The sequence below is a fragment of the Actinomadura barringtoniae genome (genome assembly GCF_017573505.1).
GTDB lineage: Bacteria > Actinomycetota > Actinomycetes > Streptosporangiales > Streptosporangiaceae > Spirillospora > Spirillospora barringtoniae.
In genome coordinates this window covers 1-208,881 of sequence record NZ_JAGEOJ010000021.1, presented here as the reverse complement: position 1 = coordinate 208,881, position 208,881 = coordinate 1, and the positions used below count along the sequence as shown (strand labels likewise).

Below are 208,881 nucleotides of genomic sequence, written 5' to 3'. Positions count from 1 at the left end.
TCGGCGAGCCGGAACATCGCGGGCATGGCCGTCAGGCCCACGATCTCCTTCCGCCGCCGCTCCGAGTCCTCAGCGAACTTGCGCATCGCGGGCGAGACCGCCAGCCGAGCCCACCGCTCACCGGCGGGAGCGGGGGAGTTTGCACGCTTCGAGTTGGAAGACGCCCGTCGGTTGTACTCGCGCACAGCGTCTGAGTAGCTGAGGCCTTCAGTCGCCATCAGCCACTGGATCTTGCGCTTGCGCCCTTGACTGCGAGCCATGATCGATCTTCTTCCGGTGAAGCCCCCACGTCACTTCACACCTATCGATCCGTGGACACACGGGCGAGATGGATGAGCACGCTGAGTCCAGAGTTCTCTTGTCCTCGACACAGGAGTGACGTGGGCACTCGCTGCTCGGATCAGGCCAGCGTGTTGGCCAGATCACACTTTAGCAGTCGATCGAGGAATTCGGGGGCAGCAGGAACGCGCCCAGCAGTCGCTGGACGCGTTCCCCAACGAGCGGCGCTACGCGGCCTCGACAGAGTCGTCGTCTGGCCCGTCCTCATCGCTATCGGGCCGCCAGAGAAGCCCCCCGACGCGAGTTGCCACGTCACTCCGGATGGCGTCGCTCATGTGCTGATAGCGCTTGGCCATCGACGCACTGGACCACCCCATGATCGCCATGGCCGAGGGGGTAGGCACTTGGAGGATGAGGAGCACCGTTGCGGCCGTGTGGCGGGCGTCGTGCAGACGGGCTTCACGGAGTCCGGCCTCCTTCAGGAGGGCCTTCCAATCGTGGTAGTCGGTGTTCGGGTTGAGCGGTTGCCCATCGGGCTTGGTGAAGACGTAGCCGCCCTCGTGCCAGATCTGCCGAGCCGTCTCCCGCTCGGCTGCTTGCTTGGCTTGGTGGTCCTTGAGGAGATCCACCAGCGGCGCGGGGAGGCCGATCATCCGGCGCCCGGCCTTCGACTTGGTACGGCCAGTCTCGGACCGGGTCTGCTTGCGCTGAGGGCAGTAGCCGGCCTTTCGGCCGCATGGGTGAGCCTCCTCGCATCCGTGGGCGTACTTGGGGCGTAGCCGGTTGCGTCGGATGCGGATCATGCCCGAAGCGAGGTCTACCTCCTGCCATTTGAGCCCCAGCGCCTCGCCCTGGCGGAGTCCGAGGGCAAGCGCCAGGACCCAGCGTGCGCCGTTCCGCTCCTGATCTTTCGCGACCTTGAGCAGGCGCTTGATCTCTTCGATCTCGTACGGCTCTGGCTCCTCCTCGTCCAGCCGTGGCGCCGTGGCGAGTAGAACAGGGTTGGAGCCGAGGTGACGTCGCTTGACGGCCACGTTGAGCGCGTTTCGCAGCGTGCGATGCACGTGGTGTGCCGTCCCGGCCTTGAGGCCGCGCTCTTGGATCTTGGCGTAGAGCCTCTCGCAGTGCTCCGGAGCGAGCTTGTCCAGGCGGTGGGCGCCGAGGCCGGGGATCAGGTGCTTCTCGACATCCACGCGGTACCCGGAGTGGGCGTTCTCCGAGATCGTCGGAGGAACGGCGATGTTGTCGATCCAGTGGCGGAGCCACTTCTCGACCGTCCAGCGGTCCCCCGCCTTGGGCATCCTTCCCTTGTCTCGGAGCTCCTCTAGCTCCTTGACCTTCGTCGTCACCACTGCCTTGCGCTTGGACATGACGTGGCGGCGGTCAGGCTTGCCGTCATCCTTCGTTCCGACCGTCACGCGGCCGTGCCAGTACCCGTCCTTGCCCTGGTAGATGCTGGACCGTCCGTTGGCACTGCGTCCCATGATTGATCTCCTCCGGCTAGTTGTGCTGAACGGCGGCCATGAGGCCGGAGACGTAGGCGGTGAGGCACTCGGCGGGGACTCGGCGCAGACGGCCGATGGTCACGCTTTGGACCTCGCCGGACGTGATGAGGCTGTACATCTGAGTGCGGCCGATCCTGAGTCGGCGCGCAGCTTCCTCGACGGTCAGGAGAAGGTCGGAGTCTGCGGAGATGAGGGCGGTCACGGCGGAACCTCCGGGTCAGACGGAACGGCGTCGGAGCGCTGGTCACGGAACGTCGCGGACGTCTGGGATGGGGCGGAGGTCGGGCAACGGTCAACGGGTCTACGGAATCCAACAGAATGAATTTCGTTGGATTCTGTGGACCTGTTGTCGCGTAGACCCGTCCGTTGAGCGCGGGCCTCGGGTGACGCTCGGTGAGGGCGGCCGGGCAGGTCACGAGACGTCGCCTATGGCGTTGGGGTGGGCTTCGTAGGTGGTTCCGGCCTTGCGTCCAGGGCCTGCCTTGGGTGGGGTCGGTAGGCGGCGGATCCAGCCGTGGGATTCCAGGACGTGGAGGGCGGGCTCTAGGTCGGCGACCTTGCGGAACCGCTTGAGGGCGTGGATGACCTCGCGGGCGGTGAAGCGGGTCGTGGCGGTGCGTTGGATCCAGTCGAGGAGGGCGCGGGCGTCGTTGGTGGCGGGGTCGGCGCCGATGGCGTCGTAGGCGGCTTGGGCGTGGTGGGTGTAGTACTCGCCGATGAGCCGGGCGTTGGTGAAGGTGGCCAGGGTGATGGGTTGGTCCCAGCCGTCGCGGTGATGTTGGGCGAGGTGGAGGAGGGCGGCGATGCGGACGACTGCGCCGATGTATTTGCCTGCCCAGTCGGTCATGTGGGCCAGGTCGCCGGTGCCGGGCCGGAGGCGGATCTCGTGTTCGCGGGCCAGGTCGAGGATGGCGGCTTGGGCGTCGGGCGCGAAGTGCAGGGTGGCGGGCTCGGCGAGGGCGGCCAGGGACAAGACGAGCGCTTGGACGTTGGCGCTGTAGGTGTCGCGGACATGCTCGGGCATCGGGTCGGGCCGCTCGTTGCGGAAGCCCAGCAGTGAGACGGGCACCGAGTAGAGCAGGCGGCCGAGCAGCCCCTGCTCGCCGAACTGAGGGGTCTCGCCGAGACGCGCCAGGACGCCGGGTTGGGTGCAGATGCCCAGAGTGATTGTGGCGGCAGTGATGCGTTCGGAGGGGCGTCCCATGCGGTCGATGCGCATCTCTTCGCCCGCGTGCCCGGATTTCAGGATGGCCAGGTTCGGGGCGCCGGAGTAGCGCCCGGCGGCGATGGAGAAGATCTCCCCCTCGGGCGAGAGGATGGCGAACCGGCCGCCCTGCTCGGCCACGTGGCTGGTGAGCCGTTCGACCGTGGCGTCATCGGAGAACAGGCACGGCTCGGCGGGGATCGGCGTCTGGTCCAGGTCCAGGCGCGCGGCGGCGGCCTCGTCCATGGCCACGGCGCGCTGTGTGGGGTCGTGGGCGGCGGTGGCCGCCTTCTCGGTCTTCTCGGCGTTGGCCTCGGCGACCTTGCGCGCGATGACGGCCTCGGCGATGAGGGGCTTGGTCTGCTCGACCAAGGCGGCCTCGGCGGCTTTGATCGGGGCGGTCATGTGTTTGTAGACCTCGGACTTGCGGTTGCCAGGCGGCAACACGACGAGCGTGAACAGGTTGGTGGGTTCGGTCCAGGTGGTTGCGCGGGCCCAGACCTTCCCGCCGGCGGCGACGGCCAGGACCGCGAGAGCGAGGGACCCGGCGAGATCGGGCGGCGTTTGGGTGACCTCAGCGAGTCCGGCGGCGTATTCGCCGAGCCAGTCCGGGAACGCCCAGACCGGGAACGGCGGTAGCTCGGCGGTGGCCGAAAGCGGCGTGGGCTCGGCCCAGCCTCGGCCTTGGGGGTTGGTGACGGTGGCCAGCTCGGCGACGACGGCGCCGCGTAGGTCGTCATGGGTGTCGCCGGTCGCGGCGTAGCCGAGTTGCATAAGGCGCGTGCCGGAGGTGACGACCTGGCGGGCGTAAGCCAGGTCTCGCACCAAGTGGGCGTAGTACGGGCCGTTGGCGGCGGTGGGCACCCGGCTGATCAGGGTGTGCAGGTAGGGGGCACCACCCATGGCAGCCAGGTCGCGCGGATCCAGGGCGGCGGCGACCGCCACCGGTTCGGCGAGCGCGCCACGGTCGTCCAGGCTCTGGATGGCCGACCAGATCAGACCGTGGGCAGGGCGGTAGAACTCGGTGCCGTCCAGGAGTTCGCCGATCTCAGCGAGGACGGCCGGGGCCAGCATCGCCGCGCCGAGGGTGTGTTGCTCGGCCTCGATGTTGTGCGGGAGCGGCCGGACGAACTCGGCCAGTTCGGCCGGGCCGGGTGCGTCGTCGCCCTGGATGACGTGCAGGCGGGGCGTGGTCAAGGAGGGTCCTCTCGTAGAGAGCAGGCTTGAGCGGCGGCCGAACTTGCCCTAGCGCTTGAGGCCGTTCCAGAGGCGGCGGCCGAGGCGCAGTTGAGCGCCCTTGCCGCCGCAGCGGTGGCAGTAGCGCCAGGAACGGCCGGACGGCGAGCGGAACTTGCCAGCGCCGTCACAGCGCGTGCAGGCACGGAACGGCCAGATCCAGCAGCCGATGACGTATCCAGCGAGCAGCAGGAGGCCGATGAAGATGAGGGCGGGCGTACCGGCGGTGTGGGTAGCGGTAGCGGCGACGTAGGGGGTCACGGTGCCTCCTGGCGGAGTTTCCGGGCAGGGCGAAGGGGGCGCGCTACCCGCTACCTGCGGGTATTCGCGCTGATCAGGTGGGTAGCGGGGGTGGTAGCGCGGTCGCTACCGCTGTGGGCTGTCCGCTACCAGCCGCCCGGCCTCGGCCGAGTGCCAGGCCGGGCGGCCGGAGGTCACGGCGTACGGGCCTTGAGAGCGTCGGTGATGGCGTCGCACTTGGCGCCCTTGAGAACCTGGCCGTCGCGTTTGCCGTTCACGCTCGGTACACCGAACGAGCGGACCTGAGCCGAGATCGCCTCGGCCGTCAGGTCGCCGTACGACTGCGGGAGCTTGTCGGCCAGCCGGGCGGCCAGCTCTTGCCAGGGCAGGAAGGTCTCGGCGGGCAGGAACATGGCGTGGGTGTCGGCGAGCACGTCCCTGATCTGCCGTGCGGTGTGGTCTCCGGTCGCATGTCCGGAGAGGGTTCCGGCGCGCTCACGGAGGTCGCGGGCGGCCAAGAGAATCTTCTCGGCGTCCTCGGCGTCGGCCAGGTGGGAGCGGACGGTGGGGGTGTCGTCGGAGGCGCCGCGCAGGATGCCCACGCCCTTGTAAGAGGGCAGCAGCAACGAGGAGTCCAGCCCCTCGCCGTAGGCGCCCGCACCGAGCACCAGATCTGACACCTGCCACGAGCCGGTACGGAGGCTGAAGCGGGTTTGGTGGTTGTCGCGGAAGGAGTTGAACGAGGTCGCGACCTGTCCAGCCCCGATGCCGGAGGGCTTCTGCGTGGCGTCGACCATGAACACTCCGGCGGCCGGGGCGGTCTTGACCAGGAACAACAGCAGGGACGCGATCTCCTTGTTCGCCTCGGCGTCGGGGGTGTCGTAGTACTCCTGGAACTCGTCCAGGAACACGCCCCGAACCGGCATCCCGTACTTGGGGTCCCGCGCGATAGCCCGGGTGAGCTTGCCCTCGGGGCACACGTCGGTGGGCAGATCCGAGAGCCGCTGGTAGCGGTTCTGGACGTCGGCCTTGAGCTCCCGTAGGGCCTCGATGAGGATCTCGACCGGATCGCCGTCACGGGTCATCACCAGGCCCGAGGAGAACTGATGCGCGACCAGTGCGAACTTGCGCCAGTCCGGCTTACCGGAGGCGTCGAACACCGACAGCCGCACATACGGGTCCAGCGCGGCGTACAGCGCCAGGAGCCGGGCGAAGAACGTCTTGCCCTGGCGAGGCTGCGCGCCGACCATGGTCGAGTTCCACAGCAGGGGGACCGTGACGGCGCGGCCGCGCTCGTCTAGGCCGACCGGGGCGGGTTCCCAGATGTCGGTGGGCTTGCCGCGCAGCAGCGGCGTACGGCCGACCGGGACGGCGAGCGGGTCACGGTTGGCCACCCACAGGGTGTGGCGGCGGTGCGAGGTCTCGTCGCGACTGACGAACACCTGAGATAGCGCCACGTCCAGGCCCGAGGCGAGGGCGTCCTTGGCCTTGATGACGTCGTTGAAGCCCTTCCCGTACGGCAGATCGACGGTCACCTTGGATCCGTCGCCATCGGCGGCCAAGCCCGGGGCGGCGAACTGGACTTGCTGTTGGGGTTTGTCGGGGTGGCCGAGCCCGGCGGCGTAGTAGGCGCGCAGCACCACGTCATGGGTGATGATCCGATACCTGGACGGGATCACCGCGTGGCCGAGCAGGGAGCGGCCGGCGGGGCGGCCATGCCTGGCCAGCAGCAGCACCAGCAACCCGGACACGATCGCTGCCTCCACCGGCGCCTCGGCCAACAGGACTCCCCCGGCGCCGAGGCCGATGACTTCGGCGAGCACGGCTAGGCCGCGCCCGGTCCGGACCTTGACGGCCTCACGGTGCAGCTTCAGCCACAGGTCCGCATCGCCCTTGCTCGCGGCGGCTTGGCGCAACGGCTCCTGCTCCAAAAGCCACCACCACCGCACCTGACGCCGGGCGAGCTTGGCCGCGCCGAGGGCGGCGTAGCCGGTGGCCTTGAGCGCGTACCAGGGCGCCCGGACTGCGTGATAGCCGGTGATGTGCAGCCACCGCCCGACCAGCTTGCGGACGGCGGCCTTGAAGGTGACCGCGTCCCGGAACACCGGCGGGACGATCGGACGTCGCGCACCCTCAGTGACCGCGTCGTTGCCCGCGGGGCGCAGCACCTTCCCAGACAGCACACGCCCCGCGCCGGACTCGGCGGGTGCTTCCTGCGGCGCGTCGGCCTCGTCCCGATCGTCGAGCGGCACTTCATAGGAGGTGTCTTGCATTGTCGGGACGTCGCTGGCGCCGGGCGGCTCGGTACGAGGGGCGGACCGCAAGGGCGGGTCATAGGGCTCGGGGTCGGAGACTGGCAAGGGGCGAAGGTTGATGACGTCGGCCATGGAGTTGGGGGTGCCGTTCAGCTTCATCGGGCGTCGCTTCCTTCGGTCGCGGAGACGGGCACGTTGTTGGCCTGCTCGTTGGTCGGGTCGTCGGGTGCCTCGGACTTGAGCCGGGAGAGCAGGGCGCCGACGCGTTCGTTGCCTGCGGGGCTTCCGGCCTCGCGTAGCTCGGTGGCCAGGGCGTCACGGGTGAGGGTCTTGCCTCGCTCGGCCAGGTCGGCCGAGATCCGCCAGCCCAGCGGCATCAGGTCGTCCACGTCCGGCGCCGTCCGCGTCTTACGGCCCCGGCCGTTCCTGGCTCCGGTCCGGGACGTGCTGCGAGACGACCGAGCGGACCGTCCGCGCGCCGTCTTCGGCGCCGTCTCAGGGGTCGTCCCGGACGTGGTCTTGGACGGCTGCTCGGGACCGTCCGAGACAGCGGAAGCGGCCGAGGGCGCCAGTTCGCCGAGGCGATAGAGGGCACGGACGCGGCGCGGGGCGTTGCGGCGCCAGGTCCACCGGCCGTAGGTGTCCTGGAGGTCGGTCAGGGACAGGACACGGTCACGCTCACGGCCAAGCGCCTCGGGGTAGGAGCGGATTTCCCACAGCACCATCCGGCGCCACAGCTTGAGCGTCGGCCAGGGCGCCAGCACCCACCGCGAGGCACGGATGCCGTCCATGCGCGTTCCGGCTTGGATGCCCGCGCGGATCCGGACCACATGTGAACCGATCTCGACGGCCAGGACCCACAAGCACGGCAGGACCGCGTGGGCGACGGCGCCGAACATGGTGGTCTCGTCCGCGACGTTCAGGTACACCGTCGCGGCCGTGAGCGTCCACGGAAGCAGCCGCAGCCACCGCACCCGCATGTCCAGGCGGGCAAGCACGATGTCCAGGGCGGCGAAGATGGCGATGCCGAGGTCAACCCCCAGCGGGACGGTCCAGGCCAGCCAGCCGAACGAGGGGCGGGCGGCGTGCTCGACGGCGGCGAAGCTGTTGACGAACCCCAGCAGGCCCAGCACCACCACACACGCCACGACCACGGCGACGGCGCTGAACTCGTGCTCGGACAGGGCGCGTGCACGGGATGCGGGTTGGTCGTGGTGACCGAAGGATGGCGGGGGCGTAGCAAGGATGTCGGTCATGATGTGGGGGCTCCTGTCGCTGCGAAGGGACTGGGAGTCATCGGGGCGGCCGGTTTCTTGGCGGAGACGGAGCCGCCCCGATGCTTGGCTGACTGCTGCGCGAGGCGGGTCATCGCCCCCACCGGCGCGCCTTCTTCTCCTTCTCGCGCCACCGCTTGGCCTCGGCGTCCAGGTCACGAATCCACCCCGGCGCTTGCTCGATCACCTCACGGTGAATGCGCGGGTCACGCTTGGCCTTGGGCAGCGCCTCGCGGAACTCGCTGGCCTCTTGCTCGGCGGCCTCGGCCATCTGCCGGTAGTAGTCGGCGCTGTTGCGGCTCATCAGGCCACCTCGCCGAGGCTGAGGACGGCCAGCTCGCTGATCTCGTCGGCGGTCAGACCCGCCCAGACGCCGGTCTCGGGCAGCGTCGCGACGGCGTAGGCCAGGCACGCGGCCCGTAGCGGGCACGTCTCGCAGACGCCGATGGCGACCGCTTCGCGGACCTCTCGGTCCTCCGGGGACTCGGCGGTGAAGGCGTCCGGGCCGGTGTGCAGCTCGGGGTCAAAGCGGCACTGAGCGCCCTCGATGGGCTCACCGCGCAGATCGGTCATGGTCGTCGAGACGGCAACGTGCATCATGATTCAACTCCTGGGAACGGGAACGGCAGGTACGCGGACGCGGGCGCTGATCAGCCGATGTTGTTCGCGAGGGTCTGGATGACCTGCACGGCGTGATTGACCATGTCGGCGGCCTTGGCCGGGTTGTTCCAGACGAACAGAACGATCACAGCGGACACGACGTACTGCGGAAGCTTGCTGCTGTGCTGGAGCATCAACGTGCCTTCCTTGCGGGCCTCACCTCGGGTCCGTAGCCCGTGGTGCGATGAGCAAGAACCTAACAACTGATATGAATCAGGGTCAACTGTTAGGGAGAAGATTCCTCGAAAGACGGCGTTGAGCTGCAAACTTGCAGGCCAACAGAGCATCTAACATCTGTTATGTGCCTGATAGTCTCCATATCAACATCAGAGGTCACACCTCGGAAGGGAGCGCTGATGGCGCCTCCACGCCCCCGGCTAGCCCGATCGGACTCGCTCCACCAGCAGGTGGCGCGCAACATCCGCAACGACATCGAGGCTGGCGTTCTCCGCGACGGCGACACGCTCCCGTCCACCCGCGAACTGGCTGAACAGTGGGGCGTCAGCGTCTTCACCATCAGCGAGGCCATGAAGGTGCTCACGGCCGAGGGCTTGGTGGTCAGCAAGTCCAGGTCCAAGCGCGTCGTCCAGGCGCCCGATCAACCTGCGGTGCACAAGGTGCGACTCGAAAACCCGCACGTGATCTTTGTGGGCGGCTACGCAGGCAGCGGCAAGACCGAGCTCGGGCGCATGCTCGCTCGCGAAACCGGCTGGCCGATGCTCGACAAGGACACGCTCACTCGCCCGGTCGTCGAGGCCGCCCTTGAGATGCTCGGCAAGTCCCCGAATGACCGAGAGTCGGAGACATACCTCCAGCACATCCGCCCCCGTGAGTACGAGGCGCTCAACGCCGCCGCGACGGAGAACGTGGAGTGCGGTACGAGCGCCATCGTCACGGCGCCGTTCATTCGCGAGTTCAACGATGGCGCCTGGGTCAACCGGACTCAGGCTTACTTCACGTCGCTAGGCGCCATCACCACCCTGGTCTGGATGTACTGCGACGCCGACACAATGCGGACCTACGTTCGCCATCGCGGGGCCGCACGCGACGCGACCAAGCTTGCCGACTGGCCTGCCTACATGGAGACGGTGAACCTGGATTTCCGGCCGACCGCGCCGTACGTGCTCGTGGATAACAGCGCCTCCAGTCGCCCACTTCAGGAGCAGGCGAAGGACCTTCTCAAGGCGGTGTACAGCGGCCAGGTCGAGTCATGACGAACACCGGCGTCATCCTCTACGGCCCGCCAGCCTCCGGGAAGGACACTGTGACCGAGGCGTTGAGCGCTCTTGATGGTCGCTACGCCTACTTTCACAAGCTCAAGGTCGGCGCCGGGCGCACCGCCGGCTACCGGCTCACGACAGCCGAGGAACTCGACGACCTCCGCGAACGCGGCCAGGTCCTCTATGAGTTCAGCCGATATGAGGCCACGTACGCAGTAGACGCGCCCGGCCTCGCCGAAGTCGGCCAAGCCGGACGCGTCCCAATCGTCCACATGGGCCAACTCGCTGGCATCGCCGCACTCCAAGGCCCGCACACCCGATGGCTTGATGTTCTTCTCTGGTGTTCCCGCGAGACCACAGAGAAGCGGCTGAGTGCCCGAGGGAGCACCGACATCCACCGCCGCCTCACGGCATGGGATGAGACCGCGCTCGACCTCGGCGCCGATGGCCGCGAACGCTTCACCCTCTCCATCCGAACCGACGCGCTATCAGCCTCGACGGTGGCCCAGGTAATCCATGCGGCCGCCCAAGGCACGTTCAACCCGGATCACTAGCGGCCTCATCACCCACGCGAGGCCGTGCGTCTGGAGACAGGAGGTGAGAGCCCTGCACGACGCGAGGCCCTCGGCGATGCCGTGGACCTCAGAACGACCGGAACGCAAGTTGGTGCACATCAGATCCAGGGAGGTCCATGATGGCCCTAGAGTTCCTCGGCGGAGACCCAGAGTCCGACGACGGTCAGTCCCCCACCGTCTGGCGTGACACGGAGACGGGCGACTACATCCTTCGTGGATGGGAAGTCCTCGACGCGGCAACGCTGGCCGAGACCGGCGCCAACCCGCCAAGGGAGACCCTCATCCGGTTCCCCGCCCGCATGACGCAGTTCTTCCCGGAGGTGAACGGTGGCGATCCCGACCTACGGTGATCTGCTGCGTTCCGCCACGGCGTCGGCGATCCACCTGGAGATGCGCGACATCTACACGGTGGACTCCGAACAAGACCGCATCGCCGCATGGCGGGCGGGGCATCGCTTTGACCCGGCCGACCGCGCCTCGTGGTGGCGCCCGTGGCTGGACCTCATCTCCGAAACCGTCGCCCGTGGCGTGACTGTGCGCCGCGCGCGGGTCGTGTCCGAGCCGGTGAGCGAGTACATCCGCTACTCGCACTCGTACGCGTTCACCAACGTCGCGGCCGGTGAAGCACTCCGGTGGTTGCCTCGGCGCCGAGCCTCGGACCTGGCGCTACCCGGAAACGACTTCTGGCTAGTCGATGACCGGCTCGTTCTGTTCAACCACTTCGACGGAGACGGCCGCCCCACCGGAGCAGACGTCTCTGAAGAGGCCGCAACCATCAAGCTGTGCGCCTCGGCGTTCGATGCCGTCTGGGAACGGGGCATCGATCACCAGGACTACCGGCCAGCCTGAACCTAGGTCTGGCTCACTGCCGTGTCCCCTACCTCGCCGTCGTCCAGCGTCCAGCAAGCCAGACAGGCCCTTGCGGACCGTCTGCGGGACATCCGGTTGGACGCTGGACTGACGGCACGCCAGATCGCTCACGCGTGCGGCTGGCACGAATCCAAGTGCTCACGCATCGAGCACGCTCGCACCGCACCCTCCCAAGACGACATCCGCGCATGGTGCGCGGCATGCGGCGCCGAGGGCCAGGCCGAGGACCTCATCGCCTCACTCCGCGCCATGAACTCGATGTATGTCGAGTGGCGCCGCCTACTGCGGTCGGGACTTCGACGCCAGCAGGAGTCACGCCTCCCGCTGTACGAACGAACCCGCCACTTCCGCTCGTACTCCTCCTGGCTGGTCCCTGGCCTCCTCCAGACCCGCGCCTACGCCGCCGCCGTCCTGAACACGGCCCGACGCTCACAGGACCTCCCCGACGACGTCGCCGAGGCCGTGGCCTCCCGCATGCAGCGGCAACGCATCCTCCACGAGGGTGACCACCGCTTCGCCTTCCTCATCGAGGAAACAGTTCTGCGCAACGCGGTTGCCGACGCGGAGACCCTCGCCGGCCAGCTCGACCACCTGATCACCAGTTCGTCTCTGCCCTCGGTGAGCCTCGGCATCATCCCGACGCAGACAGACCGAGCCCGATGGCCTGCCGAGGGCTTCTGGATCTTTGACGACGCCCAAGTGAACGTCGAGCTGGTGTCCAGCTACCTCACGATCACCCAACCGCGCGAGATCCACGACTACGCCAGGGTCTTCGCCGAGCTGTCCTCGATGGCCGTCTACGGCTCCGCCGCACGCTCCGTCATCACCTCGGCCATAGAGTCGCTCCATTAGGCGTGCAAGTTCGTGCACACTCATCGCCCCAGCGCAAGCGGGCTTTCTAGCGTTCTGGTAGCGCACATCAAACGCTTCCAGCAGGCAACAGGGAGGTCCTATCCATGGCCAGACTTGACCGGCCGCGCGAGCCCTCGGAAGGCGACACCCCGAGGCGCACGAGCGAAGAGGCGATGGCACGTCTCAATGTGCTGAGCAACGCGGCGAAGGCCCACGGGATGCCAGCCGAGGTTGAGTCGGCGGACGGCGGCCAGAACTACTACGTCCGCCTAGATCTCAGGCCCTTTGCTCCCGCCCGCGTGTTCTGCGGTACACGACCGAGCGACGGCGAACGGCTGTGGTTCTACGGGGACGGTAGCGAGTGGATCACCGAGGCCGACGAGCCGCACAGCATCACGGCCGCCCTGACGTGGCTCAAGGGGAAGCACGCCGAGGCCGAGGCCGAGCGCACCAGGTTGCGCGCCGTCCTGGACCTGGACGAGGCCGACCCGCCGGGCGACGACGACGGCGACGACGTGCCGTTCGCCGCCGAGGCCGAGCCCGAGGGCGCACCCCTCGTCCGGACGTGATGGCCATGCGGCTCTTCCGTAAGCGCAGGCCCGGCAGGCACACGCCCGAGGGCGCGGCCGCCGCATGCTGCACGGCCGAGCAGTACCCGCTGTGCTGCCCTGGCATTGCGAACGGTGCCGAGGCGTCCCGGCCGGGACGCTCGTACGTCTCCCTTTCCACGTACAGCCAGACGTACGGGCCGGGGTACGACGACCGGCCACCGTACGGCTCGTACTGACCGCTCGGAGAGAGCCCGAGGGGGACGGAGGGCGAGTGAGCCCGCGCCGCCGCGCGGACGGCTTACCCCCCGCTCTCCGTCCCTCCCCGCTCTCTCTCCGGCCGCATAGACGGCGGGTGCCCCGTGGCCCACTCCTGTAGGTGGGCACGAGAGATGATCTCTCGCACGTGATTCCCTCGGCGGGGCGCCCGCTCACCAGACCCGTAGGCGTTTCAACGGGCGCAGTCCATTAGGCGACTCCATGCCCGCGCTTGCCACGCCCCTGCGTCCCCAACCACCTCACCTCATTGATCCCACTGCAATCTTTCGGCTCGTCGTACGGCATTGTCGAACGTCTCGATCATGCCGCTCATTGCGTAGAGGCGTCTGCTGGCAGAACTAAGTTCCTCTACAAGGTCGGGATTAAGTCTGCGACGTTGGAGGCTATAGGCCTCAGTCAGTTCGTCGATAAGGTCTCTCATTAGGTTGGCAGCCTGGCGATCGGACTCCTCAAGCCGATCGATGGCGCGAACCAGAAGCGTGTCGTGCTGCTCTAGGCCCTCTGAGACGATCTTGCGCAGCCCTTCAGGCGAGACCTCGCGAAGGCGGCGAACGGCTTCGTGGGGGTCCGCTTCAATTTGAGCTTTCCAGCGCACGAGAGTCTCGACAGGAAAGATCTTCTCGTTAGCCTTCTTGTCGACTCTGTCGTGGTGAGGGTCGCAGAAGATGACGAGGTTCGCCACAGCACGCCGTTCGTCGTCACTCATGTGTGGGTCATAGCGAGGCCCATTGAGATTAGCGGCTTTGATGTGGGCGATCTCGCCTATGAGATACCAGGTTTCTCCGTCCTTCCGGAACACTGGCTCTGGGCATCCGGGGTAATAGCACCGCCCGCCACTGACGTAGCCGAGCGATGAAACAGTGTTCCGGTCGTAAGATCGGGGGCCTGCCATGTCACCACCTTGCTTGGGCACTGAGGGTGGTCTCAGTAGAACCCAGGTCAATGAGGTTCGCGAGCCCACCGACGGTCACTCTTGTGGAACCTGAGCCCGTGCTGATCCGCTTTTGGTCGAGCAAGGGCTCACCTCGGCCAGTAGCGGCCGTCGATCAGTCTCAGTTCTAGTCTCAATTGCTCGCCGTCCGAGGTTCGCTCAGGCCCGTTCGCCGCCGTCCGGCCGCAAACGGAGGTTGCTCCCTCGCCAGGGTGACCACGGCTTGAGCGAGTGCGGAGTACGCCGCCGATCATGGGCGTACGAAGATCCACAGACTTGGAAAGCGTGTTGGTGGCAACGCCTCACGAGTTCGAATCTCGTATCCTCCGCACCGCCTCACCAGGCAGAACGTCAGGGCGGCACCAGCAGGTGCCGCCCTGACGTATGTCCGGGGTCGTTGTAGGCCGCTCGGACGGCCGTTAGTGAGCTTGTGAATCGTTCTGAGAGCGGCGGTGGAGCCGGGCTAGCGGCGGTGGAGCCGGGTGCGGCGGTGGAGCCGGGCTACGCGAGCACCGGGTAGTTGGCGCGGAGCACGTTCTGCGGGTCGCGGGCCTGCTTGATCTCCCTCAGGCGCGCGATCGTGCTGCCGGGGAAGGCCTGCGCCGCCGTCTCGCCAGGAGCCAGAGTGTTGAACGGCTTGCGGCCGCTGATGTAGCCCTCCAGATCGGCCACTACGTCGGCCTGCTTGGCACGCGTGGCATCGGCCGTGTGCGGCAGGCCTAGACCCAGCAGGCTCAGGAGGTACGGCTCGGCCACCGCGCCGCTCGCACCGGCTCCGCTGCCCGGCTCGGAGAGCGCTCCGCCCAGGTGCCTGATCTGCATGTTGATGAGGGGCTCGACCGGCTTGGCCAGCAGGAGCTCCACCGCGTCCGCGTCCAGGCCTGCGAGCAGCTCCGAACGGACGATGGAGGGGGCCGGGTCGGTGGGCTCGGCGGTGATGTCGCCCAGGTCGGCGACCGGAACGACGCCGCGGCTGTCAGAGATCGCACCCTCGATCTTGTCGAGACGAACCAGGTGGTCGCGCCCTTGGGCCGTATCCCCGAGGTAGGCCAGATCGAGCGTGACCATCGGCGGCGCGCCGGGTGGCTGGAACCGGTTGATCCAGACGCTCAGTTCACGGGGCGCCTCGGCGGTGATCTCCAGGAAGGCGTCGTACACCTCACCGATGCGGTGCTCCGGCCAGACGACGCGCCCGCCGTACATGGTGGGCACTGGGTAGAGGTCGAGTTCGAGGGCGGTCACCACCGCGAAGTCCCCGCCACCGCCGCGCAGTGCCCAGAACAGCTCGGGGTCGGACTCGGCGGTCACCCGGCCGGGCTCGCCGTCGGCGTCCACGATCTCGATCGCCCGCACGCTGTCGGAGGCGTAGCCGTACTTGCGGCTGAACCAGCCGATCCCGCCGCCCAGGGTGTAGCCGGTCACGCCGACCCCCGGCGCGCTGCCGGACAGGCCGGCCAGACCGAGCGGACCGGCCGCCGCCAGCACCTGCCCCCACTTCGCGCCCGCGCCCACCCGGGCCACGCGCTCCTCCGCGCGTACCTCAACGTCGTTCAGCAGGCCTGTACGAAGCAGGATCAGGCCCTCAACGTCACCGGAGGCGCCATGCCCGGTCGGCTGCGCGGCCACCGTCATGCCCGCCCGTCGTGCGTAGCGTACGAGCGCCGCCACGTCATCGACGTCCGCGGCCTCCACCACGGCCGCGACCGGCTGTCTGACGGTGAGGTTCCACGCAGTGGCCGCCTGCTCGAAGCCGTCGTCATCGGGCAGCAGCACGCTCCCCTTGAGGACACCGCGCACATCGTTGATCGTCATAGTCGTCTCCCTTTTCAAGTTCTCGGAATGCACATGAAGGGTGGCCAGGCTTGCCGTCAGCACCGGGGATCCTTCATCGGTTCGATGTATTAAGGCTGCTCCCGGGTGTTTGGAGGGCACTTGGAACCGACTTGGAACAGGGATCCGGCGCGATATGCGGAGGGCGCGATATGACGGAGGCGCCATCCAGCTGATGGCGCCCTCTGCGGTTTCTGCGTCGCTCGCTAGGTCTTGGTGGTCGGTCACTCACACACTCAGACCGCCGGGTCCCCCGAAACTCATCGCACTCCGCACTCCGCACTCCGCACTCCGCACCAAGCGCTCTGCGCCATCGACGCGAGCGACCATCGATCAGTCCCAGGGTGGTGAAAGATCGGTGCCCTGCGTTCAGCCGTGCAGTTGGGCGTTGAGGCGGGCGGCCTGACGGGTGAGGTGCTCGCGTTCGGCCAGGTTGGGGGCCGAACGGGCGGCCTCGGCGTAGAGGCGTGCCGCGGTGGCCGGGTCGCCGTCGCGCTCGTGGAGGTACGCCAGGGCGGCGGTACGGCGGGGCAGGGCGGGGTCGAGCTCGGCCAGCGCGGCCAGGCCGGCGCGTGGGCCGTCGGCCTCGCCGATGGCAACGGCGCGGTTGAGGCGGGCCACGGGGCTGTCGGTGAGGCGGACCAGCTCGTCGTACCACTCGACGATCTGCACCCAGTCGGTCTCGGCGGCCGTCTGGGCGTCGGCGTGGAGCGCGGCGATGGCGGCCTGGGCCTGGAACTCGCCGAGGCGGTCGCGGGCGAGGGCCGTCTGGAGTACGTCGACGCCCTCGGCGATCAGGCGGGTGTTCCACAGGCCGCGGTCCTGCTCGGCGAGGGGAACGAGCCTGCCGTCGGGGCTCGTACGGGCCGGGCGCCGGGCGTGGTGGAGGAGCATGAGCGCGAGGAGGCCCGCGACCTCCTCATGGCCGGTCTTGATCGCCAGCTGGCGGGTGAGCCGGATCGCCTCGGCGGCGAGGTCGACGTCGCCCGAGTAGCCCTCGTTGAAGACCAGGTAGAGCACGCGAAGCACGGTGGCGACGTCGCCGGGCTGGTTGAACCGGACGCTCGAGACGGTCTTCTTGGCCCGGCTGATCCGCTGGGCCATGGTCGCTTCCGGTACGAGGTAGGCCTGCGCGATCTGCCGCGTGGTCAGGCCGCCGACCGCGCGGAGCGTGAGCGCGACGGCCGACGCCGGTGTCAGCGACGGGTGCGCGCACAGGAAGTACAGCTGGAGCGTGTCGTCCGCCGCCTCGGCGGGACCTGGCAGGGGCTCGGCCTCGACGCGTTCCTCGCGCCGCTGGCGGGAGGAGTCGGCACGGGAGGCGTCGAGGAACTTGCGCCAGGCCACGGTGACCAGCCAGCCCTTGGGGTCGCGCGGCGGGTCGTCCGGCCACACCCGTACGGACTCGACAAGGGCGTCCTGCACGGCGTCCTCGGCCGCCGCGAAATCTGCTCCGCGGCGGACGAGGACACCGATCACCGCGGGCACCAGCTCCCGCAGCAGAGGCTCGTTCACTCGGTCACCGTGGGCGGATCGGCGTAGAACGGGCGGACCTCGAGCCACTCGTGGATCGGCTTGCCGCCCGCGCCCGGGGCCGCGGAGAGTTCACCGGCCAGCTCGACCGCGCGGTCCCAGGACTCCACGTCGATGATGTACCAGCCGGCGATGAGGTCCTTGGTCTCGGCGAACGGGCCGTCGGTCACCGGCGGGCGCCCCTCGCCGTCGTACCGGATGAACGCGCCCTCGGGCGACAGCGCCTGGGCGTCGACGAACTCGCCGGTCTCCTTCAAGCGGTCCCCGAAGTCCTCCATGAACCGGATGTGCGCGTCGACCTCCTCCGGCGTCCACTGGTCCATCGACCCGTAGTCGACGAAGGGGGCCGGGCCGCCTTGGTAGTGCTTCAGGATCAGGTACTTCATCGTGGGTCTCCTCGTTCGTCGTGCGGCCCATCGTGGCCGCTGGTGCCCCTGGGACGAAGCCGCACGCGGGTTCTCGACATCTCAGCGCGACGTTTTCTGGCGGACTTCGCAGATTCCACGTCCACGCAGCTCAGGCCTGCTGACGTTCCTGCTGCTGCCGGACCAGTTCCTCGACCGGGCTCGGCAGCGTCGTCTCAAAGTCGATCAGCTTCGCCCAGGTCGGGGTGACGACGATCCGGACCATGCCGTCGCTGTAGAGCGAACGAATCCCCGCCTCCCACTCGACCCGCTGCTCAGGCGTCATCTCGTAGCTGCTGGTCTCCTGGAGGTACTCGTCTGGAATGCCGTCGACGTAGTCCAGCTCGGCCCTGCCGCGGATGAGCAGGATCTTGGGCGGGTGCACCTCGGTGTCGATCGTCAGCGCGACCATCGGGTTCTCGCTCAAGGCCTGAAGCTTCGGCGCGTTCTTCGGAGTGCACATGACGACCTCCAAGCCGTTCCACGCGAACGCGATCGGGATGGTGCGCGGCGTGCCGTCCTTGGCCACGTACGCCAGGCGGGTGATGTCGCGGGCCAGCAGTTCCTGGCTGTACGGCCGGCTCAGGATCTCGGTGATCTCGTTCGGCTCCATGGCGGTCCTCCCTCGTCGCGTGGCCCCTCGTGGCCCCTTGTTGCACCTGGGACGGAGCCGACGCCACGTTCTCGACACCCGGACCGCACTTTTCTCAGAACGTGTTCTGTCCATCCCCTAGCGCGGCTGGCCCAGCGGCGCGGTGGTCAGGCGAGGGCGGCGGCCATGGCCTGCGTGTGCTGGTACTCGCGCCACTGAACGATCTTCCCGTCGCGGGCGCGGAGCACTCCGATGAACGGGGCGGAGGCCTTGCGGCCGGTCGTGGTGATCGTTCCGGCGAGCTCGTACTCGACGACGATGACCTCGGGGTCGAGGGTGTCGTGGACGGCGAGGACGGGGGCCGCCTCGAAGCGGACGGGGAGTGCGGCGCGTTGTGGCTCGGCGATGGCCAGGAAGCGGTCGCGGCCCTCGATGCGGGTGGGCCTGCCGGGCGGGGCGAACGGTGTCTCGAGGACGACGTCCTCGGCCAGCAGGTCACCGATGGATTCGTCGTTCAGCCAGCGGCGGCGCATGTGGTCGAAGACCTCGCGCGGGCTGAGCTCGCGCGGGCTGAGGACGTGCTGCGTGGCGGACATGAGATCCTCCCGCGGGATAAGATGAGTGGAAACTCATGTTCAGAATGATGAGTGGAGACTCATCTTGTCAATGCCACAGCGCGCCGACGCGCGCCGCAACCGCGCGCGCATCCTCGCGGCCGCCGAAGAGGTCTTCGCCGAACGCGGTCCGTCCGCCTCGACCGAGGAGGTCGCGGCGAGGGCGGGCCTGGCGATCGGAACGATCTTCCGCCACTTCCCCACCAAGCAGGCGCTCCTCCAAGCGATCATGAAAGGCCTCCTGGAACGGCTCACCGGGGAAGCCGAGGAGCTGGCCAGTGCCGATGGCGCGGGCGGGCTTTTCACGTTCTTCAGCCGTACGGTCGAGCAGGCCGCGCATAAGAAGACGGTCGTCGAACTGCTGGCGCAGAACGGGGACGACCTTCAGATCGCCGGGGCCGTTCAGCTGCTGAACGGCGGGATCGCGAAGCTGCTGAGCCGCGCCCAAGAGGCCGGGGCCGTACGTGCGGAGGTCAGGACCGACGAGGTCGTTGCCCTGCTGGCGGCCGCCTGCCAGGGCGCGGTCCACGGAGGCTGGGACCTGGACCTGCGTCAGCGGACTCTGGCGGTCATCTTCAACGGCCTGGCGCCGCCGCGCTGACGTGGCGTTCAGCGGCTGCGGCCGGGCGTATGGCCGAACGTACGGCGGAAGACGTCGATGAACGCGCTCGCCGACGCCCAGCCGCAGCGGTGCGCCACCACGGTGACCGGGACGTTCTCCGCCAGCAGGATCAGCGCGTGGTGCAGGCGAAGCTGCGTGCGCCACTGCGGGAACGTCATGTGGAACTCCTCGCGGAACAGCCGCGACAGCGTGCGTTCGCTGGCCCCGACCTGGGCGCCGAGCCGAGCCAGCGGTCGGCCGTCGGCCGGGTCCTCGTGCAGCAGCGCGCAGACGGCGGCCAGCCGGGAATCGTGCGGCGTCGGCAGGTGAACGGGGTTGCGCGGCGAATGCCGGAGCTGGTCGAGCAGAACGGCCCGGAGCCGATCACGCTCGGCCGAATTCCGGTTGAGCTCAGCCGAATTCTGATCGCGCTCAGCCGAGTTCCGGTCGAGGCCAGCCGAAGTCCGGTCGAGGCTGGCAGAAGCGTCGAGGCTGGCCGGAGCCCGGTCGCGGTCGGCCGAGGTCCGGTCGAGGCCAGCTGAAGTCCAGTCGTAGTCGGCCGCATCCCCGGCCTCAGAGCCCCGCGTGTACTCGATGATCAGCTCGCGGAGCAGCGGGCCGACGGCGAGGACGGCCGGGGCCTGGAGGTTCAGCGGGTTGGCGTCCAGCGGCAGACCGAGCAGGTGAATGTCCGTACGGCCGTAGGCGCGATGCTCGTGGACGGTTCCGGCGGGCACCCAGATCGCCTGCGTGGCCGGGGCGATCCAACGTCCCCGATCTGTCGTCAGCGACAGCACGCCGGCGGCGGCGTAGACGATCTGGTTCTCGTCGTGGTGGTGGGCGCTGATCCCCGCTCCGGGCGCGAGGCGGCGCAGCCCGGTGGGCGCGATCGGCATGTGGCGGGGAATCGACATTTGTTGGCAGTTTATTGGAAGCCGCCAACCATGCCCCTCGCCGACGCTGATCGTGTGCGAGCGAAGACATCAGCGAAGACGTGGCTGCTCTCGGCCGGACACGGGAGCGTGGACATCTATCAGGGCATCGTGCCGGTGCTGGTGCCGTTCCTGGCCTCCGAACGGCATTACGGCTACCTGGGGCTGTCCGGGTTCGTGCTGGCCGCATCGCTGCTGTCGTCGGTCGTACAGCCGCTGTTCGGGGTGCTGACGGACCGGTGGGCGATGCCGTGGCTGATCCCGTCGAGCACGATCGCGGCCGGGCTCGGCGTCGCGCTGATCGGGGTCGCGGGCTCCTATCCCCTCACCCTGGCGGCGATCGCGCTGACCGGCCTCGGCGTCGCCGCGTACCACCCGGAATCGGCGCGCCTCGCCCGCGCGGTGACCGGCGGCGACCACGTGGGGATGAGCTGGTTCTCGCTCGGCGGCAACGTCGGTTTCGCGCTCGCGCCCGTGATCGCGACGCCAGTCCTGGCAACCGGCGGACTCGCCGCCGCACCCTTCCTGATCGTTCCGGCCGTCCTCGGAACGCTCATCACCCTCCCGCTCCTCGGCCAGCGCGTCGCGAGCACGTCCAAGAAGCACGCCGCCGGAGCCGACAACTGGCCGATGTTCCGCGTGCTCTCATCGGTGGTCATCCTGCGCTCGGTCGCGTACATCGGGCTCAGCTCGTTCCTCGGACTCTTCGTGCAGCAGCGCGTCCACCCCGGGCACGTGGCGGGCGAGGCCGCGCTGTTCGTGCTGTACGCGGGCGGCGCGATCGGCACAGTGCTCGGCGGACGGCTCGCCGGCCGCTTCGGCCGCATCCGTACGATGCGCTGGTCGTACGCGACGGCGGCCGCCGCACTCGTCGCCGTCGTGCTGATCCCCGGACCCGCGCTGTACGGGGTGATCGCGGTCACGGCGATCGCGCTGTACGTCCCGTTCTCGCTGCACATCACCCTGGGGCAGGACTACCTGCCCACCCGCGTGGGAACCGCAAGCGGCGTCACACTCGGCCTGGCCGTGAGCGTCGGCGGCGCGATCGCCCCAGCCCTCGGCGCCCTGGCCGACGCGACCTCACTGCGCACCATGCTCGCCACCCTGGCCGTACTCCCCATCTCCGCCTTGCTACTCGCCCAACGACTCCGAGAGCCCAGCCGCCTAGAAGAACCCCAAGACGCCGAACCCCCCGCCAAACCAACCCCCGCCCAAACCCCCTAAGCCCGAGCACTTTGCGAGCCCCAGCTCTCTGAGCCTCGGCCTCCTGGGCCTCAGCACCTTGAAACTCTGAAGCCCCTGAGGACGCGGCCCCGAGGCCGAGCACCTCGCGAGCTCAGCTCCCTGAACCCGAGTGCCCCGCGCGTGCCAGGCCCGCGCGCTCGGCAGTCGCCCTAGCTGGCTCAGCTTCGCTCCACGCGCTGCCAGGGCCGGTGGAGATGATGGGGCTGAGGGGCCGCGTCTCGGAGGCGCGGACTACTGCCGTGCTGGAGGCCGCTGATGTCCCTGATCGCGTTCGTTCCGTCCACGGACCTTGCTCGCGCGCGGACGTTCTATGAGGGCGTGCTCGGCCTGGAGGTCGTCGAGGTCACTCCGTTCGCGCTGGTCCTGCGGTCGGACGGGGTGATGGTGCGGGTCACGCAGGTGCCGGAGCTTGAGCCGCGGCCGTTCACGATCCTCGGGTGGAGCACGGACGCCATCGCGGACGACGTGGCGCGGCTGGCGGGGCGCGGGGTCGCGTTCGTTCGGTACGAGGGGATGGAGCAGGACGAGCTCGGGATCTGGACCACGCCCGGCGGCGACCAGGTGGCCTGGTTCGCCGATCCGGACGGCAACACGCTCTCGTTCACCCAGTTCAGCGCATGATCACGATGCGTTAGCGGCACGTCCCCGAAGGGAAAGGTTCGTCTTACCGGTGGGGCACCGGCCCGGAGGGGGACGCCGCGATGGACTTCAGGGACGACGCCGAGCTCGACAGCTCTCAGGTCGAGGACGCGCGGGGACGCGGCGGCATACCCAAGACGGGCGTGGCGATCGGCGGCGGCGCGGTCGGGCTGCTGGCGTTGATCGTCGGGATGTTCTTCGGGATCGACCTGACCGGGAACGGCGGGCCCACGCCGCAGCGCACCGCCCAACAGGCGGGTTCGGGCAGCGACCTGGCCGCCCAGTGCCGTACGGGCCGGGACGCCGACCAGTCCGAGGACTGCCGCATCGTCGGGACGGTCAACAGCATCCAGAACTACTGGAAGCAGGCCATCAACCGCTACACCCCTGCCAGAACGCAACTCTTCAGCCAGGCAACGCAAACGGCCTGCGGGTATGCCACTTCGGCCGTCGGCCCGTTCTACTGCCCTGCCGACCAGAAGGTCTACCTGGACCTGTCGTTCTTCAGCCAGCTCCAGCAGCAGTTCGGCGCGCAGGGCGGGCCGTTCGCCCAGGCCTATGTGATCGGCCACGAGTACGGCCACCACATCCAGAACCTGCTGGGCAACATGCGCAACAGCAAGGACTCGGGCGCCACCAGCTACTCGGTACGCCTGGAGCTGCAAGCCGACTGCTACGCGGGCAACTGGGCCAAGAACGCGGTCGCGACCGGATTCTTCGACAAGCCGTTCAGCGACACCGACATCCGGGAGGCGCTGAGCGCCGCCGAGGCGGTCGGCGACGACCGTATCCAGAAGCGGACACAGGGCTATGTCCAGCCCGACGGATTCACGCACGGAACCTCTGAGCAGCGGCGGAAATGGTTCACGACCGGCTACGAGACCGGCGACCCCCGCCGGTGCGATACCTTCTCGGGCTCCATCTGACCCCGTAGACTCAGGGCGTGATCTTCAAGTCGGTGGGTGAAGGGCGCCCCTATCCCGAGCACAATCTCTCGTCTCGGGACTGGGCCAAGATCCCACCGCGTCAGGTTCGCCTGGACCAGCTCGTCAGCACCAAACGCGAGCTCGACCTGCAGTCCCTGCTGGCCAAGGACTCCACCTTCTATGGCGACCTGTTCCCGCACGTCGTCCTCTGGCACGGCGAGCTCTACCTGGAGGACGGCCTCCACCGCGCCCTGCGCTCCGCCCTCCATCAGCGCCTGGTCATCCACGCCCGCGTCTTCGACATGGACGCCATCTGACCCGCACCACCCCGACTCCCGGGAACGGGCCCCGGCCCTGGCCTGAGCAAGGCCCTGGCCTGGGCCTGAGCCGGGCCCTGCTCGAGCAAGGCCCAGGCCCGAGCAAGGCCCTGGCCTGAGCTGAGCCTTGCCCGAGCAACGCCCTGGCCTGAGCAAGGCCCCGGCCTGAGCTGAGCCTTGCCTGGGCTGGGCTGGGGCCTGGTCAGCGGGCGTTGGCGGGCTCGGGGACGGCCGCCGCCGCAGAGTTGCTGGCCGGGGTGAAGTCCTTGGGCTCGATGAGGTGCTCCAGGTGACCCTCGGCGTGGGTGGTGTCCGGGCGTACGAACCCAGGGCGAGCCGCCAGCAGGCCGAAGATGGTCTCCGGAACGACCAGGACCAGCAGAAGGCGGATCGAGACCTCCCAGCCGCCGGTGACGCTGTGCAGGACACCGACGGCGAGCGGGCCGAAGCCGGCCAGCAGGTAGCCGCCGGTCTGGGCCATGCCCGACAGGCGCGCGGCGACGAGCGGGCTGGGCGAACGCAGGCTGAGGAGCGTGTACGCCAGCGGGAACGCGCTGCCGGTCGCCAGGCCGAGCACCGACACCCACAGCCATCCGGCCTCGGGAGCGATCAGCATGCCGACCAGGCCGATCGCCATCGAGGCGGCGACGCCGAGGATCATGACGCGCTGGTCGCGCATGCGGGCGGCGACCACGGGGACCAGGAAGCCCAGCGGGATACCGATGATCATCATGACCGAGACCATCATCCCGGCCTCGGCGGCGGCGAAGCCGTGGTCCTGCATGATCTCGGGCAGCCACGACATCAGCACGTAGAACATCAGCGACGCCATGCCCATGAAGACCGCGACGGCCCAGGCCAGCGGGGAGCGCAGCAGCGAGCCGCCCTCGGTCTTGAGGGGCGCCGCGGCGGTCTCGGCGGTCGCCTTGCGTTCCGTACGGCTGCGCAGGGCGAGCGGGCCCCAGGCGAGCGCGGCGATCAGCGACGGCACGGCCCAGACGGCGAGGGCCACGCGCCAGCCTCCGGCGTTGTCCAGCGGAACGGCGAGACCGGCGGCGATCGCGCCACTGGCGGCCATGAGCATCATGGCCATCCCGGTCAGCGAGCCCACGCGGTCGGAGAAGTGGCGCTTGATGACGGCCGGCATGAGGACGTTCCCCATCGCGATGCCCGCGCCGGCCAGGACCGTTCCAGCGAACAGCGCGACCGACGACGGAACGATCCGCAACAGGATCCCGGCCGTGATCATGAAAAGCGAGCCCGCGATGGCGACCTCGGCGCCGAGACGGCGGGCGACCATGGGCGCCACCGACGCGAAGATGCCCAGGCACAGCACCGGAAGGGTGGTCAGAACGCTCACCTCGACACCGGACAGCCCGAACGTGTCCTGCAGATCGCCGAGCACCGGCGAGATGCCCGTGATGGCGGCTCGCAGGTTGATCGTGAGCAGGACGAGTCCGATGAGGGTCCAGAGCCCGGTCGCCCGGGTGATGCGTGTCGAGGTAGTCATTTCGCCTTCCGTCATGCGCGCGAGCGCGGTCGTCTACGTACAGGGGCATCGGGGGCGCGGGGCAAGGCTCTGCCCGCGTGTCTTGCACGTGAAGCGTGTGATGCGGACCCGGCCGGGTCCGTGAAGGCCGCTGCCTTGGGTCAGGTCAAGCGGGTGCCGGGACCTTGGGGCTCTCCGTCGACCGGAGGATCTCGTCCAGGCAGGAATGGGTGGCCTGCGCGGCGGCCGCCGCGTTCCCTGCCTCGATCGCGTCCGCGATCGGCGCGTGCGGAATGTCGGCGTGCTCCATCAGCGCACCGGCCGCACCGATGCTCGCCCGCAGCGCCGCGCTGAAGTCGCGGTACAGGTCGGTGAGCACCTGGTTGTGGGTCGCCTCGACGACGGCGGTGTGGAACGCCAGGTCGGCCTCGACGAACTCGGCATGATCGCCGGCGGCCCAGGTGGCGTCACGCCGGGCGAGCGCCTGCTTGATCGCCTCGATGTCGGCGTCGGTACGGCGGGACGCCGCCAGCCTCGCGGCCTCGACTTCCAGCCCGCGCCGCACCTCGAGGATCTCGATCAGCTCGGCGGTCTCCAGCCTGCGGCGTACGGCCCCGGACAGCTCGCTGGTCGCCCGCACGTACGTCCCGTCGCCCTGCCGGCACTCCAGCAGCCCGGCGTGCGTTAGCGCCCGTACGGCCTCCCGTACGGTGTTACGCCCCACCCCGAGGCTCTCCGACAGCACCGGCTCCGGCGGAATCTTCCCGCCGACCGGCCACACCTCGTTAGCGATCTCGTTCCTCAGCTGGTCGATCACCTGCTCGACCAGTGACGAGCGGCGTGCGGTGCGCAGAGTCAAGATTCCCCTCCTCGGTGCGGGCGCGTGGCGGACGATGAACGAGATACGGCGACCTAACCTCCGGTCAGCCAATCATCCCATGTCTCCATCTTAGGACCATGAACACCGTTCTTCTATTCCAGCCCCGCCAATGCGGCACGAATCACCCCACCGCCCGCGCGAACCCCGTACAGCCGCCCCAGAGTGCCCGCGCTCAACTCGAGCCCGCTAAGCCTGCCGGGCCTGAACGCCCAGGACCCGAGCTCCTCCGCGTCCACCCAACGCGCCTCATCCAGCCCAGGCCATTGCGACCGACAGCACCGCCAGAGCCCCGCTCCGCAGCCTTGCAGGCCTAGCCATGTAGCCCGCGGCCGTGGTCTGAGCCAGCGTGGTCTGAGCCAGCGTGGTCCTGGCCTACGCGCCGTGCCTGCACAATCAGGCAGCCGCGATCAGGGGCAGCGAGCTGGCCGCCCCCGGGGCAGCACGGCCGGTGCCATACGGCCAGCCGCGTGCCTGGCCGCGTGCCTCGACGCGTGCCTCGACGGCGAGGCGTACACCAGCCGGAGCACCCGCCCAGGCGGGCGCGGCCGCTCCGGGGCGAGCCCGGAGCGGGCCAGGGCGGCCCGGCTTAGAGGGCCAGGGTTAGACGCGGCCTAGGTCTCGGGCGGGGGCTTGGGGGCGGGCGGGGCGGAGGCCGGCGGCTTCCAGGGCCTGGCGGTAGGCGGCTGCGGCTCCCAGGGCGTCGCCTGCGGCTTCGAAGAGCTCGCCGAGCTCCCGGAAGACGTGGGCGACGGGGCGGCCCGGGGGGAGGCCGTTCAGCTGGCCTGAGGCGGAACGCAGGACGACCAGGGCGGCCGGGCGGTCTCCCTGGGCGATCCGGGCGCGGGCCAGGACCAGGCGGGCCTGGACGGACTTGCGGGCGCGGGCGGCCAGGTCGGTGCCCGGTTCGGAGGTGACGGTGCCCGTGGCGGCGAGCGCCAGGCCGGTGTCCAGGAACTCCTCGAGGTCGCTGACGGCCCGTTCGGGCTCACCGAGGAGCACGAGCGCCCGGGAGCGCTCGATCGTGCTCTCGGTGGCCTCGGCGCCTTCGAGGACCGAGGCTGTCTGCAGGAGGTCGAGGGCCTCGGAGGCGGCCTTGCGCGGGTCGCCGGGAGGGCGTTCCATGCCGTACGGCTGCGGAGCCGTGGTGAACGGCGTCACCCCGCGCAGCAGGGCCCTGGCGGCGGCGAGGTTGAGCCGGGCCTGGGCGCGCAGGGGGGTGTCTCCGCCACGTGAGGCGAGGGCCTGGTCGGCAAGGTAAAGCGCATCGCCGACGGCGCCTTCGTTGAGGGCGCGGGAGCTGGCCTGCTGGTAGTGCGCGCTGGCCGGGGCGTCGGAGTGTTCGCCGTCCACCGGTACGAGCAGGCGGCGGCCCAGCGTGTGGGCGCGTTCGGGATCGGACCGATCCACGTAGGCGAGCAGCAGGATGCGGCCGACCTCGGTGTGCTCGTTGCCGACCTCGAGGCCGAGGTGTTGCAGGCGCGACAGGGCCCGCTCGCCCAGGGAGATGGACTGCCCCAGGTCGCCGACCGAGTGGTAGCAGCGGGCCAGCGCGATCACCGGCGGCAGCCAGCTGGCCCGGCCGGGGTCGCGTTCGGCCTGTTCGCGCAGCTCCTCGAAGAGCGCGATGGCGGCCTCGGTGCGTCCCAGTTCCTCCAGGGCGCGGGCGCGCCCCCACCGGGCGCGCGAGGTGAGGTCGGGGTCGTCGCTGCGGGCGAGCACCTCGTCGAAGCCGGCCTCCGCGGTCGCGGGGTCGCCGTCGAGGAGGGTCAGGTACGCGTGGCGCTCCCTGACCTCCAGGTGCGCGCGCTGCTCCGGCTCGACGCCCTCGGCGAGATATTCGGGCGTGCACCCGAGGCGTTCGGCGAGCATGCGAAGAACGGTCGGGGTCGGCGTTCGCTTTCCCGACTCGATCAACGAGATATAGCTGTCAGAAAGGTCATGACCTGCGAGCTGTGCCTGCGACAGGCGTCTGGTCAACCGCAAGTTGCGGACACGCTCGCCGACGTTGCCTGGACCCGGCATGTGGACTCACTTAGCGGAAGTAATCAGGCGGCTGGGGTGCCGACATGATTGCACATTGCGGGTTAACGCACATCGTGAGTAACGAACCGGGGAGGGGTGTGATCAGCCCGATCGGCCCTGTTCGCTCCCTCATCCCCTGTCACGAGCGCGCGCCCGGGACGGTTCAATGCTTGATCATTGAATCCGAGACATGGCCTCTGACCTGGGACGATGACGAGGACCCGCAGGTCGGAGGGGCGGCCGGTCCGTCAGTCGTCGGGGACCGGGTTCTTGTTCGGGAAGATCATTTCGCAGACCTCGAGATAAAGCTGCTCGGGATAGGGGAGGTAGGGCACGGCGGACAGGGCCTGGTCCTGACCGGCGGACTCCAGGACGAACTCGCCGTAGCCCAGCATCCGGCCGGCGATCGTCCGCTTGAAGCTCATGTCCGTGACCTTGGCCAGCGGCATCATCGCGACCTTGCGGGTGATCAGGCCCGTGGTCAGCAGCATGCGCTGGTTGGTGATGACGAAGTAGTCCACCGACCACTCCGCGACGCGCCACACGAACCAGGCCAGCAGGATCAGCCAGCCCCACCAGATCCAGCTGATCACCGACCCGGCGTCGCTGGCCACGGTGTTGCTGAGCACGCCGGCGAGGATGAGCCCGCCGAGCACCAGCCCGACCGGGACCATCAGAACGGCCGGATGCCGCCGCACCGTGATGACCTGTGTCTCGTGCGGAAGTAGATATTTGTTTACCGACGCCGGCGCCGAGTCTCCCGGCGTCACTAGCCTCATCGTGGCCTCAGAGAATCGCGTTGACGAAGGTGGTCAGGGAGTCCGCTGCCGACGAGAGGCCATTCGCGGCTTGATGCACGGAGTGTGCGGCCCCGTCGGGCTGCTTGAAGACATAGAAGGCCACGAAGGCCACTGCGACCCACACGACGTACTTCTTGGCGGGCAATGACTGCCTCCCGGACCACGATGACCCACGACCCCAAGTCAGTTTTGCACAGCCGCGATCCCCGACAAAGCAAGGACTATGGCGCGTTGCCCAGAGTGGTCCGTGAGGCACGGCGTAGTTTCTCCGCCGCGACCATGGCCAGCACCTGAAGGTGCTTGCGTGCGATCCGTTCCACCAGGTCCGGCGGAGCCGACCCGGTGACCTCCTGTGCCCCGTGCCGGGCGGCCGAGACGCAACGTTCGACCGTCTCAGGCGAGTGAACGCCCGAGAACTCCTCGGTCAGCCGCTCGCCGATCTCCTCGTAACCCGGCAGTTCGCCATCCCCTTGGTGAGCCATCACGCTTCCTCGAGCCTCGCTCACGCTGCCCCGGTCCCAAACGGTCCCCTGTGCCAGGGCGGCGGAGGGGAACGATCACTGACGTTCCGTAGCAGTTTATTACCCACGGTGACGCCGCGGCGAACATCACATTCCCGCGAAACCCCGCCACCAAGGGCTTTGAGAGGCTTGAGAGGCGTATGGCGAGCCCGAAACGGATCAGCCGTCCGTAGCCGAACGGCGGCTCACGAACACACAGAGCTGAGGGGGCTGGAAGGCCTAGACCACGCCGTAGAGGCGGTCACCGGCGTCGCCGAGGCCCGGGAGGATGAAGCCCTGCTCGTTCAGGTGCGAGTCGACGGCCGCCGTGACGACGCGGATCGGGGCGTCGCTGCCCTCGAAGGCCTGCTCCAGGTACTTCAGGCCCTCGGGGGCGGCCAGCAGGCAGATCGCCGTCACGTCGTCCGCGCCGCGGTCGAACAGCAGCTTGATCGCCGCGGCCAGCGTTCCACCGGTGGCCAGCATCGGGTCCAGGACGTAGCACTGGCGGCCGGAGAGGTTCTCCGGAAGGCGCGTGGCGTACGTCTGGGCCTGCAGGGTGCCCTCGTCACGGATCATCCCGAGGAAGCCGACCTCGGCGGTCGGCAGCAGCCGGGTCATGCCGTCCAGCATGCCCAGGCCCGCCCGCAGGATCGGCACGACCAGCGGCTTCGGACTGGCCAGCTGAACGCCCTCGGCCGCCGTCAACGGGGTCTGCACGGTGGCGGGGGTGACCCGCACGTCGCGGGTGGCCTCGTACGCCAGCAGGGTGACCAGTTCGTCGGCCAACCGGCGGAACGTCGGCGAATCGGTGCGCACGTCGCGAAGCGTTGTGAGCTTGTGCGCGACGAGCGGATGATCGACGGCAAGGGTCTGCATGCGCTCACCGTAGCCCACCTGCGACGACCCACCACCCCGTACCCAAGTGGATAGGAGTGTCCTGTGCTGGGCAGTATGGCGGTATGAGCCGAGATCGCAACGAAAGGCCGACAGACCCCAGCCGGCCCAGGGGTCCGGCCCCCGCCGTGCCCGCCTCAGAGGGATCGGCGGATCCCGCCAACACCACAGTTCAGGACGCATCAGACGACGCACGTGCGGACGCACGGGCCACCGCACGCCCCGGCGCACGCCCGGACGAGCGAGCGGACGCACGGTCGGACGCACGTTCAGGCGCCAAGCCCGCCCAGGCGACGGACGGCGAAGCGAGCCGCCCGGCCCAGGCCGAGGAGGTCTCGCCCGAGGAGGTCCGCGAGCATCTGCGGCGCCGGGCGATCTTCCTGCGCGAACTGGCCGAGGCTCGCGAGCTCCGCAGGCGCGTGACGCCGCACCGCTCCCGGCGGGCGCGGATTCATGCGGCGTTGCGGCACCGCACTTTCCGTATCAACTGACCCGGATCAAGTAGGTTCGTTCCGCGGCGCCGGAACCTGCGCCGCGGCTCCGCCGTGCGACGCGAGTTTGCCGGTGGGGTACGCGAGGGCGCGCTGCATCTGCGACCATGCCCTGGCAGGAACCGCGCCGGTGGGGTGGAAATGACGGATGTGGACGCGACGGACTTCGCCGTCGTGGTGTATCGGGAAGACGACCAGTGGGAGGCCGAGATCCTCCCGGTCGCGCTGACCGAGGACCTGACGGGGTTGATCCACGCGCTGCGCCAGCAGCCGAGCCTCGGCGGGACGATCGGGCTGGTCTCGGTCGGCGACGACTTCTTCGTCGCGATCCGCCTGGTGGCCGGTGAGGCGATGGTGTTCCTCTCCGACGTCACGGCGTCGGTGGACTGGGCGCTCGCCGGTCAGGTGCTCGACTACCTGGACATCCCGATCCCCGAGGACGAGGAGCTCGACCAGGTGCTGCCGGTCGGCGACATGTCGATCTTCTCCGACCTGGGGCTGGACGAGATGGAGCTCGGCGCGATCTCTGGTGACCTGGAGCTCTATCCCGACGAGATGCTGCTGAGCATCGCCGGACGGCTCGGGTTCGCGACGCCCTTCGAACGGGCCCTCGACGCGGTCTCCTGACGTTCATCCGCACGATCGGACGGCCCGGCCGTCCGATGTGGTCAAATGCGGGCGTCCAAGGGTGTGTCCAACGCAACCCGTTGGGTCACAATAAGCACGTGTCCTACTTCGCCGCCGTCTTCGCCCAGACCCCGCAGGGCTGGGTGGGGACCGAGGCCGTGCTCGCCGAGGCCGAGAGCGTCGACGACGTCGCCGATCTGATGCGCGAGGCCGCCGTGGAGTCCTACGGCGATCCGGTGCTGCTCCTGATCGAGCAGGACGACGACTGGTTCGCGATCGTCCGCCTCGACGGCGAGGACGACCCGCGCGCCTTCGTGTCCGCCGTACGCGAGGACGGCCTGGGCGGCCTGTTCCACCAGCTGGTCGGCGAGGTTCCCGACGGCGACGCCGCCGGCGACCCCGCCCTCCTGGACGACCTCGGCGTCGACGCCAAGCGCGTCACCGATCTCGGCGAACGCGCCGTACCGGGCGACGCGCTCCTGACGGTCGCCGAGATCGCCGGCTTCGGCGAGGAGTTCGACCGGCTCCGTGACTGATCTCACCGAGCCCTCGTACGAGCCCGCGATGCGCCGCGCGCTCACCGAGGCACGCCTGGCGTACGACGCCGGCGAGGTCCCCGTAGGCGCCATCGTCCTGGACGCCTCGAACAATGTGATCGGCAAGGGCCACAACGACCGAGAACGCACCGCCGACCCCACCGGCCACGCGGAGATCGTCGCCATGCGCGCCGCGTCCGCCACCCTGGGCACCTGGCGCCTCTCGGGCTGCACCCTGATCGTCACCCTGGAGCCCTGCACGATGTGCGCCGGCGCCATCGTTCAGGCCCGCCTGGACCGCCTCGTGTACGGCGCCATCGACCGCAAGGCGGGCGCCGTCGGCTCCCTCTGGGATGTCGTACGGGACCGCCGCCTCAACCACCGCCCCGAGGTCCTCGCCGAGGTCCTCGCCGACGAGTGCGGCGCACTCCTCACCGAGTTCTTTGTGCACCGCAGAGTCGGGTAGGCTCTCCCGCGGTGGTGTCGCCTAGTGGACGAGGGCGCACGCCTCGAAAGCGTGTGAAGTGCAAGCTTCCGTGGGTTCGAATCCCACCACCACCGCCACCAAGATGGCCGTCCACCTGGCCTAACGCGTATGAGGGCGGGACCCACGGGTCCCGCCCTCAGCGTTTTCAGGCCCACTTCCAGTCTCAGTAGCCCTCGAAACCCCTCCGCAGGATCTATAGCCGGTCTGCAGTTTCGGCCCCCGGGGTGGCGGGGGTGTCTACAGTGAGCGAAACTGCGGCGACACAGAGGTAGCGGGCGTAGTACTGACGTGGCGTCCGATTGTGTGTTTGCGTGGCTTGTCGGCCGTCCTCAGGGAGGGTGCTCATGCGGCATCACGGCACGTGCGCTGAGCTGGTAGGGATCGGACCCCACGACCACATCGGGTGGGTGTACTCGGGGCCGGACGAGTTTCCGGCGCTGGCGCGGGACTTCCTCGCGACGGGGGCGGCGGCGGGTGAGCGGCTGATGTACGTGGCCGAGGACCCGAACGCCAGCAGGCTCGAGGGCATGGATCATCTGATCGACTCGGGCGTGCTCACGGTCGCGAGCATCGCCGAGGTCTATGGCGCCTCGGGCGTCGTGCACGCGGCGCATCAGCGGACTGTTTTCCTTCAGGCGCTGGCCGAGGCTCAGGCCGAGGGGTACGAGGCGATCCGGGTCGCGGCGGACAATACGCCCTTGCTCAGTAATGACGAGCGGTTCCGGGCGTGGCTGCGGTGGGAGATGGTCGCGGACCAGCTGATGTCGAAGCAGCCGGTCATCGGACTGTGCGCGTTCGACCGGGAACGGGTCGACATCGACCGGCTCCGCAACACCGCGACGCTGCATCCGCTGCTGTCGAGCTCGAGTCCGGTACCGCAGTTCCGGCTCTACAGCGACGAAGGGGAACTGCGGGCCGAGGGCGACCTGGACACCTACGCGGTGCAGCGGATCACGTGGGCGCTGCCGCATCTGCCGTTCGACACCGGGGTCATCATCGACCTCGCGGTGACCACGTTCCTCAGCAGCGCGGTGATGCAGGCGCTCTACAAGATCGCCCAGACGGGCATCCGGGTCACGATCCGCGGTACGGCGGAGGCCACCAGGGCGCTGCGGCAGGGCATCAGCTCCCACCACCCGCACCTGTCGTTCGTCGTGAGCTAGAGCAAGGTCAGCTCCACATAGCCCGCGTGGGTGAACGCCTGCCAGAACTTCAGCGCGTTGCCCGCAGGGGCGGCCTGGATGCGGGTGGTCTGGCCCTCCTGGGCCGTGAACCTCAGTCTGGGGCTGCCCGACCAGTCGATGCGGGCCTCGGCGATGTGTCGGCCGGGGTGGAGGTCGATCGTGAGCTCTCCACCGGCCTTGATCTTCCCGCACGGCACGTCATCGATGTACAGGCGGTAGGAGCGGATCGCGTCGCGGTAGCGCCATTTCGGACGCGTGAAGACGACTCTGGACGCTCTGGTCACGCCATCAGCATGCACGGGGGTGCCCTCCGCGGCCAGGGGATGTGTTGGTCGCGGAGGGCACGTCCGTCAGGGAGCGTCGGTGAGGACGGCGCCGGTGCGCGGGGTCGTCGTCAGGGCGGAGCTGTAGTTGGACTGGACGGCGGCCTTCTCGGAGGCGTTCGGGGTGGCGTTGGTGCACGAGACGCCGCCGGTGGAGCCGGACATCAGCGACGAGCAGGGGCCCGGCTTGCGGTCGGGCAGGCCGAGGCTGTGGCCGAGCTCGTGCGCGGCGATGCGGGTGGTGTTGTAGCCCTCGTTCACCGCCTCGCGGCCGAACCAGACCGTTCCGCTGCCGCCGGGGCGGATCGGGCCGAGGATCGACTGCGGCCAGCCGTTGGTGGCGATGATCTTGATCTCGGCGCGGCGGCCGGCGGGGGCCTTGACCAGGCGGACGTTGGTGACGTTGGTGTTCCAGACCTGGGCGCCGGCGGCCACGGCGCTCTTGAACTCGGCGGCCTGGCTGTCGTCGTAGTACAGCGTGGTGGTGGCGGCGTGGGCGGCGGGGGCGAGGGTGATCGAGAACGAGATCGCGGCGGCACCGATCAGCGCCTGTGCTCCTCTGCGTCGCAGCATGCGGGGGTCCTCCTCTGGAGCGACACTGCGTGACCCGGGTCAGGTCTGGAGGAGCGTATTTGCGGGCATTTGGGGCAACAAGTGGCGTCATGTGTCGTAATTTGCGTTGGTTCTCTGGCAGGTAGGCGAGACCTCGCAGGTAGAGGACCAATCGGCGGGGTTGGGGATCAAGAAAACGGGATTCCCGGGCATCGATCCTGATTTATACGGGCAATGACAGTTTTCGCATTGCTGAAATTTCCACCCATATCCAGTTTTCGCTACTAGCCGGGAATGACCACTCACGGCTGCTAGACATGGTTCTTCGCGCGGTACGAATTCACGCTTCTTTTGGCGGATGATCCAGCCAAGGGGAATCATGTCCGGTATTCGGGAATCCCTCGACGCCGCCGGGTACCGCCTGCTTCATCGCGCGCTGGAGCGGTGCGCGACCGGGCAGGCCTCGGGGTATCTGCAGATCGCGGGGCAACCCGGCGGTGTCTTCCGGCTCGCCCGGGGACTCGTGCTGGCCGTCGAGAGCCCGGGCGCGCCCGGGCCCGAGACGCTGCTGGCGCGTTCAGGCCGGATCAGCGACGGCGAACGCTCCGGTGGCAAGCCGGTGCACGACGGCCAGATCGGTGCGGCGGAGCTGCACGTGATCCGGCTGATGGCGGCCGTCGACGCCACGTTCGCCATCCTCGCGGGGCAGATGAGCGACTGCGTTCTGCACAGCACGAGCGAGATGGAGGGCGGGCGGGGCGAGGACCCGGAACGGCTCCTGCACGAGGCCCGGCGCCGCCTGGACGCCCTCGCCTCGCTGCCGGACGCCGTCCTGCCTCATCGCGAACGGTTCGTACGCGGAACGGGGCGGCTGGGGCGGGCGCACGACGAGGTGCCCGTACGCAAGGAGATCTTGCAGCTCAGCGACGGGCGGCGCTGCGCGCGCGACATCGCGTTCATGACGGGGCGCAGCGTCTACACGGTGACCGTGGAGGCCTCCCGCATGCTCACGGAGGGCCTGCTGGAACGGGTCGCGGTCGAGCAGCCGGTCCCGCGCATGCCCGGCAACTCCAGACCGCTCCTACCTCGCCTTCCTCCGCAACCGGACTCGGCCGAGGGCACGCTGGCCGGCGGCTATGGCGGAGCGACCGAGGAGGACGGGGCGGCGGGAGCGGCCGCGAGCGCGGGCGCGGGGACAGCCGGGTTCGAGGGGGCGGTCGGGGCGGCGGGCACGGCCGGGCCCGAAGGAGCGGCCGGGGCGATGCGGACGGCCGGGGCCAAGGGAACGACCTGGGGCGCGGAAGCGACCGAGGCCGGGGGAACGGCCGGGTCCGGGGGAACGGCCGGCTCCGCGGAAGCGACCGGGCCGATCGTTCCGGTGGAGCTGCCCCGGCGCAGACGGGACCCGGGCATCGCGGGAGAAGACGACGAAGAAAGGGACGGAACTGGCGTCCATTGGCGTGATTTTCTACGCCTTCGCGGACGCCCAGGGGGATTCGATGGTTGAAATCGGACGGCGCATGCCGGTGAAAGGCGTGCGAGGAGCGGACAAAGAGCGCGTTCTGGAGTTCTTATGTGCGCACATCCGCGAGGAGATCAGCCATGAATCACGACGCAATGCTCGCCGAGATGCGGGGACTGCGGGAGCAGATCACCGGAGTCACCGGCACCGTGGTGGCCGCCGTCGACGGCCTGCTCGTCGCCGCCGACACCGGGGACGGCATCGACCCGCACAGTCTCGCGGCGGTGGCCGCGGCCGGCCTCGGGATAGCCCGGCGCACGGTGACGGTCGCCGACCAGGGCGCGCTCGATCAGGCGGTCGCCTATTGCAGCCGCGGATACACGGCCGTGTACGCACTCGGGGACCTGGCGCTGATGGTCGTCCTCGGCGACGAGGGCCTGGACATCGGACGGCTGCACAGCGACTCGCAGCCGACCCTAGATCGGATCGGTTCGATCCTCATCGAAGGAGAATAGGAATGCCGAACAAACACAACGCGGGCTTCGGCGACCAGGTCGCCTCACTCGTCAAGACGTTGCAGGCGGACGTGCCCGACTGCGTCGCGGCGGGCGTGGTGGACATGTCCACCGGGATGCTGCTCGCGTACGAGACCGTGGAGAGCCACCCGCCGGAGGTCATGGACCTGCTCGCCGGCGCGACGCTCGACCTCTTCCAGGGCCGCACGGTCGTCATGATCGAGGACGTCTTCAAGGAGCGCCGCGGCCTGGACAGCGACCAGCACTACTTCCAGGAGGTCCTGGTCAACAGCGACAACGTGACCCATCTCTTCCTGCGCATGAACTCCCGCGAGGACGTCGTCGCGGTCATCGTCTGCCGTAAGTCGGTGAACGTCGGAATGCTGTTCGCGCAGGCGAGGCGAGTGGTCAAAGACCACGCCGGCCTGTGAGCAGAAGAAGGAGCCGTGGCCTGGGACGCCCCTCTGGCCACGGCTCCCCTCATGCTTGCATCCGGGGCCCGGTTCGTACGGATCAGCCGACCGTGACGAGTGCCACGCCCGCTGCGGCTATGGCGAGGCCTACTTGCTGTACGACGCGAAGGCGTTCGCTATAGGCGACCCGGGCCAGCAGCACCGTGATGGCCGGGTAGAGGGAGGTCAGTACGGCGGCCAGGCTGAGCATGCCGTCCTGTACGGCGAGGAAGTACAACGCGTTGGCCGAGGCGTCCAAGGCTCCCGAAAGCAGGGCGAGGCCTATCAGGAAGCGGCCTGAGACCTTGGGGCCGGTCTCCCCCATGCGCGCCATGAAGATGAACGCCACGACGATGACCACGAGGTTGCCCGTACGGGCTGCGACGAGGGGCCAAAGGCCTGCGCCATCGCCCGCCTGCTTGAGCATGATGAAGAAGATGCCGAAGCAGGCACCCGAGATGCCCGCCATGAGAGGGCCGCTGTCGAGGAGCCCGCGCCCCTGGACGCCGCGCCCCTGGACGGGACGCCGCGATGCGGGGTGCCCTGGGGCGGGGTGCCCTGGGGCGGGGCGTCCCTGCGCGGAGTGTCCCTGCGCGGGGCGTCCCTGCGCGGGGCGTCCCTGCGCAGGGCGTCCCTGGGCAGGGCGTCCCTGGGCAGGGCGTCCCTGGGCAGGGTGCCCATGGGCTGGTGTCTCTTCCTTCTTCTTGTCGTTCTTCTCCATGCTGACCAGGCCGATCGCGACCAGGCAGAGCAGGACGCCCAGGATCACGTTCGTGTCGAGCTTCTCGCCGCGCAGGAGGCCGACTGCCACGGGCAGGATCGCGGCGGCGAGGGCCGAGACCGGGGCGACCACGCTCATCGGGCCGCGGGCGAGGGCTCGGTAGAACGTGATCAGGCCCGTACCGCCCGCCAGCCCGGCGCCGAATCCCCAGGCCAAGCCGGAGACGCTGGGCGTTCCGCCGGTCAGGGCCGTGGCGACGAGGACGAGCAGCAGCCCCGCCGGAACGCACCACAGCAGTGCTCTGAGGGCGGTCGAACGGCGGGCGACGGCCCCGCCGAGGAAGTCCGCGACGCCGTACGCCAGCGCCGCGCCCAGCGCCAGCAGTGTCACCATCAGGCGCCGCCGATCAGGCGGCTTTGGATCCGGACGTCCGGGGAGATCGCGCGCAGTCGGGCGGACAGGTCCTCGCCGGCCTCCTGAAGGCGGTCGAGGCTGTACGGCTCAAGGCGCTCGAGCAGGAACAGCACGTTCTTGCTGGACTCGGTGACGCGGGTGCGGACGCACTGCCGCCAGTTCCAGCGTCTGCAGGTCACGCCCGCGTCGTCCCGCCAGACGACCTCGCCCGCGGACGGGTGCTCGACGGCGGGCTCGCCGCCCGCGATCACGTCGAACGGCTCGTCGCCGGTGGCGCGGATCAGGCGAGCCGGTCCCTGGTAGGCGTCGAGGTCCTCGCCGCCTACCGGCAGGCGGTACTGGACGCTGATCGCGTTGTAGGCGTCCACGACCTTGTTGATGGCGGGCAGGGCGTCGGCTCGGCGGAGCAGCGCGTCCACCGACGGCCGGGTCCGCTGTGGCTTGGCGCCGAACGCGCGGTACGCCTCCCGCCAGGCGACCACATGCGGATCCTCAACGGCCGAGCCCGCACCAGCGCCAGCACCGGTACTGGCTTCGGCCGCGCCCGCTTCGGCGGCACCCGCTCCGCGGATGGCAGCGTCGGCGACACCGACCTCGGCGGCACCGGCTCCAGCGGCAGGGCCATCGGCGGCACCGGCTCCGGCGGTGGCGACACCGGCTCCGGGGATGGCGGCGTCGGCGGCGGCAGCACCGGCGGCTTCGGGGATGGCGGACTTGGCGGCGGCGGCCAGCCAGGCCTCGGCTTCGGCGTCGCTCGGACCGTTCACCAGTCCCTCGGCAGTGATCACGAGCACCGCGAAGTCCGGCCGCAGGTCGAACACGGCCTGGTCGACGGCGATCCGGTCCAGCATCCTTACACTCCTCACCTCAAGGTCAGCGGTCATTTTAATAGACTCTTGATGGCACTATAACGACCGAGAGGGCTTGTGATCGAGGATGATCGAGGAGCGTTCGTGAGCGAGGACATCGGCGAGGCCGTCGCCAAGACCGTGCGATCGCTGCGCGGCGGGCACGGCTGGAGCCTGGACGAGCTGGCCGCGCGGGCGGGCGTCAGCAAGGGCGTCCTGGTCGGGCTGGAGCAGGGCCGCGGCAACCCCAACCTGAGCACGCTGATCCGGATCTCCGAGGCGCTCGGGGTGCCGCTCACCCGGCTCGTTCAGGTCACCGAGGAGCCGCCGGTCCGGGTGTTCCCGCCGAACCGGCAGGTGGTGCTGTGGCGCGGGCCGAACGGCGGCCTCGGAACCCTGCTCGGCGGCAGTGATCCGCGCCCGTCACTGGAGCTGTGGCGGTGGGAACTTCGCCCAGGAGAGCAAAGAGAAAGCGAACCACACGTCCCCGGGACGAAAGAGGCCGTATATGTAGAAGAGGGAACACTCTCACTGCACGTGGACGGTCACGTCGACGTGCTGGAGGCCGGGATGGCCGCGGTGTTCGTGGGCGACCGGCCGCACGCGTACGGCAATGAAGGGAGCCACGACCTGCACTTCATCCTCGCCGTCCTGGACCTTTGACCGGTATGCCCTGATCGCCTGGAACGGGCCACGGAAGCAGATTCGTTGAAGCTTTGTGCGTACGCTTGTCAAGACACCTTCGGACGGTCGATGATCCCGCACGATGATCTGTCGTCTGATGCTGAGAGGCCCTGAGCGGTGAACCGACGAGAGACGCACGATCGCGCCGGAGTCAAGGGCGCGGTGATGGTGCTTCCCGACGCCGCCGCCTGGCGACCCATCGCGCCGGCGGTCGTCGAGATCCCGCACATGCTGAACGGCGTCGCCGCCGCTTCCCCCGAGGAGATCTGGGTCGCCGGGCACGCCGCCCAGCAGCCGCTCCTCGCCCGCTGGGACGGCACGGCCTGGGCCGTTCCGCCCGGCCCGGCCGCCGACGCCGCCCTCCTCGGCGCGGGATTCCAGGGCATCTCCCGTTCATCCGAGGGCGCGATCGCCGTGGGCGGCGGGTTCGACCGGCTCGCCGGCACCGAGGTCCCGCTCGTGCAGCATTGGAACGGTTCGTCCTGGGCGAGCTGGACGGCCCCCGACGCCGCCCGCGACTACGTCCTGACCGACGTGGCGATGTTCGGCGCCGAGGCCTGGGCGGTCGGCCACGGCTTCTCCTGGGGCCCGGCGGGCGCCGCGGCCTCCGCCGTGAGCGGCGCGGGCACCGCGGGCACCGCGGCTTCCGCTGGCTCCGCCACGAGGCCCGCGGGCCCGGTCGCGATCCACTGGGACGGCAAGGCCTGGCACCCGGAGACCACTCCCCCGATCGCCAGGGGCAAGCTGCTGGCCGTCTCCGGAACGTCGCCCACCGACGTGTGGGCCGTGGGCGCCGCCGACCGCGCCGGCCTGATCATGCATTACGACGGCGCCTCCTGGGCCCAGGTCCCCAGCCCGTCCACCAGGTTCCCGCTGACCGGCGTCGCCGCGATCGCCGCCGACGACGCCTGGGCCGTGGGCCGCGACCGCGTCCTGCGCTGGAACGGCCGCAAGTGGAGCCGCGTCAAGGCGCCCATCACCGCCGCCAACACGATCACCGCCCTCGCCCCCGACGACATCTGGGTCGCCGGCGGCCGCGGGGAACTGGCCCACTTCGACGGCCGCCGCTGGTCGGTGACCGCGTCCCCGCACCCCATGGGCGACACCGCCGTCTGGCTCGCCTCGGCGTCCCTGCCCGGCAGCGTCTGGATGGTCGGCTCCCACCAGGCCACCAGCGCCACCGGCCCCGTCGAGTCCTCCATCACCGCCCGCTCCACCGAAAACTGACCCCCGAACGCCCCGCCCCACCGGCCCGCCCCGACGCAGCCCCAGGCGGTGAAGCCCGGACGCGCAGGCCCGGACGCGCAGCCCCCGCGCGCGCAGGCCCGGCGCGGAAACCCAGGCGCGCAAACCCAGGCCCGGAGCCCCAGAGGCGCAGGCCCAAGCGCGCAGGCCCAAACGCGGAAATCCAGGTGCTCAGCCCCAGACGCGCAGCCCCAGACGCGGAAACCCAGACGCGCAGCCCCAGACGCGGAAACCCAGACGCGCAGCCCCAGACGCGGAAACCCAGACGCGCAGCCCCAGACGCGCAAGCCCCAGACGCGCAGCCCCAGACGCGCAAGCCCAGGCGCGGAAACCCAGACGCGCAGGCCCAAGCGCGCAAGCCCAGACGCGGAAACCCAGACGCGCAGCCCCAGACGCGCAGGCCCGGACGCGCAGGCCCGGGCCCGCAGGCCCGGGCGCGGAGGCTCGGCTGCGGGGGGTTGGCCGACTCGATGGCGCTGGCGGCGCGGGCAGTACCAGGCGTGGGCACTACCAGGGGATGACGCCGTCGTCGTCGAAGTAGGAGCCGCTGGGGCCGTCGGCGGGCATGGTCGCGAGCTTGATGGCGATGGCCGCGCCCTGCTCGGGGGTACGGACGCCGCGGAAGCCGTTGAGGTCGGTCGCGACGTACCCCGGGCAGGCGGCGTTGATCAGGAACTTGGTGCCGCGCAGCTCCCGCGCGTACTGGACCGTGACGGCGTTGAGGAACGTCTTGGACGGCGAGTACGCGACCGACAGCGGGCCGACCTGGTTCTCGGTGTCGGGGTCGCTCTGCCGGGTGAGGGAGCCGACCGTGCTGGACATGTTGATGATCCGCGGCGACTCCGAGCGGTGCAGCAGCGGCAGCAGCGCGTTGGTCACGCGGATGACGCCGATGACGTTGGTCTCGACGGCCGTGCGGACGGTGTCGAGGTCGACGTCGGTGGGCTGCTGCGGCATGCCGCCGGTCACGCCCGCGTTGTTGACGAGCACGTCCAGCCGTCCGCCGCGTTCCTCGATCAGCCGGGCGGCGGCCTCGACGCTCGCGTCGTCGGTCACGTCGAGCGGGACGCCGAACGCGTCGGCTCCGGCCGCGCGCAGCTTGGCCACGGCGGCCTCGCGGCGCTCGTCGTTCCGGGCGCCGACGCCGACGCTCCAGCCGAGCGCGCCCAGGCCGGCCGCGATCTCGAATCCGATCCCCTTGTTCGCGCCGGTGACCAGCGCGATCGTGTTCTCACTCATGCATTGATCGTGTCCCGGACCCCACTCGGACCTCCAACACCGTTTGGGTGAGCATCAATACTCCCCGAGTATCAATCCACTCTCATCAGCGAAAACATCGTTCGCCGAATCCGAATGCGCTGTCCCGCGGGTACCGTGACGGGCATGGAGACGCGGGAGTTGCGGTACTTCGTGGCGGTCGCCGAGGAGCTGCACTTCGGCCGGGCGGCGGAACGTCTCGGAATGGCGCAGCCGCCCCTCTCGCGCGCGATCCAGCAGCTGGAACGGCGGCTCGGCGTGGCCCTGCTGCAGCGTACGAGCCGTACGGTCACGTTGACCGAGGCCGGAGCGGTGCTGCTGCGCGAGGGCCGGGCGGCCCTCGACGCGGTCGACGCCGCCGACCGCCGCACCCGCCGGGCCGCGAACGGCCACGCCGGGCTGGTCCTGGTCACCAAGGCCGGGGCGTCCAACGAACTGCTGCCCAAGCTCCTCGACGCCTACGCCGCCGAGCCCGACTCCGTCCGCATCGACGTTCACCTCTGCGGGCCCGGCGAGCAGGAGCGGCTGCTGCGCGACGGGCGGGCCGACGTGGCGCTGCTGCACCTCCCGTACGACTCGACGTCCGGGCTCGACACCGAGGAGCTGCTGCGAGAGGACCAGGTCGCGGTCCTGCCCGCCGGGCACCCGCTCACCACCCGGACCAGCCTGAAGATGGCCGACGTCGCCGACCTGCCCGACCTGCCGATGCCGCGCTGGCCGCGCCGGGACGGGACGTACCGGGACGGCCCGGGGCCCGTGGTCCGGGACAACGCGCAGCTCTACCAGTTGATCTCGCTCGGCCGGACGGTGGCCGTCCTGCCGGAGTCGTGCCGCGTCAACCTGCACGGCAACCTGGCCGCCGTCCCCGTCCTGGACGCGCCCACCGTCACCACGGTGATCGCCTGGCCGCCGCACAGCCGTTCCCAGGCCTTGGCAGGCCTGATCCGTACCGCCACGAACCTCTGAGGACCCGCGCGGGGATCAGGCGTTGAGGCGGATGGGCATGAGCAGGTAGCGGAAGCCGGTGTCCTCGTCGCTCTCCGGCGCCTCCTCCTCTTCGCCGCCCTCGGGGTCAGGGATCGCGCTGAGGAGGGCGGGCTTGGTCGGGGTGGTGCACTGCAGGCGGGCGTACTTGGTGTCGATGCCGGCCAGGCCGTCGAGCAGGTACTGCGGGCTGAACGCGATGTCGATCTCATCGCCCGTGAGCTGAGCGGACTGGGACTCGTTCGCGCGCGCTGCGTCGCCCGAGGCGGCGCGGATCTGGACCTCGTCGGCGGAGAAGGCCAGGCGGAGCGGGGTGTTGCGTTCGGTGACCAGGGCGACGCGCTTGATCGCCTCGACGAACGTGGCGGTACGGACGCGGGCGACGGACGTCCAGGTGCCGGTGAGGCGGGTCCGGTAGTTGATGTACTGGTCGTCCAGCAGGCGCGTGGTCATGCGGCGGCCGCCGCTCTCGATGCCGATCAGGGTGTCGGTGCCGCTGCCGCCCGCCAGGTTGATCGTGACCTCGTCGCCGGAACGGATCGCCTTGGCGGTGTCGGCCAGCGTCCGCGCCGGGACCACGATCCCCGCCTTGAATTCAGGGTCGGCGGGCGACCAGGTGAGCTCGCGGGCGGCGATGCGGTAGCGGTCCGTGCAGGCCAGCCACATCGTGTCGCCCTCGAAATCGATCCGTACACCGGTCAGCATGGGCAGGGTGTCGTCGCGTCCGGCGGCCGGTGAGACCTGCGCGACGGCGGCGGTGAACAGCTCGCCGGGGATCGTGCCCGCTACGCCGGGCGGCTCGGGCAGCGTGGGGTAGTCCTCGACCGGCATGGTCTGCAGCCCGAACTCGGCGGTGCCGCAGCGGACCACGACCTCCGTGCCCTTGAGGGAGATGTCCACAGGCTGTGGAGGAAGGTTGCGTACGATCTCGGCGAGCAGGCGGCCGGGCACCAGAACGCGGCCCGACTCGGCGACCATCGCGGCCACGCCCGCCTTGGCCGAGACCTCGTAGTCGAACCCGGCCACCGAGACGCCGTCGTCGCCCGCCTCGATGAGCATGCCCGCCAGGACCGGCAGCGCGGGGCGGGAGGGCAGCGTGCGGGCCGCCCAGGCCACGGCCTCGGCGAGCGTCTGTCGTTCGACCCGGAACTCCACCATGACTGCCTCTCGACTCTCGGCTACACCTGGCACGTTAACCCCCGCCAAGGACAAAACCACCCATCGGGAGGTTCACCCGTCCGGGGGAGGTCACCGGCCGCTGAGAGGGAGGCCCGCGCGCCGACGGCTCAGCAGAGTAGGGGCCATGAACACGACGCTGACCTTGGACGACCGGCGACCGGCACTGCGGAACGCGGGGGCGTACGCGGCCGCCGCCTGGGGTGTGCTGTTCTCGCTCGTACACGTCTACTGGCTGGCCGGCGGCCGAGCGGGCCTCCCGAACGGCCAGTCGATCTTCGACAACGCCCCGCTGCTGGTCATCGACGTGATCGCGATCCCGGTGTCGGCGGTCGCGGCGGCGCTGGCCCTGGCGCTCGTACGTCCCTGGGGCGAGCGCTTCGCGCGCAGGATGCTGTTGACGGCCGCGTGGGGCGCGACCGCCGTCATGATCGTCCACGCCCTCCCCAGCGTCGTGGACTGGGCCGCACTGGCCGTGGGCGCGAAGTCCTCAGGCGACCTGACCGCCGAGGAGCGCTTCGCCACCTTCCTCTACGAGCCCTGGTTCATGGCCGGCGGCCTCCTCTTCGCCCTCGCCGCCCTCACCTTCCAACGCAGCCGTCGCCGATGACACCACAGCGGTGACGCCCCCCAAGCCGCCCTGCCGCGACGCGGCGCCCCGTCGACCGCTCGTGACGCGCTGTCGGGGGCGTGCGGTCTGCGGTGCGGTGCGTGGGGTGGGTTGGGGGTGGAGGGGGCCGCCGGGTCGTCCCGCTGCGGGGGCGGGGGCGATCCGGCGGCCGTTTTGGGTGGTCAGAAGAGGGTTGCGGTGGTCGTGGAGCCTGAGCCGGCTCTGACTTGGTTTTCGAAGTCGAGCAGGCGGCGTTTGCGGTCGATGCCGCCGCCGTAGCCGGTGAGGTTTCCCGTGGAACCAACCACGCGATGGCAGGGGACGATGATGCCGACCGGGTTCTTGCCGTTCGCCAGGCCCACGGCGCGCGAGGCGCTGGGGTTGCCGATCTCCACGGCGAGCCGGCCGTACGAGACGGTCTCGCCGTACGGGATCTCCTGGAGCGCCTCCCAGACGCGGCGCTGGAACGGGGTGCCGTGCAGGTTCAGCGGCAGATCGAAGTCGGTCAGCTCGCCCGCGAAGTAGGCGGTCAGCTGTTCGGCCACGGCGGCGAACGGGTCGGCCTCTGGGTCCTCGCGGTCACCGAAGGTCTCCTGGTCCGGGCGGTGCCGCTGCAGGTCCATGTAGAGGCCGGACAGCGCGCCGTCGGTCGCGACCAGGGTCAGCGGGCCGTACGGGCTGTCCACCACGGTGTGCGTCCGGTGTCCGGACATGGTCTTGGTTCCTCTCCTCGTGCAGGTGTCAGGCGGGCAGCCGGTTGATCGCGTGGTCACCGGTGGCCCAGAGGTACTGGACGGCGTAGGCGCGCCACGGGCGCCAGGCGGCGGCGCGGCGGGTGAGGGCGGCCGGGGTGGTGGGCAGGCCCAGCCCGTCGGCGGCGATCTTGACGCCCAGGTCGCCGGGGATGAACGCGTCGGGGTCGCCGAGCGCCCGCATCGCGATCGTCTCGATGGTCCACGGGCCGACTCCGGGGAGCTCGGCGAGCTGGGAGCGGGCCTCGATCCAGTCGCTGCCGACGCCCAGGTCGATCTCTCCGGCGGCGAGCGCCGCGACGAGGGAGGTCAGGGTCGTACGGCGGGTCTTGGGGAACGCCAGCGTCTCCGGATCGAGGTCGGCCAGCGCGGCGGGGTCGGGGAACAGGTGCGTCAGGCCGCCGCCGGGGTCGACGATCTGCTCGCCATGCGCGGTGACCAGGCGGGCGGCGTGGGTGCGGGCGGCCGCCGTGGACACCTGCTGGCCCAGTACGGCCCGTACGGCGAACTCGGCGGCGTCGACCGTGTGCGGGACGCGACGCCCGGGGGCCTTGTCGACCAGGGGCGCGAGGACGGGATCGGTGCGCAGGAGGTCGTCGACGGCGACGGGATCGGCGTCCAGGTCCAGCATCCGGCGGCACCGGCTGATCGCGATGGTGAGGTCGCGGAGGTCGGTGAGCGACAGCGTGCACTGGACGTGGTCGGGGTGCGGGCGCAGGGCCACGATGCCGTAGCCGTTCGGCAGGCGCAGGGTCCGGCGGTACGCGCCGTCGCGCCACTCCTCGACGCCCGGCACGGCCGTCGCCGCCAGGTGGCCGAACAGGTTGTCCGGGAACAGCGGTGCCCGGAACGGCAGCCGCAGCGCCAGCGTCACCTCCGGGACGGCAGCCTCAGTGCTCGGCTGAACGGCGGATGCGGCAGCGCGGCGGGAGGCAGGGTGGCCTCGGGCAACGCGGTCGCGGAGCTCGGTCGGGGTGAGGGCGAACACCTCTCGTACGGTGTCGTTGAACGCCCGGATGCTCGCGAACCCGGCGGCGAACGCGACGTCGCTCATCGGCAGGGCGCTGGTCTCGATCAGCAGGCGGGCGGTCTGGGCGCGTTGCGCGCGGGCCAGGGCGAGCGGGCCGGCGCCGAGCTCGGCCTGCAACTGGCGTTCGATCTGACGCGTGCTGTAGCCAAGCCGGGACGCGAGCCCGGGAACGCCTTCACGGTCGACGATCCCGTCGGCGATGAGGCGCATCGCCCGCGCCACGACGTCGGCCCTTTCGTTCCACTGCGGGGAGCCGGGGCTGGCGTCGGGGCGGCACCGCTTGCAGGCGCGGAATCCGGCCTGCTGCGCGGCCGCGGCGCTCGGGTAGAAGCGCATGTTCTCCGGCTTGGGCGGCACGACCGGGCAGCTCGGCCGGCAGTAGATTCCCGTGGTCACGACCCCGGTGAAGAACCACCCGTCGAACCGCGCGTCCTTGGACTGAACCGCCCGTACACACCGCTCCACGTCCTCATGCATGCCTCCAGCATCACCGAGGCCAGCGGCTTTCACTAGCGAAAATCCGACGTCACCCTTGAGTACCGCCGGGACCGGCGGCGCGGGGTGCGTCGCCGGGCGCGGCGCGGGGTGCGTCGCTGGGTGCGTCGCGGGGGCCGTTGCTGGGTGCGTCGCGGCCGGTCAGGGCGTAGAGGGCCACCCCGACCGTGATCGCCAGGATGCCCGCCCACGCGGCCGGGCCGGGCGGATGGGCGGCCAGGATGACCGGTTCCAGCAGGGCGACGAAGACCACCTCGCCCGCCTGGGTGGCCTCGACGGCCGCCAGCCGCAGCGGGTCGTCCCGTACGCGCTGGGTCGCGGCGAAGAACAGCGACGTCGCGATCACGCCGGAGCAGACGGCCACCACGGCCGTCCCGGTCAGCTGGCCGGTGGCGGGCAGCCCGGCGCGCAGGCCGCCGATCAGCCCGAGGACCAGCCAGAGCGGCAGGCTCGCCAGCGACATCGCCAGCAGCCGCTGGAACGAGTCGAGCCGGTCACCGGCCAGTTCCATCGTGCGGCGGTTGCCGACCGGGTACGCGACGGCGGCGAACAGGACGAGCGCGATCCCGCCGAGCATCGCCCACGACGGCTTCTGATCGCCGCCGAGCTGCGCCACGAAGACACCGGCCAGGATCAGCCCGGACAGCGTGACGCCCTTGGCCGGGATGCGGCGCCGGCGGTCGCCCGCCGCGTACAGGAACGGGGCGAGGAACATGCCGCAGACGATGGTGACCTGCCAGCTCGCCGCGATCATCCAGCCGGGCGCGGTCGTCGCGGCCAGGCACAGCGGGGCGTAGAACAGGCCGAAGCCGACCGTGCTCCACAGCATCCAGCGGCCCGGCGCGGCGCGCAGGGCCTGGAACACCGGCGCGAGCCCGCCGCGGCTCGGCCGAGCCGCCACGATCGCGAAGAAGATCGGGAGGGAGAGCAGGAAGCGCAGCGACGCGGTCCATTCCCAGGCGCCGCCGTCGACGGCGAGGAGCCGGTTGACGATGAACGAGGAGGAGAAGAACAGCGCGCCGAGCAGTCCGAGGCCGATCGCCGGGGCCGTGCCCGAGGCGCGCCGTACGGGACGGGCCCGCCGCCGCCCGGGTCGTACGCGCGCGTCCGCGCCCACCATCGCCACGTTCGCCACGATCACTCCCCCGGGGTCCGCCCGGGGAGACATTACCGGCCGCATCGTGATGACCCGCCAGGTAATCGCCTGCATCACCCCAGACGCGGCACCGTGGTGGTCATCGGCGGCCGAGGTCCGGCGGCCATGACGATCAAGAGTGGAGCGATCCCTGATGAGCGACGCGCAGAAGCTGGTCGAGCGCTACCTGGACACCTGGAACGAGAAGGACCCCGCCGCGCGCCGCGCCGCGATCGACGGGCTGTGGACCGAGGGCGGCGCGTACGTGGACCCGCTGGCGGTGGCGGAGGGACGCGACGCGATCGACGCGACGATCGGCGCGGTGCAGCAGCAGTTCCCCGACTTCGTGTTCCGGCTCGGCGGGGACGTGGACGCGCACCACAACATCGCCCGCTTCACCTGGGAGCTCGGCCCGGCGGGCGCCGAGGCGGTCGTGGTCGGCTTCGACGTGGCGGTGCTGACAGAGGACGGCCGCATCGAGCAGGTGCACGGCTTCCTCGACAAGGTCCCCGCCTGAGCCTCCGGATATCGGGCCTTCCTGACGCGATCCCTGGTGCCCGCGATGGGCGCCGGGGATCACCGCGTGATGGCCGGGATGATCCGGTAGTCGCGCTGGAACACCAGGTTGTGCAGGTCGGCGCTCGCGATGGCGCGGAACGTGGGGACCTCGGCGGCCGCCTGCTCGGGCGTGAAGACGTTCAGCGGCCAGTCGCCGACCGTTCCGCCGCGCAGGTGCGGGTGGTGGAACCCGGCCCCGTAGAACGCCCTGATGAGGATCGGGTTGATGCCCGCGTCGCGCTGTTCGGGCCAGCTCAGAGCCCAGATCGCCTCCAGCCCGCCCTCCGCCGAACGCCGGGTGCCGGTCGCGGTGATCTCACCGGTCCCGAGGAACAGCGCGGCGTTCACCTCGTCGAGGGTCTGCCGGGCGTACGGGTCGAGAAGGTCGACGGCGTCGGCGAAGAGCCCTTCCTTGTCGGGCCTGGACGACGCGGTCTCGCCATGGGTGCGGTCCCGCAGGTCGGCGAAGTGCCGCAGCAACTCGGCCGTGTAGGCGGTCTCGCTGTTCATCACATGCTCCTTCGCACTTGCGCGTAGACGTCGGCATAGGTGGTCCCCAGCCAGCGGCGGAATCCGGGGTCGGTGAGGAAGGCGCCGTGGTGGCCGCCTTCGAACTCGCGGAACGTGACGTCGTTCCCCGCCTCACGCAGCCGCCGCGCATACTCGCGAACGTCGTCGGCCACAGGGTCCAGGGAACCGACCGCCAGGATCGCCGTCCCGGCCCCGCCGAGGTCTTCTGCTTCAAAAGGCGTGCTGCGCAGCCCCTCACCCCCACCGGTGCCCAGGTAGGTCCTCCATGCCGCCATAAGAGAGGCGCGGCTGGGGAAGACGCCCGGGTCGCGGGTGTAGGAGTCGCCTCGCGCCTCCGGGTCCAGCGGCGGATAGGCCAACACCTGCGCGGCAAGCGGATGGCCCTGCCCCAGGCCTCGATCGCGCCATTCCAGTGCGGCCGAGGCGGCGATCGTGGCGCCCGCGCTGTCGCCGCCCACCGAGATAGGCCCGTCGGTCAACTCCCGCACCCACTCCATCACCGCGAGAACGTCCAGAATCGCCGCCGGATGAGGATTCGCAGGGGCCAGCCGGTAATCGACGCCCACCACGGTGGCCGACGCGGCACGGGCCAGCTCCGCGAAAGGCTGGTGCCAGGCGGCGGACGAGCCGGACGACCAGCTCCCGCCGTGCGCCCACACGAGCCACCCGCGCGGAGCGGGCCCCGCCTGGTAAATCCGTACGGGAACCTGCCGGCCGGGCTCCGGCCCGGGGGCGGCGACCGCCGCCCACCGAACCGTCCCGGGCAGGCTCCCCTGCTGCAATGCCATGACTTCTTCCTTCAGACTTCAGATTCCTTCAGATCTGACGGAGTGCCCCGCCGTCCACGGCCCATTCGGCCCCGGTGACCTGAACGGCCAAGGGCGACAGCAAATAGGCGATGACGCGGGCGACATCCTCTGGCGTTCCAAGCCGTTCGGTGGGCAGACGGCGTTCGTCCCGGACGAACCGTTCGATCGCCTGCTCGACAGGGAGTCCGTACTGCGCGGCAAGCTGGTCGGCGAACCCGCCAGGGGCATCCCATAGCCGCGTACGGGTCGGCCCTGGCGAGACGACGTTCGACCTGATCCCGCAGCGGCCGAACTCCCCCGCCAGCGTTTTGGACACCGACAGCAGGGCCGTCTTGGTCGCCGCGTAGTCCACAAGGGACGTGTCCGGGAACCGCCCCGCCTCGCTCGACAGATGCACCAGGCTTCCCGCGCCCTGGTCGATCAGGGCGGGCAGTGCGGCGCGCGCCATTCGTACGGCGGCGTGGAAGTTCAGCTCGAACGTGGCGTGCCACTGCTCGTCGGTCACATCCAGGAAGCCGATGCGCGACTCCAGCGCGCCCGCGTTGTTGACCAAGCCGTCCAGCCGTCCGTGCCGTTCGAGCACCGTCTCGACGACGCGTGCGGCGGCGGGGTCGGTGAGGTCGGCGGCGGCGCCGGTCACCCGTTCGCCGAGCTCCTCGATCGGGCCGGCGTCGCGGGCGACACCGACGACGTGCGCGCCTTCGGCGGCGAGCAGTTGCGCTGTGGCCGAGCCGATTCCGGCGGAGGCGCCGGTGACGATGAAGACCTTGCCGGTCAGTTCGAGATCCATGATCGGCTCCTCACCGGTCGGCGCGGACGCGCAGGAACAGGGCGATGAGGGCGGCGCCCGCGACCGCGATCGCGGCGTTCACGAGCGTCGCGGTGTGGATGCCGCCCAGGACCGAGGCCCGCGCGGTCGCGACCGCGCTCATCACCGGGATGCCGAGGGTGATCGCGACCTGCTGGGTCATCGTGGCGAGCCCGGTGGCCAGGCCCTGCTCGTCGTTCGGCAGCCCGGACGTCGCGATGCCCATGAACGCGACGATGGCGACCAGGTTGCCGAAGCCGCCGACCGCGGTGGCGACCAGCAGCAGGCCGATCCACTCGCGTCCCGTGCCGAGCCCGATCAGCGCGGCGGTCGCGGCGGCCTGCACGAGCAGCCCGGACACCAGCGTCGCCCGGCCGCCCAGCCGCGCCATGATCTTCGGCGCGGCGACGCCGCCCGCGAACGTGCCAGCCCCGAGGACGCCGAGCGCCAGCCCGGTCGTCAGCGCCGAGAACCCGAGCACCTGCTGCAGGTAGAGCGTCATCAGGAAGACCAGCGAGGTCTCGGTGGCGAACGCGACGAAGCCGCCGATGTTGCCCCACGTGACGGTCCGCCGGGCCAGCACGCCGAGCGGGACGAGCGGTGCCGCCGCGCGCCGTTCGGCGAACCAGAAGCCCGCCATCAGCAGCGCCGCGAGCGCGAGGGCGCCGAGGGCGTACGGGTCGGTCCAGCCGTGCGAGCCCGCCGCCGTGATCCCGTACACCAGCGCCAGCAGCCCGCCGGTGACGGTCACCGCGCCCGGCACGTCCAGCCGTGTGCCCGCCGGATGCCGGCTCTCACCGATCACACGCGGCGCGACCGCCAGCACGAACAGCGCGATCGGCACGTTGATCAGGAAGGCCCAGCGCCAGCTCAGCAGGTCGGTGAGCACGCCGCCGAGCACCGCGCCCGCCGTGAACCCGGCCGACATCAGCGCGCCGCTCAACCCGAGCGCCCTGTTGCGCAGCGGGCCTTCGGGGAACGAGGTGGTGATCAGCGACAGCGCCGCCGGGGTCGCGATCGCGGTCGCCAGCCCCTGCAGGACGCGTCCGGTCAGCAGCACCGCCGGGTTGGGCGCGAGCCCGCCGATCAGCGAGCCCACCGCCAGCAGCGCCATCCCGGTGAGCAGCATCCTGCGGCGCCCGAACAGGTCGGCGACCCGCCCGAACAGCAAGGTGAAACCCGCGGCGGGCAGCGCGAACGCCGTCGCGATCCACTGCAGCGAGCCGAGCCCGAAGCCGAGCCCCTCGCCGACGACCGGCAGCGCCACGTTCAGGATGGAGAAGTCGATGGCGAGCATGAACTGCACGCCGAGCAGCAGGGTGAGGATCAGCCTGTGCCGGGAGGTCATCCGCGTCGTCGCGGGGGCGGCGACGCCGGTGAGTGTGGCCATGGAAACGCCTCTTTCAGCTTTCGCTCGTTCAGAACGATCAGTCCGACGCGCTCCAATGTGCTGCGGCGGTGCGGGCCTACCCAGCCCCCGCCGCTTCGTACGCCCGCGGTGCCTACCACTGGCGGTGGCACCCTCACGCCGCGGTGGCGCCCTGCGGCGGTGGCGCCCTGCGGCGGTGGTGCGCCCCGTGGCGGTGGCGCGCCCCGCGCGGCGGTGGTGCGCCCCGCGCGGCGGTGGTGGCGCCCCGCGGCGGCTACCCTCGGCTTTCATGGCGCGGGCGAACGAACTGGGCGAATTCCTGAAGTCGCGGCGGGCGCGGCTGCAGCCCGACGAGGTGGGGTTGATCTCGTACGGGGGCCGCCGGCGCGTGCCGGGGCTGCGCCGCGAGGAGCTGGCGCAGCTGGCCGGCGTCAGCGTGGCGTACTACATCCGGCTGGAGCAGGGGAACGCCGACAACGTCTCCATGGAGATCCTCGACGCGATCTCCCGGGCGCTCCGCCTGAACGCGCAGGAGCACGCCCACCTGCACCGACTGGCCCATCCGCCGCGCCTGGAGCACCACCAGGGGCCGCCGCGCCTGCGGCCCACGCTCCAGCACCTGCTGGACTCGATCACCATGGCGCCCGCGTACCTGGTCGGCCACTACACCAACGTCGTCGCCTGGAACCGCCTCACCTCAGCGATCTTCGTGGACCTGGCGGAGGTGCCGCCGGAGGAACGGACCTGGACCCACCAGATCCACCTCAACGGCGACTACGAGAAGCGGCTCGGCGACAACTGGCTGCGCGTGGCCACCGGGAACGTCGCCTACCTGCGGTTCCGCTCCGGGCAGGATCCCAACGACCCCCACCTCGCCGAGCTGGTGGACACGATGCTCACGCGCAGCCCGCGCTTCGCCCGCATGTGGTCGGAGCACCAGGTGTCGGACGTCATCCCGAGCGAGGCACGCATCGACCACCCCGAGGTCGGGCACCTGGTCCTGCCGTTCGAGGTCCTGCACCTGCCGAACGACCCGGACCTGGCCCGCCTGATGCTCTACGCGGCCGAGCCCGGCTCGGAGTACGAGGCCAAGCTCCACAAGATCGCCGCCACCTCCACCCACCTGTCCAGCTCCGACCTCGCCGCCCGAGAGTAGCCGTCGTCAGCGGCACGGGGGTCAGGCGTCGCCGCGGAGGTCAGGCGTCGCCGCGGAGGTCAGGCGTCGCCGCGGAGGTCAGGCGTCGCCGCGGGAGGTCAGGCGGGGTCGCGGGGTTCAGGCGGGGTCGCGGAGGTCAGGCGTCGCCGTTCGAGTAGGCGGCGTCGCTGTCGAGGGCGGCCAGCACGATGCTGAGGATCGCGATGGCGGCGTAGATGACGGCGACGGCCACCTGGTCCAGGGCGTAGAACGCCAGCGCGGCGGCACCGAAGACGATCAGCTTGACCAGCAGCACGACGGGCAGCGGCGCCTTGATCTTGGCCTTGGGTGCCGCGAACGCGCCCCACAGGGCCATCGCGGCGAGCGGCGCGCCGACGCCGAGGATCACGTGGACGACGGCGTTGTCGCCGACGCCGAACCCCCACCACGCCAGCACGAACACCGCGACGACCTCGAGCAGGAGCGAGAGCCCCTCGCTGGTCATGTGCAGCTGTCCTGGAAGTCGCATGGCCGCTCCCTCCTAGCGCGCCTACCGTCGATCTTCCCATCGGGGCCCGCATCACACCAGGTCAGCCGTACCGTCGCGCGGCGCACGGCACGCGCGGGCCGGGCCGCGACCGCGCGCGGACCGGCGGCCGGTCCCGGTGCCCGGCCTCGAATCGGTGGCCTCGGTGGCGGCTCCCGTACGATCAGTCGGCAGGGGCAACGGAAACGGGCGGGCGGGCGGTGTCACGGTGGGGACGCGGCAGGTCATCGAGTGGTCCGAGGACGGCGCGGAACGGTCGGCCCGGTGGCGCTCGGAGAGCGGCGCCTCGCCGCCCGGGCGCGTGGTGATCGCCGATGACGAGACCAAGGCCGACGACGCGTACCGCCTGGCCTGCGAGGGCACGGCGCTGCTGTGGCGGGGCGATTTCCAGAACGCGCGGCAGCTGCTCCAGGCGATGATGCGCCGCGCCGACCGTGCGCCCAGGCGGGCCAAGCGGCGGCGCCGCAACGAGGCCCCGCCCTCGCAACTCCAGACGTTCCACCTTCACCGGCAGGCACAAGCCCAGCGCGCGCGGACGCTCGGCATGCTCCTCATCCCGTTCGAGCCCGGGCATGTGATCCCGTTGCGGCGCGCGCCGGACGTGGAACGGGCCTGTACGGAGGCGCACGGTTCGGCCGACGAGCCGTACGTGACGTCCCTGCGCGAGCTGCTCGGACTGATCGGCGCGCACGAATGGCGGCGCAAGGGCGTGCCGATCCCGGCGCTCGGCGGCGACCGCATCCGCCCGCACTACGGCGTGTTCTCCCCGGTCAGAGGCGAGTACGTCGATCTGGTGGCCGAGGCGCCGCTGCCGTCGACCGAGCTGGCGTACGACATCGGCACCGGTACCGGGGTCCTCGCGGCGGTACTGGCGCGACGGGGCGTTCAGCGGATCGTGGCGACCGACCAGGACCCGCGCGCGCTGGCCTGCGCCCGCGACAACCTCACCCGCCTCGGCCTGGAGGAACAGGTTCGGGTGATCGAGGCCGACCTGTTCCCGCCGGAACGGGCGCCGCTGGTGGTCTGCAATCCGCCGTGGCTGCCGGCCAAGCCGAGTTCGCCGCTGGAGTACGCGGTCTACGACCCCGACGGCCGGATGCTGCGCGGCTTCCTGAACGGGCTCGCCGACCATCTCACCCCGGGCGGCGAGGGCTGGCTGATCCTGTCGGACCTGGCCGAGCACCTCGGGCTGCGGACACGCGAGGAGCTGCTGACCACGTTCGACGCGGCCGGGCTGCGGGTGGCGGGACGGCTGGACATCAAGCCCCAGCACCCCCGGGCCGCCGACGCCTCCGACCCGCTGCACGCGGCGCGTTCGGCCGAGGTCACGTCGCTGTGGCGCCTCGCCGCGCGCTGAGCGATAGTTAACCGAACGAGTTTATGAACGCGCGTTTGCAAACGCTGTCGGCCGTGGTCTACGTTAATAAACGAATGAGCATTTACTAATCCCGGGAGGAACGATCATGCCTCAGCTGACCGACGCGGTCGCCCTCGTCGCCGGCGGCACCCGTGGCGCCGGCCGCGCCATCGCCGTCGAGCTCGGCGCCGCCGGGGCGACCGTGTACGTGACCGGCCGCAGCACGCGCGCGGGCCGTTCCGACCTCGACCGGCCGGAGACGATCGAGGACAGCGCCGACCTGGTCACCGCGCGCGGCGGCACCGGCATCGCCGTCCGCGTCGATCACTCCGACCCCGAGCAGGTGCGGGCGCTCGCCGAACGGATCCGCGCGGACCACGGCCGGCTGGACGTCCTGGTGAACGACATCTGGGGCGGCGAGTCGCTCGTCGAGTGGGACAAGCCGCTGTGGGAGCACGACCTCGACAAGGGCCTGAAGCTTCTCCACAGGGCTGTGGACACGCACATCATCACGAGCCGCTTCGCGCTGCCACTGCTGGTCGAGCAGAAGAAGGGCCTGGTCGTGGAGGTGACCGACGGCACCGAGCAGTTCGTGGAGGAGCTGCTCGGCGGCTACCGCGGCACGTTCTATTACGACCTCGCCAAGCAGACCGTGATCCGCCTGGCCAAGAACCAGGCCGCCGAGCTCAAGTCGCACGGCATCGCCGCGCTCGCGCTCACGCCCGGTTTCCTCAGGTCGGAGGCCATGCTGGAGATCTTCGGGGTGACCGAGGAGAACTGGCGGGACGGCGCCGAGAAGGACCCGCACTTCCTTCAGTCCGAGACGCCCGCCTACGTCGGCCGCGCCGTCGTCGCCCTCGCCGCCGACCCGGACGTGATGGCCAAGACCGGCGGCTCGTACAGCAGCGGCGAACTCGCCAAGGAGTACGGCTTCACCGACGTCGACGGCACGCAGCCCGACTTCGTCGCCTACTTCCGCGACTTCCTCGCCAAGTCCGCCGAGTCCACCGAGCCCGCTGGGTCTCCCGAGTCCGCCGGTTCGGCCGAGCCCACTGGGGCTGCCGAGCCCGCTGGGGCTGCCGAGCCCGCCGAGTCGACCAAGTCCGCGGGGTCTGCCGGGTCCTGATTCTCGGTCGGGCTATTGGTGGGCGTGGTGCCGGTGGGTGATCTCCGGGCCGACCACGCGGAGCAGACCCAGGTAGTCGATGGCGTCGGTGCCGGGCGGCGGGGTGAAGACGAGGAGCCGCTGATCCTCGGCCGGGGTCAGCAGGCTCTCGCACTCCAGCTCCACCGGCCCGAGTGACGGGTGCTGGACGCGCATCCGGCTCTTGCGCCGCACGGCGACCTCGTGCAGGTCCCACAGCTTCGCGAACTCGTCACTCGCCGCGCGGATGCGTTCGACCAGCTCGGTGGACGCGGCGTCGTGGTTGCGGCGCGCGACCGCGGCCCGCAGGTCGGCGACGTGCATGCGGCTGATCTGATCACGTTCCTCGGGCGGGAAGGCCTCCCGGATGAACGGCTGGGTGAACCACCGCAGCACGATGTTGCGGTCTTCCTCCCGTACGGTGCAGACACAGCCCAGCAGCGCCTCCGCCAGCGCGTTCTGCGCGAGCAGGTCGCCCAGGTCGCTGAGGATCTGCGCGGGCGTCTCCTCCAGGCGGTCGAGCAGATAGAGCAGGCCGGGCCGGATGTGGTTGCCCGCGAACCGTCCCGCCGGAGGCCTGTGCCCGGCCAGCAGGTAAAGGTGATCGCGTTCGTCCTCGGTCAGGCGCAGCGCCCGGGCCAGCGCCCCCAGCATCTGGGTGGACGGCTGCGGGCTGCGGGCCTGCTCCAGCCGCATGTAGTAGTCGGCCGACATGCCCGCGAGCTGCGACACCTCTTCGCGCCGCAGGCCGGGGGTGCGGCGGCGCGGGCCGCTCGCCAGGCCGACGTCGCCCGGCCGCAGCCGTTCACGCGAACGGCGCAGGAAGTCGGCGAGCTGCTGGCGGTCCATGTCCGTGCTCATGCCCCAATTGTGACCGCTGCGGGGGCCTGACCTGCACCGTCAGCCTAGGGCTGTCGATCCTAGTCAGAACGGTCCGCTCCTCATCCGCGTTCGCCGTTGGCACCGTCGTCGGTAGCCGAGATGCGACACGAACGTTGGAAGGAACGAACTGATGCCTACGATCACCGTTGAGAACGCCCAGGTGAAGTACCGCACCGAGGGCACCGGACCGGGTCTGGTGCTGGTGCACGGGGTGGGGCCGGGCGCGATGGTGTGGGACCGGACCTACGACGACTTCGCCGACCGCAGCACCGTGATCCTGCCGGACCTCTCGGGCAGCGACCCGGTGGAGGACGACGGCGCCGACCTCACCGTCGGCATGCTCGCCGCCCAGGTGGCGGCCGTGATCGAGGACTCGGGCAAGGCGCCGGTGGATCTGCTCGGCTACTCCCTGGGGTCTTCGGTGGCCGTGGCCGTCGCCGCCACCCGGCCGGAACTGGTCCGGCGGCTGATCCTCGTCGCCGGCTTCAGCCACCCGGACGACCAGTACCTGCGGAACGTGATGACGCTGTGGCTGAACCTGCGCGGCGACGCCGACTCGTTCGGCCGGCTGGCGGCGGTCACCGCCTACAGCCGCGGGTTCCTGAACAGCATCGGCAGCGAGGGCGTCGAGGCCGCCAACTCGTTCATGCAGCCGGTGCCCGGACGGCTCCGCCAGGTCGACCTGTGCCTGCGCGTGGACGTTCGCGACCTGCTGCCGCGCGTCCAGGCCGAGACGCTGGTCATCGGCACCGCGCTGGACGCCCTCATCCCCGTCGAGTACTCGCGCGAGATCCACGCCGCCATCCCTGGCAGCGCGTACGCCGAGGTCGACTGCGGTCACGTCATCGGCCTGGAGAAGCCCGAGGAGTTCCGCAAGCTCGTCCGCGACTTCATCCACCGCTGAGCGGCCGACACCCTCAGTCGCCGGCGCCCACGGCCACCGCTGAGTGGCAGGCGCCGAGGGCCAGGACCCCACCGACCGGTCCTGGCCCTGCCATCGACCGGTGCCGGCATTGCCATCGACCGGTGCCGGCCCTGGCGCATGACCGGTCAGGTCGACCGGTCGAGCCCAGTCACGTGACAGATTCCCCGGCGGGACGAGATCCGTAGCGTCTTCCTCATCAGCAGAACGCGGCCTGAGCTGCGAAGACACCAGATGAAGGAAGACCCGCAATGAGCGAGAACCTCCTGCACGTGGCGATCATCATCGGCAGCACCCGCGAGGGCCGGTTCGGCCCGACGGTGGCCGACTGGTTCACCGGCCAGGCCGCCCAGCGCTCCGACATCTCCTTCGACGTGATCGACCTGGAGGACGCCTCCCTCCCCTCGATCATGGGCACCTCGACGGCGCACGGCCTGGGCGACGTCACCGGCCGCCTGGACGCCGCCGAGGCGTTCGTCGTGGTGACCCCCGAGTACAACCACAGCTACCCGGCCTCGCTGAAGAACCTCATCGACTGGCACTTCACGCAGTGGCAGGCCAAGCCGGTCGGGTTCGTCTCGTACGGCGGGCTGGCGGGCGGCCTGCGCGCGGTCGAGCACCTGCGCCCGGTCTTCGCCGAACTGCACGCGGTCACGATCCGCGACACCGTCAGCTTTCACAACCCCTGGTCGCAGTTCGACGAGGACGGCCGCCACCAGGACAGCACCGCCGCCGACGCTGCCGCCAAGAACATGCTCGACCAGCTCGCCTGGTGGGGCCACGCCCTGCGCGACGCCAAGGCCGTCCGCCCCTACGCCGCCTGACCCTGCCCCCCGCCCCCAGCCCCAGCGGCAGCGGCAGACCTAGGCCCGGACCGTCCCATCGCTCCGCGTGAGTGCGCGGCGCGGCCTCCTCCGGCCCGGCGTCCCGTGGCGCGGCCTCCTCCTAAGGACCAACGACATGACCACCGTGACCAACGCGCGGCACGATCCCGTCGCCGCTCCGGCACCCTCCCCGCGCACCACGGCGATCGCGCTGATCCTCGTGCTCGGGTCCATCATGACCACGCTCGACATGACGATCGTCAACGTCGCGATCAACCGGCTGTCGCAGGACTTCGCCGCCCCGCTGGCCACCGTCCAGTGGGTGACCACCGGCTACTCGCTGGCCCTCGGCGCCATGATCCCGGCCACCGCGTGGGCGACCGGACGGTTCGGCGCCCGCCGCCTCTACCTCGTCGCGATCGCACTCTTCACGGCCGGTTCCCTGCTGGCGGGCGCCGCCTGGAACATCGAGGCGCTCATCTTCTTCCGTGTGCTGCAGGGCTTCGGCGGCGGCATGATCATGCCGGTCGGGATGACCATCCTCATCCGTTCCGCCGCACCCGACCGGCTCGGCCGCGTGATGAGCACGCTCGGCCTGGCCATCCTGGTCGGCCCGCTGACCGGCCCGGTGCTCGGCGGCTGGCTGGTGGACGACGTGTCCTGGCGCTGGATGTTCTTCATCAACCTCCCGATCGGCGTCGCGGTGATCGCGCTGGCCGCGCGCTTCTTCCCGCGCGACACCCCGCAGGCCGCCAAGCGGCTGGACGTGCCCGGCCTCCTGCTGCTGTCGCCGGGCCTGGCCACGCTGCTGTACGGGGTGACCGTCGGCGGTGAACGCCACGGCTTCGACTCGCCCGGCGTGCTCGTCCCCATCGTCGCCGGCGCACTGCTGATCGTCGCGTTCGTCGCCCGCGCGCTGACCGCCCGCGATCCGCTGATCGACCTAAGCCTGTTCCGCGACCGAACGTTCGCCGCGGCCGCCGGAACGCTGGTGCTCTTCGCCTCCGGCTACTTCGGAACGATGATCCTGGCGCCGCTGTACTACCAGGTCGTTCGCGGCGAGAGCGCCACGATGGCCGGGCTGCTCGGCATCCCCGCCGCGCTCGCGTCCGGTACCGCCATGCAGGTCGCCGGCCGCCTCATCGACAAGGTGGGGCCGGGACGGATCGTGCTCGCGGGCATCACGATCGGCTCGACCGGATTCATCGTCTTCACCACGCAGCTGGCCGCCGACACCCCGTACTGGGTGCTCATGCTCGCCATGGCCGCGGTCGGCGCGGGCGGCGGCTCGACGGTGATGCCGACGATGACCGCGGCGGCCCGCAACCTGTCGCACGCCCAGGCGCCCGCCGGAAGCAGCACGGTCAACCTCATCAACACGATGATGGGCGCCGTCGGCACGGCGGTGGCGTCGGTGCTGCTGACCGGCGCGCTGGCCGACCGCGTCCCCGGCTCGGACGGCGCGGTCGCAGGCGCCGCAGGTAAGAGCCGGGAGGCTCTCGCCCCGGCGTTGGCGGATGCGTTCCAGCACACCTACGCGGTCGCCGCCGTGGTGCTGGTGCTGGCGCTCGTCCCCGCGTTCCTGCTCCCCCGCCGCCCCGCACCCGCCAAGAAGAGTTGAGCCCTCCCGCTCTTCAGCGGTCAGCCCTCAGCCTCGCCCTGGCCGGATGCCCAGGGCGAGGCTGCTGCGCGTGGGTGGGTGGGTGGTTCTGGCAGACCTAGGCACGCCCGTTCCTCGGCTGAACAGGGCACTGGGTAGCGCTGACCAGCGCAGACACCATGAGTGACATCGCAGGAAGCACGCACTCAAGGAGTCACGAACCATGAGCCTTCCCAAGGCCCGCCTCGGCAAAAGCGACATGGAGATCACCCGCGTCGGCTTCGGCTCGTGGGGAATCAGCGGCCCAGGCTGGCGGTACGCGTGGGGCCCGCAAGACGACGCGGAATCGATCGCCACGATCCGCCACGCCGTCGAGCAGGGCGTGAACTGGATCGACACCGCCGCCGTCTACGGACTCGGCCACAGCGAGGAGGTCGTCGCGAAGGCCCTCGCCGACCTCCCCGAGGCCGACCGGCCGTTCGTCTTCACCAAGCTCGGCCTCTCCTGGGACGACAACGACCCGGCCTCGCCGCCCGTGCGCGACATGAGCCCGGCCAGCGTCCGCCGCGAGGTCGAGGCGTCGCTACGTCGCCTGAACGTGGAGCGCATCGACCTCTACCAGGTGCACTGGCGAGGAGCCGCTGGCAGCACCAAGAAGGGCCCGCCCCCACCCACGATCGCGGGGGCGGGCACTTCTCAGGTCTGCTCTTACTCGCTGGCCAGGAGTCCCGCCTCGTGGGCGAGGATGGCGGCCTGAACGCGGTTCTCCAGGCCGAGCCGCGTCAGGATGCGGTTGACGCGGCTCTTCACGTTCGCCTGTGTGACGTCGAGCGCCTCGGCGATCTGCGCGTTGGACAGGCCTCGCGCGACGAGGATCAGCACGTGCAACTCGCGTTCGGTCAACTTGTCGAGCGGCCCGCTGTCTCCGGTCGCCTCTCTGGCCGCACTCCCGCCCGCATCTCCGCCCGCGTTCGCATCCGCACCCGTCTTCGCCTTCGCATCCACATCCGCGCCCGCCCTTGCGTTCGCGCGTGTGGCGGGAGGCGCTCCGACCAGTCCTTTGGGCAGCGCGGCGAACGCGCTGATCAGGCGATGCGTCACGCTAGGAGCGAGCATCGCCTCGCCCGCAGCGACCACGCGGATGGCGTTGGCGAGCTCGTCCGGCAGGCTGTTCTTGAGCATGAAGCCGCTGGCACCCGCACGCAGCGCCGAGTGCACGTACTCGTCCAGGTCGAACGTCGTCAGCACGAGCACTCGCGGCGGCGATCCGGGATGCGGCCACTCGGCCATGATGCGCCGCGTCGCCTCGACGCCCGTCATGCCGGGCATCCGCACGTCCATCACCACGACATCAGGCCGAAGATTCGCCGCGGCCTCGATCGCCGCCTGCCCGTCCCCCGCTTCCCCGACCACGCACAGGTCCTCGCGCCGATCGATGACCACGCGCAACGCCGCCCGGACCATCTCCTGGTCGTCAACGAGAAGAACACGAATGGTCATCGCGCCTCCTCTCCGTACGGCAGGACGACCTGCACCCGCCACCCACCACCGGCCCGTGGTCCGGCCTCCAGGGTGCCGCCGAACGCGGCCGCCCGCTCCCGAAGCCCGATCAGGCCTCGCCCCGAACCGGCGACCGGCCGATGCTCCGGTCCGGCAGGCCCGTTCTGTACGTCGATCGTCACGCGTCCCCCGCCGTCCTCAAGCCTGACCACGACCTCGCACGGCCCGGCGTGCTTCAGCACGTTCGTCAGCGACTCCTGCACGATCCGGTACGCGGAGACCTGAAGCGCCTGCGGCAGTGCGCCGAGCGACTCGTCCACGTTCAACGTCACGCGACAGCCTGTCGCCTCGACCGTTGCGACGAGCCGATCGAGATGCTGCAGGGACGGCTCGGGATGCTCGGGATCGTCGGCCGTCTCCGAGGCGAGCAGATGCAGGATGCGGCGCATCTCGATCAGCGCGGTGTCGGCGGTCGACGCGATCCGTTCAACGCCCTGACGGCCCAGCCGCGGGTCCTCGTCCAGCACGTCCTCGGTGGAACGGGCCTGCACCGCGATCGCGCTCACGTGATGCGCGACCACGTCATGCAGGTCGCGAGCGATGCGTGAACGTTCCGCCACCACGGCCTGCCTCGCGTTGATCTCCTGCTCGACGCGCAGCCGCTCGTTCAACACCCGCAGCCGCCGCGCGTCGGAGTCGATCCGGCGCCGCCCATACCCGAGCAGCCACGCGACCGCGTAGAACACCACGAACGTCACCACCGAGATCGGCTCCAGCGACCCGAGCTTCGGTGGCTCGAAGCGCCCGAGCACCTGATCGGTCACCGCCGCCACGACACCCGAGAACACGACCGCGACCAGGCTGTCCCGCAGCGGCACATACCGCGCGACCGCGTACACGCCGAAGACGAGCAGGTACGGGCCGGGCAGCTTCCCCTGGATCGGATCGAGCACCTCGAAGAGCACGAACAGCCCGGTCATCGCCGCCAGCACCGCGCGCGGGTAACGGCTCCGCCAGAACAGCGGCACGGTCTGCGCGCCCCACAGCAGAACACCGCCTGCGCTCGGGGCCGGATGGCGATCGAGCAGCGTCAGCACGTTCACCGCCGTGAGCCCGGCGCCGAGCGCGACGTCGAACGCCCAAGGCCGCCCGGCGAAGCGGCGTCGCGCCCCACTCAGAACGGTCGTCACGTGCCTGGTCATCACAGTCAGCCAGGCTAAACGCGCTGCGTGACCCTGTGATCCGCCTGGCGACCGAATCAAAGGTTGCGTCGCGCGTCCAAGAGTTCGGTATCGCGGGCGACGCGCCCCCGGGGCCGCTCTTCCTAACGTCGATCACATCCCAACCACGCACCCCGGAGGTAGCTCCGTGAACGTTCCCGCACGCCACCGCGCCCTGGCCGGAACCGCGGTTGCCGCGACCGCCCTTGCCACCCTCACCGCAGGCGCCGCCTACGCCGACCACCAACCCCCAACCGCAGCCCGCCCCTCCGCAGCCGACCGCACCGCAACCGGCACCTCCACAGCCGCCCGGAAGGCAACCGGCAACCCCTCAACCGACCGCACCCAGGCCAGCGCTACCCCACTCGAGCGCACCCGGGCCGACGGCGCCCAGGTCGGCAGGGGTTCGGCGGGGCGAGGCGCGGTCGTCTCCGCTGAACGAGTCGTACAGATGACACGAGCGGAGGCAGCCGCGTACACCAAGGCCAGCGGCTTCGCCTCGCCCGCACCCCGCTACGGGGTGACCGGCTACCGGCTCGTCTACCGAACGATCGATCCCGCGGGCCGCCCCACGACCGCCAGCGGCCTGGTCGTCCTGCCGCGCAACCGAACCCGCACCCTCCGCCCGGTCTCGTTCGAGCACGGAACGATGATCTCCAAAGCCCAGGCGCCCTCGGTCTCGTCCGACACACGCGGCGAGGCGGTCCTGCTCAGCAGCGCCGGGTACGCGGCCGTCGAACCCGACTACCTGGGCCTCGGCCTTGGCCCCGGGCGCCACCCGTACGCCGACGTCGCCTCCGAGACCACCGCCTCGATCGATCTCCTCCGCGCCGCCCGCACGTTCACGACCACGCGCCATCGCCGCCTCGACCGCCGGGTGTTCGTCACCGGGTTCTCCCAGGGCGGTCCCGCCGCGATGGGCCTGGCCAGGGCACTTCAGGCCGGTGCCGAACCCGGCTTCCGGCTCGCGGCCGTGGCCGGGATCAACGGCCCGTACGACGGCGAGCACGCCCAGATGCCCGAGGGCCTGTTCGGGAAGACCCTCAACCCCAAGATCAGCACCTACTACTTCACGTACTGGCTGACCGCGATGAACCGACTGCACCACCTCTACGACAACCCCTCCGAGGTGTTCCAGCAGCCGTACGCCGACCGGGTCGAGGCGCTGACCGACGGTTCCCACACCGACTCCGACGTCCTCGCCCAGACCCCCGGCACCCCGCAGCAACTCCTGACCCCCAAGATGATCGAGTGGGCCCGCCACCCGTCCGGCGCGCTCCTCACCGCGCTGCGCGAGAACGACACGACCTGCACGAACTGGATCCCCCGCGTCCCCGTCCGCATCTACACCTCACGGGGCGACAGGGACGTCTCCATCCTCAACTCCGAGCACTGCGTGGCGGCCCTCCGTTCCCACGGCGTCAACGCGCCGCTCATCGACGAAGGCCCCATCGAGCACTCGCCCTCGAAGCACGCGGCGCTGCCGCAGATCCTCGACTGGTTCGGGAAGCTGTCATGACCGATACCTACAAGACCTGACCGCCCGCTCCGGACCACCATGAACGCATGAACATCGATCAGCTCAACGCCTTCATGGCAGGTCACGCCCGCAACCTCGACCGCCGCCGCTTCCAGCTCCTCACCGGCCAGACCGACACCGACGCCGTTCTGTCGGCCCTCGACGGCTACCGCAACCCCGACGGCGGTTACGGATGGGGCCTGGAGCCCGACCTGCGTTCACCCGAGAGTCAGCCCGGGGCCGCCCTCCACGCCTTCGAGGTGTTCGAGGAGGTGGCCCCGGCGACCTCCCCCCACGCCGCCGCGCTCTGCGACTGGCTGGACTCGATCACCCTCCCCGACGGCGGCCTGCCGTTCGCCCTCCCGCTGACCGTCACCACCGCATCCGCCCCCTGGTGGCAGGGCGCCGACCCCACCGCCTCCGCCCTCCAGATCACCGCCATCTCCGCCGCGAGCGCCCACCAGGTCGCCGCCCACGACCCCGCCGTCGCCGCCCACCCCTGGCTCGCCCGCGCGACGGACTACTGCCTGAACGCCATCGACGCGATGACCGAGGCGCCCTTCGCCTACGTCCTGGAGTTCGCCGTCCATTTCCTCAGCGCCATCCACGACACCCGCCCCGAGGCCCCCGACCTCCTCCAGAAGCTGGCCAAGTGGATCCCCGCCGACGGCCGCCTCCACGTCGAGGGCGGCACCGAGGACGAGCACCTGCTGCCGCTCGACTTCGCCCCGTACCCCGGCACCCCGGCCCGCGCCCTCTTCACCCCGGACGTCATCTCCGCCGACCTGGACCGCCTCGCCTCCCAGCAGCAGGAAGACGGCGGCTGGACCGTCGAGTACGCCAAGATCTCCCCCGCCGGAGCCCTCGAATGGCGAGGCGCCATCACCGTCAAGGCCGTAGAGATCCTCCGCCGCAACGCCCGCCTCTAAGCCCAGCGCTGCGCTGTGGACCGCCCAGCATCGACCCGCCCAAGGCTCACCCCCACCCGCGCGCCTCGGCCTTCGCCACTCAGAGGCCCGTCAGCTGCTCAACGCGAGTGGCGTCCCACACCAGGTCGACCCCGACGCGCGAGATCCGCCACCCTTCGGCCGTACGAGTGGCCTCCAGCCGATAGCGCTCGCCCAGAAAGCGCTGCCTGCTCTCCTCTGCGAAGACGACGAGCAGATTGGCGTCTATCGCCGCATGGTCCCCGTTCACCTTGAAGAGCGGGTTGGTGATGAAGTGCTGCGTCCTCACGTTCTCCGGGTGCGCCCGCCGTGCCTGCCGCACCACGGCGTCCAGCCCGCTCACCGACCCGCTGGCCGTACTGGCCGAGACGTCCTCGGCGAGCACGTCCCGAGCCTCATCGAACCGCTTCTCGTCCAGCCAGAGCCCCAGCCGCGAGACCAGGTCCCCCAACTCCTCGCGATCGCCCATCTCACTCTCCATTGGCATGTCCAACATTGGTAAGACCAACGATACAAACAATTGGAGCCCCCAACAACCCTCCCCTTGAGGAGCCACCGGCCCCGAGGAAGCCAGGCGGCCCGAACACCAAGACAGCACGCTTAGCCCCCGAGCGGCCACCACAAGCCACCCGGGGTCAGCAGGGCTTCACGTGCGAACTACTGAGCCATGTCCACGAAGCGGCTGTAGTGGCCCTGGAATGCCACCGTCACCGTCGCGGTCGGACCATTTCGATGCTTGGCCACGATCAGGTCCGCCTCGCCCGCCCGCGGCGACTCCTTCTCGTACGCATCCTCACGATGCAGCAAGATGACCATGTCCGCGTCCTGCTCGATTGATCCAGATTCGCGAAGGTCGGACACCATGGGCTTTTTGTCTGTTCTCTGCTCAGGACCACGGTTGAGCTGGGACAGCGCGATGACGGGGACCTGGAGCTCCTTGGCGAGGAGCTTCAGCTGACGGGAGAACTCCGAGACCTCGACCTGGCGGCTTTCGACCCGCTTACCGGACGTCATCAGCTGCAGATAGTCGATGATGACCAGCCGCAGGTCGTGCTGCTGTTTCAGCCGCCGGCACTTCGCGCGGATCTCCATCATCGACATGTTGGGCGAGTCGTCGATGAAGAGCGGCGCCTCGGCCACCTCGCTCATCCGGCGCGCCAGCCGCGTCCAGTCCTCGTCCTGCATGGTCCCGGAACGCATGGCGTGCAGCGCCACCCGCGCCTCCGCCGAGAGCAGGCGCATCGTGATCTCGTTGCGCCCCATTTCCAGGCTGAAGAACGCGGACGTCAGACCGTGCTTGATCGACGCCGCCCGCGCGAAGTCGAGCGCGAGCGTGCTGTTGTGCGTCGGGATGCACGACCGGCCCGCGAGGTACATGTGGTCGTCGTTGTCGACCTGGACGCAGCGCACAGGCACGCTCTCGACCGGGCGAACGTCCACGATGTAGCGGACCCGCGCCTTCGGATCGACGCGCTTGCGCTGACGAGCAGCCTTGCGCGGCAACCGGAAGACGGTCTCGGTCGGCGTGAAGTTGATCCGGTAGAACGTGCGGGTCCAGGGGTGGCGACCCTCGACCGGCTTGGTCGTCATGGTCGCCCGGTAGCCGAGACTCAGGATCAACTCGTGCGCACCCTCCGCCAACCTCTTGTTGACGAAGGCCAACTGCACCTGTCCGATCTCCGAGACGTATCCGTCCGTGTCGAGCATCCCGGCCAATAGCGCCCGCCTTTGCGCTTCGGAAGCCCGCAGGTAGACCGCTGGGATGTGCTTGTTCTGGAGGAGCCCGGCTTCCCTCAGATGACGCCTCAGCCCGAGGAGCCCGTAGCGTCCCGGGGCGGAGTGAGGCGAAACGGTGCACTGGCCGATGGCTCGGATCTCATCGAGGATTTCGTCGTCGAAGCAGGTCAACGCACCATGACGGCTGTCACCATCGCCGAGCCACACTCCCAAGAGGTATGGGTCGATGGGAAGGTCCGCTGCAGGGAGCTGGAATGGTGCCGCCACCTCTACGGCGTGATTCGGACGGTTGTCGCCATCGACACGAACGGTCGCGGCGATCTCCTCGGTGGTCTTGATCGGGCGATGCTGCGCAGTGGTCGCGGCGTTCATCGGGCGGACGGCACGGCTGAGGAGACCTCGATAAAGACTCCTGCTGTCGTAGCGCGGCTGACGCTTCGAGAGGCTTGTGTCGGCCTCACCGCGGTGGCCGAGTTCCCGAGTGACCCCATAGAGCGCATGCTTGAACTCGGCCCCGACCGCAGCGACCGCCTCGGGATGGGTGATGAGCTCAGCGGGCCGTTCGTTCGCGTCGGCCGTCGCCCGGCGGGCACGGTTGATCGCCTCGTCCGGCCAGTAGTACGCGCGCCTGTTCTCGCCCTGCTGCCGACGGCTGGCCCGCGTGGTCGTGCGCCACTGATGCTGAGCATCGGCGACGATCACCTCGCCGTCAGAGAACTCGATCTCATAGCAGGGGCGTCCGTGCATGACCTCGGTTGTGGCCACAACCCGGGTCGGTTTTCCGTCAGCCCCAATGAGGTAGTCACCTACCTTGACCTGGCCCATCGTGGTCCAGCCAGTAGGTGTTGGCAATTTAGTTGAAAGTTCAAAAGCTTTTCCCATCGCAGGCCGAGCAGCGACTACCACCATCTGGCCGCCGTGGAGGCCGTTGGTGAGGGCGTCCAGATCGGCGAATCCGGTGGGGCAGCCGGTCATCTGGCCGCCGCGGCTGCCGATGGCCTCGATCTCGTCGAGAGCGCCGGGCATGATCTCGCTGAGGGGGACGTAGTCCTCGCCCGAGCGCTTTTCAGCGATGGCGAAGACCTCGGCCTGGGCGCGGTCGAGGACGTCGTCGGCGTCGGCTCCGTCAGCGGCGTAGCCCATCTGGACGATGCGGGTGCCGGTCTCGACGAGCTTGCGCAGGACGGAACGTTCGCGAACGATCTTGGCGTAGTAGCCGGCGTTGGCGGCGGTCGGGACGCCGGAGATGAGGTCGTGCAGGTAGGGAGCGCCGCCGACCCTCGCGATCTCACCGCGCTTGGTGAGCTCGCCGACGATGGTGACGGCGTCGGCGGGGTCGCCGCGGCCGTAGAGGTCGAGGACCGCGTCGTAGATCATCTGGTGGGCGGGGCGGTAGAAGTCGGCGGTCCGCAGGGTCTCGATGACCTCGGCGATCGCGTCCTGGGAGAGCAGCATGCCGCCGAGCACGCCCTGCTCGGCGTTGATGTCGTGCGGGGGCGTGCGTTCGAACTCCGTCGACTGGGACGGGCCGATCTCGGCCACGCTCACGGTGACTCCCCCTTTGTTCGCAACTGCCCCGCCAGGCTTGCCGCACCACACATCTACCGGCCGGGTCTGACATTCTCTGGGCCCCCGGCCCCGGCGGCAAAGCGTCCTGTGGACCGTGTTGTGGAGTCGCTGTGCAGACATGCGGGAAACGTTGTGCACGACCTGGGGACAAGTCTGGGGACGACGGCGTGAGTTCGGCTCGTGCACGTGCTCTGAGCTGGTAGAACGTCGTCCACCGGTTGTGCGGGAAAGAAAATCGCCGACCTGCCGCCCACGAGTCTCAGGTAATGGACAAATTTCCAATAATCCTTACATCTTGGTACGGTAGATCCCCTATGGTCGGCTCTCCCCCACGCCTGCGCAGGAACGCCCACGACCGCGAGATCCTGCGGCTCGCGGTCCCCGCGTTCGGCGCGCTCGTCGCCGAGCCGCTGTTCCTCCTCTCCGACTCCGCGATCGTCGGCCATCTCGGAACGTTCCAGCTAGGCGGCCTCGGCGTCGCCGGCCAGGCGCTCAACACGCTGGTCTATCTCTGCGTCTTCCTCGCGTACGGCACGACGGCGGGCGTGGCGCGCCAGGTCGGCGCGGGCGATCTGCGCGCGGCGGTACGCCAGGGCATCGACGGCATGTGGCTCGCCGTCGCGATCGGCGTGGCGCTCATCGTCGCCGGCTTGCCGTCGGTGCCGTGGATCATCGACGTGTTCGGCGCGTCCAGCGAGGTCACCCCGTACGCCCACACCTACTTGGAGATCAGCCTGCTCGGCATTCCGGGCATGCTCATCGTGCTGGCCGGCACCGGCGTGCTGCGCGGCCTCCAGGACACCCGGACGCCGCTGGTCGTCTCGATCGGCGGCTTCGGGCTGAACCTGCTGCTGAACGTGGTGTTCGTACTCGGCCTGAACTGGGGCATCGCGGGCTCGGCCTGGGGCACGGTGATCGCGCAGACCGCGAGCGCGCTGGTCTACGTGGTGGTCGTCTTGCGCGGTGCACGGCGGCACGGTGCTTCCGTACGGCCGGACCTGGCGGGGCTCCGCACATCGGCCACCGCCGGCGTCAACCTCCTGCTCCGCACCGCGGCGCTGCGCGTCGTACTGATCGTCGGCACCTCCATCGCAGCGCGCATGGGGGATCCGGAGATCGCCGCTTACCAGGTCGGCTTCCAGGTGTGGACGCTCCTCGTCTTCGCCCTGGACGCCATCGCGATCGCCGGTCAGGCGATCACGGGCCGGTACCTGGGCGCGTCCGACACCGAGGGCGCGCGGGCCACGACCAGGCGCATGGTCCAGTGGGGCGCGGCCTGCGGCGTGGTGTTCGGCGTGGCGATCCTGGCCGTACGGCCGTGGCTGCCGGACCTGTTCACCTCCGACGACCAGGTCCGCAGCCTGCTCCTCACCTCGCTGATCATCATCGCCGTCCTCCAGCCGATCGCGGGCGTCGTCTTCGTTCTGGACGGCATCCTGATCGGCGCAGGCGACGGCGCCTACCTAGCGTGGACCACAGTGATCGCAACGATCGCCTTCCTCCCCACAGCACTGCTGGCCTACAAGGCGGACACCGGCCTGGTAGGCCTCTGGCTGGCCATCGGCCTGTGGATGACAGTCCGCTTCATCACGCTGAGCCTGCGCGCCCGCGGAGACGCCTGGATGGTCACCGGCGCCGTCCGCTAATCCCCACCGGCCACACCCGCGCGCAGGTCGGCCGCCGGATCCAGAGATCCGAGTCCACGAACTCGCCCCTGGCATTCGGCCGCCGCAACCCCTGACTTTTCACCCGAACGCAAGGCGCCCAGATCGGAGCAGGCCAATGCGCCAGGCCCCTGGACATGCCGCCGATGTCGGAGCGATGGGGCTGAACGCGAGGCAGAGCGGTGAGCCTCCAAGCGCTGGGCAGAGCTATGGACTCGAGCGCCACGCAGAGCATTGGCTCGGGGGTCGGAAGGCGCGGCGGCCTCGGCGCCGGGCAAAGCGATCGGCGTGGGGCGGTGGGCCTCAACGCCGGGTTGGCAGCGGGCCTCGGCGCTGGCGGTACGGCGGGGCTGGAGAGCACGACGTGGCGGGTCTCGGCGCTGGGCTGAACGAGCGGCACGGGCGCCCGGCGGAGCGATGGGCCTGAGCGCTGCACGAAGCAGTGAGCCTGAGCGGGGCACGGAGCAGTGAGCCTGAGCGGGGCACGGAGCAGTGAGCCTGAGCTCTGTGTGGAGCGGCGGGCTGGGCGCCAAGCCCAGCGAGCGGATCTCGGCACCGCGCGGAGCGATCGCTACCCGGGGTTAGGGCTCTGCGCGCGACGCAGAGGCGTGAGTCTGTGCGCCAGGCGGTGGGGTGAGCCTGGCCGGGACTCTGCAGTAGGACGTGGGGCTGACCTTGGACGTCGAGGTGGTCAGGCTTGCGTACGGCGGGTGGCGAGGCGGGCGCGCATGCCGTCGACGAGGAGGCTGAGGCCGTATTCGAATGAGCCGCTCAGCTCGTTCATCTCCTTGATGGCCGCGGCGAGGAGGGGCTGGCCGTCCGGGCCGTCCTCCACGCCTTCGAGGCCGTCGCCGCCCTCGCGGCGGTGTCCTGCCTGTTCCTCCAGGACGGAACCCGTGACGTACTCGGTCATCACGAGGATGTTGAACACCGCTTCGCCCGGCGTGAAGCCTGCGTCGCAGAGCCTGCGGACCATTTCCTCGATGGCGGGTGCGCGGTCGGCGGTCGGCCGGGTGCCGGCGGTGAGCAGCACGAGGTCCCGGTGGCTGAGCAGACCGTTGCGCATCCAGCGCGCGCGGTCGATGAGCCATTCGTCCCAGGCCTGGTCCGGCGTGGGACGGCTCTCGTTCTCGGCAGAACGTGCCATCTCGGAGACCATGTGGTCGAGCAGTTCTTGCTTGTTCTTGAAGTGCCAGTAGAGCGCGGGCGCCTGGACGCCGAGCTCCTTGGCGAGCCTCCGCAGGCTGAGCCCCTCCAGACCGACCTCGTCGAGCAGGCGGATGGCGGTGCGGACGACCTCGCCGCGTTCGAGCTTCATGGGTTGACAGCTTAACAGTGTTCAGGCAGCCTTAACGGCGTTAAGTTTAACGCCGTTAAGGAGACTCGCCATGAACACCACCACCCCTCGGATCGTCATCGCGGGCGGCGGCCCGGTCGGCTTGATGCTCGCCTCCGAGCTGCGCCTGTACGGGATCGAGACGATCGTTCTCGAGCGGCTCACCGAGATCGACCGCCGCACCAAGGCCGGTGGCATCCAGGGCCGCGCCGCCGAAATGCTGGACCGGCGCGGCCTCTCCGACCCCCTCCAAGAGGCCCACGAACGGTTCATGGCCTCAATCAAGATGAACCGCCCGCCCCACCCCGGCGCCGACAAAGCGGGCGCCCCAAACACCCCGGCCGGCAGCAAGGCCCTCGCTCCTAGCGGTGGCAATGACGGCCTCGGCAACGCAGAGGGCGGTTCTGGTGAGCCGGATGGGCGGGCTGGTGGCGAAACGGGCGGCGGGCCTGGCGGCCCGGACGGCGGCGCTGGCGGGTCGAGCGGCAGCGCTGGTGGGGGTGAAGGCCACCGTGGCGGCCCCGGTGGCGGCGTTGGCGGAACGAGCAGTGGGGCAGGCGGACTGGGCGGCGCCATGAGCGGGCCGGGCGACCGTCCCGACGGCTCCGGCGGCGGGCTAGGCGGCGGAACGGGCGAGGGCGTTGATGGGACGGGCGGGGCTGCTGGCGGAACGGGGGGTGGACCTGGCGGGGGTGTTGGGGGCCGGGTTGGTCGGGGTGGGGCGGCGATGGCGGCGTTGATGAGGCGTGGTCATTTCGCGGGCATCTGGGCGTTGCGGGAGTCCTCGTACGAGACGGCGCCTGGCATCTTCGTTCCGCAGCACGTTCTTGAGCAGGAGCTGGAGCGCCACGCCATCGCGCTGGGCGTCGAACTGCGGCGCGGGCACGCGATCGTCTCGTATGAGCAGGATGGCGACGGCGTCACGCTCCACGTTGAGGGACCTGACGGGCCGTACAGCCTCAACGCCGGCTGGCTGGTCGGCGCCGATGGCGGGCGCAGCCTCGTGCGGAAGCAGGGCGGCTTCGCGTTCCCCGGAACGGACGGGATCATCACCGGCTACCAGGCCGTGGTCGAGCTGGACGACCCGGAGTTCGTGCCGCGCGGCTGGAACCGTTGCCCCGGCGGCCTCATGGTGAACGGTCCCACGCCGGGCCGGATCCTTTGCGTGGAGTTCGACGGCCCGCCGGCTGACCGGGACTCCGAGATCACGCTGGACGAGCTGCAGGCGGCCGTACGGCGGATCACCGGCACGACCGTGACGCTCAGCTCGCCGACCTCTCTCACTCGCTTCACCGACAACGCCCGGCTCGCTGACGACTACAGGTCGGGGCGCGTTCTCCTGGCGGGCGACGCCGCGCACGTGCACTCCCCGTTCGGCGGCCAGGGCCTCAACCTGGGGCTCGGCGACGCCGTCAACCTGGGCTGGAAGCTCGCGCTGGTCGCGCGCGGCGAGGCCCAAGACGAGCTCCTGGACACCTACACGGCCGAACGGCGTCCGATCGCGGAGCGCGTCCTCGACAACACTCGCGCTCAGGTGGCCCTGTTGCAGCCCGGTCCGCACACCGACGCGCTGCGCGAGATCTTCACCCGCATGCTCGACTTCGACGACGCCAACGCCTACCTGACCGACCTGATGAACGGCGCCGGCATCCGCTATGAGCTGGACTCCCGTACGGACGCGGTCGGCCGAAGCTTCGCGTTCGACCTGACCGTCAACACGGCGGAGGGCGAGCTCCGCGTCGCCGATCTCATGCGTTCGGGACGCGGGCTGCTCATCGGCGACCACGACATCGCGCCCTGGGCCGACCGGGTCGACGTCGTGTCCGGCAGTTCCCCGAAGGCTCCGTCCTGCTCACTGCTCATCCGGCCGGACGGCTTCGTGGCCTGGGTGACCGAGGAGCCCACGCCGTTGAACGAGGCGCTCACCCGCTGGTTCGGCCCGGGGAACCACTGAGTCGATCTTGGGATTGGCCGAAGCCGGCCCTGCGAGCTCGACCGACATCAACCCGCGGAGCTCCACCGAGATCGGTCGGGGGCGCCGAGTCGACGTCCGCCCGGGGAGCTCCGACGAGGCTGACCTGGGGCGCTCGCGGCACTTGATCTGGGGAACTACCGAGGGCGTCTCGGGGACTCGGGGAAGCGCCTGCGACTGGAGTGGCGTTTTCTTCGGACCGGCCCCCAGCCTCTACCCGCTCTCGCTAGTATTCGAACATGTGTTCCACACACGGCGAGCGGATGGCGCGGCTCACTCAGGCGATCGACGACCTGGCCGCTGAAGGCCTGCAGGGCCTGCCCCCGGAAACGCTGGTGGAACGGGTGGCGGGCATCTGGTCGCTGGTCGAGGGTATCGACCCCGAGATCGCCCGCCGCCGCACCCGCTACACGACCCCCGAGTCCTGACCATCCCGCGACCGGTTACGACCTGGGCCTTCTGTAGGTGGGGAAGACATCGGAGACCTTAGGCCTCTTCGAGGGCTTCGAAGGCGCAGCAGGCTTCGCGGGCGGTGAATCGAGGCCGGGCATCTCGTCGGAGTCGTAGCCATCGCCGCCAGAATCCTGGTCGCCACCAAGGTCCTGGTCGCCACCGAGGTCCTGGTCGGCCCCAGGCCCTTGGCCGACCCCAGGACTCTGGCCGGCCCCAGGCCCTGGGTCGCCCGCGAGGTTCTGGTCAGGTGCCGGCTTGCTGCTCGGTCGGGTCTTGCTGGCCGTACGGCGCGGAAGGCGGGAGGCGACGGCGGTGCGCAGCTCCGGGAGCCTCGCGTACAGAACGTCGCCAGGGCAGCTGGTGCTGCCAAGATCGCGGTGGCCGACGATGGCGCGGTACGGGTCGAGCCGGTACTGGAAGCAGAGCCACGTGCACACCGTGACCAGCGACGAGAACAGCGCCGCCGGGACGGGCGCCTTCATGTAGTTGCCCTCGTTCTCGATGCCGATCGTGTGATCGTTGTGGTGCAGGGCCTGCGCGCCGATCGCGTGCCGTCCCGCGAGGATCGCCGCGAGGCTCTGGTCTCGGCCCTCCATGACGTGCCCACCGCGGGAGATCGTGAGCTGCTGGCCAGTGTCGTTCCAGCCCCGATGGCCCATGTGGAACCGCTGGATGTCGCGCGACAGCTTGTAGGCGTGCGCGAGGGAGTAGTCGGTCGAGTTGGGCGTGGCCGTGTGGTGGACCACGATGTGGTCGGGCCGCCTGGTGACGACCTTGGTCGGCTTCTTCGTGTGCTTGGCGCCCCACTCCTTGCGCGTGTAGACGCGGGGCCGCATGGGCGTGGGCCGTACGTCCTCATGACCGTGCGGCTGCGCATGTGCGTGCGCGTGGGCCCCTGCCTGCTCCGACGCGCTTCCGTCGGCCCCGCGCCGCACGCCACCGCTGTCACCAGGCGTCGGGGTCGGCTTCGGCTTGGGTCCCGGTTTCGCTTCGGCCATCGCCTCATTGTCGTTCAGAACGGCGTCACCGAGGATTCCGAGTCCGAGCGCGCCCAGGCCGAGCCCGCCGCCCAGGATCACCCGACGGGTAAGGTCCGGCCGTTCGGCCAGGTCCGGGCGCTCGGCCAAGTCCGGGCGCTCGGCCAAGTCCGGGCGCTCGGCCAGGTCAGGCCGTTCGGCCAGATCCGCCAAGTCAGGCAGGTCAGGGAGGTCGGGCAGACCAGGCAGGTCCCGCCCCTCCGCCCCTCGCTCGCATGGACAGTCCCCCGAATGCCCGAACATGCCACCCCCGTCCGACCGCAATGATCCGGATACGGACGGTAGTGGCCGCCAAGAGGATCACCAAGGAGGCGGCGATTCGAGGACGTTTCACAAGAAACAGAAACGGCCGGGACCCCCAGGGGTCCCGGCCGTTCCGAGGTCGTACGCGCCGGTCAGGCCTCGACGACGTTGACGTCGATCGTGGCGTTGACGTCGGCGTGCAGCCGAACGCTGACCCGGTGGGCGCCGACGGTCTTGATCGGGTTGCCGATCTCGATCCGGCGCTTGTCCAGGTCGGGGCCGTCGGCGGCCTTGACCGCGTCGGCGATGTCGGCCGCGGTCACCGCGCCGAACAGGCGGCCGTTGCTGCCCGTACGGGTGCGCAGCGTGACCTTGAGGCCGCCGAGCCGGCCGGCGACCTCCTTGGCGTGCTCGACGGTCGCGATCTCGCGGGCCGAACGCGCCTTCTTGATGGAGTCGATCTGCTTCTCCGCGCCCCGGGTCCACTTGATCGCGAACCCACGGGGGACGAGGTAGTTGCGGCCGTAGCCGTCCTTGACCTCGATGACGTCTCCGGGCTCGCCGAGGCCGGAGACCTGCTGAGTCAGGATGAGCTTCATGATGCGTGAATCCTTCCTGCTCAGCGCGCGGTGCTGGTGTACGGCAGCAGCGCCATCTCACGAGCGTTCTTGATCGCCGTGGCGACGTCACGCTGGTGCTGGGTGCAGTTGCCGGTCACCCGACGGGCCCGGATCTTGCCGCGGTCGGAAATGAACTTCCGCAGCAGACCGGTGTCCTTGTAGTCGACGTAGGAGATCTTCTCCTGGCAGAACACGCAAACCTTCTTCTTCGGCTTGCGAGGAGGTGGCTTCGCCATCGTGGTGCTCCTTTATGAGAGCCCCGCTCGCGCGGGAATGGTCGTTGGATACTTACTGATCTAGAACGGCGGGTCGTCGGAGAAGCCTCCTCCGCCGCCCCCACCGCCGCCGCCGGTGGCCCAGGGGTCGTCGGCCGGGGCGCCGCCCCCACCGGACTGACCGCCCTGACCGCCGCCGCCGAAGCCGCCGCCCTGGCCGCCGCCTCCACCGAAGCCGCCGCCTCCGCCGCCGAAGCCTCCGCCGCCACCGCCCTGCCGCTGGGTCTTGTTGACCTTCGCGGTGGCGTTGCGCAGCGAGGGCCCGACTTCGTCGACCTCGACCTCGAAGACGGTGCGCTTCTCACCCTCACGGGTTTCGTACGACCGCTGCTTGAGGCGCCCCTGCACGATCACCCGCATGCCGCGCTGCAGGCTCTCGGCGCAGTTCTCCGCCGCCTGCCGCCAAACGTTGCAGGTCAGGAAGAGGGCCTCGCCGTCCTTCCACTCGTTCGCCTGACGGTCGAAGAACCGCGGCGTCGAGGCGATGCGGAACGACGCGACCGCCTGGCCGCTGGGGGTGAAGCGCAGGTTCGGGTCCTCGACGAGGTTCCCGACGATCGTGATTACGGTGTCGCCTGCCATTGGGCTTCGCTCCGGCTGTTAGAGGGCCTGGCTCAGTGGACCTCGGGGCGGATGACCTTCGTACGCAGGATCGACTCGCTCAGGTTGAGCTGCCGGTCGAGCTCCTTGACCGTGGCAGGCTCGGCCGTCAGGTCGACCACCGCGTAGATGCCTTCGGACTTCTTCTGGATGTCGTACGCAAGGCGGCGACGGCCCCAGATGTCGACCTTCTCGACGCTCCCGCCGGCGTCCTTGACGACCTTCAGGAACGGGTCGAGCGACGTGTTGACGGTGCGCTCGTCGATGGCGGGGTCGAGGATGGTCATGAGTTCGTAACGACGCATGCTGTGTCCCTACCTCCTCTGGACTGGTGCGGTCACGGTCTCTCCGTGACAGGAGGGCTGTTGCGTCTCCCGCGGCGGCATCGCAGACCCAGTTGGCCCGATGCACTCTCCGCAAGACCGATACAGGCTACCAAGAGTTGGCAGCGTGCGAGCCTAACGCCATACGCCCGCCCCCACTCACCCCGACGAATCCCCTTCCCCGCCCCTCGCCCCCAGCCAGAGCCGCCACCGCACCCGCCCGTCCCCGCGTCCCAACCTCCACTCCACTCCAGGATCCGCGGGCCAATTCACCCACGCCCCGGCCCCTGCTCGGCACCAGCCCACCCCGATAAGAGCGCCCAACCCAGCCCAGGCGATCGAACGCGCCCGTATGACGGTGTCGCCGTCCTGCCCAGGCCCACCCAACGCAGCCTGTACACACCGAGGGCCCAGCCCCAGCGCGGCACCAGACACAGCGCCCAGTGCGGCACAGACACGGCGGCACAGACACAGGCGAGCGGCCACACCGCGGACACCTGGCCCAGGCACGGCCTGAGCCGGGCACCCGGCCCAGGCACGGCCTGAACACAGATGGCGAACGCCGGTCCCGCGAAAGCTCGGCTGCGAAACCAGATATAGGCCGACACGGGCCCCCGGATGCAGCGGCCCCAGACCGAATGCGGGCCGGGACAGGCGGACGCAACCCCAATCCAGGCCGGACCCGGCGTGCGTCCAGGCGTTGGGCAGGCCCGGATGCAGGCGGAAGGCGTGGTTCGGGTCGAGCGGCCAGACGAAGAAGGCTTACGCGCGGGACCGACGCGACCACCGAACTTGGCCAGGGCACAGCCGGCCGGCGTAGGCCGCCAGGGGCGCCACGAGGGCCGTATTCACGGGGCGCAGGTGACTCGCGCGGGTACGTGCCAGGTGGCCGAGTCGAGCCGGTGATCGGAGGCGCTGCTGCCGATGCCGATCTGGCCGTACGCACCGTCGGGCACGGCACGGGCATGGGCACCCCGATCGGGCCCCGCGCCCAGGCGGTCGGGCACGGACGTCGGGTGCCGACGTCGAGCACAGACGTCGAGCACGAACGCCGGGCGGGCGCGGACGCCGGGCACGGACGCCGGGCGGGCGCGGACGTCGAGCGCGGACGCCGGGCACGGACGCCGGGCACGGACGCCGGGCACGGACGCCGGGCGGGCGCGGACGTCGAGCGCGGACGCCGGGCACGGACGCCGGGCACGGACGCCGGGCGGGCACGGACGCCGGGCGGGCACGGACGCCGGGCGCGGACGGGCTGGGCGCGCGTCCGGTGCGGACGTGCATACGGGTGGGCGCCCACGGACCCGAGGGCTGTGTGCCCTTAGGTCCGTGGGGGTGTCGCCTCGTGGGCGGGCCTGGTGGGCGGCCACCGGTCGGGGGTCAGTGGCGGCCTGGTCTCGCGCCGCGCGAGTCCGTACAGCGGCGGCGTTCCAGCTCGCTCATGATGTCGGTCATGCGGGCTCGCATGCGGGCGGTCTGGGTGGTGAGCGCCGAGAGCTCTTCCACGAGCTCGGCCTCGCCGACGACCGCCAGGTCACCGGCCTGTGCGGTTCCGTGTGCGGCAAGCACCTCGTTGCACCTCCTGCCTCACTCCTGCTTCCCCTCAGGAGTGTCCGCGGGACAGTCTTCGAATCCATGTTCGACATTACCCCGTGGGGCTGACATTTTCCGCCCCCGCGCCACGGGTTGATCTCTCGTTCTCCCGGGAATCTTCTCCACGGACACGGGTACGGCCGTCCCACCCGTACCAGAGGGAACAGGAGGTGTGGCCCCATGCCACCACAGGAGGTCGCCGGTAAGAGGCGTTCGGCCATCAGCCTGAACACCGACGGCGAGCGCCACCCGGTCGAGAACTCGCTGGCCGTGGCCGCGATCTGCATCGGCCTGGCCGCACTGGTCCTGGGGTTCATCCCCGCCACGCACTTCTTCGGCGCCCTCGCCGGGGTGATCGGGCTGCCGCTGGCCCTCTACTCGCAGATGGTGTCGGCCACCACCGGGGAACGGTGGCTGAACGTGGTCGGCATGGTCGGGTCGTTCGTCGGCGCCGGCTTCGCCATCAGCCATGGCGGCTTCTCGCTCTGAACTGTCCTACGCCGGGGCTAGGCTCGGTGCCATGCGCATCGGAGCCCACGTCGACCAGATCAACCCGCTCGACAGCGCCCGCGAGATCGACGCGGACGTCGTCCAGTTCTTCCTCGGCGACCCTCAGGGCTGGAAGAAGCCGGTCATTCCCGAGGGCGTCGAGGCGCTGGCCGACTCCGGCGTCGATGTGTACGTGCACGCCCCGTACCTGATCAACGTGGCGAGCACCAACAACCGGATTCGCGTGCCCAGCCGCAAGAACCTTACCCAGCAGCTGGAGGCGGCCGCGTCGATCGGGGCCAAGGCACTGATCGTGCACGGCGGTCACGTGCTGAAGGACGACGATCCCGAGGTCGGCTTCGAGAACTGGCGCAAGGTGTTCGAACGGATCGAGTGCCCGATCCCGATCTACATCGAGAACACCGCGGGCGGCGACAACGCCATGGCCCGAAAGTTCGACCGCATCGCCCGGCTGTGGGAGGTGCTGTCGAGCGTGCCCGGCATGGACTCCAAGCTCGGCTTCTGCCTGGACACCTGCCACGCCCACGCCGCCGGCGAGGAGCTCATCGACGCCGTCGACCGGATCAAGGCCGTCACCGGCCGGATCGACCTGGTCCACTGCAACGACAGCCGCGACGAGTTCGGCTCCGGCGCCGACCGCCACGCCAACATCGGCAGCGGCATGATCGACAGCGACCTCATCCTCGCCGTCGTCCGCGCCGCCGGCGCCCCCATCGTCGTGGAGACCCCCGCCGACGGCCACGCCGCCGACATCGCCTGGCTCCGCGACAAGCTCAGCTGACCGAGGCGACCACCCGCTGACGCGCCCGAACGACGCCCGCCGCGTTCAGCTGGAGTAGTCCTCCACCCGCTGAGGCCGCTGAACGATGTAGCCGCGTTCGACCGATGTGGCCGTTCACCCGCAGCGCCCCTCGGGCATGAGGCCGAAGCGGGCTGCTCAGCCGCAGGCCAGTTGGCATGGCAGGCGAGCGTGGGCTGTGGGCATGGCCCAGTTGATGTGAGCGGTGGTCTGGTGGGGTCGATGCGCGCTGTCAGGCGGCCTTGTCGACTCGCAAGCGACTGTGCCTGGTCGGCCTGGCCACTCGCATGGTGGCGGCCGAGGCCGGTCGGCCACGGCCGATCCACCAGAGCCGCTCGCCGGCGGGCGGTGCGGTCCGCCGGAGGGTCCTGTCGGCGTGGACCGTCGGCGTGAACGATCGGCGTGAACGATCGGCGTGAACGATCGGCGTGAACGATCGGCGTGAACGATCGGCGCGGACGATCGGCGCGGACAGTCGGCGCGGACGATCGGCGCGGACAGTCGGCGCGGACGATCGGCGCGGACAGGCGGCGCGGACAGGCGGCGTGAACGGGCGGCGTGAACGGGCGGCGTGAACGGGCGGCGCGGACAGGCGGCGCGGACAGGCGGCGCAGACAGGCGGCGCAGACAGGCGGCGCAGACAGGCGGCGCAGACAGGCGGCGCAGACAGGCGGCGCAGACAGGCGGCGCGGACTGTTGAGGCGGCGGTCTGCGTGGGCGGTTGATGGGTGTGGTCGGGCCGCTCGGCAGGTCGGCGAGGCGGCACGGTCTGTCGACGAAAGCGGCTCGTCAGCATGGGCGGGTGGTCAGCGCGGGTGGTTGATGGGTGCGGTTAGGCCTCGCGGCCGGTCGGCGGGTGGGTGGGAATGTGGGCGGGGCGGGAACTTGGGGGCGGGCGGGTGCATCTAAACGGGCGAACTCGTGCGGGCTTTGACCAGTGCGATTTGCTGGCATAATCCGAAAAATTCTGCGTCACTGAGAGCGATCGGGAAGTCAATGGCACAGCCCCCCTATGGGCCATCGGATCCGTACGGATACGGCCCCGACGCGTACGGCGGCGGGTACGGGCCGCCGCAGCCGTCGGTGCAGCACCACTACTACGGGGCGCCGCCGCCGATGATGCCCCCGACGAACGGGATGGCCACGGCGGCGCTGATCTGCGGGATCGCCGGGATCGTGGTGTGCGGGCTGGCCTCGCCGCTGGCGATCATCTTCGGGCACATCTCGCGGGGTCAGATCCGGCGTACGGGTGAGCAGGGCGATGGGATGGCGCTGGCCGGGCTCATCCTCGGCTACATCGTGACCGTGCTGTGGTTGCTGGTCGTGCTGTTCTACTTCGGGTTGATCGCCGCGCTGATCAGCAGCGACCACGCCAGCGGAGCCTGATCAGCCCAGGCGGGGGACGCCGGCGGCCTCGACGCCGTGGCTGGACAGCAGGACGGTCATGGGGGTCGGGCTGTCCCGCCAGGACTCCACAGCCTCGGCGAAGATGTCCAGCACCGTACGGAAGGAACCCTGGTCCGCCTCGGCGAGCTCGGTCCAGGCGTCGTACGCCACCACATAGCCCTTGCGAGCGGGCGCCCAGGACAGGTCGGTGAGGGAGTCCTCGAGGGCGTCCCAGTTGTGCCCGAACCATTCGGGGAAGTCGAAGACCTCGGCGCAGAGGCGCAGGAACGAGTCCTTGTCGCGGGCGCGGGCGCCGTCCAGGGGGAAGACGCGGAGTCCGGCGCGCCTAGCCTGGCCCGTCCAGTCGTCGGCGGGCGGTTTCCACTGGTAGACGCCCGGTTCCAGCCTGCCCGCGATCAACTCGTTCAGTGCCTGCTTCGCGTCCACGTCATCTCCCGGCCGTCACCTGTTGGAAGGTGCGGTAGTGGTCACCGGTGTAGTAGCGCTCGCCTTCCTTGCCCGCGATGATGCGCCGCGCGCCCCGGTCGCGTGAGCCGGGGGTGGGCACCGTGTACTCCCGGTAGTAGCCGCGCGGCTCCCGGGGCAGTCGTCGCTCGCGGTTGCTGAACACCGATCCGTCTTTGCGGTACGGGAACGGCCCGCCCTGGTCGATGAGCTTCAGCGTCTGCTGCGCCTCTGCCGGGAGGGTCGCCACCGCCACGGATGAGGTCGGCCTGGGTGTGGAGGACGCGGCGCGGGTGGGGTGGTCGGCCGTGGTGCACGCGCCGAGGCTCAGCACCGCGATCAGCGGCACCAGCACGTACGTCGCCAGTCTCATCGCGGCACCCCCTACCGCTCGTGATCGTCGCACACGGCGTGGGTGGCGGTGTCTAGCGACGCGCTGACCAGGGCCAACTCGAGGGTTGACAGGGCGGCTCTCTGTTTCCTACTATCTCTTATATCGAGAGACTCTGAGAAAGAGTCACTCGCAAGGAGAGTCGGTACCCGGTCTCGGGAGGAGACAACCATGGACACCACCACCACGAACGCCACCGCCACCACCGCCACCACTGAGCGCGTCCAGGCGGACTACCGCACCGTCAAGCACCTCGGCCACTGGACCACCGCGCGCACGTTCGAGGTCCGCGCCCACCGCGGCGGGGCCGTCCTGGACCTGCGCTCGCCGCGGATCCCCGAGGGCGACATCGAGATCCACCTGAACCTCGACCACGCCTGGGTGAAGCTGCTGGTGAACGACGACACCGAGATCGACAGCTGGGACCTGACGTTCACCGGCCGCGGCCGCGTCAAGGACTGGACCGGCGAGAACGGGTCCGGACGGCGCGTTCGGCTGGTCGGGCAGCTGCGCGGCGCCGAGGTCCGCGTGCACCGCGGCGGCGTCGCGACGCTGTCGGCGATGTTCTCCCGCGAGTACGTGGAAGAGCTGCGCAAGGTCCACAAGGAGGGCGGCACGCCCACCATCGCCGACCCCAACTACGAGGGCTGACCGTTCTCGTAGTGAGGCCCTGACCTGCTGGTTCGTCGGATCTGACGGTCGGTGAGCCGCGTTGAATATCGCGTACGGCGATCTCGCCGTACGCGATATTTGCGTGCGGCGGCTCAAGTCGACTTGAGTCTCCAGTGGCTGGAGACCGCAAGGTGAGGGACATGGACGGCGGCAACGACCCCTACACGGACGACGACCGTTACGCGGACGACGAGCTCTACACGATCGGCGAGCTGGCCAGGCGAACGGGCCTGCCGGTGAAGACGATCCGGTTCTACTCCGACAGCGGGGTCGTACCGCCGACCGCCCGCACCGATGCCGGTTACCGGCTGTACGACCTGAACGCGCTCGCCCGCCTGGACCTCGTCCGTACGCTGCGCGAACTCGGCGTCGACCTCGCGACCGTCCAGCGGGTGCTGGACCGCGAGGTGACCGTCTCCGAGGTCGCCGCCGCGCACGCCGAGGCCCTGGACGCGCAGATCAGCACGCTGCGGTTGCGGCGCGCGGTGATGCGCGCGGTGGCCAAGCGCGGCTCGGGTCCGGAGGAGATGGAACTCATGCACAAGCTCGCCAAGCTCTCCGACGAGGAGCGCAACCGGATCGTCATCGACTTCATCGAGGACACGTTCGGCGGCCTGGACGCCAATCCCGAGTTCGTCGCGATGATGCGTTCGGCGATGCCGGAGCTGCCCGACGACCCGGCGCCCGAGCAGGTGGACGCCTGGGTGGAGCTCGCCGAGCTCGTCCAGAACCCGGACTTCCGCGCGCGGATCCGGCGGATGGCCGAGCTCCAGGCGTCCGAACGCGACACCGGCTACCAGGACGGTCTCCATCACGAGCTGACCGAGACGATCCGTACCAAGGTCGAGAACGCCATCGCCGCAGGTCAAGCACCCGAGTCGGCGGAGGCCTCGCGGGTCGTCGACGAGTTGATCGCGGCATACGCCGAGGCGTTCGGCAGCACGGACGGGCCGGAGTTCCGGCGCGCGATGCTGCACCGGCTCGAGGTAGGCAGCGACCGCGACGCCGAACGCTACTGGCAGCTCCTCGCGGTGATCAACGGCTGGCCCGTCCCGCCGACGCTGGTGCCGGTCTTCGAGTGGTTCATCAAGGCGCTACGCCTGAACGCCGGCTAACCGAACCTGCGGGGCCAGCCGGGCTGGCAGGACCGACCGGACCTGCGGGGCCGACCGTGCCGACAGGGCGGACCGGGAGACAGGGCGGACCGGTGGGACCGGCCGTGGCGGTGAAACCGGCCGTGGCGGGTGGAGCTGACCAGGCCGGTAGGGCTGACCGAGCAGGCGGAGCCGACCGTGCCGGTGGGGCGAACCGGGCCAGCCGCGCCGACCAGGGCGGTAGCGCGGACCGGGCCGATAGGGCTGGCCGGGCAGGTGGGACCGGCCGCGCCGGTGAGGCCAGTGTGGCTGACCGGGCAGGTAGGGCTGAGCGGGCAGGTAGGACCGACCGGGTCAGTGAAACCTGCCCGGTCGGTGGGGTGACCGGGCAGCTGGGGCAGGTCGGGCCAGCCGCGCCGACCGGGCTGGTCAGCGGATGCCCCGTCAGCGGAAGCCCCAGTTGAGGACGCGTGCGGCGTCGGCGAAGCGGGCGCCGGGGCGCGTCTGCGAGCTGTTGAGAACGGCGCCGATGAGCGTACGGCCGTACCGGCGCGCGGCGAACAAGAAGCTGTAGCCGGCGGCGGACGTGTGGCCGCTCTTGATCCCAAGGATGCCGGGATACGCGCCGAGCAGCTCGTTGGTGCTCAGCCACACGTACCGGCCGTGCCCCCGGTTGCCGTGCGCCACGTACCGATCCCGCGAAACGATCTGGCGGAACGTGGCGCTGCGCATCACGTAGCGGCCGAGGACGGTCTGGTCGCGCGCCGAGGAGTACCCGGCGGTCGACAGGCCCGACATGTCGACGTAGTGCGTGCGGCTCATCCCGAGCCGACGGGCGGTCCGGTTCATCTTGCGCACGAACCGCCCCTGGCCCGGGCCGTAAGTGTCCGCCAGCGCGGCGGCGGCATCGCATCCCGACGGCAGCATCATCGCGTACAGGAGTTCGCGCGTCGTCAGCCGATCGCCCACCCGCAGCCGCGCCGTCGAACCGTTGCGCGAGGCGGCGTACGCGACGTGCGCGGACTTGATGCGGATCTTGCGGTCGAGGTGGCCGGCTTGCAGAACGATCAGCGCGGTCATGACCTTCGTGATGCTCCCGATCTGTCGCCGCGCTCCCGAATGCCTCGCCCAGAGCCGCTTACCGGTGCCCGCATCGGCCAGGAACGCCGTCCGCGCCCGCACCCGCCGAGGCCCCGAAGCACCCGTCGCCGGAGCTCCAGCCTTCCCAGCCGTGGTGGTCGCGCCGGACGTGGTGGCCGCCGCTGCGGCGGCCGTAGTGGTTGCCGTCTTGGCGGTGGCCGCGGACGTGGTCCCGGCCGTGGTCCTCGTCGCGGCGGTCGTCGCAGCTGCGGTCCCGGCGGCAGTCCGGGCCGCGGTCCCGGCCGCGGCCCCTGCCGCGGCTCCGGCCCTGGCGGCGGTCCGGGCCTTGGTCGCGGCGGCAGTCCCGGCCATGGTCCGGGCCGCCGTCCCAGTCGCGGCGGTCGTCGCGGACGTGGTCGCGGACCTGGCCGTGCCGGCAGTCCCCGCCGCGATCTGGGCCGCGGTCCCGGCGGACGTGGTCGCGGACCTGGCCGTGCCGGCAGTCCCCGCCGCGATCTGGGCCGCGGTCCCGGCCGCAACTCCGGTCCCGGTCGCGGCAGCGCTCCCGGTCCCGGTCGCGCTTCCGGTCGCGGTCCCAGTCGCGGTCGCGCTTCCAGTCGCGGTCGCGGTCCCGGTCGCGGCGGCGGGCCCAGTCGCGGCGATGGTCCCGGCTGTGGTCGCGGCCGTTGTTGTCGTCGCGGCGGTGGTGCGGGCCGTGGCGGTCGTTGTGGCGGCGGTCGTGAGCGTGGTGGTGGCCGCGACGGTGCGGGCGTGGTCGAGGCGCGCTGTGGAGAACGTGGTGAGGGTGGTGGAGGCGACTTCCGTGGGAGTGGAGACGCCGATGGCTCCGAGGGCGAGTGCCGCTACCGGCAGGAGCATGATCCGCATGGTCGGGTGAGTACCCCGGTGGCCTGCGGTTTCAAGCGCACCCGTCCAGATCTTGACCTTGTCCGCATCAGATTGGAATGAATCATTCCGTTCTGCTAATATGGGAACAGAACGATCCGTTCTGATGATTGCTCGAGAGAGGCTTGCCATGACCGAGATCCGACCGTTCCGCATCGACGTCCCGCAGTCCGACCTCGACGACCTGCGCGAGCGGCTCGGCCGCACGCGCTGGGGCGCCGCGATCCCCGGCAAGGGCTGGGAACGCGGCGTGCCCGAGGACTACCTGCGCGAGCTCGCCGAGTACTGGCGCACGGAGTACGACTGGCGCGCTCACGAGGCCGCGCTGAACGAGTACCCGCAGTTCACGACCGAGATCGACGGGGCGAACATCCACTTCCTGCACGTGCGTTCCCCCGAGCCGAACGCGCTGCCGCTCCTGCTGACGCACGGCTGGCCCGGCTCGGTGGTGGAATTCCTCGACATGATCGGCCCGCTGACCGACCCGGCCGCGCACGGCGGCGACCCCGCCGACGCGTTCCATCTGGTCATCCCCTCGATGCCCGGCTACGGATTCTCGGGCCCGGTCAAGGACACCGGCTGGAACGTCGACCGCATCGCCCGCGCCTACAAGGAGCTGATGAGCCGGCTGGGGTACGAGCGGTACGGCACGCAGGGCGGCGACATGGGCGCGTTCGTCTCGCCGTCGCTTGGCAAGCAGGACGCGGACCACGTGGTCGGCGTGCATGTGAACGCCGCGAGCTATGGCTTCATCCCGTACGGCGAAGTGTCGGACGAGGAGCTGGCCACGTTCACCGACGTCGAGAAGGCCCGCATCGCGCGCCTGAAGAACTGGACCGACAACGGAAGTGCGTATTTCCAGGTCCAGGCCACGCAACCGCAGACCCTTTCCTACGGCCTCACCGATTCACCGGTCGGGCAGCTGGCGTGGATCGTCGAGAAGTTCAAAGTGTGGACCTACCCGACCGAAGCCCTTCCCGAGGAAGCGATCGACCGGGACCGCATGCTGACCGACGTGATGCTCTACTGGCTGACCGACACGTTCGGCTCGGCGGCCAACCTGTACTACGAGAACATGCACTCGGGCGGCGACTGGAGCCAGGAGCGCGGCACGATGCCGACCGGCGTCGCGGTGTTCGCGGAGGACATCGCCATCCGGCGCTACGCCGAGTACGGCTACAACATCGTGCACTGGTCGGATTTCGAGCGCGGCGGGCACTTCGCGGCGATGGAGGTCCCCGACCTGCTCACCGCCGACGTCCGCGCCTTCTTCCGTACGCTCCGCTAGCGCAGAACGCCGGGTCGCAGCCGTGGGGTCCTCTGACCGAGGGCCTCACGGCCTTAGCCGAGGGCCTCTCGGCCTTTCGCTGTTGAGGCGCCAGGAACATCGGGCTCAGGGCTCTTCATGCGATCGGCGAGGGCACCCTCGGCGCCGAAGAGCTTCACCTTCCACTCCGCGAGCAACTCGGTCGCGTCGTTGTCGTCCGGGTGGAAATCGCGGCGGTTGTAGTCGCGCAGGCGCCGCAGGACCTCCCGGCGAAGCCACGGCGAGTGCCGCAGGCGACCGACGCTCGGGAACAGCCGGGCCGGGTTGTACGCGGACCGGTCGAGCAGCAGCGACAGGAACGTCCCCGCGACGATGGCCCCCACCAGGCCCAGGCTCGTGAAGCGCATGACCATCGCGCGCCGGAACTCGTTGCCGCCGATGTGGCGATAGACGTCGAACGCCACGGACTTGTGCTCGCTCTCCTCCAGGGCGTGCCAGAGGAACATCGACCGGACCTCGTCCACGTCGAACATCGCCCGCGCCTCGGGATCGGACATCAGCACCTCGGCCAGCGTGGCCGTGTAGTGCTCCAGCGCCGCGGTGATGGCGAGCTGCACCTGCTTGGGCAGGATCTTCTCGTCGAGGCCGAGCCCGTACTTGGTCAGCCGGTCGATGATCCTGGTCGGGTAGCCCATCGTGGCGAGGCGGTCGTTGAACTGCCGGTGCTCGCGCCCGTGCGTGACCTCCTGGCCGATGAAGCCGGCGACCTGCGACTTCAGCTCGGGGTCGTCGATCCGGTCGCGGTAGTTGCGGACCGTCCGTACGAAGAAGTCCTCGCCCTCGGGGAACAGCGAGGACAGCACGCTGACGATGTGGCTCATCACCAGGTCGCCGCCGATGTAGTGGCGGGGAAGCCGTTCGGGCGGGTACTCGAACGCGATCCGCCGGGTCCGGACGGTGCGCGGGCGAATCGAAGGACGGGGCTTTGGCAGGGCGTTGCTGCTCATGGGCTCTCCTGTGGGGGCTCTCCTGCACCTCGAAACCGGGGCGGGGGCGGCGCCTGTGCCTCAGATCACGCCGACACACTTCGACGGTAGGAGCGCACATACAAGCAAGCAAGCCTGCTTGTATGTGGCCCCCATCACAATTGGATGCGAGTCCAATTACCGCCGGTGAGAGCCTAGGCGGCCATCCCGGCGGCATCGGCGACCGGCGTACGCGCACGCCGCCCCCAGCCCGGAGCCAGCCTGAAGACGTCGGGCGCATGGTCCAGGAGACCGCCCGCCGGATCGTCCTGCAGGCCGTCCTGCCGCACGACGTCACCGGACGGCCGCAAGATGTCCTTCACCACCAGCACCGCCAGCAGGAACACGGTCAGGAACCGAGCGAACAACGCGATGTAGTAGACGTTGTCGCTGATGCCGCCCGGCGGCACATCGAAGTGCGCCAGCGAGGACAGCGTGGTCGACAGGTCGGCGCCCGGCTTGCCGTTCGAGACCGCCAGCAGGTACCACCAGATGCCGAAGAAGTAGATGATCTCGCCGACCTGCCAGACGATGAACGCGGGCAGCCGCGGCCGGGCGAGCACCGCCAGCGGCAGCAGCCACAGCACGTACTGCGGCGACCAGACCTTGTTCGGCAGCATGAACGCCACGAGCACCAGGAACATCAGCTGCGGCAGCCGGGGCCGGCGCGGGGCCGCGAGCGCGAGAACCCCGATGGCCAGCGCCAGCACGATGAACGTCCCCGTGCCGACCATGTTGAGCTTGTCGGTGTCGTTCATCGACTCCAGGCCGTGGCCCCTGAAGTAGAAGAAGATCGAGCCCCAGTCGATGCCACGCGTCCGGTTGAACTTGTAGAACTCCAGCCAGCCGTTCCACGCGAAAAGCATCACCGGCACATTGACGGCCAGCCACGCCCCCACCGTGCCCGCCAGCAACCGAACGATCGCGCGCCACTCCCCGGCCCGTACACACAAAAGCACGAACGGCCAGAGCAACAGCATCGGATAGAACTTGGCCGCTACGGCCAGCCCAATGAACACCCCTGCCCAGGTGGGACGCCGACTGGCCCACAGCGCCAAAGCGACCGCCGAGAGCCCCACCGCCAGGAGATCCCAGTTGATGTACGCGGTGAGGAGCAGCGCCGGGGACAGCCCCACCATCAGCCCCGCCTTGAGTGACTTCCGCCCGGCCGCATAGGCAGTGGCCAGCACCATCGCGATCGCCAGCAGCGCCAGCAGCAGCGCGGTGACGTTGTAGAACGCCATCCCCCGCGAGTCGATCCCGAACGGCTTCACGATCCAGTTCACGATCTGCATGAAGTAGCCGCTGAGAACCGGATACTCCACGTAGTGAATGGTGTCCCCTGCGAACGAGTCGAAGTACGGCACCTTGCCGTCGTTCAACCCCCGCACGTAATACAGCGGATAGATGTCTGTGTAGCAACCCCGCGTCGTCGTCTTGACGAAGTCGAAATTGACCGAGGCGCAAGGCTGCTTCTGCAACCAGCCCAGCACACAGACCAGCGCGGTGATCCCAGTGAGCACCGGCGCCGACCGAACGAGCCGCGCACGCGCGCCCGAAGGCCCGCCCTCATCGGCCACGGACTCGGAATCGGCATCGGGGGTAGACGACGACATGCCGAAACCCTATTGCCCCCCGTCAAGCCATCGCACCTCGCCGGATGTGGATCCGACCGAGCCGGTTGGATCCACATCCGGCAAACGCAGTCTCTGGCGGGACCGCCTGGCGAGAACGCCTAGATGTTCCTCGCCGGGCCGTAGTGGATCGTGGACGACCAGCCGTCCCGGAACTTGACCTGCACCCGGTTCGCGTACCTCACGTCGACGGCGCTCGAGTAGTGCATCCCTTTACCGGTGCCCCGATAGACCGGGCACTCGTACAACGCACCATTGCCTTTGTAGCGCCAAATCAATGAAGCCCTGTCGGGAAATCCTCCACGACCGGCGTCAACCTGCGCCCAGACATATTTGTGGCCGCGGTAGGACCCGACCCGGACGGCAGTGGCGCGATAGTCGTGCGCCCCACCCCCGGTGTCCACCCGGATCTTCTTGTAGCTCCCCTTCACCGTCTTCCGGTGCGTCGTCTTGGCCGGATTCTTCAACCACCCTCCACTAGGTGGACCATCTCCAGATGATCAAGCTCCGGGGCCGGGCCGACATCGGCCATGCCATCCGCCTTCGCCCGCCCGCCTTCGCCCGCCTTCGCCCTCGCCCGCCCGGGAAAGGCGACGTGCCCTCGCCCTGGGGAGGGCGAGGGCACGTTGGGTGTGCTTATGGGTGGATGGTCAGCCCGTTCCCTTGCCGGAGTTCGGTTCGCGCGAACGGCCCGGGTCGGTGTTGGGCTTGCACTGGGCGTTGTCGGGGTTGCGGTTGCACCACCACGCGGGCGGCGGGGTGGACGGCGGGATGTTCGGGTTACAGCCCACCGGCATCCCGAACTGGTCGCACGGCTGGCCACTGCTGCTGGGCGGTGCGCTCGGCGTGGACGGCGTCGGCGACGGCGTGGTCGACGGGCACGGCTGCTGCGTCTGGCCGGCGCCGGGCTCGGTCGGCTGCTGCCCGGGCTGACACGTCGGCGTGGTCGACGGAGTCGGGGTCGGCGTCGGCTTGGGCGCGGCCCAGTCCGGAATGGAGCCGACGTCGCCGGGCGGCGGGAAGTCCTTCTGCTGTTCCTTCTCCATGGCCTTGGTCATGAAGAGCTTGAACAGCTCCGAGGGAACCGTGCCACCGTAGATCTGGTTGTAGCCGCCGACGCCCTGCAGGGGAAGACGCTTGCCGTTCTTCTCACGCCACATCGCGGCCGAGACCGCCAGCTGCGGCGTGTAGCCGACGAACCAGGCCGACTTGTTCTCCGACGCGGTACCGGTCTTGCCGGCGACCTGCCGGCCGTCGTCGAGCTTGGCCTGTGTACCGGTACCGGACTGGACGACCGCCTGCATGGCCTTGGTCGCGTCGCCCGCCACACCCTTGGAGAAGACCTGCTTGGCGTCGTCGTCCCAAGGAAGGTTCTTGACCGGCTTGCCCTTGCTGTCGGTGATCTTGGTGATCACGTGCACCGGGGTGTGCTTCCCCTCGGCCGCGAACGTGGAGTAGACCGAGGCCATGTTGACCGGGCTCACATCCATCGGGCCGAGCGGGAGGCTGGTGATCTTGGAGTTGAAGCCTGGGGTGCTGTGCGGGATGCCCATTTCCTCGCCCATCTTCACCACGTCGTCGAGGCCGACCTTCTGGCCGAGGTCGACGTAGGCGGTGTTGATGGAGTGCTGGGTCATCTGCAGCAGGTTGTAGACACCGTTCTCGCTACGGGAGTCGTTGGTGAACGGCTGCTCGTTGATGACCCGGCGGTAGGAGCCGTTGATCGTGGTCTTGAGGCTGATGTCCTTCTTCAGCGCCGCGGCCAGGACGACCGGCTTGAACGAGGAGCCAGGCTGCACGGCGCTCTGGAAGGCGTCGTCCCATTGCTGCTTGTCATACCCAGGCCCACCGTAGGCGGCGACGACCTCACCCTTGGTGTTGACCGAGGCCAGGCCGAACCGGACGTCCTTGCTGAGGTGCTTCTCATTCCGGACCTTGTTCACGACCTTGGCGGTGTAGTCCTGCAGCTCGCGGTTGAACGTCGTGTAGACGCGGTAGCCCTGGCTCTGCAGCGCCTGGTCGTCGATGCCGAGCGACTCGAGCTCCTTCTTCACCCGCTCGGTCATGTAGCCGGCCTGTGTGGTGTCCGGAACGTCGCTCCACGTTTTCTGGGTCGTGGGGAACTTCTGCTGGGCGCGCGCGCCGGCGTCCAGCCACTTCGACTCGACCATCCCGTTCAGAACGTAGTTCCAGCGAGAGATGAGCGCCGCCTTCGCCGGGTAGCTGGGCGACCCCGTGGTCTTGAAGTAGTTCGGCCGCTGGATCATCGCGGCCAGCATCGCCGCCTCGTTGACCTTGAGCTTGGACACGTCCTTGTGGAAGTAGGCGCGCGCGGCGGCCTGGACCCCGTAGGCCTCACGGCCGAAGTAGACCGTGTTGAGGTAGAGGTTCAGGATCTCCTGCTTCTTCATCTCCTGGCCCAGCCGGACCGAGATGAGGATCTCCTTGAGCTTCCGGCTGACGGTGCGGTCCTGGCTCAGACCCGCGAAGTAGTTACGCGAGAGCTGCTGGGTGATGGTCGAACCACCCTGCACGTCACCACCGGTCGCCGTCTTGAACAGCGCGCGGGCGATGCCGGTCGGCGAGACGCCCGGCTCGTGCTCGAAGCCCCGGTCCTCGGCGGCCAGCACGGCCTTCTGAACCTGGTCGGGGATCTTCGCGAGCGGAACGCTCTCACGCTTCATGCCGACGCGGGCGATCGGCGTCGTGCCGTTGTCGTAGTAGATGACCGATTCCTGCGCGACGGCGGTGGCCTGCTTCTCCGTCGGCACCGGCGTGTTCATGTACGCGACGATGACCAGCACGGTCGCCGCCAGCAGCCCCAGCGAGGTGACCGCGGCGACGATCTTCCACGAAGGTACGTAGCGCCGCCATCCGGTCCGCTTGGGCTTGCCGGCCCTCCGGCTCGTACGGCCGCCGTCGCCCGGACCGCCGGGACGACCTGGGCCGCCCGGGCCCTCGCCTGAGCCGCCGGGACCGCCAGGGCCACCGGGACCGCCCGGTCCGCGTCCGCCCGGACCGCCGGGGCCGCCGGGACCACCCGGGCCGCCTGGGCCGCCTGGGCCTCCGCCACCGGGACCGCCATTGCCCCGTCTCCCGAAACCGGGGCCGCCGCCGCTGGGGCGACGCGAGCCGCCGCCGCCTCCGCCCAACCGGCCCGGGGCACGCCGCGGCGGCGCGCCTCGTCCGGTGCCCGCGGGACGCGAAGGACGCCCTGGCATGGGCGAACCGCTCGGCGTGCCACCCGTGGCGCCCCTCGGGGCGCCCCCGGAAGCACCTGGCCCCCGTCGTGGCGTGCCTGACCCGCCGGGGCGGGACGAGCCCTTGTTACCTGGGCTCTCTCCGTATTCCGGTCCGTACTGGCTTGGGTAACTCACACGCGTCCTCGTTCGACTGGGGTACGACAATGCGTCGTCCGAGAGTACTGCGCCCTCCGGGGAGCATGGGGCCACCCTGCTCTGCTCGGGGTCACGGACGCACCGATTGGCGGTATCGACCGGACTTGTCCGACCGGGGCACCGCGATGGTGAACGCCCCGGTCAACGACGGCTCCGGCTATTCGTCTGTTCGCGCGTACACGATCGGCCGCGACCGCTCCGATTGCGGGAACGTGCCGCCGTCGTTTCCGCCGTTCCCCCTGTTGCAGGTCGGGAACTGACGGTGATCCTTGCACCACCACTTGGGCGGGTTGAACGGATTCGGCGGCTTGTTGGGGTCACAGTTCTGTTGCCCGGGGGCCTGGCAAGGCTGCTGGTTACCCGGGTTGTTGGGGTCGCCGCCGTTCCCGTCCTTCTGGCACTGCGGGAAGAGGTCGGCGTTGGGGAGCCGGTCGCACCACTTCGGGCGCTTGTCCTTCTCTTCCTTCGGCTTCGGCGGGTGGGCCCAGAGCTTGATGTCGCCCTTCCACGACGGAGGCGGGAAGGGCTTCGAGTCCATCCCCTTGGTGGCGTCGATCATGTAGGCCCGCCAGATCTTCGCGGGGATCGTGCCACCCTGCACTTCCTGGCCGTCGATGATGAGCGGCTTCTTGAGCGTCTGGCCGCCGACCTTCTCGCTCGCGTCGTTGTACATCGTCACCGCCGTGGACATCTGCGGGATGTAGCCGACGAACCAGGTCGCGACGTTGCGGTCGGTCGTGCCGGTCTTGCCTGCGATGTCACGGCCGTCGGGCAGCTGCGCGGCGGTCGCGGTACCGGCCTTGACCACCTGCTGCATGGCATAGGTGGCGTCGGCCGCGACATCCTTGTTCCACGGCTGGCTCGACTTCGGGTTCAGCTTGATGTGCTCGGTCTTGTTGTCCTTCTCAAGGACTTTCCTGAGGACATGCGGCTCGTGCCAGGTACCGCCGTTGGCGAACGCCTGGTAGCCGGCGGCCTGCTCGATCGGGCGGATGTTGTTGATGCCGAGGGAGAGGCCGGCCATCTTCTCGTAGGGCTCCACCATGTCGGCGGCGATGCCGGCGCTTTCGGCGGTCCTGACGACCTGCGGCAGCCCGACCTTCAGGCCCAGCTGGATGAACGCGGTGTTGATGGAGTCCTGGGTGGCTGTGATGAGATTCACGGCCGGACCGACCTTGTGGCCGTTCGGAATCGGGCCCACCGCACCGCCCGATCCGCGTGGCACGACGTTGCCCTGCCCGTCGAAGGAGGAGCCCGACCGGCCCTCGACCATGCTCTTCAGGTTGTAGCCCTGCTTGAGGGCCGTGGCGAGCACATAGGGCTTCATCGCCGAACCGGCCTGGGCGGAACCGAACCAGACGTTGTCGAACGACTGCTTCAGGTAGTCGGGCCCGCCGTAGATCGCGAGTACCTCACCGTTGTTGGAGTCGACCGACGCGATGCCCACGCGGATCTTCTTCTTGGCGAGCTTGGCCGGATTCACCGAGGGGATGGTCTTCTCGGCCGCGTCCTTGGCCGCCTTCATCTTCTCCGGGTCGAAGGTGGTGTAGACGCGCAGACCCTTGGTCGTGACGTCGGTCGCGGACACGCCCCTGCGACGCAGTTCTTCCTTGGCCCGCATGAGCATGTAGCCACGCTGGCCGCCGTAGAGCTGCTGCCCTGAGTTGGCGGCCCGGGGCTTGGGCGGATTGGCCTTGTAGGCGGCGGCCTTCTGGGCGTCCAGTTTGCCCATGGAGACCAGGCCGTTGACGACGTACTCGTATCGCTGCTTGGCCCAGGCCTGGTTCGCCTTCTCAGCCGGATCCCGGTTGGGGTTCTGGATGAGTCCGGCGAGGAAGGCCGCCTGGTCCTGCCTCAGATTCCAGACGTCGGTGTTGAAGTACTCCTTCGACGCCGTCTGGATGCCGTAGGTGTCCCGGCCGAACGAGATGGTGTTGAGGTAGAGCTTGAGGATGTCCTGCTTGGACCTCCCCTGCTCGAGCTTCACCGCGATGAAGAGCTCTTTGAACTTGCGGCTGTAGGTGCGGTTGTTCGGGTTGGAGTAGTAGTTCTTGGCCAGCTGCTGGGTGATCGTGGAGCCACCGCCCCGGCCACCGGTGAGGTTGTCCCACGCGGCGCGAGCGGTCCCCTGAACCGAGAATCCCGGGTCGGTGCGGAAGCTGCGGTTCTCGGCGGCGAGCACCGCGTCCTGCACCGAGACCGGCACCTTGCCCTTCTCGGGCTTGGTCTGGGTGACAGCGCTCAGCTCGACGCTCTGCCGCTTCTTGCCGATCCGGCCGATCTCGCCGCCGTTGCGGTAGTAGAAGATCGAGGCCTGGTCGTTGACGCCCGCCACCGTCGGCTCTTTCGGCGTCGGCGTCTGCGCGTACGCGACGTAGATCATCGTGAAGACGGCGGCCGTACAGAGAAAGAGGACGGCGAGGACCGCGCGCCACGGCGGAAGCCAGCGGCGCCAGCCCTGCCGCTTCACTCCCGGGCCGAGCAGGATCCGCTGCCAGCCCTCACGTCCTTCTCGTCTTGGACCGCCGGGCCCACCGGGACCGCCCGGACCGCGTCCGCCCGGACCGCCGGGCCCGCGTCCGCCTGAGCCTCCGGGGCCGCGTCCGTTCGGTCCGTGCCCGTTGGGGCCGCCGGGTCCGTGCCCGTTCCCGTTGGTGCGACCGCCCGGGCCGAGCGTGCCCGGCGTCGCCGAACGACTCGTCACACCTGGACCGCCGGGTCCGCCGGGTCCTCCCGTACGACCGGGCCCACTCGGAGCGCCTGGGCCTCCCGTACGGCCAGGGCCACCCGGAGCGCCGGGGACGCCAGGACGGCCGGGACCGCCCGGGGCGCCTGGGCCTCCGGGGCCGGAAGGCGTGCCGGGGCCTGCGGGCGCGTTGGGCGTGCCAGGGCCGGAAGGCCGGGGGCTCGCGTGCTTGGGGCCCGCGGGGGCGCCGGGGCCGCTACGCCCGTTGGGACCGCCGCCGACGCCGACGCCGCCGGAGCCTCCAGGGCCGCCGTTCGGGGACGTGCGAACGCCCCCTCCGGGCGGGCCCGAGGGGGTGGGAGGCGGGGCGGGCGAAGTAGAGGACTGGGGGGCGCCTGGCCGGCCGGGGGGACCTGACTGACCAGGGCGGGGGTTCTGCTGCCCGCCCGGCCGCGGCGACCCGGAGGCTGGTCGGGGCTGGCTTGGATTACTCACTCGACCTCATCACGCAACGGGGGTAACGGCTGAAGCGTCGTCCGAAGAGTACTGTGCAGGCTGGTGAGCGGGTTACGAGCGTGCACGGTTGAGACGTCCCCGACCTGGTGGTTCTCGCTGGCAGCGAGCCCGCAGGGGGCGCGGAGGCCTCATCCCCGCTGGCTGCGGGGCTCGTCTCCGTACCCGAGGACGTATGACACCGATAGGTGATTCCAGGCGCAACCTTGGCACACTTCCACCACATACACCCTGAATTCACCGTATTCACGATCCATTACGGCAAGCTCGGCGGTCGCCTTGACCCGGCCCTCGTACCGGCCGAGCTCGTCTCCATATACGTACGTGACGTGGGTGAGGTTCGGCCGCGCGCACACTGGACAGCGCTTGTCGGTGGGCTCACCGTGATACTTGGCGGCGCGCAGTAGGTAGGGGTGGGCGTCACAGGCGTCTTCCCTGGTCAGGCCGCCGGATCGGAGTTCGGCCAGGGTGGCCCGCTTCGCGAGGCCGTAGTCCACGACGAGCCTCGGTCTCATGGGCGCCCTCTCCGACCCCGCATGCCAGCAGGGTAAGCCCCGGATACGACGTTTGGAAGATCACGTGCATGTACGGGATGTGACCACCGACTTGCCAGGACGCACACCGGTTACGTATCTTGTCGATGTATCGAGCCGATACATTCGCTCGATACATCAGGATGAGACATCGGCTCTGCGGGAGTGGACATGAGCAGCAGAAAGGGCCAGGGCGTGCTCGAGCTCGCCGTGCTCGGCCTGCTGCACGAGTCCCCGATGCACGGGTACGAGCTGCGCAAGCGGCTGAACACCCTGCTCGGCATGTTCCGCGCCTTCTCGTACGGATCGCTCTACCCGTGCCTCAAGCAGCTCCTCGCCAATGGGCTGATCATGGAGGACCGGCCGGAGGAGCCGAACGTTCCGCTGGCGTTGCAGAGCCGCCGATCGAAGATCGTCTACAAGCTCACCGCCGAGGGCAAGGAGCGGCTCCAGCAGCTGCTCACCGAGGCCGGTCCGGCGTCGTGGGAGGACGAGGGGTTCGGCGTTCACTTCGCCTTCTTCTCGCACACCCGCGCCGACGTACGGCTGCGGATCCTGGAGGGCCGGCGCAGCCGCCTCGAGGAGCGCCTGGAGAGCGTACGCGCCGGTCTGGCGCGGACCCGGGAACGGGTCGACAGCTACACCCTCGAGCTCCAGAACCACGGGCTCGAGTCCGTCGAACGCGAGGTCCGGTGGCTCAACGAGCTCATCGGGCGCGAGCGGACGGAGCAGGAAGAGCAAGCCAGGACTTCGAAATCGACAAATACGACTCAGGACATGCCTCGGGAGACGGGCCGCTGAAGCAGCGGGCTCTCGCTGACCGCAGCGGGCTCTCCCCCCTCGGGGTCGGGTGAAGAACACCACATGTTCCGCTAGAGAGAATGGAGCAACCGGATGGGTTCGGTGCGCGTAGCCATCGTGGGTGTGGGCAACTGCGCCTCTTCGCTCGTCCAGGGTGTCGAGTTCTACAAGGACGCGGCCCCCGAGACGCGAGTCCCCGGTCTGATGCACGTCCAGTTCGGCGACTACCACGTCGGCGACGTGGAGTTCGTCGCGGCCTTCGACGTGGACGCCAAGAAGGTCGGGATGGACCTCTCCGAGGCCATCCACGCCAGCGAGAACAACACCATCAAGTTCGCGGACGTCCCGCCGACCGGCATCATCGTCCAGCGCGGCCACACCTTCGACGGCCTCGGCGAGTACTACCTCGACATGGTCGAGGAGTCCGACGCCCAGCCGGTCGACGTCGTGCAGGCGCTGAAGGACGCGCAGGTCGACGTGCTGGTCTCGTACCTGCCGGTGGGCTCGGAAGAGGCCGACCGCTTCTACGCGCAGTGCGCGATCGACGCCAAGGTCGCGTTCGTGAACGCGCTGCCGGTGTTCATCGCCAGCGACCCCGAGTGGGCCCAGAAGTTCACCGACGCGGGCGTGCCGATCGTCGGAGACGACATCAAGTCCCAGGTCGGCGCGACCATCACGCACCGCGTGATGGCCAAGCTGTTCGAGGACCGCGGCGTTGAGCTGCTGCGCACCTACCAGCTCAACTTCGGCGGCAACATGGACTTCATGAACATGCTGGAGCGCAAGCGCCTCCAGTCCAAGAAGATCTCCAAGACGCAGTCGGTCACCTCGCAGATCCCGCACGAGATGGCCAAGGCCGACGTGCACATCGGCCCGTCCGACCACGTGCCGTGGCTGGACGACCGCAAGTGGGCCTACGTCCGCCTCGAGGGCAAGTCCTTCGGCGACACCCCGCTCAACCTGGAGTACAAGCTCGAGGTCTGGGACTCCCCGAACTCGGCCGGCGTCATCATCGACGCGGTCCGTGCCGCCAAGATCGCCAAGGACCGCGGCATCGGCGGCCCGATCCTGTCGGCCAGCTCCTACTTCATGAAGTCCCCGCCGGAGCAGTACAACGACGACCAGGCGCGCGAGGCCGTCGAGGCCTTCATCCGCGGCGACGTCGACCGCTGATTCCGGTCCGGCCGGGACCGGCTCCGGTCTGATCGGCACTGAGAAACTGGTCACAAAGCACGTCCAAGGGCGCCCTGACGGTGGACAACACCGTCAGGGCGTCCTTACTTCTATAGGGAAAATGGTGATGTAGCGGCCGTTGTCACTCTCTGGCCCTACTGTGGCACTGCCAGTGACGCAATACGGCGGTGCGTTTCGGAGGGTTGACGATGCGGCGCGAGGCACTCAGGGCGACGGCGGGGCTGGCCGGGCTCGCGATGGGACTGACCGGCCTGACGGCGTGCGGCGGCGGGGGCAGCGACCCCGAGAGCGCGGCCGCGACGACCCCGCAGGACGGCGGGACGCTCCGGATCATCGGGTCGTCCGACGTCGAGCACCTCGACACCGCCAGCTCCAACAGCACCGGCTCGTACGGCCTCAACCGCACCTACGCGCGCACGCTCTTCGGTACGAAGGCCTCCAACGACTTCAGCCAGACCATCCCCGTCCAGGCCGACGTCGCCGCCCGCGTTCCGTCCAAGGAGAACGGCGGCATCAGCAAGGACGGCAAGACCTACACGGTGCGGCTGCGCAAGGGCGTTCAGTGGAACACCCAGCCGCCGCGCCCGGTCACCGCCGGCGATTTCGTACGCGGCATGAAGCGGCTGTGCAATCCCGCCTCACCATCCAGCGGCAAGGGCTACTACACCTCGACGCTGCGCGGGATGGACGGCTTCTGCCACGGCTACGCCAAGGTGAACGCCAAGGACGCGCACGCCATGGCCGCCTACCAGCAGAAGCACGAGATCTCCGGCATCAAGGCCAAGGGCGACGACACCCTGGTCTTCAAGCTGACGCGCCCGGCGAGCGACTTCCTCAACCTGCTGACCCTGCAGTTCACGGCGGCTGCGCCCAAGGAATACGACAAGTACGTTCCGGACGGCCCGGATTTCCGGCAGCACACGATCTCCGACGGGCCGTACCAGATCGTCGCCTACAAGCCCGGCTCCTCGTACACCCTCGGCCGCAACCCGGTCTGGCGTCAGGACGGCGACCCGCTGCGCGAACGCCACGTCGAGAAGATCCAGCTCACGCTCGGCCAGGACTCGCCCGCCGCGGTGCAGGCGCAGCTGGAGCAGGGCGCCGCCGACCTTGCCTGGGACCAGCCCGTGCCGACGGCCGACATCCAGCGGCTGCGGCAGGCACGCGACGACCGCTTCTCGATCCGCGACACGCCCAGCAACAGCCCGTACCTGGTCTTCAACACCCGCAGCCCCGCGGGCGGCGGCGCGCTCGGCAAGCGCGAGGTCCGGCAGGCGCTGGAGTACGCCGTGGACCGTACGGCCCTCATCAAGATCGTCGGCGGCCCGGACGTGGCCGAGCCCCTCCGTACGGTCATCCCGCCGGGCAACTCCGGCTACAACGCCGCCACGCGATACGCCACGCAGGGAGAGGCCGGCGACCCGGCCCGCTGCAGGCAGCTGCTCGCCCAGGCCGGTCACCCCAAGGGCCTGACGCTGAAGTTCCCGTACCGCGTCAACAGCGTCCACAAGCTGATCGCCGAGTCCCTCAAGGAGAACCTCGACGCGTGCGGCGTCAAGGCCACCCTCATCCCCGACAGCGGCGGCTCGTTCTACGGCAGCACGCTCTCCGACCCGGCCAAGGCCAAGTCCGGCGCCTGGGACATCGCCGCGCCCGGCTGGAGCCCCGACTGGTACGGCAACAACGGCCGCTCGATCATCCAGCCGCTGTTCGACGGCCGCACGTACGGGCCCGGCTCCACCAACTACGGCGGCTACGACAACCCGCAGGTGAACGGCCTGATCGACAGCGCCCTCACCGCCTCGGACCCGTCCCGCGCGGCGGGCTACTGGCACCTCGCCGACCAGAAGATCATGGAGGACGCGGCCATCGTCCCGCTCCTCGACCGCTCCCACCCGATCTTCCACTCCTCCCGCGTCCGCGGCGCCCTCTACCTCCCCACCGCCACCGGCTACGACTACACCCGCCTCTGGCTGGCCCACTGACCCTCACCCGGGAGCATCCCAAGTCAGGCAGCGCGCGCCCCGGGCCAGGCCTTTCAGGCGCCCCGGAGCGGCCGCCCGGCCTCCACTCATATGCCCCGTCCTGGCCGTTTGCGTGGCGCAGGGTGGTAACGGTGGGGGCATAGGGCGACCGGGCATGGTTCCTCTCCACGTAGGGTGATCTGGTGAGAGCGAGTGAGCTGCGCGACATCGTCGGCGGCCGGGACTTCCGGCGGCTCTACGCGACGCGGCTGACCTCTCAGATGACCGACGGGCTGTTCCAGGTGGCCCTGGCGGGCTACGTGTTCTTCTCTCCCGAGAAGCAGGCGTCGGCGAGCAAGGCGGCGGCCGCGTTCGCGGTGACGCTCCTGCCCTACTCGGCGCTCGGCCCGTTCGCCGGAGTGTTCATCGACCGGTGGCCGCGGCGGCAGATCCTGATGTGGACGCCGATCATCCGGGCCCTGATGGTGCTGGGGGTCGCGGGCCTGGTGGCCTCGGGCAGCGACGGCGTCGTGTTCTTCCTCGGCGTCCTGCTGGTGCTGGGTGTCAACCGCTTCTTCCTGGCCTCGCTCTCCGCCGCGCTCCCCCACGTGGTCCGGCGCGACCACCTGGTCACAGCTAACGCGTTCGCCGTCACCTCCGGAACGATCATCGCGTTCGTCGGCGCGGGCGTCGGCTACCTGCTGCGCCTGGTCTTCGGCGCTGATCACCACGGAACGGCGCTGATCTTGATCTGCGCCTCCGGGCTCTTCCTGCTGGCAGGGCTGATCGGGGCCTCCCAGCGGCGGGGCCTGCTCGGCCCGCATCTGGAGGAGGCGCCCGCCCAGACGCGTGAGGCGCTCGGCAACGTGCTGCACGGCCTCGCCGACGGCGCGCGCTACATCAAGCGCCGCCGCCCGGCCGCGCTGGCGCTCGGCGCGATCGCCTTCCACCGGTTCCTGTACGGCGTCATTCTGATCATGACGCTGCTGCTGTGCCGGAACGCGTTCACCAGTGACGCCGACGACGGCCTGGCCAAGTTCGCGCTGATGCTGGGCGTGTCCGGCGCGGGCTACTTCGCCGCCGCGCTGATCACTCCGCCGGTCGTGCGGCGGATCAGCAAGGAGGCCTGGATCGCCTGGCTGCTGGGCGGTAGCGCGGCGGGCATGGTGGTGCTCGGCCTCCCGTTCAACGAGACCCTGTGGGCGGTCGGCGCGTTCGCGCTCGGCGTGGTCTCGCAGGGCGTGAAGCTCTGCGTCGACACGATCCTCCAGGAGTCGATCGACGACGCCTACCGCGGCCGGGTCTTCGCGGTGTACGACATGCTCTTCAACACCACCTTCGCCGCGGCCGCAGCGATCGCCGCTACCTGGCTCCCCGCCGACGGCCGTTCCTACGCGACGCTGGCGCTGATCGTCCTCGCGTACGCCCTGGGCGCCGCCATCTACCGCACCGCCACCGTCCGCGTAGCCCGCGCCGCCTCCCAGTCCTCCTCCCCCGCCATCCGCTGAACGGCTCAGCTGAGGCGGGGTTTGAGGTAGGGGGCCGTGCGGCTGTCGGTTGCGGCGGCGACGTCGGTTGGGAGGCCTTGGGCGACGATGTGGCCGCCCTCGTCACCGCCGCCCGGGCCCAGGTCGATCACGTGGTCTGAGGCGGCCACGACGTCCATGTCGTGCTCTACGACGACGACCGTGCTGCCTCCGTCGACGAGCGCGTGGAGCTGGCGCATCAGGACTTCGACATCGGCCGGGTGCAGGCCGGTGGTGGGCTCGTCGAGCAGGTAGAGCGCGTGGCCGCGGCGGGTGCGCTGGAGCTCGGAGGCGAGCTTGATCCGCTGGGCCTCGCCGCCGGAGAGCTCGGTGGCGGGCTGGCCGAGGCGCAGGTAGCCGAGGCCGACCTCGCGGAGCGTACGCAGCGAACGGGCCGCCGCGGGAACGTCGGCGAGGAAGCCGGCGGCCTCGTCCACGGTCATGTCGAGCACCTGGGCGATCGTGACGTCCCGGTAGGTGATCTCCAGCGTGGGGGCGTTGTAGCGCGCTCCATGGCAGGTGGGGCAGGGCGCGTAGGTGGTCGGCAGGAAGAGCAGCTCGACCGAGACGTACCCCTCGCCCTGGCAGGTCTCGCAGCGCCCGCCCTCGACGTTGAACGAGAACCGTCCCGCGTCATAACCACGCGCCTTGGCCTCGTCGGTGGCGGCGAAGAGCTTGCGCACGGCGTCGAACAGGCCGGTGTAGGTCGCCAGGTTGGAGCGTGGGGTGCGGCCGATCGGCTTCTGGTCGACCCGTACGACACGGCCGATCGCGTCGGCGGTCTCGGCCTCGTCGGCGATGACGTCGATCAGGCTGGACTTGCCGGACCCGGACACCCCGGTGATCGAGGTGAAGACGCCGAGCGGCAGGTCCACGTCGAGGTCGCACAGGTTGTGGAGGGTGACGCCGCGCAGCTCAAGGCGCCCGGACGGCGTGCGCGGCTCGCGGGCCGGCCGTTCCGCCTCCCCGAACAGGTGGCGGCGGGTCGCCGACTCCTGAACGTCGCGGAGCCCGTCCACCGGCCCGCTGTAGAGCACGCGGCCGCCGTGCACGCCCGCGTCGGGGCCGACGTCGACGATCCAGTCGGTGCGGCGGACGACGTCCAGATCGTGCTCGACCATGAAGACGCTGTTGCCCGCGGCCTTGAGCCGTTCCATCACCGACATCAGCGCCTCGGCGTCGGCCGGATGCAGGCCCGCGGACGGCTCGTCCAGCACGTACACCACGCCGAAGAGGCCGGAACGGAGCTGGGTGGCCAGCCGCAGCCGCTGCAGTTCGCCCGAGGAGAGCGACGGGCTGGAACGGTCGGTGCTCAGGTAGCCCAGGCCGAGCTCCACCAGCACCTCGATGCGGGCGGTGAGGTCCTGCGTCAGCACGGCGGCGGGGCCGCTGCCGTCGGTGTACGGCCGGAGCAGATCGGTCAGCGCGGTGAGCGGGAGGGCGACCAGCTCGGAGATCGTCCGGCCCGCGAAGGTCACCGCGAGTGCCTCGGGCTTGAGTCGTCGGCCGCCGCAGACCGGGCACGGCCTGCTCACCAGGAACTGCTCGGCCCGCTTGCGCAGCGCCTCGCTCTTGGAGTCGGCGAACGTACACAGAACCAAGCGCTTGGCACTGGAGTACGTACCCTTGTACGGCCGATGGATGCGATGCGCCTCGCGTACGGGATGAACGGTCACCACGGGCTGCTCGTCGGTGAACAGGATCCAGTCGCGTTCGACCTGCGGCAGTTCGCGCCAGGGCCGGTCGATGTCGTAGCCGAGCGTCGCCAGGATGTCGCGCAGGTTCTTGCCCTGCCACGCGCCCGGCCAGGACGCGACCGCGCCGTCCCGGATGCTCAGCGAGGGATCGGGGACCAGCGAGTCCTCCGACACCTCGTGGACCAGGCCGAGGCCGTGGCAGTGGGGGCAGGCGCCGACCGCGGTGTTGGGCGAGAACGAGTCGGAGTCCAGCCGTTCGGCGCCCGGCGGATGGTCGCCCGCGCGCGACATCAGCATCCGCAGCGAGTTGGACAGCGTCGTGACCGTCCCCACCGAGGAACGCGAGGACGGCACCGAACGCCGCTGCTCCAGCGCGACGGCGGGCGGCAGGCCGGTGATCTCCTCGACCTCGGGCACGCCGACCTGGTGGACGAGCCTGCGGGCGTACGGCGCGACCGACTCCAGGAAGCGGCGCTGCGCCTCCGCGTAGAGGGTCCCGAACGCCAGCGACGACTTGCCCGACCCCGACACCCCGGTGAACGCGACCAGCGCGTCCCGCGGGATGGCGACGTCCACGTTCCTCAGGTTGTGGACGCGGGCGCCCCGCACCCGAACGTACGGATCGTCCGCTCCGGCCTCCATGATTCCCACGCTACAACCCGTATCCATGCAGGTCGGGCCGACCCCTTGAGGGCCCTTTCAGAGACCCCTTCAGGGCCCCTCAGGAGCCCTTCAGAGGGACCCACCCGGCGGTTTCAGAGGGACTCGGCGGCGGCGTAGATCGCGTCGGTGATGTGGCCGACCTCGTCCTCGGTGCAGATGTACGGGGGCATCGTGTAGATCAGCTTCCCGAACGGGCGGACCCAGACGCCGTGGTCCATCGCGATCTTCTGGACGGCCGGGACGTCGACGGGCTCGCGCGCCTCGACGACACCGATCGCGCCCAGCACCCGCACGTCGGCGACGCCGGGCAGATCGCGGGCGCCCTCCAGACCGGCGGTGAGGACGGCCTCGATCGTGTCCACCTCGTCGCGCCAGTCACGCGACAGCAGGAGGTCGATGGACGCGCTCGCCACGGCCGCGGCGAGCGGGTTGGCCATGTACGTCGGGCCGTGCATCAGCACGCCGGCCTCGCCCCGGGAGATCCCCTCGGCGACCCGGTCGGTGCACAGCGTCGCGGCCATCGTCATGTAGCCGCCGGTCATCGCCTTGCCGACGCACATGATGTCCGGCGTGACCTCGGCGTGGTCGCAGCCCCACAGCTCTCCCGTACGGCCGAACCCGGTGGCGATCTCGTCCAGGATCAGCAGCAGGCCGTGCTCGTCGGCCAGGTCGCGCAGCGCCTGGAGGTACTCGGGGGCGTAGAAGCGCATGCCGCCCGCGCCCTGCACGATCGGCTCGACGATGATCGCCGCGAGCTCGTCGGCGTGCGCGGCGGCCAGGGCGCGCAGCTCATCCAGGTAGGTCTCGTCTGCCTCGGCGACGTAGCCCAGCGGGGGCGGCGGCGCGAAGACGTGCTGCGGCATCACGTCGGCGAACAGGTGGTGCATCCCGTTCACCGGGTCACAGACGGCCATGTCGCCGAACGTGTCGCCGTGGTAGCCGCCGCGTACGGTCAGCAGGCGGTGCCGCCCGGAGCGGCCCTGCGACCGCCAGTACTGCAGCGCCATCTTGATCGCGACCTCCACGGCGACCGAACCGGAGTCGGCGAAGAAGACCTTGGTGAGCGGCGCGGGCGTGAGGTCGACCAGGCGTTCGGCGAGGCCGATCGCGGTCGGATGGGTCAGGCCGCCGAACATGACGTGCGACATCTTGCCGAGCTGTGTGGTGACGGCGGCGTTCAGCTTGGGGTGGTTGTAACCATGGACGGCCGACCACCACGACGCCATCCCGTCGATCAGCTCGCTGCCGTCGGCCAGCGTCAGCCGCACGCCGGACGCCGACACGACGAGCTCGGCCGGGTAGGCGGCGGGCATCGGCGCGTACGGGTGCCACACATGCTCGCGGTCGTACGCCAGGAGCCGCTCGGTCTCGTGCGGGCTCATCCGGCCGAGCCTGAGCTCGATCATGACTCCGCTTCCTCGCCTTCATGCTGAACGGAGCTGCCGGTGGGCTCAGCCGGCTCGGCGGGGCCATCCGCGCCGGGCTCGGCGCTTGAAAGGAGGCCCTGCTCGACGCCCCAGCGGCGCAGCTCCTCGGCCGCCGTCTCCTTGCCGATCGGCCCGCGGTCCAGCCGCAGCTCCAGCAGAAACTTGTAGGCCTTGCCAACGATCGGGCCCGGCTTGATGCCGAGGATCGCCTGGATCTCGTTGCCGTCGATCTCCGGGCGGATCGAGGCCAGCTCCTCTTCCTCGGCCAGCCGGTCGATCCGCGCCTCGAGATCGTCGTACGTGCGGCGCAGGCGGTCGGCCTTGCGCTTGTTGCGGGTGGTGCAGTCGGCCCGCGTCAGCTTGTGCAGGCGCGACAGCAGCGGCCCGGCGTCCCGTACGTACCGCCGTACGGCCGAGTCGGTCCACTCGCCGGTGCCGTAGCCGTGGAAGCGCAGATGCAGCTCGACCAGCCGCGACACCTCGTTGATGACGTCCTTCGGGTAGCGCAGCTCGGTGAGGCGCTTGCGCGTCATCTTGGCGCCGACGACCTCGTGGTGGTGGAACGACACCCGGCCGCCCGCCTCGAACCGCCGCGTCTTGGGCTTGCCGATGTCGTGCAGCAGCGCCGCGAGCCGCAGCACCAGGTCCGGGCCGTTCTCCTCCTGCGCGATCGCCTGCTCCAGAACGATCAGCGAGTGCTCGTAGACGTCCTTGTGCCGGTGATGCTCGTCGATCTCCAGCCGCAGTTTGGGCAGCTCGGGCAGCACGTGCGCGGCGAGGCCGGTGTCGACCAGCAGCGCCAGGCCCTCACGCGGGTACGCGCCGCAGACCAGCTTGGACAGCTCCTCGCGGACCCGTTCCGCCGAGACGATCTCGATCCGGCCGGCCATGTTCGTCATCGCCTCGACGACGTCGGGCGCGACGGTGAAGCCGAGCTGGGAGGCGAAGCGGGCGGCGCGCATCATGCGCAGCGGGTCGTCGCTGAAGGAGTCCTCGGGCCTGCCGGGCGTGCGCAGCACCTTGCGCTGCAGGTCGGTGAGGCCGCCGAACGGGTCGACGAACTCGTAGCCGGGCAGGCGGGCGGCCATGGCGTTCACGGCGAAGTCGCGGCGGCGCAGGTCCTCGACGAGCGAGGTGCCGTAGGAGACCTCGGGCTTGCGCGACTTCGGGTCGTACGACTCGCTGCGGTAGGTGGTGATCTCCAGCTCGTGGCCGTTCTTGCGGAGGCCGACCGTGCCGAACTCGATGCCGATCGTCCAGACGTTGTCCGCCCAGCCGTTGATGATCTCCAGGACCTTCTGCGGCGGCGCGTCGGTGGTGAGGTCGACGTCCTTGCCGGCCCGGCGCAGCAGCGCGTCCCGTACCGGCCCGCCCACCAGCGCCAGCTCGTGGCCGGCGGCCGCGAACCGCGCGCCAAGCTCGTCCGCGACCGGCGCCACGCGGCGCAGCAGCTCGGTGATCGCGACCCGCTGGGAGGCATCCGGCTGAACGGCTTCGGCCTGGGCGGCATCCGGCTGGGCGGCATCCGGCTGGGCGGCATCCGGCTGGGCCGAAACGGCCGGCCGAGTCTTCCGGGCCGGCTGCGGCGGGGCGGGAGGCCGGGCGGGATCGGGCTGATCGTCGGGGGTCTGGTGGCGGTCGTTCTGGTCGGGCACGGGCATCGAGCGTATTTCCTCGCTGGGCTGCTGACAAAGGACTTTGCGGCGCCTCGGTCCCGGCCTCCCGGCCCGGGGCCCGCCGTGCATTGAGGGTAAGAAGCCCCTTCACACGTCGAGATCCCCGAGTTACGTTCTGGACACCCCGAAGACGGCGCCCGCGCGACCTCTGGTGGAGACCTCCGTACCCACCAAAGGTAGCGGGGTACCGGCGGGGCGTGGACCAGCCCGGGCACGGCCGGTCGCCCGCGGCCACGCGGCTCGACGCGCGCGCGGCCCGATGCGCGGTGGTACCGGCATCAAGCCGCCCGGTGCGGGTATGTGGGGAGACCCTCCCCCTTGGTGAGGAGGCAACGGGGGCAGAGCAATCAGCCGGGGGTGTTGTTGCGGGGTGATCTCCCCGCAGGACGGAGCCGAACATGAAGGACGCTCTCGCCATCCATCGCGCGCTTCTCGAGCGGGAGACGCTGCACGAGATCGTGCGGCTGCCCATCGCGATCGCGCACGCCGACGAACTGCCGAAGGCCCTGGGCCTTCCACCCGATCGGTGCCTGGTGACGCGCGTCTACGCCTGCAACGACGTCTACCGGGGAGAACGCTTCCTCACCGGCGTGATCGTCGCGGCGGGCAGCAGGCCGTCGTCCGAGCGGATCCGGCAGGCGGTGGGCGCCCGCCTGATCCGCCAGGCCAGGCCTCATCTCGTCAACGTCGTCACCGAGTACGCGGCGGGCCTGGTCTGCCCGCTGCTGCTGCCCGAGTCCATGCCGCTCCTGATCGACGAGGACACGGTCGGGGGCCTTCCGGTGGACGACGTCGTCTACACCGCGACGGGTGAGGCATCGACCGCGCTGGGGATCCGCGCACTAGATCTCTACGCGCTGAGTGGCGCGAAACCGGTCAGCCTGTCCGCTTCCTCTCCCCCCTCTCCCGCTGCCCGCTGATCCCGAACACTGATCCACAAAGCGCCTCGAACGGCCCTCGGTCCCCTCGGATCGGGGGCCGTTCCATGTGCGCTGAGGCCTTATGGGTACGGGACTGTTGAAAGATCGAGGGGTGGAGGTGGCTTGGACGGTCTAAACGTCGGGTTGGCCCGGCTAACATCGAGCGCGTGAAGCGGGAAAGCAACGCCCGCTGCCCTCAGGCGGCCCGTTCGGCGGCGGGCGGCCCTTGGGCGGACATGGCGTGAGAACGGTCAAACGCGCGGCCGCGCTGGCCGCCGCCCTGTCCTGCCTCATGGCGGCGGCGCCTCCCGTCCTGGCCGCGCCCGCTGAGCCCGCAGCCCCCGCTGAGCCCGCAGCCCCCGCTGAGCCCGCAGCCGCCGCTGAGCCCGCAGCCGCCGCCCCTGAAGCCGCAGCAGCCGAGCCGGGCGTTCAGAGCGAGCCCCGCGATCCGCACCCCCAGCGAGCCTCCCGCCAGTCGCGCAACCGCGCTCAGGTCGCTCTCACGCTGTCCTCGGTCACCCCCAAGACCGCCCGCGAATCCGGGGCCAATTCCAAGGTCCAAGTGAAGGGCACGGTCCAGAATCGCTCCGGCGCTGAGATCCCCGGTCTTGCGGTCCGTTTCAAATACAACGGCGAAGCGGTGACGAGCCGGAGCCAGTTGGCGCAGTTCGCCTCAGGTCAGCCGTCACAGCTGCGGGGCGCCCCACCCGGCTCCAGCGCCAACCAGACGTTGCAGGGAGCCTCGGCGCCGAACGGCCAACAGAACTTCGCCGTGGGCTTCACCACTACCGGGATGGGACTGAAGCAGTTCGGCGTGTACCCGATCGGCGTCGAAGTAGTCGGCAACGGCCAGGTACTCGCGGGACTCAACACGTTCATCACCTACGTACCGAACGGCGCGAAGATCACCCGCCCCAAGGTCGCCTGGGTGATGCCGCTGATCGACAGGATGCACCGCGCGAACGACCAGACCTTCCTCGACGACCAGCTCAGCACCGACCTGGCGGGGACCGGGCGGCTGAGTTCCCTGGTCTCGGCGGCGGAACGGACCAAGACACCGGTCACCTGGGCGATCGACCCGGCCTTGCTGGACGACGCCAAGACCATGGCATCGGGCGACTACACGGTCCGTTCGCCCGGCGGCAAGGCCGCCAGGAAGCAGAAGAGCACCGCGGCACAGGCATGGCTCGACCGGCTGAAGAGGACGGCGGCCGGCGACGGGTACTTCCCCACCGGCTACGCCGATCCCGACGCCGCCGCGCTCGTGCGCAACGACATGCCGTCCCAGGTCAAGGCGGCGTACCGGCACAGCACCATCGCCGACCAGGTGCTGGGTAAGGCTCCCACGACGCAGATGGCCTGGCCCGTCGCGGGCGTGGCGGGCCAGCAGTCACTAGATCTTCTGGCCGACACCGCCAAGCTCGGCGCCAACGGGGCGTTCCTGATGACCAGCAAGGAGTTTCAGGAAGGGCAGGGCCCGCAGAACGCGACCACCACGGTCAAGACCTCCGAGGGCACGAAGAAGGTCGCGGTCTACGACGAGCAGATCAACGAGGTCATCGACGGCAACAGCAGGGCGCCCGGCGCGGCGGCGTTGATCGAGCAGCGTTTTCTCGCCGAGACCGCGATGATCGCCGCCGAGTCGCCGCAGACGCAGCGGACGATCGTGGTCGCCCCGAGCCGCCACTGGAATCCGCTGCCCAGCCTCGCCGAGAACCTGCTGAACTACAGCACCAAGGCCGCCTGGCTCCAGAGCGTTCCCCTGGATCAGATCGTCAACGCCCAGCCGCAGCAGCGCTCGTTCAACGGCTACCTGAACGGCTACCAGGACCTCGAGCTCGGCAAGTTCTACCTCGACGAGGTCAAGAAGATCGCCAAGAACGCCAGGACGTTCGCCGGGATACTCGACCCGGTCAACAACGTCTACGAGACCGCCGTCCTGCGGACCGAGTCGGCGTCCTGGCGGCAGCAGGGCCGCAGGGCCAAGCAGGCCAGGGTGGAGGTGGCGCGCGAGCTCGACACCGACACGCGGAAGATCCACGTCCAGCTCACCGAGGCCCACCGCGTCTCCCTCGCCGGCGGCTCCGGCAAGATCGGCATCACCGTCGCCAACGACCTGCCGAAGGAACAGAAGGTCAAGATACGGTTCGTCGTCACGTCGCAGAGCCCCGGCCTTCAGGTCGGCGAGCTCGCGGACCAGAACAAGGAGTTCGTGCTCGCGGGCGGGCAGAAGCAGACCGTCCAGGTGCCGCTCAAGGTCAACGGGAACGGCAACTTCAAGATGCACGTCCAGCTGAGGACGGCACAGACCGACGCCGACTACGGCAGCGGCGAGACCGTGACCGTCCGCAGCACGCGGTACGGCAAGGTGGCGTTGCTCATCACCGGTGGCGCGCTTGCCGTAATCTTCGTGGGCGTCGGAGTGCGGGCCATGCGAGCAAGGCGCCGCCGGAAAGCGGAGGACACCGGTGACGGGTCGACCGGAGTGGGACCAGCAGGGACCGAACCCTCCGGGGCAACGCCCCCAGGGGCCGGGCACCCCGGCGGGTCCGGGCTACCCGGGGAGCGGATCCCCGGAGACGGGACGCCCCCCGGCACCTGGCAGGCCTCCGGCTCCGGGGACGGGTCCTCCCCCTCGTACGGGGAACCCTCCGCAGCCGGGCAACCCCCCGCATCCGCACCCGGGACCTCCTCCCCGTACGGGCCCTCCTTCGAGGACGGGGAACCCTCCTCCTTCGGGGAATCCTCCTGGGGCGAGCCCTCCCGCGGGGAGCCCTCCCACGGGGAGCCCTCCTGGGGGGACTCCTCCGCACCCGGGTACTCCCCAGAGGACGGGGCAGGGCCGTCCCATGAATCCGGGAACGGGCAGGCCTCAGGGTCCGAACGTGGCGCCTGGCGCGGGGGAAACCAGGATTGACCTGCCGGCGGTCGGTTCGGCCGCCATGCAGACCCGCGTCGACATCCCGCGCCCGTCCGCCCCCGGCGAGGGCGAATCCTCAGGCGGCGAGTCGGGCGGCGGCGCGTCGGGGCTGCTGCGTTCCGGCGCGATGATGGCCGTCGGCACGCTGGCCTCCCGCGTCACCGGCTTCCTGCGTACCGCGGTCATCGTCGCCGCGCTCGGCACCGGCCTGCTGGCCAACGCCTACAACACCGCCAACACGGTCCCGAACACGATCTACGACCTGCTGCTCGGCGGCATCCTGACCAGCGTGATCGTTCCGCTGCTCGTGCGGGCCAAGGAGCGCGACCGTACCTACGGCGAGCAGTACGAGCAGCGCGTGTTCACGATCGCGGTGATCTTCCTGGCGGTGCTGACCGTCATCGCCGTGCTGTGCGCGCCGCTGCTGATCGACGTGTACGCGGGCAGCTACACCGGCGACCAGCGCGCCCTGGCGATCCTGTTCGCGCAGTTCTTCCTGCCGCAGATCTTCTTCTACGGGGTCGGCGCGTTCGCCGGCGCGATCCTGAACACCCGCCACAGCTTCGCCGCGCCGATGTGGGCCCCGGTGCTGAACAACATCGTGGTGATCGGGGTCGGCGGCGCGTTCCTGATGATCAGCACGGGCAAGGTCACCCCGAGCAACATCACCGACACCGAGTTCATGCTGCTGGCGCTCGGCACCACGGGCGGCATCATCCTGCAGACGGTCGCGCTGTGGCCGTCGCTGCGCAAGGCCGGGTTCCGCTGGCGGCCGCGCCTGGACTTCCCGCGCGGCGAGCTCGGCGGCGTCGGCCGGATGGCGGCCTGGACGCTGGTGTACGTGACGGCCACCCAGATCGGCTTCGCGGTCGTCACGGCGCTGTCGAACCGGGCCGGTGACAAGGGCGTCGCCGAGGGCCTCGGCGAGGGCTACGGGTTCACCCCGTACTTCAACTCCTACCAGCTCTTCCAGCTGCCGTACGCGATCGTCGCCGTCTCGGTGATCACCGCGCTGCTGCCGCGGATGAGCGAGCACGCGGCCAACGGCGAGACCCACCTGGTCCGCGACGACTTCTCCAACGGCCTGCGACTGTCCTCGGTGATCATGCTGCCGGCGGCGGCGCTGATGCTGGTCCTCGGCCCGGAGATCGCCACGGTCCTGTTCGCGCACGGCAACACCTCGCAGAGCGACGCGATGGTGATCGCCCACATCATGCAGATGTTCGCCGTCGCGCTGGTGCCGTTCTCGATCTACCAGCTGATGCTGCGGGTCTTCTACGCGCACAGCGACACCCGTACGCCCGCCCTGGTCGCGATGGTCACGGTGACGACCAACATCATCATGGCGTTCGCCGCGTACACCCTCCTCGACACTAAGTGGATCGTGGTCGGCATCGCGGGCGGGTTCGCGGTCACCAACCTGGTAGGCAGCCTGGTCTGCTGGTCGCTGTTGCGGCGCAAGCTCGGCGGGATCGACGGCCGCCGGATCTCCAGTACGCTTTTGAAGCTCGTGGTGGCGATCTGGCCGCTGATCGGCTTCGCGTACGCGACCCATGCCGTGATCGACGCCACGCTGGGTACGGGGATGCTTCCGAGCCTGCTCTCGCTGATCGTCGCGAGCGTGGGCGGCGGGGCCCTGTACCTGTTGTTCGCCAAGCTCCTGAGGGTCGGCGAGGTCCAATCGATGCTGTCGATGGTGTCCAGTCGCCTGCCGGGTCGTGGCTGATTCCGGGCCGCAGAGTAAAACGTGGCAAAGAAGACAGGACGCGCCGCGATAAGGGAGCCACCAATCGGTGTAACCACTACCATGTGGGGGACTACGGCTTGCGGGGCGACACCCTGGGGAACGCAAAGAGGAGGGTCGGAGGCGTAAGCTGCCACGCCACGAACATGAACCATTTGCGCAGGACGTTGCCGTGAGCACGTCAGTCATCGAGCCCGGCACTCGCCTCGCCGGCCGCTACCGCCTTGAAGAGCGCATCAGCGACTCCGGTGGATCTTCCCTGTGGAAGGCCATCGACGAGATCCTTGCCCGTGCCGTCGCCGTCCGTACGTTCGACCCCGAGTTCCCCAGGGTCGCCGAGGTCGTCACCTCGGCCCGTGCCGCCAGCCGGCTGACCGACCCCCGCCTGACCCAGGTCTTCGACGCCGACGACAGCGGCGAGAGCGCCTACGTGGTCAGCGAATGGGTCGCCGGCGAGACCCTTGAGCAAATGCTGTCCAAGGCGCCCCTGGAGCCTGGCCGCGCCGCCACCCTCCTCTTCGAGGCCGCGGAGGCCATGACCACCGCGCACGCCTCGGGCCTCGGCCACCTGTGCCTGACGCCCCGCGACCTGGTCTGGACGACGGGCGGCACCGTCAAGCTGCTCGGCATCGCCACCGACGCCGTCCTCGCCGACTGCTACTCCGACGACCCGGCGCTCGAGGACGTCCAGGGCCTGGGCCGCATGCTGTACGCGGCGCTCACCGCCCACTGGCCGGGCGACCCGGAGCTCTCCTCGCTCCCGGCCCCGCCCACCTCCGACGACGACAAGCCTCGCGAGCCCCGCCAGGTCCAGGCCGGCATCTCGCACGCGCTGAACGCCATCGCCTGCCGCGCCGTCGGCATCTCCGGCGAGCCCATCGCAACGCCCGCGGAGCTGGCCCAGGCCCTCCGCGGCGTTCCCCGCACGCCCCTGCCGCTCTTCGCCGGCCTGGCCGCAACACCGCCGCCCGCACCACCCGCGGCCCCCCAGCGCCCCGAACCGCAGGCCGCAACCCAGGCGACCCCAGCTCCACGTCGCCCCGCGTCCCACCGCGCCCAGCCGCAACGCACCCAGCAGCACTCCGTCCCGTCCGCCCCGACCGCGCCCCACACCACCCGCAAGCCCCTCAACAAGGGCCTCCTGGGCGTGGCCGCCGCGGCCCTCACGGTGATCGTCGGCCTAGGCGCCTGGGCCCTCACCAGCAACGACGACCACCCCAAGGGCAAGTCCACCGACGCCAACGTCACCGGCGGCGACAACAAACCCAAACCCCACCCGGCCCTGAGCAAGCTGCCGGTGAGCACTGCGACCGGCTTTGAGGAGCTCACCCCTCAGGGCCACCCCGACAACTCGATCAACAAGACGGCGACCGCGGTCCTGGACGGCAAGTCGCGTACCGAGTGGTACACCGAGACCTACCGGGCCCCCAACTTCGGCAACTACGCCAAGGGATTCGGCGTCCTGCTGGACATGGGCAAGTCCGTCAAGGTGGGTCGCGTCAAGGTCGAGACACCCGTGAGCGGTGCCCCCCTGGAGGTCCGGGTCGGGAGCAGCCGGGAACTGAGCTCGCTCACGGCCATCGGCAAGCGCTCGGCGGTCATCGGCGCGAACAACTTCGAATCGGCCCAGGGCGCCCAGGGCCAGTACGTTCTCGTCTGGTTCACGACCCCTGTGGACACCGGATTCAAGGCGAGGATCAACGACATCACGGTCTACGGTCCACAGTCCTGATCCGCTGAGTCCCGGCATTTCCAGAACTTTCTAGATCGAGCCTCGCGCTCTCCGCCCGGAGGGAGCGGGGCTCGATCTCTTCGCGGCCGGGGTTCTGAGCAGAGCAGTCTGAGCCTGTCCCAGTGGGCTGAGGGCCGTTCCTAGGCCCCTGTGGGTGATCTTGGTTGACGTAACATCTCCGCGGCGAATGGGGCGGTCTGTAACACGAGCTGTGACGAGGGTTGCGACCAGTCGGTATCGTGCCTGGGAGCAGAGAATGTCCCCTCCCCCCAGGAATCTGTGGTGTCTCCCCAAGCAGCAGCCAGTAAGAACACGCGGCCATGACGTCGGTGAGCATGCGGCGCGTGGACGACGTCCCCGACAAGGAGCTGCTCGCGCGGCACGCGGAGGGGGACCCGCACGCCTTCGCCGAGCTGGTCAACCGGCATCGGGACCGGATGTGGGCGGTCGCGCTGCGCACGCTCGGGGATCAGGAGGAGGCCGCTGACGCGCTCCAGGACGCCTGCCTTTCGGCGTTCCGGGCGGCCGGGCGGTTCCGCGGCGACGCGGCCGTGACCACATGGCTGCACCGGATCGTGGTGAACGCGTGCCTGGACCGGCTGCGGCGCAAATCCGTACGGCCGGCGACGCCCATGGGGGACGACGCCACGTTCGACGCGGTCGCGCCGAAGATGCCGGACCCGACCGACGCGCACGGCGTCTCGCTCGACGTTCACTCGGCGCTCGCTCAGCTGCCGTTCGAGCAGCGGGCGGCGCTGATTCTGGTCGACATGATGGGGTACTCCGTCGATGACGCCGCTCAGGTCCTGGAGGTGCCCCCTGGGACGATCAAGAGCAGGTGCGCGCGGGGTCGTGCGAGGCTCGCACCACTTCTCGTACATCACCGGAACCGTCGAGACCCGAAGAACGTCGGAGGAGTGGAAGGAGGTGGCATGCCCTGATGAACCCCGCACACTATGACTACGACACCCTGGCCGATCTGGCCGAGGGGCTACTCGAAGACGATCAAGCCGCCTCCGTCAACGCGCACCTCGACACCTGCGCCGAGTGCCGGGACCGATCCGCCGACCTTGCGGACGTCTCCCGGATCCTGGCGGAGGCACCCGTTCCGTCCATGCCCGCCGAGCTGGCCGAGCGCATCGATTCCGCCATCGCGGCGGAGTCGTTGAACGACGCCACGGTGGTGAGCCTGGAACAGCGGCGCGGACGGCGGCATTGGCGGATCATGTCGGCCGCCGCCGCAACGGTGGTCGTGCTCGGCGGCGGAGCGGTGGTCGGCAAGATGGCCATCAACGGGGCCTCGGACGGCAATCACTCGCAGAGCGCGGGAGCGCCGCCCGTCACCGATCGCAACAAGGCGAACGGCGACTCGTCGAGCCGGATGGCTCCGTCGATGGGGTCCAAGAGCCTCGACACGACCGCTTCGGCACCGAAGGCCGCGCCCGGATACTCGATCTCGCACACCGGGACCGACTACCGGCAGGGACAACTGAACCAGCAGGTCGGCAAGCTGTTCGGCAAGGGCCCGGAGCTCCAGGTGGGCGGCGGCCCGGGGGCGGACGAGCAGCTGGCCCAGTGCGTCTCAAAGGTGGCGCAAGGGAAGAAGCCGCTGCTGGTCGACTCCGCCAGGTACGAAGGCAAGCAGGCCACGGTCATCGCCCTGCCTGGCACCAAGGCGGGCGCGTTCGACGTCTGGGCTGTTGGAACGGACTGCTCCGTTCTGAAGCACGAATCAGCCTGACGCAGTACGTTCGGCACCTCTGGCCGGTCCCCGCAACGCGGAGACCGGCCAGAAACATCTCTGCAGAACGCGTCTACGGCCGCCGGACCTGAGTCAACGCCCACCGGACGCCCGCCAGCCGCCCACTGGGCTAGCGACTAGGGCCACCGGAGCGGGGCTACGGCCATCGCATACGGATGCGCGACGGGACCACCTCGACGGCTCGTGGGCGCAGGGCCACGGGCCACGGGGGCGCGGGCGCGGGCGCGGGGCGCGGGGCGCGGGGCGCGGGGCGCGGGCGCGGGCGCGGGCGCGGGCGCGGGGGCGCGGGCGGCGGGGCCTTGGGGGCGGCTAGAGGTCGGCTAGGAAGGCCAGGGAGCGGGTCCAGGTGAGGTCTGCGGACTCGGCGTCGTAGTCGGGGAGGTCGGGGTCGGTGAAGATGTGGCCGGCGCCGCCGTAGCGGAAGACCTCCACGTCCGCGCCGGCGCGGATCATCTGCAGGTACCAGGCGTTCAGCCAGTCGACGGGCTCGAACGTGTCGGGGTCGGCGACGTGCAGCTGGACCGGGATCTCGGTGGAGGCGTCCTCGGGGAGGTCGGACGTGCCGTGCAGGAGCAGGAGGCCGCGTGCCTTCTCGTCGGCGAAGGCGAGGGTCTGGGCGACGGCGGCGCCGAGCGAGAACCCCGCGTACACCAGGCCACCGTCGACCAGCGGCGCCGCGGCGGTGACCGCGCGCTTCAGGAGCTCGTCCCGGCCGATCTCCTCGCGGATCTTCCGCCCCTCTTCGACGTCGCCGGTGACACGGCCGTCGTAAAGGTCCGGTACGTGCACCTCATGACCCGCATCACGCAGCCGGTCGGCCGCCGAACGCACCGCGGGCCGGACGCCGTACGTGGAGTGCAGGAGCAGAATCCTCGCCATGTTCACCACCTTATTGGGAGGTCGGGGGGCCGTTGAGCACGGCCGGGAATCCCCGGGCCCTAGGATCGGTTGACGCCACTGGCAGGCCGGACCGTGCCGGCGGCTCCGAGGCGATTCCCGCCCCGCCTGGCACCCCTGGCGAGCTAGAGAGAGGCACCACAGTGAGCGACGTCCGCAACGTCATCATCATCGGCTCGGGCCCCGCGGGCTACACGGCCGCGGTTTACGCGGCCCGCGGCGACCTGAAGCCCCTGGTGTTCGAGGGATCGGTGACGGCCGGCGGTGCGCTGATGAACACCACCGACGTGGAGAACTTCCCCGGCTTCCCGGACGGGATCATGGGTCCCGACCTGATGGACAACCTGCGCAAGCAGGCCGAGCGCTTCGGGGCCGAGCTCATCACCGACGACGTCACCGAGGTCGACCTCAAGGCCAACCCGAAGGTCGTGAAGGTCGGCGAGGACGTGTACCGCGCCCACGCGATCATCATCGCGACCGGCTCGGGCTACCGCGAGCTCGGCCTGGACGACGAGAAGCGGCTGTCCGGCCGCGGGGTCTCCTGGTGTGCCACCTGTGACGGCTTCTTCTTCCGCAACCAGCACATCGCCGTGGTCGGCGGCGGCGACACCGCGATGGAAGAGGCGATCTTCCTGACCAAGTTCGCCGAGTCCGTGACCGTGATCCACCGCCGCGACGAGCTGCGCGCCAGCAAGATCATGCAGGACCGCGCGTTCGCCAACGACAAGATCAAGTTCCTCTGGGACAGCGAGGTCGTGAAGGTCAACGGCGAGGACAAGGTCACCGGCGTCCAGGTCCGCAACCTCAAGACGGGCGAGGAGTCGGCGCTGGAGGTGACGGGCCTGTTCATCGCGATCGGCCATGACCCCCGCAGCCAGCTGTTCGAGGGCCAGCTCGACACCGACGCCGACGGGTACCTGCTCGTCGACGCTCCGACCACGAAGACGAAGATCCCCGGCGTGTTCGCTTCCGGTGACGTGGTCGACCACATCTACCGTCAAGCCATCACCGCCGCCGGCAGCGGATGCTCCGCCGCCATCGACGCCGAGCACTGGCTGCAGGCCCAGGGCACCGCCGAGCTCGCACACCAGGCCTGACCCCGGACGGCGGGGCCCGCCGCCCGGCAACAAAGGAGACATCATGAAAGCCGTGACCGACGCCGACTTCGACACCGAGGTCCTCAAGAGCGACAAGCCCGTGCTCGTCGACTTCTGGGCCGAGTGGTGCGGCCCCTGCCGCATGGTGGCCCCCATCCTCGAGGAGATCGCCGGCGAGCACGGCGACAAGATCGAGATCGTCAAGATGAACATCGACGAGAACCCGCAGCGCCCGGCCCAGCTCGGCATCACCGGCATCCCGACGCTCCAGGTCTACAAGGACGGCGAGATCGTCAAGCAGATCGTCGGCGCCAAGCCCAAGGCCGCCCTGCTCCGCGAGCTCTCCGAGTTCATCTGATCCAGACCCTCGCCCCTCCCGCGGCGAGCGCGAAACGTACGGCCCGTCCCTCTCCGGAGGTACGGGCCGTACGCATGCATGGGCACCTGAACTCCGACAGCGGAGGAGCCTGTTGGCCGGGGCCTGGTAATCGAGTCGAGTGAACTGCCGGTTCAGTTCCCCGCGCTCGGACAGCCCCTGACGGACGGGTCGCCGTTCTTGCACGCCGTCTTGTGGGCGCCTAGCTCAGCGAGTTTGTCGATCGCGCCCTTCAGCCCGATGAACGAGAAGGCGCCGTTCCGCACGCCGTCGGCGTCGGGACCGGGCAACTCGTCCAAGCGGATCGCGCTGTCCTGCACCTTGAAGACCTGGCAGTTGCCCTGACCCTGGCCTCTCTCAATGATGACCTTGCCGCTCTCGCTCCGGAGGGAGTACTTGCAGACCTGCGCCTTCAGGTCCTCGATGCTCTGCGGGCCCTTGACCACAAAGGTGTCCTTGACCGCCTGCTGTTTGCCGTAGGGCAGATCGCTGACCATGATTGGCGGGTTGGGCTGTTCCTCGGCGTCGGCCTTACGGGACAGGTCGATGAGAGGGACTTTCTGGTTCGTGCCGCGGTAGAGGACGACCTTGCCGTTCTCCTGGCCGACGTAGTAGCCGCTGCGGAGCTGCTGCACCGTGAAGACGCCTCCGCTCACGAGCGCGATGAGGACTACCCCGGCGACACCGACGAACGCGAGCGCTTTGCGCTTGAGCGGCGGCTGCTCTCGGGGCGCGCCAGCCACTCTGCGGTCAGGCGGCGGCGCTGGCCATCTCTGTCCTGTGCCTTGTGTTGACGGCTCAGGAGAGCCGGTCTCGCGAGAAGCGCGTGAGCCGTACGCCTCGTAGGCCGGCTGCCCACTCACATCCGCCCCGGGCACTCCAGCCCCTGGCGTCCCCGTCGCCTGCGAGCTCGAATTAGGTACGCCCGACGGCCACGAGGTCGAGGAGTCGGTCGGCGACTGCCCCAATGCCCCGGTTGAGGAAGGACTCGAAGTCCCGCCCGAGGCAGGAGTCCACTCGTCACTCGCTGAAGGGCCCGACGCCCCAATTGCGGGCGCGCGAGATGCGGGCGCGCGAGATGCGTGCTCGTGGGGCCCAGGCTCGTTGGGCGTCAGAGCGCGAGTTGCTGGCGCGCGTGATGTAGGCGCGCTGGGCGCAGGTGCGCTAGACCCGGGTTTGTTGGGCGCGGGCGCGCTGGGTGCTGGAGTTCGGGGCCCGGCCGCGTCGGATGCGGGCGCACTGTGCCCAGGCTCGTTGTGCCCTGGCGTGCGAGGAGCAGACGCGCCGGGCGCAGGCGCATTTAGCCCGGGCGCGTTGGGCGCGTTCAGGCGGGGTGCAGACGTACTGGATGCGGACGGATCGGGCGCCTTGGAGGCTGGGGCGCCGGGCGCGTTAGATGCTGGCGCGCTAGGTCCAGGCTCGCTGGGCGCAGGCGCGTTAGATGCGGGCGCGCTAGGGCCAAGCTCGTTTGGCACGGGCGCACTGGATGTGAGTGTGCGAGGGGCGGACGTGCCGGGTGGAGCACTGGGCGCGGGCGGGTCGGATGCGGGCACTCCAGGATCAGACACGCTAGGCCCAGACACGCCAGGCGCAGGCACGCCAGGCGCAGGCACGCCAGGCCCAGACACGCTAGGCGCAGGCACGCTGGGTGCGGACGTACCGGGCGCAGGACTGTTGGGTGCGGACGTACTGGATGCGGGCGTGTTGGGCGCTGGGGTATTGCGCCCGGGCTCATTCGGGGCTGGCGTGCGAGGCGCAGAGGTGGTGGGAGCTGGAGTAGTGGGTTGGCCGCTTGCGAGCGAGCTTGCGGGGGCGTGGTCGTGTGGGCTTGGCGGGGCCTGGGGGTCGGGTGTTGGCGGGGCGGGCTTGTGTTGCGATGGGCGGCGGGGCGGCGTTTGCGGGTGCTCGGCAGAAGGCAGCGTTACGTTGCGGGCGGTTGGGGGCCGATGGTCCGGCGGTACGGGGCGTACGGGCGAGGTGTCGGCGGCTAGGTGTTCGGCGACCTCGGCCAGCGGGGGTGGGCTTCCAGTGGCTCCGATCAATCGCATGAGCAGCTGGTGCGCCGTCGGTCGCCGGGTGGGGTCCTTGGAGAGGCACGAGAGGATCAGCTCCCGCATGAAGCCGGACAGCTCGCCCAGGTCCGGCTCGCTTTGGGCGATCCGGTTGATGACGGCTGCCAGCGGGCCTCCGCCGAACGCCGGTCTTCCCAGCGCGGCGTACGTCATCACGCCGCCCCAGGCGAAGACGTCCGTGGGTGCTCCGACCCGTGCGCCCGCGGCTTGTTCCGGGGACATGTAGGCGGGTGTCCCGATCACGCGGCCCATGGTGGTCGTCGTGGATTCGTTCAGCCGGGCGATGCCGAAGTCGATGACCCTCGGCCCGTCGCGGCCGATGAGTACGTTGGCGGGCTTGAAATCGCGGTGCACGATCCCGGCCTCGTGGATGGCCGCCAGCGCGGTCGCGGTCGCCACCGAGAGCCGGTGCAGGTCGTTGCCGCGGCGCGGGCCCTCGGTCTGAACGACCTGCTGGAGCGACATTCCTTCGACGTACTCGCTCACCACGTACGCCGGATCACCCTCCAGATCACCGCCGAGGATCTGGGCCGTACAGAAGGGCGCCACTCGCCGGGCCGCCGCCAACTCCCGGCCGAACGCGCTTCGTTCGGCCTCACTGGTGTGCAGGTCCACGTGCAGCACCTTGATGGCCACCAGCGTGCCGTCACCCGGCGCCCGGCCGAGGTAGACGGTTCCCTGGCCACCGGCGCCCAGCTTGCCCAAGATTTCGTACGATCCAAGACGCTCGGGGTCACGAGGGCCGAGCGGGGCCGTGTTCGGCATGGGCGACTCCGGAGTGCGGGTGGCGTGCCTGCATCGAGGCTAAGCCGCGGCCGCTCACCGCAACGCGAAGAAGCTCACACTCCCCGTGACCGATCAAGGCCGCCCGAGGCGACTGATCTCGCCCCGCCGCCGGCGCACCGCGCGGGGCGGCTGGGGGCGCCCGCTATTGCGCTTGGGGAGGGGTGGGAACGGGTTGGGTGGCTTTAGGGGCCTGAGGGGCTCTTAGACGGGGCGGAGGGCGCCCTCTGGGGTCATGGAGCCGAGGAGACGTTCCAGGGCCACCTCGACGTCCTCACGCCAGGAGAGGGCCGACTTGAGTTCAAGGCGGAGGCGCGGGTAGCGGTGGTGCGGGCGGATGGTCTTGAAACCGACCGACAGGAGGTAGTCGGCGGGGACCATGCAGCCGCTCTCCTCGCCCTTCAGATCGCCGAACGCCTCGATCGCCTTGACCGCCCTGCGGGTGAGGTCCTTGGCAACGCCCTGGACGAGCATCCGCCCGAGTCCACCGCCCGCGAACTCCGGCAGGATGTGCCCGGTCATCAGCAGCACGGCGTCGGCGCTCACGGGGCTCGTGGGGAACGCCACCGAGCGCGGCACGTACAGCGGCGGCGCGAAGAGCACGAACCCGGCCGGCACGTTGTCGACGTAGACGATCTTGCCGCAGCTCCCCCACTCCAGCAGCGTCGAGGAGATCCAGGCTTCCTTCTCCAGCCCCGGGTCGCCGCTCTCAATGGCGCGGTCGCGCGTCACCGGGTCCAGTTCCCAGAAAACGCACTGACGGCACCGGCGCGGCAGATCGTCGAGGTTGTCCAGCGTGATGTTGACGAGACGACGCGACACCGGATCGGCACCCCCTGTTGACTCGCCCGGAGGGTCTTCGGGTGGCGCGGTCGAGGACCTGGGAACGAGCGTGTACTGGCTTCGGGGTCAGTCGTGCGGAGCGCCACTTCTAGGAAATTCCCGGCAACAAGCCGGGATCCTCGGGCATCGTATCCGACAGAGGGCCCCGTCCCGGCGAAGGCGCCGCGGAGGGGCTCCCCCGTACCGGGCGACGGCGATGCCGTAGTTTGCAAGGAACCCAAAAGCACCCTCGGAGGTGGCCACGTGGAACAGCACACGCGTACAGATGCCTACACCGATCGCTACGCCGCGCGTGCCGCCGGCATGGTGGCTTCGGAGATCCGGGCTCTGTTCGCCGTTGCTGCCCGCCCCGAGGTCGTATCCCTCGCGGGAGGCATGCCGTACGTCTCCGCGCTCCCCCTGGACGCCGTCGGGCAGATGACCGGGGACCTGATCGCGCGCAACGGCGCCGAGGTCCTGCAGTACGGATCGGCGCAGGGCGACCCCGTCCTCCGCGAGAAGATCTGCGAGGTGATGTCCCTCGAGGGCATCCAGGCCTCCGCGGACGACGTGATCGTGACCGTCGGCGCGCAGCAGGCGCTCGACCTCATCACGCGAATCTTCGTGGACCCGGGCGACGTCGTGCTCGCCGAGGCCCCCTCCTACGTCGGCGCGCTCGGCACGTTCGCCTCGTACCAGGCCGACGTGGTGCACGTGCCGCTGGACGAGGGCGGGCTCATCCCCTCCGCGCTCAGCGAGACGCTCGAACGCCTCCAGCGCGAGGGCCGCCGCGTCAAGTTCCTCTACACGGTCCCCACGTTCCAGAACCCGGCAGGCGTCACGCTCACCCAGGCCCGCCGCGCCCAGATCCTCGAGATCTGCGCGCGATACGACGTCCTCATCATCGAGGACAACCCGTACGGCCTCCTTGGCTTCGACGGCGAGCCCATGCGGGCCCTCCGAGCCGACGATGCCGACCGCGTCATCTATCTCGGCTCGTTCTCCAAGACCATCGCCTCGGGCCTCCGCGTCGGCTGGGCCCTGGCACCCCACGCCGTACGCGCCAAGCTCGTGCTCGCCGCCGAGTCCGCAGTGCTGTGCCAGTCGAGCTTCACGCAGCTGGCCGTACGCGAGTACCTGACGACGCAGCCGTGGCGTGAGCAGATCAAGGGCTTCTGCGAGCTCTACCGCGAACGCCGCGACGCGATGCTCGAGTCTCTCGCCGCCCTCATGCCCGAGGGATGCACGTGGACGAACCCGGCCGGTGGCTTCTTCGTCTGGCTGACGCTCCCTGAGGGGCTGGACTCCAAGGCGATGGCTCCCCGCGCCATCGCCCAGCGCGTGGCGTACGTCCCGGGCACCGGCTTCTACGCCGACGGAACCGGCCACCGCCACATGCGAATCTCGTACTGCTACCCGGAGCCGCACCGCATCCGCGAGGGCGTCCGCCGCCTCGCCGGCGTCATCGAGGCCGAGCTCCAGCTGCGCGACACGTTCGGCGGTACGGGCGGCTACCCGACCCTAGGCGTCGACACCCCCGGCCCCGACACCGTCTGATCCATCCACCAGAAGCGCCCCTCGGCCCGTGAGGCCCGGGGGGCGCTTCTGCGTTTGGAGAGCCCCGCGATCTCAACGCCAGACAAGCCAAAGGAACATCAACCGCCGTCCGAGGGGCCAACCTCAGCCGCTGCCGAAAAAGCCCTGCTGATCAACTTCGCGTCCACGCGTCCGCGAGGCCGCTGGCGGACATGTCAGCGCGTCAGAATCAGCAGCCGGAGCCGTCCGCACGCCTCACAATCTCTCGCCCCGACGAACAGCGAACCGACGTGCTCCTAGCTACCACCAACCGTCACCCGTAGGCGCCATCGACCGGCCTCCGGCCGCCTGAGACACGCACTCCCTCCACTCTGATTTCCTTGTGCGACACAAACTCCACCATGCTGTCGGTAGCGCCACCACACCCGGCGCAGGGTCGACCGAAAGCACTTTCGTCTCTACGGAGCCGACGTCTGAAAGGGCACTGGATTGGAACTCGGGCACGTGATCGTCCTAGCTGGAGGCCTCTCCTACGAGCGGGAGGTCTCACTACGCTCAGGCCGCCGCGTCGCCGAAGCCCTCCGGTCCCTCGACATCCCCGTGGAACTCCGGGACGCAGACGCCACTCTCCTGGACTCCCTGGCGAGCGATCCCCCAGACGCCGTCTTCCCCGTCCTGCACGGCGCCGCCGGCGAGGACGGTTCGATCCGAGACGTGCTCGAGCTTCTTCAAGTCCCCTACGTTGGCGCCCGCCCGGACGCTTGCCGAGTCGCCTGGGACAAGCCGAGCGCCAAGGCCGTTGTCCGCCGCGCCGGAATCTCCACGCCCGCCTCCGTGGCGCTCCCCAAGGAAATCTTCCACGACCTCGGCGCCGCCTCCGTCCTCGCTCGGATCATCGACCGCCTGGGTCTACCGCTCTCGGTGAAGCCCACCCGCGGTGGTTCCGCTCTGGGCGCTTCCGTCGTACGTGAGGCCGCCGAACTCTCGGCCGCCATGGTCGGCTGCTTCGCCTACGGGGACGCCGCTCTCGTTGAGCGGTACGTCGAAGGCACCGAAGTGGCCGTGAGTGTCATCGACCGCGAGGGCGGCCCCGTCGCGCTCCCGCCCGTCGAGATCCTGGCTCCCGGTGGCCTGTACGACTACACCGCCCGCTACGACGCCGGCGACACCGAGTTCGTCACGCCAGCCCGACTCTCCCCCGAAGCGGCCGCCCGCGTCGCCGAGACCGCCGTCACCGCACACCGCGCACTTGGCCTCCGCGACATCTCCCGAACCGACCTCATCGTCGACGCCGCCGGAGAGGTCCAGTTCCTGGAAGTCAACGTCGCGCCCGGAATGACAGAGACGAGCCTCCTCCCCCGAGCCGTCTCAGTGGCCGGTCTAGAGCTAGGCGCCGTCTGCCGAGACCTCATCCTCCGCCGCCTCGCCTAGCTCCCCCGCGCCGGTTTCCCGTGAAACATCGCCCCGCTCCACGCACGAGCGACCTCCAGATCAGCCGTTCACGCCGCCCGCCGGGAAGGTAGCTCCCGCATGCGCGGCCCCGGTGGCGGCCGGCGACTAAGGTCCGGCCGCTCCGGCGGACGTACGCAGATTGGCGAGGAGACCGGCCCGTTGGACGTGCCTCGGCTCTAATTGGCTGACGCCCCGGAGCACATGCCTCCCGACCGAAGGCTGCCGTGGTGGGACCGGGTAAGCGCCGACGGATGCGCGATGGTCCGCGTCTCCCCCAGCATGCGTCTCCGTTCGGACTGGCTAGTGGAGCCTCGGTGCACGGCCCCCTCTCCCGTTTTCGCTGCCGGCCCGGGAGAACAATGGGCGCCGAGCACGCCCGTTGGGAAGCCAGCAGCCTCTGAGAGGAGGGAACGATCGATGCGGTGTCACCCAGAGATCAGCACAGTGACCGCGGAGTCCCAACGCCGACCCAGCGGTGTCTAGCCAGCAGTCCGCGGAAGGGGTACGACAGTGCCTTGTCGCCATCGGAGATGGGCACGGCGAAACCAGCGACGATGGGCACTGACGCTGAGGTGCTATCTGCGAACCACTCTGGTGTAGTGGCGCGCGCTCCTTGCCGCCACCCGACTCACCCCACGTTCTGACGAGGCGCCTTCACGTATGCGCCAGCCAGGACCCAGCGCATCAGGCGGCTTGGGCACCGCGCACCGTGCACCGGCCCGAGGCCGTACGTGGGGCGCTGGCCTTCCCAGCCGATTGCCCCACGGCTCCTTCTGTGGCTTGCCGCGCCCAGCACGACGACCGCACCCGCCGCGTGTCAGCGCAGGAACGCCGAACAGGCGGCTTGGGCGCCCCGTTCTGAGGCACCGCAGGCACTAGAGGCAGACTCCCAGCGCGTCATAGCCGTCCTCACACCTGGCGGAGCCACCCGCACATAGCTCCGGCTTGAGCGACTGCGCCGTGGGGCCGCCGGTCCCGGCTTCCCACTCGCAGGGGAAGCCCGCCGCCGGTCCATATGGCTCCGGCAGAGCGGCCCCGCACCTTGCCTCGGAGGGGTGCGCACATGACCTTCCTGTCGTCCGAACGGCAGCACGTGCTGTCTGCGAGACCTGAGACGCCCCTAGGGAATCCGCTGCGGCGCCTGCGTTCCCGGATCGCCGGCCCCTCCTCCTTCCGATTCTGCGGCAGCACCGCGGCGCCAGCTCGGGGTCGGCCGGTCGCCTTAGCCGGTGATCGAGGTGGTGGGGTCGGGCGCGGCCCACGTGGTGGCCACCCCGGCGACGCCGCATCCGGCAGCGCTGAGTTGGTAGTTGGCGGCGCACTGGCGGGCGGCCACGGGACCAGAAGGATGGGTTGGTCAGTTGGCTGCCATTGGCAGGCGGCCACGGGGACCAGAAGGGCCGAACGGGTTGCCCGAGGACCGGCTCCGATTGATGCCTGCCTGCTGCCATCCGGCGCTGGCGACGTTCCATGACGGGTTCCTGTCCTATCCGTCCGAGCACCAGCTAACGGTGCGGCCTAACCTGGTGGTGGGCTGTCTAATGCGCGGACTCCGGGCTGACGGTCACGGTCGGCGCGCTGGACGGCTCCGCCCACACCCGGCGCAACGGTGATTGGTCGTGAGGGCACGCCGCTACCTACGCGGAACGTGCGGGGCGGCCTCGCGGGCATTGCCCAGGCGCGCGGTGACCGCCGTGGTCGAGGCTGGGCGCGTCCAGCGGGTCATTGGTTTGAGGGTGACCGGCGCCCTGATCGGCCCTGAGGCGGGCGTGGCCCGTATCGGTGCTGAGTCCGCGCGGGCATCTTGATCGAGGCGGGCACCGCGTACGGGCTGGCGGCGCATCGAGGGGTTCTTGGTGGCTGCGGTTGGTGCTGGGAGAAGGATTCTCCGGCTTGGTTTCATGTGAAACACGGGCAGGAATGCGAACGCCCCGGGTGGGAGCCCGGGGCGTTGGTGGTGGCGGAACGGGTCAGGCGTCGCCGATGCCTTCTTCGTCGGGTGCCATGGTCTTGATGATGCGGTCGAGGTCCTCCAGGGAGGCGAACTCGACGGTGATCTTGCCCTTGCTGCGGCCCAGGTCGACGCGGACCTTGGTCTCGTAGCGGTCGGAGAGGCGGTCGGCCAGCTGCTTGAGGGCGGGCGCGACCGGCTTCTTGCGCTTCTGGCGCGGTGCCTCGGGCGAGTCGTCGACGTCGCGCATGGCGATGATTTCTTCGACGGCGCGGACCGAGAGGCCCTCGGCGACGATGCGGCCGGCCAGGTTCTCCTGGGCCTCGACGCTGTCGAGGGAGAGGAGCGCCCGGGCGTGGCCGGCGGAGAGGACTCCGGCGGCGACGCGGCGCTGGACGGCGGGCGGCAGGTTCAGCAGGCGCAGGGTGTTGGTGATGTGCGGGCGCGACCGGCCGATGCGGCTGGCGAGCTGCTCGTGGGTCGCGCCGAAGTCCTCCAGGAGCTGCTGGTAGGCCGCTGCCTCTTCCAGCGGGTTGAGCTGCTCGCGGTGGAGGTTCTCCAGGAGCGCGTCCCGGAGCATGTCGTTGTCGCCGGTGTCGCGGACGATCGCCGGGATGACGTCGAGGCCCGCGTGCTGGGAGGCGCGCCAGCGGCGCTCTCCCATGACGAGCTCGTAGTCGTGCTCCGCGTCGTCGATCTTGCGGACGACGATGGGCTGGAGGAGCCCGACGATGCCGATGGACTCCGAGAGCTCCTCGAGCGCCGCCTCGTCGAAGTTCTTGCGCGGCTGCTGCGCGTTGGGCCTGATGGACTTCAGCGGCAGCTCGGCGAAGTGCGCTCCCGCGACGGGCTGCATTTCGGTGAGCGCGGCGCCGTCCGAGCCGCCGGGGCCGCCAGGGAGGCCGGGCTCCCCCGTCGTCCCCGGGGTGCCCGGGGGCGGAGCGGTGGGAATGAGGGCACCGAGGCCCTTGCCCAGACCTCGTCGCTGCTGGCTCACGCGTCCCCCTCGGGTGCGGTCGAAATCACTGCGCTGCTCCGCGATGGGCGATCTCCGAGGCGGCCTCGCTGTAGGCGAGGGCGCCGCTGGAACCCGGGTCGTACGTCATGACCGACTGGCCGTAGCTCGGCGCTTCGGAGACGCGGACGCTCCGCGGGATGACGGTGTTGAGGACCACCTCGCCGAAGTGGTTGCGCACGTCGTCCGCGACCTGGGCGGCCAGGCGGGTGCGCGCGTCGTACATCGTCAGCAGGATGGTGGAGACGGCGAGCTGCGGGTTCAGATGCGACTTGACCAGGTCGACCGTGCGGATCAGCTGTCCGAGGCCCTCCAGCGCGTAGTACTCGCACTGGATCGGGATGAGGAGCTCGTCTCCCCCGACGAGGGCGTTCACGGTGAGCAGCCCGAGGGACGGCGGGCAGTCGATCAGTACGTAGTCGAACTTGTCGGTGTCGTAGGCGTCCAGGGCGCGGCGCAGGCGCGACTCCCGGGCGACCTTGGAGACCAGTTCGATCTCCGCGCCGGCGAGGTTCAGCGTCGCCGGGGCGCAGAAGAGGTTGGGGATGTCGGCGGCCGGGACGACGATGTCGGCCAGCGCGGTGTCCTCGATCAGCACGTCGTAGATCGACGGGATCTCCGCGTGGTGCTCGACCCCGAGGGCCGTGGACGCGTTCCCCTGCGGGTCTAGGTCGACGACCAGCACCTGAGCGCCGTGCATCGCCAGCGACGCCGCCAGGTTGACCGAGCTGGTCGTCTTGCCGACGCCGCCCTTCTGGTTCGCGATCGTGATGACCCGGCAGTGATCCGGCCTCGGCCACTCCCGCTCTCTGCGGCCCGAGCTTGCCTTGATCACCGCCACTGTTTCTTGTGAAACATTGGCGTCCTTGAGCGCCTCGCGCACGAGCTGTGACTCCCCCTGAGATGGTCCCTTGCGCGGACTCGACGGCTGGTTCGTGCCGCCATTGGTCGGTACGTAGCCGACGGTCTCCGCGGTCCCGGACGTTGTGTTTCCCCACATAGCGTGCCCGGACGGGGTCTCCCCCGCCGGTCCCTCCGGCTCGCCGGACTCAGCGGACTCGCCGGACGGCTCCTCGGGCGGCTGTTCCCCGGCCTCGGGCTCCTCGCCCTGACCGGGCCAGCCCAGGCCGGACGTCTCGTCATCGGGGGATTCGTTGGCGCGGTCAGGCCAGCCCAGTCCTGGTCCCGTGCTCATGAAGACCTCTTCCTCGACCCTTTTGCGCGTCGGGGCGCGCGTTCGGCGACGACACGAACAAGCGTTGTCGGAGGCTCGACCTTACCGTGCCCCACTTGAAGCAGTTCGGCCGTACGGACGCCGAACCGCTTCAGGACGGGTTCGGCCTCCTCCAATTCAATGGCCGCGCGTTCACCTTTCATCGCCAGCAGTTCCCCGCCCGGCCGGAGCAGGGGCAGGGCCCACTTGGCCAGTCGTTCCAAAGGAGCGACGGCCCGGGCGGTGGCGACGTCCACCGAAAGGTCCTTGGCGACCTCTTCGGCGCGGCCTCGGCGGACTTCGACGTTCTTGAGCTCCAGCATCTCGACGGCCTCGTTGAGAAAGGTGGTCCGCCGGAGCAGGGGCTCCAGGAGGGTGATCGACAGGTCCGGCCGTACGATCGCCAGCACGAGGCCCGGCAGCCCGGCGCCCGAGCCGATATCGACAACGCGCGCGTCCGCGGGCACCGCCTCGGCGACGACGGCACAGTTGATCAGGTGTCGTTCCCAGAGCCGATCGACCTCACGCGGTCCGATCAGGCCCCGTTCGACCCCGGCATCGGCGAGAAACTCCGCGTACCGCTCAGCCCGCGGCAGCGCCTCACCGAAAACTTCACTCGCGATCCCCACCGTACGAATCGTTCCACATAATGTCGGGACCGCGCACACATGAAACGTGCCGTAAGGCGACTGGTCACCCAGATACATCTCCCGGACCCCCTGTCCGGCAGGAATATTCGCCGCTGACGGGGTAAAGGCGGGACCAGAACATGCCCGCCTGCCACGGAAGGAGGCTCCGGGTCATGGGACTGGGAGTCAGCATCGCCTTCATCACGCTCGGTGCGATCCTCACCTTCGCCGTCCGCGTCAATCTCAGCGGTGTGGACATTCACGTCGTCGGCCTGATCCTCATTCTGGCCGGCGCCCTCAGCATGGCCTTCACCCTCATGTACACGCGGCCGCGGCAACGCCGGAACCTCATGACCGGTGCGGACCCCGGGTACTTCGAGCCCGAGCAGCCGGACACCGTCGTTCAGGAGTCATCACCCGAGACGGTCGTACACGAAGAGCGCACGATCGAGCAGACCCCGCACGGCCCGGTCGAGCACATCGAACGCACGGTCGAGCGCCCCGGCGAGACGATCGAGCGCGGCCACACGAGCCAGGATCCGGCGATCGGTCAGGACCCGGCCATCCAGAATGATCCGGCAAAAGCGAACATCCCCAGCCCGACCATCGCAACTTCCCGCCGCGCACCGCACGAACGGCGCCCTTAACCCTCCAGGGCGCCTCTCTAGGCCCCCTCTGACCTGCGGAAATACCACAGTCTTCGCTGAGCGCCGTTCTCTCGGCCGTTCTCGCCGAATTTTCGGCGTCAGCGGTAGGGAACGGCGCTCTGAAGGCTTCCTGGAGAAGCCATCTGGGTCAACTTTTGTCGCTCTCGATCACCGCGGCCGATCCGCTGGCAAGTTGAACGCCACCACCCCCTCCGACCGACCACTCGCTCACTCGCTCACTCGCTCGCCAATTCGTACAACCGCAGTTGCCCGATTGAACGCCCCCGTTCGACGAGCGGGTGATCCAGGCGCGGCGGAGTGAGCCAACGCCGAGGCGCGACCACGAGGCACCACTCACACGATCGGGTCTTGGTGCGGCCGAACCAAACGTGCTGCCTGCTGTCGAGTGATGAGCGGATGCTCGGGACTCACTCAGGCCGGAGTCGGCAATGCATACAGGACCTCACCCAAGCGAGCCGGCCGCGCGGGCGAGGCCGCGCGGGCGAGGCCGCGGTCGCGCCGAGAGCGGACGCACGGTGCGCTTGGATAGCAGCAGGCTGTATGCGAGTCGCCGGATGCGCGCGGCGACGCGCTTCCCCGAGCATGAGGTCCGCGTTCCGCGTCTGCAGCAGAAAGGTCTTCGCGGCAGCAGATCACAGCTCCGCCAACGATGTGGGGGTTCTCCAGGGGGCTGGATCACACCGAGCTGTTGGCCAGAGACCGTTCAGTGGCCTCGGCGATCAGAGCCGAATCACACCGCTAGGCAAGCCGCGGCGTCCAGCCTTTGCCGGCTGCATGGAATCAACGGGGGTGGGAGGGCAAAGCAAAGGCCCCCGGATCCAGGTGGATCGGGGGGCCTTTGGGGCGCTTGATCAGGCGGGGAGGACCACCACGAAGCGCTCGGGCTCTTCGCCCTCGGACTCGCTGCGGAGACCGGCAGCGGCCACGGCGTCGTGCACGATCTTGCGCTCGAACGGGGTCATGGGCGCGAGCGGCTTGGGCTGGCTGCTCTGCTTGACCTCGGCGGCGACGTCCTGGCCCAGCTTGGTGAGCTCGGCGCGCCGGCGCTCGCGGTAGCCGCCGATGTCGAGCATCAGGCGGGTGCGGTTGCCGGTCTGACGGTGCACGGCCAGGCGGGTGAGCTCTTGGAGGGCTTCGAGGACCTCGCCGCGCTTGCCGACCAGCTCGTCCAGGGCACCGCCCACGACGGCCACCATGGCGCGCTCGCCCTCGACGTCCATGTCGATGTCGCCGTCGTAGTCACCGATGTCCAGCAGACCCTCGATGTAGTCGGCGGCGATCTCGCCTTCTTGCTCGAGCGCCTGGACGTCGACCTCGGTGGTGTCGGTCTGGCTCAACGGGATCTCCTTCTTCGACAAGGACCGGGGTTCAAACTAGCGCTTTTGACTGCCGCTGCGCTTGCTGCGCGGCTTACGGGTCGGCTGGTTCCGCACGACCTTGGGCTTATCGTCCTCGGCGGCCGGCTGCGGGGTGTCGACTTCCTTCTTCAGCTTGGCCTTGAGGCCGGTGGAGGAAGCCTTGGCGGTGCCGGTGGAGGTGGCCTTGCCGTTGGCGGCGGCCTTCGCCTCGACGTCGGACTTCTGGTAGCGCGAGTAGATGTAGTGCTGCTGCGCCAGGGTCCAGCTGTTGGAGGTGACCCAGTACAGAAGGACGCCGAGGGGGAAGCCCAGACCGAAGAGGCCGAAGAGCGGCGCGAGGAAGACCATCATCTTCTGCGCCTGCATCATCGGGTTGCCGTCGTCCATGGCGCCCTGCTGCATCTTCTGACGCTGCATGCTCGACCGGACGGTGAAGAACGTGGTGCAGGAGCTGATCACGACCGCGATGCCGGTGACGACGATGGCGCTCCAGCTCTTGTTGCTGGCGTTCCAGGCGTTGAGGAACGTGTCGGGGATGTGGGCCCCGAAGATGTTGGCGTTCTGGGCGCTCTGAACCAGCTCCGGGGTCATGGCGAAGACGCCCTGGCCCGGCTTGGCGTCCGAGATCCGCTTCAGGACCTGGAAGAGGCCGATGAAGACCGGCATCTGGACCAGGAGCGGCAGGCAGCCCGACAGTGGGTTGGCGCCGTTCTCCTGGTAGAGCTTCATGACCTCCTGGTTGAGGCGCTGCTTGTCGTTCTTGTACTTCTTGCGCAGCGCTTGGACCTTGGGGTTCAGCTCCTGCATCTTCTTCGAAGCATGGATCTGCTTCACGAAGAGCGGCACCAGGAGCAGCCGCAAGATCACGGTCAGGAGGATGATCGCGCCGCCCCAGGCCCAGCCGCTGTCCTCGGGGACGACAAGGCTCAGCGCACTGTGGATCCACACGATGAGCTGGGCAACGACTTCGAATAGTGGATTAAGCCAACTCACTCGGCAGCTCCTTGGGCTCTGCTAGGGCGGGGCCGCTCACCTAGCGGCCGGAGATCATCGGGGGTGCTTCCCTTGCGAGGCGGCACCGGGTCGTATCCGCCTCGGTTGAAGGGGTGGCACCGGCCGATCCGGCGGACCGTCAGCCAGGTGCCGCGCAACGCGCCGTGCACCTGGAGGGCCTCCAGACCGTACGCGCTGCAGCTGGGCTGGAAGCGGCACTGCTGCCCGAGCAGAGGGCTCAAGAAGCGGCGGTACGCGAGAACGAGGAGGATCAGCGGGCGTGCCGCGAGACTCGGTCTCGTGCCGGTGCCCGTGACCGCATGCGAATCGGGGGCCTCGGCCCCGGACTGGCTCCTCATTTCCGCCCCTTGGACACTGGCCGCAGCAGCCGGTCGAGCGCCGACTCGAGATCCGCGGCCAGTTCGTCGTGGCGCGCCGTCCCCGCGGGGGGATTGGCACGTACTACGAGCAGGCTACCCCGCGGAAGTCGATCGAGGTGCGCACGCACGAGGTGCCGCAGGCGGCGTCGTACGGAATTACGCGTCACCGCGTTCCCGACGTTGCGGGCCACGATGAACCCGACCAACGGGTCAGGTTCGGCGTCCTGTTCACGACGAAGCAGGTGAACGACGACAGTTGGCCGTCCGGCGCGTCGACCACGCCGGACGGCCAAGGTGAAGTCGTCCCGCCGCCGCATCCGGTGTCCGGACGGCAGCATCGAAATGGGTGCGTCAGACCGCGATGCGCGCGCGGCCCTTGCCACGCCGCGCGGAGAGAACGGCGCGCCCGGCGCGGGTGCGCATGCGCAGCCGGAAGCCGTGCTTCTTGTGGCGACGACGGTTGTTCGGCTGGAAAGTACGCTTGCTCACTCGAGGCTCCAGTGCTGCGGTCGAAATGGTTCTTCAGGCTCGAAAGCTCGCATCGCGGGCCGCGTCCGGTCCCCCGCAGCGGGGGCCCATCCGTGCTTCGGCGGGCACGCGTCATCTCCGTCGATGCGACTCGACCTCAGAACGTTACGGGCTACCTGCCCCCCAGGTCAAACGGAAGCCATCTCGCCAAACCCCTTCGTTTGCGCATCGTGCAGGGGATTCGGCGTTTGGGCGCCAAGTCGCGTTCGCTCCTGGCTGACGACGGACACGGCGAACGCGCCGGACGCGCCGGACGCGCCGGACGCGCCGAGTCATCCACAACACGCCTACGGACCTGCGTCACTCGAAATTTCAAATTCAGGCGCCGGGCAGCAGGCCTTGAGCGGGGAGTTGGGTGGGTTCAGGTGTGACTTGCTGAGGGGGCTTCGGGGGTGACCCGGGGCTCGGGTTTGGCGAGGTGTGGACGGGTATGGAGGGGCGGCCGAGACGGGCGTTCGCGGGTGGCTTCGAGTGGGTTCGGAGCGGTTGCGGGTACCCGCGAACGGGCGCTAAGGTCTCCCGGCGAGCCGGCGGATCCAGGGGTCTCCCCCAGGGTCGTACGGACCCGGCTTCCTTCCCTCCCGGGACTCGCGGTGACCTGCCCTGAGTCCTTTGAAATCTCCAAACGGCCCGTTCCGGTGTGGGCTTTTGCACAGGCATCCCATGCTCATACACAGCGTGTGGACAACTCTGTGGACAACTCGTGAGAGAGTAAGTCTCCCGCGGCGGCGAAGTGCTTGGTGAGGCCTGATCGCGCCCGTGGGGATGCTGGGCAGCCGGGTACTCCCGGTGGACGGGGAATTTGGGAGGGGTCCGTACATGGATGGTCAAGATCTCGCGTCGGTCTGGGCCCGCACCCTCGCAGCACTCTCCGAAGGCGATCTCGCTCCGAACTTCCGGGCGTGGCTGCCCATGGTCCGTCCTCTTGCTCTTGTGGAGGGGACCGCGCTGCTGGCGGCGCCCAACGAGTTCGCCAAGAACACCCTTGAGACCCGGCTCCGCACATTGATCACCCAGGCGCTCTCGCACGAGCTCGGCCGGGAGATCAGGGTCGCGGTGACCGTTCATCCCGAGCCTTCGCCCACCGGCGCCCCTGAGGCAGGGCCTCCGGCCGGAGCCGGAGCAGCTGGACAAGGCCTTCAGGACCGTGGTCCGGAGACAGGCTCTCCTTCTTCTTATGGCGAACGTCCCTATGCCGAGCAGCAGCAGCCCTACGGCGAGCAGTCCTCCTATGGCGAGCAGCAGGGTTACTCGAATGAGCAGGGCGGTTACCCGGGCGAGCAGAGCTACTCGGGCGAGCAGAGCTACTCCGAGCCGGGTTATGCGGAGCAGCCGTTCCGCGACCAGGGCTATCAGGAGCAGTCGTACGACCGTCCCTATGGCGAGCAGCAGCAGCCGTACGGCGACCAGGGTTATGGCGGTGGAGGCGGCGGTCTTCCCCAGCCGGGCCGGGGACACGGCGCTCCAGGCGGGTCCGGTCCTGGCGGTTATCCACCGGCGGAGGAAGAACGTGGATGGCCGCAGCGTGATAACGAACACGGTGGCGGATATCCCGCAGCCCCTCGTCCCCCCGCATATGGCCTAGGCCCCGGAGGACCTGCCGGAGGCGGACGCGGGGGGCAGCCCCCGTACGAAGGACGCGGACAGCAGCAGCCCGGCGGGCCCGGCGGATATCCCGGGCGCGGACGTCCCGGACCCGGACCCGGTCCTGGACCGGGTGCCGGTCCGGGTCCCGGTTCTGGGGGTAGCGGGTTCAACGGTCCGGGCTCGTCCGGCATGGGCGGGAACGGTTCTGAGGGATACGGCCCCGAGTCGTACGGCTCCGAGGGCTACGGCCGCACCGGCGGCGAAGAGACCTATGGGCGCGGTGCCGGCGGTAGCGAGGAGAGCTACGGCCGCGGAAGCGCCAACGGTAATGAGGAAGCGTACGGGCGGGGCGGTGAGCTCCCCGGACGCCAGCAGGGTCACTCCGGGCAGCAGGGCCAGCCAGGACAGCAGGGCGGCAGCCCCTCCCACTCCGGCGGTCATGCCCCCTCACACCTGAACGACCGCACGCTTGGCGCCCTGCGTCCCGGCCGCGGCGAGCCCCAGCACGGCGAAGTGCCGTTCGGCCCGCGTGGACGCAATCCCGAGGACGTCTACCCTTCCCAGCCGGACGAGCCGTACCGCAGTGAAGACTCCCTGCGCGACGAGGAGGCTCCCGGCGGGCATCAGCCGGGCGTCGGCCCGAGCAGTGGTGGTGGCCCGGGCCCCGGCGGGCCGGGTGGAGGACTTGGCGGTGGGCCGGGCGGTGGTGCGGGCAACGCGTCTCAGAGCGGTGGCCCCCCGTCCGCCGGATCGGGTGGCGGTGCTGGAAGTGGAAGCGGAAGTGGCGGCGGAACGGCCGGCGCCGAGCACGCACGCCTGAACCCGAAGTACACGTTCGAGACGTTCGTCATCGGTTCCTCGAACCGCTTCGCGCACGCGGCGGCCGTCGCCGTCGCCGAGCAGCCGGCCAAGGCCTACAACCCGCTCTTCATCTATGGCGACTCGGGCCTCGGCAAGACCCACCTGCTGCACGCGATCGGCCACTACGCGCAGAGCCTCTTCAACGGCGCGCGGGTGAGGTATGTGAGCTCCGAGGAGTTCACCAACGACTTCATCAACTCGATCCGCGACGGCAAGGCGGACGGGTTCCGGCGTCGGTACCGGGACGTCGACATCCTGCTCGTCGACGACATCCAGTTCCTGGAGGGCAAGGAACAGACGCAGGAGGAGTTCTTCCACACGTTCAACACCCTCCACAACGCCAGCAAGCAGATCGTCATCTCCAGCGACCGGCCGCCCAAGGAACTGGTGACGCTGGAGGACCGGCTGCGCAACCGGTTTGAGTGGGGTCTGACGACCGACGTTCAGCCGCCCGAGCTGGAGACTCGGATCGCGATCCTTCAGAAGAAGGCGCGGCAGGAGGGCCTGGCCGCTCCCCCGGACGTGCTGGAGTTCATCGCCTCGCAGATCGCGACCAACATCCGCGAGCTCGAGGGCGCGCTGATCCGGGTGACCGCGTTCGCCAGCCTCAACCGCCAGTCGGTGGACATGAAGCTGGCGGAGATCGTCCTCAAGGACCTCATCCCCAACGACAGCGGGCCCGAGATCACCGCAGCGATGATCATGGCGCAGACGGTCGAGTACTTCGGGACGACGATCGAGGACCTCTGCGGGCCCTCGCGGTCGCGGATGCTGGTGACGGCCCGCCAGATCGCGATGTACCTGTGCCGGGAGCTCACCGAGCTGTCGCTGCCCAAGATCGGGCAGCAGTTCGGCGGCCGCGACCACACCACGGTGATGCACGCCGAACGCAAGATCCGCTCACTGATGGCCGAACGTCGCGCGATCTACAACCAGGTCACCGAGCTGACGGGGCGGATCAAGCATCAGGCGCGCAAACGCTGAGTGATCGCGACCCGAGCCAGGACGTTCGGCTCCGCTCGGCGGGCGGGGCGGACTCGACGGACGCGGGTCGCGGCGATAAAGGGCTGTGAAGGCGCAGGGGCTGTGAAGGCGCAGGGGCTCTGATGGCGCGAAGGCGGCGATGGCCTGGGAGCGCGATGGCGTGCGATGGCGTTCGATGGAACGGGGGGCCGGCGGTGGTGAACTCGGCAGACGGCAGGCACCGCCGTGCACCGCTGCGTCGCCGTCCACGCCCACTCGCGGCGCTGCACCGCGGCGCCGCCCTCGCGCCGCTGGACCGCCGTACCGCCTCGCTTGCGCAGGTGCGGGGCGGTGCTTCGGTTTCCACTGCTGCCACGGCGGTTTCCACCGGTCTCACGGCGCTTTCCACCGGTCTCAGGCCGGTGGAAAGCGGGCGTGATCCGGTGGACGGAGGTTCCACATCGGTGGACAACGCCGGCGGCCGGTCGCGGACACCCTCAGAGGGGCTCCGGAAGGCCGTTCACCAGCGGTCGGACCAGCACAGACCCACACAGAGCACCCCACCTCAACTCCCACAGGCTGGGGAAAACTCTGGGGATCCCGGTGGAAAAGCAGGGGGACAACCTGCGGAGAACCTGAGGACAATTCGTGGACGGTCTGGGGACCGGTTGGGGACTCCGGCCGGCCGCCATGGGGACGAATTCGTGGACGGCTTGGGGAATGCCTGGGGACGTCATGTTGACGAATTCGGATCACGCTCGACGCGATGTGAACAGGCCTCGATCCGGCCCGCGAACCTGCGGAGAACTCGTGGACAACCAGGGGAATACATGAGGACGGCGTGTGAGGACGATGTCGTCGTCCTCAGGCGGCGTTCGCCGATCCACGCTCACTGCACAGCCGCCGTGGACGGGGATTCGCGCTCTCACCTGGGAAAACGCGGGATGTCCACACTATCCACGGCCCCTATGACTAGTACTACCTCTGTTATCTACTCAAGAAAGAACTCAACTCAAACTAGGGCCTGGGGATCAACCGACCCGAGCCCGCCAACTGAGCTCTTCCACCTCACCCCTAGTCCGAAACCTGCAGGAGGCGGGTCCACTTGAAGTTCCGCATCGACAGAGACGCCCTCGCCGAGGCCGTGGCCTGGACGGCACGGACCCTCCCGGTCCGCCCGCCCGTACCGGTCCTCGCGGGCATGCATCTCGACGCCAGTGACCGCCTGAAGCTGTCGGCGTTCGACTACGAGGTCTCCGCGCAGGTCTCCACCGACATCGACGTCGAGGACCCGGGCACCGCGCTGGTGTCCGGCCGTCTCCTCGCCGAGATCTCCCGCAGCCTGCCTCCCCACCCTGTGGAGGTGACGACGGACGGGGCGAAGGTGATGCTGCGCTGCGGCAGCGCCAAGTTCACACTGCTCACCATGCCTGTGGAGGATTACCCGACGCTGCCGGAGATGCCTCCGGCCGCCGGGTCGGTGGGCAGTGACGAGTTCGCGGCCGCCGTCAACCAGGTCGCCGTCGCCGCGGGCCGCGACGACACGATCCCGATGCTGACCGGCGTACGGGTCGAGATCGAGGGCGAGACCGTCACGCTCGCCGCGACCGACCGCTACCGGCTGGCCGTACGGGAGCTGCACTGGAAGCCGGAGCGCCCGGACTTCTCCGCGGTCGCCCTCGTTCCCGCCAAGACCCTCGCCGACACCGCCAAGTCGCTGACCTCGGGCGCCGAGGTCTCGATCGCCCTCGGCGGCGCGGGCGGCACCGGCGAAGGCATGATCGGCTTCGAGGGCGGCGGCCGCCGCACCACCTCGCGGCTGCTGGACGGCGACTTCGTGAAGTACCGCTCGCTGCTGCCGAGCGAGTACGCGGGTCTCGCCGAGATCCAGACCGCGCCGTTCATCGAGGCGGTCAAGCGCGTCTCCCTGGTCGCCGAGCGCAACACGCCTGTACGGCTCTCGTTCAGCCAGGGAGAGGTCGTCCTGGAGGCCGGGACCGGCGATGAGGCTCAGGCCGTCGAGGCCATTGAGGCGACGCTGGAGGGCGAGGACATCGACATCGCCTTCAACCCCGGCTTCCTGCTGGACGGCCTGTCGCACATCGGCTCGGACATCGCCCGGCTCTCGTTCACCACGCCCACCAAGCCGGCGGTCCTCACCGGCAAGCCGCCGCAGGACGGCGAGAACCCCAATTACCGCTACCTGATCATGCCGGTGCGCCTGTCTGGGTAAGGATCTGTTCTGGGGCATGTGAGGGATGCCTGCGGGGGTTCGTAAACCGCTCCCGCAGGACCATCCGGCACAGGCCGTCCAGGAATCCGGCGCCCTGGGCGCCCGGTCTTTCGGGGCGTCCAAGCATCCAGGAGTCCGGCGAGCCGTTCACCCATCACCCGCAGGGGAACGGCGCCCAGGCATGGGGCATGCTCGGAAAAGCCGGGGGCATGGCTTACCGGGGGCATGGCTCAGCTGTGGGGCCGGGCTGTCCACATACGCACAGGGAGTTGAACATGGAGCTGGGGATCATCGGGCTCGGCAAGATGGGCGGCAACATGGCCGAACGTCTGCGCCGGGGCGGCCACACGGTCGTGGGTTACGACCACAGCAAGGACATCAGCGACGTCGCTTCGCTGGAGGACCTGGTCAAGGCACTGTCCGCGCCGCGCGCCGTCTGGGTGATGGTGCCCGCGGGCAAGCCCACCCAGGAGACCATCGACAAGCTGGGGGAACTCCTCGAGCCCGGGGACATCGTCATCGACGGCGGTAATTCACACTATGTGGACGACCTGAAGCACGGCGAAGAGCTGGCAGCCAAGAACATCGGCTTCGTCGACTGCGGCGTGAGCGGCGGTGTCTGGGGCCTGCAGAACGGCTATGCGCTGATGGTCGGCGGCGACGAGGCGAACGTTCAGCACGTCATGCCGATCTTCGAGACGCTGAAGCCCGAGGGCGACTTCGGCTTCGTCCACAGCGGCAAGATCGGTGCCGGCCACTTCGTCAAGATGGTCCACAACGGCATCGAGTACGCGATGATGCAGGCCTTCGGCGAGGGCTACGAGCTCATCGAGGCCAGCGATGTCGTGACCAACGTGCCGGAGACGTTCCGCAGCTGGCAGGAGGGCACGGTCATCCGCTCCTGGCTGCTGGACCTGATGAACCGCGCGCTGGCGAACGATCCCGAACTCGACGAGATCCGCGGGTACGCCAACGATTCCGGTGAGGGTCGCTGGACCGTACAGGCGGCCGTGGACCACGCGGTGCCGCTGCCCGCCATCACCGCGTCGCTGTACGCCCGCTTCTCCTCACGCCAGGACGACTCGCCCGCCATGAAGGTCGTCGCCGCGCTCCGCAACCAGTTCGGCGGCCACGCCGTCGAGTCCGCGAGCAAGGGCGCGGGCGCTCCCAGCACGGACGTGGCCCCGCCCCAGACCTGACGAGCGCTGCCTCGGGCGTCCGTCGCGTCGTTCCGCACCGCCCGAGGCACTACGCACCCTCCTGCGCCCTTCCTGCGTGCTCCTGCGCCCTCTTGTGCGCTGCAGGGACCGCCAGGCGCTCGTACACCAGGCGAGGCGGCGTCATGCGCCCCGGGCGGGTGTTGCGTGGCGCGGGCGGGTGTTGCGTGGCGCGGGCGGGTGTTGCGTGGCGCGGCGAAGGCAAACGCCATGGTCAGCAAGCTGTGCCCTTAGCCGTCGGGCCGCCGAGGACGCTGTCGGGGGCGGAAGGCTCTACGCTCGTGTCCCGTGCACGTGGCCCACCTTTCGCTCCAGGACTTCCGCTCATACGCGACCGCCGAGGTCGCGCTCGAGCCAGGGGTCACGTCGTTCGTGGGCCCGAACGGGCAGGGGAAGACCAACCTCGTCGAGGCCATCGGCTATGTGGCTTCGCATGGTAGTCATCGCGCGTCCACAGACGCTCCCCTGGTCCGCCAGGGCGCACCGCGTGCGATCGTGCGCGCCGGGGTGGTCAAGGATGACCGCAAGGCCCTCATCGAACTCGAAATCAACCCGGGCAAGGCCAACCGTGCGCGCCTGAACCGATCCCCTATCCCCAAGCCACGCGAGATCCTGGGGATGTTGCGGACGGTGCTGTTCGCCCCGGAGGACCTTTCGCTGGTCAAGGGCGACCCTGGCGAGCGCCGTCGTTTCCTGGACGAGCTGCTCACGGCCCGCGCCCCGCGCTTCGCGGCCGTACGGTCTGACTACGACAGGGTCCTCAAGCAGCGCAACGCCCTGCTGAAGTCCGCAGCGGCTCACAGGCGCTCCCCTGGCCCTGAGGTCCTGTCCACACTGGACGTCTGGGACTCACACCTCGCCCGTACGGGATCCGAACTGCTCGCCGCCCGGCTTGAGCTGGTGGCCGCGCTGCGCCCTCTGGTGTCCAAGGCGTACGCCGCCCTCGCGCCCAGCAGCGGGCTGGCCGATCTCAGCTACAAGAGCTCCCTCGGCGACGCAGAGTTGTCCACAGACCGTGCACAGCTCGCCGATGCGCTGTTGGCGGGCGTGGCCGAGTCGCGCAAGCAGGAGCTGGAACGCGGGGTGAGCCTTGTCGGCCCTCATCGCGACGAGCTCGTTCTGCGTCTCGGCGACCTGCCCGCGCGCGGTTACGCCAGCCATGGCGAGTCCTGGTCGTTCGCCCTCGGACTCCGATTGGCCGCGTTCGACCTGCTCCGGGCGGATGGGGATGACCCGGTGCTGATCTTGGACGACGTCTTCGCAGAGCTCGACGCGGGCCGCCGGAGCCGGCTGGCCGAGATGGTCTCCCCGGCGGAACAAGTCCTCATCACCGCGGCCGTTCCGGCCGACGTCCCCGCCGAACTCAGCGGCGGCTCCTACTCCGTCTCCGACGGCCAGGTGACACGTGACTGATCCACAGGATGTGCACAACTCCCCCGATCCGGATTCCTCTGCCACGTCTCCTCCCGCAAAATCCGGGATTGAGCTGGCCCGCGAAGCCCTCGCCCAGGCAAGGGCGGACGCGGCCAAGCGCGGCTCGGTGCCCGGCCAGGGCAAGCGAAAAGGCCCGCGCCAGCCGCGCGTTCCGCAAGCCGGACGTGGCGGGGATCCCAAGGCGTTCGGCCTGGCCATCCGCGAGCTCATGGCCAACAGGGGCTGGGAGCAGCGCGCCGCAGTGGGAGGCGTGTTCGGCAACTGGCCCGGCATCGTCGGCCCAGAGCTGGCCGAGCACACCAAGCCTGAACGCTTCGAGAACGGCGAGCTCACGGTGATGGCCGACTCCACCACCTGGGCCACCCAGCTCCGCCTTCTGTCATCGACCCTGGTCAAGCGCCTGAACGAGGAACTGGGCCACAACACCGTTCGCCGCGTAAAAGTGGTCGGCCCCACCTCAGGCCCGCGCCGCCAAGGCGGCTGGCGAGTCCGCTAACCCCACCTCCGCACCGCTTGTGCGCCCGCCGAAATCCAGCGGCGCCACGTGGCCACGCAGGCTGAGGCGCAGGTCCGACGCGGCTCCAAGACACCTCGCTGGACAGCCGACATCGGCGTCCCCAGGGTCGAGTACACCCGCGGCCAGCAGGGAGCTGCGTTCGTCGGAGCCGCTGCTGAGGACGAGCCGAGTCGAGCCGAGCCCCTGCCGCTTTGGGTGCGCGTTTTGCGGGCTCGGTGGGCGTTCGGGCGGATCTTCAGAGCGGGCTGGAACGTTCTTCCAAAGAGTTATCCACAGAATGTGGTTCGGCTTACATCGGGGTCGCGGGGCGCCGACAATGGGATCTAGACGCGAAGACCTGCTGGTATGTGGATGTGCTCGAACGGGCCGGAGACGCTTGATTCGTAGGGTTGGGCACAGGTCGGGGCTGCTGATCGGCGTGGGCGAGGGCCGTGTGACGGATGCGAACGTGTGTTCGGCGTGGCTGAGGGTGAGTTTCGCGTCGAGGGCCCCGTAGGGCTGAGAAGGCCCCTGGGCGCATGGGGGGATGTATCTCCGTGCCCGCTCGGCCGCCACACGCGCATACAGCGCCCGTCAGTGCCACTTTTCGTCGCATGACCCGGTAGAATGAATGTGGGTTCAGGATGCTGCGCCGCCTTGGGTCGCCCCGGAGCTTTGGTTGCTACGACTGGAGCGTGCGGGCGCCCTTACGTGTGTTACGGGGCACACCGTGTTCTGGTGTTGGGACGCGGGTGGTGGCGAGCTTCCCCGGCAGGAGGATCTCCTTTGGCGTACGACGCTAGCTCGATCACTGTCCTTGAAGGCCTCGAGGCGGTTCGCAAGCGCCCGGGCATGTACATCGGGTCGACCGGAGAGCGAGGCCTCCATCACCTTGTCTACGAGATCGTGGACAACTCGGTGGACGAGGCGCTCGCCGGCTTCGCCGATGACATCCACGTGGCGCTGCTGGCCGACGGTGGTGTCCGGGTGCGCGACAACGGCCGTGGCATCCCGGTGGGTCTCCACCCTGTGGAGAAGCGTCCCGCCGTGGAGCTGGTACTGACGACGTTGCACGCGGGCGGCAAGTTCGACGGCAAGTCGTACGCGGTCTCCGGCGGTCTGCACGGTGTCGGCTCGGCGGTGGTGAACGCGCTGTCCACCAGGCTCGAGGCCGAGATCAAGACCGACGGCCACGTGTGGCGCCAGGCCTACAACTGGACCGGCCCGGTGGAGCCGCTCGCGAAGGGTGAGGCCACCGAGGAGACCGGGACGACGATCACGTTCTGGCCGGACGGCGACATCTTCGAGACGCTCGAGTTCAGCTTCGAGACGCTGTCGCGCCGCATGCAGGAGATGGCGTTCCTCAACCGCGGCCTGTCGATCGCCCTGAAGGACGAGCGCCCGGACCACATCAACGGTGAGCCGCGCGAGGTCGTCTACCACTACGAGGGCGGCATCGAGGACTTCGTCGTCTACATCAACAGCAAGAAGGACGCCGTCCACGAGTCGGTGATCTACTTCAACGACGACACCGAGGGCATGTCGGTGGAGATCGCCATGCAGTGGAACTCCTCCTACGCCGAGTCCGTCCACACGTTCGCCAACACCATCAACACGGCGGAGGGCGGCACGCATGAGGAGGGCTTCCGGGCGGCGCTCACCACGATCGTCAACCGGTACGCCCGCGAGAAGGGCCTGCTGCGCGACAAGGACGACAACCTCGCCGGTGAGGACGTCCGCGAAGGCCTGACCTCGATCATCTCGATCAAGCTGGCCGATCCGCAGTTCGAGGGCCAGACCAAGACCAAGCTGGGCAACACCGAGGCCAAGTCGTTCGTGCAGAAGGCGGTCAACGAGCACCTGCGCGACTGGTTCGAGGAGAACCCGGGCGAGGCCAAGGAGATCATCAACAAGGCCTCGCAGGCCGCGCGGGCGCGCATCGCGGCCCGCCAGGCGCGCGACCTGACCCGGCGCAAGAGCCTGCTGGAGTCGACCTCACTGCCCGGCAAGCTGTCGGACTGCCAGTCGACCGACCCGGCCAAGTCCGAGCTCTACATCGTCGAGGGCGACTCGGCGGGCGGCTCGGCCAAGGGCGGCCGCGACCCGCACTTCCAGGCCATCCTGCCGATCCGCGGCAAGATCCTGAACGTCGAGAAGGCGCGCATCGACAAGATCCTCAAGAACAACGAGGTTCAGGCGATCATCACCGCGCTCGGCACCGGCGTGCACGACGAGTTCGACATCACCAAGCTGCGGTATCACAAGATCATCCTGATGTCCGACGCCGACATCGACGGTCACCACATCAACACGCTCCTGCTGACGCTGCTGTTCCGGTTCATGAAGCCGCTGATCGAGGCCGGCCACGTGTACCTGTCCCAGCCGCCGCTCTACAAGATCAAGTGGGACGCGCGGGGCGGCGACGCCGACTACGCCTACTCCGACCGGGAACGCGACGCGATCGTCGAGGCCGGGATCGCGGCCGGCAAGCGCGACCCGCGTCCCCGCGACCTGATCCAGCGCTTCAAGGGTCTCGGTGAGATGAACGCCCAGGAGCTGTGGGACACCACGATGGACCCCGACAACCGGGTCCTGCTCCAGGTACAGCTCGACGACGCCGCCCAGGCGGACGAGCTGTTCAGCGTTCTGATGGGCGAGGAGGTCGAGCCCCGCCGGGAGTTCATCCAGCGCAACGCCAAGGACGTCCGCTTCCTCGACATCTGAGGCGGCCATGGCCCACCAGCCACGGCGCGCGCCCCGGCCAAGGACCAGCGGGCCAGCGCCCACCACTGGCCAGACGGGCCCAGGGCCTCAATCCAGGTCCACCAGCAGGGGCCTGCGGTCCAGGGCCCACCAGGGCTCAGACGGGCCAGGGCTCACAGCCCAAGGCCAGGGTTCAGGGCCAGGGGCTACTGGCCAAGTCCAGCAGGGCAGGGCCAAGGCAGCAGGGCAGGGCCAAGGCAGCAGGCCAGAGCCACTGGCCAGGCCAGGTCAGGGCCACGGGTCCACAGCATCAGGCAGGGGCCATCGACCAGAGGCGCGGGTCGTGAGGCAGGGGCCCGAACCGAACGTGAGGGGCGCCGACCAGGAACGAGCGACGGGAGGGGATCGGCACAGGTGCAGACGCTAGATCCCGGCCAGAGGTCGCGGCCGAGTCCAGGTCAGGCAGTCCCAGTTCCACTTATTGAGCAGAAGAGGTCTTTCAGGTGACGGAAGTGACCACCGAGGGTGAGGGCGGCGGGGGCCGCATCGAGCCGGTCGACATCCAGAGCTCGATGCAGCAGAGCTACCTCGACTACGCGATGTCGGTCATCGTGTCGCGAGCGCTCCCCGAGGTGCGCGACGGGCTGAAGCCGGTGCACCGGCGGGTGCTGTACGCGATGTACGACGGCGGCTATCGCCCCGACCGCGGCTACTTCAAGTGCGCCCGCGTGGTCGGCGACGTCATGGGTAACTACCACCCGCACGGCGACTCGGCGATCTACGACGCGCTCGTGCGGCTGGCCCAGCCCTGGTCGATGCGCTACCCGCTGGTCGACGGCAACGGCAACTTCGGTTCCCGCGGCAACGACCCGGCGGCCGCCATGCGGTACACCGAGTGCCGCATGGCCCCCCTGGCGATGGAGCTCCTGCGCGACATCGACAAGGAGACCGTCGATTTCTCGCCGAACTATGACGGCCGCTCCCAGGAGCCGGACGTCATGCCGTCCCGCTACCCGAACCTCCTGGTCAACGGCTCGGCCGGCATCGCGGTCGGCATGGCGACCAACATCCCGCCGCACAACCTGCGCGAGGTCGCCGAGGGCGTCAACTGGTACCTGGACAACTACGGCGCCTCCGACGAGGACCTGCTCGAGGCCATGATCGAGCGGGTCAAGGGCCCCGACTTCCCGACCGCCGGCCTGATCGTCGGCCGCAAGGGCATCGAGGAGGCCTACCGTACGGGCCGCGGCTCGATCACCATGCGCGCGGTCGTCGAGGTCGAGGAGATCCAGAACCGCACCTGCCTGGTCGTCACCGAGCTGCCCTACCAGGTCAACCCGGACAACCTGGCCCTCAAGATCGCCGACCTGGTCAAGGACGGCAAGCTCGACGGCATCGCCGACGTCCGCGACGAGACCTCCGGCCGTACGGGCCAGCGCCTGGTGATCGTCCTCAAGCGGGACGCGGTCGCCAAGGTCGTTCTCAACAACCTGTACAAGCACACCCAGCTCCAGGAGACGTTCGGCGCGAACATGCTCGCGCTGGTCGACGGCGTGCCGCGCACGCTCCGCCTGGACCAGTTCGTCCGCTACTGGGTCGCACACCAGATCGACGTCATCGTCCGGCGCACCCGCTACCTGCTGCGCAAGGCCGAGGAGCGCGCCCACATCCTGCGCGCGCTGCTGAAGGCGCTGGACCGGATCGACGAGGTCATCGCCCTCATCCGCCGTTCCCCCTCGGCCTCCGAGGCCCAGAGCGGCCTGATGCAGCTCCTGGAGATCGACGAGATCCAGGCGCAGGCCATCCTCGACATGCAGCTGCGCAAGCTCGCCGCCCTCGAGCGCCAGCAGATCATGGACGAGTACGACAAGCTCATGGCCGAGATCGCCGACTACAACGACATCCTGGCCTCGCCCGAGCGGCAGCGCCGGATCGTCGGCGAGGAGCTGGCCCCGATCGTCGAGAAGTACGGCGACGAGCGGCGCACCGAGATCATCCCGTTCGACGGCGACGTGTCGTACGAGGACCTGATCGCCGAAGAGGACGTCGTCGTCACGATCACCCGCGGCGGCTACGCCAAGCGCACCAAGACCGAGCTCTACCGGGCCCAGCGGCGCGGCGGCAAGGGCGTGCGGGGCGCGCAGCTGAAGCAGGACGACATCGTCGACCAGTTCTTCGTCACCACGACGCACCACTGGATCCTGTTCTTCACCAACAAGGGCCGGGTCTACCGCGCCAAGGCGTACGAACTGCCCGATTCCGGCCGCGACTCGCGTGGCCAGCATGTCGCCAACCTCCTGGCGTTCCAGCCAGATGAGCACATCGCCCAGGTCATGGACCTGCGCGACTACGAGGTGGCGCCCTACCTCGTGCTCGGCACCAAGCAGGGCAAGGTCAAGAAGACCGCGCTGAGCGACTTCGACTCACCCCGCACGGGTGGGATCATCGCCATCAACCTGGCGGACGATGACGAGGTGATCGCCGCCCGGCTGGTGTGCCCCGAGGACGACCTGCTGATGGTCTCCACCGGCGCGCAGGCGATCCGGTTCCGCGCCGACGACGACTCGCTGCGCCCCATGGGCCGCGCTACCAGCGGTGTTATCGGCATGCGGTTCGAAGAGGATCAGGAGGTTCTGAACATGCTGGTCATCCAGGAGGAAACGCAGGACGTCCTGGTGGCCACGGAGGGCGGATACGCAAAGCGCACCCCAGTGGACCAATATCCACTCCAGGGTCGTGGGGGTAAGGGAGTCCTCACCGCTAAGATCGTGGAATCTCGGGGCAGGTTGGTAGGGGCGTTGATGGTCGGCCTGGAGGACGAGGTCTTCGCGATGACGTCGAACGGGGGCGTCATCCGTACCAGCGCGGCCGAGATCAAGCAGTCCAGCCGGCAGACCATGGGGGTTCGTCTCATGAACCTCGCGGAGGGCGACAGCATCGTCGCCATCGCAAGGAACGTAGAGTCCATGGATGACGCAGATGCCGAAGCGGGCGAGGAGAGCGAGAGTGAGTGATCTCGGACTCGTCCCCGATCCCGTTAGCCAGGAGGACACGTGAGCACCCAGCCCGGTAAAGGCAAGGGCCGGTCCACCGGCGCCGGCAAGGGAACGGGCTCCGCGTCCGACGGCGCGGACAAGGCCGAGGACACCAAGCCCAAGAAGACCTCGGCGGCGTCCAAGCCCGGCCGGGACGAGGCGACCGTGGACATCGGCCCGGTGAAGCCGTCCGCGGACGAGACCCGTACCGACCTCGGCAAGGTCACCGAGCCGGAGAAGGACGCCGAGCCGGGCGACGCCACGCGCATCGACGGCCCGGAGATCCCGCCGGTCAAGGACACCGCGCCCAAGGACGTCCCGGCCGCGGAATCGCCTGCCGTCGCCCCGCCGCCGGTCAGCGGCCCGCCGGACCCGCCCAAGGACTCTCCCAAGGAGAGCCCGAGCTGGGCCAAGCCGGCCGAGCCTGGCGGCTCGGTCTCCAGCGGCCGCAGCGACAAGCCGTTCGGCCGCCGCGAGGTCGCCGGCTCCGGCACCCCCGGCCCGCCCGCCGGCTCCGGTTTCGCCGGTACGGCCCTCAAGGACAGGCCCGCGCCCGCCTCATCGGCCAACCCGGGCCCCGCGAAGGCCGCTGCGAACGCCAAGTCCGCGCGCAAGGCCCAGCTCCAGCTGGCCCGCCTCGAGCCGTGGTCGGTCATGAAGTTCAGCTTCGTGATGTCGCTGGTCTGCTTCGTGGTCCTGCTGGTCGCGGTCGTCGTCCTGTACGTGATCCTGTCCGGCCTGGGTGTCTTCGACGCGATCAGCGGCACGGTCAACGACCTGACCCGAGAGCAGGGCCAGAACTCCGGCGGCCTGGACGCCGGCAGCTGGTTCTCCTTCGTCCGCGTCTTCGGCTACACGGTCCTCGTGGGCGCCCTGAACGTCCTCCTCATCACCGCCCTCTCCACGGTCGGGGCCGTGATCTACAACCTCGCCGCGGACCTCGTCGGCGGCGTGGAGGTCACCCTCAAGGAGGCCGAATAATCACTCTGCATGCCGTCCAGGCGCCCGCATCGAAATCGATTACCGGTCGCCCCGCCAGATGGGGTAATCTCTCGTTGCGCCGCAAGGACGGCAGCAGTGCGGGCCTATAGCTCAGCTCGGTTAGAGCGCTTCCCTGATAAGGAAGAGGTCCCTGGTTCAAGTCCAGGTAGGCCCACCGCACACACCAAAAGGGTCTCGGCACCAGCCGAGACCCTTTTTCGATCTCCACCCCCAACGGTCCGGACGCCGAGCGCCCGAGGCCGCGATGGCGCGGTCGCCACAGAGCATGGCGTGGTTACGCGGTCGGGACCTCACGGCCGCACAGCGCGGTCACCACGTTCTGGCAGCCAGCGCGCACGTGGCCAGGCGGCAAGAACCCATAGAGGGCCTCTGCGGCCAGCCACATGGGTGCGCCGTCCGAGGATGAGTAACCAGGGCAGGCCTGCGCGCCGTGGAGGCGGGCGCCCTGCGGTCTTCCAGCTAGGCGCAGCCACCACACGGCGAGCTCGCAGCGCGCCCTGCGGTTCGCCTGCACAGGGCCGCCGGACGCAGCCACCGTGACCCAACTGGCGACGAGCCCGTCCGGAGTCGGTTCACTGCAGCTAACGCGCGTACGCGATTGGAGGGCTAACGCGTCGCCGCGCGGCCCGGCCCGGCCCTGCCGCACCGTGGAGGCGGGCGCGGCTGGCTACCAGCTGAAGAGAACGTCACGCGCCATGAGCTCGCAGAGGCCCCGGTGTCCTGCGAACGCAGCAGCAGTCGATGTTGGTGCGTAGGCGCGTCAGCGGCGATCAGCGGCGATCAGCGGCGGAGGGCGCGCGGCTGGGCAGGTCGTTCAACACCATGACAGCCGCGCTGGCCGCCTTCCGGGACCGGCAGCAGGGGTGCGTTCGGCCGCCGCTGGGCAGACCGTGCTGGCTCCTTCGGTGGCCGCGCGCCTGGCCGAGACCCGCAAGGACCGGGCACCCGCGTGCTGTCGGCGCGCGAACGGCAGGTGCTGGCACAGCCCGGCTCGGCACAGCCCGGCTCGGCACAGTCCAGCCTGGCCCGGTGTGCAGGCAGCCGTGCTGTTGTCGGTGCGGCCGACGATGTCCACGAGGGCGGCTGGCTGGGGGTAGAGCGGTAATTGCGCGGCCAGAGCGCGGTGGGCGAATGCAGAGGGCGTCTACGGCGGCGTGTGGCCCTTGCGTGGCGCCTGCGCACACGGTGGCTAGATGCAGCTGCCGCTAATCGATCGGCGATGGTCCGTGCGTGGCGTGGAGTTGGTGGCCGTTGGGCTCTTGGTGTCGAGCTCTGGATGCGTTGGGTGCTTGGTGCGTTGTGGGCAGGGGGCTGCCTATTGGGGGCGGGGTGTGAGGGGCGCTGTGGGGGTGGGGAGCGGGGGTTTGGATGGGGTGGCTGACCTGGGGATCTATTTGTCCAGCGTTCGCTGTACGGCTTCTGGATGAAGTTCTCTTGGCCGGGGTGGTGGGGGACTGCCAACGTTGCCCTGCAGCGACCGAAAGGTCGCGTTCCCCGCAAGGGCCTCCTTCGTTTCTGCTCGGGCCCTCACCCATGCAATGAACGGAATGGCGGTCCGAATGTGCTTGAACTCACGCCCACCACCGGCCGGTCGGAGGACGTAGCCGAGCACGACGCCGGCGGTTCAGCCGGCGGTCCGCCCTGGGGCAGAGCCCTCTGCTCCGGAAACCCGCCCGTTCGATAGAGGAAGGCTCTGGCGTAACTCGTCCCATTCTGCCAATATCCCCCAAGATCAACCGAGTTGGCGGAGCTCGAACGGGCGTTATACATCCCCCCGCTCCGAAGGGAACAGGAGAACAGCGTGAAAACGCTCCCCCGGATTCTTACCGCGGCGACCGCCGTCATGGCGATCGGCGGCTCAGTCTTCGCCAGCACCGCAGCGCCCGCCTCGGCGGCGGCCCGTAACGGCAAGTGCGACAGCGGCGAGTTCTGTCTTTACTACAACAGCGGGCTCAAGGGCTCGCTCTCTGACTTCACCAGCTCGGTCGGTGACTACGGGACCAAGCAGCCCAAGTGCTACGACTTCAAGAGCAAGGGCGCCGGCAAGGGCATGTGCGTGAAGAACCACGCCGCCTCGGCTTGGAACCGCAGCAAGAAGACCGTGCGGGTCTACTACAACAGCAACTTCGGCGGGCGCTACCAGGACATCAAGGCCGGCGCCAAGGCCAACCTGAACTCCACGCTGAAGAACAACAACGCGTCGCACCAGATCGGCCCCGGCAGCACGGCGGGTTGCTCGACCTCCGGCACCGGTGACCGGCGTTCGTGCGCCCAGGCGGTCGCGTGGGCGAAGTCGCACATCACGCGCACCTACCACAAGGACTACGCCAACCGCTGCGACCACGTGGTGGGCCTGGCGTACGGCTTCTCGGCCTCCGGCTCGACCAGCGCCTACCGCCACTGGCTCGCCGTTCCGTCCCGCTTCAAGCACCCGGGCAGCACCAACGTCCCCGCGGGCGGCCTCGCCTTCTTCTCCGGCGGCTACGGTCACGTGATGATCTCTATCGGCGGCGGCAAGTTCGTCTCGAACGACATCAACGGCCGGGGCACCCTGACCGTCACCACCATCTCCGCCATCCGGAGCAAGTGGGGCAAGCCGTACCTCGGCTGGACGCAGCCCTGGTTCCAGGCCAACCACTGATCGATGACGAGGCCCCCGGCACCACGCCCGCCGGCCCGGTGCCGGGGCTGACATAGAAGAGAAGGACAACATGTCGATACGTACTGGACGGCTGTTCTCGCGGTTCGCCGCGACGACCGCCGCCGCCGTGGTGGCGATCAGCGGAACGGTCCTCGTCAGCGAATCGCCCGCCCTGGCCGCCGGCCGCAACGGCAAGTGCGACAGCGGTGAGTTCTGTCTGTATTACAACAGCGGCCTGAAGGGCTCGCTCTCCGACTTCACCAGCTCGGTCGCCGACTACGGGACCAAGCAGCCCAAGTGCTACGACTTCAAGAGCAAGGGCGCCGGCAAGGGCAAGTGCGTGAAGAACCACGCCGCCTCTGTCTGGAACCGCTCCAAGAAAACCGTCTGGGTCTACTACAACAGCAACTACGGCGGTAAGTCCCAGGCCATCAAGCCGGGCGCCAAGGCCAACCTGGTCGCCGGCCTGAAGAACCAGAACGCCTCGCACCACATCGGCCCCAAGCCCGGGAACACCTGCAAGGGCGACGGCACGGAGACCAGGCTGCCGAAGACGATCCTCGTCTACCGCACGCGCCTGCACCGGGTCGACCGGGTGTCGTTCAACTACTACGTCAAGAACGTCCTGCCCAAGGAGTGGATCCCGAGCTGGCCGACCGAGTCCCTCAAGGCTGGGGCGATGGCCGTCAAGAGCTTCGGCTGGTGGCACACGCTGCACTCGACGTTCCGGAACAGCGCGGGCTGCTTCGACGTCTACGACAGCACCAGCAGCCAGGTGTACGTGCCCGGCTCCGCGACCGCGCGGACGAGCGCCGCGGTGGACGCGACCTGGAACAAGCGGATCTCCCGCAGCGGAAAGATCATGAAGGCCCAGTACTGCGCCACGACGACCGCCTGCGGCGGTTGGGTCACCGGCAACTGGATGTCGCAGGTCGGCTCCCGCGACAAGGCCAACGCCGGCTGGGGCTACGCCCGGATCCTGAAGGCCTACTACAGCAACATCGCCATCAAGTAGTCGTGATGCTCAAGGTCTCCGACCTCTGGCGCTAGGCCTCAGCTCCTAGCTCACCCGGTTCCCCGCCGTGCCTCGTGCGCGGCGGGGAACCGGCGTTTTCTGCCCGGGGCGCGCGAGATGCAAGATCGGGTTGTCGGCCGGTGTGGCATCTGGAACGAGGGCGTGTTGTGGAAGATCGTGACGTGGACAACCTGGGGATCCAGGTGAGGACGCTGCGCGCGGATCAGCCTCTCTTCGCTGATCAGGTCATGTGGGCAGCGCCCATCCACAGGATGTGGATCGCGTGCCGCTGGTGCGCGTCTCCGCAGCTGTCCCGGTCTGCCGAACGTGACGAACTGCGAAGTCGGCTAGGCGGAAGAGACGGAGGTTGGTGAGCTGTCTGAGCCGACCAAGGCGGTTGAGCGGCCCGACTTTGTTGAACGGCCTGAGCGGCTGAACTGGGACTGGCTCAGCCAGCAGGGTGAGCCCCGCTAGGGCGGTTGAGCGGCCTGAGTTGGTTGAACGGTGTGGGCTGCTGAACGGGGGCTAGGCGGCCGGCTGGGTTGAGTTGGCTGCATGATCGGTCGAGCTGGCTGAACGGAGGGCGGCTGCGGCCAGGACGAGTGCTCCCGTTCCAAAGATGATGTTGCCGATGAGGGCAGTGGACAGCGAGACGCCCATGTCGCTCGCGTGGGTGAAGCCGACCCAGACGTAGGTCAGCAGGGCGCCGACGGCAACGGCGGCGCGGTGTTGAGCTCCCCAACCGCGACAATGCGACCAGCTGATGCCCACGGCGACGGCGATCGCGGCCAGCGCCAGCCAGCCGATGACCAACACCCAGTCCGACACTCGATCCCTGAGCACCGCCTGGCCGACCCAATACGCACTGGTCAGGGCGAACGCCGCGCATCCCGCCAGCCACGGGCTCGGAGCTGCGCTCTCACCTTGCCGCTTGGGGACACGCGGCACGAGGAACGCAGCCAGGATCAGTCCGCCGATCAGCACCAGGCCGACGGTCCACTGCCACGCCGAGGCCATGAAGTGACCGTTGGCGGCGTACTGAATGGCTGCCAGGCCCGCAGAGCCTGCGGCCAACACGAGCGCGGTGATGGCTAGGCCCACCCGCCCGAGCCAGGGCCGCTGCCGATCGCGCCTGAACGCCTCGACGAGGGCGATCGGCACGCAGATGCTCCAGATCATGTGCATGGACACGACGTCCTGAAGCAGCGCGACGCTCGTTCCAAGAAACGGCACATGCGTCCCCGCATAAGTGAGGCCGAAGTCGAAGCCTCCATAGCGCGGGTTCCACAGCATCTGGTCGACCGGGCCCTCTTCCCAGAGGCCGTACGCCGCCCCGAGGAGCAGCATTGTCGGCCAACCGTGGCCGGTGCGCCTGGCGACTTCCCGGATCAGCAAGGCACCGCATCCGTACAGCGGCAGGTAGAGCGGAAGCGACCCGAAGTCGGTGACCGGCGTATTGCCCAGCAGGTATTCGCCGACCAGCGGAGCCAGCAGGAGCAGCCCGAGAACCGGCCGCCACCGGTGCGGAGTGCTTCGAAGATCGACCATTCACCAGATGCTAAGAGCGGCCACCTTACGTCACATCGGCCTGTCGACCAGGCGTGTCGGCCAACCGGCCAGACATTCACCGCCTTTCGGACCACTGCTACTAGACCTCTGGCCGCCCAGATAAGGCACAGAGCATGGCACAGCTGAGCGATCAGGTCAGTTCGTTAGTGGGTGCGTTCTCTCCAGGGGTTGCGGCAGGCGACGAATGGATGCTCGGGATTGGGTTGTGGGCCGGGTGCTGTAGGCCTTCCTGTCTGTGAGTGCGGAGGGTGGCGGTGGCATTGGATAGGGCGCTTGCGGTGTGGTGTGTAGCTGTGCGGGGTCGGCTGGGGATCTCATTGGGGATGTGCGGCGGATGAGGGCCTGTTTTTCGAGGTGAAGGTCTGTGAGGTACGCCGTCCACAGGGTGTGGGAAAAGGTTGCTGTGAGGGCTTGGCAGTAGCGGGCGGGTAGGGCTGGGGATACCTGAGGTTGGGGGTCTGCCCCGCTGTTTCTGCGGGCTTGGCGGGCTGGGATTGAGGCATGGAGATCACAACTCTTTCCGGCCGTGCCGTTCGGGCGTTGGGCGGGGGCGCCTTGCTTGCGGTGGCGGCGTGTTCCGTTACGAATTCCGCTGCGTCCGCTGCGTCCGCTGCGTTCGATTCGGGGAAGCACGGCACGGGGACGCGGTGGGCGGTGACATGGGGAGCCGCCATGCAGCGGCCGGTCGCCGGTAACGAGGACAGCGGGCTCAACTGGTCGCGTGAGGGCTTTGCCGCTGGCCAGACCGTACGGCAGATCGTGCGGGTCAGCGCCGGCGGACGGACGGTCCGGATTCGTTTGTCCAATGCGTACGGGAACAAGCCGCTGCGGGTGGGCGGCGCGACGGTCGGGCGGTCGGCGGGCGGGGCCTTGGTATGGCCCAAGACGATGCGGCGATTGACGTTCGGGCATTCGGCGAGCGCGGTCATACCTGCTGGGAGGGGGGTAGTCAGTGACCCTGTGGGGCTGACTACTTCGGCGCTGGAGAAACTGAGTGTGACGTTGCGCTTCGCGCAGGCCACTGGTCCGGCGACATTCCATCGGTTCGCGCTGGGGAAGACGTACCGGGCCAAGGGCGATCACCTGAATGACATCGCCGCTGAGCCTTTCGGTGAATCGACCGGTGCTTGGTACTTCCTGAGCGGCGTCGAGACCGAGGGCAATGCGGGCCGCGCGGGCCGGGACACGGTGGTGGCCTTCGGCGACTCGCTCATCGACGGTGTCGGGTCGACGCCGGAGGCAGACGGGAGGATCACCGATCACCTGGCCGAACGGCTGATGGCGGCCGGTCGTCCGCTGGGCGTGGTGAACGCGGGCATCGGCTCGAACAAGCTGCTGAACGGGTCGGCGTGCGGTGGCGACAGCGCGTTGGCGCGGTTCCGGCGCGACGTGCTCGACCGTCCGGGCGTGCGGTCGGTGATCGTGCACCTGGGGGCGAACGACATCGGCGCGCCACAGGTCGATGATCCGTGCGTACGGCCTAACCCGAAGGTGACGGCGGAGCAGCTGATCGCGGGCTACAGGCAGCTGATCAAGGCCGCGCATGAGCGTGGGGTGAAGGTCATCGGGGTGACCATCGGGCCGATGAAGGGGGCGCTGTTTCCTCTCTGGGATGAGGAGGCGGAGCGGATCCGGCAGGCGGTCAACAAGTGGGTTCGGACGAGTGGGGAGTACGACTCGGTGGCCGACCTGGCGAAGGTCATGGCCGATCCCGCTGACCCTGAGCTGCCTCGGCCGGGCTACGTCTTCATGGACGGACTCCACCCGAACGACGCCGGCTATCACGCGCTGGCAGCGGCAATTGACCTCAAGTCCCTCTGAACGTGGGCCTGGGCGGTCGGGGGTAGGCGGCAGCGGCCGCAACCGTGGCGCTGGTCAGATGCGAGTGCGGAGCATGGGTGCGGAGCGTGGGGGTGCCGGGCGCCGGGCGCGCTGGGCGGTGCAGTGTCGGAGTGTCGTGTGGAGATCGGTTGTGCATAGCGGGGATCGTGTGTGTACAGACGCGTGATCCCTTGGGGACTTCGCTGAGGAATGCCGGTGGGCAACTTTGTCCACCGGCATGCGGGTGATGTGGAAGCGATTCGCTCACAGGCTGTGTACGTGAGGCTTCAGGTCCACGGCTAGTCGCCTGTCCTGCCTGCTCAAAGCGTTATCCCGATGGTGGATAACCGGTGGGTGGTCTGGGGACCGTCTGGGGGACGACCGGTGGGTACGGCTCGGGACGGTGATCCGCATGCTGTGCGGGGTTGTTATCCACAGTGTGTGGATGGCCGAGTCAGGCCTGTGAGGGACGGTGTCGGGGGCGGCCGACTGAGGACGCCGAACGGTAAGAGCCCTGGAAAACACTGGTCTTTTGGGGATTCCGCTGTGGAGACGAGCGCCCCGGAACGGCATCCGTACAGGCCCTCGCGTGTGGACGATCCGGGTGTGCGCCTGTGGATAACTCCGGGATGTGCGAGAGTCTGAGCGATCACCCCTAGAGGAGGGCCATGCGTACCGAAACGGTGACCGTGCCGGACGGCTCGTTCGAGCAGAAGGTCTGGCTTCCGGAGAGCGGACACGGACCCGGGATCCTGCTGATCCAGGAGATCTACGGCGTCGGCGAGTACATCACCGACGTGGCCGAGGACCTGGCCGGCCTCGGGTACGTCGTGGCTGCGCCCGACCTGTTCTGGAGGCTCCAGCCGAACTGGCGGGCGCCCCACACCGAAGAGGGCACCCGCGACTCGATGGGCATGGTGTCCCGGTTCGACTTCGCCACAGGCCTGGACGATCTGTACGCCGCGTTCGAGCACCTGCAGGGTCTTCCCGAGACCGACGGCGTCCCGGGAACGCTCGGCTTCTGCTTCGGCGGAACGATGGCGTACCTGCTGGCCGTACGGCAGGGGCCGTCGGTGGTCCTGTCGTTCTACGGCTCGGGCGTGATCGACCAGCTTGACGGGATGGGGGAGATCGGCGTCCCGATCCAGTTCCACTTCGGCGGCTCCGACCCGTACATCCCGCGCGAGAAGGTCGCGACGGTCGAGGAGGCCGTCCGGGATCGGCCGAACGCGGAGATCCACGTTCAGGAGGACGCGGGGCACGCCTTCCACAACCACGCCTCGGCGATGTTCCACGTTCCGGATGCCGCCGAACGGGCTTGGGAAACCGCCAAGGGGTTCCTCGCTCGGCACCTGCCCACCAGCAAGAACAAGGGCTGACCGCGTCCCGCATTGGGCACAGTCCGGCCGGACACGAAGCCGGTCGCGGTTCAAGCCGGCCGCACGCCAAACTGGCCGTAGGGCAGGCCGCCCGCACGCTGAGTCGCCCGCACGCCGAGCTGGCCGTACGTAAAGAGGGGCCGTACGCGAAAGAGGGGCCGTACGCGAAAGAGGGGCCGTACGCGAAAGAGGGGCGGCCTCCCGGAGGTACATCCGGGAGGCCGCCCCTGCTTTCGAGATCAGGATCAGGCAGCTGCCGCGCGGTTGGGGATCAGGCCCAGAGCGCGGAAGGTCACGCGCTGGTCGAACCACAGGAGCGCGACCGTCAGGGCGGTCATCAGCGAGCCCAGGGCCAGGTGCGCGACCGGCGAGTGAACATCGGCGCCGACCGCGGCCAGCGCCACGTGGACCCCGATCCGCAGCGCGATCAGACCGAACGCGATCTTGCGGGTCCGGCCGTTCTTGAGCATCGCCTTGACCAGCTTGATCCGGCCGCGCAGCACGGTCATGCCAACGATCGCGTTCACTGCGCCGAACGCCACCAGGACCATCCAGGCGCCCTGCCAGACGTGGCACACGTCGTAGGCGGCGCCCATCAGGCCCTCGAACCCGAAGAACCAGATCGGCAGCGGCTTCACGTTCGCCAGGTCCTGCGCGGGGGTGGAAGCCGGGGCCGAGGTCTGCTTGCGGGTGAGGGTGCCGGCGCCGATCATTTCTGCTCCTTGAGGCCGTGTCCCGCTGACCTCTCAAGAGTGGCGCCCAGGCCCCATCCCGCTGCAGAGTCAACTAACACCACATTGGAAAGGACAAATGTCCTGGCGAAATCAGGGTCAGAGGCTGTGCGCCGGCGGATGACGCGGCTCGTAGATCGGTAGTTCGGTGCCGCTGGGCAGCCGGATCGCCGACAGCACCCCCCATCCCTGATCGCTCGGCGGCCGCGTGACCTCCACGCCCTTGGCCTTCAGCTCCTCGAGCGTCTTCTCCAGGTCGTCGCACATCAGGTAGAGCTCGTGCTGCGGTTCCTCGGCCGGATGAACGGCGACCTCGGCGGGCGGAAGCTTGAAGATCAGCCAACCCCCGCCCACATCGATGCCCCGGAACTCCAGCACGTCCCGGATGAACGCCCGGTCCGCCTCCGCATCCCTGCTGTAAATGATCACGTGCGCCCCATTAATCATGCCCCTCTACCTACCCCGCCCACCCACCCCACGACCCCCACCCCCTGACCACCGCCGGCCGCCCCCAGCCCCCGACCGCGAGCCCCGGTCCGCAACTTCCTGCTCGCGCCGGGTCCGCTCGCGCCGGGTCCGCTCGCGCCGGGTCCGCTCGCGCCGGGTCCGCTCGCGCCGGGTCCGCTCGCGCCGGGTCCGCTCGCGCCGCACCGCGCCGCGGCGTCCGCAACGTTCTGCTCATGAAGCCTGCCGCGACGCCCTGCCTATGACGCTCGCCGCGACGTCCATCCACCGCGTCCGCCGACCCCGTCCGCCCGCGAGGCCCCGCCTGCAACCTTCTGCCCATGACGCCTGCCGCGATGTGGGCTCGTCATGTGCGCCCGCCCGCCGAGTGCGCGCACCACGTATGGCCACCGCGTCCGCCGACCGCGTCCGCCGACCGCGTCCGCCGACCGCGTCCGCTCGCAGCTCGCCCGCGAGGCCCCGCCCGCAACGTTCCGCCCATGACGTCTGCTGCGACGTGGGCTCGCCACGTGCGCCCACCCGTCGAGTGCGCGCACCACGTACGGCCACCACGTCTGCCGCCTGACGCTCAGCTCTACGGCTACGTGTGATGCCAGTTGGCGGAGCCTCGCTGGCGACAGCCGATTAGGGGTCGCCCCTGACGCTTGACCGCGGCCGTCTGACGAGGAGTTCGTTCGCCTACGTCTGTGACGACGGGCGCTTGCGATGTCCGCCACGTCGAACGCTCGCTGCGCCTGCCGGGCGTCAGGGTGCGGTTGCGGAGGCGATGAAGATGGGGATGGCGATGAACGTGCGGTCCGTCTGGGCGCGTTCACGCTGATCGTTCAGCCAGGCGTCGGCCTCTGCCTCGGTGATGGCTCCGGCCTTGTGTGTCGCGTCTGCCAGTCCAGCCAGCATCGGCTGGAGTATGTGGCCGGACGGGCCGGCGAAGATCCCCATCTGCGCCTCGACGTGGATGTTCTGGAAGCCCGCGTCCAGGAGGGTGTTCCGGTACGCGCGAGCCGCGCGCGGCACTTCGATCTGGTCAGCTCGGGCATGAACGATGGTCCGGGTGAGTTGCGGGTGGCTGGAGTCGATGATGACCGTGTCCCAGTCCTGGGCCAGAAGCACGATGCGTCCGCCTGAGACCAGTACGCGCCGGGCCTCGGACATCGCGCGGGTGGGATCGGCGAGGTTGTGGAACACCTTCTCGGCGCGGTAGCCGCTCACCTCACCATCCTGGAAGGGCAGTTCGTAGGTGCTTTCTAGACGTACGTCGCAGTCCGGTCGGCGGTGCCGAGCCACCGCGACCATTTGCTCGCTGAGGTCGATGCCGACGGCCCGTACGCCGAGATCGGTCAGCTCGGCCACCGCGCACCCGGCGCCGCAGCCGATGTCGACCACCAGGGAGCCGGGGGCTGCGCCGAGCAGCTCGTACGACCGGGCTCGCAGTTCGGCGGCGCCGGGTGTGGCGTCGACCGCGTCGAGCAAGGGGATGAGGGCCTCGATGTCTGAGGGTGCTGTGGACATAGCGCCCAGCGTGCGACTTAATGTCGACATGAAGTCAAGCGCCGACCCGCTGAGCACAGCTAGCTCGCTGGGCGCTGCGGAGCCTTCGGGCGCTGCGGAGCCCTCGGGCACTGCGCAGCCAACGAGCACTAGGCAGTCACCGGGCAGCGCGCAGTCGTTGGGTGGCGCGCAGCCGCTATGCGCGGCGGGGTCCTCGGCCGCCGTTGGGGCGTCGGGTGTTGCGGGGGTGTTGAGCATTGGGGAGGTCGCGGCTCGCTTTGGGCTGGCGACTCACGTTCTGCGGCATTGGGAGAGCGTCGGGCTGCTCGCGCCGTCCCGCGTCGCTGGAGAGCGGCGGCGGTACGGGCGCGGGGACGTCTACAGGGTCGCGATGATCCTGCTTGCCAAGGACGGCGGCTTCGCGCTGGAGGACATTCGCGCGATGCTGACGACGGCCGATGTGGCTGAACGACGGGACGTTCTGCTGCGGCAGCGTGCCGAGCTCACGCGGCGGATCGCCGAGGCGCAGGCGTCGCTGAACCTCATCGACAACGCGCTCGGATGCGACCACGAGGACCTGGCCGAGTGCGTTCATTTCCAGACAGTGGTCGCCGAACGGGCTGGCCTGACTCCGCCACGCCCGGGTGCAGCCCGTCATCAAAATCCTGTCGGCGCGGAGCGAGCATGACCGTGCAGGCAGGGGCGCTCTCACCTCGTTCGGAGGCATCTGACCTCGGCGAACACCCGTTCGACGTGGTGCTAGGCTCGCGGACTCATGGGGCACCTTCTCAACGAGCCGGTTCATGCCGAGCACGACCTGGCCGGACGGCTCACCGCGTACAACTGGCGGGGCTCGCGGTACGCCGTGGACGAGGTCTTGAAGACCTACGGGTCGTCCCCTCACGGTGGGCTCTACCGGGTCCGCATCACCGGCGCGGACGGCGTGGGCATCGCGGAGCTCAGCCGTGACGACGACCGCTGGCGGCTCCGGCACCTCTTCTCGGCCTGACGCCAATACCGCCCCTGACGGGCCCCTTCCTCCGGACGTGTCTCTCGGCCCTGCCAAAGCTCTCCGGCCGGGTCGAGTTCGCGAAGCGAATGGCGCGCTCAAGGCAGCAGCTGGGACGCTCGGCCCTAACGGATCGTTCGACGTTGACGAGCCGCTCGACGTTGACGAGCCGCTCGGCGCTGACGAGCCGCTCGGCGCTGACGAGCCGCTCGGCGCTGACGAGCCGCTCGGCGCTGACGAGCCGCTCGGCGCTGACGCGGCGGACGGGTCGTTCGGTGCGGGCGAATCGGGATCGCTTGGGGTGGACGGGGCTCTCCGGCCGGGGCCGGATCGGGCGGTGTGGACGCGGGTCGGCGGGATCCAAGGGTCTGCTCTTGATCTGCTCGCCGCACGGATCGGCAGTCGGCACTACGCGCCGCACATCCACGATGAGTACGCGATCGGGGTGTGCACCGACGGCGTCGAGGTCATGGACTACCGGGGCGAGCGGCATCTCACCGGGCCGGGCTCGATCGTCGTGGTCGAGCCGGGGGAGACGCACACGGGCGGCCCGGCCGAGATCGGTGGCTTCGCGTACCGAGTCCTCTACCCGGGAGCGGCCCTGCTCGCCGAAGGGGCAGGCCTAACGGACGACGACGACCCGGCCTCCACCGAGACGTCCGGCGCTCTGCCGCATTTCCGGGACGCGATCGTTCCCGATCCCGAATTGGCGGCCGAACTCAGGCGCGTCCATCTCGTTCTCAGCCGTTCCGGCGATCCGCTCGAGGGCGAGTCTCGGCTCCTCGAGGTGTTGCGCGTGCTGGTGCGGCGCCATGGCTGCCGTACGGCACGTTCGGCGAAGGCAGCAGGACGGGTGCACCTCGCGGCAGGAGCGTCCGGGGCGGCGCGAGCGCGGGTCGCGCGCGCGGTCGCCGACCGGCTCGCGGACGAGCTGACCGATCCCCCGACGCTCGCAGAACTGGCCGCCGACCTCGGCCTGTCGCGCTACCAACTGCTCCGGGCCTTCAGGGACTCCATGGGCATGCCGCCCTACGCCTGGCTGGCCCAGCACCGAGTCGGCCGCGCCCGCCGCCTCCTGGACGCCGGCCACCGCCCGGCTGAGGCGGCATCGCTCGTCGGCTTCGCCGATCAGGCGCATCTCACCAGGTGGTTCCGTCGCGTCCTCGCCGTCACGCCGGGGGAGTACCGCACCAGCGTACGCAGCGGTATCCGCGACGGCGTGCGCAACGGCACCGGCGAAGGCATTCGCGACGACCTCCGTGACGGGGTGCGCAGCGGCCTCGGCGGCGGCATTCGCGGTGGCCTTAGCGGCGGCATTCGCGATGGCATCGGCGGCGGCATTCGCGATGGCGTTTGCAACAGCGTTCAAGACTCCGGGCGCGGCGGCACCGCAGGCTGAGCGGTGCGCGCCTCACCGCGGGGCCGCGCGCGGACGTCCGACGGGAGAACGAGTGAGTCGCCGGGGCTGGGTGCTGTTCACGCTGATGAGCGTGCTGTGGGGGATCCCCTACCTGATGATCAAGGTGGCGGTCGAGGGGGTGTCGGTCCCCATGCTGGTGTTCGCGCGGACCGCGCTCGGCGCCGCCCTGCTGCTTCCTTTCGCCGTACGAGGCGGAGTCCGGTTCGAGCTCTTCCGGCGCCACTGGCGGCCGCTCCTCGCGTTCGCCGTAATGGAGATCGTCGGCCCGTGGGCCCTGCTGTCGGACGCCGAACGACGCCTGTCGAGCTCGATGACCGGGCTGCTCATCGCGGCGGTGCCGATCGTGGGCGTGGTTCTGGCCCGGCTCACCGGTGACGGTGAACGACTCGGACCCGCGCGCTGGGGCGGCCTTCTCCTCGGCCTCGTCGGCGTGGCGGTCCTGGCCGCACCCCACCTGGACGGCGGGAACGCGGTGTCGCTCATCGAGGTGACGCTCGTCGTGATCGGCTACGCGACCGCGCCGCTGATCATGTCGCGGAAGCTGACGGACATCCCGAGCCTGCCGCTCACCGCCGCCTGCCTCACCCTGGCCGCGCTCGTCTACACGGCGCCCGCGATCGCGACCTGGCCGAACGCCATGCCGAGCGGCCGCGTCCTCGCCGCACTCGTCGGCCTCGGCGTCCTCTGTACGTCGCTGGCGTTCCTGGCGTTCTTCGAACTCCTCCGCGAGGTCGGTGCGTCGCGGGCAATGGTCTTCACGTACATCAACCCCGCCGTCGCAGTGGCCGCCGGCGTCATCCTGCTAGGCGAGCCGTTGACCGGCACGATCGTCATCTCGTTCGTCCTGATCCTCTGCGGCTCCGTCCTCGCCACCGCCCGCCGCACCCCACAACCCGCCCCCACCACAGAGGCCCCCGCCCCCACCAGCGACCCAGTCGACGCCACCACCTCAGGCCCCCGCCCCTGACCCCCACCCGCGCCGCCGCCACCAAACGCGCTGACACGAGACACACCCCGACGTCAGCACGCGCCGACGCCCGCACCACGGCCAGCAGCGTGCTGAAGCCGACGCTCGCGCCGCCCTCCACGCCAGGCGCTCGGGAGCCAGCAACCGGGCTCTCGGCTGGCAACCGGGCTCCCGCTGGCAACCGGGCTCCCGCTGGCAACCGAGGCCCCGCTTGCAACCGAGGCCCCGCTTGCAACCGCGCCGCCGCCACCAAGCGCGCCGACCAACTTGCACTCACTGACGCCAACGACCGCGCTGACACCGCTGCTCGCCCTGCCGCCAGGACTCCGCCAGTAACCCCGCCACCACCAAGCGAGCCGACGCCACTGCCCTCGCTGGCGCCACCCACCGCCGATGCTTAACGTCGCCCCTGGCGCTGACGCCGCTGCTCCCCTGGCGACAGCAACCGAGTCGCCGCCACCGAACCCACCGACGTCGCTGCCCTCGACACCACCGCCGATCTCGCCGACGCCACCCACATCGCAACAACGCAGTCGTTTTGGCGACCGGCCTTTACCGGTGATCTGGCGGGGGCTGATCGCTGAGGGCTATTTCGTACGTGGATTCGTCGAGTGCCGATCCCGCCGATGCCACTGCCCCGACCCCAGCCTCCAGCCCCGCTGTAGATCCCGACGTTGGATCCTGCCGGGCAACCGACCGGGCAGCCAAGGCAACGACGAGAAGCCGAACTACCAGCGAGCTGTTCCAACATTCGCCAGCCCTCCAACGCCTGAACGCGGGCCGGGGAGGCTCAGCGCTTGTCGCGCTGACCCTTGGCGAGGTCTTCGATGATCTTGTTCCCGCCGACGCGGCGCTGGACTGCGGCGGCCAGGCTGGGGGCCGCGCCGCCGACGATGGCGCCCAGCTTCAGACCGATCGGAGCGACGTCGATCTCGGCGACGTTCTTCTCGATGGCCCGGATCGTCGCGCGGGCAACGTCCTCCGGCTTCTTAGTGCCGACTCCCCTGGGCAGCTCGACGTCAGCCTCGGCGAACATGCCCGCGTCCCGGATGAAGCCTGGGAACACCGTGGAAACTCCCACGCCGTGCGGCCGCAGGTCCTCGCGTAGCGCCAAAGCGAATCCCCGCATGCCGAACTTGGTCGCGTTGTAGAGAGAGGCCTGCCCGGACGCCGTTTTCCCGGACAGCGAGGAGATAAAGACCAGGTGCCCGCGACCGCGCGCCGCCATCTGCTCTCCTGCCAGCTTCGCCATCACGATCGGCGCCCGCAGGTTGATGTCGAGCGAACGATCGATCTGGTCGATCGTGTAGTCGGAGAGGAGTCCAGAAGCGGGCAGCGCGGCGTTCGCCACGACGATGTCGAGCTCGCCCGCCTTGCCCAGTAGCCCCTCGACCTCGTCACGTTCAGCCAGGTCAGCGGCGATCGCGCGACCGCCGAGCCGTTCGGCCAGCGGATCGAGCACGTCCGTACGGCGCCCAGTGAGCACCAGTTCCGCACCGCGCGCGGCCAGAGCGACCGCGATCGCCTGCCCGATGCCGCCGGTGGCACCCGTCACCAAGACCTTCGCGCCTCGCACGTCCATGGGCGGATGATGTCACCGCAATCCACGCGTGGTCCACGAAAGCGGAGCATCCGTGACCGATCCCACCCCATCCGCAAACATCACCCCAAGCCCACCTCCGACCCACTCCCGCCGCACCCCCACCCCCGTCCCCGCTCCCGCTCCACCTTCCGTCCCGCTCTCGGCCCACCCTCGTTCCGCGCCTGGCTCATTTCCGGCTCGCCCAGAGCCACCCCCAGACCCTCGGCGAACCCCGCCCCTCTCATAGCCCACCCCGGCCTCGCTCTTGGCCCGCCTCCGGTGCAGACCCGCCTACCCCGACCTACTCCCGGCACAGCCCGCCGACTCCTGGCACAGCCCGCCAACTCCTGGCGCAGCCCGCCCGTCCTGGCACAGCTTGGGCCCGCTCCCGGTTCACCCGCGACCCGCCCCCGCCCAGCTCGCCTCGACTCACATCCGGTTCACCGCTGCCCACGCGAGGCTCTCCCCGGCCCGCTCCTGGCACAGCCCGCCGACTCTCGGCATAGCTCGGCCCGCTTCCGGCACAGCTTGACCGCTCCAGGTTCACCCGCGGCCCACTCCCGCTCTGGCTCACCTTGATTCACATCCAGCTCGCAACTCCCACGCGCAGCCCGCCACTCCCCACGCCCGACTCGCCTCACTTCAGGAACACGCCAGCGGGCCCCGGGCACACCTCGACCCGCCGCTACACCGTCCGTTCCACCTGGCCCACGACGGCCCAGCAAGGCAGGTCACCGGCCGCGCGTTCACACGTTCACATGCCTATGCGCCAGAGCAGCAGGATGAGCGACGAGAGGATGAGGCCGGCCGCGCCCAGCGGCGCCTGCCCGAGGGTGATCAGTATGGTGCAGCCCGCCGCCACGACGGCCGCCGCCGCGACCATGCCGCGGCCGCTCGCCGAGCCGGCCTGAACGCGCGGGATCTCGGGCTTCAGTTCGCGCTCCCAGAGACCGAAGTCGTCCTCTGCGTTCATCGGTCCTCCCCAGAACCGCCGTTGCCCGATTATGCGGCTGATCGTCCCGCCCGGCGAGATGGCGTGAACGTCACAGCATTCGCACCACCAGGCGTCTTGATTGGACGAAGAGTCCGATAAGGGCGACGGGGTGCGGAGCGCCCGGCGCGGGTTGCTAGGCTGCGGAGAGCCTGGGGGAATAGTCACATGATCCGTAGCCCCCGGCGGTTGGCTTCATAGTCGAGGTGAAGGGGTCCCCACCGTGAAGAAGCTGCTTGTTCTCGCTGTTCTTGCTCTTGGCGGCTTCGCTGTCTGGCGTCGGCTTCAGCAGGACCGTGCTGAGCTGGACCTGTGGACCGAGGCGACGTCCTCCGACAGCTGAATCGCCGGCGATGATCCCGCGGAGCACGGGAGACTGACTTCGAGGGAGGCCCCGGCGTGAGCGAAGCAGAGCGGATCACCATCGCCTGCCTCGATCTCGCCGGGACCACTGTCGCCGACGGCGACGCCGTCGAGACCGCCTTCGCCGAGGCGATCGCCACCATGGGGATCGTCTCCGGTACGGCGGCCCACGAGCGTGCCATGGCCCGCGTCCACGCGTCGCGAGGCCAGCCCAAGATCGAAATCTTCCGCACGCTCTTCGTCGGCGACGAGGCCCGCGCACGGGCGGCCAACCTGTCGTTCGAACGCTCGTACGACCTGGTCATCGACCGCCGCGGCCTCGCGCCCATACCCGGTGCCGAGCACGCCATCGAGCGTCTCACCGGCGCCGGGATACGAGTGTGCCTGCTGACCGGTTTCAGCCGCCGCACCCTCGGCCGCGTCGTCGACACGCTCGGCTGGTGGGGCCGCGTCGACCTGGTCCTGTCCCCCGAGGACGGCGGCCGCGGCCGCCCCTGGCCCGACCTGGTCCTCTCCGCCGCCCTCCGCCTCGGCATCGACGACGTCCGCCACATCGCCGTCTGCGGAGACACCGAGAACGACGTCCTCTCGGGCCGCCGCGCAGGCGCCTCCATCGTCGCCGGCGTCCTCACCGGCGCCCACGACGCCGACCGCCTCCGCACGGCCGGCGCCACCCACGTTCTCCCCAGCGTCGCCGAGTTCGCCGACCTCGCCCTGCTCCCCCTCCCACTGCGCCACGATGACGCAGTCCCCGCCGACCACCGGTAAGCTGTGTCGCGCCCATCCTCTGGGCGCACCCAAGGGGCCTTAGCTCAGTTGGTAGAGCACCGGCTTTGCAAGCCGGGTGTCAGGGGTTCGAATCCCCTAGGCTCCACCCGCGAAAACGCCCCCAGCCGAATCACGGCTGGGGGCGTTCGGGCCATTAGCGGGCCATTAGGCCACCGGGACGAGGACGCCTGTCGGACCGTCGTCCCCATCGTCGTCGTCCTCCTGGCCGTCGTTCCGAGTCGCCTTGATCTGCTCGTCGATCGCCGCCGCGATCGTCTTACCGGCCGCCGTAGTGGCGTGCTGATAGATCATGGCCGCCCGCACAGAGTCATGCCCCATGCGCTCCATCAGATCCCGCAAGCCCGCACCACTCTGCGCCGCGAGCATGTTGCCCGTGTGCCGTAGGTCATGGAAGTGGAGGCCGGGTGCGCCGATCGTCTCGACAGCCAGTGCCCAGCGCGCACCACGCCGGAAGTTGCCGCGCCGACCTGGACGATGCACGCACCCTTCTTCACGTGGCAAGGCGCACACTCAGCCCGAGGGTGCGCCGCCGATTCGACGCCGCGATCCGGCCCCTCGACGCCGCCTACGAGGCCAAGACGCTCAACAACCCGTTCGCGCCGCCTGATGTGCCTTGGTGGCTCCACCGTCTGAGGCCTTCGGAATAGAGATCCGGAACATACACGGAATGAGTCGCCGGATCGGAGTGGACCTGAACAAGCACTCGCGCAGTTCGGCGGACGCTGGAAGCCGAGATTGCTCTGGCTGCGCGGGCTGTACTGCTTGGGAGGCGGGTCACTGGGGGAGGTCGGCGGGGGTGGTGCCGGGCGGGCCTAGGACTACGTCTCCTAGTTCTTCGGTCACGGCCATGAAGAGTTCGGCGTTCAGCTCGGTGTCCGGGGTGGCGAGGTGGAGGGGAGTGCCGGCGCGGGCCATGAGCTCGGCGAACGCTGCTGGGGAGCTGATGTTGAGGGCTCGCGCGCCTTCGGGGCCGGAAGCGATCGCGTGGGGGACGTTCATGGGGATGGTGTGGAAGTCGCCGGAACGCAGGGTCACGGTGTCCGGGCCGCACCACACGGTGAGGGAGCCCGACACAACCCAGAGCCGTTCCTCATAGCGCGTGTGCAGGTGGAGCGGGGTCGCGGCGCCGGTGGGCATGAACGAGTCGGTGATGTCGTGGCGCCCGTCCGTTTCCTCTGCGGAGGTGAGGATGGTGACGCGAAGTTCCTTGCCCAGAACGTACTGGCGGGTCGAGTCACTGTTGGCGGGAGGGAAGAGGCTCATGGTGCTGTTGTGCCAGCTGTCTTCGGGGCTCCACAAGGCCAATGGTGGATTTCTCGGTGTGGGGTGTCGTACGGGACAGAAACGCCGCCATCCGGGGTGCCGGACGGCGGCGTTCTGGGGATGGGCCGCTGGGGCCGGCGATCAGACGTCTACGTCGACGGAGTCGTGCAGGGTGTCCTGCCAGACATTGTTCTGGTCGGTGACGGTGAGCTCGACCTGGACGAACACCGCGCTCCCGCCGTCGGCGGCGGTGACGAACTTGGCGCCCTTGCCGGCGCTGATCGTCGCCTGGAACTGGCGCTTGGCCCCGGTGCAGGGGCGGTCCCACAGTGCCTTGAGGCCCCTGACCTCGTTGTCCTCGCCCTGGTACTGCATGGCCTCGGACTCGATGAACCTGGCCTTATAGGGCATGTCGCACGAGTAGACGCCGCGTACGACGACGTTGCCCTTGTCCAGCTTGGCACTGCTGATCTGCAGCGACAGATTGTCCTCGGTGGCCGCCGAAGTGGTGGCGGCCGCGGCCGCGGCGGTCGGGGCGAGCAGGACGGCGGCGCCGAGACCGCCGGTGAGCACCATGGTGCGCAGCTTCATGGCTTTCCTCCTGAGGAACGTGCCGATAGCAAGATCAACTTAAGGAGGTGGTGGGGAGCCTGGCGGGTGTCGCGGGCCGGGTCAACCAACCTTGTGATTGCCGATACCAAAGCCGGACGCCGTCGCGGGTCGCGGGCTTTGTCGGAGGGGGCGAGTAGGGTCGCCGCATGTACTCGACGCGAGTATCACAGCACGTGAGAGCGCCGCGCTCGGCGGTCTTCCCGGCTCTGGTGAACGCGGACGCGATCGCGGAGTGGCGCGTTCCGGCGGACATGAGCAGCCTGGTCCACGAGTTCGACGCGCGGGAGGGAGGCAGGTACCGGATCTCGCTGACGTACGACGCGCCGGACGCGACGGGGAAGTCGACGGCGCACACCGACACCTACCACGGGCACTTCGCCGAGATCGTGCCCGATGAACGGGTGGTGGAGGTGTTCGAGTTCGAGACGGACGATCCCGCCGTTCAGGGGACCATCACGCAGACGACGACACTGGCGGATGTCGATGGCGGTACGGAGGTCGTCATCGTCCACGACGGGATGCCCGAGGGCGTCTCCGCAGCCGACAACGAGCTGGGCACGCGGATGGCACTGGAGAAGCTGGCCGCTCTTGTCGAGTCGGATCGCGGCTAGCCATTCAGATGTCTGCTCTGGCGGGGGCTGCGGGGCTAGCGGCGGTCTATGTGTCTGCCCGTCGGGCGTAGGCCTCGATTTCGATCTTCATGCGCGGGTCTGCGAGGCCGCAGACGAGCATGGTCGCGGCCGGTCGTACGGTGCCGAACGCGCGGCGAAGGACAGGCCAGCACGGCTCGAAGTCGGCGCGTTCCGGGAGTAGATAGCGGACCCGAACCACATCGGCGAGCGTGCAGCTCGCCTCCACCAGCGCGGCCTCGATGTTGCGAATGCACTGTTCGGCCTGCTCAACGACGTTGTCGGAGATCGTCATGGTGGCGTAGTCGAAGCCGGTCGTGCCGGACACGTGCACCCAGTCGCCGTCCACCACGGCGCGGGCGTAGCCGATTTGTTCCTCAAAGGTCGAGCCGCTCAGGATCGCTCGTCGTTCCGTCATGCGCGGAACGCTAGGTGACCAGTGTGAATACGTCTAATACACGATGGAGGCTTACCTGATATCTCTGAAGATATGGAGCGTCCCGTTCTGCCGCTGGCGCAGCTGCACGCCTTCGTCGTTCTAGCGGAGGAACTCCACTTCGGCCACGCGGCCGCACGCTTGGGAATCGCGCAACCGCCACTGAGTCAGCAGATCCGGCGCCTGGAGGACAAGGTCGGCCACGACCTGTTCAGCCGGGAGCCCGGACGGGTCGCCCTCACTGCCGCAGGTCAGGAACTGCTGCCCGCCGCCCGCCGAGCCCTCAACGACCTCGCCGACGGGCTTGCGGCGGCACGCGCCATCGGCAGCGGCCAGGCGGGAACGTTGCGCATCGGGTTCGCGGCGTCGCTCGCCCTGACCGTTCTGCCCGGCCTGCTCCGAGGATTTCGCGAACGGTACCCGGACGTGCTGCTGGACATCCGCGAGATGACCAGCGCGCCGCAGATCGAGGCGCTGCACGAGAAGACCATCGACGTCGGTTTGCTGCGGGAGCCGCCCGACGACGAACCGGACCTGGCGTTCAGGACAGTCCTGACCGAGCCGTTCGTGGCCGTACTGCCGACCGTGCACCCGCTGGCCGCACAGCGAACGGTCGAGTTGGCGCGCCTGGCCGACTCGTCGTTCGTGCTGCTCCCCCGCGAGGTCGGCCCGCAGCTCCACGACCAGATCGTCGCCCTGTGCGCCGAGGCGGGCTTCACGCCCCGGATCGCGCAGCACGCAGTGGAATGGCAGACCGTCTGCGCCCTGGTGGAGACCGGCCTGGGCATCTCGCTGGCCCCGGCGAGCATCCGCCGCATCCGATTGAAGGGAGTCGCGTTCCGCAGCATCCAGCCCAACACCACCCGCACCCGCGCAGCCATGGCCTGGCGCCGCAACGAACAAAACCCCCTGGTCACCAACCTCCTAGAAGCGGTGGGCAACCCACCCCACAAGTAGCGGCACATCCCCACGCATCGCCGCACCGCCCACGCGCCAAATGCCAAGCGCGTGTGCCTGACATCTCGGCCCGCGCGCATCGTCGCATGCGACTTGCGGCGAGCGCGTACGCCTGACGTTGACCGGCCCGCGCGCATTGCCGCACGGTTTCCGTGTCTGACGTTGCATGGCGCACGCACGTGAAGTTGTGTGGCGCGAGCGCGTGACGTCGATCGGCTCGCCTTTGTCGCCGCATGGCGTGCGTGCTTACGTCCGACGGCAGGCGCCTTGCGGTGGATGAGCTGTGCTTCTGGGGCTAAGTAACCTCCGTACGCAGCGCCGCGAGGCCACCGCGTTCGTCGGCGAGCCGTTCACCGGCTGACGCCGAGCTGCTCATGCCCGACGCCGAGCCGCTCATGCCCGACGCCGAGCCGCTTACGCCTAACGCCGAGCCGCTTACGCCTAACGCCGAGCCGCTTACGCCCGACGCCGAGCTGCTTACGACCGCCGGGTTGTGCGTGCGTGATGCCATGGTCCGCTCGGGTTACGCCGAACGGGCCGGGGGCGACCTCGACGACGCTCCCGGCGTCGGCGTGCTCTTCGCACCACACCAGTCCTGCCCGCGCCTAAGCCGGACGGCAGGCGCTCGCGTCGGATGATCCGCGTCTGCGCACTAGCTGCCCGAACGTCCGACGCGGACGTGTCCATGCCTGACGATGTCGGCTGCGGGGAGAGGGACGAGGGGTGACGCCGAACGGCCCGCGCCTTGGCGCGGGCTGTTTCGGGGAGTGGTGTTGGGAGTTAGGCGGCGGCGTGGGTTGGGTGGTGGGCGGGCAGGGGAGCGGGGTAGTCCTTGAGCTCGATGGCGGTTGCGGCCTTGGTGGTCAGCTTGTCGAGGAGGCGGATGAACGGGCCGGCGGTGAGGACCTTGTAGATCTTGGTGCGGCGGCGGAGGCTGCGGGTGGTCTTGGGGGCGAAGAACGTGCCCACGCCGCCGGCGACCTGCTGGCAGGCCTTGGTGAACTTCTTGATCTCCTTCTCGTACGCGGCGAACGCGGTGGTGTGGTCGGCGGACGCGGCCAGTTCGCCGGCGAGGACGTAGGCGCAGACGACTGCGAGGCCGGTGCCCATGCCGCCGCAGGTGGCGCCGTAGCCCGCGTCACCGAGGAGCGAGACCCGGCCCTTGGTCCACTGCTTCATGCGGACCATGCTGATCGAGTCGTAGTAGAAGTACGGCGCGTTCCGCAGGTCCTGCATCAGGGCCTCGCCGTGCCAGCCCATCCCGGCGAAACGCTCGGCGACCAGGCGCTTCTGCGCGTCGTAGTCGCGGCGGTGGACGTCGACCTGGTCGGCGGCGAAGACGCACATGACGTTGGCGGAAGCGCCGTTGTGGGTCGGGTAGAGCGCCATGCCGCGGCCGGGCTCGCTGTAGAGGACGCCATCGTGGCTCAGGCCGAGGCGGTTCGGCGCGTCGAAGATCGCCACGTGGTAGCCGGAGTCCTGGATGAACTGCTTCTCGTCACCGAACGCCAGGCGCCGCACGTTGGAGTGCAGTCCGTCCGCGCCGACCACCAGGTCGTAGCGGTCGGGCTCGCCGCGTTCGAACGTGACGTACACGCCGTGCTCGGTCTCGGTCAGAGAAGTGATCGAGTCGTCGAAGACGTAGGTGGCGGAGTGCCGGGTCCGCTCGTACAGGATCCGGGCCAGGTCGCCGCGCAGGATCTCCACCTCGCCGCCGGTGAACGAGGCGGGGAGTTCGACCAGGTCGCGGCCGTCGGAGCCGATGAGGTGCAGAGCGCCGTTGTCGGTCTGATGGCTGCGGACCTCGTCCAGGATGCCCATCTTCTCCAGGACGGACAGGTGAACGTGGCCGCGGAAGTCGACCGCCTGCCCGCCGGGCCGGATGCCGGCCGCGCGCTCCACGACGGTGACCTCGAAGCCGTACTGCGTCAGCCAGTAGGCCAGGGACGGTCCGGCGATGCTGGCACCCGAGATCAGAACCTTCTTGTTCATTGCCTGCTCCTGTGTCTTCGTCGTTCTCTCGTTCTCGATGACACAGAGATTCGCCGGGCGCGCTGACCAGGCGCGCACGCGTGGCTGACCGTGCTTGTGCGCGGTTGGTCAGCGGTGCTGCTAGTGGTGGCAGGCGGGCAGCTGGTGAGCAATGCGGTGTGGAGGGCTGCAGGTGTCCGGGCCGTGCGCAAGTGGTGCTGGCTGGAAGCGGTGGGCGGCGGTGCTGGTGGTACTGGACGGGTGCTTTGGTGCTCGCCTTAGCGCTGCTCGTGGGTGCCCTCGCGATCGTTCTCTCCTGGATCGGCGCCCCGCTTAGCGCAGCCAGGTAGAAAAAGGCTCTGGCGGTCCCCTCCAGCGCTACCCGGGCTCGCACCGGAGGCTGGTTGTCCGCTGGCCTGCCTTGCACGCGGGTCGAGCTCTGTCCGCAGGGTGTGCCCGGTCCGCGGAGTGTGGCCGGTCGGAGGAGCGTGCCCCACCGACGTGGGTGTCCGTCCATTGGCTTGGCTTGCCACAGGGCCCCAACAGTTGGGCTCGGCTAGGGCCGGGCTAGGGCCGGGGCCTTGGCCTGGCTTGTGGCTTGGCCGTTCTGGGGCTGGAGCTGCGCGTCAGCGGCGTTCGGGGCTCCATGGGGGTTCGGTGCGGAAGTGGCCTTGGGGGATTGGGGGTGGGGCTTGGTCGCGTTCGGAACGGGAGTAGAGGGAGCGGAGCCAGGTCAGGGCTATGAACGAGATGACGATGATGCCTGCGGCGTTCAGGAGGGTGATCAGGTGGCCTTGGGTGTCGGTGGCGCGGGGCAGGTAGCCGTGCTCCAGGAGCTGGAACTGCCAGCGTGCGCCGGTGAGGTAGAGCGTCGCCGCGATCGCCAGGCCGTGCATGGAGTCCCACAGGGCGTGGAGGAGTGAGACGCCCAGGTAGGCCAGTACGACGGGGCCGGTGATGCGCAGGCGGTGGTGACCGCGCGAGGCGGCGAAGAGCGTGCCGCCCAGGATCGCCGTCCACAGCCCGTGGCCGAGCGGGGTGAGCAGGCCGCGCAGGATCTCGGTCTCGACCATTGAACGGATGCTGAGCCCGTCGACGGTGAACAGGGCGTTGAGCGCGTAGCCCGAGCTTTCGAACGCGGCGAAGCCGAAGCCGACCGTGGCGCCGAGGACGAGCCCGTCGCGCAGTGAACGGTGGCGCAGGTGGCGGGCCACGAAGATCAGCGCGATGAGCTTGACCGCTTCCTCGATGAGGCCCACGCCGACGTACATCCACAGGGACGGGTGCAGCAGGTAGGTCTCGAGCAGCGATGCGCCCAGGACACCCAGTACGCCGCCCACGACGAACGCCGTGAACAGGAGCGGCACCGTGATCTCGCCTGACGTGCCGTGCTCGTACGCCCAGATCGCGAACGTGACCGGCACCAGGAAACTGCCCAGCAGCACGATCGTGGGCAGCAGATTGGTGTTGGCGGTGATCACAGTGACCGCGACCGTGGCGGCCCATAGAGCCAGGCCGGTCCAGAACACCTTCAACCACGTTCGCGACGTCCGCTGCGTCATTGCTCCCCCGAGCGCATCGTTCACCGTAAGTAGACGGAACCTACCCATCAGCCTGGGGAATCTTTGCCCGCTCGAGTAAAAGGGCGGTATGCGTGGCCGGTGGCCCACGGGCTGGTGACCTGTGGTGGTGCGGGCCATCCAGCAGGCGGGCATTGGGTGACCGGGGCGAGCAGGAGCGGTTGGTGGCGGGATCCCTCGCCGTCGTCCCGGGGACTTACATGGCCGTTCACAGGCGGCGCTGCCGTCGCGGTCAGCGCCTACGAGGGCACGTCAACGGAGGTACGCCCCACGGAAGGGCTGCGCCCATCGGCGGGGGCGGGTGTGACTCAGGAGGTCTGCCGTTCTCCGCCGCGCGTTCCCCGTCGTGGATCACCAGACCTGCATGCTGCGGTGGGGCTGCGCGTCCGGCAGGCGGTCCTGGTCGGGGGTACGCACCTGGCGGGGGTGCGTACTGCACGTGGGGGTGGGCGGCTCGGGGTGGCGCCGGGGCTTACTGGAGCGTTGGGCGGGTTAGCGGGCCGCTTGGTCGGCTTGGCGGAGATGGGGGAGAGATCCCTCGTGCGGGCGAGGCGGCTTGGGGTTGTGCGGCCGGATACTGGGCGAATGCCCCTTCGCCTTCCGCGCGTCAGGGTGGCGGACGTCGCGGTGGCTCTCGCTGTTGCGGTGCCGACATCCGTTCCGTTCGTCGCCTGGAACAACGTGACTCCGCTGGGTGCACTGTTCAACGTGGGTACCGTCGTTCCGCTGCTGTGGCGGAGACGTGCATCGTTCGCCGTGGCGCTCACAGTATGTGCGTTCGCCATTCTGGTTTCGGCGTACCACCGGCCAGGCCAGATGTTGCAGTACGGCGGACTGGTCGCGTTCTACACGATCGCTGACCTGGGACAGAAGGCCTGGCAGCGCTGGGCGTTCGTCGTGGGAATGCTCGCGACCACACCGCCCGCCGCGCTGCTCATCAAGCACAACACGGCGCCGGAGTTCATGTTCACCCTGCTGCTCCCCCTCGCCGCGTTCCTGCTGGGCACGCTCGCCCGGACCGCGCGCGAACGCACGGCTGTGCTGGCAGAACGTGCCGTACGGCTGGAACGCGAGCAGGAGGCGCACGCCGCACGTGCTGCGGCGGAGGAACGCGCCAGGATCGCCCGCGACATGCACGACGTGCTCGCGCACGCGGTCAGCCTGATGATCGTTCAGGCGGAGGCGGGGCCGGTGGTGGTGCGCAGCGACCCGGATCGGGCGGAGCAGGCGTTCGATGCGATCGCGGCGGCCGGGCGGGACGCGATGGTGCAGCTCAGACGGACGTTGGGCGTGCTCAAGGAGGATCAGGACGAGGGCGTTCGGGCGCCGCAGCCGACCATCGCGACCCTCCCGGACTTGATCGCGCGCGTGGACAGCACCGACCTGCGGGTGGAGTTGCACAACGACGGGCTCCCCCGCACATTGCCCCCTGACGCCGATGTGGCGGCGCACCGCATTGTGCAGGAAGCGCTGACGAACGCGGTCAAGCACGCTGCGGCCACGTCGGTCACCGTACGGCTCGACTGGACAGGGACCGACGAGCTGCTGATCACCGTCACTGACGATGGCCAGGGCGTTGACGATCCCGCGTTCCCCAGAGGCCTCCGCGGGGTGATGGGAGGCCGGGGCCTTGGCGATCGCGCGGTGGGCGGTGGCCACGGCGGCGACGGGTCCACGGCTTCTGGCGGCCATGGCGGCGGATCCACGGTGGCTCGTGGCAAGGGAGGTGGCGGGCCTGCGGCGGGTCGTGGCTATGGCGGAGGTGGATCCATGGTGACCCGGGACGCCATCGGCGGTGGACCTGCGCCAGCTGGTGGCGAAGGCCGCGACGAATCTGCGGTGGTTGGTGGCTGCGGCGGCGGCGGACCTACGGTCGCCCGCGGCCATAGTGGCGGCGGGCCTACGGCGGCTCGTGGCGAGGGCAGTGGTGAATCTGCGGTGGCTGGTGGCAGTGGCGGCGACCGATCCACGGCGGCGCATGGTCCTAGCGGCAGTGGCCCTGCGGCAGCCCGTGGTCATGGCGGGTCTGCGGCGGCTGGCGGCCCTAGCGGGGGTGGATCTGCGACGGCGGGTGGCAAGGGTGTCGCCAGATCTTCGGCGGGAGGACCCGGTGTTGGTGCATCGGCGGCGGCACGGCGCTCCGGCATGAATGGATCCAGGGTGGCGGGTGGCCACGGGCTTATCGGGATCCGGGAGCGTGCGGCGTCCTGTGGAGGCGTGGCTGAGGCAGGGCCGCTGCCGGGCGGCGGGTTTCGCGTGACTGCCCGGCTTCCTTATGCCGATCGACAGCCGCACGCCGAACGGATTCGGGAGGTCACGCCTTGATCCGGGTCGTGCTCGCGGACGACCAGGAGCTCGTACGCAGCGGCTTCGCGATGATCCTCGAGGCCCAGCCCGACATCCAGGTGGTCGGCGAGGCGGGCGACGGTGAGGCGGCGATCGCGGCCGTTCGGGCCCACCAACCCGATGTCGCTCTCCTCGACATCCGGATGCCGGGCCTGGACGGGATCGAGGCGGCCAAGGTCATCTGCTCGGAGAGCCGCACGCGGGCGCTGATGCTCACCACGTTCGACCAGGACGACTACGTCTACGACGCGCTCTACGCGGGCGCGAGCGGCTTCCTGCTGAAGGACGTCCGGCGCGATGACCTGGTCCATGCCGTACGCGTCGTCGCCGCGGGGGAGTCGCTGCTGGCCCCGACCGTCACGCGCCGGCTGATCGCCGACATCACCCGCAACCGCCCGCGCGAGGGCACGCCGCCGTCCGAGCGCCTGGCGGTCCTGACCGCGCGCGAACGCGAGACGCTGCGCCTTCTCGGCCGCGGCCTGTCGAACGCGGAGATCGCCACGGCCATGGTCGTCAGCGAACACACCGTGAAGACCCACGTCAGCAACGTTCTGTCCAAGCTGGGCCTCCGCGACCGAGTCCAGGCCGTCATCGCCGCCTACGAGAGCCGCCTCATCGAACCGGCCTGACCGGCGCACTCGGTCGGACGGGGGAGTTCAGGCGGGTGACTCCCCCACGTGACGGATGGGCGAAGACCGCCCGCGGCGGCGATCACGTGAACGACGTCGCTCCCGAGGATCGAAGGCAGAGAATCTTCGGTCGCTCCGGGAGTGATGCACATGCTCAGAACATCCCGATTCGGGTTCGCCTTTCACGCCGCGCCTGCGCTGATGCTCACGTACGGCGTCATCCGGCTCATCGACGGGAGGGACGGCACGTACGGTCCCGGACTCGCGTGGACGGTCGGGCACGTGCTCTTCCTCGGCGCGCTCGTTCTGTACGGGCTGGTCACCGCTGGTCTCTGGAGGCAGATGCCGGCGGGAGGAACGGCCCGGAGGACGACCGCAGGCATCGCGGCAGGGCTCTCGGCCCTGGGGCTGGTCGCGTTCATCCGGGTCGCGATCATCGACATCGTCGTCGGGCTCAAGGCCGCCGACCACGCCGAGAAGAGCACGCTCGCGCACAAATACGCCGACGTCCCGAACGTTCTGCCCTCGGCCGTCTACGACACGGCGCCGATGCTGTTCATGCTCGGCCTGACCGTCCTGCTCGTTCAGCACGCCGTGATCGCCCGGCGCGCAACGGTGGCGCTCTCCCCCGTCGCCGGCCTGCTCGGCTTCGCGGTCATCGCCGTCAACCTCAACCTGCTCCCCCTCGGCGCCGCGCTCATCTGGCTGTCCCTCCTCCCCTTCGCCCGCCCAAACGCCCACCGCACCGCCACCGAAGCCGTTCCCGCCTAACAAACGCCCAAGCGACCCGCGTCAGCCGCCTAGACCGGCCGCCTCGACGGCCACCGCGGTCACTCGCCGCTCCAGCGACTGTGACCGGGCGCCGTGGCCGGGCGCCGTGGCCGGGCGCCGTGGCCGGGCACCGTGGCCGGGCACCTCGGCCGGGCACCTCGGCCGGGCACCTCGGCCGGGCACCACGGTCAGGCACCACGGTCAGGCGCGCGACCGGCCAGCGTGACCCGGCGCCGTGGCCGATCCCGTGGCCAGTCACCGCGGTCAGCCATCGCAGTCGGCGTTCACGGCTGGGCGCCATGGTCAGCTGCCTTGACCAGGCACCAGCCAAGACCGGGCACCTGGGCCGGGCGCCCCCGGACAGGGTGGCTGGGCAGTGCGGGCTGGTGTGTGGCGCGGGTGGTGTTCGGGGGTTAGGAGGCGGTTGCTCGGAAGGTGCGGCGGTAGGCGGAGGGGGAGGTCTTCATGGCGCGGGTGAAGTGGTGGCGGAAGGTGACGGGGCTTTCGAAACCGACGGCGGTGCCGATCTCTTCGATGGGGATGGTGCCGCCTTCGAGGAGGGGGAGGCTCGCCATGATCCGTTGGGTGATGACCCAGCGCAGGGGACTGGTGCCGGTCTGGCGGTTGAAGTGGCGGATGAACGTGCGGGGCGACAGGTGGGCTTGGCGGGCTAGATCGGCGACCGTGATGGGTTCGGCGAGGTGGTCGAGGGACCAGGCCATGGCTCGGGCGATGGCGTCGTCGGTGGCCGGTTCGGTCACGGCGGCCTCGACGAACTGGGCCTGGCCGCCCTCTCGGTGCGGCGGGATGACCAGTCGGCGGGCGACGGCGTTGGCGACCTTGGCGCCGTGGTCCTTGCGTACGAGATGCAGGCACAGGTCGAGCCCGGCGGCGCTGCCCGCGCTGGTCAGCACGTCGTCACCGTCCACATACAGAACGTGTGGATTCACGTGAATCATTGGGTAGCGCGACTGGAGGAGCGCCGCGTACTGCCAGTGGGTGGTGGCCTCCCGGCCGTTCAGCAGACCGGCTGCGGCCAGGGCGAACGCGCCTGAGCAGATGGAGACGATGCGGGCTCCCCTGCGGTGCGCCTCCTGCAGGGTCGCGACCACCTCGGGTGCCACGTCGCCGCGTACGTCGGGGACCGCGACCACCATCACGGTGTCGGCGGAGGAGAAGACGTCCAGGTCGTTCTCGATCGTCATGGTGAAGCCGCCGACCGCGCGGAGCGGGCCGCGTTCCAGCGAGCAGACGCGCAGGTCGTACCAGGGCACCTCGAGCTCCGGGCGGGGCAGGCCGAAGACCTCGACGACGGAGCCGAGCTCGAACGGCGCCATGCCGTCGAACGCCAGGACCGAGATCGTGTGACGCCGGGCGGGAGGAGAGAGGTGCATGGCGAAATCTTAGCGGTGTGCGGCATTCATGCCACTGGTGGGTGTTCGGTGCTGGACGCGAACATTGAGTCGTTCGCACAGAGAAAGCCCAGGTCAAGGAGTGCAGATGAGCAGCAGCGCCGTCACCAAGGTTCCCGCGGCCGCGAATGGCGAGGCGATCGCGCACTTCGCGGCGCGGCTGGCCTTCGAGACCGACGTGTCCGATGTGGCCGCCGACCTGGAGGCCGGGGCGTCCGGTGTTGTGGTCGTGGACACGCGCAGCATCGAGAGCTGGAACCAGGGGCACGCCGACGGCGCGATCCACCTACCTACTTCGGACATCGCCGCGCGGGCCGGGGAGTTGATCGAACATGACGCCACCGTGGTCGTCTACTGCTGGGGACCGGGCTGCAACGGTGCTCAGAAGGCCGCGCTGGAGTTCGCGAAGCTCGGTTACGCGGTCAAGGAGATGATCGGCGGCTTCGAGTACTGGGCACGCGAGGGCTTCCCGGTCGCCAACGGTGCGGGCCTGGTGACCCGGCGGGCCGCCGACCCGCTCACCGCTCCCGTCTCCGGTATCTCTTGCGCCTGCTGACGAACATGTGGGTGTGAACGATGCTGTGGCTGTGGCTGTGGCTGTGGCCGTGGCCGTGGCCGTCGGAGTCGCCGTGGCCGTCGCCGTCGCCGCCGTCGGCTCGCCGCTTGCCGCCCGTCGCTCGGTTGCCGGGCGACGGGCGGTTTTGCGGGGCTAGCTGGGTTGGGTGGGGAGGGTGATCCAGGACGGGTGGGTCTTGTCGTGCCAGAGCTTGACGTCGCCGCCGAAGCTGTCCTTGAGCTGCGGGAACGGCGGGAAGAGGTGCGGGAAGTCGCCCGTCTGCACGGCCAGGCGCAGGTGGTGGCCGGGCTGAACGGACCAGGACGCCGGGAAGATCTCGACGTCTACGGTCACCGGCTTGTTCTTGGGCATCGGCTTCTGAGAGGCCTTGGTGTACGGGTGCCAGGGCTGCACGACCATCCCGTTCCGTACGACCGACCTGCCTCGCTCCAGCTCGCGCATGGACAGCGACAGCCACCCGGCGGTCAGCTGGATCGCCGAGCCGTCCGGTCCGACGTCCTCAAGTCGTACGGTCAGCTGGCTGTCACGGGACTTGGTCGAGACGGTGAAGTGGGCGTTCACCGGACCGGTGAAGCGCAGCGGACGGCCGCGTACGGGCAGGTCGTAGGTGAGGCCGGACTGGTCGTTGTACCGGTTGTCGGTCATGCACGGGATTTTCTGCGGCCCGTTGCCGAATTCGCCGCCGAACAGCAGCCACTGGAACGTCGAGCGCGAGCAGAGACCCGAGAACAGGTTCCACTTGACCGTGTCGGGCGTTCCCGAGACGGGTGTTCCGAGCGCGCCGGGACGGCCCTTGGAGGCCTGTCCTGACAGGTAGGCCTTCTGGTAGCGAACGTCGGCCGGCGGCCACTGCCGCGCGGTCCGCCACTGGTTGGCGCCGTTCTCGAAGTACGTGACCTGCTTGTTGCGCCGGTCGAGCGCCGGGTCGGGCACGCCTCGTACGTAATGGTCGAACCAGCGGAGCTGCAGCTCGCCCAGCTTCACGCCCGGCGGCTCGTTGATGACGCCGGGGAGGCTGACGCCCGCCGCCGGGATCGCGGCGATGGCGTGCGACCAAGGACCGTTGATGAACTGCACGGGCGTGCCCTTGGCCGACAGCCGCTGGTAGAGCATCGGCGTGCCGCGCTGGAACGCGTCGAACTCGCCGCCCATCAGCAGCGTCGGCACCTGGATCCGGTCGACGTAGGTGAGCGGCGAGCGCTCGCGGTACCAGGCGCTGTCGTACGCCCTGTCCCCGCCCTGGATCATCTCCGGGATCATCTTCAGGTTGCCGGCCGCCGCGTCCCAGTGCTCCTGGATGTTCTTGAGCGCGGTCGCGGGGTCCTTCAGGAGGTTGGTGTTGGGCAGGATCCCGAGCCCGGACACAGCCGCCAGGTAGGCGGGTGCGAGTTCCAGATAACCGCGGCCGCCCTTGCCGACCAGGTCGCGGTAGAGGTCTCCCATGGGAACGGCCGGGGCGATGGCCTTCAAGCCCTTGGGGCGCTGGGAGGCGGTGAAGAGCTGGTTGATGCCGCCGTACGAAATCCCGAAGAGCCCTACGCGGCCGTCGCTCCAGGGCCGGTTGTGGGAGGCTGCCCACTCGACGACCGACTTGCCATCGGAATGCTCTGGCTCGCCCCAGACAGGCCACTTGCCGCCCGACCCGCCGGTCCCCCTTACGTCTACGGTCACGATGACGTACCCGCGCTTCACCAGGGCCCAGTTGATGGGCGGCAGGGAGAGCACGGTCTTGATGTACGGCGTCTGCTGCACGAGCACAGGAAAGCGGCCGGGGACGACCTTTCCGTGCCGCGTGGGGCGCTGGATGTCGGCGAGCAGCTTTACGCCGTCCTTCATGGTGATCGGAACGTCGCGTTCGATGTCCATGCCGTCGTACTGCTCGGGGCGCGCCTTCCAGCCGTCCGCCGAATACTGCGTCGATTGCGGCAGTGGTGGCGACTGAGGCACCTGAGGCGAGGCCCCGGCCTTGCCGACTCCCGCTGAAGCCGGCGGAGTCGGCACAACGGCGACTAGCGAGGCGGCGGCCAGTCCTGCGGTCGCGATGGCGGCCGCGCCACGTCGGATTCCTGCCCGGCCGGTGGTGAGCTTGCTGGTCATGAGTTGCTCCCCAGAGGAAGGTCGAGGCTGGACGGGCCGGAGAAAGTGAGCGTGCTGCCTGCCTTGCCCGCGTCCATGTAGCGGAAGTCCTTGGTGTCGATGACCAGAGCCAGGCGGTGACCGGCTGGCAGGTCGTAGCCGGTCGACTGCAGCTTCAGGTCGATGGGGAGCGGCACGCCGGTCTTCACGTCCCGCAGCGTGTACGGCGCGTATGTGATGAGGCGGCCCGTGCCTCTCGCATCGACGTCGTAGAGATAGCTGAAGAAGCTGTTGGTCGGTGCAGTAGTGGTCACGTTCGTACGCAGCCGAACCTCACCCCGAAGCCGCTGAACCCCACCACCGCCAGAGCCGCCGTCGCCGCCCGCTCTGTCGCCCCCGCCCGCGCTGCTACTTCCGCCTGCGCCGCTGCCGTCGCCGCTTCCGTCCGCGCCGCTGCTGCTGCCGTTGCCCGTGCCGCTGCCGCCCGTGCCGCTGCCGCCCGCGCCGCTGCCGCCCGCGTTTCTGCCGGCGCCGCTGCCGTCGCCCGCGCCCCCGCCCGCGCCGCTGCGTCCGGCCACGCCGCTCCCAAGGGGTGCGGTTTGCCAGACCGCGCCGTCCTTGCGTGCGATCTCAGAGAGCTTCACGGTCGGCGCGATCCCGGTAACCTGGTCGATCGCGTTGGTGAGGAAATGCAGACCCGAGTCGGCCTTGGTCTCGCCGCCGCCCTGGATCGTGGTCGAGCCCGTTCCCGCCTCCGCCCTAGCCCCACCGCCGCCCGCCGGTACGAGACGTTCACCCGCACCCAACGCGTACCGCTCAGCTCGCGGCGCGATGGTGGACCAACTACCGTACGGCTCACGCTTACCGGGGTTGAACGGGTCCTGCAGACCTGGCTTGTTGACCCTAGGTGTGAGGACGACAGGCGCGTCCTGCGGCACGCCCGTCCGCCCCGCAAGGTTCTTGTCGAAGAACCGGGTGAAGCTGTCCCACACCGGATTGGGCAGCCCCGCGAGCCCCGTGGCCTCGCTCGTCGCGTGGTCGCCCGGCGCGAACTCCAGGTGCTTGTTCGGCACGGTGAGCCGGTTGAAGAAGGCGACGAACTGGTTGGGCGGGAAGAAGCTGTCGCCCCACCCGTTCGCCAGGAAGACCGCGGTCCCGTTCTTGTTGATCTCGGTGGCGCGCCGGGAGGCCGACCGGACGTCCGCGAACGCCAGGACCTTTTGCGTGGCCGGATCCGACTCGTGCTCGGCCTTCTGGAAGATGTTCATCATCTCGGTGAACTCGGCGGACGGACGGCCCAGGATCCGGCCGACGCCCCACAGCAGCGGCACGGTCAGCGAAACGCGCGTCTTGTTGGGGTAGAGCGACTCGCGCAGGTCGGCGAACGCGCTGAGGCCGCCGACTGCCTTGGTTCGTTTGTCGTACGCGGCCATCTCCAGCGCCATGTCGCCGCCGTACGAGACGCCCGCGACGCCCAGCCGCGCTGGGTCGGCGGTGCTGTTGGCGATGAGCCAGTCGTACGCGGCGGAGATGTCGCTCAGATCCTTGGGCCCGGCGACGTCGATCTCGCCGCCCGACCCGAAGAGGCCGCGCGGGGTGAACGACAGCACGACGTAGCCACGTTCGGCGAGCTTGAACGCCTGGAGCAGGTACTCGAAGTCGTTCGCCGCCCAGCTCGCCGGGAACACGATCGCTGGATGCCTGCCCGGCCCGGAAGGCTCGACGACATTGGCCTTGAGCTTCACGCCGTCCCGCGCCGGCAGATCGAAGAATCGCAACCTGGACCGGACGGCGGCGGTGGTCGTTGCCGGGGTGGAGGCAGTCGCCGGCGGGGTGAGGGTGCCGAGAGCGACGGTGAGCGCGGCGGCTGCCAGGGCGAGGGTCGACCTTCGGTTCATGGGCGACGACGGTAAGCGAATGATTACAGCCCCACCATGACCCGAGCGCTCACCGCCCCTGGCCGAACCGCTCAATTATCAGACGCGGAGTCAATAGTCCGGTAGGTGCCCGGCGTGGTGCCCGTCCAGCGCTTGAACGCCCGGTGGAACGCGCTGGCGTCCGCGAACCCCAGCCGTACGGCGATCTCCTCCACGCTCAGCTTGCCGTCCGCGAGCGCCGCGATCGCCGCGTCCCGGAGCACCTCCTCCTTGATCACACGGAACGAGGTGCCCTCGGCCTGCAGATGCCGCCGCAACGTCTGCGGACTCACCGCCAGCCGCGCCGCCGTCTCGGTCAACGACCCGTACCCAGGCCCACCCACCGCCCCTGCCCTACCCGAGCTGCCCGGCCCGCCCGAGCCACCCGCCCTGGCCGGTCGCCCCGATCCGTCTCGCCCACGTGCCTGGCCGCCCGAGCCGGTCGCGCCCGACCCGCTGGACGTGCCGGACCCGCCGGGACGGCCGGATATGCCAGGGCCGCTGGACGTGCCGGGGCGCCTGAACGCGCCGGACCTGCCGGACGTGCCCGAGTCGCTGGACCCGCCGTGCCCGCCGAGGCGGCCGTGCCCGCCAGACGTGCCAGGCCCGCCAGACGTGCCAGGGCCGCTGGACGTGCCGGACGCGTCGGGACGGCCGGTCGCGGCAGAGCCGCCCGAGCCGCTGGACGTGCCGGACCCGCCGGGACGGCCGGACCCGCGAGGCGTGCCGGATGAGCCGGTCGCGCCGTTGCGGCCGGTCGTGCCCGGGCCGCTGGACGAGCCGGGACGGCCGGACGCGCTGGACGGGCCGGGGTGGCTGGATGCGCCGGATGCGCTGGACGTGCCGGGGGCGGCTGTTCGGGCTGGGCCGCCGGATACGGCGAAGGTATTGGAGCCGGTGGTGGTGAGGATGCGGCGGACTCGGTCGGTGTAGGAGGAGGCGGGGCGGGGCGGGCTGATCAGGTCGGCGGGGGCGGCGGCCATGCGGGCCCATAGGGCCGCTTCGTCCTGGACGATCGGGGCGGCCAGGTGCGAGGCGTCGAATACCAGGGTCGTGAGCTCGTGGCCGTACGACATGGGGCAGCCGAAGATGGGGCCGTATTCGACTACGTGGGGTGGGGGCGGGTAGCCGAACTCGAGCCGTACCAACGGCACGCGCAGGTCGATCACCCAGCTGACCACCCGGTGCCAGATGATCAACAGGGATTCGGTGACGAAGTGATCGGGGTCACGGAGGGAGCCCAGATCGATGGTCAGGCGGAAGTCGTCAGGCCCTGTGGTCAGGCCGAATCGCACGTCCGTGGGGAAGAGATGGTAAAAATCCGCGGCGCGCCGCAGTGCGGTCGCCAGATCGGGGCTTCCCAGCGCTACCAGGCACATCATGGCGAACGTTCCGCGCCTGCAGGAGAAGTCCCCGAGCCCGATGAACTCGTCCCCCATCGCGTCCCACAAGGCGCGGATCAGCTCTGAGTACTGCTCTCGCGTCACTCGCGCCCGCGGGTCGTCCAGCAGCGCGGGCGGGATCCCGGCGCGCAGCAGTACGGGCCAGACGTCCATGCCTTGTTCCACGGCTCCGCGCAGCGCGCTCCGCACGAAGTGGATCGCGATCGTGCGGGACGCCATGGGACAAAAGTAGCCGTAGCGGCTAGTGAGGAGGAGCCCCTGAACAGGGTCAGGGCATAAGGAGGTACCCCGGCGACGTTAGACTGAACAAATCACTCTTACGACGCCCAACGCGTCAGGCTCGTCCTTGCAGGCCACTGATCACGAAAACGTGGTGCCTCCCGAGACGTGCCCCCCTCTCGGAAGGTAATGCGTGACATCTCTGCCTGCTGGTAATGCCCTGCCTGAGTCCGGCCCGTCGGCCGACGACTCCGCCACGGTCCCCACGTTCGCCGAGCTCGGCCTGCCCGAAGCTCTGGTGGCGGGCCTGGCGCGCCAGGGCATCGAGGCGCCGTTCCCCATCCAGGCCGCCGCCATCCCCGACGTGATGGCCGGCCGTGACGTGCTCGGTCGTGGCAAGACCGGCTCCGGAAAGACCCTGGCCTTCGGCCTGCCCCTGCTCGCCCGCATCGCGGGCCAGAAGGCCGCGCCGAAGCGCCCGCTCGCTCTCGTCCTCGTTCCGACCCGCGAGCTCGCTCAGCAGGTCCAGAACAACCTCGAGCCGCTCGGCCGCTCCGTCGGCCTGCGGTTCAAGACCGTCATCGGCCAGACCTCGATGTTCAAGCAGATCGACGCGCTTCGTCGCGGCGTCGAGGTCCTGGTCGCCACGCCGGGCCGTCTCAAGGACCTCATGCGCCAGGGCGCGTGTGATCTTAGTGACATTCAGATCGTGGTTCTCGACGAGGCCGACCACATGGCGGACATGGGCTTCCTGCCCGACGTCACCGACATCCTCGACCAGGCCAAGCCGGGCGGGCAGCGACTGCTCTTCTCGGCCACCCTGGACAAGGACGTCGACGTCCTCGTCAAGCGCTACCTCGACGAGCCGGTCCGGCACGCCATCGGCCCGGTGGACGAGTCGGTCGACACCATGGACCACCACCTGCTGCTCGTCGCGCCCAAGGAGAAGTCGGCGATCACCGCCGAGATCGCCAACCGCGAGGGCAAGACGATCCTTTTCGCCCGTACCAAGCACGGCGTGGACCGGCTCGCCAAGCAGCTCACCCAGGCCGGGGTCCGCGCCGCGGGCCTGCACGGCGGCAAGAGCCAGGGCCTGCGCACCCGCACGCTCGCCGAGTTCACCGAGGGCTCGTTCGACGTGCTGGTCGCCACCGACGTCGCCGCGCGCGGCATCCACGTGGACGACATCAGCCTGGTCCTGCACGTCGACCCGCCGGCCGACCACAAGGACTACATGCACCGCGCCGGTCGTACGGCCCGCGCCGGCGAGCGCGGCACCGTCGTCACGCTCGTCCTCCCGCACCAGGTCCGCTCCACCCAGCAGATGACCCGCCGGGCCGGCATCAACGCCCCCCGCACCCGGGTCACCTCGGGTGACTCCGAGCTGGTCAAGGTCACCGGGGCGCGCGTGCCGTCCGGCATCCCGATCGAGGGTCCCGTCGTTCCCGAGCGCCCCAAGCGCGAGGGGCGCGGCGGCGGCCGTCCGGGCGGGCGGCGTCGTGGCGGCGGCTTCAACGGCCGCGGCCCGCGCTCGTTCGACCGCCAGGGCGGCGGCGACCGTCGCGAGGGCTCGTACGGCGACCGCCGTGAGGGCTCCTCCTACGGCGACCGCCCGCAGCGCGGCGACCGTCCGTACGGCGACCGCGACCGCGCCCCGCGCGGCGAGCGCTCGTACGGCGGCGGCGAGCGCGGCTCGTACGGCGGCGACCGTCGTGACCGCGGCCCGCGCGGCCAGCGGCGCAACGGCGGCTCGCACAACGGCGGCCCGCGCCGCGAGGGCGGCGACCGCCGCCCGGCCCGCACCAACTGATCGGACGCACGACGCATAACGCACGGCCCCCGGCAGACCCAGTCCGCCGGGGGCCGTCGCACGTCATCCCGCACGCACAACCTCAGCGGCGACCAACCCGCCCAACCGCCCCCGCCCCAGCGGTCACCGCCCGGCCGAACGCGCGTTCGCAACGTGTGGTCTGCTGAACGTTCCGAACGTTCATATAACGCTCGCCGCTCGTCACGGCACCCGCGCTGAACGTGGGTGACACCTGCTCTGTGGCAGGAGTCACACGTCGCGCGATCGGTGAACGGGGGTGTTAGGAAGGGGTCAGCCGGCTTCTTCTCGGAGTTTGTCCTGGAGGAGCTGGAGGCCCTCCAGGCCGTCCACCGAGAGGGCGGCGAGCTCGTCCAGCGAGATGAGCGGGTGGTTGCGGAGGGGCGGGTCCCAGCCGGACTCGGGGTCGTGGCTGCGCAGGACCTTGGCGGGGACGCCGCCGATGACCGAGTGGTCGGGGAACTCGCCGCGGACCACGGCGCCGCCGGCGACGGCCACGTTCCGGCCCAGCCGGGTGCCGGGGAGGATGATCGCGCCGGTGCCGATCCAGCAGCCGTCGCCGATCACGACCGGGTTGTTCTCGGGCCATTGGCGGCCGATGGGGGTGTCCAGATCGCCGTAGCTGTGGTTCTGGTCGGTGATGTAGACGTTCGGGCCGGTGAAGACGTCGTCGCCGATCTCGATGGACTGGTGGCCGACGATGTGGGTGCCGCGGCCCAGGGAGCAGCTCGAGCCGATGCTGACGATCACGTCGGGGCCGAGGTCCAGGCCGGGAACGAAGCCGGCCGAGATGGTGACGTGGGTGCCGACGAGGGTGTGGTTCCCGATCGAGATCCAGGGCTCGCCGTAGATCGCACCCACCGGGAAGCCGATGCAGGCGCCCTCACCGAGGTAGGCGAACTTGCGGCGGCCGTGCGTGTGCGGAGTGATCTCGCCTTGGCGCTGGACCCATTCCCAGCCGCGGTGGACGGCCGTGTGCACGCCCCGGCGGGCCTTGGCGGTCAGGAAACGCCGGATCGAGCTGGCTGTCGGTGGCATGCGGGTCCCTGGCTCTCTGGAGTCGTCGCGCATGTCAAGGTACCGGTTGGTAGCCACGGGCCGGATACCGCCTGCCAGGAACTCACCAAAAGCACCAGGAGTCACGGGACGCCCGTTGCGCCTACGACGTCGCCAGGAACGCGAGCGGGAACGAGAGAAGGCCCGGCCGTGAGGCCGGGCCTTCCTACGCTGTGTTACGGCGTCCGAACGTGGCCGTCGACTTCGCCCTTGACCGGAGACTCCTCCTTCTCCGGCGCCGGAACTTCGTCGACCATCGCCTGCATGTTGCTGCGCCGGGTCGCCACAGCCCCGGCCACACCGACGGCCGCGACGGCCGCCAGCAGCATCAGCACGGCGTTGCGGCCGCGATGACGGGGCTTGGGCGGTTCGACCCGGTCTGCCATACCGGAAAGGAACGAACTCACCCGCGGAGCCAAACCGGACTCCACGTACCGCGAGGCCTGCTCGAGCCGGGGCGCGCCCCAGCCGCGGGCGACCATGATGCGGTCACCGGCGATCTCACGCGAACGTGAGGCCGCCGGGGCGATCCGCTCCGCCGCGCTGGAGGCGCCACTGCGCCACATGTCAGCGCCGTGCCGAGCCGCCTCCTGCATACGGCCGAGCCGCGAGAGTGACTCTTCCTGCGGCTTCCGGCGGATACTAATCATTAGGGACACGCTAACCTCCCTGTTTGCGAGGTCCTGCCAAGCAGCCTTCCCATTGAACGGGGGGTAAACCCTGTGCGTAGGATCATGCGATCACGCACAGTGAGGCAGACGTGCATACCCGAAGGCGCATATTCCCATCTCGACGAGGAGGCGGCCCACCCGTGGCTGAAGAACTCTTTGCGACGCTCAACACCAACCTTGGCAAGATCGTGGTCCAGCTCTACCCGGACAAGGCGCCGGTGACGGTCGAGAACTTCGTCGGCCTCTCCGAGGGCACCAAGGAGTGGCGCCACCCCGAGACCGGCGAGGTCAAGAAGGGCGAGTCGCTGTACGCGGGCACGATCTTCCACCGCATCATCGACGACTTCATGATCCAGGGCGGCGACCCGCTCGGGCGCGGCACCGGTGGCCCCGGCTACCAGTTCAAGGACGAGTTCCACCCCGAGCTCAAGTTCGACAAGCCCTACCTGCTCGCGATGGCGAACGCCGGGCCCGGCACCAACGGCTCGCAGTTCTTCATCACGACCAACGTCGCCAACACCCGGCACCTCACCGGCCGCCACACGATCTTCGGCAAGGTGATCGAGGGCACCGACGTCGTCGACCGGATCGGCAACGTCCCGACCGGCCGGATGGACAAGCCGGTGGACGACGTCGTCATCGAGTCGGTGACGATCGAGCGTCGCCAGTCGTAGTACTAGGTGAGGACGCCGGCCCCTTGGCGTCGCCCGGCGGCACTCGCTTGACGCAAGGCGTCCCCGCGGAACGCGAGACGGCCACTCGCTGACGCGAGACGGCCCCTGCGTAACGCGAGGCGTCGCCGCACCGACCATCTGAAGACGCTGCCACGGCCAGCACCACGGAGCCACGTGATGAGCACAGACCCGAGCACCTCGTCCGGCGCCGACACCCCGGTGCCGACCTGCTACCGGCATCCGGGCCGGGAGACGTACGTGCGTTGCACTCGCTGCGACCGCTACATCTGCCCGGAGTGCATGCGGGACGCGTCCGTGGGCCACCAGTGCGTGGAGTGCGTCGCCGACGGCAACAAGTCCGTGCGGCGGCCGACGACCACGCTCGGCGCTCGCGTGCCCACCTCGGACACGCCCGTGGTGACCTACTCGCTGATCGGCCTGTGCGTCGTGGCGTACGTGGCCGAGCTGGCGTCGGTGAAGTTCTTCAGCGACTTCCTGATGGTCGGGAAGGCCGTCGACCAGTTCGGCGTCCCGATCGCGGGGGTCGGCGTGGCCGAGGGCGAGTGGTGGCGGCTGTTCACCTCGATGTTCCTGCACCAGCGGCCGAGCGGCGGATCGTTCGGGATCACCCACATCCTGTTCAACATGTGGGCGCTCTGGGCGCTCGGCCCGGCGCTGGAGCGGGCCCTCGGCCGGTGGCGGTTCCTGGCGCTCTACCTGCTGTCGGGCCTGGGCGGGAACGTGCTGCTCTACCTGGTGGACCCGACCGGCTCGGCGGTGGGGGCGTCCGGCGCGATCTTCGGCCTGTTCGGGGCGTTCTTCATCATCGCCCGCAAGTTCGGCGGCCAGGTCGGCCCGATCGTGTTCCTGCTGGTGATCAACCTGGTCATCACGTTCTCGGTGCCGGGGATCTCGTGGGAGGGGCACATCGGCGGGCTGGTCACCGGCGCCCTGCTGGCGCTGGCCTTCGTGTACGCCCCGGCGAACCGCCGGCAGGCCGTCCACGTGGGCGCGTCGCTGGGCATGCTGGTGCTGCTCGTCGCCCTGGTGGTGGTGAAGACGTCCCAGGTCACCTCGGGGGCCGCGTAACCCTGTGGGATCGCCATGCCGCCGTACGGCATGACGGGGCGGGGGCGCGGCCGCCTGTCGCGTGACCCGCGCGGTTCACGCCCGCGTTCGGCGAACGTGACATCGCCTATGGCGTGGCCGTGCGGGTGGCGTCGCGGATCAGCTCCGCGGCGGCACCCGCACGGGCCCGACCGACACGATCCTGTGGATAACTTGGGGAGAACCCCGCCGCCCGTCCCCAGTCTGTGGATAACTTTCGTGGATTGAACGGTGCGGAAGTGGGGTACCGCGTCAGCGCCAGCGCGTGGACAAGATCACGCCGAGGATGATCGCGGTGAAGCCGATCCCGAGGTTCCAGTTGTGAAGGTCGCTCATCACCGGCACCTTGGTGTCGGTGCTGGCGGTCACGTAGAACGTCGCGATCCAGGCCAGCCCGACCAGCCAGAGCGCGACCATGGTGGGGACCAGCCAACGCGGGCTGACCTCGGGCGCCTTGGACTTCTGCGGCGGGGTGTAAACGGCCTTCTTGCGCACTTTGGACTTGGCCACGGTGGGATCGATCTCCTCGGGCGGGCGACGGCCGGAGCGCCGGTCCGCGCATGGGTGTTTTGTCGGTTAGCGTAGTCGCTGGTGAGCAGCGTACGGCGTCGAACGTGGGGAAGCATCATTCCAGCCCTCACGCTAGTGGCGGGAACCTTGTTCGCGGCGAGCGCGAGCACGGCCCGCGGTACCGACCTGCGCGAGGACGGGCGCACCCGGATCACCGAACTGATCACCGCCGAGCAGCGCCGCACCCATCGCGAGCGCACCGACTACCAGCGCCTACGCGAGCAGGTGGACGCGATCTCCCGGCGGGCCGGGCAGCGCGACGACCGGGTGCGGCAGGCGCAGACCGCCGCCGACGGTCTTGCCGCACGCACGGGATTCGCCCCAATGCAAGGGGCTGCCGTACGCGTCGCGCTGAATGACGCGCCCCAGCGCGACTACGGCCGCACCGTGAGCCCGGACGATCTCGTGGTCCATCAGGCGGACGTCCAGGCGGTCGTGAACGCCCTCTGGGCGGGCGGCGCCACCGGAATGCAAATTATGGACCAACGTGTGATCTCCACAAGCGCCGTGCGGTGCGTGGGCAATACGCTGATCCTGCAAGGGGTCGTCTACTCGCCTCCGTTCAAGATCACCGCGGTCGGTGATCCGGGCCGGCTGCGGGCCGCGCTGGGCGCCTCCCCGGAGATCGCGATCTACAAGAGGTACGTGCAGGAGTACGGGCTCGGCTACAGCGTCGGCACCGTGGACCGCGCGACCCTCCCCGCGTTCACCGGAAACGTGACGATCAACCATGCGAGGGTGCCGAGGGACGGCGGCGCCTAGGGGGTGCGGTGCGGATTGCCATCCGTGGCCTGGGTGAGCTGTGCATCACCGCCGGGCTGGTCCTTCTGCTCTTTGTGACCTACGAGCTGTGGGGCACCGGCAGGTACACCCATCAGCAGCAGGATCGCCTGGGCAAGGAGCTCCTCAACAACTGGCGCTCCCAGAAGGTCACCACCGAGCGCGTCAAGCTCGGCAGTGGCCTCGCGATGATCCGAATCCCGCGTTTCGGCTCCAAGTACAAGTACGTGATCGTCGAGGGCGTCGACCTGGCCGACCTGCGCAAGGGCCCCGGCCACTACCCCGGCAGTGCGATGCCCGGCCAGATCGGCAACTTCGTCGTCTCGGGCCACCGCACCACCTACTCGGCCCCGTTCAACCGCGCGGCCGAGCTCCGCGACGGCGACCAGATCCTGATCGACACCCGCGACAAGCAGTACGTCTACAAGGTCACCGGCCGCAAGGTGGTCCAGCCGACCACGGTCGAGGTCACCGCCGCCGTGCCGTTCAAGCCCAAGGACAAGCCCACCAAGCGGCTGATCACCCTCACCACCTGCAACCCGAAGTACTCGGCCGCCCAGCGCCTGATCATCTTCGGTGAGCTGTCGGCCGAACTGCCCCGCCGCTAGGAGGCCCCATGTACGCCTGGATCTGGCGCCACCTGCCCGGCCAGTGGCCCCTCAAGACCGCCGCCGCCACGGCCCTCGTCGCCGCCTTCGCCCTCGTCCTCTGGTACGTCGCCTTCCCCTGGCTCGAACCGAAGGTCCAGTTCGACCGAGGCGTCATCAACACCCCCTCATCCCCGTCCGCCCCCGCAACCCCCGACCGCCGCTGACCCCTCGACCGCCGCTGACCCCTCGACCGCCGCTGACCCCCCGACCGCCGCTGACAGCCGATCACCGCTGACACCCGCCGGTCGGCCGTCCCAGGCCCAGGCCCAGGCCCAGGTGAACGAACCGCATGCCGAGGCGCCGCAGATGCACGTTGAAGCGCCGGAGATAATCGTGCCGTGCGCGTTCTGGTGGTCGACAACCACGACAGCTTCGTCTTCAACATCGTTCAGTACCTGCTCGAACTGGGCGCCGACTGCACGGTCAAGGATCGTTCCGACGTCACCCTGTCCGACGCCGAGACCGACGGCATCCTGCTGAGCCCCGGCCCGGGCCACCCCGCCGACGCCGGCGTCTGCCTGGACCTCGTCGAACGGGCCGCAATCCGCAACACACCCCTGCTCGGCGTGTGCCTCGGCCACCAGGTGATCGCGTACGTCCACGGCGCCACGGTCTCCAGAGCACCCGAGATCGTGCACGGCTACACCGGCCAGATCCACCACGACGCCCAGGGCGTCTTTCACGGCCTCCCCACGCCCCTGGAGGCCACGCGCTACCACTCGCTGGCCGTCGAGCCCGCGACGGTCCCCGAGAGCCTCGAGATCACCGCCCGTACGCCCGACGGGATCGTGATGGGTATCCGACACCGCAGCCGCCCGATCGAGGGTGTGCAATTTCACCCCGAATCCGTCCTGTCCGCATACGGCCACGAGCTGCTCGGCAACTGGCTCGCGACCTGCGCTTTTACCGTATGACTCCCAAGGTCGCGAGCCGTTCGACCAACCCGGGAGAAATCTCTGGAGGAAATCTGTAACACCGGGTGCCCCCGATACGAAGACCATGACGAGGGCTTCCGCCATTGCCCCCGAGTGGCGGAAGCCCTCTTCGCGTCTCCAGACCCCGATCCAGAGCCTCAGCGATCCAGGTCCAGAGCCCTCAGCCACAACGAAACGCCCGGCCTCCCCTGAGGGAGAGCCGGGCGTTCGGCGTTCTGGCTGGGATCAGCCGCCGTCACCGGGCGGGAAGGACGGCGGGAAGGGCGGGCTCGTCGACGGGGTCGGCGAGGGCTTCTGGACCACGTAGATGGTGATCGTGTCACCCGGGGCCACCTTCGCGCCCGCGGCCGGCGACTGCTGGTAGACCTGGCCAGGGGAGAGCGGCTTGTCCGGCGGCGGGGTGCCGAGAACGGTCTTGCACTTCAGGCCCAGCGCCGAGAGTTGGGCGCAGGCGGCCCGCTGGCTGTTGTTGGTCAGGTCGGGCAGTTCGACGGTGCTCGGGCCGGTGGACACGTACACGGTCACGTCCGAGTTCTTGGGCGCCTTCTGCGGGTTGGGCGGGTCGGTCCGGATGACGGTCCCGCGCTTGACGGTGTCGCTGGTCTCGGAGTTCTTGTTGACGTTGAAGCCCGCGTCCTCCAAGATTCCCTTCGCCTCGGCGTAGGACTTGCCCTTGACGTCGGGGATCTCGTACTCCGTCGGCGGCTTCTTGCCCTTGGACACCGTGAGGGTGACCTCGGCGTCCTTGGCGACCTTGGTGTTGGCGGCGGGATCAGTGCTGATCACGTTGCCCTTGGAGACATCGTTGTTGTAGTCGTGCTGGACCGTCGGGTTGACCTTGAGGCCCTTGGCGACGATCTCCTGCTTGGCGGCGCTCTCGGAGAGATTGGCGACCGCCGGGACCGCGATCTTGTCGCCGGCCGACTTGTCGCCGCCGCTGGTGAGGGCCCAGCCGATGAGGCCGGCGCCGCCGATGAAGAGGACGGCGAGGGCGATCCAGAGGGCGGCCTTCTTGCCGGCTCCGCCGCCGCCGCGTTCGGGGTGGTAGGGCTCGTCGTACTGGACGGGCGGCAGGTCGTAGCCGGTGCGGCCCGCGGGGGGCTGCACCTGGGTACGGCCGGGCATGGCGCCCATGACCTGGGTGCCCTGCGGCTGCGCGCCCATCAGCATGGTGGACGCGGCGGTCGAGGCGACCGGCTGGCCGTGCATGGCCCGCTGGATCTCCTGCCGGAACTCCGTCGCGTTCTGGTAGCGGTTCTCGGCGTCCTTGGCCATCGCCTTGAGAACGATCGCGTCGGCCCACGTGGGGATCTCCGGGTCCACCTGGGACGGCGGGATCGGCTCCTCGCGGACGTGCTGGTAGGCGATCGCCACGGGGGAGTCGCCGGTGAACGGCGGCTTGCCCGTGAGCAGTTCGTAGAGGACGCAACCGGTCGAGTAGATGTCGCTGCGGGCGTCGACGCGCTCGCCCCTGGCCTGCTCGGGCGACAGGTACTGGGCGGTGCCGATCACCTGGGCGGTCTGGGTCATGGTGGACGCCGCGTCGTGCATGGCGCGGGCGATGCCGAAGTCCATGACCTTGACCTCGTGATTGCGGGTGAGCATCACGTTGGCCGGCTTGATGTCGCGGTGCACGATCTGACCGCGGTGGCTGTAGTCGAGGGCGCGCAGGATGCCGTCGGTGATCTCCAGCGCCTTCTCGGGCATCAGCGCGCGGTTCTCGCGGAGGAGATCGCGCAGCGTGCTGCCGTCGACGTACTCCATCACGATGTAGGGGATGGAGGTGTCGCCGATCGTGTCCTCGCCGGTGTCGTAGACGGCGATGACCGACGGGTGGTTGAGCGAGGCCGCGGACTGGGCCTCGCGCCGGAACCGGGCCTGGAACGTCGGGTCGCGGGCCAGGTCGCTGCGCAAGGTCTTGATCGCGACGACACGATCGAGTCGCAGATCTCGGGCACGGTAGACCTCGGCCATGCCGCCGCGCCCGATCACGGTATCGAGCTCGTAGCGGCCGCCGAGCAGCCGAGGTTGACTCATATGTGCACTTTCCCTCTTACGTCTACACCTTGTCCTTCGAACCTAGTCCCCCGCTATCGGTCGGCGAGGGATCCGGGCTCGGAGTTGACGGAGTCGTGGTGCTCCCCGTCGGTGTGGGTGTTGGCTTTGGGGCGGTGGGACGTTCCTTGGTCGGTTTCCTGGTGGGCTTCTGTGAAGGGGACGCGCTGGGCGTTCCGTTCGTTGTCGTGGGAGACGCGTGGCGGCCGGTGATCCGCGGATGGGACTCGCGTCGCACCGGTGTGGCGCCCGCCGTCGGGGCCACCTCGTTCGGCTGAACGGCCGGGAGCCTGGTCGGACTGTCCTGGACGAGCCCTGCGGCGGCGAACCCCCGCCAGAGCGACCCGACCACGATCACGCCGAGCAGCAGGACACCGGCAGCCACCGAGGTGTACGTCAGTGCCGTGCGTCGTTGCCCGGTCACCCCCGTGAGGGTATCCGGGGTTCCCCCGCCGTCAAACTCTGGCAAAGGGCCTGATATCGGTAGCCCCTTCGTGTTCTGGGGAGTGGGCCCGCCGTCTTCCGGCATGGCGCCCTTCCACAGGGGCATCGGCCGCGAGCCGCCCGCTCGCGTACCGCCCGTGCGCGAGCCGCCCGTGCGCGAGCCGCCCGTACGTGAGCCGCCCGTACGTGAGCCGCCCGTACGTGAGCCGCCCGTACGTGTGGCGGCTCCTCGCGTGTCGTCCGCCCGTTTGGCGCCCGCCTGCGTGCGGCCCGCCTGCGTGCGGCCGGGGCGCGAATCGCCCGGCCTCGCGGGGTCTGCCCGCGTGGCGCTCGGCTGCGAGTTGCCCGCCGGGGTGCCGCCTGGTGTGGCCTCTTCCTCAGGGAACGAGGCGGACAGGCTCAGAGTGTCGCGGATCACCATGGCGCGGTCGGCGACCGCGGTGGCGCTGGCGGGACGTTCCGCCGGGGTCTTGGCCAGCAGGTCCGCGACCAGCGAGCGGACCGGGCCGGGGACGCCGGGCGGCAGCTCCGGCGGGGCCTCACGCACGTGCTTCAGGGCGATCACGACGGGGGTGTCGGCGTCGAACGGTGCGGCGCCGGTGAGGCACTCGTAGGCCACCACGCCGAGCGAGTAAAGGTCGCTGGCCGGGGTGACCTCCTGGCCGGAGGCCTGCTCGGGCGAGATGTAGTGCGCGGTGCCCATGACCATGCCGGTCTGGGTCTGGGAGCTCGCCATCTTCAGCCCGCGCGCGATCCCGAAGTCGGTGATCTTGACGGTGCCGTCGGCGGTCACCAGCAGGTTGGCGGGCTTCACGTCGCGGTGCACGATCCCCGCGGCGTGCGCGACAGCCAAAGCCCGCGCGGCCTGGGCGATCAGGTCGAGCGCGGCCTCGGGGGTCAGCCCGCCCGTACGGGCGAGGATCCCCGACAGCGGCTCGCCCGGCACCAGCTCCATGACCAGATAGGCGCGCCCGTCCACCTCGCCGAAGTCGTACACCTGGGCGATCCCGCCGTGCTGCAGCGCGGCCGCGAACCGCGCCTCGGCCTGGAACCGGCCGCGCGCCCGGGTGTCGGTGATCAGCTCATCGCGCAGCACCTTGACCGCGACCTCGCGGGCCAGGGTCTCGTCCATGGCCCGCCAGACCTCGCCCATTCCCCCGGTGGCCAGCAGCTCCAGCAGCCGGTACCGGTGGTTCAGGACGAGGCCAGGGGTCACTTCTTCAGCACCGCCTGCATGATGTCCGCGGCGATCGGGCCCGCGCCGGTGGCGCCGAAGCCCTGGCCCTCGGTGACGACCGCGAAGGCGTAGCGCGGGTTCTCGATCGGGCCGTAGCCGACGAACCAGCGGGCGTTCGGGATGCCCGGGCCCTGCTCGGCGGTACCGGTCTTGCCGGCGATGTTCTGGCCCTGGAGGTTCTTGGCGGTGCCCTCCGCGACCACGGCCTTCATCATGTCCTTGATCTGGTCGGCGGTGTCGGCCTTCATCGGCTGCGAGTACATCTTGGGCTTGGCGTCGTACAGGCTGCTCTGGTCCTTGGCGCGCACCTTCTGCACCAGGTACGGGTTCATGATCTTGCCGTTGTTGGCGACCGCGGACGCGACCATCGCCATCTGCAGCGGGGTGGCGCGCACGTTCTCCTGGCCGATGCCGGAACGGGCGGTGCCGTCCTTGCCGGTGTTGATCTGCTGGCCGGTCTTCGGGTCGCGGATCGAGACCGGGACGTCGCTCTTGGCGGCGCCGAGGTTGGGCTCGACGTCGATGGTCTCGCCGAAGCCGAAGTTCTTCGCGGCGTCGTGCAGCTTCTGGATGCCGAGCTGCAGCGCGAACCGGCCGAAGGTGGTGTTGCAGGACTCGGCGAAGGCCAGCTTCAGCGGCGCCTGGCCGCCGCACGGGCCGCTGTCGCTGTCGTTCGGGAGCGGCTTGCCCGACTCGGGCAGGACCAGCTGCGAGGTGTCGACGGTGCTCTGCTCGCTGAGGCCCATCTGCTCCATGGCCGTCGCGGCGACCACGGTCTTGAACGAGGAGCCGGGCGGGAACGTCTGGCTCATCGCGTTGTCGATCAGCGGCTTGATGACGCCCGGCTGCTTGTCGAGCTGCTCCAGCCGCTTGCCGCCCGCCTCGCCCTTCTGCGGGGCGACCTCGTTCGGGTCGTAGGAGGGGAAGGACGCCAGCACCTTGACCGCACCGGTCTTGATGTCGATCACGGCGGCGCCGGCCCGGCGGGAGGTGGTGGCCTTCAGCTTGTTGTACGCGACCCGTTGCGCGTCGGTGTTGAGCGCCAGTTCGACGTCGGCGCCCTCGGCCTGCTTGCCGATCAGGTAGTCGAACCAGTGCTTGCGGGTGATCCGCTTGTCACGGCCGCCCAGCAGCGAGTTGTAGGCGAACTCCACGCCCCTGGACGGGCTGCCGTTCCAGAAGCCGGTGACCGGGGAGAAGATCGGGCCGTCGGTGTAGTCGCGGCCGTACTTCGGGTTGTCCTTGCCCGTCTCCTTCGACTGGGCCAGCACCACGCCGTCGGCGGTGATCTGCCCGCGGTAGGCGTTGAAGACGTCGGCGAACTGCCGGGTGTTGCGCTTGTCGTCGCGCAGGCTCTGGGCCTCGCTGCCCTGGACGTAGTTCACCTGAGCCATCAGCCCGAAGAACAGCAGCAGGCCGAAGATCGCCACGCGGCGCAGCGGCTTGTCCATGTTCATGAGGAGTGGATGTCCTTACCTCGTGCTCACGATCTGGGTCATGCCCTCGTCCTGGATCGCCTGGGGGGCCGGCTTGCGAGCGTCGTGGCTCATCCGGACCAGGATCGCGATCAGGATCCAGTTGGCCATCAGCGAGGAACCGCCCTGGGACAGGAACGGCGTGGTCAGACCGGTGAGCGGGATGAGCCGGGTGACACCTCCGACGATGACGAACACCTGCAACGCCAGCACGAACGAGACGCCGCCGGCGAAGAGTTTCAGGAAGGGGTCGCGTGCGGCGATGGCGGTCTTCATCCCTCGCTGCACGATCAAGGCGTAGATCAGCAGGATCACCATCAACCCGGTGAGGCCGAGTTCCTCACCCATCGAGTCGAAGATGAAGTCGCTGAAGGACAGCGGTGTTCGCCATGGTTCGCCCTGGCCGAGGCCGGTGCCGAGCACCCCTCCCTGGCCGAGGGCGAACAGGCCCTTCATCAGCTGGGCGCTGTCGGAGAACTCGCCGCCCATCTGGGCGCACACGCGCGCGCCCGCCCCGAGGGGCTTGCCGCTCGCGGCGGCTTCCTTCTTGTAGACGTCGGTGTCGGGGTTGACCGGGATGACCTTGCCGTGGACCAGGCAACCGCCGTCGAAGTAGGGCTTGGGGTTCTGCCAGATGTCGATGCGCTGGTTCACGTGGCCCATGAACGGGAGCAGCGTGGCGATGAAGATGCCGACCGCCAGCAGGCCCATGCCGATCATGACCCAGGAGACCCGCTGGGTGGCGATGTAGAGCATCGACACGAACAGGCCGAAGTACAGCAGTGCCGTACCGAGGTCCTTCTGGAGGAACAGGACGCCGAGCGCGAAGACCCAGATCACGATGATCGGGCCCAGGTCGCGGGCGCGCGGCAGGCTGAGCGGCCCGACCTTCTTGCCGATCAGCGACATCGCCTGGCGCTTGTTGACCAGGTAGCCGGCGAAGAAGACGACCAGCATCAGCTTGGCGAACTCGCCCGGCTGGACCGAGAACGGGCCGATGAAGATCCACACCCGCGCGCCGTTCACCGAGGCGCCGAGGCCCGGCACGATCGGCAGCAGCAGGAGGACCAGCGCGGACAGGCCGACGATGTAGGTGTAGCGCTGCATCGTCTTCGGGCTGAGCGCGAAGCGGCCCTCGCCGTTCTTGGTGTCGCGCATGATCAGGATCGCCACCACGAACAGCAGGATCCCGACGAACGTCCACATCAGCTGGCCCGACGCGGACGCCTCGTCCTGCGGCAGCTTCTTGCTGGCCGCGCGCGCCGCCTGCGCGATCTGCTTGGACTTGCTGGTGTCCAGGTCGAGCCGGTAGATCATCGCCAGGCCGAGCCCGTTCAGCCCCACCGCGAGCGGCAGCAGCAGCGGGTCGGCGTACGGCGCGAACTTGGCCTGGACGACGTAGGCGCCGATCGCCAGCAGCACCAGCGCGCCGCCGTACAGCGGCAGGCCCGCCGGGAGGTTGCCGTCACGGGCCAGGCCGACCTCCGCGAACGCCGACAGCGTCAGCACCATCGCGAAGACCAGCAGGAAGAGCGACGCCGCGTTCCGCCGGGTGTACGGGATCTGCGCGCGGATCTGCTTACCGAGAGAACTCATCAGCCGTGGCTTCCGCCCTTCGACCCGGCCGGGCAGCCCCTGACGGACGGGTCGCCGTTCTTGCACTGCTCCTTGTGGGCGCCCAGCTCGTTGAGCTTGTCCGTGGCGCCCTTCAGCCCGATGAAGGTGAAGGAGCCGTGCTGCACGCCGTCGGCGTCGGGACCAGGCAGCTCCTCCAGGCGGATCGCGCTGTCCTGGACCTTGGTGACCTGGCAGTTGGCCTGGCCCTCGCCCTTCTTGATGATGACCTTGCCGCTCTCGTTGCGGAGCGAGAACTTGCAGACCTGCGATTTCAGGTCCTCGATGCCCTTGCGGGCACTGCTGACCGGGAAGGTGTCCCTGACGTCCTGCTGCTTGTTGGCGGGCAGGTCGGCCACCATGATCGCGGGGCTGGGCTGGTCCTTGGCGTCGGCCTTGCGGGACAGGTCGATGAGGGGGATCTTCTGGTTGGTGCCGCGGTAGACGACGACCTTGCCGTTCTCCTGGCCGACGTAGTAGCCGCCGCGGAGCTGCTGCACGGTGAAGAAGCCGCCGGCGACGAGACCGATGATGATCACGCCGACCGCGACGATCAGCCACGTCCAGCGGCGCGCACCGCCGCCGCCGCGCATGGCCCGGCGCTCGCGCCGGGTGGCGGGCTGGGCCATCGCGCCCTGGGGCGGCGGGCCCATCGGGTCGTTCGCCGGTGCCGGTGCGGGCGGCGGCATCTCGTCGACCGCGACCGGGGGCTGGGGCATGGTGTCGCGCAGTTGCGCGGCGCGGCCCGCGGGCGTGTCGGCCGCGGTCACCTGGGCGGCCTGGCCGCCGGGACCGCCGCCGGGCATGTCGGGGGGCGCGGCGGCGTTCGCCGCGGCGCCGACCGAACGGCCGGGCATCGGGGGCTGCGGCTGCTGGCCGAGGTCGACGACATCGGCCACCACGCAGGTGATGTTGTCCGGGCCGCCGCCACGGTTGGCCAGGTCGATCAGCTGCCGGACGGCCTGGTCGGGATCGGCGACGTCGGTCAGCACCTGGAAGATCGTCTCGGCCGTGATCACGCCGGACAGGCCGTCCGAGCACAGCAGGTAGCGGTCGCCGACCTTGGCCTCGCGCAGCGACAGGTCCGGATCGACCTCGCCGCGCCCGTCGAGGGCGCGCAGCAGCAGCGAACGCTGCGGGTGCGAGGCGGCCTCGTCGGGGCTGATCCGCCCCTCGTCGACCAGCGACTGCACCAGCGTGTGGTCATGGGTGATCTGGAACAGGCTGCCGTCGCGGAGCAGGTAGGCGCGCGAGTCGCCGATGTGCACCAGCGCGATCTGGTTGCCCGCCCACAGCATCGCGGTGAGCGTGGTGCCCATGCCCTGCAGGGCCGGGTCGCCCTCCACGATGCGGTGCAGGTTGTCGTTCGCCGACTTGACGGTCCGCTCGAGCGAGGCCAGCAACTCGGTCGCCGGCAGCTCCTTGTCGAGCCTGCGCAGCGCCTCGATCGCGGCCGCACTGGCGATCTCGCCGCCGACGTGGCCCCCCATGCCGTCGGCCACGGCCAGCAGATGCGACCCCGCGTACGCGGAGTCTTCATTTCCTTCGCGCAGCATTCCGACGTCGGAGCGCGCGGCGTATCGGATTCCCAGAGTCATTTGCGCAGCTCGATCACGGTCTTGCCGACACGGACCGGCACGCCCGGGGGAACCGGCATCGGCCGGCTCACCTTCGTGCGCCCGAGGTAGGTCCCATTGGTGGAGCCGAGATCTTCCACGATCCACTGACCGTCCTGCGCGTAAATGCGGGCATGCCGGCTCGAAGCGTAGTCGTCGGTGACCACGAGCGTGGCGTCATTCGCCCGACCAATGGTGATCGGTGCCCCCGTGAGATCGATGACTGTCCCCGCACGTTCGCCCTGAACGACCACCAATTTCGTCGGTGCCCCACTCGGGCGCGGCGCGCGAGGCTGCTTGGGCGGCCGTGCCGCCTTGGCCGGACGCGGTGGCTGGGCCGCCTTGGCCGCCGCCTTCGACGACCCGAACAGGTCGGCTCGGATCACGCCGACGGCCGCGATGACAAAGAGCCAGAGCACCGCTAGGAACGCCAGCTTGATCAGCGTGAGGGTGAATTCGGACATCGGAGTCGGGGTTACTCCCTATCGCGGCGGAACACGAGTGTCGTGCGCCCCATCGTGACGCGGGAACCGTCGACGAGTGTGACTCGCCTGATCGGCTGACCGTTCACGAAAGAGCCGTTGGTCGACCCTAGATCCACGAGAACGATTTCGGGACCTTCTAGACGGATCTCGGCATGGTGCCGTGAAACGCCCGGATCGACAAGGCGCAGGTCGCAATCGGTGCCGCGACCGAGCAGTGTGACCGGAGTGTTGATCTCATAAGTGCGCTGGGTGGCGTCGGCGCCCTCCACCGCGGTCGTGACCAGCAGCCGGGGATGACCCCCGAAGGCGCCCTGGCGCCCCTGCGGCACGTCACTGGCCGGCCGGCGGATCTCTCCGCCCTCCACGGTCGAACCGCGGATCACGCCGGATCGGATGCGGAACATGCCCGTGGCCAGATCGCCGGCGTTCTCGAAGCGGACACGCACCGGGCCCACAAAGGAGTACCCCTGCTCCTTCGCGTACTCCCGAGCCAGATTCGCCAGCTCCTGGCTCAGGCTGTCGGCGTACACCTGCAGCCGTTGCCCGTCCTGCTCAGAGATCTCGACGACGAAGTCGTTCGGTACCAGCGTCCGGCCCTGAGCGACGATCGCGGCGCGATCGTCCATCTCACGCTGCACAGCACTGGCCACCTCGACCGGCTGCAGCTCAGACTTGAAGGCCCGGGCGAAGGCTCCTTCGACCATGCCCTCGAGCCTTCGCTCGAAGCGCTGAATGACGCCCACGGGCACCTCCCTTCCCCACTGGTAGACGATCGTATCGGTGTGAAGGTTCGCTCGAAGTATGTGGATACCTAACCACTGCTCAGGCCGTGCTAGCCTTTTCGAGCACCCAGGGCGAACCCCTGAGAGCAACACCCTAGGGCGGGTGGCGGAACGGCAGACGCGCACGGTTCAGGTCCGTGTGTCCGAAAGGATGTGAGGGTTCAAATCCCTCCTCGCCCACTTCAGAGTTGGGAGTGGTGTGGTCGTCGCGCTTCGCGCGACTTCCCGCCACTCCTTCGTCATGTTTGCCTGGGGGGCGACCCCCAGACCCCCGGGCGAGGGGCTTCGCCCCCCGCGCCCCCCACCTCTTGAGTGGTGCGGGCTCTTCGTGGCTTTTTGCCGCTCGCGTCACGTGGGTTCCCGGTGGCCTCTGGGGTTCGGGGCTCGGGTCGCTGGGCGTCGGCATGCCTTTACTCTCCCCGGCTGTGCGGGGTCTGACCACCCGTCCAGGTCACGGCTTCATCAGGAAAGCCGGCGCGGAGATCCTGAACTGTGCTGCGGGAGCAAGGACCTAACTTGCGGTGCCCCGGGTTCAGGGAACGTGGGGGCGGGATGGTGAGTTCGAGTCGCGGTCCCCGACGATGCTTCCGATTCCTTCCGGGCACGGCGTCGATCGCGCACCTGGAGGAGAACGTTGCGGCGGTCGGCGTTGAGCTGTCCGACGAACAGTTCGAGCGGCTGTCGGGGCTGTGATTTGTATCGGGCGCTATAGAATGGCGCCATGGGAAGAACGCCGGGCCGGCCGCGGGCCTTCGACCGCGACGAGGCCCTGGAAAAGGCACTCGTGGAGTTCTGGCGGCACGGGTACGAGACGACGTCGGTGGCCGGCCTGACCGCCGCGATGGGAATCCGCCCGCCGAGCCTGTACGCGGCGTTCGGTGACAAACGGAAACTGTTCGGCGAAGCGGTCGCGCACTACCAGGCGACGCACGGCGCGTTCACCACGCGCGCGCTGGCCGAGGAGCCCACGGGACGGCAGGCGATCGAACGGGTGCTGCGCGAGGCCGCTGTGAACTACAGCGACCCCGCGCATCCCCCGGGATGCCTGATCATCACCGCGGGCGCCAACCACAGCCCGGAGGCCGCCGAGGTCGAGGAAGAGCTGAGGGGTTACAGGGTGGCGGCCAAGCAGGCCTTCGCCGACCGCATCGCCGAGGACGCCGATGCCGGGCGGATCCCCGCCGACAGCGACGTTGAGGGGCTCGCGACGTTCTACGCGGCGACCGTTCAGGGGATGTCGCGGCAGTCTCAGGACGGCGCCACCCGTGAGGAGCTCGAACGGGTCGCCGACCTGGCCATGAAGGCCTGGCCTCTGTAATCAGAGCGCTACGGAGAGTAGCATTGGGGCAAAGGGGTGAATGCTCCGATGCTCAAGTACGCGAAATGGGCCGCCCTCGCCATGGTGGTCTGGTACATCATCAGCCGGCCGGCCGGTGCCGCGGACGTGGTCCACCAGGCCGCTCAGGGGCTCACGTCAGCGGCGAACTCCCTGACCGTGTTCATCGGCGGTGTGCTGCCATGATCAGCCGCACCCTTCGAACTCCGGGACGCTCTCCACCAGGTGCACCCCGCTCGCGCCGAACCACTTGCGCAGCAGCCGCGAGGCGGTGCCGTCCTGGTACATCTCCGTGATCGCCTTGTTGACGCCCTCGCAGCCGTCGATGTCGCCCTTGCGCAGGCCCACGCCGTAGCGCTCGTCGCTGAACGGCGCGCCGACGACCTTGACCTTGGACCGGCCCTCGGCCGCGAAGCCGGCCAGGACCATGTCGCCGGTGGAGACCGCGTCGACCCGGCCGTCCAGCAGCATCTGGTAGCAGGCGCTGTAGGACGGCGAGGGAACGGTGACGGCCGGGATGCCGAGACCCGAGACCACGCGTGAGGTGGACACCGAGCCGCTGGCCTGGCACATACGGCGACCGGCCAGGTCGTGGGCCTGGTGGATCCGGTTCTCGCCCACGCGCACCATGATGTCCTGGTGCGCCAGGTAGTAGGGGCCGCCGAAGGTCACCAGCTTGGCGCGCTCGGCCGTGATGGAGTACGACGCCAACACGATGTCGACCTTGTGCTTGTTCAGCAGGCTCTCGCGGTTCTCCGACGTGACGGTCGCGTACTCGACCTTGGTGGCGCCCATCTTGCGGGCGATGTAGGTGCCCGCGTCCACCTCGAAGCCGCGGTACGTGCCGCCCGTTCCCTTGAGGCTGAGCCCGGGCTGGTCCGCCTTGACGCCCACGGTGATGGTCTTCTGGTCGGCGATCGAGGCCGAGCTGGAGGCCGTGCAGCCCGCGAGGGCCGAGGCGGTCAGGGCCAGCGCGGGCAGTGCCGCCGCGGCGGCCGTACGTGGAAGGCCTATGAGCACGCTGCCAGAGGTAGTCGCCGTGGATGAACGGCCGCCCTACGGCGCGTGGCCTCCAGGCATCCTCCCCTGGCCGCTACCGGACCGGGATGGACGGAACCGGATCCGCCCAGAGTCAACCGGCCCCGCCCCAGGGCCCGAAACCAGGTAGCAGGGGCCGGGCCGCTACCAAGCGGCTGCAGCGGGCTCCGGCCGCGGGAACGGCCGCCGCCATGGCCGGGGCAGGTCCGGGGTAAGCCGAGGTCCGGTCGGGCCGGAAATGGGCCCGAGACCCAGGCAGCGGGGGCCAGGACCGGGCTGCCGCCGAGTGGCTGCAGCGGGGTCGGGCCGCGGGAACGGCCGCCGCCATGGCCGGGTGGGTCCGGGGTCTGGTCGGGCCGGGGTCGGAGGCGAAGCCCAGGCAGCGGGGGCCCGGGGCCAGCCCGCCGCCAAGCGGCGGCAGCGGGTCCGGCCGAGGAACGGGCCGCCGCCATGGCCCGGGATCGGTCCGGGCTAGGTCCGGCGTTCGGTCGGGCCGCGGGAACGGGCCGCGGCGGGAGCGGGCCGCGGCGGGAGCGGGCCGTGGTGGGAGCGGGCCGTGGTGGGAGCGGGCCGTGGTGGGAGCGGGCCGTGG

General features: G+C 69.5%; 192 protein-coding genes, 5 tRNA genes and 6 pseudogenes. 99 read left to right on the top strand and 104 right to left on the bottom strand.

Going from position 1 to position 208,881, the window contains the following annotated elements:
* The 10 genes from J4573_RS41660 to J4573_RS41615 form a co-directional block, all read right to left on the bottom strand.
* A partial coding sequence (locus J4573_RS41660; RefSeq protein ID WP_208261659.1) for a hypothetical protein occupies window positions 1-260 on the bottom strand: 260 nt, incomplete at its 3' end.
* A gap of 246 nt (window positions 261-506) precedes the next feature.
* Window positions 507-1,763 (bottom strand): tyrosine-type recombinase/integrase, encoded by a 1,257-nt coding sequence (locus J4573_RS41655; RefSeq protein WP_208261658.1) that lies wholly within the window; start codon window positions 1,761-1,763, stop codon window positions 507-509.
* 16 nt (window positions 1,764-1,779) lie between these two features.
* Window positions 1,780-1,986, bottom strand: a complete 207-nt coding sequence (locus tag J4573_RS41650; protein ID WP_307797327.1) for a helix-turn-helix domain-containing protein — start codon at window positions 1,984-1,986, stop codon at window positions 1,780-1,782.
* A 210-nt stretch (window positions 1,987-2,196) separates the two neighbouring features.
* Window positions 2,197-4,185 (bottom strand): DUF3987 domain-containing protein, encoded by a 1,989-nt coding sequence (locus J4573_RS41645; protein ID WP_208261657.1) that lies wholly within the window; start codon window positions 4,183-4,185, stop codon window positions 2,197-2,199.
* A 48-nt stretch (window positions 4,186-4,233) separates the two neighbouring features.
* Window positions 4,234-4,485 carry a hypothetical protein gene (locus tag J4573_RS41640; protein ID WP_208261656.1) on the bottom strand — a complete coding sequence of 84 codons (252 nt, stop codon included), beginning with the start codon at window positions 4,483-4,485 and terminating at the stop codon, window positions 4,234-4,236.
* A 173-nt stretch (window positions 4,486-4,658) separates the two neighbouring features.
* Complete coding sequence (locus J4573_RS41635; RefSeq protein ID WP_208261655.1) at window positions 4,659-6,878, bottom strand: hypothetical protein; 2,220 nt, start codon at window positions 6,876-6,878, stop codon at window positions 4,659-4,661.
* Window positions 6,875-7,975: a DUF2637 domain-containing protein gene (locus tag J4573_RS41630; RefSeq protein ID WP_208261654.1), complete on the bottom strand. Its 1,101-nt coding sequence runs from the start codon at window positions 7,973-7,975 to the stop codon at window positions 6,875-6,877. Before J4573_RS41630 ends, J4573_RS41635 begins: the two co-directional genes overlap by 4 nt.
* Window positions 7,976-8,084: 109 nt before the next feature.
* Complete coding sequence (locus J4573_RS41625; RefSeq protein WP_208261653.1) at window positions 8,085-8,297, bottom strand: hypothetical protein; 213 nt, start codon at window positions 8,295-8,297, stop codon at window positions 8,085-8,087.
* Window positions 8,297-8,593 (bottom strand): WhiB family transcriptional regulator, encoded by a 297-nt coding sequence (locus J4573_RS41620; RefSeq protein WP_208261652.1) that lies wholly within the window; start codon window positions 8,591-8,593, stop codon window positions 8,297-8,299. Before J4573_RS41620 ends, J4573_RS41625 begins: the two co-directional genes overlap by 1 nt.
* Window positions 8,594-8,643: 50 nt before the next feature.
* Window positions 8,644-8,787, bottom strand: coding sequence for a hypothetical protein (locus tag J4573_RS41615; protein WP_208261651.1), 144 nt, complete (start codon window positions 8,785-8,787; stop codon window positions 8,644-8,646).
* Window positions 8,788-9,060: 273 nt separating this feature from the next.
* Here J4573_RS41615 and J4573_RS41610 point away from each other — a divergent pair, with 273 nt between their 5' ends.
* From J4573_RS41610 to J4573_RS41580, 7 genes are all read left to right on the top strand, one after another.
* Window positions 9,061-9,867, top strand: coding sequence for a GntR family transcriptional regulator (locus J4573_RS41610; protein ID WP_307797326.1), 807 nt, complete (start codon window positions 9,061-9,063; stop codon window positions 9,865-9,867).
* Complete coding sequence (locus J4573_RS41605) at window positions 9,864-10,427, top strand: DEAD/DEAH box helicase family protein (protein ID WP_208261650.1); 564 nt, start codon at window positions 9,864-9,866, stop codon at window positions 10,425-10,427. The genes J4573_RS41610 and J4573_RS41605 overlap by 4 nt, the downstream gene beginning before the upstream one ends.
* A 137-nt stretch (window positions 10,428-10,564) precedes the next feature.
* Window positions 10,565-10,798 carry a hypothetical protein gene (locus tag J4573_RS41600; protein ID WP_208261649.1) on the top strand — a complete coding sequence of 78 codons (234 nt, stop codon included), beginning with the start codon at window positions 10,565-10,567 and terminating at the stop codon, window positions 10,796-10,798.
* Window positions 10,776-11,297 (top strand): DUF6879 family protein, encoded by a 522-nt coding sequence (locus J4573_RS41595; RefSeq protein ID WP_307797324.1) that lies wholly within the window; start codon window positions 10,776-10,778, stop codon window positions 11,295-11,297. Before J4573_RS41600 ends, J4573_RS41595 begins: the two co-directional genes overlap by 23 nt.
* Window positions 11,298-11,318: 21 nt before the next feature.
* On the top strand, window positions 11,319-12,170 hold the full coding sequence (locus J4573_RS41590) for a helix-turn-helix domain-containing protein (protein WP_208261648.1): 852 nt from the start codon (window positions 11,319-11,321) through the stop codon (window positions 12,168-12,170).
* A 218-nt stretch (window positions 12,171-12,388) separates the two neighbouring features.
* Entirely contained in the window at window positions 12,389-12,739 is a 351-nt protein-coding gene (locus J4573_RS41585) for a hypothetical protein (protein ID WP_208261647.1), read from the top strand.
* Window positions 12,740-12,744: 5 nt separating this feature from the next.
* The gene (locus J4573_RS41580; RefSeq protein ID WP_208261646.1) at window positions 12,745-12,957 is read left to right on the top strand and encodes a hypothetical protein; all 213 of its coding nucleotides are present in this window, start codon (window positions 12,745-12,747) and stop codon (window positions 12,955-12,957) included.
* Window positions 12,958-13,241: 284 nt separating this feature from the next.
* Here the strand turns inward: J4573_RS41580 and J4573_RS41575 are convergent, their stop codons facing one another.
* On the bottom strand, window positions 13,242-13,703 hold the full coding sequence (locus J4573_RS41575) for a hypothetical protein (RefSeq protein ID WP_208261645.1): 462 nt from the start codon (window positions 13,701-13,703) through the stop codon (window positions 13,242-13,244).
* A 458-nt stretch (window positions 13,704-14,161) separates the two neighbouring features.
* Between J4573_RS41575 and J4573_RS41570 the strand changes: the two genes are divergently transcribed.
* A tRNA-Ser gene (locus J4573_RS41570) sits at window positions 14,162-14,259 on the top strand.
* A gap of 170 nt (window positions 14,260-14,429) precedes the next feature.
* On the opposite strand, the gene J4573_RS41565 is transcribed toward J4573_RS41570, so the two are convergent.
* The 5 genes from J4573_RS41565 to J4573_RS41545 all read right to left on the bottom strand — a co-directional run bounded on the left by J4573_RS41565 (window position 14,430) and on the right by J4573_RS41545 (window position 18,883).
* Window positions 14,430-15,740 (bottom strand): FAD-binding oxidoreductase, encoded by a 1,311-nt coding sequence (locus J4573_RS41565; RefSeq protein WP_208261644.1) that lies wholly within the window; start codon window positions 15,738-15,740, stop codon window positions 14,430-14,432.
* A 387-nt stretch (window positions 15,741-16,127) separates the two neighbouring features.
* Window positions 16,128-17,273 (bottom strand): RNA polymerase sigma factor, encoded by a 1,146-nt coding sequence (locus tag J4573_RS41560; RefSeq protein WP_208261643.1) that lies wholly within the window; start codon window positions 17,271-17,273, stop codon window positions 16,128-16,130.
* The gene (locus tag J4573_RS41555; RefSeq protein WP_208261642.1) at window positions 17,270-17,677 is read right to left on the bottom strand and encodes a YciI family protein; all 408 of its coding nucleotides are present in this window, start codon (window positions 17,675-17,677) and stop codon (window positions 17,270-17,272) included. The genes J4573_RS41560 and J4573_RS41555 overlap by 4 nt, the downstream gene beginning before the upstream one ends.
* 130 nt (window positions 17,678-17,807) lie before the next feature.
* Complete coding sequence (locus tag J4573_RS41550; protein WP_208261641.1) at window positions 17,808-18,308, bottom strand: pyridoxamine 5'-phosphate oxidase family protein; 501 nt, start codon at window positions 18,306-18,308, stop codon at window positions 17,808-17,810.
* A 146-nt stretch (window positions 18,309-18,454) separates the two neighbouring features.
* Window positions 18,455-18,883, bottom strand: coding sequence for a nuclear transport factor 2 family protein (locus tag J4573_RS41545; protein ID WP_243774405.1), 429 nt, complete (start codon window positions 18,881-18,883; stop codon window positions 18,455-18,457).
* 70 nt (window positions 18,884-18,953) lie between these two features.
* Between J4573_RS41545 and J4573_RS41540 the strand changes: the two genes are divergently transcribed.
* A complete protein-coding gene (locus J4573_RS41540; RefSeq protein ID WP_208261679.1) occupies window positions 18,954-19,502 on the top strand; it encodes a TetR/AcrR family transcriptional regulator in 549 nt (182 codons plus the stop codon).
* Between the two features lie 8 nt (window positions 19,503-19,510).
* Here the strand turns inward: J4573_RS41540 and J4573_RS41535 are convergent, their stop codons facing one another.
* Entirely contained in the window at window positions 19,511-20,416 is a 906-nt protein-coding gene (locus J4573_RS41535) for an AraC family transcriptional regulator (RefSeq protein WP_243774404.1), read from the bottom strand.
* A gap of 54 nt (window positions 20,417-20,470) precedes the next feature.
* On the opposite strand from J4573_RS41535, the gene J4573_RS41530 reads away from it, so the two are divergent.
* The 4 genes from J4573_RS41530 to J4573_RS41515 all read left to right on the top strand — a co-directional run bounded on the left by J4573_RS41530 (window position 20,471) and on the right by J4573_RS41515 (window position 23,561).
* Window positions 20,471-21,658 (top strand): MFS transporter, encoded by a 1,188-nt coding sequence (locus J4573_RS41530; RefSeq protein ID WP_307797323.1) that lies wholly within the window; start codon window positions 20,471-20,473, stop codon window positions 21,656-21,658.
* Window positions 21,659-21,934: 276 nt separating this feature from the next.
* Window positions 21,935-22,300, top strand: a complete 366-nt coding sequence (locus J4573_RS41525; protein ID WP_208261640.1) for a VOC family protein — start codon at window positions 21,935-21,937, stop codon at window positions 22,298-22,300.
* An 80-nt stretch (window positions 22,301-22,380) separates the two neighbouring features.
* Window positions 22,381-23,244 carry a KPN_02809 family neutral zinc metallopeptidase gene (gene ypfJ / locus J4573_RS41520; protein WP_208261639.1) on the top strand — a complete coding sequence of 288 codons (864 nt, stop codon included), beginning with the start codon at window positions 22,381-22,383 and terminating at the stop codon, window positions 23,242-23,244.
* A 17-nt stretch (window positions 23,245-23,261) separates the two neighbouring features.
* Window positions 23,262-23,561: a type II toxin-antitoxin system VapB family antitoxin gene (locus J4573_RS41515; RefSeq protein ID WP_208261638.1), complete on the top strand. Its 300-nt coding sequence runs from the start codon at window positions 23,262-23,264 to the stop codon at window positions 23,559-23,561.
* A gap of 202 nt (window positions 23,562-23,763) precedes the next feature.
* Here the strand turns inward: J4573_RS41515 and J4573_RS41510 are convergent, their stop codons facing one another.
* The 7 genes from J4573_RS41510 to upp form a co-directional block, all read right to left on the bottom strand.
* Window positions 23,764-25,071: a CynX/NimT family MFS transporter gene (locus J4573_RS41510; protein WP_243774403.1), complete on the bottom strand. Its 1,308-nt coding sequence runs from the start codon at window positions 25,069-25,071 to the stop codon at window positions 23,764-23,766.
* 145 nt (window positions 25,072-25,216) lie between these two features.
* Window positions 25,217-25,909 carry a FadR/GntR family transcriptional regulator gene (locus tag J4573_RS41505; RefSeq protein WP_208261636.1) on the bottom strand — a complete coding sequence of 231 codons (693 nt, stop codon included), beginning with the start codon at window positions 25,907-25,909 and terminating at the stop codon, window positions 25,217-25,219.
* A gap of 621 nt (window positions 25,910-26,530) precedes the next feature.
* Window positions 26,531-27,952: a helix-turn-helix domain-containing protein gene (locus tag J4573_RS41500; RefSeq protein WP_208261635.1), complete on the bottom strand. Its 1,422-nt coding sequence runs from the start codon at window positions 27,950-27,952 to the stop codon at window positions 26,531-26,533.
* A 248-nt stretch (window positions 27,953-28,200) separates the two neighbouring features.
* On the bottom strand, window positions 28,201-28,731 hold the full coding sequence (locus tag J4573_RS41495; RefSeq protein ID WP_208261634.1) for a PH domain-containing protein: 531 nt from the start codon (window positions 28,729-28,731) through the stop codon (window positions 28,201-28,203).
* 7 nt (window positions 28,732-28,738) lie between these two features.
* Window positions 28,739-28,897: a hypothetical protein gene (locus J4573_RS41490; protein WP_208261633.1), complete on the bottom strand. Its 159-nt coding sequence runs from the start codon at window positions 28,895-28,897 to the stop codon at window positions 28,739-28,741.
* A 76-nt stretch (window positions 28,898-28,973) separates the two neighbouring features.
* On the bottom strand, window positions 28,974-29,234 hold the full coding sequence (locus J4573_RS41485) for a three-helix bundle dimerization domain-containing protein (RefSeq protein WP_208261632.1): 261 nt from the start codon (window positions 29,232-29,234) through the stop codon (window positions 28,974-28,976).
* Between the two features lie 258 nt (window positions 29,235-29,492).
* A complete protein-coding gene (gene upp, locus J4573_RS41480) occupies window positions 29,493-30,131 on the bottom strand; it encodes a uracil phosphoribosyltransferase (RefSeq protein WP_208261631.1) in 639 nt (212 codons plus the stop codon).
* A 146-nt stretch (window positions 30,132-30,277) separates the two neighbouring features.
* Here upp and J4573_RS41475 point away from each other — a divergent pair, with 146 nt between their 5' ends.
* The 6 genes from J4573_RS41475 (at window position 30,278) to J4573_RS41450 (ending at window position 33,453) form a co-directional block, all read left to right on the top strand.
* Window positions 30,278-30,640, top strand: coding sequence for a hypothetical protein (locus J4573_RS41475; RefSeq protein WP_208261684.1), 363 nt, complete (start codon window positions 30,278-30,280; stop codon window positions 30,638-30,640).
* Window positions 30,641-30,781: 141 nt separating this feature from the next.
* On the top strand, window positions 30,782-31,267 hold the full coding sequence (locus tag J4573_RS41470) for a tRNA adenosine deaminase-associated protein (protein WP_208261630.1): 486 nt from the start codon (window positions 30,782-30,784) through the stop codon (window positions 31,265-31,267).
* A 98-nt stretch (window positions 31,268-31,365) separates the two neighbouring features.
* The gene (locus J4573_RS41465; RefSeq protein ID WP_208261629.1) at window positions 31,366-31,803 is read left to right on the top strand and encodes a tRNA adenosine deaminase-associated protein; all 438 of its coding nucleotides are present in this window, start codon (window positions 31,366-31,368) and stop codon (window positions 31,801-31,803) included.
* 28 nt (window positions 31,804-31,831) lie between these two features.
* Entirely contained in the window at window positions 31,832-32,269 is a 438-nt protein-coding gene (gene tadA / locus J4573_RS41460; protein WP_208261676.1) for a tRNA adenosine(34) deaminase TadA, read from the top strand.
* A gap of 10 nt (window positions 32,270-32,279) precedes the next feature.
* Window positions 32,280-32,367 (top strand) — tRNA-Ser (locus J4573_RS41455).
* Window positions 32,368-32,634: 267 nt separating this feature from the next.
* Window positions 32,635-33,453 (top strand): MEDS domain-containing protein, encoded by an 819-nt coding sequence (locus J4573_RS41450; protein ID WP_208261628.1) that lies wholly within the window; start codon window positions 32,635-32,637, stop codon window positions 33,451-33,453.
* Here J4573_RS41450 and J4573_RS41445 read toward each other — a convergent pair.
* Both J4573_RS41445 and J4573_RS41440 read right to left on the bottom strand, forming a co-directional pair.
* Window positions 33,450-33,758 carry a hypothetical protein gene (locus J4573_RS41445; RefSeq protein WP_208261627.1) on the bottom strand — a complete coding sequence of 103 codons (309 nt, stop codon included), beginning with the start codon at window positions 33,756-33,758 and terminating at the stop codon, window positions 33,450-33,452. The two genes, J4573_RS41450 and J4573_RS41445, sit on opposite strands and share 4 nt — an antisense overlap.
* Before the next feature lie 66 nt (window positions 33,759-33,824).
* Complete coding sequence (locus tag J4573_RS41440) at window positions 33,825-34,370, bottom strand: snapalysin family zinc-dependent metalloprotease (RefSeq protein WP_208261626.1); 546 nt, start codon at window positions 34,368-34,370, stop codon at window positions 33,825-33,827.
* 358 nt (window positions 34,371-34,728) lie between these two features.
* Here J4573_RS41440 and J4573_RS41435 point away from each other — a divergent pair, with 358 nt between their 5' ends.
* The 3 genes from J4573_RS41435 (at window position 34,729) to J4573_RS41425 (ending at window position 36,757) form a co-directional block, all read left to right on the top strand.
* Entirely contained in the window at window positions 34,729-35,856 is a 1,128-nt protein-coding gene (locus J4573_RS41435; protein ID WP_208261625.1) for a hypothetical protein, read from the top strand.
* A 95-nt stretch (window positions 35,857-35,951) separates the two neighbouring features.
* Window positions 35,952-36,326 carry a roadblock/LC7 domain-containing protein gene (locus J4573_RS41430; RefSeq protein WP_208261624.1) on the top strand — a complete coding sequence of 125 codons (375 nt, stop codon included), beginning with the start codon at window positions 35,952-35,954 and terminating at the stop codon, window positions 36,324-36,326.
* Between the two features lie 2 nt (window positions 36,327-36,328).
* Complete coding sequence (locus tag J4573_RS41425) at window positions 36,329-36,757, top strand: hypothetical protein (protein ID WP_208261623.1); 429 nt, start codon at window positions 36,329-36,331, stop codon at window positions 36,755-36,757.
* 82 nt (window positions 36,758-36,839) lie between these two features.
* Here the strand turns inward: J4573_RS41425 and J4573_RS56830 are convergent.
* Window positions 36,840-37,244: pseudogene (locus J4573_RS56830) on the bottom strand (EamA family transporter); the annotation flags it as partial.
* A 72-nt stretch (window positions 37,245-37,316) separates the two neighbouring features.
* On the opposite strand from J4573_RS56830, the pseudogene J4573_RS56825 reads away from it, so the two are divergent.
* A pseudogene (locus J4573_RS56825) lies at window positions 37,317-37,397 on the top strand (hypothetical protein); the annotation flags it as partial.
* Window positions 37,398-37,511: 114 nt separating this feature from the next.
* Here the strand turns inward: J4573_RS56825 and J4573_RS56820 are convergent.
* Window positions 37,512-37,892 (bottom strand): annotated as a pseudogene (locus tag J4573_RS56820) (EamA family transporter); the annotation flags it as partial.
* Window positions 37,892-38,764: a B3/B4 domain-containing protein gene (locus J4573_RS41410; RefSeq protein ID WP_243774400.1), complete on the bottom strand. Its 873-nt coding sequence runs from the start codon at window positions 38,762-38,764 to the stop codon at window positions 37,892-37,894. The gene J4573_RS41410 and the pseudogene J4573_RS56820, both read right to left, overlap by 1 nt.
* A gap of 102 nt (window positions 38,765-38,866) precedes the next feature.
* Between J4573_RS41410 and J4573_RS56420 the strand changes: the two genes are divergently transcribed.
* Window positions 38,867-39,424 (top strand): helix-turn-helix domain-containing protein, encoded by a 558-nt coding sequence (locus J4573_RS56420; RefSeq protein ID WP_208261620.1) that lies wholly within the window; start codon window positions 38,867-38,869, stop codon window positions 39,422-39,424.
* A 138-nt stretch (window positions 39,425-39,562) separates the two neighbouring features.
* Window positions 39,563-40,672 (top strand): hypothetical protein, encoded by a 1,110-nt coding sequence (locus tag J4573_RS41400; RefSeq protein WP_208261619.1) that lies wholly within the window; start codon window positions 39,563-39,565, stop codon window positions 40,670-40,672.
* Window positions 40,673-41,197: 525 nt separating this feature from the next.
* On the opposite strand, the gene J4573_RS41395 is transcribed toward J4573_RS41400, so the two are convergent.
* Window positions 41,198-41,929: an SDR family oxidoreductase gene (locus J4573_RS41395; protein WP_208261618.1), complete on the bottom strand. Its 732-nt coding sequence runs from the start codon at window positions 41,927-41,929 to the stop codon at window positions 41,198-41,200.
* Window positions 41,930-42,073: 144 nt separating this feature from the next.
* Here J4573_RS41395 and J4573_RS41390 point away from each other — a divergent pair, with 144 nt between their 5' ends.
* Window positions 42,074-42,913: a LysR family transcriptional regulator gene (locus J4573_RS41390; protein WP_208261617.1), complete on the top strand. Its 840-nt coding sequence runs from the start codon at window positions 42,074-42,076 to the stop codon at window positions 42,911-42,913.
* Window positions 42,914-42,928: 15 nt separating this feature from the next.
* On the opposite strand, the gene dnaN (J4573_RS41385) is transcribed toward J4573_RS41390, so the two are convergent.
* Entirely contained in the window at window positions 42,929-44,086 is a 1,158-nt protein-coding gene (gene dnaN, locus J4573_RS41385) for a DNA polymerase III subunit beta (protein WP_372442999.1), read from the bottom strand.
* A gap of 148 nt (window positions 44,087-44,234) precedes the next feature.
* Here dnaN (J4573_RS41385) and J4573_RS41380 point away from each other — a divergent pair, with 148 nt between their 5' ends.
* Entirely contained in the window at window positions 44,235-44,717 is a 483-nt protein-coding gene (locus tag J4573_RS41380; protein WP_208261615.1) for a DUF3995 domain-containing protein, read from the top strand.
* 182 nt (window positions 44,718-44,899) lie between these two features.
* Here J4573_RS41380 and J4573_RS41375 read toward each other — a convergent pair whose 3' ends face one another.
* Genes J4573_RS41375 through J4573_RS41365 form a run of 3 tightly spaced genes read right to left on the bottom strand, consistent with a single transcriptional unit; the run spans window position 44,900 to window position 48,129 of the window.
* Window positions 44,900-45,430 carry a methylated-DNA--[protein]-cysteine S-methyltransferase gene (locus J4573_RS41375; protein WP_208261614.1) on the bottom strand — a complete coding sequence of 177 codons (531 nt, stop codon included), beginning with the start codon at window positions 45,428-45,430 and terminating at the stop codon, window positions 44,900-44,902.
* A gap of 28 nt (window positions 45,431-45,458) precedes the next feature.
* Window positions 45,459-46,976 (bottom strand): AlkA N-terminal domain-containing protein, encoded by a 1,518-nt coding sequence (locus J4573_RS41370; RefSeq protein ID WP_208261613.1) that lies wholly within the window; start codon window positions 46,974-46,976, stop codon window positions 45,459-45,461.
* A gap of 49 nt (window positions 46,977-47,025) precedes the next feature.
* A complete protein-coding gene (locus tag J4573_RS41365) occupies window positions 47,026-48,129 on the bottom strand; it encodes a DMT family transporter (protein ID WP_208261612.1) in 1,104 nt (367 codons plus the stop codon).
* A gap of 154 nt (window positions 48,130-48,283) precedes the next feature.
* Between J4573_RS41365 and J4573_RS41360 the strand changes: the two genes are divergently transcribed.
* Entirely contained in the window at window positions 48,284-48,646 is a 363-nt protein-coding gene (locus J4573_RS41360; RefSeq protein WP_208261611.1) for a nuclear transport factor 2 family protein, read from the top strand.
* Between the two features lie 59 nt (window positions 48,647-48,705).
* On the opposite strand, the gene J4573_RS41355 is transcribed toward J4573_RS41360, so the two are convergent.
* The 4 genes from J4573_RS41355 to J4573_RS41340 are packed head-to-tail and all read right to left on the bottom strand — an operon-like array spanning window position 48,706 to window position 52,225.
* Window positions 48,706-49,197: a hypothetical protein gene (locus J4573_RS41355; RefSeq protein WP_208261610.1), complete on the bottom strand. Its 492-nt coding sequence runs from the start codon at window positions 49,195-49,197 to the stop codon at window positions 48,706-48,708.
* Window positions 49,197-50,006 carry an alpha/beta hydrolase fold domain-containing protein gene (locus J4573_RS41350; protein WP_208261609.1) on the bottom strand — a complete coding sequence of 270 codons (810 nt, stop codon included), beginning with the start codon at window positions 50,004-50,006 and terminating at the stop codon, window positions 49,197-49,199. Before J4573_RS41350 ends, J4573_RS41355 begins: the two co-directional genes overlap by 1 nt.
* 28 nt (window positions 50,007-50,034) lie before the next feature.
* Entirely contained in the window at window positions 50,035-50,817 is a 783-nt protein-coding gene (locus J4573_RS41345) for an SDR family NAD(P)-dependent oxidoreductase (protein WP_208261608.1), read from the bottom strand.
* A 10-nt stretch (window positions 50,818-50,827) separates the two neighbouring features.
* Window positions 50,828-52,225 (bottom strand): MFS transporter, encoded by a 1,398-nt coding sequence (locus J4573_RS41340; protein ID WP_208261607.1) that lies wholly within the window; start codon window positions 52,223-52,225, stop codon window positions 50,828-50,830.
* A 268-nt stretch (window positions 52,226-52,493) separates the two neighbouring features.
* On the opposite strand from J4573_RS41340, the gene J4573_RS41335 reads away from it, so the two are divergent.
* Complete coding sequence (locus tag J4573_RS41335; RefSeq protein WP_208261606.1) at window positions 52,494-53,360, top strand: helix-turn-helix domain-containing protein; 867 nt, start codon at window positions 52,494-52,496, stop codon at window positions 53,358-53,360.
* 136 nt (window positions 53,361-53,496) lie between these two features.
* Here J4573_RS41335 and J4573_RS41330 read toward each other — a convergent pair whose 3' ends face one another.
* Window positions 53,497-53,868, bottom strand: a complete 372-nt coding sequence (locus J4573_RS41330) for a YrdB family protein (RefSeq protein WP_243774399.1) — start codon at window positions 53,866-53,868, stop codon at window positions 53,497-53,499.
* A gap of 226 nt (window positions 53,869-54,094) precedes the next feature.
* Between J4573_RS41330 and J4573_RS41325 the strand changes: the two genes are divergently transcribed.
* Entirely contained in the window at window positions 54,095-55,243 is a 1,149-nt protein-coding gene (locus J4573_RS41325; protein ID WP_208261605.1) for a methyltransferase, read from the top strand.
* Between the two features lie 106 nt (window positions 55,244-55,349).
* Complete coding sequence (locus J4573_RS41320) at window positions 55,350-56,369, top strand: SDR family oxidoreductase (RefSeq protein WP_208261604.1); 1,020 nt, start codon at window positions 55,350-55,352, stop codon at window positions 56,367-56,369.
* A 12-nt stretch (window positions 56,370-56,381) separates the two neighbouring features.
* Here the strand turns inward: J4573_RS41320 and J4573_RS41315 are convergent, their stop codons facing one another.
* Window positions 56,382-57,248, bottom strand: coding sequence for a helix-turn-helix transcriptional regulator (locus J4573_RS41315; RefSeq protein WP_243774398.1), 867 nt, complete (start codon window positions 57,246-57,248; stop codon window positions 56,382-56,384).
* A gap of 151 nt (window positions 57,249-57,399) precedes the next feature.
* Between J4573_RS41315 and J4573_RS41310 the strand changes: the two genes are divergently transcribed.
* The 4 genes from J4573_RS41310 to J4573_RS41295 all read left to right on the top strand — a co-directional run bounded on the left by J4573_RS41310 (window position 57,400) and on the right by J4573_RS41295 (window position 61,372).
* Window positions 57,400-58,173 carry an alpha/beta fold hydrolase gene (locus tag J4573_RS41310; protein WP_208261603.1) on the top strand — a complete coding sequence of 258 codons (774 nt, stop codon included), beginning with the start codon at window positions 57,400-57,402 and terminating at the stop codon, window positions 58,171-58,173.
* Window positions 58,174-58,442: 269 nt separating this feature from the next.
* Entirely contained in the window at window positions 58,443-59,015 is a 573-nt protein-coding gene (locus J4573_RS41305) for an NADPH-dependent FMN reductase (RefSeq protein ID WP_208261602.1), read from the top strand.
* A 136-nt stretch (window positions 59,016-59,151) separates the two neighbouring features.
* Window positions 59,152-60,636, top strand: coding sequence for a DHA2 family efflux MFS transporter permease subunit (locus J4573_RS41300; protein WP_208261601.1), 1,485 nt, complete (start codon window positions 59,152-59,154; stop codon window positions 60,634-60,636).
* Window positions 60,637-60,838: 202 nt separating this feature from the next.
* Window positions 60,839-61,372 (top strand): aldo/keto reductase, encoded by a 534-nt coding sequence (locus J4573_RS41295; protein WP_243774397.1) that lies wholly within the window; start codon window positions 60,839-60,841, stop codon window positions 61,370-61,372.
* Here the strand turns inward: J4573_RS41295 and J4573_RS41290 are convergent.
* Window positions 61,324-62,115 (bottom strand): response regulator transcription factor, encoded by a 792-nt coding sequence (locus J4573_RS41290; RefSeq protein ID WP_208261600.1) that lies wholly within the window; start codon window positions 62,113-62,115, stop codon window positions 61,324-61,326. The two genes, J4573_RS41295 and J4573_RS41290, sit on opposite strands and share 49 nt — an antisense overlap.
* Window positions 62,112-63,317 carry a sensor histidine kinase gene (locus tag J4573_RS41285; RefSeq protein WP_208261599.1) on the bottom strand — a complete coding sequence of 402 codons (1,206 nt, stop codon included), beginning with the start codon at window positions 63,315-63,317 and terminating at the stop codon, window positions 62,112-62,114. Before J4573_RS41285 ends, J4573_RS41290 begins: the two co-directional genes overlap by 4 nt.
* A 166-nt stretch (window positions 63,318-63,483) precedes the next feature.
* Between J4573_RS41285 and J4573_RS41280 the strand changes: the two genes are divergently transcribed.
* Both J4573_RS41280 and J4573_RS41275 read left to right on the top strand, forming a co-directional pair.
* A complete protein-coding gene (locus tag J4573_RS41280; RefSeq protein WP_208261598.1) occupies window positions 63,484-64,854 on the top strand; it encodes an alpha/beta hydrolase family protein in 1,371 nt (456 codons plus the stop codon).
* A 47-nt stretch (window positions 64,855-64,901) separates the two neighbouring features.
* Complete coding sequence (locus J4573_RS41275; RefSeq protein ID WP_208261597.1) at window positions 64,902-65,783, top strand: prenyltransferase/squalene oxidase repeat-containing protein; 882 nt, start codon at window positions 64,902-64,904, stop codon at window positions 65,781-65,783.
* A 79-nt stretch (window positions 65,784-65,862) separates the two neighbouring features.
* Here the strand turns inward: J4573_RS41275 and J4573_RS41270 are convergent, their stop codons facing one another.
* Window positions 65,863-66,270 (bottom strand): nuclear transport factor 2 family protein, encoded by a 408-nt coding sequence (locus J4573_RS41270; RefSeq protein ID WP_208261596.1) that lies wholly within the window; start codon window positions 66,268-66,270, stop codon window positions 65,863-65,865.
* 188 nt (window positions 66,271-66,458) lie between these two features.
* The gene (dnaB, locus tag J4573_RS41265; RefSeq protein ID WP_208261595.1) at window positions 66,459-69,086 is read right to left on the bottom strand and encodes a replicative DNA helicase; all 2,628 of its coding nucleotides are present in this window, start codon (window positions 69,084-69,086) and stop codon (window positions 66,459-66,461) included.
* A gap of 335 nt (window positions 69,087-69,421) precedes the next feature.
* Here dnaB and J4573_RS41260 point away from each other — a divergent pair, with 335 nt between their 5' ends.
* Window positions 69,422-70,753, top strand: coding sequence for an MATE family efflux transporter (locus J4573_RS41260; RefSeq protein ID WP_208261594.1), 1,332 nt, complete (start codon window positions 69,422-69,424; stop codon window positions 70,751-70,753).
* 709 nt (window positions 70,754-71,462) lie between these two features.
* Here the strand turns inward: J4573_RS41260 and J4573_RS41255 are convergent.
* A complete protein-coding gene (locus J4573_RS41255; RefSeq protein ID WP_208261593.1) occupies window positions 71,463-72,089 on the bottom strand; it encodes a TetR/AcrR family transcriptional regulator C-terminal domain-containing protein in 627 nt (208 codons plus the stop codon).
* Window positions 72,090-72,159: 70 nt separating this feature from the next.
* Between J4573_RS41255 and J4573_RS41250 the strand changes: the two genes are divergently transcribed.
* The gene (locus J4573_RS41250) at window positions 72,160-74,061 is read left to right on the top strand and encodes an FAD-dependent monooxygenase (RefSeq protein ID WP_208261592.1); all 1,902 of its coding nucleotides are present in this window, start codon (window positions 72,160-72,162) and stop codon (window positions 74,059-74,061) included.
* 257 nt (window positions 74,062-74,318) lie between these two features.
* A complete protein-coding gene (locus tag J4573_RS41245; protein WP_208261591.1) occupies window positions 74,319-74,507 on the top strand; it encodes a hypothetical protein in 189 nt (62 codons plus the stop codon).
* Window positions 74,508-74,522: 15 nt separating this feature from the next.
* On the opposite strand, the gene J4573_RS56815 is transcribed toward J4573_RS41245, so the two are convergent.
* The 7 genes from J4573_RS56815 to J4573_RS41210 all read right to left on the bottom strand — a co-directional run bounded on the left by J4573_RS56815 (window position 74,523) and on the right by J4573_RS41210 (window position 79,199).
* The gene (locus tag J4573_RS56815) at window positions 74,523-75,722 is read right to left on the bottom strand and encodes a peptidoglycan recognition protein family protein (RefSeq protein ID WP_372442994.1); all 1,200 of its coding nucleotides are present in this window, start codon (window positions 75,720-75,722) and stop codon (window positions 74,523-74,525) included.
* A gap of 242 nt (window positions 75,723-75,964) precedes the next feature.
* Window positions 75,965-76,411: a 50S ribosomal protein L9 gene (rplI, locus tag J4573_RS41235; protein WP_208261590.1), complete on the bottom strand. Its 447-nt coding sequence runs from the start codon at window positions 76,409-76,411 to the stop codon at window positions 75,965-75,967.
* Window positions 76,412-76,431: 20 nt separating this feature from the next.
* Window positions 76,432-76,668: a 30S ribosomal protein S18 gene (gene rpsR / locus J4573_RS41230; protein ID WP_019631633.1), complete on the bottom strand. Its 237-nt coding sequence runs from the start codon at window positions 76,666-76,668 to the stop codon at window positions 76,432-76,434.
* A gap of 60 nt (window positions 76,669-76,728) precedes the next feature.
* Window positions 76,729-77,289 carry a single-stranded DNA-binding protein gene (locus tag J4573_RS41225; protein ID WP_208261589.1) on the bottom strand — a complete coding sequence of 187 codons (561 nt, stop codon included), beginning with the start codon at window positions 77,287-77,289 and terminating at the stop codon, window positions 76,729-76,731.
* 32 nt (window positions 77,290-77,321) lie between these two features.
* Window positions 77,322-77,612 (bottom strand): 30S ribosomal protein S6, encoded by a 291-nt coding sequence (rpsF, locus tag J4573_RS41220; RefSeq protein WP_208261588.1) that lies wholly within the window; start codon window positions 77,610-77,612, stop codon window positions 77,322-77,324.
* An 866-nt stretch (window positions 77,613-78,478) separates the two neighbouring features.
* A complete protein-coding gene (locus J4573_RS41215; protein WP_208261587.1) occupies window positions 78,479-78,865 on the bottom strand; it encodes a hypothetical protein in 387 nt (128 codons plus the stop codon).
* Between the two features lie 145 nt (window positions 78,866-79,010).
* Window positions 79,011-79,199: a hypothetical protein gene (locus tag J4573_RS41210; RefSeq protein ID WP_208261586.1), complete on the bottom strand. Its 189-nt coding sequence runs from the start codon at window positions 79,197-79,199 to the stop codon at window positions 79,011-79,013.
* A 204-nt stretch (window positions 79,200-79,403) separates the two neighbouring features.
* Between J4573_RS41210 and J4573_RS41205 the strand changes: the two genes are divergently transcribed.
* From J4573_RS41205 to J4573_RS41195, 3 genes are all read left to right on the top strand, one after another.
* On the top strand, window positions 79,404-79,712 hold the full coding sequence (locus tag J4573_RS41205) for a hypothetical protein (protein ID WP_208261585.1): 309 nt from the start codon (window positions 79,404-79,406) through the stop codon (window positions 79,710-79,712).
* Between the two features lie 31 nt (window positions 79,713-79,743).
* Complete coding sequence (locus tag J4573_RS41200; protein ID WP_208261584.1) at window positions 79,744-80,514, top strand: deoxyribonuclease IV; 771 nt, start codon at window positions 79,744-79,746, stop codon at window positions 80,512-80,514.
* A gap of 1,014 nt (window positions 80,515-81,528) precedes the next feature.
* Window positions 81,529-81,918: a DUF4190 domain-containing protein gene (locus J4573_RS41195; protein ID WP_208261583.1), complete on the top strand. Its 390-nt coding sequence runs from the start codon at window positions 81,529-81,531 to the stop codon at window positions 81,916-81,918.
* On the opposite strand, the gene J4573_RS41190 is transcribed toward J4573_RS41195, so the two are convergent.
* Window positions 81,919-82,365 (bottom strand): barstar family protein, encoded by a 447-nt coding sequence (locus tag J4573_RS41190; RefSeq protein ID WP_208261582.1) that lies wholly within the window; start codon window positions 82,363-82,365, stop codon window positions 81,919-81,921.
* A gap of 1 nt (window position 82,366) precedes the next feature.
* The gene (locus J4573_RS41185; RefSeq protein WP_208261581.1) at window positions 82,367-82,756 is read right to left on the bottom strand and encodes a guanyl-specific ribonuclease; all 390 of its coding nucleotides are present in this window, start codon (window positions 82,754-82,756) and stop codon (window positions 82,367-82,369) included.
* A gap of 189 nt (window positions 82,757-82,945) precedes the next feature.
* Here J4573_RS41185 and J4573_RS41180 point away from each other — a divergent pair, with 189 nt between their 5' ends.
* Together J4573_RS41180 and J4573_RS41175 are read left to right on the top strand one after the other, a co-directional pair.
* Window positions 82,946-83,425, top strand: a complete 480-nt coding sequence (locus J4573_RS41180; protein WP_208261580.1) for a hypothetical protein — start codon at window positions 82,946-82,948, stop codon at window positions 83,423-83,425.
* A gap of 161 nt (window positions 83,426-83,586) precedes the next feature.
* On the top strand, window positions 83,587-84,561 hold the full coding sequence (locus J4573_RS41175; RefSeq protein WP_208261579.1) for a MerR family transcriptional regulator: 975 nt from the start codon (window positions 83,587-83,589) through the stop codon (window positions 84,559-84,561).
* 423 nt (window positions 84,562-84,984) lie between these two features.
* Here J4573_RS41175 and J4573_RS41170 read toward each other — a convergent pair whose 3' ends face one another.
* On the bottom strand, window positions 84,985-85,722 hold the full coding sequence (locus J4573_RS41170) for a D-alanyl-D-alanine carboxypeptidase family protein (RefSeq protein ID WP_208261578.1): 738 nt from the start codon (window positions 85,720-85,722) through the stop codon (window positions 84,985-84,987).
* Between the two features lie 106 nt (window positions 85,723-85,828).
* Between J4573_RS41170 and J4573_RS41165 the strand changes: the two genes are divergently transcribed.
* A complete protein-coding gene (locus J4573_RS41165; RefSeq protein WP_208261577.1) occupies window positions 85,829-86,518 on the top strand; it encodes a hypothetical protein in 690 nt (229 codons plus the stop codon).
* Between the two features lie 138 nt (window positions 86,519-86,656).
* A complete protein-coding gene (locus J4573_RS41160; RefSeq protein ID WP_208261576.1) occupies window positions 86,657-87,814 on the top strand; it encodes an epoxide hydrolase family protein in 1,158 nt (385 codons plus the stop codon).
* Between the two features lie 53 nt (window positions 87,815-87,867).
* Here J4573_RS41160 and J4573_RS41155 read toward each other — a convergent pair whose 3' ends face one another.
* The 6 genes from J4573_RS41155 to J4573_RS41130 form a co-directional block, all read right to left on the bottom strand.
* Window positions 87,868-88,800, bottom strand: a complete 933-nt coding sequence (locus J4573_RS41155; RefSeq protein WP_208261575.1) for a metal-dependent hydrolase — start codon at window positions 88,798-88,800, stop codon at window positions 87,868-87,870.
* 173 nt (window positions 88,801-88,973) lie between these two features.
* Window positions 88,974-90,434, bottom strand: a complete 1,461-nt coding sequence (locus tag J4573_RS41150) for a glycosyltransferase family 87 protein (protein ID WP_208261574.1) — start codon at window positions 90,432-90,434, stop codon at window positions 88,974-88,976.
* Between the two features lie 119 nt (window positions 90,435-90,553).
* Entirely contained in the window at window positions 90,554-90,919 is a 366-nt protein-coding gene (locus J4573_RS41145) for a hypothetical protein (protein ID WP_208261573.1), read from the bottom strand.
* Between the two features lie 183 nt (window positions 90,920-91,102).
* The gene (locus J4573_RS41140; protein WP_243774431.1) at window positions 91,103-93,235 is read right to left on the bottom strand and encodes a transglycosylase domain-containing protein; all 2,133 of its coding nucleotides are present in this window, start codon (window positions 93,233-93,235) and stop codon (window positions 91,103-91,105) included.
* A gap of 772 nt (window positions 93,236-94,007) precedes the next feature.
* Window positions 94,008-96,320, bottom strand: coding sequence for a transglycosylase domain-containing protein (locus J4573_RS41135; protein WP_208261572.1), 2,313 nt, complete (start codon window positions 96,318-96,320; stop codon window positions 94,008-94,010).
* Window positions 96,321-97,180: 860 nt separating this feature from the next.
* A complete protein-coding gene (locus J4573_RS41130) occupies window positions 97,181-97,564 on the bottom strand; it encodes a DUF5318 family protein (protein WP_208261571.1) in 384 nt (127 codons plus the stop codon).
* Between the two features lie 189 nt (window positions 97,565-97,753).
* On the opposite strand from J4573_RS41130, the gene J4573_RS41125 reads away from it, so the two are divergent.
* The 4 genes from J4573_RS41125 to J4573_RS41110 all read left to right on the top strand — a co-directional run bounded on the left by J4573_RS41125 (window position 97,754) and on the right by J4573_RS41110 (window position 103,049).
* Window positions 97,754-98,383, top strand: a complete 630-nt coding sequence (locus tag J4573_RS41125) for a PadR family transcriptional regulator (RefSeq protein WP_208261570.1) — start codon at window positions 97,754-97,756, stop codon at window positions 98,381-98,383.
* Between the two features lie 93 nt (window positions 98,384-98,476).
* Window positions 98,477-99,556, top strand: coding sequence for an inositol-3-phosphate synthase (locus J4573_RS41120; protein WP_208261569.1), 1,080 nt, complete (start codon window positions 98,477-98,479; stop codon window positions 99,554-99,556).
* A 209-nt stretch (window positions 99,557-99,765) separates the two neighbouring features.
* On the top strand, window positions 99,766-101,562 hold the full coding sequence (locus J4573_RS41115; RefSeq protein ID WP_243774396.1) for an ABC transporter substrate-binding protein: 1,797 nt from the start codon (window positions 99,766-99,768) through the stop codon (window positions 101,560-101,562).
* A 182-nt stretch (window positions 101,563-101,744) separates the two neighbouring features.
* A complete protein-coding gene (locus J4573_RS41110; RefSeq protein WP_208261568.1) occupies window positions 101,745-103,049 on the top strand; it encodes an MFS transporter in 1,305 nt (434 codons plus the stop codon).
* 5 nt (window positions 103,050-103,054) lie between these two features.
* Here the strand turns inward: J4573_RS41110 and J4573_RS41105 are convergent, their stop codons facing one another.
* From J4573_RS41105 to J4573_RS41095, 3 genes are all read right to left on the bottom strand, one after another.
* On the bottom strand, window positions 103,055-105,406 hold the full coding sequence (locus J4573_RS41105; protein WP_208261567.1) for an ATP-binding cassette domain-containing protein: 2,352 nt from the start codon (window positions 105,404-105,406) through the stop codon (window positions 103,055-103,057).
* Window positions 105,407-105,519: 113 nt separating this feature from the next.
* A complete protein-coding gene (gene bioA, locus J4573_RS41100; protein WP_208261566.1) occupies window positions 105,520-106,833 on the bottom strand; it encodes an adenosylmethionine--8-amino-7-oxononanoate transaminase in 1,314 nt (437 codons plus the stop codon).
* The gene (locus J4573_RS41095) at window positions 106,830-108,515 is read right to left on the bottom strand and encodes a CCA tRNA nucleotidyltransferase (RefSeq protein ID WP_243774395.1); all 1,686 of its coding nucleotides are present in this window, start codon (window positions 108,513-108,515) and stop codon (window positions 106,830-106,832) included. The genes bioA and J4573_RS41095 overlap by 4 nt, the downstream gene beginning before the upstream one ends.
* Window positions 108,516-108,928: 413 nt before the next feature.
* Between J4573_RS41095 and J4573_RS41090 the strand changes: the two genes are divergently transcribed.
* The 6 genes from J4573_RS41090 (at window position 108,929) to J4573_RS41065 (ending at window position 117,587) form a co-directional block, all read left to right on the top strand.
* On the top strand, window positions 108,929-109,450 hold the full coding sequence (locus tag J4573_RS41090) for an aminoacyl-tRNA deacylase (RefSeq protein ID WP_208261565.1): 522 nt from the start codon (window positions 108,929-108,931) through the stop codon (window positions 109,448-109,450).
* A 241-nt stretch (window positions 109,451-109,691) separates the two neighbouring features.
* Window positions 109,692-112,367 (top strand): DUF6049 family protein, encoded by a 2,676-nt coding sequence (locus tag J4573_RS41085; protein ID WP_208261564.1) that lies wholly within the window; start codon window positions 109,692-109,694, stop codon window positions 112,365-112,367.
* A gap of 25 nt (window positions 112,368-112,392) precedes the next feature.
* Window positions 112,393-114,096, top strand: coding sequence for a murein biosynthesis integral membrane protein MurJ (gene murJ / locus J4573_RS41080; protein ID WP_208261563.1), 1,704 nt, complete (start codon window positions 112,393-112,395; stop codon window positions 114,094-114,096).
* A 190-nt stretch (window positions 114,097-114,286) separates the two neighbouring features.
* Window positions 114,287-115,846 (top strand): protein kinase family protein, encoded by a 1,560-nt coding sequence (locus J4573_RS41075; protein WP_208261562.1) that lies wholly within the window; start codon window positions 114,287-114,289, stop codon window positions 115,844-115,846.
* A 320-nt stretch (window positions 115,847-116,166) separates the two neighbouring features.
* A complete protein-coding gene (sigM, locus tag J4573_RS41070) occupies window positions 116,167-116,787 on the top strand; it encodes an RNA polymerase sigma factor SigM (protein WP_208261561.1) in 621 nt (206 codons plus the stop codon).
* Window positions 116,787-117,587, top strand: a complete 801-nt coding sequence (locus J4573_RS41065; protein WP_208261560.1) for an anti-sigma factor family protein — start codon at window positions 116,787-116,789, stop codon at window positions 117,585-117,587. The genes sigM and J4573_RS41065 overlap by 1 nt, the downstream gene beginning before the upstream one ends.
* A gap of 330 nt (window positions 117,588-117,917) precedes the next feature.
* Here J4573_RS41065 and J4573_RS41060 read toward each other — a convergent pair whose 3' ends face one another.
* On the bottom strand, window positions 117,918-118,487 hold the full coding sequence (locus J4573_RS41060; protein ID WP_208261559.1) for a dienelactone hydrolase family protein: 570 nt from the start codon (window positions 118,485-118,487) through the stop codon (window positions 117,918-117,920).
* 161 nt (window positions 118,488-118,648) lie between these two features.
* Between J4573_RS41060 and trxB the strand changes: the two genes are divergently transcribed.
* Together trxB and trxA are read left to right on the top strand one after the other, a co-directional pair.
* Window positions 118,649-119,602, top strand: a complete 954-nt coding sequence (gene trxB, locus J4573_RS41055) for a thioredoxin-disulfide reductase (RefSeq protein ID WP_208261558.1) — start codon at window positions 118,649-118,651, stop codon at window positions 119,600-119,602.
* Window positions 119,603-119,645: 43 nt separating this feature from the next.
* Window positions 119,646-119,960 (top strand): thioredoxin, encoded by a 315-nt coding sequence (gene trxA / locus J4573_RS41050; protein ID WP_208261557.1) that lies wholly within the window; start codon window positions 119,646-119,648, stop codon window positions 119,958-119,960.
* Between the two features lie 152 nt (window positions 119,961-120,112).
* Here the strand turns inward: trxA and J4573_RS54710 are convergent, their stop codons facing one another.
* The 3 genes and pseudogenes from J4573_RS54710 to J4573_RS41040 form a co-directional block, all read right to left on the bottom strand.
* Complete coding sequence (locus J4573_RS54710) at window positions 120,113-120,721, bottom strand: hypothetical protein (protein ID WP_243774394.1); 609 nt, start codon at window positions 120,719-120,721, stop codon at window positions 120,113-120,115.
* Window positions 120,722-122,029: 1,308 nt separating this feature from the next.
* A pseudogene (locus tag J4573_RS56810) lies at window positions 122,030-122,815 on the bottom strand (serine/threonine-protein kinase); the annotation flags it as partial.
* Between the two features lie 222 nt (window positions 122,816-123,037).
* The gene (locus tag J4573_RS41040) at window positions 123,038-123,655 is read right to left on the bottom strand and encodes a GNAT family N-acetyltransferase (protein WP_208261555.1); all 618 of its coding nucleotides are present in this window, start codon (window positions 123,653-123,655) and stop codon (window positions 123,038-123,040) included.
* Between the two features lie 324 nt (window positions 123,656-123,979).
* On the opposite strand from J4573_RS41040, the gene J4573_RS41035 reads away from it, so the two are divergent.
* Both J4573_RS41035 and J4573_RS41030 read left to right on the top strand, forming a co-directional pair.
* Window positions 123,980-125,212, top strand: a complete 1,233-nt coding sequence (locus J4573_RS41035; RefSeq protein WP_208261667.1) for an aminotransferase-like domain-containing protein — start codon at window positions 123,980-123,982, stop codon at window positions 125,210-125,212.
* 468 nt (window positions 125,213-125,680) lie between these two features.
* Complete coding sequence (locus tag J4573_RS41030) at window positions 125,681-126,622, top strand: D-alanine--D-alanine ligase family protein (RefSeq protein WP_208261554.1); 942 nt, start codon at window positions 125,681-125,683, stop codon at window positions 126,620-126,622.
* Window positions 126,623-128,613: 1,991 nt separating this feature from the next.
* On the opposite strand, the gene J4573_RS41025 is transcribed toward J4573_RS41030, so the two are convergent.
* The 3 genes from J4573_RS41025 to rsmG all read right to left on the bottom strand — a co-directional run bounded on the left by J4573_RS41025 (window position 128,614) and on the right by rsmG (window position 131,451).
* On the bottom strand, window positions 128,614-129,591 hold the full coding sequence (locus J4573_RS41025) for a ParB/RepB/Spo0J family partition protein (protein ID WP_208261553.1): 978 nt from the start codon (window positions 129,589-129,591) through the stop codon (window positions 128,614-128,616).
* Between the two features lie 25 nt (window positions 129,592-129,616).
* Window positions 129,617-130,492, bottom strand: a complete 876-nt coding sequence (locus J4573_RS41020) for a ParA family protein (RefSeq protein ID WP_372442998.1) — start codon at window positions 130,490-130,492, stop codon at window positions 129,617-129,619.
* Between the two features lie 308 nt (window positions 130,493-130,800).
* Window positions 130,801-131,451, bottom strand: a complete 651-nt coding sequence (gene rsmG / locus J4573_RS41015) for a 16S rRNA (guanine(527)-N(7))-methyltransferase RsmG (protein ID WP_307797317.1) — start codon at window positions 131,449-131,451, stop codon at window positions 130,801-130,803.
* A 173-nt stretch (window positions 131,452-131,624) separates the two neighbouring features.
* Between rsmG and J4573_RS41010 the strand changes: the two genes are divergently transcribed.
* The gene (locus J4573_RS41010) at window positions 131,625-132,098 is read left to right on the top strand and encodes a DUF6458 family protein (protein WP_208261551.1); all 474 of its coding nucleotides are present in this window, start codon (window positions 131,625-131,627) and stop codon (window positions 132,096-132,098) included.
* 872 nt (window positions 132,099-132,970) lie between these two features.
* Here the strand turns inward: J4573_RS41010 and J4573_RS41005 are convergent.
* From J4573_RS41005 to rpmH, 5 genes are read right to left on the bottom strand one after another with little or no spacing between them, the layout of a single operon-like run.
* Entirely contained in the window at window positions 132,971-133,456 is a 486-nt protein-coding gene (locus J4573_RS41005; RefSeq protein ID WP_208261550.1) for a Jag family protein, read from the bottom strand.
* A 36-nt stretch (window positions 133,457-133,492) separates the two neighbouring features.
* On the bottom strand, window positions 133,493-134,470 hold the full coding sequence (gene yidC, locus J4573_RS41000) for a membrane protein insertase YidC (protein ID WP_208261549.1): 978 nt from the start codon (window positions 134,468-134,470) through the stop codon (window positions 133,493-133,495).
* Entirely contained in the window at window positions 134,467-134,829 is a 363-nt protein-coding gene (yidD, locus tag J4573_RS40995; protein WP_208261548.1) for a membrane protein insertion efficiency factor YidD, read from the bottom strand. The genes yidC and yidD overlap by 4 nt, the downstream gene beginning before the upstream one ends.
* On the bottom strand, window positions 134,826-135,167 hold the full coding sequence (rnpA, locus tag J4573_RS40990; RefSeq protein ID WP_243774393.1) for a ribonuclease P protein component: 342 nt from the start codon (window positions 135,165-135,167) through the stop codon (window positions 134,826-134,828). Before rnpA ends, yidD begins: the two co-directional genes overlap by 4 nt.
* A gap of 34 nt (window positions 135,168-135,201) precedes the next feature.
* Window positions 135,202-135,339 carry a 50S ribosomal protein L34 gene (gene rpmH, locus J4573_RS40985; protein WP_019633682.1) on the bottom strand — a complete coding sequence of 46 codons (138 nt, stop codon included), beginning with the start codon at window positions 135,337-135,339 and terminating at the stop codon, window positions 135,202-135,204.
* An 804-nt stretch (window positions 135,340-136,143) separates the two neighbouring features.
* On the opposite strand from rpmH, the pseudogene J4573_RS56925 reads away from it, so the two are divergent.
* The 12 genes and pseudogenes from J4573_RS56925 to J4573_RS40925 form a co-directional block, all read left to right on the top strand.
* Window positions 136,144-136,344: pseudogene (locus J4573_RS56925) on the top strand (hypothetical protein); the annotation flags it as partial.
* Window positions 136,345-137,324: 980 nt separating this feature from the next.
* A pseudogene (dnaA, locus tag J4573_RS56920) lies at window positions 137,325-138,810 on the top strand (chromosomal replication initiator protein DnaA); the annotation flags it as partial.
* Window positions 138,811-139,894: 1,084 nt separating this feature from the next.
* Window positions 139,895-141,022, top strand: coding sequence for a DNA polymerase III subunit beta (dnaN, locus tag J4573_RS40970; RefSeq protein WP_208261546.1), 1,128 nt, complete (start codon window positions 139,895-139,897; stop codon window positions 141,020-141,022).
* Window positions 141,023-141,297: 275 nt separating this feature from the next.
* Window positions 141,298-142,221 carry a phosphogluconate dehydrogenase (NAD(+)-dependent, decarboxylating) gene (gnd, locus tag J4573_RS40965; RefSeq protein ID WP_208261545.1) on the top strand — a complete coding sequence of 308 codons (924 nt, stop codon included), beginning with the start codon at window positions 141,298-141,300 and terminating at the stop codon, window positions 142,219-142,221.
* 306 nt (window positions 142,222-142,527) lie between these two features.
* Window positions 142,528-143,652: a DNA replication/repair protein RecF gene (recF, locus tag J4573_RS40960; RefSeq protein WP_208261544.1), complete on the top strand. Its 1,125-nt coding sequence runs from the start codon at window positions 142,528-142,530 to the stop codon at window positions 143,650-143,652.
* On the top strand, window positions 143,645-144,169 hold the full coding sequence (locus tag J4573_RS40955) for a DciA family protein (RefSeq protein WP_307797315.1): 525 nt from the start codon (window positions 143,645-143,647) through the stop codon (window positions 144,167-144,169). The genes recF and J4573_RS40955 overlap by 8 nt, the downstream gene beginning before the upstream one ends.
* 786 nt (window positions 144,170-144,955) lie before the next feature.
* Window positions 144,956-146,893 (top strand): DNA topoisomerase (ATP-hydrolyzing) subunit B, encoded by a 1,938-nt coding sequence (gene gyrB, locus J4573_RS40950; RefSeq protein WP_243774392.1) that lies wholly within the window; start codon window positions 144,956-144,958, stop codon window positions 146,891-146,893.
* A 482-nt stretch (window positions 146,894-147,375) separates the two neighbouring features.
* Window positions 147,376-149,886: a DNA gyrase subunit A gene (gyrA, locus tag J4573_RS40945; protein ID WP_208261542.1), complete on the top strand. Its 2,511-nt coding sequence runs from the start codon at window positions 147,376-147,378 to the stop codon at window positions 149,884-149,886.
* Window positions 149,887-149,925: 39 nt separating this feature from the next.
* Window positions 149,926-150,888 (top strand): DUF3566 domain-containing protein, encoded by a 963-nt coding sequence (locus J4573_RS56415; RefSeq protein ID WP_307797313.1) that lies wholly within the window; start codon window positions 149,926-149,928, stop codon window positions 150,886-150,888.
* Between the two features lie 100 nt (window positions 150,889-150,988).
* Window positions 150,989-151,063: transfer RNA gene (locus J4573_RS40935), tRNA-Ile, on the top strand.
* A 1,647-nt stretch (window positions 151,064-152,710) separates the two neighbouring features.
* Entirely contained in the window at window positions 152,711-153,550 is an 840-nt protein-coding gene (locus J4573_RS40930; protein ID WP_208261541.1) for a peptidase inhibitor family I36 protein, read from the top strand.
* 70 nt (window positions 153,551-153,620) lie between these two features.
* Complete coding sequence (locus tag J4573_RS40925; RefSeq protein ID WP_208261540.1) at window positions 153,621-154,565, top strand: peptidase inhibitor family I36 protein; 945 nt, start codon at window positions 153,621-153,623, stop codon at window positions 154,563-154,565.
* Window positions 154,566-155,090: 525 nt separating this feature from the next.
* On the opposite strand, the gene J4573_RS40920 is transcribed toward J4573_RS40925, so the two are convergent.
* Entirely contained in the window at window positions 155,091-156,113 is a 1,023-nt protein-coding gene (locus J4573_RS40920) for an AF_0692 family protein (RefSeq protein ID WP_208261539.1), read from the bottom strand.
* A gap of 693 nt (window positions 156,114-156,806) precedes the next feature.
* Between J4573_RS40920 and J4573_RS40915 the strand changes: the two genes are divergently transcribed.
* Together J4573_RS40915 and J4573_RS40910 are read left to right on the top strand one after the other, a co-directional pair.
* On the top strand, window positions 156,807-157,955 hold the full coding sequence (locus J4573_RS40915; protein ID WP_208261538.1) for an SGNH/GDSL hydrolase family protein: 1,149 nt from the start codon (window positions 156,807-156,809) through the stop codon (window positions 157,953-157,955).
* A gap of 668 nt (window positions 157,956-158,623) precedes the next feature.
* A complete protein-coding gene (locus tag J4573_RS40910) occupies window positions 158,624-159,334 on the top strand; it encodes a dienelactone hydrolase family protein (protein WP_208261537.1) in 711 nt (236 codons plus the stop codon).
* 245 nt (window positions 159,335-159,579) lie between these two features.
* Here the strand turns inward: J4573_RS40910 and J4573_RS40905 are convergent, their stop codons facing one another.
* The 3 genes from J4573_RS40905 to J4573_RS40895 form a co-directional block, all read right to left on the bottom strand.
* On the bottom strand, window positions 159,580-160,047 hold the full coding sequence (locus tag J4573_RS40905; protein WP_208261536.1) for a hypothetical protein: 468 nt from the start codon (window positions 160,045-160,047) through the stop codon (window positions 159,580-159,582).
* 117 nt (window positions 160,048-160,164) lie between these two features.
* The gene (locus tag J4573_RS40900; protein WP_208261535.1) at window positions 160,165-160,494 is read right to left on the bottom strand and encodes a VOC family protein; all 330 of its coding nucleotides are present in this window, start codon (window positions 160,492-160,494) and stop codon (window positions 160,165-160,167) included.
* A 780-nt stretch (window positions 160,495-161,274) separates the two neighbouring features.
* Complete coding sequence (locus J4573_RS40895; RefSeq protein ID WP_208261534.1) at window positions 161,275-162,039, bottom strand: methyltransferase domain-containing protein; 765 nt, start codon at window positions 162,037-162,039, stop codon at window positions 161,275-161,277.
* Between J4573_RS40895 and J4573_RS55670 the strand changes: the two genes are divergently transcribed.
* The 4 genes from J4573_RS55670 to J4573_RS40875 all read left to right on the top strand — a co-directional run bounded on the left by J4573_RS55670 (window position 162,005) and on the right by J4573_RS40875 (window position 165,414).
* Window positions 162,005-162,706 (top strand): helix-turn-helix domain-containing protein, encoded by a 702-nt coding sequence (locus tag J4573_RS55670; RefSeq protein WP_307797312.1) that lies wholly within the window; start codon window positions 162,005-162,007, stop codon window positions 162,704-162,706. The genes J4573_RS40895 and J4573_RS55670 overlap by 35 nt on opposite strands.
* Window positions 162,707-162,793: 87 nt before the next feature.
* Window positions 162,794-163,027, top strand: coding sequence for a hypothetical protein (locus tag J4573_RS40885; protein ID WP_208261532.1), 234 nt, complete (start codon window positions 162,794-162,796; stop codon window positions 163,025-163,027).
* Window positions 162,984-164,426 (top strand): helix-turn-helix domain-containing protein, encoded by a 1,443-nt coding sequence (locus J4573_RS40880; protein ID WP_307797311.1) that lies wholly within the window; start codon window positions 162,984-162,986, stop codon window positions 164,424-164,426. Before J4573_RS40885 ends, J4573_RS40880 begins: the two co-directional genes overlap by 44 nt.
* 52 nt (window positions 164,427-164,478) lie before the next feature.
* Complete coding sequence (locus J4573_RS40875) at window positions 164,479-165,414, top strand: DMT family transporter (RefSeq protein ID WP_208261531.1); 936 nt, start codon at window positions 164,479-164,481, stop codon at window positions 165,412-165,414.
* A 790-nt stretch (window positions 165,415-166,204) separates the two neighbouring features.
* On the opposite strand, the gene J4573_RS40870 is transcribed toward J4573_RS40875, so the two are convergent.
* Together J4573_RS40870 and J4573_RS40865 are read right to left on the bottom strand one after the other, a co-directional pair.
* Window positions 166,205-166,996 (bottom strand): SDR family NAD(P)-dependent oxidoreductase, encoded by a 792-nt coding sequence (locus tag J4573_RS40870; RefSeq protein ID WP_208261530.1) that lies wholly within the window; start codon window positions 166,994-166,996, stop codon window positions 166,205-166,207.
* 754 nt (window positions 166,997-167,750) lie between these two features.
* Window positions 167,751-167,969, bottom strand: coding sequence for a hypothetical protein (locus J4573_RS40865; protein ID WP_208261529.1), 219 nt, complete (start codon window positions 167,967-167,969; stop codon window positions 167,751-167,753).
* 241 nt (window positions 167,970-168,210) lie between these two features.
* Between J4573_RS40865 and J4573_RS54695 the strand changes: the two genes are divergently transcribed.
* The 3 genes from J4573_RS54695 to J4573_RS40855 all read left to right on the top strand — a co-directional run bounded on the left by J4573_RS54695 (window position 168,211) and on the right by J4573_RS40855 (window position 169,224).
* Complete coding sequence (locus tag J4573_RS54695) at window positions 168,211-168,330, top strand: DLW-39 family protein (protein ID WP_307797310.1); 120 nt, start codon at window positions 168,211-168,213, stop codon at window positions 168,328-168,330.
* A 56-nt stretch (window positions 168,331-168,386) separates the two neighbouring features.
* Window positions 168,387-169,118 carry an HAD family hydrolase gene (locus J4573_RS40860; protein ID WP_208261528.1) on the top strand — a complete coding sequence of 244 codons (732 nt, stop codon included), beginning with the start codon at window positions 168,387-168,389 and terminating at the stop codon, window positions 169,116-169,118.
* Between the two features lie 33 nt (window positions 169,119-169,151).
* Window positions 169,152-169,224 (top strand) — tRNA-Ala (locus J4573_RS40855).
* Window positions 169,225-169,283: 59 nt separating this feature from the next.
* Here the strand turns inward: J4573_RS40855 and J4573_RS55665 are convergent.
* The 3 genes from J4573_RS55665 to J4573_RS40840 form a co-directional block, all read right to left on the bottom strand.
* On the bottom strand, window positions 169,284-169,619 hold the full coding sequence (locus J4573_RS55665; RefSeq protein WP_307797308.1) for a tyrosine-type recombinase/integrase: 336 nt from the start codon (window positions 169,617-169,619) through the stop codon (window positions 169,284-169,286).
* Between the two features lie 294 nt (window positions 169,620-169,913).
* Window positions 169,914-170,402, bottom strand: a complete 489-nt coding sequence (locus J4573_RS40845; protein ID WP_208261526.1) for a cupin domain-containing protein — start codon at window positions 170,400-170,402, stop codon at window positions 169,914-169,916.
* A 141-nt stretch (window positions 170,403-170,543) separates the two neighbouring features.
* A complete protein-coding gene (locus J4573_RS40840) occupies window positions 170,544-170,993 on the bottom strand; it encodes a hypothetical protein (protein ID WP_208261525.1) in 450 nt (149 codons plus the stop codon).
* Between the two features lie 194 nt (window positions 170,994-171,187).
* Here J4573_RS40840 and J4573_RS40835 point away from each other — a divergent pair, with 194 nt between their 5' ends.
* Window positions 171,188-171,625 carry an SRPBCC domain-containing protein gene (locus J4573_RS40835; protein WP_208261524.1) on the top strand — a complete coding sequence of 146 codons (438 nt, stop codon included), beginning with the start codon at window positions 171,188-171,190 and terminating at the stop codon, window positions 171,623-171,625.
* 46 nt (window positions 171,626-171,671) lie between these two features.
* Here the strand turns inward: J4573_RS40835 and J4573_RS40830 are convergent, their stop codons facing one another.
* A complete protein-coding gene (locus J4573_RS40830) occupies window positions 171,672-172,061 on the bottom strand; it encodes a RidA family protein (protein ID WP_208261523.1) in 390 nt (129 codons plus the stop codon).
* Window positions 172,062-172,133: 72 nt separating this feature from the next.
* On the opposite strand from J4573_RS40830, the gene J4573_RS40825 reads away from it, so the two are divergent.
* The gene (locus J4573_RS40825; RefSeq protein ID WP_208261522.1) at window positions 172,134-173,036 is read left to right on the top strand and encodes a LysR family transcriptional regulator; all 903 of its coding nucleotides are present in this window, start codon (window positions 172,134-172,136) and stop codon (window positions 173,034-173,036) included.
* Between the two features lie 350 nt (window positions 173,037-173,386).
* Here J4573_RS40825 and J4573_RS40820 read toward each other — a convergent pair whose 3' ends face one another.
* The 3 genes from J4573_RS40820 to J4573_RS40810 all read right to left on the bottom strand — a co-directional run bounded on the left by J4573_RS40820 (window position 173,387) and on the right by J4573_RS40810 (window position 176,569).
* Window positions 173,387-173,626 carry a hypothetical protein gene (locus tag J4573_RS40820; protein ID WP_208261521.1) on the bottom strand — a complete coding sequence of 80 codons (240 nt, stop codon included), beginning with the start codon at window positions 173,624-173,626 and terminating at the stop codon, window positions 173,387-173,389.
* A 190-nt stretch (window positions 173,627-173,816) separates the two neighbouring features.
* Entirely contained in the window at window positions 173,817-175,028 is a 1,212-nt protein-coding gene (locus tag J4573_RS40815; protein WP_208261520.1) for an FAD-dependent monooxygenase, read from the bottom strand.
* 605 nt (window positions 175,029-175,633) lie between these two features.
* Window positions 175,634-176,569 carry a PrsW family intramembrane metalloprotease gene (locus tag J4573_RS40810; RefSeq protein ID WP_208261519.1) on the bottom strand — a complete coding sequence of 312 codons (936 nt, stop codon included), beginning with the start codon at window positions 176,567-176,569 and terminating at the stop codon, window positions 175,634-175,636.
* 630 nt (window positions 176,570-177,199) lie between these two features.
* Between J4573_RS40810 and J4573_RS56410 the strand changes: the two genes are divergently transcribed.
* From J4573_RS56410 to J4573_RS40795, 3 genes are all read left to right on the top strand, one after another.
* Window positions 177,200-178,912, top strand: coding sequence for a histidine kinase (locus J4573_RS56410; protein ID WP_208261518.1), 1,713 nt, complete (start codon window positions 177,200-177,202; stop codon window positions 178,910-178,912).
* Complete coding sequence (locus J4573_RS40800; protein WP_208261517.1) at window positions 178,909-179,562, top strand: response regulator; 654 nt, start codon at window positions 178,909-178,911, stop codon at window positions 179,560-179,562. Before J4573_RS56410 ends, J4573_RS40800 begins: the two co-directional genes overlap by 4 nt.
* Window positions 179,563-179,712: 150 nt before the next feature.
* The gene (locus tag J4573_RS40795; RefSeq protein WP_208261516.1) at window positions 179,713-180,333 is read left to right on the top strand and encodes a hypothetical protein; all 621 of its coding nucleotides are present in this window, start codon (window positions 179,713-179,715) and stop codon (window positions 180,331-180,333) included.
* A gap of 413 nt (window positions 180,334-180,746) precedes the next feature.
* On the opposite strand, the gene J4573_RS40790 is transcribed toward J4573_RS40795, so the two are convergent.
* Window positions 180,747-181,727, bottom strand: coding sequence for a helix-turn-helix domain-containing protein (locus J4573_RS40790; RefSeq protein ID WP_208261515.1), 981 nt, complete (start codon window positions 181,725-181,727; stop codon window positions 180,747-180,749).
* A 106-nt stretch (window positions 181,728-181,833) separates the two neighbouring features.
* Between J4573_RS40790 and J4573_RS40785 the strand changes: the two genes are divergently transcribed.
* The gene (locus J4573_RS40785) at window positions 181,834-182,301 is read left to right on the top strand and encodes a rhodanese-like domain-containing protein (protein ID WP_208261514.1); all 468 of its coding nucleotides are present in this window, start codon (window positions 181,834-181,836) and stop codon (window positions 182,299-182,301) included.
* A 153-nt stretch (window positions 182,302-182,454) separates the two neighbouring features.
* Here J4573_RS40785 and J4573_RS40780 read toward each other — a convergent pair whose 3' ends face one another.
* The 3 genes from J4573_RS40780 to J4573_RS55660 all read right to left on the bottom strand — a co-directional run bounded on the left by J4573_RS40780 (window position 182,455) and on the right by J4573_RS55660 (window position 187,936).
* Window positions 182,455-184,419, bottom strand: coding sequence for a CocE/NonD family hydrolase (locus J4573_RS40780; RefSeq protein WP_208261513.1), 1,965 nt, complete (start codon window positions 184,417-184,419; stop codon window positions 182,455-182,457).
* Window positions 184,416-186,296 (bottom strand): CocE/NonD family hydrolase, encoded by a 1,881-nt coding sequence (locus J4573_RS40775; protein WP_208261512.1) that lies wholly within the window; start codon window positions 186,294-186,296, stop codon window positions 184,416-184,418. The genes J4573_RS40780 and J4573_RS40775 overlap by 4 nt, the downstream gene beginning before the upstream one ends.
* A 71-nt stretch (window positions 186,297-186,367) precedes the next feature.
* Window positions 186,368-187,936 carry an AraC family transcriptional regulator gene (locus J4573_RS55660; protein ID WP_208261511.1) on the bottom strand — a complete coding sequence of 523 codons (1,569 nt, stop codon included), beginning with the start codon at window positions 187,934-187,936 and terminating at the stop codon, window positions 186,368-186,370.
* A gap of 193 nt (window positions 187,937-188,129) precedes the next feature.
* On the opposite strand from J4573_RS55660, the gene J4573_RS40765 reads away from it, so the two are divergent.
* Window positions 188,130-189,746 carry a DEAD/DEAH box helicase gene (locus J4573_RS40765; RefSeq protein WP_307797305.1) on the top strand — a complete coding sequence of 539 codons (1,617 nt, stop codon included), beginning with the start codon at window positions 188,130-188,132 and terminating at the stop codon, window positions 189,744-189,746.
* A 291-nt stretch (window positions 189,747-190,037) separates the two neighbouring features.
* Here J4573_RS40765 and J4573_RS40760 read toward each other — a convergent pair whose 3' ends face one another.
* Together J4573_RS40760 and J4573_RS40755 are read right to left on the bottom strand one after the other, a co-directional pair.
* Complete coding sequence (locus tag J4573_RS40760; protein ID WP_208261510.1) at window positions 190,038-190,802, bottom strand: acyltransferase; 765 nt, start codon at window positions 190,800-190,802, stop codon at window positions 190,038-190,040.
* Window positions 190,803-190,996: 194 nt separating this feature from the next.
* Complete coding sequence (locus tag J4573_RS40755; protein WP_208261509.1) at window positions 190,997-191,386, bottom strand: hypothetical protein; 390 nt, start codon at window positions 191,384-191,386, stop codon at window positions 190,997-190,999.
* Between the two features lie 245 nt (window positions 191,387-191,631).
* On the opposite strand from J4573_RS40755, the gene J4573_RS40750 reads away from it, so the two are divergent.
* The gene (locus tag J4573_RS40750) at window positions 191,632-192,165 is read left to right on the top strand and encodes a peptidylprolyl isomerase (protein ID WP_208261508.1); all 534 of its coding nucleotides are present in this window, start codon (window positions 191,632-191,634) and stop codon (window positions 192,163-192,165) included.
* 177 nt (window positions 192,166-192,342) lie between these two features.
* Window positions 192,343-193,254, top strand: a complete 912-nt coding sequence (locus tag J4573_RS40745; protein ID WP_208261507.1) for a rhomboid family intramembrane serine protease — start codon at window positions 192,343-192,345, stop codon at window positions 193,252-193,254.
* A gap of 270 nt (window positions 193,255-193,524) precedes the next feature.
* Here J4573_RS40745 and J4573_RS40740 read toward each other — a convergent pair whose 3' ends face one another.
* On the bottom strand, window positions 193,525-193,782 hold the full coding sequence (locus tag J4573_RS40740) for a cell division protein CrgA (RefSeq protein WP_208261506.1): 258 nt from the start codon (window positions 193,780-193,782) through the stop codon (window positions 193,525-193,527).
* A 147-nt stretch (window positions 193,783-193,929) separates the two neighbouring features.
* Between J4573_RS40740 and J4573_RS40735 the strand changes: the two genes are divergently transcribed.
* The 4 genes from J4573_RS40735 (at window position 193,930) to J4573_RS40720 (ending at window position 196,186) form a co-directional block, all read left to right on the top strand.
* Entirely contained in the window at window positions 193,930-194,604 is a 675-nt protein-coding gene (locus J4573_RS40735) for a DUF881 domain-containing protein (protein ID WP_243774388.1), read from the top strand.
* A gap of 8 nt (window positions 194,605-194,612) precedes the next feature.
* Entirely contained in the window at window positions 194,613-195,230 is a 618-nt protein-coding gene (locus J4573_RS40730; protein WP_307797303.1) for a class E sortase, read from the top strand.
* An 8-nt stretch (window positions 195,231-195,238) separates the two neighbouring features.
* Window positions 195,239-195,436, top strand: a complete 198-nt coding sequence (locus J4573_RS40725) for a hypothetical protein (RefSeq protein WP_208261504.1) — start codon at window positions 195,239-195,241, stop codon at window positions 195,434-195,436.
* A 174-nt stretch (window positions 195,437-195,610) separates the two neighbouring features.
* The gene (locus J4573_RS40720; RefSeq protein WP_208261503.1) at window positions 195,611-196,186 is read left to right on the top strand and encodes an anthranilate synthase component II; all 576 of its coding nucleotides are present in this window, start codon (window positions 195,611-195,613) and stop codon (window positions 196,184-196,186) included.
* Window positions 196,187-196,432: 246 nt separating this feature from the next.
* Here the strand turns inward: J4573_RS40720 and pknB are convergent, their stop codons facing one another.
* From pknB to J4573_RS40685, 7 genes are read right to left on the bottom strand one after another with little or no spacing between them, the layout of a single operon-like run.
* The gene (gene pknB, locus J4573_RS40715) at window positions 196,433-198,244 is read right to left on the bottom strand and encodes a Stk1 family PASTA domain-containing Ser/Thr kinase (RefSeq protein ID WP_208261502.1); all 1,812 of its coding nucleotides are present in this window, start codon (window positions 198,242-198,244) and stop codon (window positions 196,433-196,435) included.
* Window positions 198,245-198,266: 22 nt separating this feature from the next.
* Window positions 198,267-199,922 (bottom strand): serine/threonine-protein kinase, encoded by a 1,656-nt coding sequence (locus tag J4573_RS40710; RefSeq protein WP_208261501.1) that lies wholly within the window; start codon window positions 199,920-199,922, stop codon window positions 198,267-198,269.
* Window positions 199,919-201,400 (bottom strand): peptidoglycan D,D-transpeptidase FtsI family protein, encoded by a 1,482-nt coding sequence (locus tag J4573_RS40705; protein ID WP_208261500.1) that lies wholly within the window; start codon window positions 201,398-201,400, stop codon window positions 199,919-199,921. Before J4573_RS40705 ends, J4573_RS40710 begins: the two co-directional genes overlap by 4 nt.
* Window positions 201,401-201,415: 15 nt before the next feature.
* Window positions 201,416-203,014, bottom strand: a complete 1,599-nt coding sequence (locus tag J4573_RS40700; RefSeq protein WP_208261499.1) for an FtsW/RodA/SpoVE family cell cycle protein — start codon at window positions 203,012-203,014, stop codon at window positions 201,416-201,418.
* Complete coding sequence (locus J4573_RS40695; protein WP_208261498.1) at window positions 203,014-204,630, bottom strand: PP2C family protein-serine/threonine phosphatase; 1,617 nt, start codon at window positions 204,628-204,630, stop codon at window positions 203,014-203,016. Before J4573_RS40695 ends, J4573_RS40700 begins: the two co-directional genes overlap by 1 nt.
* Entirely contained in the window at window positions 204,627-205,112 is a 486-nt protein-coding gene (locus J4573_RS40690) for an FHA domain-containing protein FhaB/FipA (protein ID WP_208261497.1), read from the bottom strand. Before J4573_RS40690 ends, J4573_RS40695 begins: the two co-directional genes overlap by 4 nt.
* An 11-nt stretch (window positions 205,113-205,123) precedes the next feature.
* Entirely contained in the window at window positions 205,124-205,876 is a 753-nt protein-coding gene (locus J4573_RS40685; protein WP_208261496.1) for an FHA domain-containing protein, read from the bottom strand.
* Window positions 205,877-206,012: 136 nt separating this feature from the next.
* Between J4573_RS40685 and J4573_RS40680 the strand changes: the two genes are divergently transcribed.
* From J4573_RS40680 to J4573_RS40670, 3 genes are all read left to right on the top strand, one after another.
* Window positions 206,013-206,095, top strand: a tRNA-Leu gene (locus J4573_RS40680).
* A gap of 541 nt (window positions 206,096-206,636) precedes the next feature.
* Window positions 206,637-207,233, top strand: coding sequence for a TetR/AcrR family transcriptional regulator (locus J4573_RS40675; protein ID WP_208261495.1), 597 nt, complete (start codon window positions 206,637-206,639; stop codon window positions 207,231-207,233).
* A 48-nt stretch (window positions 207,234-207,281) separates the two neighbouring features.
* Window positions 207,282-207,437 carry a hypothetical protein gene (locus tag J4573_RS40670; RefSeq protein ID WP_208261494.1) on the top strand — a complete coding sequence of 52 codons (156 nt, stop codon included), beginning with the start codon at window positions 207,282-207,284 and terminating at the stop codon, window positions 207,435-207,437.
* On the opposite strand, the gene J4573_RS40665 is transcribed toward J4573_RS40670, so the two are convergent.
* Window positions 207,438-208,271 carry a glutamate ABC transporter substrate-binding protein gene (locus tag J4573_RS40665; protein ID WP_307797301.1) on the bottom strand — a complete coding sequence of 278 codons (834 nt, stop codon included), beginning with the start codon at window positions 208,269-208,271 and terminating at the stop codon, window positions 207,438-207,440.
* Window positions 208,272-208,881 lie beyond the last annotated feature (610 nt).

Bases quoted from the DNA above. Each gene is read 5' to 3' on its own strand.
- J4573_RS41655 (WP_208261658.1), bottom strand. From the start codon at position 1,763: ATGGGACGCAGTGCCAACGGACGGTCCAGCATCTACCAGGGCAAGGAC.
- J4573_RS41635 (WP_208261655.1), bottom strand. From the start codon at position 6,878: ATGAAGCTGAACGGCACCCCCAACTCCATGGCCGACGTCATCAACCTT.
- J4573_RS41630 (WP_208261654.1), bottom strand. From the start codon at position 7,975: ATGACCGACATCCTTGCTACGCCCCCGCCATCCTTCGGTCACCACGAC.
- J4573_RS41625 (WP_208261653.1), bottom strand. From the start codon at position 8,297: ATGAGCCGCAACAGCGCCGACTACTACCGGCAGATGGCCGAGGCCGCC.
- J4573_RS41620 (WP_208261652.1), bottom strand. From the start codon at position 8,593: ATGATGCACGTTGCCGTCTCGACGACCATGACCGATCTGCGCGGTGAG.
- J4573_RS41615 (WP_208261651.1), bottom strand. From the start codon at position 8,787: ATGCTCCAGCACAGCAGCAAGCTTCCGCAGTACGTCGTGTCCGCTGTG.
- J4573_RS41605 (WP_208261650.1), top strand. From the start codon at position 9,864: ATGACGAACACCGGCGTCATCCTCTACGGCCCGCCAGCCTCCGGGAAG.
- J4573_RS41600 (WP_208261649.1), top strand. From the start codon at position 10,565: ATGATGGCCCTAGAGTTCCTCGGCGGAGACCCAGAGTCCGACGACGGT.
- J4573_RS41585 (WP_208261647.1), top strand. From the start codon at position 12,389: ATGCCAGCCGAGGTTGAGTCGGCGGACGGCGGCCAGAACTACTACGTC.
- J4573_RS41580 (WP_208261646.1), top strand. From the start codon at position 12,745: ATGCGGCTCTTCCGTAAGCGCAGGCCCGGCAGGCACACGCCCGAGGGC.
- J4573_RS41575 (WP_208261645.1), bottom strand. From the start codon at position 13,703: ATGAGTGACGACGAACGGCGTGCTGTGGCGAACCTCGTCATCTTCTGC.
- J4573_RS41565 (WP_208261644.1), bottom strand. From the start codon at position 15,740: ATGACGATCAACGATGTGCGCGGTGTCCTCAAGGGGAGCGTGCTGCTG.
- J4573_RS41555 (WP_208261642.1), bottom strand. From the start codon at position 17,677: ATGAAGTACCTGATCCTGAAGCACTACCAAGGCGGCCCGGCCCCCTTC.
- J4573_RS41550 (WP_208261641.1), bottom strand. From the start codon at position 18,308: ATGGAGCCGAACGAGATCACCGAGATCCTGAGCCGGCCGTACAGCCAG.
- J4573_RS41545 (WP_243774405.1), bottom strand. From the start codon at position 18,883: ATGTCCGCCACGCAGCACGTCCTCAGCCCGCGCGAGCTCAGCCCGCGC.
- J4573_RS41540 (WP_208261679.1), top strand. From the start codon at position 18,954: ATGCCACAGCGCGCCGACGCGCGCCGCAACCGCGCGCGCATCCTCGCG.
- J4573_RS41535 (WP_243774404.1), bottom strand. From the start codon at position 20,416: ATGTCGATTCCCCGCCACATGCCGATCGCGCCCACCGGGCTGCGCCGC.
- J4573_RS41525 (WP_208261640.1), top strand. From the start codon at position 21,935: ATGTCCCTGATCGCGTTCGTTCCGTCCACGGACCTTGCTCGCGCGCGG.
- ypfJ (WP_208261639.1), top strand. From the start codon at position 22,381: ATGGACTTCAGGGACGACGCCGAGCTCGACAGCTCTCAGGTCGAGGAC.
- J4573_RS41510 (WP_243774403.1), bottom strand. From the start codon at position 25,071: ATGACTACCTCGACACGCATCACCCGGGCGACCGGGCTCTGGACCCTC.
- J4573_RS41500 (WP_208261635.1), bottom strand. From the start codon at position 27,952: ATGCCGGGTCCAGGCAACGTCGGCGAGCGTGTCCGCAACTTGCGGTTG.
- J4573_RS41495 (WP_208261634.1), bottom strand. From the start codon at position 28,731: ATGAGGCTAGTGACGCCGGGAGACTCGGCGCCGGCGTCGGTAAACAAA.
- J4573_RS41485 (WP_208261632.1), bottom strand. From the start codon at position 29,234: ATGGCTCACCAAGGGGATGGCGAACTGCCGGGTTACGAGGAGATCGGC.
- upp (WP_208261631.1), bottom strand. From the start codon at position 30,131: ATGCAGACCCTTGCCGTCGATCATCCGCTCGTCGCGCACAAGCTCACA.
- J4573_RS41470 (WP_208261630.1), top strand. From the start codon at position 30,782: ATGACGGATGTGGACGCGACGGACTTCGCCGTCGTGGTGTATCGGGAA.
- tadA (WP_208261676.1), top strand. From the start codon at position 31,832: ATGCGCCGCGCGCTCACCGAGGCACGCCTGGCGTACGACGCCGGCGAG.
- J4573_RS41450 (WP_208261628.1), top strand. From the start codon at position 32,635: ATGCGGCATCACGGCACGTGCGCTGAGCTGGTAGGGATCGGACCCCAC.
- J4573_RS41440 (WP_208261626.1), bottom strand. From the start codon at position 34,370: ATGCTGCGACGCAGAGGAGCACAGGCGCTGATCGGTGCCGCCGCGATC.
- J4573_RS41435 (WP_208261625.1), top strand. From the start codon at position 34,729: ATGTCCGGTATTCGGGAATCCCTCGACGCCGCCGGGTACCGCCTGCTT.
- J4573_RS41430 (WP_208261624.1), top strand. From the start codon at position 35,952: ATGAATCACGACGCAATGCTCGCCGAGATGCGGGGACTGCGGGAGCAG.
- J4573_RS41425 (WP_208261623.1), top strand. From the start codon at position 36,329: ATGCCGAACAAACACAACGCGGGCTTCGGCGACCAGGTCGCCTCACTC.
- J4573_RS41410 (WP_243774400.1), bottom strand. From the start codon at position 38,764: ATGCTGGACCGGATCGCCGTCGACCAGGCCGTGTTCGACCTGCGGCCG.
- J4573_RS41395 (WP_208261618.1), bottom strand. From the start codon at position 41,929: ATGAGTGAGAACACGATCGCGCTGGTCACCGGCGCGAACAAGGGGATC.
- J4573_RS41390 (WP_208261617.1), top strand. From the start codon at position 42,074: ATGGAGACGCGGGAGTTGCGGTACTTCGTGGCGGTCGCCGAGGAGCTG.
- J4573_RS41380 (WP_208261615.1), top strand. From the start codon at position 44,235: ATGAACACGACGCTGACCTTGGACGACCGGCGACCGGCACTGCGGAAC.
- J4573_RS41375 (WP_208261614.1), bottom strand. From the start codon at position 45,430: ATGTCCGGACACCGGACGCACACCGTGGTGGACAGCCCGTACGGCCCG.
- J4573_RS41370 (WP_208261613.1), bottom strand. From the start codon at position 46,976: ATGCATGAGGACGTGGAGCGGTGTGTACGGGCGGTTCAGTCCAAGGAC.
- J4573_RS41360 (WP_208261611.1), top strand. From the start codon at position 48,284: ATGAGCGACGCGCAGAAGCTGGTCGAGCGCTACCTGGACACCTGGAAC.
- J4573_RS41355 (WP_208261610.1), bottom strand. From the start codon at position 49,197: ATGAACAGCGAGACCGCCTACACGGCCGAGTTGCTGCGGCACTTCGCC.
- J4573_RS41350 (WP_208261609.1), bottom strand. From the start codon at position 50,006: ATGGCATTGCAGCAGGGGAGCCTGCCCGGGACGGTTCGGTGGGCGGCG.
- J4573_RS41345 (WP_208261608.1), bottom strand. From the start codon at position 50,817: ATGGATCTCGAACTGACCGGCAAGGTCTTCATCGTCACCGGCGCCTCC.
- J4573_RS41340 (WP_208261607.1), bottom strand. From the start codon at position 52,225: ATGGCCACACTCACCGGCGTCGCCGCCCCCGCGACGACGCGGATGACC.
- J4573_RS41335 (WP_208261606.1), top strand. From the start codon at position 52,494: ATGGCGCGGGCGAACGAACTGGGCGAATTCCTGAAGTCGCGGCGGGCG.
- J4573_RS41330 (WP_243774399.1), bottom strand. From the start codon at position 53,868: ATGCGACTTCCAGGACAGCTGCACATGACCAGCGAGGGGCTCTCGCTC.
- J4573_RS41320 (WP_208261604.1), top strand. From the start codon at position 55,350: ATGCCTCAGCTGACCGACGCGGTCGCCCTCGTCGCCGGCGGCACCCGT.
- J4573_RS41315 (WP_243774398.1), bottom strand. From the start codon at position 57,248: ATGAGCACGGACATGGACCGCCAGCAGCTCGCCGACTTCCTGCGCCGT.
- J4573_RS41310 (WP_208261603.1), top strand. From the start codon at position 57,400: ATGCCTACGATCACCGTTGAGAACGCCCAGGTGAAGTACCGCACCGAG.
- J4573_RS41305 (WP_208261602.1), top strand. From the start codon at position 58,443: ATGAGCGAGAACCTCCTGCACGTGGCGATCATCATCGGCAGCACCCGC.
- J4573_RS41300 (WP_208261601.1), top strand. From the start codon at position 59,152: ATGACCACCGTGACCAACGCGCGGCACGATCCCGTCGCCGCTCCGGCA.
- J4573_RS41295 (WP_243774397.1), top strand. From the start codon at position 60,839: ATGAGCCTTCCCAAGGCCCGCCTCGGCAAAAGCGACATGGAGATCACC.
- J4573_RS41290 (WP_208261600.1), bottom strand. From the start codon at position 62,115: ATGACCATTCGTGTTCTTCTCGTTGACGACCAGGAGATGGTCCGGGCG.
- J4573_RS41285 (WP_208261599.1), bottom strand. From the start codon at position 63,317: ATGACCAGGCACGTGACGACCGTTCTGAGTGGGGCGCGACGCCGCTTC.
- J4573_RS41275 (WP_208261597.1), top strand. From the start codon at position 64,902: ATGAACATCGATCAGCTCAACGCCTTCATGGCAGGTCACGCCCGCAAC.
- J4573_RS41270 (WP_208261596.1), bottom strand. From the start codon at position 66,270: ATGGGCGATCGCGAGGAGTTGGGGGACCTGGTCTCGCGGCTGGGGCTC.
- J4573_RS41260 (WP_208261594.1), top strand. From the start codon at position 69,422: ATGGTCGGCTCTCCCCCACGCCTGCGCAGGAACGCCCACGACCGCGAG.
- J4573_RS41255 (WP_208261593.1), bottom strand. From the start codon at position 72,089: ATGAAGCTCGAACGCGGCGAGGTCGTCCGCACCGCCATCCGCCTGCTC.
- J4573_RS41250 (WP_208261592.1), top strand. From the start codon at position 72,160: ATGAACACCACCACCCCTCGGATCGTCATCGCGGGCGGCGGCCCGGTC.
- J4573_RS41245 (WP_208261591.1), top strand. From the start codon at position 74,319: ATGTGTTCCACACACGGCGAGCGGATGGCGCGGCTCACTCAGGCGATC.
- rplI (WP_208261590.1), bottom strand. From the start codon at position 76,411: ATGAAGCTCATCCTGACTCAGCAGGTCTCCGGCCTCGGCGAGCCCGGA.
- rpsR (WP_019631633.1), bottom strand. From the start codon at position 76,668: ATGGCGAAGCCACCTCCTCGCAAGCCGAAGAAGAAGGTTTGCGTGTTC.
- J4573_RS41225 (WP_208261589.1), bottom strand. From the start codon at position 77,289: ATGGCAGGCGACACCGTAATCACGATCGTCGGGAACCTCGTCGAGGAC.
- rpsF (WP_208261588.1), bottom strand. From the start codon at position 77,612: ATGCGTCGTTACGAACTCATGACCATCCTCGACCCCGCCATCGACGAG.
- J4573_RS41205 (WP_208261585.1), top strand. From the start codon at position 79,404: ATGCCACCACAGGAGGTCGCCGGTAAGAGGCGTTCGGCCATCAGCCTG.
- J4573_RS41200 (WP_208261584.1), top strand. From the start codon at position 79,744: ATGCGCATCGGAGCCCACGTCGACCAGATCAACCCGCTCGACAGCGCC.
- J4573_RS41195 (WP_208261583.1), top strand. From the start codon at position 81,529: ATGGCACAGCCCCCCTATGGGCCATCGGATCCGTACGGATACGGCCCC.
- J4573_RS41185 (WP_208261581.1), bottom strand. From the start codon at position 82,756: ATGAGACTGGCGACGTACGTGCTGGTGCCGCTGATCGCGGTGCTGAGC.
- J4573_RS41180 (WP_208261580.1), top strand. From the start codon at position 82,946: ATGGACACCACCACCACGAACGCCACCGCCACCACCGCCACCACTGAG.
- J4573_RS41175 (WP_208261579.1), top strand. From the start codon at position 83,587: ATGGACGGCGGCAACGACCCCTACACGGACGACGACCGTTACGCGGAC.
- J4573_RS41160 (WP_208261576.1), top strand. From the start codon at position 86,657: ATGACCGAGATCCGACCGTTCCGCATCGACGTCCCGCAGTCCGACCTC.
- J4573_RS41155 (WP_208261575.1), bottom strand. From the start codon at position 88,800: ATGAGCAGCAACGCCCTGCCAAAGCCCCGTCCTTCGATTCGCCCGCGC.
- J4573_RS41150 (WP_208261574.1), bottom strand. From the start codon at position 90,434: ATGTCGTCGTCTACCCCCGATGCCGATTCCGAGTCCGTGGCCGATGAG.
- J4573_RS41140 (WP_243774431.1), bottom strand. From the start codon at position 93,235: ATGAACACGCCGGTGCCGACGGAGAAGCAGGCCACCGCCGTCGCGCAG.
- J4573_RS41130 (WP_208261571.1), bottom strand. From the start codon at position 97,564: ATGAGACCGAGGCTCGTCGTGGACTACGGCCTCGCGAAGCGGGCCACC.
- J4573_RS41125 (WP_208261570.1), top strand. From the start codon at position 97,754: ATGAGCAGCAGAAAGGGCCAGGGCGTGCTCGAGCTCGCCGTGCTCGGC.
- J4573_RS41120 (WP_208261569.1), top strand. From the start codon at position 98,477: ATGGGTTCGGTGCGCGTAGCCATCGTGGGTGTGGGCAACTGCGCCTCT.
- J4573_RS41115 (WP_243774396.1), top strand. From the start codon at position 99,766: ATGCGGCGCGAGGCACTCAGGGCGACGGCGGGGCTGGCCGGGCTCGCG.
- J4573_RS41105 (WP_208261567.1), bottom strand. From the start codon at position 105,406: ATGGAGGCCGGAGCGGACGATCCGTACGTTCGGGTGCGGGGCGCCCGC.
- bioA (WP_208261566.1), bottom strand. From the start codon at position 106,833: ATGATCGAGCTCAGGCTCGGCCGGATGAGCCCGCACGAGACCGAGCGG.
- J4573_RS41095 (WP_243774395.1), bottom strand. From the start codon at position 108,515: ATGCCCGTGCCCGACCAGAACGACCGCCACCAGACCCCCGACGATCAG.
- J4573_RS41090 (WP_208261565.1), top strand. From the start codon at position 108,929: ATGAAGGACGCTCTCGCCATCCATCGCGCGCTTCTCGAGCGGGAGACG.
- murJ (WP_208261563.1), top strand. From the start codon at position 112,393: ATGCAGACCCGCGTCGACATCCCGCGCCCGTCCGCCCCCGGCGAGGGC.
- sigM (WP_208261561.1), top strand. From the start codon at position 116,167: ATGACGTCGGTGAGCATGCGGCGCGTGGACGACGTCCCCGACAAGGAG.
- J4573_RS41065 (WP_208261560.1), top strand. From the start codon at position 116,787: ATGAACCCCGCACACTATGACTACGACACCCTGGCCGATCTGGCCGAG.
- J4573_RS41060 (WP_208261559.1), bottom strand. From the start codon at position 118,487: ATGGCGAGGATTCTGCTCCTGCACTCCACGTACGGCGTCCGGCCCGCG.
- trxA (WP_208261557.1), top strand. From the start codon at position 119,646: ATGAAAGCCGTGACCGACGCCGACTTCGACACCGAGGTCCTCAAGAGC.
- J4573_RS41035 (WP_208261667.1), top strand. From the start codon at position 123,980: ATGGTGGCTTCGGAGATCCGGGCTCTGTTCGCCGTTGCTGCCCGCCCC.
- J4573_RS41010 (WP_208261551.1), top strand. From the start codon at position 131,625: ATGGGACTGGGAGTCAGCATCGCCTTCATCACGCTCGGTGCGATCCTC.
- yidD (WP_208261548.1), bottom strand. From the start codon at position 134,829: ATGAGGAGCCAGTCCGGGGCCGAGGCCCCCGATTCGCATGCGGTCACG.
- rnpA (WP_243774393.1), bottom strand. From the start codon at position 135,167: ATGCGGCGGCGGGACGACTTCACCTTGGCCGTCCGGCGTGGTCGACGC.
- gnd (WP_208261545.1), top strand. From the start codon at position 141,298: ATGGAGCTGGGGATCATCGGGCTCGGCAAGATGGGCGGCAACATGGCC.
- J4573_RS40925 (WP_208261540.1), top strand. From the start codon at position 153,621: ATGTCGATACGTACTGGACGGCTGTTCTCGCGGTTCGCCGCGACGACC.
- J4573_RS40920 (WP_208261539.1), bottom strand. From the start codon at position 156,113: ATGGTCGATCTTCGAAGCACTCCGCACCGGTGGCGGCCGGTTCTCGGG.
- J4573_RS40915 (WP_208261538.1), top strand. From the start codon at position 156,807: ATGCAGCGGCCGGTCGCCGGTAACGAGGACAGCGGGCTCAACTGGTCG.
- J4573_RS40910 (WP_208261537.1), top strand. From the start codon at position 158,624: ATGCGTACCGAAACGGTGACCGTGCCGGACGGCTCGTTCGAGCAGAAG.
- J4573_RS40905 (WP_208261536.1), bottom strand. From the start codon at position 160,047: ATGATCGGCGCCGGCACCCTCACCCGCAAGCAGACCTCGGCCCCGGCT.
- J4573_RS55670 (WP_307797312.1), top strand. From the start codon at position 162,005: ATGAGGGCCTCGATGTCTGAGGGTGCTGTGGACATAGCGCCCAGCGTG.
- J4573_RS40895 (WP_208261534.1), bottom strand. From the start codon at position 162,039: ATGTCCACAGCACCCTCAGACATCGAGGCCCTCATCCCCTTGCTCGAC.
- J4573_RS40885 (WP_208261532.1), top strand. From the start codon at position 162,794: ATGGGGCACCTTCTCAACGAGCCGGTTCATGCCGAGCACGACCTGGCC.
- J4573_RS40870 (WP_208261530.1), bottom strand. From the start codon at position 166,996: ATGGACGTGCGAGGCGCGAAGGTCTTGGTGACGGGTGCCACCGGCGGC.
- J4573_RS40865 (WP_208261529.1), bottom strand. From the start codon at position 167,969: ATGAACGCAGAGGACGACTTCGGTCTCTGGGAGCGCGAACTGAAGCCC.
- J4573_RS40845 (WP_208261526.1), bottom strand. From the start codon at position 170,402: ATGAGCCTCTTCCCTCCCGCCAACAGTGACTCGACCCGCCAGTACGTT.
- J4573_RS40840 (WP_208261525.1), bottom strand. From the start codon at position 170,993: ATGAAGCTGCGCACCATGGTGCTCACCGGCGGTCTCGGCGCCGCCGTC.
- J4573_RS40830 (WP_208261523.1), bottom strand. From the start codon at position 172,061: ATGACGGAACGACGAGCGATCCTGAGCGGCTCGACCTTTGAGGAACAA.
- J4573_RS40825 (WP_208261522.1), top strand. From the start codon at position 172,134: ATGGAGCGTCCCGTTCTGCCGCTGGCGCAGCTGCACGCCTTCGTCGTT.
- J4573_RS40815 (WP_208261520.1), bottom strand. From the start codon at position 175,028: ATGAACAAGAAGGTTCTGATCTCGGGTGCCAGCATCGCCGGACCGTCC.
- J4573_RS40810 (WP_208261519.1), bottom strand. From the start codon at position 176,569: ATGACGCAGCGGACGTCGCGAACGTGGTTGAAGGTGTTCTGGACCGGC.
- J4573_RS40795 (WP_208261516.1), top strand. From the start codon at position 179,713: ATGCTCAGAACATCCCGATTCGGGTTCGCCTTTCACGCCGCGCCTGCG.
- J4573_RS40790 (WP_208261515.1), bottom strand. From the start codon at position 181,727: ATGCACCTCTCTCCTCCCGCCCGGCGTCACACGATCTCGGTCCTGGCG.
- J4573_RS40785 (WP_208261514.1), top strand. From the start codon at position 181,834: ATGAGCAGCAGCGCCGTCACCAAGGTTCCCGCGGCCGCGAATGGCGAG.
- J4573_RS40780 (WP_208261513.1), bottom strand. From the start codon at position 184,419: ATGACCAGCAAGCTCACCACCGGCCGGGCAGGAATCCGACGTGGCGCG.
- J4573_RS40775 (WP_208261512.1), bottom strand. From the start codon at position 186,296: ATGAACCGAAGGTCGACCCTCGCCCTGGCAGCCGCCGCGCTCACCGTC.
- J4573_RS55660 (WP_208261511.1), bottom strand. From the start codon at position 187,936: ATGGCGTCCCGCACGATCGCGATCCACTTCGTGCGGAGCGCGCTGCGC.
- J4573_RS40760 (WP_208261510.1), bottom strand. From the start codon at position 190,802: ATGCCACCGACAGCCAGCTCGATCCGGCGTTTCCTGACCGCCAAGGCC.
- J4573_RS40755 (WP_208261509.1), bottom strand. From the start codon at position 191,386: ATGTGGCGCAGTGGCGCCTCCAGCGCGGCGGAGCGGATCGCCCCGGCG.
- J4573_RS40745 (WP_208261507.1), top strand. From the start codon at position 192,343: ATGAGCACAGACCCGAGCACCTCGTCCGGCGCCGACACCCCGGTGCCG.
- J4573_RS40725 (WP_208261504.1), top strand. From the start codon at position 195,239: ATGTACGCCTGGATCTGGCGCCACCTGCCCGGCCAGTGGCCCCTCAAG.
- pknB (WP_208261502.1), bottom strand. From the start codon at position 198,244: ATGAGTCAACCTCGGCTGCTCGGCGGCCGCTACGAGCTCGATACCGTG.
- J4573_RS40705 (WP_208261500.1), bottom strand. From the start codon at position 201,400: ATGAACATGGACAAGCCGCTGCGCCGCGTGGCGATCTTCGGCCTGCTG.
- J4573_RS40700 (WP_208261499.1), bottom strand. From the start codon at position 203,014: ATGAGTTCTCTCGGTAAGCAGATCCGCGCGCAGATCCCGTACACCCGG.
- J4573_RS40695 (WP_208261498.1), bottom strand. From the start codon at position 204,630: ATGACTCTGGGAATCCGATACGCCGCGCGCTCCGACGTCGGAATGCTG.
- J4573_RS40690 (WP_208261497.1), bottom strand. From the start codon at position 205,112: ATGTCCGAATTCACCCTCACGCTGATCAAGCTGGCGTTCCTAGCGGTG.
- J4573_RS40675 (WP_208261495.1), top strand. From the start codon at position 206,637: ATGGGAAGAACGCCGGGCCGGCCGCGGGCCTTCGACCGCGACGAGGCC.
- J4573_RS40670 (WP_208261494.1), top strand. From the start codon at position 207,282: ATGCTCAAGTACGCGAAATGGGCCGCCCTCGCCATGGTGGTCTGGTAC.